The following is a 178,418-nucleotide window of genomic DNA, read 5'->3' as shown; positions in this document are numbered from 1 at the left end:
AGCCAGGGTGTGCCCCTCTTCATCTACCAGGTGAAGTACGCGTACTAGTCCGCCACGCTTATGGCTGTGCCGGTTGCAGCGCCCTGCCGCCTGTATGATGGAATCAATAGGGGAGAGATCGCGCCATACAATATCAAAATCAAGATCCACACCAGCTTCTACTACCTGGGTCGAGACAACTACTGGCTTTTGTTTAGAAGATAGAGCTTGGTTGATTTCCTCGACCCGTTTTTTTCTTTCCAAGGGTACAACGTTGGTGGAAAGATAAAACATCAACGGCTCGTGCCCTTGTTCCCGCAAAAACTGCTTTATGCATTGGTAAAGCTCCAGGGAAGAGTTAATGGTATTTACTATAAGCAAGTAAGAACGTGAAGGGTCATATTGGCGAGCAAATTCAGCTGCCACCTCTACTACCCGTTTAGGACGTAAATCTACCTGGACCTGCACCCGGTTCAGCCGGTTAAAAAATTGCCTGACCAACTCTTCATCGCCCACCAGTTCTATGGCCTCGCCGTACTTGAATAGCAAGGGCTTAGTAGCTGTCATTAAAATGATGTAAGCCCCAAAGTATTCAGCTAGTCCCTTTAGCACCTCCCGCACTAGCTCCCAGTACTCCACCGGTATGTTCTGGACTTCATCCATAATAACTATGGACCCTAATAGTTTGTTCGATTTTTTTAACATGCGATTTTGAAAGCCTATAAGGGAATGTAATAGCTGCACAAAGGTAGTTACAATTATCTCGCTCTGCCAGCTCTCTATAAGCAATAAAGATTCCTCCAGGCTAAATTCTTCCCCCGCATTTTCCCCTTCCAGCTTATAAATGGTGTCGGCCAGGTAATGGTGCTTGAGGAGGTAATTGCTTTCCTTAGCAGCGAAGTCCTTGAGGGATGCTCGCAAGACATCGCCAAAAACTGTAAAAGTCTGGTCAATTATATTGGTAAAAGGAAGGGCATAAATAATCCTCGCACTATAACCCTTTTCCCTGTGCAAGCGCTCCCTCAACCGTAGGGCGGCGCTCAAGGAGGTCAACGTTTTCCCCGCGCCTGTGGGAGCCGTGAGAGTAAACAAATGCTGATCTAAAGAAACACGGGTGATGGTATTAGTTACTTTCTGGTAAATCTCTTCCCGTAGCGAATTTATGTCATCGCTGGAGGAGGCAGCAAACTTTTTCTCTTTAAAACTATCCACAGCCCCGGGAGGTAGACAGCAACGGGGAACAGCCCCTACTCCCCCAGCTTCCCTCTTGTCAGCATCTATCAGGGCTGAGTACAGGGCCAGCAGGAGGAAATAGGCCTTTCTCCTAGTAAAGCCATCCGCCTGTTTGAAGCGCCGGTGCAGCCGGTAAAGCTGGGCATATATTCCCCGCCAGCTAGAGCAAAACGTCTCCAGTAGGTCGGGAGAAAAAAAGTTAAAGGGTTCCTGGGCATTAAGCAGGCTGGGAAAAATATCTTCGCGCCGAGCAAACAGGTCAGCGACCTGTTCCTCGACTAGTTGCAATTTATACCTTAAGGACGGCTGGACTTCTGTAAGCTCAGGATCTTCTAAATCGCCAGGTCTGACTAGGTGTCTTTCCAGGTTATCTAAGTTGGCATGATGCCGTGTAATCGCCATAAAACATAGAAGGGGTGCAAAGGCTAAGGTGGCTTCTAAGATGGTTTCCTCTTTTTTTAGTAGCGTTGCTACCAGGTAACTTCCCCAAAGGCCTGAAATAAAGGCGTGGTGATGTTTGTCACCATCCCTAACCTTTTCCAGAAGGTACCTTTGAAAAAAGGTAGTATATTTGCCAAAGTCGTGGGTAAATCCCGTTACAGCGGCAAGCAATGGCAGGACATCCCGCCCTGGCCCCGGGATGTCCTGCAGGCATTCCTGCATTTCCATGGCCACTTCCCTTAAATGCAGGTCCAGCGGTTTACCGGGATGGGAGTAAAACTCCATTACCTATACCTCCAGGAAACTCACAACCTCTTCCTCTCCCGCCCGATAGCGCAGGGAATATACAGGGACTTTAAATATACCGCGCAGCTTCTTTTGGTTCTTTTCGTAAATTATGGAAACTGGCGGCCGCAGTTCCCGGCCAGGGCCAAAGCTTTGGGGAGCTTTTTCCCTTATATACTGGAGGTCACCGCCCTCACCATTAAAATTCAACCGCTCTATGGCCTGAGCATTGCATACTGTCACCAGTTCGACCTCCCTCCCCGGCTGCACCTCCTGGATACTCTTTTCACTCACCAAATCTACCAGAATCGGCTTCGCTATGAATTCGCTTAGCCCCAGGTAAAGGGGATAGCGGCTTTTCCCTTCTTCCAGATTTGCTGCCAGCTTTCCTGTAATCTCCTTATCTGCGTGGTAAAAATATACGCGGTAGCGCAAGCTGGTAAATTCCTGAGCAGGCAGAAGTATCTCCAGGGGGATCTGGGTACCACCCCCGCTGCCGTTGACTTCATTGATGTTTTTGGTCCGTATATAATTTACCGTCTGAATGGTCTTCCGCACCGGCGCCTTGATGGCCGCAGCCAAGCGAGCCTTAGCGGGCGACAGTAAGTCATAATAGGAATCCCGCTCCCACCCTAAGATAGCAGCGACTATCCCCATCAAGGCTGTTCTGGGGGGAAAAGCATAGGAGAGGGAGGAGGAATTGGTATAAAATTTACGGAAATGTGCCATGGGACCGACCAGGTCGAAAACCACTATGTCCTGCATAAGCCGTCGTTCCTTCCTGTTTCAGGCCTGCAATACCTGAACTCTGCCCTTACCTATCACTCCTTCTAACCACAAAGGAAGCCTCACTTTTTGTCCCTGGTACAGCGTGCAGAGGTGTTCGTGCTGCCAGCAATATACCCGAGCGACTCGGGGAGCTATGCTTTTTAAGCAGTCAGCCATTCCATCAAGACGCAGCTTCACATCGCTAATTTCCCTTAAACCCGTAGTCTCCTCCAGGCTTAAATATTCACGCAGGTCTCCACAGAAGGTATCGGCATCCCTGTATTCCAGGCGGAGGTAAAGCCGCGGGTACTGGCCGATCTTGCTCCTGGTAGCCAGCAACGGGATGGCCTTGAGGAGGGCTTCATCCAGCAAAGCAATATCGGCTTCGGTCAAGCCCGTCTTCTCCGCCCGGCGGGCGCTTATAATGCCATGAAAGGCAATAAGGGAATAATATACCCGGTAATCTTTACCTATGGTGCCCTGCTCCTTACCGCTTTCGGCAGCAAACTGGGAAGTAATGCTTACGGAATCCACCAGTGTAGCGCGGTTAAGGGAGTATCCCCAGTTGAACTGCACTGGTCCTATGAAAGTCAGGGAAGAACCTATTCTGCCGCCATCGGCTTTGATGGGCATAGTAGCACCGAAGAGCCGCACGTCTATAAGCTTCTCCGATAAGGCCGGTATGTCCTCCTGTCCTACTTTATTCTTGCCCAGAATAACTTTGAGGCGTTCGGTGGCGTTGACCACGCCCTCAGCCTTGGTAATATAAATTTGCTGTTCCTTATCTTTAAACTTATCCTGTAAGTAATCCCTTATGTACCGCTTGAGGCGGACATCGCTTACTAGATTGCGTTCCCGCTCATAGTCCATACGGGGGCGGTTTTCATCGTCGGGATCCCCGTTAGGATTGCACATCTTGGCATCGTAGATGTAAAGGATTTCCCCGTTATTTTTTACTAATTCGGCCATTTAAGCCCATACCCCCTTGGCAAGATGGTTCTATGCCTGTTCTTCTTTGCCCTTGTATGAGGCAGCCCGGCGCACGCCATAGGAATAACCCGACAGGAGATAGAAAACATTTTCTTCCGGGGAAAGAGGCCAGTTGTTCACGTACTGGTCCATAACTTTTTTCATTTCAGCATACAGCCGCTCATTAAAAGTGAGAATCTTGTACTGGTGCAGCAAATTGAAAACCACATTGGCCAAATGCTGGAGGCGAGCTAGGCTCATACCCTGATAATTGATCTTTTCCAGGACCGGCTTATTCTCATGGCCATGCTGGGCCTGGCTCCAGCCCACCTGCTCGATCAAATACCCCAGCAAGAACATAGCTGTTTGCGCCCCGTTATATCCCATTTCCTGCAAGAATGATTTCATATTCTGGTCCACGTTAAGCTGCTGAAAATCCTCACTCACACCCGTCACCCCCTTTAATTGGCCTAATTTACGCAACAGGTACAGGAAAAGGTTGGCTTGCAGTACCGCCATGGCCATACTATATTTCACATACTTCTCATCCTTCACCCTGATATTACTGTTAGAGAAACGCCGCAGCTGATAAATAGCAATTAGCTCGGTAAACTGATTGATGAGGAAGGCATAATCAAACTGCCTCTCGCTGATCAAGGAATCGTAGATGTCCAGTATTTTCTTGTATTCGTTTACGTCACCGGTCTTCAAAGGTATTAAGTAATAGATCTTTTGCAAATCAATAACCCATTCCCTGCTTTCACCCCCCAGTAAGCCTTTACCGACATCGCTAACCTTGTTTATGCTTCTTACAAGCTTCTTAATACGCGTGGGAGAAACATCCTTGATCAAACGCAATACTTTAAATTCGCTTCGACCGGCGGGCTTGTGATAAAATAACAGGTTGAGTATAGCCTTATTGTCCAAAGGACCTTCCTCTAAGAACTCGTCCAGTTCCTTTTCCAGTTCGTAAAGGCTCTTAAGATTATTGGCCACCTTAATAGTATTGATCACGTAGGCAGCCCAATCTTCCAAATCCTTTTTAGCCGGTAAGGCTTCAAAAAGAAAGCCTGGAATGACATAACAATTAAAGTTCCCTATTTGGGTGTTGAGCCAATTTTTGACGAACTTTTCGGCAGCCAGTAGATTGCGGTAGCAACTCGCACAAAGGGTAAGGTTATGGTAGAAACCTTTTTCTGTCACCCCCGAAGCAAAGCTAATTTTGTCAAGTATGTAATACTTAAATTCTAGCTCCTTGAATACATCTACTGCTACTTGGCCCGGCAAGCCGCAACTGGAACAACAACCGGAGATAGTTTCCTCTAAAGCATCCTCAATCTTAATGCGGTAAACAAGGTCTCTATACTCCGAGTGGCAGCTTAAAGGTACTCCATCCACACTCACCACCCACAGGGCAATCTCGTCCTTACTCAGTCCCCATTTTTTCCTAATCCAGGCTTCCACCGCGTCGGTTAATTTCTTGAGAAAGTTTTTTGAATTCCCCTTAACCTGTTCCAGGAGTCCTGTCATGGAAAAGCTCTCTCCCGTCAGGCCAAAACCCTCAACATCCAGGACCTTCATACCTCCCGGCATATCCCGGTAAAAGTGGGTTATGACCTTCTCCACCTGGGCCCTTAAGGAACTCCCTTCTGGCAACTCTCGGGCTATATTGGGTAAGGTCTGGGACAATATATAGTTCAGTGAAGGAGTAGCTGCCGATCTTTGCGGCTTGTTGCCCTTGGCATTGCCGATCCAGAGATATTTCTTAGGAGTTTCTTTTTCCTTAACCTCCTCCACTTCTACATTAATCTTGCCAGCCCGGGTATCAAAATCTAACAAAATTACCTTTCGGGTTTGGCCTTTACGGGTTTGACTGGGTAGAGGCTCCAGTATATTAGATATGAATTCTTCCCTTCCTATGCCGGCCAGCACCTTACCCAGCTCGGACATGGCCTCCAGCATTCTTTCCGCCTCCCCCTTGTTCTGGAATAATTAGTTATTGCTCCTGGGCCGATTTAGCAAATCACTTCTTATGAAGGTCGCGAGTATTCACAGCATCCAAATCCCTGGGAATTCTTGGAACCAAGCCCGGCATTAAGAGCCACCTCTAAAAGCTGAGGATCGCCTCGCAAGCGATAAGTACCCATCCACCCTTTAATTACCGTGCCTTTGTATTTAACTACTTTAAAATCCTTTTCCTTAACCCCGGCTGGCGCAATGCTAAAATCGCGCGTATCACCCGGCCGGCCAAATATTAACAGGTATTTTTTAGCCAAGTTGGCCAAAATGAGCTCGCAAAAACGCGGCTCAAAAGGCGAATAGTAATAAGTGTAACGGCCAGCAGACCTCTCCAGAGTGCTGTATACCACAACGGGGGAAAGCATTTGAACCTGGATCTCCCTTTCCCGTACCACGGTATCGATTACTTCCACCCGTTCCACTTCCAGCAGGGCATCCCCCAGCCTGACCTGTCCCTGTTTCAAAAAGCCGTTACCCATTTCCTGCACTACAAAGGAGATGGGGGAGCAAACCGTAAACTTTACTGGCGGAGAAAAAATCATTTTCTGGCCAGCTCTATCGACTCGCAACCGCCCGTGAAGGCGGGAGAAAGTAAAAAGCTTAAACTTCCGCCGGCCTAATTCAAAGCCCTGTTCATGTAAGAAACTCCTCAAGGCTGGTTGCTCTATCTTGTGATAAAGGGCTGCTTGAAGAAGGTGATTGTATTCTACAGGCAATATGAAATCACCGGCTGCGTTAAAGGTAACAGTCAAGCGCATAAATTCACTCCCTCTGCCTCACCGGTAGCAGTACGTCATAGAAATAATGCTAGCGCACCTGCCTAGCATCTATTATAAAAACCTGAACCGTCAAATACTGACGGACATAAGTGTGCCAAATAAATTTTTGACCTCTAATATGACCTTGCGCCCGCCGGAAACGCACAGGTGAACAATAAAATCCTGTTGCCTGGCGCGGCGCACCTCACCATACAGGGTGCGCAGCAGAGCGCGCAGGTCGGCATCGTTGCAAAAATCTTGTATTTTCCCTCGCCCTGAGGCTACTGGAACTGGGCAAAAACCGATACCCTGGTAGCAGGGACCCGCAAACTCGCCGGCAACTATCTCCAGGGCCTGGCGTACCGCCGGGTTCTCTGTATAGATTACGGCGACCTCGCTGATAGATCGACCGCCGGCAAGCAAGCAGTCAAGGGTAATGGTCACTACCTGAGGCTCCACACCCAGGGTGGCAATCAAAATTTCGGGATGCTGCCGGTTTTTCTTGGTGTGTTCCATTTCATCATGCCTTTAAGCTCCAGGATGGCCAAGACTATTGAGTACCAATTTTTTTAGTAGGAAATTACTACTGTATAACAGTGGTAAGGCAGTAATTCGACACCAAGGGAAAAAATTCCTGCTCCAGCGCTGGACAGAATTAAAGTTTGTTGTCCACCTAAATTCATCCGTACGCCAGGATTGAAAAACCCGGTCAGCAATGGCTATACTAAAGTTAGATTGGTGGCTACCGAAAAGGCCTGCTGGAAAGTCATAATGAGAGGAGGCGACTGCAATGGGTATTTACCAGGAAGAAATGATAATCCCCGTTAAGAACAGCTATACTTACGAGGACTACGCCAGGCTGCCGGAAGGAACTCCCTTTCAACTAATCGGAGGTAAACTCATTATGACGCCTGCACCCGATACCTATCACCAGATCATACTAATGCGTATGATTGAAAAGCTGTTGTTTTTCCTTGCGGGAAAGGATTTGGGGATACTTTTTACCGCACCTGTAGATGTATTTTTAGAGGAAAAAGAAACCTACCAGCCGGATATTATCTTTATCGCGAAGGATAGAATGCATATAATCGAAACAACAAAAATAAAAGGGGCACCCGACCTGGTAATAGAGATTCTTTCTCCCTCTACCGGCTATTATGACTTAAAGAAAAAAGCCCGTGTTTACGCGCGGTGCGGTGTAAAAGAATACTGGATTGTAGATCCCGAAGATAAAAGCATTGAGGTTTTTCAGCAAAAGGAGGGAAATTTCGTCCTTGTCCATCATGTCGAAGAAACGGGCCAGGCTAAATCCATCTTACTGAAAGGATTTGCAGTAGAAGTAAAAGAAATTTTCGCTCCACTTCAGTAGCCCATTTGCTCCAAAGTGGCTGGCTTGCTTCGTTGCTGATTCCTGTTCTATCCACTTGCGGTGCTTTAACATGGCTTCAAGCAAATGACGCCAGAATATGATTTCTCAAGATCACGTCAGCGAAACATCGGCTGCCAGCACGCCAACGATCCTGCCGCTGCCGTCCCGTATAGGCAAAGACAGGGTGCGACAGGGTTTCCGGGTAATAGCTGACACATACACCGTTGATATATACTCTTCCCCGGCCATGGCCCTCTGCCACCAGGGACGGATCCGGGCGTTGGCCAGGGCGGCTGGCGGCTGCGAGAAAATAAAGGTACCGTCGCTGCGGTTGGAGTAAACCGCTTCCACATCCGGTCTCTTAGCCAGCCATTCCCGAAGAACCACTATACTTGCGATTGGTGCCAAGGTGGGTTGTATTTGACGCTTACGGAGCAACAGTTTAAAGGCTTGGGTATAGACCTTTCCCGCCAGACAATGGCCAACCAGACAATGGCCAACTGGGTGCTGTACGGGGCAAATAAGTGGTTAGCCCTTATTTACGACCGCCTCCATGAATACCTGCTTAAAAGAGACATCCTCCATGCCGACGAGACCACCTTGCAGGTGTTCCAGGAACCTGGAAGGGAAGCTGCCACAAAGTTTTGCAAACGGCTCTTTGCCATCGAGCGCGAGTTGAAAGATAAAACACCGGAAGAACGCTATCAAATCCGCCAGGTGCGCAGCCGGCCCGTGCTGGACGCCTTTTTGGCATGGCTAAAAACCAGAAATCCCGGGTACTGCCCAAAAGCACTTTTGGGCAGGCGATTTACAATTGCCTGGGCCAGTGGGATAAACTCGTAGCCTTCTTGCAAGACGGGCGTCTGGAACTCGACAACAACCGCAGCGAGCGTTCCATCAAGCCGTTCGTCATCGGCCGCAAGAACTGGTTGTTTGCCAACACCCCGCGGGGCGCCAAAGCCAGCGCCATTACTTACAGTATTATAGAAACAGCAAAAGAGAATGGGGTAAATCCCTTCCAATATCTCATTTACCTCTTTGAAAAACTTTCCAACCTGGACCTCCAGGACAAAGATGCCCTGGATCAACTCCTGCCATGGTCTGCTTCTTTGCCTCCTGTCTTTCGAATGAATAATTAAGCTTGTTTTAGCCCCCGCCTTAGATGCAAAGTGAGGGTTATTTATTCTTCGGCAAATGGTGGGTTGTATTTGACGCTTACAGACGAACTGGCAGGTTCTGATTCCTCTATGGTCGATCGGTACATTTCTTCTAGTTGGTAACGCCTCGTTTGAAGAAATGTTCAGATTCCTCTATGGTCGATCGGTACAACCAGCCGCGTAAGTGATGATAGGCACCGTATCCTGTTCAGATTCCTCTATGGTCGATCGGTACCGCGATAGGGAAATGGTGGCGCCGGGCTAAAGAAGGTTCAGATTCCTCTATGGTCGATCGGTACCCGGTCCCCTGGGCAATCGGCCTGGGGGCAGCCGTAATGTTCAGATTCCTCTATGGTCGATCGGTACGGGGTATTTAAATGCCCGGGAGCCGAAAATTAGACGAGTTCAGATTCCTCTATGGTCGATCGGTACCTCCCTCCCCATCTTTCTCGATAACGGCATTTAGGGTTCAGATTCCTCTATGGTCGATCGGTACTATTTTTCCAGCCCACGGCGTCAACTGCTTTTTTTAGTTCAGATTCCTCTATGGTCGATCGGTACAGCCGTTCTTACCGAGCGATTTGGCTATTTGGTGTAGTTCAGATTCCTCTATGGTCGATCGGTACTCCGACCCAACGCAAGGTCTCGCCGTTGATGGTAAGTTCAGATTCCTCTATGGTCGATCGGTACTCCTGGCACCTCCGGTAATAAAGCTGACTATATAAACGTTCAGATTCCTCTATGGTCGATCGGTACTCTAAATTTCTTTTTTCCATTTCCACCGCAAAACGGGTTCAGATTCCTCTATGGTCGATCGGTACAGGTCGCATCTTTATTCCTCCAGGTATCTTGCAAAAGTTCAGATTCCTCTATGGTCGATCGGTACCCTCCTTCTTATCCCTTCACATCATACTCAACTACGTTCAGATTCCTCTATGGTCGATCGGTACGCCATGCCGCTGTAACTGCTCCAAATGTGCAACGTGGTTCAGATTCCTCTATGGTCGATCGGTACCCAGATTGCCGCCCTGGGCGCAACTATGGTTTCTGCGTTCAGATTCCTCTATGGTCGATCGGTACTAAGTTCATTTCATACCCTCCGCTTCGCAGTCTCTTGTTCAGATTCCTCTATGGTCGATCGGTACGATATAGTCCCGCGCGCCGCCGTAATTTGCTAATCCCGTTCAGATTCCTCTATGGTCGATCGGTACTAAAGGTGTTGGAAAATAGCGTTATGGCAGTTTTTATGTTCAGATTCCTCTATGGTCGATCGGTACCCAGGGTTATTGACCATACCATAGAAGCCTACCACCGTTCAGATTCCTCTATGGTCGATCGGTACCTCGGTTAAAGACCCACGTCGGGATATCGAAATCGATGTTCAGATTCCTCTATGGTCGATCGGTACCCGAAAGGATAAGGAGGGTTAAAATGGTGAGCATGTTCAGATTCCTCTATGGTCGATCGGTACGGTCGTTCCAGGACGTCGTCCGGTTCGGTTATTATCGTTCAGATTCCTCTATGGTCGATCGGTACGCAAACAAGAAGGAGGTTGCATATCATGCAGTTTGATGTTCAGATTCCTCTATGGTCGATCGGTACTTTTGTCAGCAAGAATATATATTCATGTGAGCGAGTGTTCAGATTCCTCTATGGTCGATCGGTACGTTTCGGCGATGCTCATAAAGGTTTCTTCCCAGGAGTTCAGATTCCTCTATGGTTGATCGGTACATCCGCGCCCCGAGTATTTAACCTAGCCTGGCACGAGGTTCAGATTCCTCTATGGTCGATCGGTACTCGCCTTGAAAAACGCCTTCAGTACCTTGAGCTGGCTGTTCAGATTCCTCTATGGTCGATCGGTACCCCCCAAAGGAGGTAATAAAAATGACCTATACAATCGTTCAGATTCCTCTATGGTCGATCGGTACGCAAACAAGAAGGAGGTTGCATATCATGCAGTTTGATGTTCAGATTCCTCTATGGTCGATCGGTACCCGCATTCAGCCGTACCGTCGCCTTCAAAATAACCGGTTCAGATTCCTCTATGGTCGATCGGTACCGGAAGTGCCGCTCAGCGAAAACGAAGCCTGTCTCCGTTCAGATTCCTCTATGGTCGATCGGTACCGGGCGTGTTGGACTATGCAAATTTACTGGTTAATGGGTTCAGATTCCTCTATGGTCGCTCGGTACACTGGCTGGACAAGCTGCCAAAGTGGGACAAAAAGCGTTCAGATTCCTCTATGGTCGATCGGTACCGTGAGGGACCAGGCCGCTACCTGGAGTTCTCTCCCCGTTCAGATTCCTCTATGGTCGATCGGTACCACCGGGGACGAATAATATCGGCAGTGTTCAACTAAGTTCAGATTCCTCTATGGTCGATCGGTACCCTGCACCGGCTTCGCCATGCTCGGCAACAAGACCATGTTCAGATTCCTCTATGGTCGATCGGTACCTAGCCATTTCCGCCCTAGACAGGGGCCGGTCCGGTGTTCAGATTCCTCTATGGTCGATCGGTACCTTTTCATTTTTTCTTCATTGTTTTTCTGTCAATCAGTTCAGATTCCTCTATGGTCGATCGGTACTCCAGGCGGCCATCATGCGGCAGCGCTTGGAGGAGAGTTCAGATTCCTCTATGGTCGATCGGTACGTCAGGGCGCAGACCATGCAGGGGCCTAGAGTGGCCCGTTCAGATTCCTCTATGGTCGATCGGTACACATCCACCGTATCTTTTTTAAGTAAGGATAAAGTGTGTTCAGATTCCTCTATGGTCGATCGGTACAGGTTGATGAGCGCGCTAAGATAAAAATTTTGCAGGGTTCAGATTCCTCTATGGTCGATCGGTACTTAAAGTATTTCTCGAAAGGAAGGTGCGATAAGTAGAGTTCAGATTCCTCTATGGTCGATCGGTACCTATATGACGAGCAGGAAAGAGATCCAAAACTGGGTTCAGATTCCTCTATGGTCGATCGGTACCATTGCCGGCACTGCCTGCCTCAACAGCTTCAACATGTTCAGATTCCTCTATGGTCGATCGGTACTTGCAGCACTTTCGCGGGAGCCGTCGTTAGGGATTGGTTCAGATTCCTCTATGGTCGATCGGTACCTTTCCAACCGGACCGGCCTTTGAGCCGGGAGGAAAGTTCAGATTCCTCTATGGTCGATCGGTACCCGTTTATGAAGGGGCGCCGATTTTTCGACGGTATGGTTCAGATTCCTCTATGGTCGATCGGTACCGAACCCTGCCTGGAAGGCGGGCGATTTTGTAAGCTAGTTCAGATTCCTCTATGGTCGATCGGTACGGTTGAAGGAAACGGTCGCGTTTTCGGCGCCCGCAAGTTCAGATTCCTCTATGGTCGATCGGTACGGTGGCCCCGTCTCCAGCGCCGAAGGCGGGGAATATAGTTCAGATTCCTCTATGGTCGATCGGTACGATTCAGGCGGCGATTAATGCGGCAAAAAGTACGGGGTTCAGATTCCTCTATGGTCGATCGGTACTGTTAATACCAACAGAGTAGGTATTTTGATTGCGGTGTTCAGATTCCTCTATGGTCGATCGGTACTGAAAAGTTTACTACTATGGAAGTATTGCATTGTAAGTTCAGATTCCTCTATGGTCGATCGGTACCGCAAAAAAATGCTTGCCCCACCTAAAATTTAGATTGTCTAGATAAAAACTCTGCGTCAAACCTCCGGTTTTGCTTAAAGGAAATTATCAGTGGGGTCGGGAGTGTCAGTCAGGATATCGCGATTTAACTTTACTCCATCCTTAAGGCTGTAAATAATTACAAAATCCTTTTTCTTTTTAATTATAGCCAGTATTTCCCTTTTAAGTAATGCTATTTGTCCTTCAGTAATATCACCTTCAAAAACCGATTTTTGCACATGCGATAAATATTTGCGGCTGGTTTTCATGATTTTGACCAGGCGCCTCTTGCCGTCATTATCTTCTGTATTTATGTCATAGACAAGAATAACCCTGATAATTACCACCATACCTTCATAGGAGAATAGCTTTCTTCGCCGAGAAGATGCTTTATCAGCTTATAGAGATCCAATCTTATCAAGCTTTTGTATCGAATATTCCTTTTCAAATTACGATGCAGGATGGTCTTTTCCATAGTCTCTTCAAATTCTTTGACAAACACTTTTCTCCCCTCTTCGGTAAGGTAAACGTAATTGACATTGGTATCAAAATGACTTTCCTTTATCATGTTTAGGTTAATTAGACGGAAAATAAGCCTGTCGACAAAGACGGGCTTAAATATCTCCGCAACATCCAGGGCCAGGGAATATCTCCTTTCTGAAGGTTCGTGTAAATAGCTGATAGTAGGGTTTAAAGCTGTGCGGTGTATTTCTTTTAAAACTGTGGTATACATCATTGCGTTGCCAAAAGATATCAAGGCATTCAATGCGTTGCCCGGTGGGCGTTTGCTGCGACCGCCGAACTCCCACCCGGTAATTTCTTCCCAGAAATCATAATAAGCTTTGCGGGTGTGAGCCTCAAGGCTCATGAGTTCCTCAATAGAAGTAGTTTTACTAATACTTTCCCTAATCTCGTCCAGCTTCTGACAAATATCTTCATATTCCCTTTTTTCCAGGTTACGACGAATGTTGTGCAGCGCTCCCTCGATAAAAGTCCGGGCTAGTTCCAACCGCTTTCCCCGGTCCAAGTAATGCTCGACCTGTTTTACCAGTAAGAACCCGGATAACTGGGTTTCCCGGGGAATAAAACTTCCGGAGTAGTGCCCATAGTAACTAAAAAAATGAACACAAATCTGTTTTTGTGCCAGGAAGTCTAAAAACCTGGTGTTAAGGTCCACCTCAGAAAAACAGTAGATGTGGTCAACGTCCTCCACAGGTATTATCCGTCGTTCCCCTTGTAGTTCCAAAGCCAAAGTGTTATCTTGCCGGTGGAGTCGCCCGGGAGAAAACACGTAGTAAGTCCTGCTCATTAAGGTTCCCTCGCCTCATACGTAGCAAAAATCAAAATAAGCACAGCGGGAACACATTTTTCGGCCGGTTTTCCTCTTAGGCAATGGGCTGTTGAGGATGCCCTTTATCCCGGCCATAGCCTGCAAGAGGAGTTCCCGATCTTGGGTGGAAAAATGTACCTCTTCTTTGCGCATACTTGCAGGGTAGTGGATTACCCCCGAAGAGCAGTTTACACCTTTGTTTTGTAACAGGTAAATATAATATTTCAATTGCCAGGTATGGGCTTCTTCGAATTTCTTGCTTTTTTTGACTTCATGGACGTAAACCTGGCCGTCGTAGTGTAAAAAGTCAATTTTAACGGTATCAAAGGTGATTTCTTTATGGTTTTCACGTTTGAACCTGCTCTCATGCAACACCCTGCCTTTGATCACATCGGGATTACCTGAAATATTTTCTAAGTTGAGGCCTTTAGCAAACAGCCACAACTTCCGGTGGCAAATAAAATAATAAGCCACCATGGTACCCGTAATATTGGCCGTTTTTACTTCCTCAACCAGCTCACTGTTCATTTTGTATTACTAACCCCTTTATCCCGTCGTAGGGAAACTCGAGAATAAATATGCCATCTAACCACCTTTCCAGTTTATCTCTAAGTTTTTTTCTTTCTTCGCTACCAATGTCAGGGGGCAGCATGGCTTCCATGTCTAATTTTTCTAGCTTCTCCCCTTCCAAAGTCATAGAGTAAGGGCAACTTACAGTAAAATCCGGTAAGATATCTATAGCCAGCTCAAAAAAGTTCAATTCGCCACTTCTTTTTCCGGTAAGCCATGCCCGGATTGTATTATAGAAAGCCTCCTTCAATTCAACAGGTATACCGGTTACGTTGTTCACTTCCCGGAAGAGCCTTTCCGCATCCCTTTTACGGTCGGAGCAGTAGCCGTGGTCAAGGGTCGCCAGGGTTTCTTCATAGGTTTTTATATAATCGTGCAGGGATAGTTTAAAGTCTTCTCTTTTTCGCCCTTCACTAATGACGCTATAGGTAAGTTCTACCCAATCCTGCTTTTGCCTTTCTGTCAGCACTAAAGTCTTTCCAGACACTTCTTTTAATATCTTAACGAGATTTTTGTTAAAGCCGCTTTCATTTTTACTCTTCTTAAAACAACTTTGCCACTTCTTTTGTTCGAGCTCTTTCAAAACATCCTCAAGGGGAGCAAAATTGCCTCCTTTCTCCATAGCCATCAAGAGTATCACCGTGGAGAGGGCTGTCAGATCCCGGTTATATACTCTATTTAAGCCCGAGGCTAACAAGAGGTCTTTGCTAGCGGTATCATTTCCTGAAGTCCTGCTCCCTTCATTGACTATGACAACAACGTTTGGCTCCGGCGGGGCGAAATCGCCTGGCTTCCGGGCAAAACGGCGAAAAACACGGCCCATCCGCTGGATCAAGCTGTCGGCCGGAGAAGGTTCGGTAAAAAGTATATCTGCATCAATATCCAGGGAAGCTTCCACAATCTGCGTAGCCACTACTATACAGGGATTTGTATCCCTCTCGGGGTTATTAGGCATAAATTTTTCGACAATTAGTTCCTCCAATTCTTTTCTTTGCCTGGCGATAAAGCGGGAATGAAGGAGGACTATTTTCACATCCACTTGCTCCTGCTGCAGTCGTGCTACGATTTTGTCGAAGATGTCGCAGGCAGCACTAACGGTGTTCATTACCACCAGGACTTTTTTGCCTCCGGTGGCAGCCTGGATAATCTCTGTTACGGCGGCTGCATACTCGCCTGCATGGACGATAAAGCCCAGGCGGTGCCGGCTGGAAGCGGCCGCTTCTTTGAATTCCGGTTCGTCAATAAGCCGGATAACCTGGTTATCAGCTAAGTTCATCCGCCTTTTCATTTCTTCACGGATAAATGACGGCAAAGTTGCTGTTATAATAAGATTCCCGCCACCTAGGTAGGCGTTTTGCTGCACCAGATGGGTGATAATAGCTGCTGCCCTTGGATCGTAGGCCTGAACCTCGTCTATAACCAGGACACCATGCATGAGGGCGGCAAAGATCCGCTCATAACCCGGATACCTAAGGGCCGCCGGGGCAAGCTGATCGGCGGTGGCTATAATATAAGTCCTGGCCAGATGACGGGCCAGCTCCATGACTTTGCGCGTATTGCTCTCGCCATCCAGGGCATCTGCCATCTTTAAATGGGTATAAATTTCCAGCGCAGCGTCGCTATGCAACAAGGAGACGCGTTCTTCTCCTTTTTCCCCGATCTTATCAACCATATCCCTGGTGCGCTGCCAGATCTTATTGACAGCCGCCTGCATGGGGAGGAGGAAAAAGTTTTTCTTGCCCGCTCCCCAGAGGTAAGCAAATTCCGTCTTACCATAGCCGGTAGGTGCAACCAGCACAAGGTTTTTGCCTCGTAAATCGTACTTCTCAAAAAAAGCCTTTTGCCAGTAATCCTTTTGTTTAAACTTTTCATTGAGAAAACCTTCGATTTCTTTAGCGGTAAACACACGACCGGATTCAATTGCCTGAATATCTAATCCCATCCTGCTTTCCTCAACCATGGAAGCGAAATGGTCGGCACGCATGAGGTTGCCGGCGATAAAAATCCTGGCTCTATCTATTTCTTCCTTCCCCGCCGCTTTATCCCTGATTTGTTCGGGGAGATAAACCAGGGTATACGGTGGGAGGAGGAGGCCGGCAGCTCCCAGGGAATTGTAACGCAAGTATTCTACCAGCATCCTGTTCAAGCCCATAACATCCGCATCAAGGTTATGGGCTTCCGCCAGCAGGGTAAGCTCCTCAATCAATTCCTTGCTTAATTGCAGCCACTCTGTTGCTTTTTCGTCCAATTCCGCAGCCTTTGCTTTAATTCGGGATTCACGGTTGCCAAGTAAATAATCGGGAAAATTATCCCGCCAATGGTGGAAAGCGACGGCGGATATAATCACATGGGCAAGGTAGGGAGCAGTAAAAGCAAATCTCTCCGGTTTAATAAAGAATAAAGAAAAAATGCTGTGGGGTATGTCACCGCTATTTCCTCTTTCCTGTTTTTTTATCCGCGCCTGGAATGCAGGGTCGAGTTTCCCCAAATCATGCAGAAGGGCGGCATATCTTAAAGCAAGCCACCATTCACCGGGCACCTCATTTGGCAACTTATCTTGAAGGGCTCGCACTGCTTTCAATACATCATCTGTATGGGTTGTTAATAGAACGCCGCTACTTTTAGCCCACTGCTGAGAGTTCATCACCGCTTTCCCTCCCCGGCTTTGGATTTATAACTGCCATATAAACCGGTGCCTTCAAATCGGGATCAACGAGCAGCGAGGGTAGGGTAAAGTTATCCAGGAAAGGAACCTGGCCGCGATACAAGCGGGCAGGGATATGGTCAAAGTTTCTTATCATAACCTCTTCATCGGCCTTTTTAACAGGTTTGACGCGGTAAATCGAAGTTACCAAAACTGAAGTGCCGTGAATTTTATTATAAAAAGCATCATATTCGGCGGCGTCTATCAGGTCACGTAAACCGAAAGCATAATCCGGTTTCGGCATCCACTGGTAAAACCTACCGGCAGCCTGGAAATAAAACGCGGTATTTAACGGCCGGAGCTCCGTTAACCTGGCGCTTTTAATCATGACCCAATCTTCAGCCCGCCCCAGGTGCAGGTGGCTCAGCCATTTTTCCGGCAGGCGGACGTTTTCCAGGATAGAATCAACCACCGCCAAATTATCATGGTAAAGATAGATATAAATCTCAACATCATTTAAGACTTCTATTTTAACAGGACTCTGGCCGCCGGGGTGTTCCGTGGTTTCCTGCCATTGACGGTTGCTGGCAGAAGCAAATCTCCCTTTATGGGCCCCGGCACTCATATTGCGCAGCCACGTGTATTCCCAAGAGACATACTTAGGGTCGCTTAAAATTCCCATGGCCAGTCGATCATTAAGCAGGACATCGATTTTTTCCTTGTCTCCAAGGATATTTGCCAGCAGGCCGATAACCGTAGAATAAGGGGGGAGAGGATAAGTTTTCCGGGGATTGTTGCTATGGATGACCCGGAAATGGGCCGAGGGTACTTCCAATTCCAGACGAAGAACCTGTAAAGAACTACCGGCTGTTGCATACATAAATATGCCCTCCATTAACTGCTTAAGGCTGGGCAGCTCCCGCCTCTTCATCAGGCCATATGCTCATGAGCACCCGATCCACCCCTTGCCATTTATTAAAGGTACGACCGTCTTTGCTTGCGGACAAATCGCCATCAAGAGACAGATCGCTATCATACCAGGCCTGCAGCAAGTAGTCGTTGCCAAGGGCCCTAAACAAGGGTTCGACCTCAACTTTACCGTTTTTCATCCTTATTTTACTGTTAAAAATAGGTACCGGAACTTTCAGGGTTCCTAAAACGATGAATAAAGGAACCATACCGTAGTCTTCGGTGCTGGAGTGGATGACAAGGCCGTTTTTAACTACAGTTAAGAATTGCTTTATCCGTTCGCGGTATTCTTCTTTGCTGACAATAAAAGTGATTCTTGTGTTATCTCTGTTTTCTGCAACACCTATGAAGCCCCGAGGGTTAGCATTTTCTCCAGGGACAGAATACCACTTCATGTTTTTAAGGCAATTATTTACAATACCCTTCTCCGCCACTTCTTCGGGTAAGGCTTCAGGATACTTCTTTAACCATTCTTTTAAAGCCTTAAGGTTTTCACTTCCGGTAGTATAAATATCCTGATATCCCAGGCGACAAAGGTCCAGGGTAAAGGATAGGCGGTAATAAGAAAGGTGTTCTTCTTTCTGAAAAGGATTAGGCGTTGCATTTTCTCCCTGCTTGTTCAGGCGCTGAACAAGGTCATGGTTGGCATAAAAGGCCATATCCGCCTGCCATGGTTCAAGAGAAATAGCTTTGGTAATACCCAGGGGGGCTTTTCTTGTAATACTACCCCCTTCTCTTTCTCCTTCATTGCTAGAGGTAGTCATAAACCCAAATAAATCTATTTCCGGATACTCGATGATATTTGCCTCGGGAAATTTAAATTGTATTACTTCTTGCTTTTTGGTAACAGGCGCTTCTTCCCAATCATATAGTTTCTTCAGAGTAACAAACATATGGTGCCGTATAAATGCCCGACTCATAAAGGAATAAGTACCGTCATAACGGGATAATTTCTTTATCGAGGCGACATTGCCGCCTAACTTTTCATCGCGGTTAACAGCCGAGCTTTCAAAAATAACCGTTGCCGTGATCCCCTTTACCTTCATGATTAAAACATCTCCTTTCGATTTATATTTAATTTGTAATCTTCTCCGAGCGGATTAATCCAGCAATAAAAGCATAAATACCTGTTTTGAATAATTCACAGTCATTAGTTTCAAAAAGCCGCGCAAGAGGTGGAGGGAACTCTTTTTTCTCTTCACTGGTTAAATAAATCCTTAAAAGTAAATGATAAACTTCTGTCTTTTTGTTTAACCTCGTAAGTTCCAGCAAGCGATAAACAAAATTCTTATCTGCATTTCTTGCAGGGTTTATTGGCGCCTCTGCCGCCGCTTCCCGGATTTCTTTTAAGTTTATATGACTCATTTTTCCACCCCCATTATTGCTGGCTATTTGCTGCTTTATGGCATAATAGAGTTGAATAAGGTTATTTACCGGTAGGGTGTTTCCAGGGCCTTCAAAAACAACTTCTGGATCTTTTCCATCATTCTTCATGTTAATTAAAGCCCTTAGAGATTTGTAAACCATCGTCGGCAGGTAGTCAAATCGTTCTTGGAGGATGAATTCCCATACCCTGTTATTGGCGATCTGACCTATAAGTAAAGTTATTTCGGGTATAAGTAACAGCCGAGCTAAGTTAGCCGATATCGGGTAATACTCTACTCCGTTCCGTTCAAAAATCAATAGTTCCATATTTTGCAGTCCCCAGCTGCCCACGGCTTTTCTCAGTTGCTGGTCGTATTGCATGGCATCAAGAAGAGATTGATGGCGAATGTTATCTACTTTCCCTGCAAGAAGGCGGTTTAAATACCAGTTTACAAAAAAGGAATCGGAATTAATGAAGAATCTGTTCTTGCTTACCAAGTGAAAACATAAGAAATAGGAGCGGCATCGCTTACACATAATTAGATTAGGGTTTCCATCCCAAAAAAGGTTAGGAAATTCTTCATAGCTATTGCCAAGATAAATTGACACGGGTCGGGTAAAAAAGGTATTATATATGGAACTGTTTATATCCAATTTAGTTTCTTCACCACAAAAGCTGCAGATTAAAGTGCTCACGGTAGCGGCATTATCTCTCTCAAACCAACCATTTAAGAAATCAGCTTTACTAGTAGTACTTTTGAGATAAGCCAGATTGGCTAAATTAGGGTAATATCCCCCTTTAAAATGGAAAAGTCTCCTGAAAACCATATCTATTTTCTCGGCTTCACTCAATTTATTTCTTTCAGCCTTTTTTTCTTTACTGGGAATAAAACCGTCTTTATAGCTCTTTTCCACCCACCACCAGCCGATTCTTTTTAAATAGGGTAATTCCTCTGGAACCTCCTTAAGTCTATAATCTTTATGCGGGTTGCCCCGGGGGCTAAAGGCTAAGGTCATGATGTCGCCGGGGATGACAGCCCGGCCGTCCTTCTTGAGGATTTCATTAACGACAATTTCCTCCCCCTTTTTTTCGTCCACGTCCAGGCCCCAGGCCAGCACTTCCAGGAAACCCTGAACACAGGCGTTGTAATACCAGGATGTCGGATAAATTTCCACGTCCTGCATGGTTAACCATCCACCTCCAGCAGGCCAAAACCCTGTCCTGTCCTAACTCCCAGGCCGTAATCGTATAGAAACTGCAAAGTCTCCGGAGTACTCTGCAAATGGATGTGACCCTGGATAGTTGTCAGTTGCCCACCGTAATGGTAGCAAACCCCTTTATAGTAGCCTGAAGGGGTTAAGACTTTAACGGGATTAATCCGCAGACCGTCTTCCAGACAGTATTCCTTAACTAAAAAATTATACCGGTTAAAGAGATGGGTATTGATGGCTTCTTCCAGTTGTTCTACATCAGAGCCGTCGACGTAATCACAAATACCTCGCAGAACGGCGTGGCCGAGAATGCGGAACTTTTTAGAGGTACTTCTAATCTTCTTTAAAGGTAAAAGATAGATGTCCTTCAAAGATAAACCGAGGACAGCTTTTCTACCCTTCATTGCAATCGCACCGTTACTAAGAGCGGTCATTACTTCAAAAATTCCGGTGGAAATAGTCATAAAAACCGGCGGCCGGCAGGTTATCTCTCCTTTGCTGGTATTCATAGCGATAATACCATTAAAATCCACTGAAAACACATATGGGCTGTAACCAGGTTTCTCGATGGTAAAGCGATTGGCAAGGGACGAGGTGCCCGCAAGGGCTTTGATTAGGGAAATAAAATGGCGGCGAAAGTCCAAGGGTATGGTTATTGGTCCCTCCCGCACACTGCCTGCTGGTTCAAGGACGATACGTAAACGCAGGTTAATCACCCCCCAACTTATTGGGAACAATTCGACATCGTTCTGGAATATCCTGCTATTAACGCCAGATTCAATCTTGATTTGGAAACAGGTGTAAATACTTTAACTACAACAGCTTCAGTTCGACTATTGCTGTGGCAGACCAAAAATCCTAAACCAGCGCAATGACAAATATTGCTTTCACCCGCTCCTCCCGCCATACATCTATATGTTTAAACCTTCTTACCGCCAAATAATGTCGGATACATATGTTCGCCACTATTTTTTCGATGAAGGAATCACCTGGTATATGGCGAATAATGGATCATAAAGGAAATTTTGTAGGGGGCAAATAGTTTTGAGCCTGGTCCTCAAGAAAAATAAAAAAGCCATCAGTAACGTCGGCCGCCAGTCCCTGGCGCGCATCTACGCCATCCACCGCTGGATCGCCGCCGGCCGCTACCCTAACGTGGCCTTTATTGCAGAACGTCTGGAGGTTTCCGCGCGGACGGTAGAAAGGGATATCCAGATTCTCAGGGATTTTTTCGGAGCTCCTATCGTCTATGACAGCTGGCACAGGGGTTATCGTTACGATAAAACCTTCAGCCTGCCCCCCATCCACTTGACTGAAGGGGAACTCCTGACCCTGTACCTGGGCCAGCGGCTGTTAAGCCAGTTCGGCGGCACCCCTTTTAGCCGGATAATCCAGGGTGCCCTGGCCAAACTGAGGACAATGCTGCCGGAGAAATTAATGGTGGACCTGGACCTGCTGGATAAAGATATTTCCTTTGCCGTCGCGCCTTTACGCGGTGACGCCGAGAAACTGGCCGTCCTCTACGCTGATCTCTGCCGGGCCATCCAGGATAACTGCTCGGTACAAATAACATACTATACGGCCAGCCGGGACGCCGTCACCGAGCGCTTGATCGACCCCTACCACCTGCGCTTTTATCAGGGCGCCTGGTACGTCATCGCTTACTGCCATTACCGCCGAGAAGTACGTCTCTTTGCCCTGGACCGCATCCGGCAGTGGCAGGTGACAGGGCGCAAATTCGAAGTGGCGGCTGATTTTTCCCTGGAAGACTACCTGCAGAGCTCCCTCGGCATCGAAAGGGGACCGCAGGTACACGAGGTCATCATTCGCTTCCACCGTGACCAGGCACGCTGGATCAAGGAGCGCCAGTGGCATCCAAGCCAGGTAATGGAAGAGCTGACCGACGGGAGCCTGCTATTAAAAATGCACCTCAGCGGTCTCCAGGAGGTAAAACGCTGGGTGCTGGGCTTCGGTAGCCAGGCGGAAGTCCTGGCCCCCCCGGAGCTACGCCGGGAAGTGGGCCGGGAAGCAAAAGAACTGGCCGGACTGTACGACCATATTTAGGAGCAAGCCGTGGTAATCATATATGGGGGAGAAATACTTAGTTATGGCGGTGCTAACATGGCCAACAACTGCTAGGATACACGGTCCCGCTGCTTAAGGCGGCAGAACAGGTAGGGCTGCGCCAGGCCCAATGCTCTCCTGCTCCACCCATTTGCGGTGCTCCAGCATGGCTTGCAGGAGGGGGTGCCAGGGGGCGTAAGCGCGTGTTTGCGCGCGGTGCGATGTAAAGCCTTCAGTAATCCATTTGCTCTAAAGTGACTAGCCTGCTTCGTTGCTTAGGTCAGGTAGAAAGAAATGCAGGGACTCCTGTTCTATCCACTTGCGGTGCCTTAACATGGCTTCAAGCAAAGGACGCCAGGAAGCATAGGCGGGATCTGCAGCCAGCCTGGAAAGTTTGGCTGCATATTCGTCGCCAAAAGATATGCCCGCCTCCAGGCTCCTCTCATAAGTGATGACATCCATAAGGTAGGGTTGTAAAGAGGGAAAAAATTTGCGCTTTATATATTCAAAGATACGGATGCCGCCGTAGTCCATATCGCCCCAGTGGTAGATCGGTGGCTTGGTGGAGTCAATAGTATCAAGGTATTCCTTAAGCCTATTTAAAAATCGCTGCACCCCGCGGCAGGGAAAACCGCCGCTATAGATAACCAGGCCGGCCGGCGTAAAATTATAAACTTCCTGAACCACCTGGTAGTAGGTGGTCAGATTCTCTACTATTAAAATCCACCGCGCCGGAACGCCCGTGATTTTCATTGACCGTACAGTTTGAGGCGATAATCCCAACCCTCCGGGCAGCTCGTCCATCCGGAAGTGCGTTTCTCCCGCCCGGAAAGTAAAGGCCCCTGCCACCAGCACCATTTTGGGATTATCGGTCAAGCCGACGCTGTCCAGGTATTCGGCGTCGGTTTCATATTCCTCTGGGCCGTGGGACTTGAGCAGGGCCAGCAGCCGCTTTTTCACCCTCTGCTCGAAGGCCTTGGAATCCCCCAGAACCCGCTGGCTGAAGATGCGCTCAGGTATACTGTCCTCCAATCCCGGCAGGGCCAGGAGCACCTTTACCAGTTCCCCATAACCTTCCGGGTCCTCCAGGTCCAGGCCGGCCGCCCGGCGCCGGGCCAGGGCCGCGTCCACTTCCGCCCACCATCGCCGCACCCACTCCCAGGGGTGGGTAGCCAGGGGTGCCAGGATCTGGCGCAGCCTGCTGATCCGCTCCGCCCTGGGCACCAGGCCCGCCAGCTCATAGGCCCGGGGGATGGCGTCAAAGTTTAAATATACTTTTTCTACCTGCCGGCCTTCCTGGAAGCGGGGCCAGGTGACCTCCACCACCCCGGCAGCTGCCAGTTCGGCCAGGGCGGCGTGGATGGCCTCCCTTTTGCGGTGGTCCATCTCATCAAAATAATCGCCGGCCAGGGGGCTCTTCTTCATGGCGAACTGGGGTCGCTGCTTGCCCGGAGTGCCGGTTTGAAAGGAGCGGCTCCCTTCGTATTTACTGATCAGCAAAGAGAGAATCTTGTACCGGTACTGCGCTTGCAGGTCTCTGCCCGTCCCGGCCAATCCTTACACCCCCTTGCCGCGGCAGGCCGCTTTCTTCACCGTCGGTGCCGCCGGCACGGCGCCACTGACCGTCATCTCCCCCGGGCCCTTCTGCCCGCCCCCCGGCCGTATCGCTGTGGCCATCCGGCTGCCCGTCACCGGTTGGCACCTCATCTCCGGCCAGCACTTCCTGGCGGCTGATCATATCCACAAAACAGTGGAAGCCGTTGCGGTGCACCAGCAGGGTGGTATCGACTTCCGGCGCCATGTGCTGCATTTTTTCATCGGGTACGGCGGCAATGAGCTGCAGGTTCATGCGCTTGATGAGCCGGAGGCTGGTCTGGATGCGCTCCTCGTCCATTTTGTTGAAGGCCTCGTCAAACACCACCAGGCGGATGGTCTTGCCCGTAGCATAGAGATGGTTAAAGGACGCCAGGATGGCGACGTAAAAGGGTGTCTGGGTTTCGCCGCCCGATTTTTCCCGCAGCACCTGGGAGAAGGAATAGCGGTGTTCACCGCTGGTGACCACGATATCGAAATCCAGGTAGTTGCGGTAGTCGGTGAATTCCTCCAATTCCCCGGCCTCACCGCGGATGAGCTTCTCAAAGAGCTCGTGGAGGACGGCCGCCCGGTCGTCCTCGGGCAGCTCAAAAAGGGAACCCTGCTCCATCACCCCGGGGTCCATGATCACGTCGTAAAAACGCCTGTACCTCTCGCTGGGTTTAATCTCAAAGTGGTAGCGGTCCTCGTGGAAGGGAAAGTTTTTCAGGGCGTAGTTGAGCTCGTTGAAATCCCGCCGCGCTGCTTCAATGGCCTCGCGGAGCTTAAAGATAAAATGGGATTTAAATTCTTCTTCCGACTGCTTCAGAGCCTCGGCCAGCTTTTCCCGGTAACGGGGGATATCCACCGTGGCGATTTCCGCCAGCAGGGGCCGGTAGGCTTCATTATCCGGGGCGCCGGGATCGGCGTTGTAGGTGTAGCGCAGGTTGTACTCGTGGCGTAAGTCGCGCAGGCGCTGGAACTCCTGCTCCCGCCTGGTAATATTGCCCTTCTGGCTGTTCTCCCAGTTGACAAGCTTGCCGGCCGCGGGCAGGTCCTGACCCTCCACCTCCCGCCAGCGTTCCTCGGCCCGGGGCAGGAGTTCCACCGGATACTGCTCCCGCCAGGACTGCCAGAAGGCCAGGGCCTCCTGCACCCTCGTCTCCTGCAGGTGCAGCTCCGTTTGCTTTTGGTTCAACTCGTTCTCGCGGCTTTTTTTTAATCCGCTGATTTCGGTAATCTCGTTCAACAGCTCTTTTTCGCGGCGCTCCCAGTAGTAATATTCTTCTTTTAACCGCTCCACTTCCCCCAGGTCCAGCCGTTCCAGCTCCGCAGCCAGGGCGGCCCGTTCCTCCTGTAAGCGCCGGATGCGGGCCGGGAGGTCCAGCTGTTCGCTGATGCCGGTGTAAAGGGACTTCTTGTCGGCCAGGCGCTCCAGCCAGGCCGCCAGCTTTTCCCTCCTGCCCTGCAGCATCTCTATCTGTTCTTTCGTCTCCGCCAGCTCCCGGCGCTTGATCTCTAACTGGCGCGCTATGGCCCGGGCGCCGATATAGGGAACGGCGTAGCGGTGTTTTTCCAGCTGCCTGGCTACCAGGTTGTGATAGGACATGCAGGTCCTGGTGATGGCAGTGCGGTAACGGCGCAGGTCCTGCTCGTCCCGGGCCTTCATGACCCGCCCCAGGAGATGGTCGATGTGGGCCTGGATGACCGGGTTGGCCGTTACCATCTCCTCCGCCAGGGAACCCTCCTGCGCCGTGCCCAGGTACTTCTGCTCCTTCTCCGTATCCACCAGGCCGACTCCTTCTACCTGGTGCTTCCCTTTCTCTCTCTCGTAAATGGCCAGGGCTTCGGCAAAGACCCGGGGTTCCACCAACAGGTCGAAGCGCTGGGTGTACAAATACCCCTCCACGGCGTCCCGCCAGGTTTCATCCTTCAGGTCCATTTCCTCGCAGAAGATCCAGACCGGCGAGCGCCTGTTCAAGCGCTCTTCCAGGAGCCTTTTCAAGTTGAGGACGTGCGGGGGGTAGGGCCGCTTCTTGTTCTCCAGGTCGCGGATCTGCCCCTCCAGTTCCGCTTTTTGTTGCTGGAGCAGGGCCAGCCGGTCTTCCAGGCGGCCGGCGGCCCGGGCGCAGCGGCTGTGCAGGCCGGCCAGGAAAAGACCCGTATCCCGCACCGCGGCCACGGTATCCTCCCCCGGTAACCAATCAGCGTCCCCGGCCGGAACCAATCCGGACAGCAGCTCCAGGGCCCGTCCCAGGCGCTCCTGCTCCCCCGGCTGCCACTGCCAGTATTCATCCGCTTCCATCTCCTGCAGGCCGGCCAGCAGGGCCTTCTCCCGGTCGAGGGTCTGGCGCAGGATCGCCAGCAGCCGCTCCTGCTCCTGCAAATCCTTATCTACGCGGGCCAGGCCTTCCTTTAACTCCTGCTCCCGCTGCCTGGCCTGGTGCCCCTGCCACTTCTGATAGGCCTCCCTGGCCTTGTCCCCTGCTTCCTGATGCCTGGCCCGCGCCAGATCCAGCTCCCGGCCCAGGCGTTCCACCTCGGCTGCCAGGAAGCGTATCTCTTCCTCCAGGCGGTCCCGCAGCTCCACCTCCCGAGCGTGCTTCAGGCCGCGGATGACGTACTCCTGGACGGCCACCGTATCCCGCAGCCGGGCAAAGGTTTCGAACTGGCGGCAGATGGCTTCCAGCTTCTCCCGGCGCTCTTCCAGGGCTTCTAGCTCCGCCCGGTAGCGCTCGTGGATTTCAAAATTCTGCCGCAGGAGGTCCAGCTGCAGCTCCTTCTCATCCAGGATATACTGGTAGACGAAATCCCGCACGTTCTGGATGGGTTTAAAGGAAAGGGCCTTGACGAAAACCGGAAAAAAGCGCTCGCTTACCTGGCCCAGGCGGTTGAGGAGGGCCTTCTGATAGCCGGTTTTGCTCCGCTCGAAGATATGGCGTCCCGGCAGGTTCTGACAGTAGCGGTGAAACTCCTCCCGGTTTTTCCAGCGCTCCGCCGGGCTCCAGAAATCCAGGTCGGCCAGCTGCACCCCGGCGAGGATAAAGTATTCGTCGTCGATGGTATCGTCGCCGTAGACGTCCATCACCACGCCGACGACAAAGTTTTCCCTCTTCTGCTGGTCGTAAAACTCGGCGACGATGTAGCTGGTAAAATCCCCTTCCCGCAGGTACTTCTTGGCTTCCCCGCCGGTTTTGCCCCGCAGGTAGCTGATGAGGGAGCGCCTGGCCTCATCGTGGGCCGCCGAATTGAAGCGGATCTGCCGCTGGTTGGCCACCAGGAGGACCTGCAGGGCGTCGATGATGGTCGACTTGCCGGCGCTGTTGCGGCCGGCGATAAGGGTCTGGCGGCCGAACTCCAGGGTCTCGTCATAAAAGTAGTGCCAGTTAATCAGCCGCAGGCGGCGCAGCCACTTCATCCGGCAGTTCCTCCTTCCCCTGTTCATAAGCAGCGATCTTCTGGTACAGCTTCTCTACCGTATCCGCCTGGACGGCGTAAAGAAGGGTGTGGAACAGGCGGAAGGCGCAGTCGTCGGACCTGATGTCGTCATCCAGGGGTTCCAGGAGTTTGTACTGGGTGCCCAGGCGCACCAGTTCCTGCAGCCTGGTCTTATTAAAAAGGGGCAGGCGGAAGGCTTCATACTTGGCCCGGATCTCGTGGAGGGTAGTGACCGGGAACTCGCTCAAAGAAAGGCCCTGGCGCTTTTCCTGGTAGATGAGGCGCAGGACCAGGAGCCAGATACTCTCTTCCCGGGTCAGGTTGCGCCGGCAGCCGGCCTCCGGGGACAGGACAAAGATGCATTCGTGGCGGTCGTCAAAGACGATCTCCCAGCCGAGGAAGCGGAAAAACTCCTCCACAACCTGGCGGTGGCGCCGCGCCACCAGGTAATGCTCCCGCTCCTGTTCCTTGTTTAGAAAATTAACGGCCAGCAGGCGGTTGATGACCTCCCGCAACCGCCCGGCTTCCTGTTCACTGAGGTTTTCCCCGAGGTTAAGCACCGGTTTCCCCCTTTACCTCTTCCTGTGTCTTACAGGTAGCGCCCCTTCCCCGCCAGCAGCTTTAAACGGCCCGCCGCTTCCTGCCCGTATCCACCCGCACTATCCGCCGGTCATAAAAGCGATAGCCGCCGATGTCGAGGATACGGTTCGCGCCCCGCGGCACCAGCCGGTAGCCGGCCAGACCGTCGTAGCCGTAGAGATAAACATAGAGAAGGTACAGGAATTCCTCCATATTGGTGGGCGCCAGCTCCTCGATGCCCATCTCCTGACGCTCGCCCAGGCGGCCCAGGACGTAGGCGCTCACCTTTTCCCTGGTAATGGCCTGCCGCACCCGCTGCAGGTTCTGCTCCCGCAGCTGCCTTTTCAGTTCCTCGGGGACAGCCACCACCACCTGGGGTTCAGGCCGGTGGGGCGCCCGCCGCCGGCGCGGCGTATACAGGGACTGCTCGTTTAATTGATTGAGGCGCATCAGGTTGAACAGGCCGGGCAGGCAATCTTCCGCCGGCAGGTCGCCCCTCCTGATGCCCGCCGCCGTCCACTCCAGGATCCGCGCCAGATACCGGTCGACGCCGGAGCTGTGCTGGCTTAAATAGCGTGCCCGCTCGAAGGAGGCGCGCAGGTACTGGTTGTGGCGCAGGTCGATCTGGTAAAAGATTTCGTCCAGGCCGCGGTAAATCTCTTCGATGTCCATGAGGGCGCGGCGCAGCTGGTCCGCCGCTTCTTCCCTGCTGGCAAAAAACTCGTTGCGCAGGGCGTCTTCCACGGCCCGGGCCATCCATTCCGGGTCCAGGAGCCACTCCTGGACCGTGGCCAGGATCCGCTGCCGGTAACGGGAAACATGGTCCGAAGTCTTGAGGCGGTGGTAGCTGCGGTCGATGATGTGGGCCTTGTACTCTTCAAAATGGTGGTCCAGAACCTCCTGGATGGAGGCTTTGGCCACCACCTGCTCCATATGGTATTTCATATTGTTGGCCAGCACCCGCAGTTCCTCCAGGAACTCCTGGGTCATCCTGTGGGCCTCCAGGATGGCAAAGCCGGGCCGCTGCCTGGCCTCCTCGCCGGAAAGGAGCTGGTAGGTAACGAAGGCAAAGCGCTGGTACTCAACGGTACGGTTCTCGCATAATTCCTGGAAAACGGCCAGCAAACGGCTGGCGTAGCGGGGCAGGACGATGTAGCGGCGGAAATTATCCCGTACTTCCACCTGGATCCACTTTAACCTGTCCAGGCGACGCAAGAGGACGCCGGCCTTCAGCCGGGCCAGGTCCTCGCCGTTGCCGTCAAAAAGCCCGCCGGCGGCAGGCTCCTGCTCCTCTTCCTCCTCCACCTCATAGACCAGGCCGGCCTCCTCCTGGCTCTCGATCAGTTCCTGCATCAAATCCCGCATGACCTCATACTGGATGCCAAAGCGGTTGACCCGGTACTGCTCATAAAGGAGAAGCAGGGCCTCGGCATAAATATGCCGGTTCCGGCCGCTGAAAACCTGGAACAAGCGCTCCGGTATCACCTCGAAAAGTTTCATCCGGACAGCTCCCCCGGTGACTCGTATTTTAAAACTGCTCGCCGGCAATCTTACAGGCCCGCAGAGCAACCGGGTAGATTTAAACTGTTCGACATTTTTCTTAAAAAGTCCTTTTTATTTTAAGGACTTTATCACCAGGATTCCCAGGACTGTTTGATTTTATTTTAAGACCGGAGCAAAGGGTAATTCCAAAATAGATACGTTCTTATGCGAAAAATGCATATTTTCTTTATGTGTCGGTCCCTTCATGCGGGTATCCTGGCGCAAAAAAATAGACGCTCCCCTTCGACCTAGGCTGTATGGTTCTCCACCAGCCTGACCCGCCGCGCCCGTTTGATGTGACATATGGAAATGGGCCAGGGAGGAAAAGCGGCTTGGCCTTCCCCTATCAGGTTCAGGCGCGCCGCAGGACTTCCCCGGCAGAGCACCCTGTAAGCTGTCCATCTTTTACTGCCACCTGGCCGTTTACCAGCACCCAGCGTACCCCGGCAGCCAGCCGGTTGGGGTTAGCCCGGGTGGCCCGGGAGGCAATAGTTCCCGGGTCGAAGGCTACCACATCGGCTTTATAGCCGGGTACCAGGAGACCGCGGTCCTTCAACTCCATCCGCCGCGCCGGCATGGCTGTCATTTTATGAATAGCCTGCTCTAAAGAGATAACCCCTTTATCTAAAACGTATGTACGCAGGATATGGGGGTAGTTGCCGTAAGCACGGGGGTGAACAGCTCGCCCCAGGTTGTCAAGCCCGCTGTCGCTGCCGATCATTACAGCCGGGTGCTGCAGGGCAAGGATCAAGTCGTCTTCGCTAATCGAGTGGCGTTTGCTTCCCAGATCCCAGCTGGAAAAAGTGTAGCCGTAGACATCGGCGGTTACATCCAGCCCTCCCTGACGGGCATCATCCAGGAGGCCCAGGACCCGCTTCATTTTCCCCCAGTTGCGCTGGAAGGAGGTCTTGATATGAGAATACTGCACCGGGACACTTGCCTGGTGCCCTATTTCTAAAGCCTCTTCTACGGCTTCCAGTACCCGGTCGCTCTCGCTGCGGATGTGGGTGGCATAAAACCCGCCGTACTGTTTTAAAACCTGGCACAGCTCAACCAGTTCCCGGGTCGTAGCCAGGGTCTGGGGCCAGTATTCCAGTCCCACCGATAGACCAAAGGCCCCCTCCTGCAGGGCCACGGCCAGTTTGTCCTGCATAGCTGCCACTTCGCCGGCACTGGCCTGCCGCCCTTCCCTGGCGACAGCCGCCTGCCGCAGGTGTTTGTACCCGGCCAGGATACCCAGGTTGATGGCCAGTTTATGGATACCCCCAAGGAAGGAGCCTACCCTGTCCACCGAAGTGCCGCAGTTACCGCCCAGGTGGGTCGTTACCCCCTGAAGCAGCAGCATCTCCGCTCTGCCGCCGGCGGCCAGGTACTGTTCAGTGTGGGAGTGGACATCAATAAAGCCGGGACAGAGAACCAGGCCCCTGGCATCTATTTCTACTGCTCCCGGCGCGGCCTGGAAATCTCCTACAGCAGTGATTTGCTTCCCTTTAATGCCAACACTGCCGGAGTACGCTTTATCTCCCCTGCCGTCGATAATAAGGCCACTGCGGAATACAAGGTCGCATTCTACCGGCTCGGGTAAAGGGGGGCTTTGCCCTGCCGGCGTTCCTGGTTTCCCTGTCCCGTTTTTATTGCCAGCTGATATAATCCCTGGCATCAACCCCAACCAGGACAGATAACCCAGGGCCATCAAGGAACCGGTTCCTAATAAAAACTGGCGCCTGGATATTTGCTTGCTCATAGTAATACAAGTATTCGACGCCAGCAGGCAAAAATCCTACCCTATTGACAATCTGTTTGAGAGATAATTGCTAATTATGACCAGCTTTGCCTGTAATAGATTGTGAAACGGTTTGCCGGGGTTTCCTCAACACTACATGTTCAAGGAGTATACTTCCAAGGGTTCCTACAATGACGCCGTTGCTCAATATGCCTGCCGCCCACCCCGGGATCTGCTCCCACTGCGAGTGCGGCAGGAGCATAACGCCGATGCCAGAAAGCAAGCTCAGGCCGATAATAAAATTCTCCCGTAAAGTAATCTCCTCGCGTACCATGTCCCGTAAACCAATCATTGCCAGGGAGCAACCTGATACCAGCAGTACTGCTGCCGCAACAGGTTGGGGTACACTCCCGGCCAGGGCACCCAGCGGGGGAAACAACCCCATGGCTATAAATATAACACAGGAAAGTATAAAGGGCTTTGGCGATTTATTTCCCGAAAAGGAGATTAAACCCGCAGATATGGCGAAAGGTATAGTTCCTATCCCGCCAAAAGCGCCGGCTAAAAAATTGGCTGTACCGCTCATGGCCAGCCCGCGGTCGTATTTTTTCAGCGGTAAACGTTCACCTGTGGCAGCTTCCAGGGCTGCCATACTGCCGACAACATTGGGAATCAGTAAAAGGCCAAGCAAAAGGAATGAAACTACGCTTCCAATTTCGAAGCTAGGCGGCCCCCACAGAAATAAGGACGGCAGGGAAAACCATGCGCTACCACCCGGCAGGATAACTTCACCTGCTAAAAAACTTAGCAGCCAGCCAAAAGCTACGCTCAATATAATGGCGCTGTTTTTAAGCAGCCCCCTGCCATGAAGGGTAAGGTAGATTACCATCAGCAGTACCAAAAGACCGATTATAAAAAGCTTTAGCCCGCCGCTGGCCAGGCCTTTGATCCCCACGCCGCCAATCTGTAAACCCAGCAGCATCAAAAGTATCCCGGTGACGCGGTTGGTAAAAAAAGAACGTGCCCACTTAATCAGGCCGATAGACCCAAGTACAGCCAGGGTCAGGCCGGCAACAATCATCGCCCCTTCAATATCTGTCCGGACGCTGGCCAGGGGTCTCCCCATTTCCTTTGCTATTCCTGCCAAAATTACACAAGCAGTCCACCAGGGAGCCGCCGGACCTTCGATAAGCAATCCCCCGTGGCCAAACCTTATTTGCATTAAGCTGGCAATGCCGGTCAAGAAGAAAGTCAACTGGCTCAGCTTACCGATTTCCGCAGGATTCAGTCCCAAAGCGTTACCCACGACTATCGGGGCCGAGATAATTACGCCGATATGATAGACAATCCATTGCAGGGCGTACAGGACAACAATTCCTTTCTCCTTCAATGCAAATTGCTCCTCCCATCAGCCATCCGGAGGCTGGAGGCAAATATTGATACTCATGGGCTTTGATAAATTGGAATAAGCCAGTATGAGTTTATAATACCTTAAATTCTACACATCCATCAAGGAAATAGAGATAGGCATCCTTGACACTACGTTTAAAGATAACTGCTACTGCCCGGGCGTACAATTGCACCTGCTCCCGGTAGGCGGCCAGGGGGTCGGGGGGGACTCGGCCCGTCTTGAAGTCCAGGAGCAAAAAGCCGTCTTCCTCGTCTACCAGGCAGTCGATGATGCCCTGGACCAGGATGATTTCGCCGGCGGCCGCTTCCGCCGGCAGGCCGGGGTAGAGCCCGGCGGCGGGCACGGCCAGGGAAAAGGGCAGTTCCCGCTTTACCTTCTCCGGGCGGGCCAGGAGGCGCCGGCCCAGGGGACCGGCAAAGAAAGTGACAATGGCGCTGGTATCGACGGCGGCCGCCTGCTCCGGCGTCAGGATCTCCCGCCCTACCATTTCCTGCAGCAGCCCGGCCAGGCTTTCCCCCGTCACCGGTTTGCTTAAGTCCACGTGCTGCAGGACCAGGTGGGTGGCGGTGCCGCGCTCGGCTGCCGTCAGGCCCTGGCTGGCCTGGAGGAAAAGGGGCCGGCGGGTAAAACCGTCGCCCCCGGGGCGTACGGGGGTATCGCCCTCATTAAAGACATCAAAGCGCCGCTTCAGGTCGGTGACGGCCAGTTTAACCGGCAACGCCGTCAGGGGCTGCCGCGGATATACCCAGGAAAGGCGCCGGTCTACCTCCTGCCGCAGCCGGGCGTGGTCAGCCTCTCCCCCGGGTGCTTGCTCTTCCATTCCGCGACAATTTACCGGGCTGTATCCTGGAACGGCGGCAGGTTCCCGGGGCACCTCGCCCGTAACGGCAGGCAGGGCCGATGCCTTTACCACTTCTACCTGCCAGCAAGACGGGTCATCCAGGAGACAGCCTTCATCTATCCCCGCCAGCTGCCGCAGGGGCGCGCCGTGGGCATGACGGGCCAGGGCGGCAGCCAGCCAGTCCAGGGGGCTTCGCGCCCGGGCCGTGAGCATGGGGGGAAGCTGCTCTCCACCAACAAACAGGCCGGCGCACCAGTTTTCTGCCTGTTTGGGCAAATTTCTGGCCGAGCCCACCAGGATGAGTTTCTCCCGCGCCCTGGTCACGGCGACGTAGAGGATGCGGACTTCTTCGCTTAAAGCTTCCAGGTGCAGCCGGTGGGCTGCCGCCAGGTAAGGCAGGGTGGGGTACTTGATGCCGGCAGCGGCATCAAGGTACAGGGGCAGGAGGCCCAGTTTGCCGTGGAGGAGGACATCGCCGGTGAGTTCCTGGAAGTTAAAGCCTTTGCCCAGGTCGGCCACGATTACCACGGGGAATTCCAGTCCTTTGGCTTTATGAATGCTCATGACCCGGACGACGTCTTCATTTTCTCCCAGGGGGCGGGCCGTACCCAGGTCGCCTTCATTCTCCCGCAGCCGTTCGATAAAGCGTAAAAAGCGAAAGAGGCCATGGCGGGCAAAACCCTCGAACTGGCGCGCCCGGTCCAGGAGGGCGCGTAAATTGGCCTGGCGCTGGGCGCCTCCCGGCAGGCCGCCGGCAAACTCCAGGTACCCTGTTTCCCGGTACAGCTGCCATATGAGGTCCCCCAATGGCTGGCGGCGGGCCATGGTCCGCCACCTTTCCAGGCGGGCTAAAAACCCCCGCAGGCGGGCGGCAAGGTCCTGCTGCCCGGTTTCCGGGCTGGAACCATCCTCCCCAGCCCCGGCGGCCTTCATCACCGCGGTGAAAAAATCTTCCCCCGGGGCCGCCAGGCGGATGCGGGCCAGTTCCGCAGCCGTCAGCCCCACCAGGGGAGAGCGCAGCACGGCTGCCAGGGGGATATCCTGGTGGGGGTTGTCGATCACCCGCAGGAGGGAGAGGATAGTTTCAACTTCCGTGGCGGCAAAGTAACCGCTGCCCAGGTCGGCATAGGAAGGGATACCCCACTGCTGCAGGGCTTCCAGGAATACCGGCGCCCGGTCCCTGGTGGCCCGCAGCAGGATGACTATGTCCCGGTAGCTTAGATCCCGGTAGGTTTTGCTTTCCGGGTCCCAGACCTGGAACTCCGGCCCGGGCCGTTCCGGGGTCCCGTGAACCAGCTGCCGGATGCGCCGGGCTACGAGCCGCGCCTCCCGCTCCAGGGCCGTTAATTCTTCCAGATCCATTTCCCCGGCCGCCGCGCCTGCCGGGTCCACCGCCCCTTCCCCGGCTCCGGCCGTATCCTCGCCAGGGTCTGCCCCGGCCTCTCCTTCCAGCTGTCTCTCCTGGATATATACTTCGATGGCCGGCGTTGCCGCCGCCGGGTGTTCCGGGTAGCCGGCCTTTCCCACCAGGGCCGCGGCGGCGTCGTACTCCAGTTCTCCCACCAGGCGGGAAAAGACCTGACGGAAAATGAAGTTAACGCCGTCCACTATCCCCTGGCGGCTGCGGAAATTGGCTTTGAGGATAATGCGGCGGTTTAACGCTCCTTCCCTTTCCGGGTACTGGCTGTATTTGGCCAGGAACAGCTCCGGGTTGGCCAGGCGGAAACGGTAGATGCTCTGCTTGACGTCACCGACCATAAAAAGGTTGGGTTTGGCAGCCGGCTGGTTCCCTGCCTGGCCGGAAGCCCCTCCCGGCCCGACACAGGAACAGGCTGCTTCCTGCCGGGAAACCAGGGTCAGGATGGCGTCCTGGATGCTGTTGATGTCCTGGTATTCGTCTACCAGCACCTCCTCAAAGCGCCGGCGCAGTTCCGTGGCTACGGCCGAGGGACGCAGCTCGCCGGGGGCGGCCTTTTCGTCCAGGAGGACTTGCAGGCACAGGTGCTCCAGGTCGCCGAAGTCCACCAGGCCACGGCGGCGTTTCAGTTTTGTGAAGGCCGTGTCAAAGCGGCGGACCACCTCCACCAGGGCTGCAACCAGTTCCCCGGCCCGCTCCAGTTCGGCCCTGATGGCAGCTTCATCGCGGCAGAATTCTTCCTGCAGTTCTTGCAGCAGCTTTTTCGCCTGGTCCCGGTACTGGACGGCCTTTTCCTTCAGCCTTTCATCCACGCTGCTGCCCCGGACGGCTTTCAGCCTGCCGAAAGTAACGGACGAAATCCTCTGGTACAGCTGCTCCCAGGTAAGACCGCCCATTTCATCCAGGAGGCCCCTTACCTGAGCTTCCTCCCTTTCCAGGTTGTCCAGGTAGACGGCCGGGCCGCCGGGACTGGCTGCCAGCCTGGAGGCCTGGCGCAGGTAATAGGCCGCTTCCTGCAACCGCAGGGCAATTACTTCTTTAATCTCCCGGTACCAGGGCAGCGCCTCCAGGGGGGTACCTTCAGGTACGCGGTAAACTGCCGCCGCCTCCGCCAGCCAGGCTTCCGGCCAGGGGAGGCTCCGGGTAAAATGCCAGACCTTCAGCACCAGGTCCACCAGGTTGGCATCACCGCGACCACCCAGGCTGTCGGCCAGGTCGGTTATGGGGCCTCCCTCGGGTTCGGCGGCAAAGCACTCTTCCAGCACCTGGTCCATAACCTCCAGCTGCAGGAGGTCGGCTTCGGCCGGGTCCATGACCTTAAAGCCCGGGTCGAGGTCCAGGCGGTAAAAATAGGTCCGGACGACCCAGAGGCAGAAGGAGTGGATGGTGCTGATGTGAGCGCGGTTCAACAGCAGGAGCTGGCGCCTTAAGAATTCATTTTCCGGCTGCCGGGCGGCGGCCGCTTCCAGGGCGGCCCCTATCCGCTGGCGCATCTCGGCAGCAGCGGCCTCGGTAAAGGTGACCACCAGCATGTTTTCCAGACTAATCGGCGCTGCCGGATCCGTCAGGCGCTGGATAATCCGTTCCACCAGGACGGCCGTCTTGCCGGCACCGGCAGCGGCAGCCACCAGAAGGTTGGCCTGCCGCGCCTGGATGGCGGCCAGCTGTTCCTCCGTCCAGGAACGCTTCTGATATTCACCCATCACTTCAGTTCACCTTCCCCTCCGTCCCCCGTCAAGAAACTCAGGGCTGCCTTCCAGAAGTCTTCGCCTTTCAAGCGCGCCAGGCGGCGGTAGGTACCTCCTGGTATCTGGAGGTCAAAGCAGCATACCGGCCGGTAGGGACAGAAATCACAGCCCGTGGCCTTATCCTGGCGATAGGGGCTGATCTCTATCCGGCCGGAAAGGATGTCCCCGGCCAGACTTGCGGCCCTGGCCAGGGCCAGGGCCAGGAGCAGCGTTATTTGCTCCCGGGTGGCTGCCGGCGCGCCCCGCCGCAGGCTCCCGTCTTTGTTCAGCCGCACGGGCAGGAGGTCCGGGGTCAGGTCGACTGCTTTATCCATGAGCCTGATAATCTCCGGCTCTGCCAGGAGCAGGCCGCGCATCTTCAGGGCCTGGCGGCGGAGCCTTGCCACCGCGGTGGTGTCCCGGACCGGCGCCCGCTGCCTTAAAATGGGGTTTCTGACGGCAAAATAGAGGATGCCGGCCGGTTCGGCGGCTTCACCCAGAAGCGCCGGTGCCGCTGCCAGGGCCGCCTGCAGGTACAGGGGCAGCTGCAGGGAAAGACCGTGGTAGACCCTGTCCAGTTCCAGACCGGTCTGGCTGCTCTTGTAGTCGATAACCCGCAAGTAAGCCCGGTCCTGGTAACGGGCGGCGTCGATGCGGTCCACCCTGCCTTCCAGGATGACCTGCCTGCCGGGTACGGCCTCCAGCACCAGGGGCGGCAGGTCTCCCCGCATGCCAAAATAGGCCTCCACCGCCAGGGGCCGGAATTCTCCCCGCCTGGCGTGCTCGTTCAGGACCTCCAGGACCCGCTGCAGGGTCTGCTCGAGCTTTTTGCGGAGGTAGTTGTAGCGGGCGCTGCTGCTTAAAATCTCATGCTGGAGGGCCGGGGCCAGTTCCTCTATCACCCGGCTGAGGATAGCCGCCGCCTCCTCGTCGCTCACCTCGCCCCAGTCGCGGCCGCTGCCCGTTAATTCTTCCACAAAGAGTTTTAAGGCCGCGTGGTAAAACTGGCCCATTCCGGCCGGGTCCACCCGGTACATCTGCCTTTCCTGGAGTTTGAGGCCGTAGGCCAGGAAGTAGCGGAAGGGGCAGGCGGCATAGGTCTCCAGGCGCGAGATGCTGCTCCGTAAAGGCCCGGGGTAAAGCTGTTCTACAAGCCCGGGCTCCAGGGGCTCCACCTGGTTGTAATAATTGACGCCGCCCAGGAGGGCGAGCCACCTTTCCCTGTCCCGGTCCTGCTCCAGCCAGCGGTAAACCTCCTGCCAGAGGGCGGGCAGGGGGCGTCTCCGGCTTAAAATACGGGCCAGGTGGCCGGCCGCCTGGCGCGGCGTGGTCAGATAGACCAGGTCGGCCTCACCGCCCGGTAAATCCGGGCCAATGTTTTCTTCTTCTAAACCCGGCAGCAGCTGGCGCAGCCGGCGAACCAGGGGTGACGGGGCCAGGGCCCGGCCCCCGGCGTCGGCCAGGGGGTAGCTCAACCAGAGAAAACGCCGCGAGCGGGTCAGGGCCAGGTAAGCCAGGAACTCTTCATGGAAAAGCCTTAAAGAACCGGTCGGGGCCAGCTCTACCCCGGCCGCCTGCAGTTCCTCCCTTTCCCGGTCGCTGAAGGTGGCGTCTTCCGGCAGCCGCGCCGGCAGCATCCCTTCCCCCACACCCAGGACCAGGGCCGCCTGGAGTTCCGGCTGGCGGGAACGGTCCAATGTACCCACCACCACCTGGTCCAGGGCCGGGGGAATGAGCCGGAGTTTCAGGCTTTCCATGCCGGCCTCCAGGATGGCGGCATACTCCGCCAGCTCCATGGCAGCATCCCCCAGGGCCGTGATGAGCTCATCCAGCAGGTCCATGAGGCCGTCCCAGACCTGCTCGTGTTCCTGGGCGGCATCGAGGTCCCCGGCGGCCAGGGACTGCCGGTGCCATGCTTCCAGCTGCCGGGGCACCTGGAGCTCCTGCAGCAGGCTAAAAAGAGCGGCCGTGATCTCCCGCACCGTTAACGTCCGGCCCTGGACGGCCCGGTAAAAGCGCCGCAAATGCCGAGCGGCCCGGTCCCGGGCGCTATTGACGGCTGCCGCCACGGCCTCTTCCCTTTCATCCGCGCCTGGAGTTTCCAGGTCGCGGCGGCTTTTAAACTGCCAGGGACGCTCCTCCAGCCACTGGCGGCCGCGGATGCCGTGGGCCAGGACATAATTTTCCAGCAGGTCGACTTCTTCGCGGGAGACGGGTACCAGATCGCTCTTAAGATAGCGGAAGACGGGATCGTAGGCCCAGTTTTCCAGGACGGTTTCCAGGGCCGCCCGCACCAGCTCCAGGAGGGGATGGTGGCCTACCGGCCGGCGGCGGTCAATGAAAAAGGGGATGTTAAAGTCGCGGAAAGTATTGACAATGAGGTCGTGGTAGGGCTCCAGATCGCGCACCAGGACGGCCATTTCCCGGAAACGCAGGTTCTCTTCCCGGGCCAGGCGCAAAATCTCCCTGGCTGCCGCCTCGACTTCCAGGCGGGGGTTGGCCGCCGCTACCAGCCGGATGCCGCCCGGGGAGCCGCGCAAAGGTTTTAGAGGCCACCGGCCGAAATGGGCTTCCAGGTGGGCCAGGGCTGGCGTCTCCCGGAAGCGGGGCGGCGTACCCGTAAGCAAAACGTCGGCCTCGATATTAACCCCGGCGGCCCGGGCCAGGCGCTGCAGGCGGTGGTAGGTGTCGCCGGTGGGGTGGAAGAGCTCCGTCTCGCCCAGCTGCCGGTGCCTTAAGGCCGGGTCCAGGCAGAGGGTGACCGTCACCCGGCCGGCTGCGGCCATTAAAGCCTGGAGGACGGCCTCTTCCTGGGGGGTAAAACCGTTGAACCCGTCGACCCAGACCAGGGCTCCTTTAATAAAGCTTGCTTCCGGCAACCGCCGTGCGAGTAAAGTCAAATAATCGTCGGGATCCAGGTAGCGGCCGGCGAGATATTTTTCCAGTTCGCTGTAAATGAGGGCCAGATCGTGAAGCTTGCGGCCCAGGATGGTTTCCCCCCGGCCGGTCTCCCGGTAATGCTCGGCTACCCGCTTGAGCTCGCCGGGCTCAACCCGGTAGAGCTTTAATTCAGCGATGGTATGGGCGAGTTGCTCAACAAAGCCGGGACTGCCCGCCAGGGAAGCGAAAAGGGTCAAATCCCCCTGGCGGGCATTGAGAATGGCCCGCAGGGCCATACGCTTGCCCATCTCGCCCAGGTGGGGCCGGGCGGCGCCGCCGGCCTCCTGGAAGACCCGCCAGCCCAGGCGGCGAAAGCTTAAGACCTGGGCGCGGCTGAAGCCCGGGCAGGGGACGGCTCTATGTAAATCCAATTCCATCTGCAGGGTGGCCTGCTCCGGGGTAAGGATTATGAGGGCCGGGCCTGCCGGCCCCTCCGCCAGGGCGGCCTTTATTTCCTCAAGGCAAAAGCGCGTCTTGCCCGACCCGGCACGGCCCAGGACGAGACGTAAAGACAAGTTCAACACTCCCTTTTATGAACAAGCGGGTCATTAAGTAGCACTTAACAGGCTTCCCTGGCTTTCGATCTGCACCGGGGTTCCCCAGGCGGCAAAATCCGGGTCGTGGGATAAAAGAAGCAGCTGCCGCTCAAGGGCCAGGGCCGTGAGACTCTCCCGGATGCGCTCGCGGCGTTCAGCGTCACAGTTAACAAAGCAGTCGTCAAAGATAAAGGGCAGGGTTAAATCTGCGCTCAGAAGGTCGCCAATAGCCAGGCGCAAAGAGAGGTAAAGCTGGTCCTGGGCGCCGCGGCTGAGCTGGGCCAGGGCTACGGCTACGCCTCCTTCCCTGACTTCGACCTGGAAATCTTCAGTGATCTCTACCCGGCGCTCCTGCCGGCCCGTAAAGAGGTTAAAATAGCGGCTGGCAGCCAGGGCCAGCTCGCGGCGGTAGTTCTGGCTGTAATCCCGGGCCGCGGCTGCAAGCTCACGGTAGGCCAGGGCCAGGGCACCGGCCTCCAGCTCCAGGCGCTCCAGCTCCTTTTCCCTGGCAGCCAGGGTCTCGGCAACAATGGCTATGTTGGCGATCTGGCCGCCTTCCAATTGGGACTGGCGGCGCAGGAGCTGACGTTCTTCTTCTTCCAGCCCCTGCAGCCGGCCTTCCATTTCTAATATCCCTGCCTGGAGGGCCCTGTACTGTTCTTCCAGTTCCTCCCCTTTTGTTTCCCCTCCCGGCTCGGGCAGGCCCGGGTGCTCCCGGACCAGAGCCTGCCATTCCTGCAGGACGGCCATGGTCCGGTTGGCGGCATCCAGGTAAGCTGCAGCCAGATCTTCCAGGCTGCCTTCGCCCAGGAGTCCGGCCAGCTGCTCCTGCCAGCCCTGCCATTCCCGGGCCAGCTGTTCATAGCCCTGCCGGCGCTTCAGGGCTTTACCGGCATCCCCACCGGCCGGTGCCAGGAGGGCGGCCAGATCTTCCCGCAAGCCTTCCGCCTCAAGTTCCAGCTCCTGGATTTGCCCCCGTAAATCCTTAACTCTGCTCCCGGCAGCCTGCTGCTGGCCGGCCAGTTCCGCCAGGCGCTCTTTTATCCTCGCCGCCTCTGCCAGCAGGGGAGCAATTTCCCCGGCTGCGGTAGCCGCTGTAAAGGGGGCTATATGTCTTTCCAGCCCGGTGATCTTTGCCGCCAGGCGTACCAGGGCCGTCCGCCCCTCTTTATCCGGCTGCAGGAGCTGCTCCCGTTTTTCTTTTACCTGCCGGTCCCGGGCCGTCAATTCCTCCCACTGCCGCGCCCGGGCCAGGAAATCTTCCCAGGCGGATTGGTCCAGTTCCTTTAACCAGGTCAAAAGCTCGCCCACCGTGGCCGGGGCCTGCCCGGCCAGCCGCGCCAGGCGGGCCAGACCCGGCCACGGGGTTCCAAGGCCGGCCAGGGGTACCGTTAAAGCTGCCGGCGGCGGCGCTCCCACGGCCTTTATGGTAAAGGCCTCCATCCCGGCTGCCAGCCGCTCCATCTCTTCCCTGGCAGCCAGGTAACGGCGATAGGCTGCCGTCACATCGTTAAAGCGGGCGCTGATGGCGGCGGTAGCGGCCTGGAAGTCCCGAAGCGCCTTCTCGGCTGCTTCCAGGGCCTGCCGGGCCGCCTCTTCTTCAGCCGTGCCGGGCAGAGAAGCGGCCAGGGCTGCCAGTTCCGCCCGCGCCCGTTCCCGCTCCAGCAAGCGCCGGCGCAGCTCGCCCAGCTCAGCCGCCGCAGCCCCCGCCCAGGGGCCTAATATGGCATCCAGCTGCGCCAGCTGCTCCTGCAGGGCGGTAATTTCTGCAGTCAGGTCCAGGATGTCTCTGCCAGGACGGCCCAGGTAAGCTCCGGCGCCGCAGCCCAGGCCGCCAAGGAACAGGGCAACCGCCGCTGCAAGAAGCCAGCTGCCGGTGGCCAGCCCGGCTGCCAGGCCCGCTAGCAGGCCGGCGCCGGCCAGGGCCAGGGTTAAAACCTGCCTCCGGCGGCAGCCGGCTGCCAGGGCCGCCTGCCTGGCCGCTTCCCGGGCCTGGAGTTCGGCGAGAAGCCCGGGTTTATCTGTGGCGGCGTGGAGGGCTTCCTCTCCTAAAGCGTCCAGGTCGCCGAATTCCCGCCGGTACTCTTCCTCGCGGCGCCGGTAGGCCGCCTTTTGTTCCTCCAGGCGCCGGCAGGCTTCCCGGGCCTCCTTTTTTTCCTTTTCCAGGGCGAGCCTGGTTGCCTCATAACTGGCCACCAGGGCTTCCTTTTCCGGCGGCAGCCCGGCAAAGCAGCTTAAATCCCCGGCCAGTTCCGCTTCCAGTTTCTTATAGCGGTTTTGCTGCTCCTGAAAGCGGCCCCAGTCCTCCAGGAGCTGGCGCGCCGCAACTTGTAAACCCTCCAGGACTGCAGCCGGGCTGTTTCCCAGCACGCTGAAATCAGGCAGGTCGGCCAGTTCAGCAGCCACCTCTTCCGCCCGGGCCGCCAGTTCCTGTATCTGCCCGGCCAGCTGCTCCTGCTCTTTGAGGAGGCCCTGGAGGTCCTCCAGGTCCCGCAGGATGTCCGGGTGATTGGCCACTGCTGCCAGCTCACCCTGCAGCCTGGCCGTTAATGCTTCCTGTTCTTCATTTAAATCCCGGAGCTGCGCCTCCCAGTTCGCCGCCTCGCCCTGTAAGCGGGCTATTTCCTGCTCCAGCTCCACCAGGCGGTCGAGCTGGCCGGCGCTGCCTGCCGGGGCCGCGGCCCACTCGGGATACTGCCGGGCTGCCTCCTCCCGGTGCCGGCGGATCTTCTGTTCCAGCTCCCGGGCCCTCTCCTGGACCGCCGCGGCCTGCTGCTGTTCGCGCAGGACGCTTTTGTACCTCAGCTGCAGGGCCCGCCACCTATCCCAGGCCGCCCGCAGGTCCTGCTGTTTTTTTAGTTGCGCCCGGACGTTCTTAATTTCTGTCGCCAGTTCCTGGAGCCGGGAACGTATGACAGCCAGCTCCTCGATGGTGCTGCCGGCTGTCTGCTGCTGCGCCCGCAAAGCGGCAATTTCCGCCTGCAGCTCCTCCAGCCGGGCATCTTTGCGCCCGTTGTTGCCCACGCCCCGGTCGCCGCAGTAACGGGTCAGGGCCCTTAAGTCGCCGGCCAGTATTTTCAGGGCATCCTGATAGTGGCCGCCGCTGCCGGAAAGAAGCTTTTGCACCTCACTGCTTAAAGCCCGCCCTTCCGGTAGGGGCTGGCCCAGGCAGAAGGTGGCTTCAAAGAGCTCTCGGGAGGTAATGCCCAGAAAAGCAGTAAGGTGTTCGACATAAGCGGGGATTTTCTTATGGGCGCCGGGGTTGTGGCTCCCCCGCCAGACTTCCTCCCAGCCGTGATCGCCCCTCCTCTTAAGGGTTACCCGGTTGGTGCTGAATTGCCGCTTTATGGCGTATACCCGGCCGTCCACCAAAAACTCCACTTCTCCTTCAAACCGGTCCGGCTCTTCCCGGTTGGCAAAACGGGCGCTGCCAAAGGCTTCCGGGTTAACAGTGTTGGGCAGCCCGAAAAGGACGGCTTCCAGGCCGGCAACGAGAGTTGATTTGCCCTTTTCATTGGGGGCCACCAGGACGTTGAGGCCTTCCTGGAAAGTAACAGTCACCTGCTCCCGGTAGCAGCCAAAACCTGCCAGGCTCAGCCGCCGCCAGGTTACAGCCGGCATGACCCGCCGCCTCCCTTCAGGGCCAGGAGCCCGCGAAAAAGCGCCCGGCGCATTACCTCCGCTTCCCCGGGTCCCGTTGCGCCGGCAAGCTTTGCTTGCAGGCGACGGACAAAAAGGCCCCTGATGGTCGGCTCGGCGGCCAGGCTCTCCAGGACTTCCGGTGCCCACCCTTCCGTATCATTCACCAGTTCAAGGTAAGAACAGAGATGGCCCAGGCGGGCCTGCAGGCCCTCCAGATCCAGCTCAAAGGCAATCGTCCCTACCAGGCGCACTTGCATCAGGGCGCCAGGGTCAAGGGATTCCCTGATTGCCGCCTCCAACTCCTCCGGTTCATGAAACGCCGTAACATCCACCTCAACTACCCGCCAGGGCGTTACCTGCGCCGGTACCTGCTCCACCCGCGCCGGGCCGTCTCCCAGGGTGACTATGGTCCAGGAGCCGGTGCCGGGGTCGGCAAAACTCCTCCCGGCCACCATGCCCGCATAGCAGGCCCGGCCCCTGCCAAGCTGCTTTTGTCCCCCGCAGTGGATGTGGCCCAGGGCTATATAGTCGTAGCCGGCGGCTGCCAGGGCTCCCCCATCCAGGGGCAGGCTCCTTTCTCCCCCGTCCCAGTCCAGGGAACCATGGAAAACGGCCAGGTTTACCCCGTCCTCCCCCGCGGGAGGGAAATCCTTTAACGGGCCGTCAACCCGGCTGACACCGCCCGTGTAGGCCATGGCCATCAGGTGACAGGCATCGCCATTAATATTTAAGGTAGCCACTTTCGCCGGCATAGGTTCAGTAACCAGGAGGCCCGGCCAGCGCCTGGCTTCGCGGCGGTAAACCGCATCGTTATATGTAATTTCGTCATGATTTCCCGGCACCGTCACCACCCGGATACCGGCGGCTTCCAGCCGGCCCAATTCCCGGATGGTTTCCTCCACCAGGAAAGCCTCGGGTTGATGGTTGTCAAAGAGGTCCCCGGCAATGAGGACCATACTGATCTCCTGGCGGGGATCCAGGGCCAAATCTACGGCCGCCTTTAAAACCCCGTTGCGCTCCCGGCAGACTTCCTCCTGGAGCGGTGCCGGCAGGTCGGGCCGGTAGCCCAGGTGCAGATCCGCCAGGTGCAGGACGCGAAACAACGGCGCCACCTCCCCCACCTTTCTCATATCTAAAGATCACTTTCGCCATACCACCTGGATTTCCTGCAAAATGGCTTATTGCCGCCGGTCCCTACCGGGTATATATACTGGGGGTGTAACTTTTTTCAGCTTTTCAATACCCTAACATTACCGACCAAAATATCGTCCTGTTCAGAAAATTGGTATAATGTTACTCGTAAGACGGGATGTCCTGTACCGAAAAATGAAAATCTGTCCCCTACGACATGGGGTAACGGCAGCTTCTGGGCAGCAAAAGGGTATTTCAGCGTCTCCTTTTGGACCGGAAGCTACGTCCGGAAGAGGCCAGCTGACTGCAGAAAGTATCAGGTATTTTGAGGCAGCTCACATCTGATGAGTTTCGCTATTTCAAAACCTGGCTAAAAAGATCATCAAACCCAGAAAGCCCGGAGACTTGGGGGAAAAAGTCGAGCGTATGCTGGACGCAAGCAGTCACTGGGAGGTGGAGCAAATGATTTACATTCTGGAAATAACCCTGGAAGTAATACAGCGGCAGGCTTTTTTGAAAGGTAAGATGGAGGGCCACGTAGCTCCTGATCCGGCCCAGGCCATGCTTTCCGGCTGAAGATGAGGAGCAATTTGCCTGGAGCAATTTAGGTTCCCTGGCAATTCACCCTCAGGCTGGCAGCTACTGGAGAGCCAGGCGCGGTGAAATTGCAAGCAGTTCATAAAAAAACATGGGATAACCGGCTTTAGCCAGGCATCCCATGCCTACTTCAAGTTTGGGAAAATATGTCGCAAAGTCGAGTTGTATCTAAATCTTCAACTGTTAACCTGTGTTAACCTATCAGCTTTAATCGTCCCCTTCCCAACTACCTTTCTATTTATAGGTGAGTAGTCTCAGGGTAAGAAAAGCTCATTTTTTACCTACTAGCAGCAGTTAATAATTCCTCAACCTTTGTTGCTAGTGTTTCAAGCTTCTTCAGGCTAACTTCAAAGGTTTCCGAAATCCGCTTAAGATCAGTATAAGATGGAATGGTAATAGATGGCGGTGCGACTGATTCAGCCAATGGAATAACATTTTCATTAGGCGTAGTCTTTACCAGCAACCTTGTCACATCTGGCCGGGAATAATGGCCCAATCCATCAAAAAGGGCCTTTACTGCCTTGATATCGTTAGCATAGCAGTCAGCGTAGAGAATTGTTTCTTGGTTAAATACAGGTTCAGCGAGGTATTCCCCAAACGGATTCACAATTGCACTTCCCCCTACTGCCCATTTGAAATTCATATGATCACTCGTGATAAAATCTTTAAATTGTGGCTCAAAATCTTCTTCTCTAAGCAAACCGCTTACACTAATTACAAAAGATCCCGCTTCAAAAGCATATTCTCTGATGGCAAATTGAAGGTCACAAGGATATCCCAAAGAATTAGTAGATCCTTCCATTACCGTTCCCTTTTTTTCTCCGGGTTTTCCTGAACCGATCGACCAATTACCGGGCCAATTAGAAATATGAAATTCTTCACCCATTAACATTTGGGCCGCACGCACCAAAATCGTATGGTGTTCCCAGCATATTAGGGAACCTATTCGCCCGATATCGGTATCGTAGACTTTCAGGTCGCTCCCGTCACCCCATCCCCAATACGTACGTTCTGTATATGTTGGCATTAACTTCCGGTGTCGACCAAGTACTTTTCCATCTTTACCGAACATAATTTGAGTATTATATAAGGTCCGTGAACCCGTCTTATCATCTAGCTCGTTAACACCCATAACACAGTAGACACCCGCCTCTCGGCACGCTTGCCCTATAATTTCGGTGTCTTCGCTAGGAATGACAACTGAGTGATCCTGCAAATTCACATTCCAGGCCATCCATTCTTCAAGTGGAGATTCCCAACCTCCAGTATAATAAGCAGGGTAAACCGGAATAAATGTTTCAGAAAAAGCCACTAATTCTGCCCCATTGGCACCTGCTTCTTTGATTAAACGACAAGCCTTTTGAATGGATTTCTCTTTATTGAATACAATCTGGGAGGCCTGAATTGCTGCAACTCTTACCTTTTCCTTTCCGCCCATAACTTTCTTATTAATTTTTTGTGTGTTTACTTCCCACATAATTTTTTCCTCCTTTTGTAAATATATAATTTAACTTAAACCCGACTTTGCGACATATTTTCCCATACCCAATCCTGTTGAGATGCTCACTAAGAACCCAAACCTCCTCCATTGCCTTGAACTCACGGAAGCCCCCGCCTTTCTTGAAGTGCGATATTGATGGGGGATGAAAATCATCGTGACTCTTTGATGGGAGATGAAATCATTGTGTAAGTAGAAGGCTTACGGTCTTTTAACTGGCAGAGCCCAAGAAAATCGATGGTCCTAGCTTTGACAATCTTTTCCTTTACATCTACAGTTGTTACTGCAAGCCCTTCTTGTATACCAGTTTCAACAATAACTCTTCCGTTAGGACCCACGATCCGGCTGTGGCCAAAGAACTCGTGATCGCCGCTAACGCCAACGTGATTTGAAGAGATGAAGAAGCACTGGTTTTCGGCTGCTCTCACGCAATCATAGAGGTCATAGAGGTACTTACAGTAATCGGTTTTATAGTCAGCACCAACAGTTGTGAGAGGCCAAGCGGTTGGCATAACCAGGATCTCGGCGCCTCTTAAGGCGAGTTCCCGCGTAGATTCTGGAAAAGACTTGTCGTAACATATAAGCATGCCAATCTTTCCTATCTTGGTGTCAAAGACAGGCCATTCGTGTCCATCGAAATAGACATGTTTCTCATCCAGAGGTTGGTGTACTTTTCTGTATACGCCCAAAAAACCCTCGGGGCCCACTAGGACAGCCGCGTTATAAAGAACGTCATATCTTTCCTTATCTCTCTCTGTCATCCCCCAGATTATATACATATTCTTCTCCTTGGCCTTAGCAATGAGAGCTTGTGTGCTCTCTCCCTCGGGTACTACTTCCGCATTGGCATGCTGGTACTCCATAGTTTCCAGCTTAAACTGCCCAAGGTTTTGTAAATACCCCTGCAGAGATTGCTCTGGGAAAGCAATCAGGTTTGCGTTTTTTGCAGCTGCTTCGTCGATAAACCGAAAATACTTTTCCAGATTTTTTTTCTTATCGAACACCACGTTCATACACACAGTCGCCAAAGTAACGGTACTCATTTCACGTCCTCCTTTTGAAAAGGTAGTTTAGCCTTCCTCTATAAAAGTGGCTTTAAGTAGGAGTTTTAATTATGGTCCATATAATCAACATTACATCCACTTTAATATATAGCAGATGTTAAATATTACTATTAATTCCATTTAATGTTAATACAAACCTCAACCGGTTATTATTATCACGGATTCAGGTCTATACTCATCGCCCAAGTGTGAACGGCGCCTATTCGTCCCGGGACGTTGTTTCTATACATGCAAATAAGAAAGGGTGCCTGGTAAAGTACTTCGCAGGCACCCTTGCCTTTCGTCCGGCGTCGGACCATAGATTTTATAACTAATAAAGCTTAAACAAATAAAGCGCCTCTTGGTGATAACCTGCTCTCCAAAAAGCGCCTTTGCCTTTTATTCCTTCACCATTTGTATTCTTTTTATTTTTATTATGCTCAACGCCAGGTTGATTGTCAACAAAGCTTACCGTTTACCATAAGAGACTCTCTCCTTTTTTACGGCGTTTATCTTCCTATCAGGTATCTTTCTTCATTTTTGCTCCTTTTCTCTTCCGCCTATTGTAATTTTACACTGCACCTCTCATGCACCTCCAAGTAAATACCTAATGCCGGGCACACAAAAAATACCCGGGATTATATCCCGGGTTAGCTAGTAATTTTACAATTCATGCCCCACACGCATGGCTTCGAAGATGGCCTGGGTTATTCTACGTGGACTGACGGCATCGCCGATTACATAATAATCGATACCAGAACCTTCCATTGCCTGAGCCAGAGTATCTTCAGGCTTGGACCCGATGGCCAACACAACTGTATCAATATCGGCCAGGTCTTCTTCCCTGTCATTATAGGCAAAGGTGATGGTCCTACCTTTAATGGCTTTAAGTTTAGCCCCAGTAATTATTTTAACCTGCTGTTTCAGTCGTTCCATCAGCATAGCACCTACCAGGGGCCCGATGTCACCCGCGACCTGTGGTAGCATTTCGATAATGGTCACTTCATGTCCCTTTTCGGCCAGATATTCGGCCGTCTCGCAGCCCACCAGACCGCCACCAATCACTGCCACCTTTTTACCTACCTGGACCTTCCCTCGTAAAACATCCCACGAAAGCACGACATTTTCTGCTTCTACCCCCGGCACGTTCAAGGTAGCCGGGCGGGCGCCGGTAGCTATTACCACTACATCAGGTTTTTCCTGGTAGACGGCCTCCGGGGTAGCTTCCTTATTAAGCTGAACTTTTACTTTGAGTTTGGCCAGCTGTCCTATCAAATAATCCCTGAAAGTGGCAATCTCGCCCTTCTGAGGCGGGGTAAAGGCGAGGAGGAGTTGGCCGCCCAGGTCGCCGGACTTTTCCCAGAGGGTAACCTGGTGTCCGCGGAGGGCTGCTACCCGGGCTACTTCCATCCCGGCCGGCCCCCCGCCGACAACCAGGACCTTACGCGGCCGTGATGCCCGGCCCAGGGTAAATTCACGCTCATAACCCGCCCGGGCGTTGACTGTACAGCCAATGGCATGGTCCCGGAACAGTTCATCGATGCAAGCCTGGCAACAGGCGATACAATGGCGGATGTCATCCAACCTGCCTTCTATTACCTTTTTAGGCATTTCCGGATCAGTGAGCAGCCCCCGGCCAAAAGAGATTAAATCCGCTTTACCTGCCTTCAGGATATCTTCAGCAACTTCCGGATCGTTTATGCGCCCGACGGCTATAACTGGAATCTTAACAACCGACTTGATACCCTGGGCCAGGTCTACCAGGCAACCCCGGGGGAGATACATAGGCTGGATAACCCACTGCGCTGACGCATAAACACCAGCTGAGACGTGGAGAGCGTTAACTCCCTCTTGTTCAAGCCTCCTGGCCACAACCTTAGTTTCATCGAGGGTAAGCCCTCCTGGAACCTTTTCATCTGCACTCATCCGGTAGATTATGGGGAATTCCGGCCCGACAGCCTGTCGCACCGCCCGCACAACTTCCAGTGGGAAGCGCATCCGGTTTTCCAGCGAGCCGCCATATTCATCTGTGCGTTTGTTGGAAAATGGAGAAAGGAATTCATCCAGGAGGTAACCATGGGCACCGTGGATTTCTACAGCATCAAAGCCGGCCGCTTTAGCCCGCCGGGCAGCCTCAGCAAAGGCCTTTACCAGCATATTGATTTCTTCTTTGGATAACTCTTTTGGTATCTCCCCCACAGTTGGATCAGGTATGGGTGAAGGAGCTAAAAGGGGCTGGCCGGTATATTCCGAGTGGGCCTGCCGACCACCGTGGAAAAGCTGGATAGCTATTTTGGCTCCATGGGCATGGACGGCCTCCACCAGACGGCGTAGTCCCGGTATCAGGCGGTCGGAATAGATACCCAATCCGTTTTTAAAACCTTTACCTGTAATGTGGACATAAGACGCTTCGACAATAATCAAGCCTACGCCACCACGGGCCCTTTCTTCATGGTAAGCCACCAGACGGTCAGTCACTGACCCATCGCTATTGGCATAATTGGTTTCCATTGGTGGCATTACCATCCTGTTTTTGAGCTGCATCTTACCTATATTAGTTGGGCTGATAAGTATAGGTAATTGCTGCATGTAATCCTACCTCCATTTGGTTTCTAAAAAATTAGCATTGGACTCCTGTCATTATGCATAAAATTATTTCAGGCATAATAACCAGGGTGAAATCCATTTGTTAATCCTCAAGGACTGTCGCAAAGAGGTACAGGCCATCTAAATTATTACCTGATAGTATTTATATAATTCCATGCTACCGAAAAAAAAACACATTAATTACCTGATATGTTACTAATACTCTTGTGAGACCTACCGGAAGGTAAAGAGGAACTACCTAAGCCCCATTGGCATCACTCCCCACGACGGGTCAGTAACCAAGTCCGGCCGAAATCTCGGTTGCCGTCCGGGTAATACGATCTATGACCAGCTGCAGCCTCTCTCCGTCCATCCGGCTGCCGGGCCGGAGACGCTGATGGCCGCACAAACCTTGCCTTTGTATTCCCGCAGGGGTGCCGACTTCTACCATGTGCTGGATATAAGGGGCGGCCACCCGGCGGACGTCCAGTTGTTGGCCACGGCGTTACCGATCTCAAACAGGCGAACCCTCAGCCGGTAACGGCCGCCAAAGGCCGACTGCTCAATATAGCCAAAATCGCCCATAGTTGACAGTAAGCCGTGGAGTGTGCTCTTGGATAGGTCTATCTTTTGCGCTATCTCCGCCAAGGACATTTCTTTATAAGTAGTTGCCAGCAAGTCAAGGATTTTTAATGCCTTGGCTACTGAACGAATCTGCCCGTTCCAACAGCACCACGTGATCTCACTATGTGCCAGCTCCATTCTACGGATTATTAGCCATCTCGGGCATAATGATCGCCTGCTATCTTTGTTAGAATTGTAACTTTCGCTTTCAATATTAACGAACAATGTTCTCTTTTTCCTAGAAGGTGATATTCTCTATTTAAATTCGGTATCCCTGTTAAATTCGGTATCCCTGCAGTAACAGAATTTTTTCGTTCGACATTATCGCAAAATTATTGGTTATACCAAACATTGAACGCTCTTCCTGACCGCCCCTGTATACTATTCGAGGCAACAAAAAAGCCAGTACCCCTGAACGAGGTGCCCGGCTCCATAACTTAAATTAAATTTTTCACAATCTCTTAACCTCCGCTAACCGTGGGAAAGAAAATAACCTCATCTCCCTCAACCAACTTATACTCTTCTCCTACCATTTTTCCATTAACGGAAACAAAACAAACCTCCTTCAAAGGCAATCCTAACCGTTTTCGCAGCCCTCTAATTGTCTCGCCTTCTTTTAGTTCAATAGGATGAAACTTGCTAAATGCAGGGTAAGAAAAAGAAAGAATACCTAATAACCTTACTGTTACCTGCACTTATAACATAACCCCTTTTCTTCAACTAAACACTTTACTCTTTTATGCCTTCCTTCAATCATAGGTAGCAATATATTGCTGTTCATCCCACGGGCAGGGCCATGGAATGAACAGCGGTACTAAAGCTGCCATTTTTATTTAGTTGATCGCAAATTCCAGACCTAGCTCCCTCAGCTTTTCAGGAGTAGGAAGGCCGGTTTGTTTGTCCCAACCCATGGCTTCATAATATCCATCCAGCATTAAATCAAGGTTTTCTACCCGTGCGCCAGCGGAGGGGCCGTCAGGAATAGCATTATAAATACGTTTAGGCAATCTGTCCTCCTTGCGGGTAAAACCTTCTCGGGCATTAAAACACCGCTTCAAATTCCAGGAACGTTCTGCTGCTGTCAATAGTTCTGCGGCCGTTACGTTCCATCCGGTGAGAGCACTTACAATCTCAGCATAAAGTTGCGGTGTGATGCAGTTACCCTCAGCTCCCCAGGAAAAGAAAATGCACCCCCCCAGGATTTCGGTGATTTCTCCCTGTAAGACGACATACCGGTAGGCTAAACTTCTCTTTAAAGATTCTTCCTGGGGGCCTGCCGGCCACGAGGGCAAACCAAATTCTTTCATGCCGCAGTCAATTTGAAAGTCCCATACACTGGCCCAGTTGGGATGCATGTGACAGGCTCCCCGTGGGGAAACGGCATACTGAAGAGCCAAGGACTTGGACTCCGAACGGGGCTCATGGGCGGCTAATTCAAGACCTTTGACGTGTATAGCCGCTTCTTCGGCAGCAGGGCCCAATTTCTCAGCCATCCGTTTCACACCCTGGGCCAGGAAAGCTCCAATTCCTTCCCGATGGGCGATCTTTTCCAGCAATTTCAACATGACCTCGGCATCTCCCCACCGTAAAGGAAGCCCTTCAGTGTCTTCATCTGTCAAGAGACCCTTTTCGTAGCACTCCATGGCAAAAGCAATGCTCATCCCGGCGCTAATCGTATCTAAACCATACACATTGCACAGGTAATTACCTTTGATGATGGCCTCGATCTCATCGATTCCGCAAAGGGGACCCAACATATCAACAGTTTCGTATTCCGGGCCCTCCATGGGAGGCGTGGCAAATTTTCCACCATTTACATGAGTATAGCGGCCGCAGGCAAAACTACAGCCGTAGCAGGCCCGCCGTTTAATGTTATACTTCTCATTAATCAGTTCTCCGGAAACTTTATCGACGTTTTCAAAATGGGCTTTCTGGAAATTCTTCGTGGGGAGGATTCCCAGGGTGCTGTTCGGCACCATCATATTGACTGTACCGAGGGCGGGAATAGCGGCAAAGAGATAATTCTTTAACCACTGCTCCGCTTTCTCAATGGCCTCTACAAATTGCTTCGGGTTACCCACTTTAATGCCTCTGCTGCCTCTTACCACGACCGCTTTTAAATTTTTACTGCCAAAAACCGCTCCGATACCGCCCCTGGCAGCAGCGCGTCCTCTGTCATTAATCAAAGCAGAGTATAAAACGCCATTCTCCCCGGCCTGGCCGATGGCAGCTACAGAGACCTCAGGATCATCCAGTTCCCGGATTATAATATCTGTGGTATCTTCAACATTCTTGCCCCAGAGATGTTTGGCCGGTTTGATTTCCACCTTGCCGTCATTAATAAAAATATAGACAGGATCCGCCGCTCTACCTTCAATGACTAAAAAATCAAATCCGGCATACTTCAACTTGGGGCCAAATCCACCCCCTGAGCGCGCCTGGTTCCAGGTCCCGGTCAAAGGAGACTTGTAGCAAACTTCATAGCTACCGCCGCTGGGACAAAGGGTTCCGCTCACTGCGCCGGTTGCGATCACTACTTTCGCCTCAGGAGACAAAGGATCCGTCCCGCCGGGCATCTCTTGATAAAGGAGTTTGGCGGCATAACCTGAACAACCCATGTATTTACGTAGCTCTTTTTCATCCAGCTCTTCTACTTTATATATGCTATCTGTTAGATTAACTCGTAATAACTGGCCGGCAAATCCATACCTCATTACATAGCCACCTCCAATTTAAGCTCTGTTCTTAGCCGCTAGGGCAACGGCCCAGATTTCACGGCGTTTAGCGGCAGCTTTACTGGCATCCATGTACCGGATGGCTTCATGCGGGCAATGGGCTGCACATGCCGGTGAACCGCCGCATAAATCGCATTTAGCCGCCACACCTGTTTCCTCATCAACCCTGAGCACACCGTAAGGGCAAACCTTCACGCAGATGCCGCAACCGGTGCACAGTTCAGCATCTACAACTACCGCACCGGTCTTCCTAACGCGCTTTAGCGCGTTGCGAGGACATACATCTATACACAAGCCGCATTGAATGCAAACCATCGGCACGTCCACCGCCGGCTCCCGGCGTATCACATAAATATTGCTCCGGGAAGGATTAATCTCGTCGTATTTGGTCAACGAACACCACATTTCACAGCGGTGGCAACCCGTACATCTGGACGGATCCACTGACAAAACTTTAGGCACACAGATCGCCTCCCAAATACTGCCTTGATTTCAATTATAGTGTTGATTAAAATATTTACCTTACTTTTAATTAATGAAATTAGTAAAGCTTCTCACGCGGATGTTCCTCAATAGCTTCTTGCCAGAAGTTCAAGACCCCCCTCCATTGTCATCTGCCGCTTGGGCCAGCTATAGCGATATCACTATGTGCCAGCTCCATTCTATGCCAAATTTATTCGCTATTTCTGGCATAATAATTGCCTAATAGCCTTGTTAGAATTAATGCTTTCGATATTGACGAATGCAGTTCTTGTATTTCTGTTTATATATATTCTCGCTTAAATTCGGTATTCCTGCCGTACCATAATCCTTTTCATTCTACATTATCGCAAAATTGTTGGTCATATCAAACGCTGGACGCTCTTTCGTAGAGTAGTAGAACGCTATATGGCAGCTTTTAGGTCCGGCCTATCCGTTTGGCTTTCTGCTTCCTCCAGAAATGCCTCTACTTACCATACCAGGTGACATGCAGATTACCACTCGTCAATCGCACTAATACAGTATGGAGGTCCTTAATTTATGGCAAGGGTTATTCAGCAAAAATTAAAGCTGCGGTATTATCGAACAGTATTTTATATGGTTTTGAAGGAAAACCATATTTTTTAACGAATTAAAGCTACAAAAGTGATGAATTGTATTCGCTATTGTCGAATCATAAAAGAAAGGAATGATATAGCTTTACTAATGTAAAAATCCAACTTTAGCGATAATATTTTTCAATGTAGCGAAGCAAAGTGAGCATTTACATACCATCTGCCCATTAGAAGAAATGGCTATTATTGAAATGTGAATGCATAATTGCGTCCCAATAGGTAAAACTAATATAAAAAAGCCCGAGTACTAGTTGGAATGACGAAACCATTCTTTACGATTGCATTAAACCCTTTGTATTATCTATGGTTGGTAATTTTTACGTCAAGCTTGGGTTAAAGAATTGTTTCTGTATAATCTTTTAGGAGGGTTTAAATGAGTACTTTTGTATTGGTCCACGGGGCTTGGCACGGTGCGTGGTGTTGGTATAAAGTAATTCCCCTTATTGAACGAAATGGTCATAAGGTAGTAGCTGTAGATCTTCCTTCTCATGGGCGCGATAAAACGCCTCCCGAAAAAATAACACTTCGCGATTATGTTGATTGCGTATGTCGGGTGTTAGATGCAGAAACAGAACCTGTAATCTTAGTAGGGCATAGTATGGGAGGCGTAGTGATTACCCAGGTAGCCGAAGAACGCCCTGATAAAATTAAACGATTAGTTTATCTTACTGCATTTCTACTCCAAAATGGCGAGTCTCTTCTACAGGTATTGGGTGACCAGACACTGGTTCTTCCCAATCTCGTTATGCCCTATGAAAACAGTCCCTTTTCAGTAAAAGAAGACGCTATAAAAGAAGTTTTTTATGCAGATTGTCCTGATTCTGATATAACTTTAGCGAAACTTTTACTTGTACCGCAAGCACCTGAACCATTCAATGCCCGTGTGCAAACATCGCCTACGCGATTTGGGAGGGTACCAAGAGTTTATATTACCTGCACCAAAGATAATGCAATCTTTCCTGTAGTTCAAGAAAGAATGTATACCAATTTACCTTGTGAACGTGTAATTAAAATGGAAACAAGCCATTCTCCTTTCTTTTCGGCTCCAGAGCAACTAACCAAAAATCTTCTTAGCTTAATTTAGAGGAATTCATCCCTAAGCATCATTTGAACCCCAAGTTTGGCATAACGTAAAAATTTACCAACCATAGATACATCAATGGTTTAAGGCATCGTAAAAAATAGTTTCGTCGTAAGCGTCAAACTCAACCCACCTAGCACCAAAGCAGTATTTATAGGATAATCTCCCTCAAGAATATCAACGGAGGGAGATTTTTTATGACCACAAAGCCGAACGGCAAACACTTTGGGAAACCCGGATAGCCGCATACCAGATCAGCTGGCAAAGCGTTAAAGAAAGGTGCGCCGCCCATGAAGACGTTAGCCCCAGGCAATTATGATAACTGGCCGCTTGAAACATTAAAGCATGATCACTTCGCAATCTATCGCCGCCATGACTATAGAAGAGCTGAAAAGCCTCTGCCTACAGCTGCAAGAGCAATGTAGAGAGCTGTCACAGCAAAATGCTGAACTGACCGCCAAGTTAAAGTGGTTTATGGAGCAGTTCCGTTTAAGCAAGAAACGGCAATTCGATTCTTCCAGCGAACGGACCACACCTTTACAAAAACAGCTTTTACTTTTTAACGAAGCGGAAGCCCGGCCGCAAGCGCCTGAGCCGGATTTGGAAACCATCACCTACCAGCGCCGCAAAGGGCGCGGCCTTCGGGAGATGAACCTGGAAGATCTGCCGGTAAAAGTAATAGAGAACCGCCTGCCGGAAGAAGAACGGGTCTGCCCGTTCTGCGGCGGCCCTTTACATGAAATAAGTACCGAGGTGCGGTCAGTGGGATAAACTTGTAGTCTTCTTGCAAGACGGGCGGCTGGAACTCGACAACAACCGCAACAAGCGCTCCATCAAGCCCTTCGTCATCGGCCGTAAGAACTGGCTATTTGCCAACACCCCGCGGGGTGCTAAAGCCAGCGCCATTACCTACAGCATCATAAAAACGGCTAAGGAAAACAATTTAAATCCCTTCCACTATCTCATTTACCTTTTCGAAAACCTTCCCAACCTGGACCTCCAGGATAAAAATGCCCTGGATCAGTACCTGCCGTGGTCGGAAACTTTGCCTCCTATTTGCCGGATGAATTAAGATAGTTTATACCCCCACCTTAAGTGTTAGGTGGGGGTTATTTTACGTTGTTACTCGCCGGTTAAATAAGGTAAGAAAGCCGCTCCCAATACACTGCTATAACTACCAAACTTTGATGCAACTACTTTTACTTTTTCCCTTTGCGATCGCATTACCCTAATAGTTAAATTCTCCCTTAATGGTTTAAATAAAAGTTCTCCTGCTTTGGCCACACCGCCACCAATAACGATTACTTCCGGATTTAAAATATTCACCAGGCTAGCTAGGGCTACACCGATATATCTACCTGATTGGTAAACTACTTCCCCAGCAAGTGAATCGCCGTTGGCAGCAGCCCGATAAACTATCTCTCCTGTTACTTTGTCAAGCTCACCTTCTACCATTTGTATAATAGCTGAAGTCTCCCCCCTGCGTATACGCTCTACCGCCCTTCTTGCCGTTGCCGGACCAGAAGCAACAGCCTCAACGCAACCCCGGCTGCCGCAGTTGCACTCTGGCCCCTCAATTTCGACAATAATGTGTCCTATTTCACCCGCAGCAAAATTGGCACCGCGGTAGATTTGCCCTCCCAGAATAAGGCCGCCGCCTATTCCTGTACTAATAGTAACATACACCATATCCTTACTTCCAGCACCGGCACCCAAACGGTGTTCCGCTATAGCCGCGGTATTGGCATCATTCTCTACATATACTGGTAATTTAAACCTATCCTCCAGGATTGATTTCAGAGGGGCGTTGTCCCACCCCAGGTTAGTACCCTGAACCAGAACACCGTTTTCCGGATCTACCGGTCCGGCGCAGCTAACACCTATACCTATTATATCTCTACCGAGATCCAGTCCCGCCGATACTTCGTGAACACTTTGGGTTATTTGCGCGATTATTCTATCCTTGCCCTCAGTTACAGCGGTAGAATATCGAGTAGTCTTGACAATATTTCCATGGGAGTTTACCAGCGCCGTTAATATTTTGGTGCCTCCCATATCAATGCCGATAGTAAATCCGGTATTATTCTCTGCCAGCATACTCTCTTTACTCACTATGCCCACCACATTTCACCGGCAGGCTCGCGGAACAAACAATCTTTGAGGCAGCTTACCGCTTTTGAAAAGCCTTCCTGGGAAGATGCCAGGCAATCCTCATGTTCGATACTGAGAACGTAATCATAGCCAACCACCCTTAAGACGCTGATAATATTTTTCCATACCGCCTCGCTTAGCCCATAGCCTACGCTCCTAAAGGTCCAGGAACGCTCCGCTACCTGGTGATAGGGTTTAGTATCTAAAACTCCATTTACCTTTATATTACTCTTATCAAGGTAAGTATCCTTGGCATGGACATGGAAAATGGCGTTTTCTTTCCCCAGCACCTTAACTGCTTCAACCGGATCGATACCCTGCCATACTAAATGACTTGGATCAAAATTAGCTCCTATCTCCGGCCCAACCAGGTTTCTTAATTTCAATAAAGTTTCCGGATTATAGACCATAAATCCAGGATGCATTTCAAAAGCTATTTTACGCACCTTATGTTGGGCAGCATAGGCTACTTCTTCTTTCCAGTAAGGTACAAGTTTGGTATCCCATTGCCAGTTTAAAACTTCCAGGTAGTCAGGTGGCCAGGCACAGGTAACCCAGTTTGGATGCAAGGAATTATCCGAGTCACCCGGGCAGCCGGAGAAAACATTAATGCATTCCACCCCCAACTTTTCAGCCAGCAGGACCGTCTTGCGCCAGGTTTCATGAAACCTGCGCGCAACCTCCTTTTGCGGGTGTAAGGGGTTGCCGTGGCAACTGAGGGCGCTTATGATTAATCCTCTTTCCTCAAGTGCTTTGGTAAAAGCGATGAGCTTTTGGGTATCTGAAAGTAGTTCGTCGGGATTGCAATGAGCGCTGCCGGGATAATTACCAGTACCCAATTCCACGGCTTCCAGGCCATAACTTTTGACAATATCCAGTGTTTCATCAAACGGTTTATTCTGAAAAAGGACAGTAAATACCCCTAGTTTCAAATTACTCCCTCCCAGCTTCAACTAAAAGCTATTATTTACTTTCACCCATTTCTGGGTGGCATTGCTTTCTAAAATTGCTTCAATTATACACATAGCCGCATGACCATCAGCAAAGGTGGCAAAGTTGGCAGCATCTGCCAGAGGGTCTTTCCCTTCCAAAATAAAGCTATAAAAATTATGCATCATATTCTTTAAACCATCAGGCCAGCCTTCGTTATGGCCGCCTGGATGATGGATATAATTTTGGGCTTCCGGTGAAAGTAAGGCAGGGTCGGCCATAAGAATTTCGTTAGGCCGTTCGCGGTGGCCAATCCAGAGGTGCTCGGGTTCCTCCTGGCTCCAGAAGGCAGACGATTTGCTGCAATCGATTTCAAAACTAAGCCTATTTTTCCTCCCCGCACTTACCTGGGAAACGGTAAAGACACCCCTGGCACCACCGCTGAAACGCAAGAGTACGGTCGCATAATCCTCTGTTTTTATAGGTACTTCCTCATACTGCCCTGCCTGTAATTCCTGAACCCCAAAAGTTGCCACACTTTGCTTTGGTCTTTTTCTTACAGGAATTATCGTGGCCAGGTCGGCAAATACTTCAGTAATACTTTGTCCGATCACGTGCTGCACGGTGTCACACCAGTGAGATCCGATATCGGCCACCGCCCGGGAACTGCCCCCGACTTCCGGTTCAAGGCGCCAGTTGTAATCTGTATCATAGAGTAACCAATCCTGCAGGTAGCTGCCGTGAACCAGATTAACTTTACCTAAAGTACCCTCTCTGATCATTGCCCTTAATTGTTGCACTAAAGGGTACTGCCGGTAGTTAAAGTTAACGCCATGAACTACTTTATGTTCTCTTGCTAATTTTAGGAGTTCGGCAGACTCGCTGCTGGTCATGGCCAGGGGTTTCTCCGATAAGACATGTTTACCGGCCATAATGATATCTTTGTTAATCTTATAGTGTAAATTGTTGGGCGTACAGTTGTGTACCACCTTTATGTCAGGATCCGCCAGTATTTCTCGATAATCGCCGTAGGCTTTGGCAATACCTAATTCAACCGCCCTTTTTTCGGCCAGTTCTTTATTTGCTTCTGCCAGGGCGACGACTTCGACAAAACCCAAACGGCGCACAGCTTCAATATGTTCAGGGCCAATAAAGCCGGTACCTATAACGCCTACTTTGATTTTTTGCATTATTTCCCCTCCAAACTTATAGAATACCTTCCCGCTTTAAAAGACTTAACAGCTGTTTAGCCACCTCCTTCGGTGGGCCTTCCAAACGGTCTGTAGCCCGCTTGGAAATCCCCCCCGAAAGTATCTGCTTTATTCGATCACTTGAACTAAGATTGCTGTCAGGAGTAAAAATTTTTTTGGGCCTTGGGGTTGGCAGCTGAAGCTTGATACGTTCAGAGCTATAGTGTTTCACCATTGGTTTAAATTCCTTTATTTGTAACTTAGCAGCCTGGATTATTTCAGGTAAAGAAGAATACTCAACAGTGTCCATGGTGCGATCACACATAACTAAAGCAGGTAAATTAAATACAACCTTCTGACGGCGACCGCGCCCTAGTGTCCGGATTGCTATACATTTTCCCTCCTTAGATGACAGTTCAATGGAAACCGCCGCTGTTATTAACATTAAGCCAATAAAATTGGCTATAGCCTGCCCGGTACCATCTCCTCCAGCCCCGTATTGGCCAGTCAATATCAGGTTAAATTTTTCATTTTGAAGAGCTTCGGTAACTATTTGAGCAGTCGTTAGGGCATCTAAATCATCATCAACTTTTATCATTGTTGTTTCATCTGCTCCTACTGCCATAATGGAGCGTAAGGTGTAAATATTTTTACCAAGGTAATATAAGTTTATATTCGTTCCATGTACTTGTTTTTTTATAGCAACAGCTGCTCTCATGGCTGCAAGATCTGAGACGTCTGTAAAATTAGTTACAGTAACGTCGCTCAAATTTCTATTATCATCAGCAAAAATTGGAGACCCTACAGGCACTATTTGTTCTCGAGTTAAAACTGCAATTCTCACTTCTTGTCGCCCTTTCACTAAACATCTTTATCCTAAACGGAAACGAACACCAAAGCCACCTCGAGGATAACTCCAGGTTATGGCTCCTGATTTACAAGAGATACGACACGCACCACATTCCAAACAACCATCAGCAATAAATTGAACACCTTCAGCTTCTAAAGTATAGCGTTGGGCTGGACAAACATGAAGGCATTCTTTGCTGGAACATGATTGGCAGATAGATTTATTAACCGTTATATGAGGTCTTTCATCTGAAATAAAATATACACGCATTAGCTTTTCCAGTATATCCATAGTTTACATGTACCTCCAGATATCAAAACCATCTCTAATAACTTGCCACATTGCTACCTTTTTTCCCGTTATGCTTTTAACCATCTTTGCTAGTTTAGGGCGCGGTTTCCCATCAAAGAGAAATAGATCTTTTGCAATTTCTTCAATAATTTGAGGGTATTCCTTCCTCAACCGAGGGTTACCTAAAACGTGGTAAACTTTCCTGTACGTTTCAAGGTTTTTACCAATAAATGATTCGTTAATTTTATCCTTGTATGCTGCCAAAGCCTTTGCTGATACGTCACCGTTCTTAATAGCGTGTACAGCAGTATGGCCTGCAGCTTTACCAGAGGCAAGAGCATAATTCATCCCTTCAAAAGTAAAGCCATTAGTTACAACAAAACCTGCAGCATCCCCTGCTACCATAACGCCATTACCGTATAATTTAGGCACCATTTCTAAACCAATCTCCGGTACCATATGAGCAGAATACTCCACTAACGTTCCGCCTTCTATAAACTTTTGTATTTGGGGTTGACCTTTAAATTCTTCTAAAAGCATACTAGGTTGCACGGCTGCTTTTTGTAATGAACCTAAATTAACAACGATTCCTAAGGATAAAGTCTTTTTGTTGGTATAAAGGAAGGCCCCACCATGCACCCCATTTAAAAAGGTCCCAATAAATTCATAGGCACTACCCTGATTATCCTCAAGCCCAAAACGTTCATTAATTTTTTCGATAGGTAATAACCATACTTCTTTTATCCCTATCCCAACTTCATGGGGGGCTATATCTTTTTGGCGCAAACCAGCTTTTTGAGCTAATAAAGAATTTACACCATCAGCACAGATAACGATATCTGCTTCCAACTCACCATCTGGCCGTTGTGTCTTTACCCCTTTCACATAACCGTCCTTAAAAATAAGATCTTCAACTAAAGTATTGGTTACTAATGTAGCTCCTGCTTCCTCCGCCTGTTGAGCTAACCAAAGATCAAAATTGGCCCTATTAATGGTGCAAGAGTTATAAGGTGGATTATAAAAGTCCTCGGTCTCAAATTGAAATAAGGTTAAAGATTTAGATGTAACTATTCCGATACCATTCTTGACAATCCATCGTTCAATGGGAGCTTTATTTTGCCAATCTGGAATCAAATCATCAAGTACTTTTCCATATAACACGCCGCCAGTTACATTCTTCTCTCCAGGGGCTGTAGCCCGTTCAATTAAACATACATTTAAACCCGAACGAGACATTGTCAACGCTGCAGCACTACCCGCTAATCCAGCACCAACTACAATAACATCGAAATGCTTTACCATCAGAGTTCTCCTCCTAATTCTTCGATTAGTGCGGGTAGTATTGTATAAGCGTCACCTACAACAGCAATATCCGCAGCTTTTAGTAAAGGAGCGTTTGGATCTTTGTTTATCCCGATAATTACCTTGGCATCTCGAATACCATTCAGATGATGGGGAGCTCCCGAAATACCTATACCAATATATATCTTAGGGGCTACCTCATGCCCAGTTAGGCCGATAAGACGGCTGTTAGGGAGAAAGCCTCGATCTACAGCAATTCGACTTCCTCCAAGTGTAGCACCTAAAAGACTTGCAAATCTTGCTGCCATGTCATATCCTTTTCTATCTCCTACGCCTCCTCCAATAGCTACAATAAACTCGGCTTCCGTCAGATCAATTTCATCAGGAGGTGCCTTGAATTCTCCAGTTATTTCAGGTACCGCGCCCTTTATTAAAGTCAACATCTCTCGGTATTCTACACTTTTATTGCCCGTAAAACGCTTACGACCGGTACCGCTTGGGATGATAGTCCCCAAACAAACGCTCGAAACAAGGGTGCGTATTTCATCAACTTTACCCCCGCATGTTATGCGGTGGATATTAAAGTTGGCATCTTTAATTGAAATTTCCCTGCATGAACTGAAAAATGTTCCGCCCAAAGAAGCTGCTGCGGTTGCCAATACACTTTCCCCAAGCATAGTATGTGCTGCTAGTATAAGCCTAGCCTGTATATTTTTTGCTAACTCTGCTAATGCTAGACCTGCTAATTGCCCACAGGGATCATCAGTCATACCTAATGGTAATTCCCAGCATTCATCCAGTTCAGTGCTATTCAATTGATCTTTTAATATACTTTCACGGTGGGTGGCACCCACTAAGGTGCCACCCATTTCATCAGCTAATCGTCTACCTTCCTTCAAAATACTTTTACTGTCTTCACAGATGTGTCCTTCTTCTCCTTCTATAAAGACAAGGACATTATTACTCAACTCATGTTCACTCCTGTTTACAATTTACGCCCGATTTCTTCTCCATCCCAAATGGCCTGTTCAATCATACGTGGTGCCACACAATCGCCAACGCGGTAAAGCTCCGAACATTTACCTTTTAGGGCGTAATATAATTCCTCATGGGAACGGTTGTGAATAACGTAAATAAAAGTATCATAATCACCTACTTCGATTTCCTGGCCCGAGTAGACATTCTTTAATGTCGCAGTCTTTCCTCTTATAGCAGTTACCTCATGATGGGGCGTCATTTTAACATCCATTGTGAATAACCTTTGATAAAGCATAACTCTATTACTGGGCTCTAAAGCTTGTCCAAAAAATACTAGAGGTGTTACTACATTCACATGTTTGCCTTGCGTTGCCAAATATTCAACCAACCCCGCTGCTTTCCAATGACCATTAAGGTCAATTACCATAACTCTATTACCAATAGAAGCATCCTCTTTGAGGGCATCGTAAACACTATAAACATTTTCTTGTTCTGTTCCAGGTATATCCAATCTGGGTGAAAAAGAACCTGTTGCGACTACTACAGCATCGGGTTTTAAAGCTAATACATCTTCGGGAGTTGCTTCAGTATTAAGTCTAACTTCTACTCCTAGACGATTTATTTGCTTAATTAAATATGAAGCAACTTCTATAAGCTGGTCTCTCAGCGGATACTTACTGGCAAGGATTACTTGTCCTCCCAATTCATTTGTCTTTTCAAATAGGATAACCTTATGCCCACGCAATGCCGCTATCTCACTTACTTTTAGACCTGCAACGCCACCACCAATGACAACAACTCGCTTTTTAACCTCAGCAGGTTTTAAAGTTCCGATACCTAGGGTTTTTTCTCGCCCTGCAGCTGGGTTTTGAATGCAACGCACAGGCTTTTCATGCATAACTTGATAAATACATCCATCATTACATGCTACGCAGTGTCGGATTTCATCTATTCTTCCTTCACGGGCTTTATTAGGTGTTTCTGGGTCTGCTATTAATTGACGTGCCATACCAATTAAATCAGCATGGCCGTCCCCTAAAATTTTTTCTGCTTGAGCTGGATCATTTATTCTTCCGAATGCAATTACAGGAAGTTTTATTGTTTCTTTTAAAGCTGCAGCCATATATACGGCAAAGCCAGCTGGTACGGCCATTGGTGGTATCTCCATATAAAAGCTAGAAAAAGTACCCGCATCAGTACTAATATATGTTACCTCACCTGTATCCTCAAAAATCTTTGCAAGTTCTATTCCAAAATCGAGATTATAGCCCCAAGGTGTAAATTCATCAAGGCAAAGTCTAATTCCTAAAGGAAGTTCAGGTCCTATTGTCTTGCGGATCGCATGAATAACTTCTAAAGGCAAGCGAAGACGATTTTCCAATGAACCGCCATATTTATCCGAACGACGGTTAAAGAAATCCGAAATAAATGACCGTAAAAGACCATCGTGGGCCACTTTTATCTCTACTCCATCGAACCCAGCTTCTTTAAAATGCAATGCCGATTTAGCAAACCCTTCAATAACGGATTCAATATCTTCTGTTTCCATAGCTTTTGTATTATATTGACAAGAAGGCTCTGGCATTTGTGAAGGGGCCCATAATATTTGTGGTGGATCCATTAATGTTGTATGTCCACCATGATTGATTTGGCCAAATATTTTTCCCCCGGCCTCATGTGTCATGTCAGCATATTGCTTGAGACCAGTGATAATTTTAGGGTCCCAACCATTAATAAACCGATGTGACATTTTCCCAGATGGTAGACAGGCAATGTTACACATTATAATTAAGCCTGCACCACCTTTAGCGCGTTCGGCTAAATACCGTGCCTCTCTTTCGGTAGGCATTCCTTCTTCATCACTTAATGCTACAAAATGAGGTAAAAAAACAATCCTATTTTTTAAAGTTACATTACCAAGTTTAAAGGGTGTAAAAAGGTAATTAAATTGCATGAAAATCAACCTCCATATTATAAAAATTATGCATATAATCGCTTGCGGCTTAAAGTGTCTAAGAGTACTGCCCCAATAATTACTAAACCTTTTACAACCATTTGGAAGAAAGGATTCACATTAAGCAGTGTTAAACCATTACTTAATATGCCAATAAGCAATGCGCCTATAAAGGTACCTATAATAGTACCTTTACCTCCCATGAGGCTTGTACCGCCTACAATTACTGAAGCAATTACATCCAATTCAAATCCCTGCCCTGCAACTGGCTGTCCTGAAGCTAAGCGGCCAGCTAATATGATTCCACTTAATCCCGTCAAAAAGCCACTGATAGTAAATACGGCTATTCTTATATTGGTAACATTAATACCCGACCACTTGGCAGCAGTCTCATTGCCACCAACTGCGTAAACATATCTCCCAAAACTAGTTTTATTTAATACCAAATGACCTGCTATCATAATAATGATCATTATAACAACAGGTACTGGAAAAGGCCCCCAGTAGCCCGTTCCTATTGAAGTAAACTTTTCCGATTGCGCTGAAATAGGATAGCCACCTGTATATATGAAACCTAGTCCACGAATTATGCTCATCATCGCTAAAGTGGTAATAAATCCACTAATTTTCCCTTTTGCTGTGATAAACCCATTTAAAAAGCCAACTATAGTTGATAAAAGCAAGGCAACAATTAAGGCAAAGAAAAACGACTCCGCTTTATTGAATACTGATGCCGCTGCAATACCAGACATTGCTAGTAATGAACCAACCGAAAGATCAATTTCTGCCGTCAAGATTACATAAGTCATGCCTACCGCCGATATTGCATTAACTGATACCTGTCTTGCGACATTTATAAGATTAGAGAACGTAAAAAAGTTATCGCTGATTATACTAAAAATCATAGAAAGGATAATTAAAATTATGGTCAACCCTATTTCCCGGGCTTTTAACCATTTGGCTAAGCTTTTTTGCTTTGGTAAACCATCCGTATTTATCTGCGCCATTATATTTTTAACCCTCCTGTTGCGGCCTCCATAATCTTTTCCTGGGTAGCTATACTTGCCTCCATAACAGAAACCAATTCCCCCTCATACATTACCCCAATGCGATCACTTATAGATAATACTTCAAGTAAGTCTGATGAAATAATCATCACGGAAACACCTTGTTGTGTGAGACGTCGAAGAATATCATAAATCTCACTCTTGGCCCCAACATCTACACCCCTAGTTGGTTCATCTAAAATTAGTATTTTAGGTTTACACATCAACCATTTAGATATTACTACTTTCTGCTGGTTTCCACCGCTTAGAAAAATTACATCCTGTTCTTTACTTGCAAGATGGATCCTCAATTGCTTAATATATTCATCCACTAGTTTTGTCTCTGCATTCTGGGCTATTAGTAATTTTGTCGTGATCTTTAACCATGATAAAGTCATGTTTTTGGCTACAGACATACCCAGAATTAGACCTTCATTTTTCCGATCTTCAGGTATTAAACCAATTCCTATTTTAATTGCATCCATAGGGGTCTTTATATTCACTATTTTCCCATCAACTTTTATTAAACCTTCTTTACGCTCATCAATACCAAAAATTGCTCTTGCGACCTCCGTTCTTCCCGAGCCTACGAGACCTGTTAATCCGAATATCTCACCGTACCTTACCTCAAAATTTACGTTTTTTAGTTTTTCTGTCGACAGTTTTTCTACTTGTAGTGCTGTTGACCCAATTGCAGAACGATTGGCGGGTTTAAAATAACTCTTTAGTTCACGACCTACCATAAGCTTAATTAAAGTGTCACGATCACATTTTTTCACGGGCAAAGTATCTACTACAGTACCATCGCGCATTACTGTAACCCTGTCAGCAATTTTATATATTTCCTCTAGTCTATGACTAATATAAATGAATGCTACACCTTTTTGGCGTAGTCGATTAATCGTTGTAAATAAAGTTTCAATTTCTTGGTTGGTAAGAGAAGCAGTAGGTTCATCTAATATTATAATTTTTGCATCCATCGATAAAGCCTTGGCTATTTCAACCATTTGTTTTTGAGCAATAGATAATCTATCTACTGATATATGTGGATCTATATCCAGGTTAAGAGCTTTAAGAACTTTTACTGATTCTGTATACATCTGCTCATAGTTTAAAATACCATGTTTTTGGGGTTCGCGACCTAAAAATAAATTTCCAGCAATATCTATATTGGGGACTAGATTTAACTCTTGATGTACAATAGCAATACCTAACTCACGAGAATCCTTCGGACTTGAAATATTAACAATAGACAGTTTCCCATTCCTTCTTATTTTAATTTCGCCTTTATCCTTTACATATACACCGGTTATAATTCTCATTAGTGTTGTTTTTCCTGCTCCATTTTCGCCAACGAGGGCGTGCACTTCTCCAACACGTAATTCAAAGTCTACATCCTTAAGAACTGTAACACCGGTAAATGATTTTGTGATGCCTTTAACAGTCAGTACAAGACCTTCATCCATGGGCTATTCTCCTTAACTTTTTTAAATGAAGGTTGGGTGGGGTGGGGTTTCAACAGCCTCACCCCACTTTTATATTACTTTTTGTACTCAGCCTCCCGAGCTAAAAATTTATCTACGTTATCTATTGTTACTAAATCGGTAGGGATAGGATTCCATGTGGGGATATTCTCTCCCTTTAATTTCTTAAGAGCTAGTTCTACAGCAACTTTGCCCATTTCATAAGGATTCTGGGCTACAGTTGCAGTAAGTTGGGTTTTATCTTTAATAGCTTTAAGGTTGTCGGGAGTAGAATCAACACCTATAATAAATATATCTTTTAATCCACGGGATTGAACTGCACTTAAAGCCCCCATCGCGGCGCTTTCATTTACAGCGAAAATAGCTTGAATATCTGGATGTGCTTGTAAGATATTTTCAGCCACAGATAAAGCTTTGGCCCTTTCCATGCCGCCATCTTGTTTAGCTACAATTTGAATATCTTTACCTTCATTTTTCATGACTTCTTCAAATCCAACTTCTCTATCAAGACAGGAGGTAATAGTGGGCCACGTAATCATGGCAATTTTGCCTTTCCCATTGAGCTTTTGAATTATATATTTAGCAGCTATGCCACCAATTGCTTTATTATCAGAAGCAACGTGAGCAGCAGTAGGCGCTCCAACAGCAGCTATATCGACGGTGATTACAGGTATTTTCGCATTATTAGCCGCATTAACAGCCGGTGCTATAGCTTTAGAATCAATTGGGTTAAGTAGGATCGCATCGACTTTTTGCTGGATTAAATCTTCAACATTGGAAATTTGATTTTCAATTTTATAGTTGGCACTAGTCACAAGTAATTTAACACCAGCTTTTTCGGCTGCATCGCGAGCACCTTTTTCCATAGCTATAAAAAATGGGTGTACACTTTGCCCAAAGCTAAAGCCTAATGTAATTTCCTTATCAGTAGATGCGCTTTTACCGCTAGAAGTTTCGCTCTTTTTTTCATTTAAAGCAGCCTTCCCACATCCTACTATTGAAATAATCATTAATATAGTTATTAACCCAATTAAATATCGTTTCATATATTTCCCTCCTTAAAGCATTATTGTTCTTATTGCTCTATCTTAAAAACTTATTTTGGTTACCCCTCCTTTATTTTGGTTACCCCTCCTTTATCTGTAGATTCCTTAAAATTTTTCCCTTCCCCCTTTCCTTCTTTGTAACAAGATTACAATCAATATAATCTCGCAAATTTACTTTGTAAAATTATAAGAGGAAGCTTCTATCTCTTTCATATACTCTATTGCTTTTTTAGCAAGACTATCTGGATCATTTCGTCTATCAAATCCAATTTCAAAACTTAGCCATCCGTCATAATTGATATCTTTTAATGCCTGTAGAAAAGGCCTAAAATCAGCTTGTCCGCTACCTGGTGGGAGCCGATCAGTATCGGAAACATGAATATGAGCTAAATTATTGCCCATACGGTATACATAATCAGAAATTACTTCATTTCTATATAAAACATGGTAAGTATCAAACATCACTTTAACATTTGGTAAAGATACTTCATCCATTAATTCTAAAGCATCATCTGCTGTTTCAATTAGATTGCTGTCAGCCGGTGTGGGTTCAACGACTATTGTTATTTCTTCTTTTAAAGCCTCTTTTGCAACTTTATAAAGAGATTCAGCACTCCAAGAAAAAGCATCCTTTCTTCTGGTTCCAAAAATCTGCCATCCACCTACCCAAATAACTACTTTACCACCCCACTCAGCGCAAAGCCGTACTACATCAATATAATAAGCAATTGCATCATTACGTTCTTCAGGATAAGGTGAAGCTACATTAACTCCTTGTCCACCACCCGGAGCAGGTAACATTGCTGAAACTTCTATATTATTATCTTTTAAAACTTTAGAGATAAATTTTCTTCGTTCCGAATCTAAGTGTTTAGGATAAGCATGAGGTGCTGCAGCACCAATTTCAATCCCCTGATAACCAATTCTAGCTAATCGTCTGATTACTTCTTCTAGAGGATACGATGGAAGCCACGTAGGAAAGCTACTATAGACCCATGTATTAAAAGAATATTTCATTTTCACCGCCCTCCTCACCACTAAAAGTTTTGCCCTTCCTTCTCAATAAAGCGGAAAAACACAAACGATACTTATTCATATCTCCATTTCTTTTTGCCGTTGTAACCATCATCACCTTCTTTCTTAAATATTTGCCTTACGTTACGCTACGTCTATACCCACATGAAGCGCGAATTATTAATTCATAATCTAAAACTATTTGCCTACGAGTAACTGTTGTTCCTTTAATTATTTTAAGTAACATATCCATAGCATGAGTACCAATCTCATACTTTGGCTGTGCAATCGTTGTCAGTTCTGGTTCCACAAGGGTGCACAACGGAATATCATCAAAACCGATCACAGCTACATCGTCAGGAACGCGCATCCCTTTATGTTTTATTGCCTTCATCGCCCCCACAGCCATTTCGTCATTGGAAGCAAACACTGCTGTGGGCGGTGGATTTACAGCTAGAAATTTCATCATAATGTCATATCCTGATTTTACGGAAAAATCCCCTTCCTGGATTAATGATTCATCAATAGGAATTTCGTGAAGCAATAATGCTTGCCGATAGCCTTTTAGTCTATCCCTGCTAAGAATAACCCCCAGTGGTCCAGTAATAAATCCTATTCTTTTGTGCCCTAGATTTATAAGATGTTCTGTGGCCTGGCGGGCAGCGCTGATATTATCTATAGAAACAGTAGGTATATCATAACCCTCTACATACTCACAGGCTAAAACCACCGGCATTTCTTGGCTAATAGCCAATATCTCTTCTTTTCGGATTCTCGCCGTGGCTAAAATCAACCCATCAACAAATCTCTCTCTAACTAGATCTATGAAATCCTTTTCAAGTTTAAGGTTATTACCAGTATCACCGAGGAGAACGTGATAACCATTTTCGCGGGCAACATCCTCAAGTCCTTGCAGTATTCTGGCAAAAAACGGATTGGTAATATCAGGCAGAACTACTACTATTGTCTTCGAGGACATTTTTCGAAGGTTACTGGCCAATCTATTGGGTTTATACTCCAGAAGTTTAACCGCTTCCAGAACCCTTTGCCGAGTTTCCTCGGATACATATGGACTGTTAGATAAAACCCTTGATACCGTCGAAGGAGAAACCCCCGCAAGTTTAGCAACCTCAGTCATTTTTACCATATAGCTCTGAAATCCTTTTCTCGATATATTTATACATATCTCAGCGATATTTCTGCAATCGATTTTAATTGTTTTATTCGACGTGTTTTATTAAATTCCTGCTGGCCTAATAAAAAAATTTTTCCTTTCTCACTCTACAAATGTATTATGACTATTTTGTTAAGCACCAGTTAATAACTAATGCAACAAAAAAGCCGCCGGCAGGCGGCCTCCTGCAATTTTTAAACACTCGTCTATCGGCTTAGGTATGTGGACATGCCAGCAGGCAAGGTCCCTGATGATTGGAAAGCAACCGTCGCTCATTAAAGCGCGACCAATGGTTTAACCAAAGCGACCGGTAATATAATCCTCGGTCCGCTGGTCCCTGGGATTGGTAAAGATATCCGACGTCGGGCCGTACTCTATCAGCTGGCCGTTAAGAAAAAAGGCGGTATAATCGGCCACCCGGGCGGCCTGGTGCATATTGTGGGTCACTATTACAATTGTATACTTTTCTTTCAGTCCTTTAATCAATTCTTCTATTTTCAGGGTGGAAACCGGGTCGAGGGCCGAGCAGGGTTCGTCCATGAGTAAAATTTCCGGCTCCACGGCCAGGGCCCTGGCGATGCACAGGCGCTGCTGCTGGCCCCCGGACAGGCTGACGCCAGAATCCCGGAGGCGGTCCTTGACCTCATCCCACAGCCCCACCATTTTTAGACACCTTTCCACCACTTCCTCCGCGGTGGTCCCGGGAGGCAGGCCGTGCAGCCGAAGTCCTGCCGCGACATTATCAAAGATTGACATAGTAGGGAAGGGATTGGGTTTTTGGAAAACCATACCCACCCGGCGGCGTATTTCCGCCGGATCGACTTTATCATCATAGATATTCTCCCCGTCCAGAAGCACCCTGCCTCTGGTACGGGTTCCCGGGATTACCTCAAACATCCGATTCAAGCAGCGGATAAAAGTAGACTTGCCGCAACCCGAGGGGCCGATAATGGCGGTCACCTGGTTGGCGTATACCGGCAGGGTGACGTTTTTTACTACCTGATTCTGGCCATACCAGGCGCTGAGATCCTCGGCCATCAATCTGGTGTCCATACTCTATCTACCTCCTCCGCTGGCCTTGCGGCCGGCCAGCCGTGCTGCGATGCTGGTAACCATAACCATAGCCACCAGCACCAGGGCAGCTCCCCAGGCCAACCGGTGCAGGTCCACGTAGGGAGTGGTGGCATAGGTGTAGATATATACCGGCAGGGAGGCAATACGCTGGTCCAGGCTGGTATGCCAGTAGCGGCTATTTAAAGCCGTAAACAGGAGGGGTGCCGTTTCGCCTGCAACCCTTGCTACCGCGAGGAGGGAACCAGTAATGATCCCCCCCATGGCGCTACGCAGGACAATGCTGTAGGTGGTACGCCACTGGGAGGCCCCCAGGGCCAGGGATGCCTCTCTCAGGCTGTTGGGTACGAGTTTTAGCATCTCTTCTGTGGTCCGGGTTACTAGCGGTAGCATGATAATGGCCAGGGCTACTCCCCCGGCAATGGCGGAAAAGCGCTTCATGGCCAGGACAATGGTACCATAGACGACGATACCTACAATAATTGAGGGGACACCGGTCATGACATCACAGATAAATCTGACCAGCCACGCCAGTCGTCCCCGCCCAAACTCCGAGAGATAGATGCCTGTCAGAATGCCCAGGGGAATCCCCATTATAGAGGCCAGTCCAACTAAAATTAAGGTGCCGACAATGGCATTGGCCAGGCCGCCGCCGGGTTCGCCAACAGGCTTGGGAAGCTGGGTAAAGAAGTCCCAGTTGAGGGCCATGAGGCCCCTGGTGGCTACATAGAGAAGAATGCTGCCCAGGGGAACGAGGGCCAGCACGGTGGCACCCAAGGCCAGCACAAACATCAGGCTGCTCATAAACTTACGGCGCTCGTTTCGTCCGGCAATCATTCCCTGCTCATCCCTTCCGGTACTCTGTCTATGCGCCACACCAGCAGGCGGGCTATAATATTCAGCAACAGGGTAACAATAAATAGGACCAATCCCGCCATCACCAGGGCTGACAGGTGCAGATCGTCAAAAGCCTCGCTGAACTCATTGGCGATAATACTGGCAATGGTTTGGGCCAGTTCAAAAACCGACGGGGAAATCTGCGGTCGGTTGCCGATGACCATAGTTACAGCCATGGTTTCACCGATGGCGCGTCCCAGCCCGAGAATGACAGCCCCCAGGATGCCCGACCGGCCATAAGGAAGGACGGCCATCTTAATCGTCTCCCAGCGAGTAGCACCCAAAGCCAGCATGGCCTCCCGCTGGGAGACGGGAACGGCCAGTAAAACTTCCCGGGAAACTGCAGAAATAGTAGGTATAATCATGATGGCCAGGATAATGCCGGCCGCCAGCATGCCAAAACCATAATAAGTGCCTTGAAAAAAGGGCAGCCAGCCCAGCGTTTTTTGCAAAAATGGCTCTAAGACTGTCCGTACCCAGGGCACCAGAACAAATATCCCCCATAAACCATAGACAACGCTGGGGATAGCAGCCAGCAGTTCGACCAAGAAAGAAACGGGGGTCCGCACCCATTGGGGCGCCAGTTCAGCAAGATAAATGGCAATCCCCAGGCTCAAAGGGACGGCAATGATCAGGGCGATGAGTGAAGAAACAACCGTACCATAAACCAATGGTAAAGAACCAAAGTTGCCGTGGACAGGGTCCCACCTGGAACCGGTAACAAATCCAGGGCCAAAGCGGGTAAAGGCCAGCTGGGATCCCTTGATTAATTGAATGGCAATAACCACTATCAGGCCTACCATTACCAGGGCCGCCAGTAAGGTAAGGCCGCGAAAGACAGCATCGCCCAACCGCCTGCTTTTGTGGCTTGGCTTTTGCATTTACAATCCTCCGCCAGCTCTAGATATATAAACATTGTTGATATTCGCCGTTTACTGTCTGAAATCCTCTAAATTTGACGTACCTCCAGGGTAAATTCTCCCCGCAAGCAAAGATAGGGGAAATCATGGGCCGGGCCCATGATTCCCCCTGCTGTATGTTTTCCTTAAGAATTACTTATAAAGGGGTTCGCCCTTGTAATTGATCTGCTTGATCTTGGCTTCCGCCAGTTTCACGACGTTGTCGGGCAGCGGCGCATAGAGCAGGTCTTCGGCGAACTTTTCCCCATCATGAATAGCCCACCACAGGAATTTAACCAGTTCCGTACCCTTGTCCTTATCCTTCTGGTCTTTATACACCAGCAGGTAGGTGTATCCGGCAATTGGATAGGAGTTTTCCCCGGGAGCATTGACGATGGAAACACGCATATCTTCGGGCATATTGGCGGCGGCACCGGCAGCAGCCGCCGTCGTGGTTTCCAGGGTAGGCTCGACAAATTTACCGGCCTGGTTTTTGATGAAAGCATAAGGCAGCTGATTCTGGACGGCATAGGCGAGTTCTACATAGCCAATACCGCCCGGCGTCTGTTTAACGGTACCGGCCACGCCTTCATTACCCTTGGCACCAATGCCGGCAGGCCATTCCACGGAAGTACCTTTGCCTACTTTTTCCTTCCATTCTTTACTGATGCTGCTAAGATAATCGGTAAAAATATTGGTAGTACCGCTGCCATCCGAGCGGTGGACGACGGTGATCTCTTTATCAGGCAGCTCGACCCCGGGGTTGATGGCAGTTATGGCCGGGTCATTCCATTTCTTAATTTTCCCCAAAAAGATATCGCCTATAACTTCCGGGGTCAGTTTAAGGCCCGTCTTGACGCCCTCCAGGTTGTAGGTGATTACGACTGCACCCATAACCGTAGGAATATGAAAAATCTGTCCCGGCGCCTTGGCCAGCTGCTCGTCCGTCATGGGCGCGTCGCTGCCGGCGAAATCAACTGTCTCCTCGATAATACCCTTGATGCCGCCCCCGCTGCCTATGGACTGGTAGTCGATGGTTACATTGGGAGCCACCTTGCGGTATTCGGCAATCCACTTGCTGTAAAGTGGATAGGGAAAGGACGCGCCGGCACCGTTCAAGGCTACGGTTTGAGCCTTGCCGTCGCTGCTCCCCCCCGGCCCTTTGCTGGTTTCACCGCTATTGCCGCAAGCGGTCACCAACATTAGCAACGCCAGCGCCATTACCAGCACAACTACCCGCTTGCTTTTCTTCCTGGGCACTTAAAATTCTCCTCCTATTTTTTAATGATGCTACCAGCCGTTTTCTGCCTGTCCACAGACTATTATAAAAAACCGGTGTTATATTTAAATTAGCTCCATGTTAATATCTTGTTAAGGATTATTAAAGCCGCGCCACGCGCGGCTTTTCCAACTGGTATGAATCAAGTTTCAGCTTCCAGCCCGTCCAGTAATTACTGCAATTCATCCCCGGCAATATTGCTGAGGATTTATTTATAAAGGGGTTCGCCCCTGTAATTGATCTGCTTGATCTTGGCTTCCGCCAGTTTCACGACGTTGTCGGGCAGCGGCGCATAGAGCAGGTCTTCGGCGAACTTTTCCCCATCATGAATAGCCCACCACAGGAATTTAACCAGTTCCGTACCCTTGTCCTTATCCTTCTGGTCTTTATACACCAGCAGGTAGGTGTATCCGGCAATTGGATAGGAGTTTTCCCCGGGGGCATTGACAATGGAAACACGCATATCTTCCGGCATATTGGCGGCGGCACCGGCAGCAGCCGCCGTCGTGGTTTCCAGGGTAGGCTCGACAAATTTACCGGCCTGGTTTTTGATGAAAGCATAAGGGTGATACCCTTGATACCACCACCGCTGCCGATGGACTGGTAATCGATGGTTACATGAGGAGCCACCTTGCGATACTCGGCAATCCACTTGCTGTAAAGGGGAATGTTTTTAGTTGATAGCCGAAGAGTGGCTGTCCAGGCCACTTGCCCTGGCGGAAGGCTTCTTCCCGGCCCCGGCGCATGGCTTTCTTGATTTTCCGCCGCTGGTGCCGGGCGAAAAGATTAAAGATATCGGAAACAAGTTCGCTGTCCTCGTCGTCGAAGTTGACCACTTGGGCGGGCGTGATGATGCTGACCTTCGCTTCCCGGAGTTCTAGGTATTGCCCCCATTCCCGCAAACGTGGTAGAATATGGGCAAGGGAGGGGAGGCGGCTTGGCTGTGGTCGAGGACGAAACCAGAAAGCAACTGGCTGCTGGCAGCGAGGAGCAGGGATTCACCTTCCGTACCTCCTTTGACCCATTCAACATGATCATGCAGCAGTTGGGCAAGCTGGACGACAAGCTGGGCAGACTTGACGAAAAGCTCGATACCAAGATTGATGACCTACGCAAAGAAACGGATGCCAAAATAGAAAAACAAGATACCAGGTTCGACAGACTGGACGCCAAAATTGACGGCCTCCACCTGGAGCTGCACAACACCACTCGTTGGATAATCGGAACCATCGTTGCCGTGGCCGGGGTAGCCGTGGCTCTGGCGTCCTGGCTGTTCCGGTGAACCATAATGGCCCTGTGAGCGGGCGGGTGGTATTTACTCTATACCCCCGCTTTTTTATCGCTCCTGGAAGCTTATGGCGCTTCCTGGGGCCTGGCTGTAGCACATCCCCACTGCCTCCAGCGCTACCTGGAGGTTATCCCGGTCCAGGTCTCCTCTTCCCGACCTCATTGATATGCTGGTCAAGGGGGCCCGGTAAAATGAAAGGCGGGGTCCCGTCTCTGAAGCCTGGACCCCGCCGCTAATATTTTTTAAGCAACTTTTTTGCCCCCACTTACCCCAAAATTGGCCTGAACTTGCTGCCGGCCTTCAAATTCAGCGATTTTGCGCGCCACCTGCTCCTGCATCTGCCGCAGTTCCCGCGGTCCTTCCACTGTCTTTTCCAGGAGCCAGTAACATTCTTTAAGCAGGGCAACTAATTTTTGTCTCAACATTTGTCCTACCCCCCTGAGGTGCTGTGTTCTTTTCAATTGTAATTGTAACGCCCTCAGGTTAAGAACAAATAAAGCTGAGATTATATCTCAATTAAAAATAATCCCTGACAGCGGTGGATAAGGTCATGGCCGGCGACAGGTTGGTCGCTGCCGCTGGCCGCCTTCATCTGCGATACTTTAACCTGGCGGCCCGGCGCGAGCGCCGCATGAAGTAATAAGCGAGAAGCAGGATGGGAGGGGTGGTAAGCTGGGTCAGGGTGAAGAAGCCCAGGCCCCAGTGGGGAACAATATAACCCCACACTTCCAGGGGGTTATCCCGCACTGTTTCCTCAACAACGGCCCGTAAAACCTGGTGATAGAAAATAAAGGACCAGAACTGGTAGCCGTGGGGTGGATTTTTGCTCTGGACATAAAAATAACGGGCCAGTAAAAGGAGGCCAATGGCCGAACCTATGACCTGGGCCGGCCAGCGGCCGAACCAAAAATCCGTAGGCCGGCCTAAGACCTCTTGGTTAAAGATGTTGGCGATACGCACGAGGAAATAGCCGAAGGCCAGACCCGGTACCACCAGGTCCGCCAACTGGTTGGCATCAACTCTTTTCCAGCGGGCATAAAGCCAGCCACCCAGGAACCCCCCCAGGAGGCCGCCGTGCCAGGAGAGGCCACCTTCGTAGATTTTAAGTATCTGGATGCGGTCTGTTATAAACCATGTGGGGTAATTGGCCAGGACAAACATTAACCGCGCCCCAATAACGCCGGAGATAATGACAATAATGGCCAGGTTGAGGAGGAAGTCTTCTTCCAGGCCTCTTTTCATGCCCTCCCGGTACAGGTACCAGGAACCCACCAGGAAAGAGAGGGCCATAAAGATGCCGTACCAGCGCACCGCTATAGGTCCCAGGTGAAAGGCAATTGGATTGAGATCTACTAACAAGTTCATTCCTCCACAGTAAAAAAATGTCGCTTGCTACTTGTAGTATAACCGTTGCTTTTCCCTGACGCAACCGCTAAATAATGATGTCGCTTTTTTTGTCGTTCCGCACGGCCACCCGGCCGCCCTTTATGACACAGACCTTTTCAACCTGCCCAATGATAGCTTCAGCCGGGCTGGTAGCATCCAGGAGAACCAGGTCGGCCCGGTCACCGGCTTTAACACCGTAAGCTTTAAGGCCAATGGCGGCCGCGGCGTTATAGGTGCCCATTTTCATAACGTTTTTGAGCTCCAGGGGCGTTCCCATCTGCAGTACCTGGGCGGTAATCAGGGCCTCCTCCAGCATATTGGCGTTCCCAAAGGGGCGGAAGGCATCGCGGATGTTGTCGGAAGCATAGGCTACATTTACTCCCGCTGCCTGGAGCTCCCTGACCCTGGTAACCCCGCGTCGCACCAGGCCCTTATCCCGGCGGCCCATGAGGTAGAGATTGCAAGATGGTAAAGTAATAACGCTGATGCCCGCCTCTTTCACGGCGGCAATGGTCCGGATAGCCTTCTCCTCGTCCACAGCCGCCAGGCCGCAGCAGTGACCGGCCACCACCCGGCCCTGGAAGCCGGTCTGGATGGTTTTAGCCGCTATATAATCCAGGGAGGCAACCGAAGGAGCATCCGTCTCATCAACGTGGAAATCAATCAAGACATTATAACGCACGGCCAGGTCAAAGATATAATCTACCCATTCCTGCATCCTTTCGGACAGGTGGGGGGCACCGCCCAGGCCGTCTACCCCCAGGCGCAGTGCTTCTTCCATGAGTTCCTTTAAAGGTGGTGCCGGTGCCGGTTCCAATTCACCGGGCATGGCAAATACTTGCAGGTCAACTCTCCCGGCAAATTCTTCCTTGAGTTCCAGGGCCGCTTCCACACCTCGCAGGCCCAGGGCTTCGTTGACGGTAATATGGGTGCGCATGGTGGCCGTCCCATGGCGCAGAGCCATTTTAAGCACCCGGCGGCCGCGGTCGATAAAATCATTTTTATCCATTTTGCGGCTGCGCCGCTGGAAATCCTCAATGGCTTCGGCCAGGGAGCCTGCGCCTTCCTGGGGCGCCGTCAGGGCCTTGTCCAGGTGGGTATGGGCATCGACAAAGGCCGGTATCAGGAGTCTCCCTGCCGCATCGACCATTTGCCGGGCCGAGCCGGCCACTCCTCCCCCGGCGGCAACAATGTATCCGTCTTTAATGGCTACATCAACAGTTCCCGGCTCATCCATGAGCCGCGCGCGCCTGATTAACAAATCATTCAATTTTTATCTTCCTTCCTGATAATTATATTGGTTTATATTTAACCCAATCTTAATCCTACCACAGGAAAATTTAACGGTCAATAAACAAGGATTCTCTTGTTTTATGCCGAATATGCCAGAGATTTTGGTAAATTATGGTCCGGTATCAGGAACGGTGTTACGTTTATTTTATTTGGATTTTAATGTGTCACCGGGCTCCCATCAGGGAGATGGTATGTAAAAAGCGCCGGAATTGCCCGGCGCTTTTGTTTTAAGCCTTAGTCTGTTCTTTCTGGCATCCCAGGTTGGGGTAAAAGAGGGTCCGCTTTTCCCAGGTCCGCAGGATGACCTGGTCGTCATTGCAGGCCAGCACATACTGTGGTAAAATGGGCGTCTTGCCCAGCCCGTGGGGTGCGTTGATTATATAGGTAGGTACGGCCAGGCCGGAAGTATAACCGCGCAGCTGCTCCATTATTTCCACGCCTTCCTCAATGGAAGTGATAAAGTGAGTCGTCCCTTTAACCGGCTTGGCGTGGAAGATATAATAGGGCCGTACCCGGATTTTCAACAGTTCCTGGTTGAGCTTCCTCATAACAAAGGGATGGTTATTGATGCCCTTTAATAAAACCGCCTGGTTTCCCAGGACCACCCCGGCCTGCACCAGGCGATCGCAGGCCGCTTTCGCTGCCGCCGTAACCTCCCGGGGGTGGTTAAACTGGGTATTAAGGTAAATCGGCGGGTGCTTGGCCAGTACCCGGCATAATTCCGCCGTAATACGCTGAGGCAAAGTAACCGGCACCCGGGTGCCCAGGCGCTTAATCTCCACATGAGGTATATTATCCAGTTCCGTTAACAGCCAGTCGATTGTGGCGTCACTCAGCATTAAAGCGTCGCCGCCGGTGATCAGGACATCGCGTATTTCTTTGTTGCGGCGAATATACTCCAGGGCCCGCTCCAGCTCCCGGCGGCTGCGGCTCCGGTCAACTTCACCGATATTGCGGCGCCGCTGGCAGTGGCGGCAGTACATGGCACACTGGTTGGTGACGTTAATAATCAAGCGGTCGGGGTAACGCCGGGTAATGGCCGGTGCCGGTGACGTCAGCTCCTCATCCATGGGGTCGAGTACCCCGACCTTATCCTCCAACTCGGCGGCACTGGGTAAGGCCTGCCGCCGGATGGGGCAGCTGGCATCTTTGCCCATGAGAGAAAGATAATAGGGCGAAACGGCCCAGCGGTAGGTACGCTCGACCCGCTTGATGGCTTCCTTTTCCGCTTCGGTTAAGGGAATTAATTCCCCCAGGACGTCAACCGAGGTAATCCGATGCTGCAATTGCCAGCGCCAGTCTTGCCAGTCATCTTCACTGGCACCAAAATAGGCCATAATCCGCTGCCGGCTGGCTTCAATCTCCGCTGCGACTTCCAAACCGCTGGGGATGGCATCTCTGGCGTCCAGGTAATCAATAATCCTGGCCTTTAACTCAGCTGCCCTTTGCAATGCAATTTCCCTTTTGGCTTCTCTACTCATCAGCTTCCCTTTGTTTGGACAGACACTCACGAGTTTCTACCTCCCTTCCTGTTATAAAATAAAACCCCGGCCTGAACCGGGGTTTTGGGTACAAGAAATTAAAGGGGTACGATGCCTCTTTCACTTTCCACGCTTACGAAGTTAGCTGCCGGGTTCGGGTCGAAAGCTAACCCTACCCCGCACTCAGTTTCTCTTCCGTTGCTCCTTTGCTTTATCCAAAATTTCCTTTAGGATAACGGGATTTTAGGGAAGACGTAAAGACTACTGAGCGCGGGGATTCACCCCAAAAGACTGGTTCCCCCGTTCCCTGAAAAGGGATTCAGCGCTCTGCTTTTATTCATTTGTTCTAAATAATTTTAACACAAGATACGGGATTTGTCAAACTTATTCTTTTCCATTTCTTACCATTAGCCGGTACCAGCAATAATAGATAGAACCGGCGGTAACCGCCAGGAATGCCAGGACCAGTAGGATATCCATCCACCAGGTGGCGTAGCGGCGGTAAAGGTACCACCACGCCAGGAGATAATGGGCCCCCTTCCAGCTGGCGTACTGCCAAGCCATAGTCCAGGTAAAGGCGCCCAGGGCTGAATAAAGGGCATAGATGCCGGGATTCATTCCCAGGACACCCGCTGCCAAGATGGTCGGCGTCCTGATGGGGCCAAACCAGCGGGCAAAAATAATTACCGCCGCTCCAAAGCGGTCCAGCCAGTCCCGGGTTGTGGCCAGGCCGTCCGGACCCCAGCCCCGGTGGAGAAAGCGTTCGATTATGCCTCGCCCCGGCCTGGCCCCCAGCCAGTAACCTATCAAGTTGCCCAGGAGATTGCCGGCGCTGCCGACCGTCACTGCCCCCCAAAAGTTCATCTCCCCGCGCTCGATTAAATAACCGGCGGCCAGGAAGACCGGCTCAAAGGGGATGCCCGGGACACCCATACCTTCAACGACCAGCAGGCCAAAGAGAGCCATATAGACATGGACGGCCGTCACTGCTCTGCCCTGCCTGCCGCCCGGTAACGGGCCACCACCGTCCGGGCGCCGTAAACCTGCTGGCCCACCCGGACGGCAAACTCTACATCATCCTTGAAGATAACCAGGTCTACCTGGGAACCACGTTCGATAAAGGAGACCTTCTGGCCCCGGGTAACGGCCTGGCCGGGAGTGATAAAACATTTGATCTTATTGACAAACTTATCGGCAATCTCCACCATGGCCAGCTGCACGTCACGGCCCCTTAAGAAGATGGTCAATCGTTCATTTACCAGGCGGTAGCGGTGGCTGAAAAGATCTACCGCCCGCCGGAGATAGGTGAGGCGAATATATTCCCACAGGTCGACCATGGGCAAATTCACCCTGGCCTGGGTATGGACCATATTCTCCACCCGGGCATCAATGGGAGCATAGTTAAAATGGACATCCAGGGGAGACATATAGATACCAACGATCCAGCCCCTGTTACTAAGGCCCTGAGCTTTCATTATTTCCTCAATGGGAATGGGCCGGCCCAGTTTCTCCGCTACCACCCGGCCATCGCGAAAGGGCTTGATATAGACAACTTTGCCGTCGGCCGGGGCCAGGATGGCCCCTTCCTCTTGCGGCGCCACCCGCACCGGGTCGCGATAAAACCATACCTTGCGCAGGTACCAGAAGATGCCACCGCCGATGGCGGCAAGGCCCGCCAGGATCTTAAAAAAGGTCACCATTCCGACCACACTTTCTTGATATTATAGGGCATTTTGGGTAAATAATAACCGCAAAAGCCGGCCAGCATCAAGGGCCAGCTGACTTTTACCGGTCGCAAGGGCCGGGGCTTCAAGACCCCATTGCGGTAGGCATTGTCCAGGGCGGCATAAGTGGCCAGAGTACCCTCCCGGAGCCAGAGTTCCTTGACGGTGTCGGCCGGGGTACGGCGGAACAGGTCTTCCGGCACCGGCAGGAGCCGGGTTAAGTCCCGGTAAACCGGGCGTAATTCCTCTATGTAACCCTCTCTGGCTACCTTCAGGCGAAGGCCATTATAAACCTTTATATCACCGGGATAATCTGCATCAGCCAGGAGGATGGCCTGGATACACTCCAGGAGAATCCGGATGCGTTCCAGGTCCCACACCGGGTCGAAAACCCGAATCTCCAGGGTACCCAGGCGTTTGGATTCAATAAGATCCTGAAAACGGTAGCGCCTGTCATCCCGTAAAGGGCCGATGGCAAAAGCCTCTGCCCACCGGTAGGACTGGCCGTAACAGCGGTTGCCGGCAACGGGAGAGTTAATTACCAGCAAGGCCAGGAGAGGCAAAAAGTAGACCAGGTTGCGGTAGGCCCGCTCGCGGTCCGGGAAACCGCTGATATGAACGTGCATGCCGCAGATATTGGTAGGCTCCTCCTGGTCGAAGAGGTGTCCCACCGGGACGATCAGGCCGGAGCAGACACCCGCCAGCTCCTGGACCCTGCCGGCAAAGGACCGTTGAACTTTTCCACTCCCCGCCGGAAACCATCGCCGTTGGTCATAATAACTACCTTTATGGCATCCCCCCGGTCTCTGGCCTCAGCGATGAGGCCCCCGGCACCGAGGGTTTCGTCATCGGGGTGGGGTGAAATGACCAGAATGCGGTTGCCCCCGTCCGGAAGATCGAGAACAGGAATATTCCGGGCTGCGGCTGCCGCAGCCCGCATGGTCAGGATATCATAATTCAAGGCTGCCACCAGGAAAAGCAGTAAAAACAGGATCGCTACCGGACGTGTTTTTATTTTTTTGCGCGTCAGGCGCAAGATATAGCCCAGGATGTCTTTATACATTCCCATACGGGCGATTACACCCCGGTACAACCCCCGCTTTTCTTCCTTCATGATATGGGTCATATTGGCCAGGGGTATTTTCTGTACCCGCCAGCGCCGGGCGCGGGCTTCACTGGTGAGCAATACTTCGACCTCAAAACGGCTTTTTTCTGCCCCCACCGCCAGAAACAGTTCTTTGCGGATGGCCCGCTGCCCGGAAAGGTGAGGAGCCACCACCTGGGCCAGATCCGTAAGCGACCTCCCCCGGCTGAAGATGCCTACCGTCATATCCGCGCTGTCGGTCAGCAAAGGGGCAACCAGGGCCTCGACGTGGGCTGCCGTCAGCCCCTCCAGATCGGCATCCAGGAAAAGCAGAATGTCTTCCCGGGCTGCACGGGCACCGACGGTCATGGCCGCCCCTTTACCGCCATTGATTTCTAGCTCAATTACCCGGGCACCGTGACGGCGGGCCACATTGGCCGTAGCATCTTCCGAACCGTCGCTGACCACGATGATTTCGGCGATGCTGGCCACTTGTTTTAAAGTCTCAATTACTTTACCTACCGTAGCCGCCTCGTTGTAGGCCGGGATAACGGCGCTGACACCCCTTTGATAGCGACCTGCACCTGCCACTGTTTTTCTCTCCTGTACCTTTTTGTCTATCTCATAGTTCCTGTTTATTTCGCTACAAAACAAACCTTTTCCTTCTAAAATAATATTATTGCCCTGGAATTAATCCAGGGCAACACCGGACAGGTCTTGTCAAGCAATTTTTTGTTGTCCTTTCACCTGATCCTCTCCAGCTCTTAGTTTCCGGTACCAGCGGGCATGGTGTTCGCGGGCAAACCTGGCCGCTACCTTACCCGATAGCATGCCGTTGATGGACTCGCGGGAATTGGGGTGACCCAGGGCCAGGTAAATATGGCCCAGGATGACCCCGCCCATAACCAGGGCTCCGGCCGAATGCAGAGGCAGGGCCCAGGCCACCAGGGCAGGAGCCACGCTGTCCCGCAGAAGCAAGATCCAGCCGGTAGCGGCCATTAAAATAGAGCCGGCAATGGTCAGGAGGGAATTGAGCTTTTCCCCGGCGTTAAATTTGCCCTGCTCCGGGAGCTGCACCTTCAGCCCGAAAAATTCCCGGGGGAAAGCGGCAATAAAGCGGAAGTCGTCCTGGCCCCAGGTAAGGCACTCCTTCAGCCATTGCCATGTACTTCGCGGCGTACCAAAAAGGAGGATAATTACCGTTAGGAAAGTAAAGGGATAGGCCATAACGTGATGAATGCTGCGAAAGAGACGCAACCCTTCGGGTCCTATCAAGCTGGCGTAACCCCGGAAGACCAGGGCTGAACCAGTGAGCAGCAGGACGACAAAGGAGATACCATGGCTCCAGTGACCCAGGCGCTCGGCCAGGTTAAAGCGCTCCACCCTTTCTTCAGTCATTGTTGCCGCCCCCTTTAATATTATTGATCACTAAACCGGCAATTACGGCGCCGGCAGCCAGGCCCATAATGGTCTTCCCGCCCGGGTGGACAATATCCTGCCAGATGCGTACGGCACCGGGTTCTTGGAAATCCGGCGGCAGGACGGAGGTATCCAGGTTCCGCGGCGGTACGTAAAAGATGGAAGTTCCTTTGATCTGGACGGCTTTCCTGGCGGTTATGGCCTGGGATAATTCGCTCCCCTTATCTTCCAGGTCACCAAAAATCCTGGCCGCGGCCATACAGGTGTCCACGCAGGCCGGTTTTTGCCCGTTCTCTACAAAGTCATAGCAAAAATAACACTTCTGGACAATATTCCGTTCCGGGTTAAAGCTCCGGGCGTCATAGGGGCAGGCCGACTGGCAGTAGCGGCAGCCGATACACTCCTGCTCATGAACTACAACAATACCATCGGCACGTTTCCGGGTAGCTCCGGTAGGACAGACCCGGGCACATGGGGGATCGTCGCAGTGCATGCACTGGGTGGTTACCACCCCGCCTTTGACTTTGGGGAAAGTACCCATCTCATAACGGTGGACTTTGGTAAACTGCACCTGGGGTAATAAGTCCCACCTGGCCTGGCAGGCCACGGTGCAGCCGTGGCAGCCTACACAACGCGTGAGGTCTACGAGCATACCAAACTTAGCCATCTAAACTCACCCTGCCTTCCGTACCGTCACCAAAGTTTCGCACTGGGCCGCCGCCCCGGAGACAGGCGCTGTAATAATCGGTATCAAAGCGCTGTCATTGGCGCCTTTGTTATAGGCCAGCTTTCTTAAAGGAACACCGCAGCCAAAGCCATGGGCCAGGAAAACTGCCTCGGGATGGATGCCTTCCGTCACCCGGGCCTTCACTTTAACCTTGCCTACCCGGGAAGTCACTTCGACGAGATCCCCCGTCTTGATGCCCAGCTTGCCGGCCCGGCCGGGATGGATCCAGAGCTCGTTTTCCGGCATGATGGCGTGCAGGTAGGCGTTATTGTCGGTAGAGGTATGGGTGTGCATGGGTACATGGCCCTGGATGAAACGGAACTCGTCTACCCCCGGTTCCACCAGAGGCGGCTCCCAGGCCGGGGTCAGGGTGCTGCCGGCCTTGACAAAGGCCTGGCAGGCCAGCTCAATTTTGCCGGAAGGCGTCTTGAGTTTGGTGTAATCGGGTTTTTGGGCTTCTACTTCGGCTACCCCTACCCGGGCCAGCTGCGCCTGGGTCAGGCCCAGGGGAGCCAGCAGGGCGTCGTTATATTGCTCCAGGGTAAAGTTAAAGTACTCACTTAAACCAGCGGCTTTAGCCAGGCCAGCGATGATTTCTTCAGCACCTCTGGTATCAAAAAGGGGCTCTACTGCCGGCTGGCGCAACACCACTTTGTTGCCCGCCGTCATCAAGGGGTCGTACCTTTCCAGGTAGGTGGCTTCCGGCAACACATAGTGGGCATAGTAGGCCGTATCGTTCATCTGGATATCGATGACCACCACAAGTTCCAATTGCTTCAACGCCTCAATAAAGGCCCCGGAATCCGTACTGGAGCGCACCGGGTTCAGGTGCTGGATTACCACTGCTTTGATAGGGTATGGTTTATCTTTTTTGACCCTCTCAGGGAAAACCTGGATCATGCCGTGGGCTTTATTGAGAGGCCATTTCTCGCTACCGGCCCCATCCCAGCGCGGCCCCGCCGCCGCCGGCGGTTTGGGGCCCATGATACTGGATGGATCACCCAGCTTAATCCTGGACGGGAAGGCCAGGCCGCCTTTGGCACCCAGGTTCCCCAACAGGGCGTTGAGGGCGGCTACGGCCCGGGCCGTCTGGACGCTATTGTAATACTGGGAACCGGTAACGGCATGCCAGCCGGGATCGACGGCTGCTGCCGGTTTGGCGGCTGCCAGTTCCCGGGCGATGCGGCCGATGGTCGCCGCGTCTATTCCCGTGATTTTGGCCGCCCATTCAGGGGTATAAGCGGCCACCCCGGCTTTCAATTCTTCAAAACCAACGGTACGTTCGGCTATAAAGGAAGCATCATACAGATTTTCATTAATGATAACATTAATCAGGGCCAGAATCATGGCCAGATCGGTACCCGGCCTGATGGGGAGCCATTCATCGGCATAGAAGGCAAAATCACTCAACCTCGGGTCTACGGCCACCAGGTGGGCGCCTTCTGCTTTGGCGGCAACTATCTTTTGAATGTCAGGGTTTTTAATACCTCCTGTGAGGTTACGGCCAAAGGCAACGTAGTACCTGACATTGCGGTAGTCAACCCCGGGAACGCCGCCGTACATTTGCTCAAAAGCAACGTTACGGCTGCTGTAACAGGTCGGCCCATGGCCGGTATAATTGGGGGAACCGAAGGCAGCCATGAAATGCTTCTCTAAAGGAGAAATAAGCTCCGGGTGAGCCAGCCAGACCAGGGTCTGGGGGCCGTAACGGCCTTTCAGTTCCTGTAATTTGGCGCCAATTTCCTTAAAAGCCTGCTCCCAGCTGATGGGCTGGAACTTCCCTTCGCCCACCCTCTTCATGGGACCCTTCAGGCGGTCGGGATCATAGAGAGTTTTGATCCCGGCATTGCCCCGGGCACATAAACGGCCGCTGCTCTGGGGGTCCCTGGGGTTACCGGTAAGACGCCAAACCCGGTCTTCCCTGACATGAGCCAGGATACCGCATTTAACCCCGCACATTTCGCAAATGGTGGGAACGGTCCGGGAAGTTTCAGGGGCTACTGCCCCTGCCGCCCCCGCCTGCTCCCGGGGAACCAGCATGCCGCCAAAGGTGGCCAGGGCCCCGGCCACCAGGGAGCCTTTCAGGAAGGTTCGCCGGCTTATTCTTTGTTCTAACATGCCCTCACCTCCGAAACTGGATGAATGTTTCCTGTTGGCGCTAACACATATCCCCGCCCTGCCATTTGCCCTCAATGTTACTTTCACAATATATTTTACCAGTCAACATTCCTTTCTCCTGCCCCTCGGGAATGCTCCGGTAAAGCGAAAGGGGAGCTGCAAAAGCTCCCCTTAGGCCAGGAATCATGCGGCCTGGCGGTCTTCTGGTTCATGAATTGTCTAACGGTATCTTCGACGGCCACCAGACCTTTCGATAGGTGCAGGTTTATACCAGGAAACGGAGGAGGAGCTTGCTCCCCAGGTAAGCACCGCCGGCCAGGCCCAAACCGAAAAGCCAGCCGTGGAGGGAAAAGGAAGCGATGCCGTTGAAAAGGGCGCCGATGTTGCACCCCATGGCAATCCTGGCCCCGTAACCCATCAACAGCCCGCCTATTAAGGCAGCTGGCACCAGGGGCCAGCGCCGCGGCCAGTGGAAACGAAATTCCGAACCTGCCAGGGCGGCTAAAAAGGCTCCTCCAATGAGCCCCAGGTCGAGAAGAGTTCGGGGCTCAGCCAAAAACCCCAGGCTCAAGGCCCGGCTGTGGGCCGGCAGGGAAAAATAGTACCATCCCGGCGGCGCCCCGGTAAAAGCCTCCCAGAGCCAGGCGCCCCAGTAGCTGAAGGCGGTGGTAATACCCCAGGGCTGGCCCCCGCGCCAGGTTAAAGCTACATCCAGGACTGCCAGTGCCAGTCCCCCGGTCCAATAAGGCCAGGGATGGGTCCACAGGCGGCGCAGGTGAAAGGGCTGCCGCTGTCTCCCGGCGGCGGTAAAACCCGGAAAGGAACGCCTTTCCAGGAGGTTTAAGCCCAGGTACACCATCACCAGGGCTAGGAGCTGGATAAGAAGGGCCGGCCCCCAGCCCAGCACTTCGGGGAGAAACAGGGTGGGGGAACGGCTGATACTTACCTGCTGCCACCAGCCGAAATCATGGGCTCCCCAGAGGGAGCCGCCGATGAAGGCAGCCAGGACCAGCCATTGCAGCAAGTGCCCTTCGCCCACCCGCATTAAATTGCCGCTGGCACAGCCGCCGGCCAGGACCATCCCCACGCCAAAAAGGAGGCCGCCGGCCACAGTATGCCAGCCTGCCGGGTGAACATCTGCCAGGGTAACCCCTGTCCATGCTACCAGGGCCATCCCCGGGACTGCTGCCATCAAGGCGATGACCACTGCTCGGCTCAAGGATGTGTTGCCAGTAATGAAGGGGTCGCGGAAAGCGGCCACAAAACAAAAGCGGCTGCGCTGGAGGACAAAGCCAAAGCCCAGGCCAAAAAGCCAGGCTTCCCCCAGGCCCGGCCCGCGTCCCTGCAGCCACCAGTAGATAGCGGCAGCGAGCAGGGCTGCACCAAGGGCGTAAGGTTCCTGGGACCTGAGATTGAGCTTAACCTGTTTAGCCAATCGTAACTCCTTTTGCAGCTCTGTTACCATGATACTTACCGCCTTATCCTTCAGGTGGTTTCATATGCTATAATAAAACTGTAACCATCAGGCAGGGAGGGCCGGTCCATGAACCTTAACCACCTGCACGCCTTTTGCACGGTAGCTCAGGTAAAATCCATTTCCGAAGCAGCTCGCATCTTGCACATGTCCCAGTCTTCCCTGAGCTATCAAATCCAGCTCCTAGAAAACGACCTGGAAGTCGAACTCTTTACCCGCACTACCAAAGGGGTGGAGTTAACGCCCCTGGGGGAAATCGTTTACGAATACGGCCAGACCTTTCTCCAGCTGGCAGAAAATCTAAAACGCGACCTCAACAACTGGAAGAGCGGCCAGGAACGCCTCATTGTCGGCGCCAGCAGCAGCATTGGCAGCTATGCCCTGCCCTGCACCATTTATAGCTTTAAAGAAAAATATCCCGATGCCAATATCAAGCTGCTGGTCGGCAACCGGGAAGAAACCATCCAGAAATTGCTAGATAGGACCATTGATATCGGTCTCATTGAAGGGCCTGTCGACCAGTCCGGCCTGGCCACCCGGGGGGTAGCTGAAGATGAGCTCCTTTTAATTGTACCTGCCGGCTGGCAGGGCCCGGAACGGGTGACTTTAGAAGAACTCCGCCGCCTGCCCTTAATCCTCAGGGAAGAGGGCTCCGGTACCCGCGGGGTGATTGCCCGCGCCCTGGCCGGGCAGGGTCTAACCATTGCCGACCTGAATGTCGTCCTGGAGTTAAATTCGAACGACGCCATTAAATCGGCCATTACTGCCGGTCACGGGGTCTCCCTCCTCTCCCGCCTGGCCATCCGGCGGGAAATTCATGCCGGCACTTTAAAAGCCCTGCAGGTGGACGGCATTTCCTTTCGCAGCACCTTTAATATTGTTTACCCGGCCGGTAAACCGGCCACAAGTTTGCAAAAGAAGTTTTTTCGTTTCTTGTTAACTAATAAGAAGGCTTTCTGTTAAACCTTTAGCCAGCCCCCATGTATCTCTTCTTCTGCTTCTCTCTACCTTGAACCCGGGCCAGTCAGGTTAACCCTTCTCAATTACAACTTCCCAGATGCCGTTGGCCACCCCCCTGACCTCGACGCGGTACCCCATTTTTTGCACTGTTTCGGCCAGGGACTGGCTGGTGCAACTGTGGTCACTGGTAACAATGAGAATATCGCCCCGGGCCAGCTGCTTGAGCTTGACCTTTGTGCGCACAATCGGTATCGGGCACATTTCCCCGCATGTATCCAGCCGGTAAACAGCCATACCAGTTCCTGCTTCCATAATAGTTTTATAACGTTTTCAGCTTAACATTAAATTTAGCTCTCGACCTACTGAATCCTCCCGCGCGCGGCCGGCCGCCAATATTTCCTAACTTGCCAGCAGGCGAAAAATGCGTTCTGAAACATTGAGAAAGGCCGTAACAATTTCTGGATCATATAAGGTTCCAGCCCCTCGCCGGAGTTCTTCCAGGCAACGGCTGACAGTTAAAGCCCGGCGGTAGGGCCTATTGGTCGCCATGGCGTCAAAGCTGTCTACCACTCGTAAAATCCTGGCACCAAGGGGTATAGCCTCGCCTTTCAGTCCACAAGGGTAACCTGAGCCGTCAAAATTCTCGTGATGGGCAAGAATAATGGGGGTGCATTTGCCCAGCAGGGGTACGGAACGAACTATTTCCGCTCCCCAGACCGGGTGTTGCTGAAAAAGCAAACGTTCTTCCTCGTTTAAAGGAAGCGGGTTGTTTAAAAGTTCACGTTCTATCTCTATCTTACCGATATCATGGAGAAAAGCGCTGAGCCTCAAGGTATTTAACTCTTCTCCGGGTAAATTGAGATATTCGCCAACAACTACTGCATACTCTGTAACCCGTTCGGAATGCCCTCGTGTATAGCGATCCTTGGCCTGGATGACACTGAGCAGGGTCTTCAAAGTACTAAGCAGGTCCTCACCCGTACTGTTATATGCGGCGCAGAGCTCGTCTAAAACGGAAAAATAAATCTCCGTCCTGTTCTTACGTACCGATTTGGCCCGGAAGAGGGCATCATCGGCCCGGCGAATAAGCTCTGTGGATGTTTTAGCATGAACAGGGTAAGTAGCAATACCCAGAGACAGGGTGATCTTTTGGGCCGGTTGGTACTCTTGGCCAAAGAAAGAGTAATTCTCGACCTCTTTACGAATCTGTTCAGCAACAATAAGGGCCTGCTGACTGGAGTACCCGGGCAACAGTACCGCAAACTCTTCGCCTCCATAACGTGCAGCTACAGCCCCCTCTGGTACTGCCCGGCCAATAATTTCGCCAATTTTCTTTAAAACCTTATCTCCCTCAAGATGACCCAAAGCGTCGTTGTACGTTTTAAAGTAGTCAACATCGGCAAGAACCAGGGAGAGGTTTAAATTTTCCTTTTTAGCCCGGGTAAACAGGTCTTCCAGGGCGTAGTAAAAATAACGTTTATTCCATAAGCCTGTCAGGTCGTCCCTGTTTGCCATCTCTGCCAGCTTTTTAATGGTTTCCCTTTCAATATCCAGAAATCCCCCGATGAGCCAGGCGGCCATAAAAATAATTAAGCTGAGGACCAGATCGGCTTCCAGGGCTTTATTGACCCCTTCAGGAGAGTAATGCAGCAAGTCAGAAATAATAAGGGGCATGACACATAATAAAGAAAATATAAGGCCATATTTTTGACCGTGATTTATAGCTGCATAGATCACCGGGACAAAGAAAAGGACTTTAAAGGAACTGCCGTGGAAGTCCGATATAAAGACGATAGCTATGGTAAAGGCCCAGATAAGAATGCTTATCAGCAAGCTGATGGTACGTGGCGGTTCGCTCGAAGTAAGAACTGTCACATAATCTTTTTTGGTGAGATAAAGTATTCCTGCTAAAGCGAAAACACCCAGGAAGAGACCGCTTACCGGATAATTTAGATACATCCTTTTAGGAAAATATGTCAATTCAAGGGCGCTTAACAGGGATATAGCCATAACAGTCAAAGCACCCAGGTAAAAGAATAAGACATATTTAGCTATCTTCCGGTTCCGTTCTTCCTTCCATTTCATGTTAAACCTTCTCCATAAATTTTAGAGAGGTGATAAAATCCACCTCTCTAACTTTATGTTTTACTTTCTTAAACTTGGAGGTACCTCAGTTTCATACCAATCCATAATAGGCCGAGGCAGCATTTATATAGGCCAGAAAGGTAGCAATAAAAGCAACCGCCGTCAGGAAGACCACCGCCGGGCGCTTCATCCCGGTTTCACCTCCTTCTGCCGGCTTACGCTGGCAAGATAAATAATGGCACCCTGCCAGCTCAGGCCGGCAGCCCCGGCCAGGGCCAGGGTGGGCCGTCGCCCACTTATGAAAAGCAACATTACCGGCACTGTTATCGTGACTCTTACGGCCACCCGGTGAAACTTGCGCCGCAAAGCAGGAGAGTTTATCGGTTTGGCCCGGCTCGTTACCGGGGCCAGCCAGGCGCTGATGGCCAAACTTAAAAAGCCGCTGCCCAAAACCACCCAGCTTATGTGCTAAGGAATTGTCATTTTCTCTTCACCTGGAGGTAACTATTCGACGCATACCGCAAATTTCCTGCCCTTCACGGGGACATTTTTTACCAGCAATGACGCAAGCTGCAGCAAAGGTCGCTCAGGCCAGCTTTACAGGTACGGCAGTACTGAGGCGGGCCGCCACCGGGCTGATGCGGCAGCGATAGGCATAAACTTCGACCCCGGCAGCCGCCGCTTCCCGCAAAGTCCGGGCAAAAAGAGGATCGGTGGCTTCATTGGGAGCAAAGATCAGGGCGTCTTCCCGCTGGATTATAAACACCACCGCCGCCCGGCAACCCCTGTCCCGCAAAGCCATCAGCTCTTGCAGGTGGCGGCTGCCGCGACTGGTGGGGGCGTCGGGAAACAGGGCCACCCTATCGCTGTTTACCAGAGTTACTGACTTGACCTCAACATAACACGGTGGTAATCCTTCACCAGGTAGTCCCGCCTCTTTCTCCCCTCCCACGGTCAACAAAAAATCCAGGCGGCTGGAGCCGACCCGGACTTCCGCCGTTAGCTGCCGGTAGCCCTGAAAGGCCCCCAGTCCGCCGGAACGGAAGGCAGCGGCAAAAAGGCGGTTGGGCAGGCGGCTGTCCAGAGAAATAAAGGTGCCGTTCCGGTGTAACAAAACCACGTCGTAGACAGTTTTCCGCTTTTCCCCGGCTTGCGCCGGGGCCAGGTAAAGCTCGGTTCCGGGTAACAGCAATTCTGCCAGCCGCCCGGGGTCGGCCAGAAAAGCTGTTAAATGCTGCCCGCCCCTTTCCGCTACTACGGTAAAGCGGTTGGGCCGGATAAGGAAACGAGCTTTGATCAGATTTTCAGGCAGCTTGACCATAAAATCCCTCTTCCCGGAACCTATACTGCCTATTCTCCTGTGGTAAAAAGAAAAGATGCCGCTCCTTATGCGGCATCTTTTCTTTTCTGGTGGAGCTAAGGGGAGTCGAACCCCTGACCTCTTGAATGCCATTCAAGCGCTCTCCCAACTGAGCTATAGCCCCACAGCACTGTCTATTATACTGGCCCTTGATATGTTTGTCAAGGGCCAGTTGCATATCTTTATTCTTCCTCATCCAAATATAAAACTTCACCTTTAGTATCATAACCGATAATCCCGGCATACCGTCCCCAGTCCACAAGGGTTTTAAACAGGAGTTCAGCATCCTCATCAGACATCCTGCGGGCAAAACGGCTGATAACCTGCTCCCGCCGCACCTGCCGTCCACGCCTGGAGTTAATTAGCTCCAGGACCTCTTTAAAGACCGGCAGCTGCTGCAGCCGGCCGGCAACTATGTCTTTACGCTTATTTATGCCGGCATTTAGTAGCTGGGAACCCAGCCCGGTCAAGGTAATATCACCGTTGGTAGTTTCAATAAAGCCCAGCACCTTAGCCGCTTCTATGACCGGCCCGATATCATCCAGTTCCATCGAAAGACTGCCGGCCAGCTTAAAGATATCTTCTCTTCCCCGGACATCCTCCAGCATTTCGAGCAGGCCGATGACCATCCCTATACCTACCTGGGGTAAAGGCCCGGCGTCCACAGTGGCTATGACCCCCTATTTAGATACCATTTTCAGGTACCACTATTTTATCATATTATACCAGATCTTAGAACAGGATTCAGCACCTGATCCAAACTTTTATTGCCGGGATTTAGTTAGAAATTAAGTGCATCCAAGGAACAACCTGGGTTTTTCTACCCCGGGCTGCACCAGGCCTTCAGGAGGGGTAGCTTAAGCCTATATTTCCCCCAAAAAAGGAAAACAAGTTTTGGTGAAGAATATATAAGGGATAAATAACTTTATCCTTGTAGTAGAAAGGATGTATTAATGTGCAGATAGAAGACAAGAGCTACCTGGAACGACTTGCTGCACTGGCTGAAAAAAATAATTACATCGAGCCTACTTTATATGAAAAATACAATGTAAAACGGGGCTTGCGCAACAGCGATGGCACCGGCGTGCTGGTAGGGCTTACGGAAATCGGGGAAGTCCACGGTTACATTCTAGATGAAGGCGAAAGGATTCCCGATCAGGGACGGTTGCTCTACCGGGGAATTGACATCTGGGATATTGTCACAAATTTCCAGGCGGAAGGACGCTTTGGTTTTGAAGAAGTTTCTTATCTCCTTCTCTTCGGAGAACTGCCTAACCGTCAGGACCTGGTTAATTTTAGCAATCTCCTGGCAGAAAACCGCAGCCTCCCTGATGGATTTGTTGAAGATATGATTTTAAAAGCCCCTAGTAATGATATTATGAATAAATTAGCGAGGAGCGTTTTAGCATCTTATTCCTATGATAAAAACCCGGATGATTTAAGTATCAAAAACGTCGTCAGGCAGAGTATTGAGCTGATTGCCCGCTTCCCCATCATGGTGGCTTATGGTTACCAGGCTAAAGCCCATTATCATGGAAATCAAAGTTTGTATATTCACCTACCGCAAAAAGAGCTGAGCACTGCCGAAAATTTCCTATACATGATCAGGCCTAACAACCAGTACAGCCGTCTGGAAGCCGAATTGCTGGACCTTGCGCTGGTACTCCATGCTGAGCACGGCGGAGGGAACAACTCAACCTTTACCGTCCATGTTGTTTCCTCGACAGGGACAGATATATACTCCGTTATTGCGGCCGCGGTCGGTTCACTAAAGGGGCCTAAGCACGGCGGCGCCAATATTAAAGTTATGGAAATGATGGATGATATAAAGAACAATGTAAAAGACTGGGCCGATGAAGAAGAAGTTAAATATTACCTGACCAAAATTCTCAACAAGGAAGCCTTTGACAAAAAAGGATTAATCTATGGCCTCGGCCATGCCGTTTACACCCTGTCCGATCCCCGGGCTGTATTATTAAAAGCCAAGGCTGCTGAACTCGCTAAAGAGAAAAACATGGAAGATGAATTCGGCCTCTACCTGACCATAGAAAAAGTTGGACCCGAATTATTTGCCTCTAAAAAAGGAAATGAAAAGATTATCGCTCCCAATGTGGACTTCTACTCGGGTTTTGTGTACAAGATGTTAAATATTCCCGTGGAGCTTTATACCCCAATTTTTGCCATAGCCAGGATCTCCGGCTGGTGTGCCCACCTGCTGGAAGAACTGGTAAGTGGAGGCAGGATTATCAGACCGGCCTACAAAAATGTGATTGGTAAAAGAAAGTATATTCCCCTGGAGCAAAGGTAAATTTCCCTGGCTAGCAGCTAAATAGCCGAGGCTTTGTAAAGTTAAAAGGGGGCGGTTACCCGTCCCCTTGTTTCTTCTTAGAACAAAAGCGAGTATATTTTATCCGTAACCCGGGCGAAGGCTTCATCCTTCATGTTACGCGGGCGAGGCAGGTCTATACGGACATCGGCCAGTATCCGGGCCGGCCTTTTGGACAGCACAATCACCCGGTCGGCCATGAAGACAGCTTCCTCAATGCCATGGGTCACCATGAGGACCGACTTTACGGGAAGCGTTACATCCAGCCACAGGTCTAAAAGCTCCTCCCGCAGGTTCTGGGCCGTAAAGGCATCCAGGGCGGAAAAGGGTTCATCCATGCAGAGGAGTTCCGGTTCCATGGTCAGGGCCCGGGCAATACCCACCCTCTGTTTCATGCCCCGGGAAAGTTCCCGCGGGTAAGCATCCTCAAATCCGTCCAGCCCTACTTTTTGAATATATTTATTGGCTATTCTCTCCCTTTCAGCCCGCGGGATATTTTTAGCCTCCAAACCCAGGGCCACATTCTCCATCACTGTTAACCATGGCAGCAGGGCAAAGGACTGAAAAACAATAGCCATCTTATCCATAACACCGCTTACCTGTTTTCCCCGGTAAAATATTTGTCCCCGAGATGGACGGTCCAGACCAACAACCATCCTCAGCAGAGTACTCTTGCCGGAACCGGACGGGCCTACCAGACAGACAAATTCACCCTTAGCGACGTTAAGAGAGATATCATTAAGAACTGTGAGGGACCGGTTGGCGTCAGTATAGGTTTTATAAACATGGTTTACTTCGAGTAAAGCCAACCATACCACCCCCGTTAATCTCCTATAGTAAACCTGGCAACAGCTATTTCGTACAGGCGCCGCCAGAAAAAGCGGTTGAGAAAGACGATAGTTGCTACCATGGCTATGAGACTGGACCAGATTATTTGGAAGCTGCCGCTCCCATAAATGGCAGTATCCAACAAGGATCCAATACCAAAAGCAGTGTAAATCTGACCGGCATAAACAACATATTCAGCAACTATCAGGGCATTCCAGCCGCCCCCCCATGATGTGATACTGCCTGTTATGAGGGAGGGTACCAAAGCTGGTAAAACTACCCGGCGTAGATACCTGGTTCCCTGGAGACCAAAAGCGGCTGCTGCCTCTTTTAAATCCTTGGGAATGCTTTTTACCCCGGCAATAAGGTTAAAAAGGAGGTACCATTGCATACCTGTCAATACGAGGATAATAGCTGCCAAGTTCATACCTCCTGTGATCCCTACCAGGATAAAAACAATAATAGGAAATAACGCCGTTGCCGGTACTGAAGCTAGAACTTCAAAAACAGGCGTCATGATTTCATAAACCCGCTCATTATGGCCAATCCAGATGGCCGCCGGGACTGTCCAAGCAAGGGAGAGAATGTATGCTGCCAGTAAACGTAAAAAAGAAAAGAAAATGGCCTTGGGGATGCTGAAGACCTCAGGCTGCCAGGGCATCATGAACAGGGTACCCAGGGCCACCAGACCGCGGAATAGGGCCACGCCCAGCAGTAAAATCATTAACCAAGTAATAAAGTGCCAAATCAAGGTGAGATAACGCTGATAATTAAGCCCCTTACCATTCCAGGTATAAATCTTTTGGTACATATTTTCTATTATAATACTTAAGCCTGCTCCCAATGATATAAGCGCACGCCTGAATTCCCGGAAAAAGGGGGCTTCGTGCCAGAGGCGGTAACCCCATCCCCTGGTTAATCTTGCGCCGCCACTGTCAAATTCATACTTAAAATTTTCGGCCCAGATGGAGAGGGGACGCCAGATAAAAATATTCATCAGAGTTATTAAAGTTATCAGGGTTAAAAGTCCTGCTATCGTCAACCCCAAATCCCCCTCTTCCGTAGTCCGGATGAGGTAACTACCCAGACCCGGTAGAGAGTACCTAGCGGGACCAATAGCAATAATTTCAGCGGCAATAAGAAAATACCAGCCCCCGCTCCAGGATAGAATGCTATTATAGACCAGTTTAGGAATACCGGCGGGAAAGTATAGTTTCTGGAAACGGCGCCAACCCGTCAACCGGTAGGCATCAGCGGCCTCTTTAAGATCCCGGGGAATTGTCGTCAATGATTCATAAAAACCGAAGGTCATGTTCCAGGCCTGGCTGGTAAAAATAAGAAAGATGGAAGCCAGCTCCACCCCCAGGAGGCTTCCCTGGAAAAGGGAGACAAAAAAATAAACAGCGGCAGGGAAGAACCCCAGGATGGGCACTGACTGGAGGATATCCAGGATGGGAATGAGCCAGCGCTCGGCTCGTGGGTCTGTCCCGGCTTTATAGCCATAAGTAAGAGTAAAGATAAAAGAAAGGATATATGCGCCCAGCATCCTTAAAAAGGAACGGAAGGCGTAATAAGGCAGGATGCCTATGCTGGTAACAACTGTTGTCCCTCCTGCCAGGGCAACAGCTTGGTGGCCCTGGTAGGCAAAGTAGGCAAAGGCGATTAAAAGGGCTGCCATAATCATAGTTAAAGCCAGGTTCGTTGCCCGCGCCACGGGGTTCACCTCCCAACCAATAAAATAGTCTTCCCAAGTGGGAAGACATAGAGTTCATCAATAGCCCTATTAACCCCCACTCGTTGAGCTTTGGCACGTGCATAGCTAGAGAAAACTCTCAGCCACATTAGGTAAAACCTTAAGCCGGTAATACCTGTTGACCCATTGGCGTCTTTCGACGTTTCCGGGCAGTGGCGTCTGTCTATGCAGAAGCCTCACCTAACGAAGGATTGTGAAATAACAAATTTTCGCCGTTACATTCATTATAAATATGCTTTTTTTAAGTGTCAAGGCTGGGGAGGCTCTATAATAAAAAGTGTGGGAGGGGATAGGAAGAGATAGAAGGACAGAGGAGAAGAGATTTTAGAAGTTAAAGGAGGAAAAAGAGGGGGGCACATCCAAATCAAATGTTAGCAAACAAAAACCCCATTAGGAAAGGAGTGCCCCCATGAATAAGAATAGCACGATCACCCTCAAGGGACAAGAGAATTTTGATAAAATACTCCAGTCCATTTTAGGAGAACGGCAGGAACGTAAAGATATTGTGTTAAGGGTGACGCTAGAGCCGCCAGCATTATGCCCTGCATGTAACAAAGGCAAATTACATAAGCACGGCATTTTAAAGAAGAACCGGAAGCCCCAAGAAAGGAAAATTCGTCACGCTTTTTTATACGGGAGATGGATTTTTTTATCCTGGGTTCCTGTACGGTATAAGTGTTACCATTGTCATAAGACTTTTACCCTTCGTCCTCCGAATACCATCCCCTGGGCCAGATTTACAAAACTAGGAGTGCAGACAGTAGTGTATTATGCCCAGAGGATGAGCTTTACCTATGCAGCCCGAATATTACACCTTACTCCTAATAGGGTTATAAGATTACTAGACAAGTATATCCAGTCCGGTCTTCCAGCAGATGATACTCAAGAGCCCATAGTCTTAACCTTAGATGAACTGTCCTTTAGCGGGAATGATTATGTATGCGTAGTAGGGCGCCTGGAACCGGATAAGAGGCCTTTGACGATTTTGGGTGATGACAGGAAAGCAACTATAAAGGCTTACCTGGAGGGGCTCAAAAAAGCCGGGGTTAAAGTAGAAGCAGTAGTAATTGACATGAAAGACTCCTGGCGCAAGTTAATAAAAGCAATCTTTCCTTCAGCCAGGATAATAGTAGACCCTTTCCATGTAATTCAGGATGCCAACCGTCGCTTAAATGAAGCACGCAAGATAGAGCAAGAAGCAGGCAAGGAGAATATACCTCGCCTACCCTTGCTCAAGGCTAAAGAAAAACTTACTTCCAGACAACAACAGCAGCTAGAAGAAATTAAGAATAAATACCCGTCCCTCTATGAACTATACCAGCTAAAAGAAGATTTAAGACAAATCATAAAGATGGACCGGGTTGAAGAGGCAGAAATTGCCTTAAGCCGTTGGCTTATAAATGCAGAATGCGCTGAAAATGTAGAGGGACGGGTATGGGCTCGTACTATTAAGTTCTGGAGGTCAGAAATATTAAACCTGGTTAGATACACCCAGCAAGGCCGCCGGTACACCAATGGTTATATAGAAGGCAAGAATACTTTAAGCAAAATGCTGAAACGATTAAGTTTTGGTTTTAGGAATCGTAATCATTTCATCAAGAAAATTTTCCTGGGATGTTGCCCTCAAAATTTAATCCCACAACTATTGACATAGAGCCGGCTGGGGATGGGAGGTATTTTTACATTCCCGGCGAATATTTAAAGAAGGTTTTTAAGGTTTTTGGAACTGGAGGTAAAAAATGAAGCGTATTGTCATTGCTCCGGATTCCTTTAAAGAAAGCCTGGACGCGCCCGCAGTTGCGGCGGCTATAGCTGAAGGTATCAAACGGGTTTTCCCGGAGGCAGAAACCGTCACCGTGCCCATGGCCGACGGCGGTGAAGGTTTAACAACTACCCTGGTAGCCGCAACCGGCGGCCGGATAATCACCACCACCGTCACCGGTCCCCTGGGGGAACCGGTTCGGGCCGCCTGGGGTATCCTGGGGGATGGTACCACCGCCGTGGTGGAAATGGCCCAGGCGTCGGGCCTGCCCCTGGTACCCCGGGAAAAGCGTAACCCCCTGTTTACCACCACTTACGGTACCGGTGAGCTCATCCGCCAGGCCCTGGACGCCGGCTGCCGGCGGTTAATTGTGGGCATCGGCGGCAGTGCCACCAATGACGGCGGCGCCGGTATGGCCCAGGCCCTGGGGGTGAAACTTCTCGATGCCAGGGGACAGGATATCGGGCCGGGCGCTGCCGGGCTGGAGGAACTGGAACGCATTGAAATCCAGGGTCTGGACCCGCGGGTAAAGGAAGCGGAAATCCTGGTAGCCTGCGACGTGGACAACCCCTTATGCGGCCCCCGGGGAGCATCGGCGGTCTACGGTCCCCAGAAGGGCGCCACGCCGGAAATGGTCCCCCGCCTGGATGCCGCCCTGGCCAGGCTGGCGGACACAATTGAGCGAGACCTGGGGAAAGACGTCCGGGAACTGCCCGGAGCCGGTGCCGCCGGCGGCCTGGGAGCCGGCCTGGTAGCCTTCCTGGGCGCCGGCTTGCGGCGTGGTATTGAACTGGTTATAGAAACCGTAGATCTCGACGGCATCCTGGCCAGGGGCGCCGACCTGGTCATCACCGGCGAAGGAGAAATCAACCACCAGACGGCCTTTGGTAAAGTTCCCGCCGGCGTTGCCCGGGTGGCCGGGAAATACGGCATCCCGGTGGTCGCCCTGGTAGGTTCTATCGGCGAAGGTGCCGGCACCGTCTATGACCACGGCATTAAGGGCTTTATGAGCATCGTCCCCCGGCCGGTACCTTTAGCATACTGCCTGGAAAACGCCGCCACCCTCCTGGCCGATGCTGCCGAACGGCTGGTGCGGCTGCTTACAGTGATGAATAAATAAAGGCATTAAAAGGCCTCTTCCCCGGCAAAACTAAAGAAAAAGTCAGGGAGGAGGCCCCTTATGCCTGATATTTCTTTAAGGATGGGTACCGCCATTACCAGCAGCGATCTAGCCCGGGTGCGGGACGTCCTGCCGGAACTTAACCCGGGAGACCACCTTACTATTACCATGGAGGCCGCCGATGCCCATCAGGCGGACCTGTTAATAAAGCTTTTAGAGGATTACGGCCTCGACTATCAGGGCCGCGGCGACAGCGACGGCAGGACATACCATGTCATAGCCCGCCGCCGGGAAGCCACTTGAGAGGGGTAAATCGATGGATTTCTTGCAGGCAGTAAAAGAAAGGTATACCTCCGATACCTTTCCCCGTTCCCTAGGAATTGAGCTCCTGGAACTGGCCCCCGGCTATGCCCGGGTGGCCATGACCATCACGGAAAACATGCTCAATTTTCATGGCATCGGTCACGGAGGCGCCATTTTTACCCTGGCCGATACGGCCTTAGGATTAGCCAGCAACTCCCACGGCAACCCGGCCGTAGCTATTTCGGTAACTATTAATTACCTGGCACCAGCCCGGGCAGGAACACGGCTTGTAGCTGAAGCCCGGGAAGAGCACCTCACCAGGCGGACGGGCGTTTACCGGATTACTGTAAACAGCAGCCAGGGCGAAGCCATCGCCGTGGTACATGGTACCGTTTACCGGAAGGATAAAAACCGGGGTCCTTAAAGCTAGGAATCCTGTAGCTCCTAACAAGCAGGTACCTCTTAAGCCAGTAATTGCCTTACCATTTCGTTGGCTTTCTTGCCGTCGGCCCGGCCGCGGATTTTAGGCATCAAGGCGGCCATTACTTTCCCTATTTCCTTGCTCGACTGCGCCCCTACTTCGCTGATAGTCTGCTGGATGATGGCTTTTAGTTCGCTGTCGCTCAGCTGCTCGGGCAGGTAGTCTTCCAGGACTTTGATCTCCGCTTCAGCCTGCCGGACCAGGTCTTCCCTTCTCCCACGGGCAAACTGTTCTAAAGCTTCCTTTCTCATTTTTATTTCCCGCTGGATAACGGCAGCCATCTCTTCGTCCGAAAGGGGATGCATTTTTTCGATCTCGGCGTTTTTGATACTGGCCAATACCATGCGGATAGTCTGCAACCGGATTTTATCATGGTTTTTCAAGGCTTCTTTCATGTCCTGCTGAAGTTTTTCCTTCACTCCCTGATTGGCCTCCCTTAAATTCAGGTAGCTATTGACAATATGGTAAACTATATTTTTACCGGAGTCAATTTCTGCGGTGTTGTCCGAGAATTAACAGAGGCCGCTCAGGTTGTTACTTACTCTTCCTAATTTCCACTTTGCCCTGTCCTTTAACCTCAATTTTAAAGCAATCTTCTTCTTTCCATTTAAGCTCATCCAAAACCCTTCGCGGCAATTGAACCTTTCCGTTGTGCCCTATGTAGGTCAAGTATATTATTCTACCCACGAAAAAAGCCTCCTCAACCCACTTGCTTTAACGTTATCCGACTTAGCACTCTATAAGTAAGGTCGTCGTTTGAATGCAGGAGCCACCCGCGTCGCAAGGCTTCGCTAAGAAACCTCAAAGCACCGCCATCAAGCTTCAGGGTACCGGGTACGAAGTCGAGGACTATACGTTTCCCCTTTGATTCCAGTACACTTACATATTCCTTATATCTCATCCAATCGGTTTCCCGTACTTCCACCATGTACCTAACATCGACGTCTGTTACGTCCGGATATCCAGCTATACACTCATAGAGATCTTGATCCTCCATATCGCCCTCTACAACTACTAGTATGGCATCGGGAACTACCTGCCCGCTGAGCAATTCGTTCTCCGAAGGCCGCGAAAACTTCAATCTGCCCATGTCTTCCAGCCGTTTCAGTATCACAAACCCTCTGGCGGCACGCATTTCTGAAGACCGGTCAAGCCCAACCCGCACGAGCAATTTTTCACAGGTATTGTCATTCTCCCGCGCAGAAATGAAACTTCTGGCAAAGGCGCGCTCAAGCTCGTTCACGATCGTACTGTATTCCGGAGGAACATAATTCTCCAGCCCTTCCTCAACACCATGTATCAGCGCCCTTAAGACATCTCCGGATTGAAGCAAAAGGTTGCAGACACTTTCGCTTATCACCACTTCACCTTTCCGAATACTGTCAAGTAAAGTTTCCATCTTATGGGCGAACTCTGCTACATCTTTAAGTCCTGCACAAGCGGCTGAGCCTTTGAGGGTATGGGCAATCCTGAAAATCGCATCAATGGTCCTATTATCGCTTTCCTCTAACTTTAAAAACAGCTGCTCTAACATGTCCAATTGCTCGTGAGCTTCGTTTAAAAACTCACGCAGCAAGTCAATCTCCACAGGAGTTTACACCATCCTTCCGACGACACTAGTATCTAAAATCAGAGCAATGTCCCCGTTCCCTAGTATTGCCGCACCAGTAAACAACTTCAAATGGTAAAGCTGGGACGGTAGGTTCTTTAACACTACATCTTGTTCGCCTAAAACTTTGGGCGCGGCTATTGCAACACCTGCCAGCAGGACTATTAGTGTAAGTTCATCGCTTTCTACCTCCTCTACCTTAGTGTCAAGTACACGAGAAAGCCGGACCACGGGGTATATGGTTTCCCTCAAGACAACTACTTCACTCTTTTTTAAAGAGTGAAGCCTGGAGGCTTCTACCTTTACGATCTCTTTTACCTCCCCTACCGGGATTCCGTACAGACCGCCGCAATCCAAGAGTACAACCTTTGTTATGCTCAGCGAGATAGGCAGTTCCAGGGCTACCTCTGTGCCACCCCCCACCTCGCTGCGCACCTTTACCTTCCCACCTTACCGTTCTACCGTTTCCCGGACTACGTCCATGCCTACACCCCGTCCGGAAACCGCACCGGCCTCGTCCTTTGTACTAAAACCAGGTGCAAATATGAGTTCCAAAGCCTCGTTAAAGCCCATCATCTCTGCCTGTTCTTCAGTTATTAATCCACGGCTCACCGCCTTACGCTTGACCACCTCAGCGTCAATCCCCGTACCGTCGTCTTTCACCGTAATAACCACGTGCTCCCCCTTGCGTTCCGCTCTCAAAAGCAGTTCTCCTTCCGGGGGCTTCCCTGACCGAATTCTGTCTTCGGGCCCTTCTAAACCGTGATCAATAGCGTTACGGACTAGATGGAGAAGAGGCTCGTATATAGTAGCGGCAACGTTACGGTCTATGGTAACTTCATCGCCGAGAACTTTAAACTGTACCTTTTTCCCCAGTTCCTGCCCCAGTTCTCGTACTACCCGGCGGAACCGCTCAAACACAAAACCCACTGGCATAAGCCGCATATCCATAATTACATCTTGAATCCCCCAGCTTGTTCGACTAAGCGCCGACTGGTATTCTTTGAACTCCCTTACCATTTCAACCGGCAAACCCAGCTCTTCGAGACGTTTTATTAAGTGAGCGAGCACGTTGGTGCTAACTATAAGCTCGCCCGCCAGAGCTAAAAGCTTGTCTATTTTACCCTGTTCTACCCTGACCGTCTTGGTTTCTACCATCTCCCGGCCCACATCACGCGCTATACGGGTAGTATCGGTCACGACCGTTTTGCCCTCTAAGTAGTCCCTTATTAGCCGCTCGGATGGTTCTATGTTTTGTTCGGACCTGACTACAATTTCCAGGCTGTATTCTTCGCCGTAATCCAAGAGATTTATCTGTTCAAGCCACCCTTTTTCCTCCATCTCCCGCAGCAAAGGCCACACATCGCGGCTCCCAAGCTCGTGAGCCGTAATCCTTAAAGTTTTGGACCCCTTCTCCATATTACGCTCCCTCGCCAAAGACGGCTTAACTTTCCTCGTTACTACTTCTGGTAAATAATAGCATTTTTAAACCGCACCGGCTTAAAAACAGTTGTTATCCGGCTCATAGACTCTGAATGTCCTAAGAACACATATCCTCCGGGCTCCAGGGCCTGATAAAAGTGCAAGACCACCCGCCGCTGGGAAAGGTCGTCAAAATATATCAGGACATTGCGACAGAATATAGCGTGAAAGCCCTTCATCTTGCGCATTCCAGCATCGTCTACAAGATTTAAGTGGGAAAACTTCACCTTTCGCTTCAACAAGGAAGATATAGTGTATTTATCACCCAAAGGGCTAAAGTATCGCTTAAGATAGACTTCAGGCACCTGGCGGACAGCATAGTGATTATAAATGCCTTTTTCGGCTTTATTTAATACCTCCGTATCTATATCGGTAGCGTATATCTCCCAGTGTATGTCGGGCGCCATCTCCTGCATTACGATAGCCAGGGTATAAGCTTCTTCACCGGAGGCACATCCCGCACACCATATCTTGACGCCGCTGCGTCCTACACCGTTCCGGCACCAGAGAGGTACGATTTCTTCCGCCAAGCACTTCAACTGTTCATACTCGCGGAAAAAGTAAGTTTCGTTAACGGTAATACTGTTCAGCAGTTCCTGCCGCATCTTGCCCGTACTGTCAAACCTCAGGGCTCCCAGGTAAGCTGTAAAATCCTTGAACCCGTACTTCTCCACCTGCTGCCTGGCGCGTTTCTCTACATAGTAGACTTTGCTGTCCTCAAAGTAAATACCTGATTCTTGATATATGTACTCCCGCAGGCGTTCAAACTCTGCCTTAGTCATCGCCCTTCTCCTTTGATACTCTTAGCAGGCAATTTTACGCCCGTCATAAGCTCCCAGGACACCTGCTTCGGCCTAAAGCATGAACCGTTATTACCCTCCATCGCGGCCAGTATCCCGAAGGAGGGCCGCAAAAATACCTAAAGCCTTCTCCCATCAACACCTACCTGTTTCCGACTTTCCGCCGTATAATGTCCGCTATCTCATAACTGGGGGCTACTACGTCCGCGCCCCCACGTTCTATCGCGGCACGGGGCATACCCCACACTACCGCCGTCTCCTCGCTCTCGGCTACAGTCCAGCCGCCGCGCTTTCTTAATTCTACCATCGCATCCGCACCGTCGTCTCCCATTCCTGTAAGGAGGACCCCAATGATACGCTTGGGGTCGAACGCCTCCATCAAAGCGCGCAAGGTTACATCTACTGAAGGCCGAAATTCGTCGTCCTCCGGCCTGAGAGATAAATAGCAGGTAACAGCCCCACCCTGCCGCCTGAACATAAGATGGTAGCCCCCAGGAGCAATTACCGCCAAGCCGTTGCTCAATCTCATTCCCTCCTGGGCTTCACGCACATGCAGGTTGCTACAATGATCGAGGCGTTGCGCAAAGCTGGCAGTAAAGCGCGGCGGCATGTGCTGTACTACTACCACTCCGGCAGGCAGGTCCCCGGGCAGGTACGGCAGTATATCCTCCAGAGTCCTGGGCCCTCCCGTGGATACGCCTATCATTACTACCCAGTCCAGGTCCGTGACAGTAGTTACCGGGACTCGTTTTTCCACACGGGGAACCCTTCTACCAGGCGTTCTCGTACGCACCCGCGCTTTAGCCGCCGCCCGCACCTTACCTATAATCTCATCCGCAAGCCGGCTTATACCCAGCGATATGGTGCCGTCCGGTTTCGTTATAAAATCCACCGCCCCCAGCTCGAGGGCCTCTAGCGTTATAAGCGCGTCCTTCCTGGTTAACGAAGATATCATGACTACTTTGGCCTTTGTCTTCGCGGTTATATGCTGCAGGGCGGTAAGGCCGTCCATCCCCGGCATATTGATATCCATGGTAACCACGTCGGGCTGGAGGGTAATGGCCTTCTTCGTACCCTCCAGCCCATCCCGTGCCACGTCCACTACTTCGATATCGGGTGCTCCTTCTAATATTTGCCTTATAACTCTTCGCATGAAAGCCGAATCGTCTACTACGAGTACCCGTATAGGCTTCATCTGCCGCTATCCGTCTCCTCCACCGCTTCTATAAGTTTGTCGCGCTCTTCCCAGGACAGTACACGCGCCGGGTCTAAAAGTATTACGTTACGCTCGCCGCCAAACTTGGCTATCCCTGCAACGAAAGACTGGATACTGTCCTTCACTAAAACTTGAGGCGTGGCTTCAATGCTGCTCATACTAATTTTGGCTACTTCCTTTACGCCGTCGACCATCAGGCCCATCACTGATGTATTCCCTTCGCAGATTAAAATTCGTACCTGTTCATCTATTTCTCTCTCGGGATAGCCGAATTTGCACCGCAAGTCGATAATGGGCACTATACTCCCTCGAAGATTCAATATCCCCTTCACAAAGTCCGGCATCCTGGGTACGACGGTTATACGGCCTGCGCGAATTATCTCACGGACGCTGTCTATGGGCAGAGCAAACTCTTCCTCATCCAGGAAAAAAGTCACAAGCTGCCGCTCCTCTTCCAACACCCTCCGGCTAGAAGCACCTGCTTCCTCTGTTCCTCCCTGTTCCCATTCCGTAAGAAACGCAACATCTCGTAACAGTCTAGAGGCGTCAAGTACAAATAACATGCGCTCGTCTGCCAGCCGGCATATGGCAGCAAATTCATCCCCGGCACAACGCACCACGGAAGGCACCGGTTCCAATATCCGCTCTGCCACTCTCAAAACTTCAGCTATGCTGTCCACTACTAGACCAACGGCTACTCTCTTGCCTTCCCCTACGTACGCTACTACTATTCTGCCACCAGGAACATCACCCTCCGGAAGGCCGAAAAGCTTCCTCATACTGATGAGGGGTAAAACCCTGTCCCGCAGCGACACCAGTCCCAGGACATAGGGAGGAACATCAGGTACTACATTCCAGTTTTCCGGCAAATGCACTATCTCTTGAACGTCAGCGATGTCCAAAGCGTACTCTTCTTTTCCTACCTGAAAGGTCAGAAGCTGTTGCTCGTTTTCCTCGGCACTACTTTCTTCTTTAGCACCAGGGTTCTCGTAATCTTTATTGCCTTTGATAGAAGTTATCCTGCTGTCGTTTAAACCTATATCTTTAAGCATATTGTCCATATCTATAAGAAGGGCAAGCTTGCCCTCGCCCACACGGGCTGCCCTGGTTACGTAACCTCCAGTATCACCTTTTTCCCGGAATTCCTCTACGGCTTCCCTGGGAATATCTATAACGCCTTCTACCCGGTCCACTACATAGCCCGCCTGCTTCCCTCCAGCATTAACAACTATCACCCGGTTGCTCTCGTCATCATCCGTAGCGTTTATACCTAACCGCAGGCGGGTGTCATAAATCGGGAGAATGTTGCCCCTCAGGTTGGCGAGCCCCCGCATGTACGGGGGCGTTAGGGGCACCTTCACCACGTACGGAACGCGAATGATCTCCTGGAGGTACTCTATTGCTATGCCGTAGCTTTCCTCGCCCAAGCGAAACACCACATATTGGTCAGAGCTTGCAACCGACCCACCGGCTACTGCCATATACTTTCCTCCTCGTTTACCCCTATTCCTTTAGCCCTGCTGGAGCTCGTCCGCCATGGCTGCAATCTCCTCGATAGCCTGGGCAAGCTCCTTCATGCCTTCCGCTTGCTGGCGGCTGGCGACGGCTGCTTCTTGTGCCGCCTTACTGGCTTCCTGGGCAGACGTGGCTATCTGTTCTACTCCTTTGGCTGCTTCTTCCACCCTCAGGAGGCTTTCATCAGCCTGCTTTTTAACCGTTTCCACCCCTTCTACGACCACCCGCATATCGGCTTCGATAAGGTCAAGGTCGGACGTTGTCTTTTGAGCTTTTTCCGCTTCCTTTTGAACTACATCTCCAATAGTAGTAATGTCCCGGAGTACGTTCATTACTTGCTCTTGAATACCCTTTACCATTTCCTTAATCTGCTCAGCATTGCGGGCACTCTCCTGGGCAAGGTTCCGGATGTCTGAAGCTACTACCGCGAACCCCTTGCCGTATTCACCCGCCCGGGCTGACTCAATAGCGCCGCTTACTGCCAGCATGTTGGTCTGGATGCTTACGCTCGCAATGGTGTCTACTATCTTGTCGATCATGCGGGCGTTCCGCTCCAGCTGGTTAACTTTCTGTACGTTCTCAAGGTTGGTTGCTGCTGCCTGCCTGATGCCTTTAATCAGCTCATTTACCCTGACTTTATTTGCAGCCAGCAAGTCGCTGAGCTCCTTTGCTGCCGCTCTGGAATCATCGGCCTCCTTCGCAATTACTCCCATCGATTTTTCGATCTGCTTGATGGCGACGGAGGCTTCCTCGGACGCTGAAGCCTGCTGCTCTGCCGATTTCGCCATCTGATTTAGGGCCGCATTAATCTCTTCTGCCGAACGGCTGGCCTCCTCAATGGCCGAGGATAGTTCTTCTGCCGCCGCCGCCAGGCCCTCTGCTGACTTGACCACATCGGTCGAATGCTTGAGTTCATCAGCTAAATCTGCTAAATTATTGCTATTATTGCTTATTTCGTTTAGTGCCTGGACCTGTTGTTGAACCCCCTGCAAGGCCTGCTCGGCGGCGCTGGCCTGCTCCTCAGCATTAGCAGCTATCTGTTCACTACCTTTCTGGAACTCGGCTACCGCTTTTTCTACTTCCGTGACCAGCTGCTCGATTCTGGTAGCTCCTTCCACTACATTGGCTACAGAAGCGGCTATCTTCTTAAGCTCTTCCGTGATGGCCTTGCCTTTTTCCGTCTCACCCCTGGCTACCTCAGCCGCCTTGTTGATGGCTTCAGCCACCGTTCGCACGTCTTCCTGCACGCTACCGACTATCTTCCGAATGTCGCTGGCCGCTTTCTCGGAAGTCTCTGCCAAGGTTCTTACCTCGTCCGCCACTACAGCAAACCCGCGGCCGTGCTCCCCAGCCCGCGCCGCCTCAATCGCAGCGTTCAGGGCTAGAAGGTTGGTCTGGTCAGCTATCCTTACCACGGTGCGGACAATCTCGCCAATCTTGGACGCTTCTTCTTCCAGCTTTGCTACCAGCATAGCCGACTCCTCGCTCCTGGCGGCGCTGGCGTCTACCCCTTGTATCAGGACCTCAATATCCTCACTCGTGCGGCTCACCAGGTTTCTAATGGCTTCACAACGAGTGAGAGATTCCCGGGTCTGCTTTACCGACACCTTGGCAGCTTCGCCAATAACCTGAATAGCGGACAGGGACTGCTGGGTAGCACCGCTGGCCTCTTGTGCTCCGCTGGCTATCTGCTCCATGGCAGTGCGCAATTCTTCTACTGCATTGGAAGCCTCTTCTACGCCAGAAGAAAGTTGTTCCGTCGCGCTGGCTATCCGCTCGGCAATCTGTTGTTGCTTCGCAAAAGTACGTGCCTGCCTCCTCCGTAACTCCATTTCCTTTTTGTCACTTTCTTTGACTGCTCCACTCTTACTGGTATCGCTGTATATCCCTCGACTAGCAGAAGGTAATGGCTCTAGTGTTTTGGTGGCATCAATAGCCATGGTTATCAGTCCTCCTGAATTTAATATTTTAAGTGTTATTAAATAAATTTAAATGCTATTTTCAACTATTTATCCGTTTATTTCCATTTTTCATGTAGCCATCCCTCCTTGCCCATTTCTCCAAAAACAATACCTCGGGCAAACTGTCCCGTTAAAAAACTTATGAGCGTTTCTAACCCTAAGTACCGATACTTGTCTGGTTCGCAAGGTATCCCTTCGATATAAACTTTGTTTGGGTAGGATACTGAGTAAAGGAAAATAATTTCCGTCTAACAAAAAAATAAGGGGACAGGTTACCTGTTCCCTCTAAGAGCCAACATAATTCCCTTCGTCTCTAAGAAGGTCCACCGGCAACCTGACAGCCATAGCTTATACAAGCCTTAGGCCCACGGCTTTGCGCCCCAGTCTTTCGACTGGTTTGCCCTTAACGGTGTCTGATAACAACCTTTTTAACTTTTGGTATTACCTGGCTTACTCACAAAAATGTACACCCTTTATTCCCAGGAATAATTCTTATTATTCTTATTCACCGTTTCTTCCTGTATAGACAGATCCGTGAGCGGTAGAACTTTGCCCTCTCTAATCCGGCTTGTTAGTTCTTCATACGCAGCTAACAGCTCGTTAATTTCTTCTTCAGTTAATGGGCCATCAACCATATTTCGCTCCCCCTTAAGATGTCCAACGACTTCTAGCAGTCGACGTTGCCCAGTCTGTTACCCTATTTAAAAAGCTCAGGACTTTATTTTAAGGGTGAGGATGCCGAAGTCCAGCGCATGGTTCGGCTCCAAGGTGTTGCTCCAGACCGCGGCCAGATGCATAATCAGCGGCAGCAATGGCAATATTTACTCCCGACGATCAACCGCCCATCGCCCTTCTCCCGCTCCGAGCACCATGGAAGGCATAGAGCTCGTCGGCAAAGAGCTCCTCAACCGGTCGGTTAAGGGCCCGGGCGATGCGGAGAGCGGTACTCACGGAAGGGTTTTTGTGCCCCTTCTCAATATTGGTGTAGGAAGCACGTCTCAACCCCACCTGGTGGGCCAGTTCTGATTGTGTCAGGCCGGCCTTGAGCCGCGCCTTGCGCAGGGCAGTGCGCATCGGCTGCCTCCTTTTCAGGCGTATCACTCGCCTTTTTGTGCCTTTAGGAAACATTATATGTGCTCTTTTGGGAACTTGTCAATAGAAGATGGCTGCCCACATAAAAATCTTGTCGAACGATGAAGGCTCATGAATTCTAGTGGCAGGTGTTCGGCAACCGGCCTCGTATCCTTATTAGCAATGGCACCACTACTGCGGCCAGCTGTGATTTAAAAGGGTTTCTCACAACACTTCTAAAAGGTTATAATTGGATAAGTATATTTATGTTGCAGCTCCGGGACGGTTTTTCATCCTAATCATAATGCTAAACTGTCCCTTTATTAATATTCCGCTGTGAGCGAGCGTTCTCCATAGGTTATATTTTAAGTAAGGGCGGGATTCTATGCATATAATGTTTCCATTGGAAACCTAGGCTCGCAGTAAAATATCAAGACCCTGAATTGGAAATGTTATTGTCTCAAAGTGTAAAAAGGCAGTAGGTAGTGCAGGAGGTGATGAAACTGCCCCGCTATCGGTTCTACCGTGATTGTCCCAAAGGTACCGCAAGGATCAAACACTTTTTACAAAAACATAAATGAGCAGCTGGAAATTTAACCATTGGTCATATCATACAAGCCACGGGTAAAACTCACATAGGCCTTCGTTTTGCGATGCCGCATTATCACAATAACTAGGCTTCATCTGCCCTCTTGGACCTCATCATAAAAAATGAAAATCTAAGAGAGCAGAAGATTTAACAAGCTAGAAGCAAATTATTGAGATAGGTGGTGATAATCGTGCTGAAGTTCGGGGAGTCTCTAAAGCAGTTACGCCAGCGGAGGGGCCTGCGGCAGGAAGATGTGGCCAAGATGGTCGGCGTAGAGCGTCCCACCGTAGCCAACTGGGAGCGCGGGACAAAGCAGCCAGGCCTGGAGACGCTGATTAGACTTGGCCAGCTTTTTGGTGTTTCCTTGGACGAGCTGGTAGGGCTCGGTAAAGCCACCGACCATTTACCCCTGGCCAACTATTATTCCCTGGCCGACGACCCGCTGGTCAAACTACTGGCCGAACGGACCGGCGTCCCGGCCAAGAACATCGCCGCCTTTATCGCCGCGCTCCAGGTCTCAGACGATGTTTTACCGTAACTCTTTAAACCTTCCCATTTCATTTCCGTCCAAGTGTGCTGTTTGCAAGTAATCCCCCTAGAAACACGGCATAATCACCGATGGGACTGCAGAGCACGAATCTCCTCTATAGTAAGTTTCTGCCCATGGTATTTTTCAATTTTTCGCCAGCTATTATTGCTGGTCTTAATGAGAACTTCCGTAATATCGCCATAGATTTGAGGAGTATGCGGGGTGAGTATCAATTTTGGGGGATATCGCTGCTACACGGTTGCCATAGAAGCAAATACTAAGCCCTCTGGTAATCCCCCAGAGGGCTTGATTTCACCACGGGGTAAAATCCTTTGCTTCATTACCCCAAACTTGCCGGAGGTCGACCTCGGTAAGCGTGTCCAATTCCGTCATAGAGGCATCTCCTCAATGAAATTACCCCTTGCTTCAATGAAAAGAAGAAACCTTTCTAATTCCCTTCTTGTGCGCTCCCAAACTTCCGCAAGGTTATCCAGTAAAGGCTTTATGCGGGCAGGAGAAAGACGGAAGGTATATATATTGCGCACAACGTGACGGAAGCCCCTGTATTCATCCAGGCTGTTCCTGGTTTCCCTGGAGATGACAGGGGGACGTATCAGTTCAATCTCAACCGCCATCTGGTGCAAGAGCTCTGATGCCAGTTTTGCCCCTCCGGCTTACTTTGCTCCAGATTGATGGCAACTAGTTCAAAAATCCTCTCCAGCCCCGTATAAAAGCTGTGAAGATTAAAAGCTACGCTGTCAAGGTAAAAATCATCGCCTGTAAGTTGATAGCGTTCCTATCCGGTTCGGGCGCGGTCGACGGCCTGCTGGATTTCAGCGAGCTCCTCTCGGATGCGGCCGACCAGGGCAAGGTACTTCTTTTTCATAGCTCAACCCCTTCGCTTTCTATAGCCCTGCGTAAAGATGCGCGGCAGTCTTCCGGGTCAACTAGGTCAACTTTAAACTTTTCACTAAGACCCGTCACCGCCCCCACTGCGGCGTAGAACCGGTTGTCCGGGATGCCCCACGCCGCCAGGTCAACATCGGACCAGTGCGAAAAGCGGGATCGATCAACCAAAGAGCCGAAGGCCACCACTTTTTGGGCACCATATCGCTCTTTTAATATGGCCGCAGCTCGGACAGCAACCTGCCAGGCTTCCCTATAAAGCTCGGTTAGGAAAGGGTCAGTTTTTGAATAATCGTCGGTAAAAGTCAAAGGGTATTTTTTCGCATAATAAGCAGCCAGTTCGTCAGGTTGGGTACCCATATTTTAGCCCCCCTGTAGCCGGCAACTCATGACTGCCGGCCCTGGGTTGCAGGTGAACAAAATGTGAACAGCTTCCTGTTTCTCCTAACAGGAAGCTGTTCACGATGCTTGAAGCCCTTGAAACTGCTTAACTATCCTGGTGGGCACGGCAGGGATTGAACCTGCGACCTCTTGAATGTGAGTCAAGCGCTCTCCCACTGAGCTACGCGCCCCTATAAAACCTTGTGGTGGACGTGAGGGGATTCGAACCCCTGGCCTCTAGAGTGCGATTCTAGCGCTCTCCCAACTGAGCTACACGCCCTTACTATCAATGCAGGTTTTATTATAATCTTTTCGCATAAGCCTGTCAAGGTCGACTTAATGGATAAATTTTACATCTTTTTCCATCGACAGCAGGATTTAGCCCTTGCCTGGCGAATATTATAACCGGGAGGGAAAACAATGCGCCGCCGGATAGTTTGGCTGACGATCTTCTTTTTTTTATTGGCCGTTAATATTCCCGCCTCCGGGGCCGTGGATATAAAAGATGCCTTACGGCAGCGCCTTCAGGACAGCCAGAACCAGGAAAGCCGTATCCTGCAGGATATCCTGCGCCTGGACGCGCGCTTACAAAAGATCACTGCCGAGAACCAGGAGCTGGCAAAACGCCTGGAAATTGTCCAGGAAGAGCTGCGGGCTGCCCGGGCCGCACTGGACCGGGCGGAGGCTGATCTGGCTGCCGGGCGCCGGGATTTCGGCCGCAGTTTACGCTTTTTTTACATCTATGGCTCTTCTCCCTTTATAACGGCTGCTTTTTTAAGTAACAACTTGCCTGATTTTTTTATCCGCTGGGAATTATTAAAGCACCTGGCCGGTCATTTCTTCGGTATCGTCCGTCATAACCTGGCCCTGGCCAGCCTGGCCCGGGAAAAAAGCAGCCTGGTGGCGGCCAAAGAAAGGGAACTGCAACTGGCCCGGGAAGCCTGCCTGGCGGCTCAAAAAAATCTGGCGGCACTAAAGGAAGAACAGGAAAAGAAGCTTAAAGCCCTGCGCCAGCAAAATACCACCTGGGCCCGGGACCTGCTGGCCCTGGAGAAAGCCTGGGCCGGAGCCCTGCCGGCTTTGCAATATCTTTTGCAACAGTTGCCAGCCCTGCCCTGGCGAAGCTTACGGCCGGATTCTATTCAGGTTAATTTAGACCGAGGCGAGGTAGTAGCTGCCTTCAGTCAGCAAAACCTCAATAAAACCCTACTGGGTTCGCAAGAACAACTGCGGGACATCCGCCTGTTCCTGCCAGGTGAAGTTATAAAAATACCGGGACCTGACTTTGAGATCCAGGGTACCCTCCAGGTTTATGGCCCCCACCAACTCCTATTTACCCCGCAAAATGTGGCCTTCGCCGGCCTGCCCCTTGATCCCTCCACCTGGACCGAGCTCCTGCCGCGGGACAAGCTGATCCTGAATTTACCGCCCCCGGATTATGGTTTAAAGTTTAAAAATATATCCCTGGAACCGGGAAAGATGGTACTGATCCTGGAAAGATAACAACCAGTACGAAACCCGGCTTCAGTGCCAAGCCGGGTTTCATCTAAAGCCCCTCGGAGGCTTCCCAAGCTAACGGTAATTTCTGACCCTCATACTGTTGTAGCACTCCCGGCAGTATACCGGCCGGTCGCCACGGGGCTCAAAAGGCACTTCCGTAATGGAACCGCACTGGCTGCAAATAGCCCTGTACATCTGCCGGGGACCGGATCGGAAATCGTTGCGCCTCTGGCTACCGCCCTGGCGCGCTTTCCGGGCGGCCCGGCAATCGGGACACCGGGACGGTTCGTTGGTAAAACCCTTTTCAGCGAAAAATTCCTGCTGGCCGGCCGTAAAGATAAACTCTTTGCCGCATTCTTTGCAGGTCAAGGTTTTGTCCTGATAAAACATCTTACTTCTCCCCACAAGATAGTCTCCCTAAAGCTAACGGGCATGTACCATACTTACCAGGGCTATCCCAGGGGAGATAGTTAGTAGTAGGCCAGGCCAACGTTCTTTAGAGGCTCTTTTAGTATAGCGTACCTCCTAAAATTTTGCAACTCCATTTAAACCTGTAATCTTAAAATTCAGGGATATAGGCCGTTGTAGCTGTCTCTAGCTCCTGATAATAGCCATTTTCAAGGCCAAGGTTTTCAAAGTAGTCGAGGACTGTTTCATATTCGGCAGCCGTAAGCGTGCAGAAATGCTTTAGCTACCTTCGGCAGATCTCCGGCCCGGCAAAAACCGCGTTCACCGGCCAGGCAGTTAACCCCGCAGGCCCGGGGACAGAGGTTGCAGTGTTTTAATACGTCCACCTGCCGCTTTTATCCTCCGGTTAACGGGTTACCCCCATGCCGTTAATGATTTTATCAAGCATGGCGTCCAGGGTGGTAATCATCCTGGCCGCGGCTTCGTAAGCCCGCTGGTACTGGATCATATTAGCCATTTCTTCGTCCAGGGAGACACCGGAGATGGATTCTTTACGGTTGGTTAGCTGGTCCACCAGGACGCCCTGGTTGGTGGTCATGCGGACGGCTTCATGGGCGTCGACGCCCAACTTGGCGGTGAAGTTTTTGTAGTAGTCGTCGAAGGTGGCATTGGAAAGACTTGGTATCAACTTATGTTGCAGTTGGGCTATGGCCAAGGCAATGCTGCCGTCGCCTGGCCCACCCCCGGCGGTTGCTGCTGCAATTTTGGTAACATCAGCTTGAATATTAGGGTTTACTTGGATATTGGCTGCTGTAATCGAGCCTCCATCCTCAGCAACGAAAAAATCTTCTCCTCCTGTTCCGGATAAATCCACACCTTTTTTATGTTCATTATTCACTGCCGTTGCCAGTTCGCCGGCCAGAGTGTCTAGATTTGTTAAATAGGTTTCTACTTCACTCTTGACCTTTTGTAAACCAAACAACTCGCCATTAGAAATAGTTAAAGGTGGTTGAGTGTCCTCCTCTACCCAACTAACATCTGAACCTGAAGATTGAAGTTTATGAATGGTAGTACTGCCATCTACCTCTTCTACTAAGTTTCCTCCACCACCTAATGTAATGGTAATGGTGCCGTTACTAGATGTAGTAACAGTAAAATCAATCATCTTACCCAACCTGTCCAGCAACAAATCCCTTTGATCCAGCAGATCGTTTGGCTGGTCACCGACGGTGACGATATTTTTGATCTGCCCGTTTAGATCCGCTATCTGCTGGGCCAGGGAGTTTATTTCTTTGACCTTCAATTCAATAGTCTGGTCAATATCGTTCTTAATCGTTTCTAACTGGGCGGCGCTGTGGTTAAAGGCCTCCGCCAGGGCGTTAGCCGTTTCAACTACTGTGGTCCTTACGGGGGAACTTTCGGCGTACTTGGAGAGTTCCTGCCAGGCGGCCCAGAACTGGCTCATCAGAGTGCTCAGGCCGGTGTCTGAAGGCTCGTTAAAGACAATCTCCACCTGCTCTAAGACATCCTGGATCTGCTCCCACTGCCCCAGGGTTCCGGTTTCCCGGCGGATCTGGGTGTCTAAAAATTCGTCCCGCATACGGCGAGTTTCCTGGCTGTCGACACCGGTGCCGATTTGCCAGCCCTGGCCGCCGGGATGGTTCATGGATGGGACGGGATAGGCTGGCAGGGTAGCCAGAACCACCCGCTGGCGGGTGTAGCCCTCGGTGTTGGCGTTGGCGATATTGTGGGCAGTCGTGTAAATGCCCCGCTGCTGGGCCTGCATGCCGCGCAGGGCAGTGTTAAAGCCAAAAAATGTTCCTGGCACTGCTCTTCACCCTTTACTACGGAACTAATCACAGCCAAGCCGGCAAAACCCCGCCCTCAAGATGCGGGGCAAGTACTTTATCTACACCAACCGGTCCATGACAACGGGAGCAGGGACCGTCGGCATCAGCAAGGCCAGCATCTTCTGCACATAAGCCAGGGACTGACGCGCCAGCAGGCGGTTCGTCTCGTTGGCTTCCTGGAGTTCCCGCACCGCCTGCCTCAAGAGGTCACGCAGTTTTTCTATTTCCTGTGTACCAGGCTGGCCGGCCATCACCTGCTGCCGTTCCTCTTCCAGGACCGCCAGGCGGCGGGCCAATTCTCCTTTTCTCCCGGCTGCTTCCCGGATGGCCGTTATATTGTCAGCCACCAAGGCGTCCTGCTCCTGCCGGCAAACTGTCAGCAGTTCCCGCACTACATCCAGCTCTGCCTGCAACACTGTTGCCAGTTCCCTCACCGGCCTATCTCCTTCAAGATGGCGCCGGCCAACTCTTCCAGCGATACGTTATAAGTTCCTGCGGCTACGGCGGCACGGATGGCTTCTACCCGGCCGGCCCGGGTATCATTTACTTCCTCCAGGTGGGTCCTTAATTCCCGGATAAGCTTGCTTCCGGCCGATAGCTGGACGGTGTCGGCGCTCGCGGGAGCTTTATCCACTCGATCCTGCCCTTTAACGCCGGCAGACTGCTGGTAGGCTGCACGCACCCGGTTCCAGGATACTACCGGTCCCTGTCCTGTAATCTTCAAGCTCTTACACCCCTGTTCGGTGTTTTTCAGCTTATATAAGTTTTATATCGGTAAGTTAGCAATGATCTTTACCCGGCCGGGAACAGGTAAATATCCAGTGCAAGTACAGGAAATTAAGGGCGCGACGCAACCAGGGATACAATAGCCCCGGCTATGGCCGGCAGGGGCAGGACCTGGTCGGCCAAGCCGGCTTCCACCGCTGCCCGGGGCATGCCGTAGACGATACAGGTCTCTTCATCCTGGGCTAAAACCTGGCCGCCCAGCTCCTTAATAGCCTTGAGGCCGCGGACGCCGTCGTTCCCCATACCCGTAAGTATCACCCCCAGGCTCCTTTTGCCGTATATCCTGGCCACGGAGAGCAGGAGCACGTCTACTGAGGGCTTAAAGAGGGTGGGCACTTCAGCCTCTTCAGCCAGCTGCACCCGGACGCTGCCGGCGTGCCGTTCCAGGAGCATTTGTTTACCTGCCGGGGCAATGAGGGCCAGTCCGGGCCGGACAACATCCCCTGCCCTCGCTTCCCTGATTTCCAGGGCCGCCAGCTCATTTAAGCGCCGGGCCAGGGGGCCGGTAAAGCCAGGGGGCATGTGCTGTACAATTACGATGCCGGCAGGCAGGTCGCCGGGCAGGGCAGTCAGGATCTGCTGCAGCGCCGCCGGCCCTCCCGTGGAGGTGCCAATGGCTACAACCTCTACACTGTCCCGCCGGGGAGAAATAAAAGGTGCCGGGATAATTTCCCGGCAAGGTTTACCCCGGCAGAGACGCCCTAGCGGCACCCTGGCCGCAGCCTTAATTTTTTCCGGCAGGATCCTGGCCAGGTCTTTTATGTCTCCGGGTTTTACCGGTTTCAGGACAAAATCTACGGCACCCAGCTCCAGGGCTTGAATGGTCACTTCAGCCCCGGCAGCCGTATGGGCGGAAAGCATGATGACGGCCACCGGAGTGCTGGCCATTAGGTTTTTCAGTGTCGTCAGGCCGTCCATGACCGGCATTTCCAGGTCCAGGGTTACCACCTGGGGCTGCAGGGAAGCGACTTTTTCCAGGGCTTCCCTGCCGTTACGGGCATAACCCACTACCTGGATGCCGGGGTCAGCTTTTAAGATGTCAATCAGCAACCGCCGGCTAAAGGCGGAATCGTCAACGACCAGTACCTTAACTGGCCAGTTCACGGCTAGCCTCCACCCCCAGGTCATTCACCAGGCTGCGGACATCCAAGATCAGGGCCACGCTGCCGTCGCCCATGATGGTGGCCCCGGCAATGCCCGGTATCTTACCGATAAAATTCCCCAGGGACTTGATGACAATCTCCTGCTCGCCGATAAGGTTGTCGACAATAAAGCCGATCTGTTTTTCCGCCAGGCCGACAATAACTACGGCATAATTTTCCCCCGCCGGTACAGCCCCGGCCACGCCCAGGGCTTGACCCAGGTATATGAGGGGAAGCACCCGGCCGCGTACGACTACCACCTGCTGGCGATGGACGTACTGGATGTCGTCCGGGGTGATGCTGATAATTTCGACCACATTGGCCAGGGGGAAGGCATAGACTCGCCCGCCGGCCTGGACCAGGAGGGAACGGTTAATGGCCAGGGTCAGGGGCAGCTTTATGGTGAAACACGTCCCCCGGCCGGGGGTGGTGCGGATGTCAATGGTACCGTTGATCTTTTCCAGATGGTTACGAACAATATCCATGCCCACACCGCGGCCGGAAACATCGGTGACCTTATCTGAGGTGGAAAGGCCCGGCAGGAAGATGAGATCCAGGGCTTCCCGGGGACCAAGCCTGGCGGCCGCCTCACGACTGATCAGCCCCCTGGCCACGGCCCTGGCTTTTATCTTTTCCGGGTCCATACCGGCGCCGTCGTCTTCTACGGTTATGACAATCTGGTTTTCCTGGTGGAAGGCCCGCAGGCGAACCGTGCCGTGGCGAGGCTTGCCGGCTTTCAGCCTGGCTGCCGGCTCTTCAATGCCGTGGTCGATGGCGTTGCGCAGCAGGTGGATGAGGGGATCGCCGATTTCCTCAATAACCGTGCGGTCCAGTTCCGTTTCCCGGCCTTCAATAATAAAGTCGATCTCTTTGCCGGCCTTCCGGGCCAGATCCCGGACCATGCGGGGGAAGCGGTTGAAGACCTGGTCAATAGGAAACATGCGCGCTTTCATGATCTCTTCCTGGAGGTCGGAAGTAATGCGGCCAATGTGCAGGGAGACTTCTTCCAGGGTTTCCAGGAGCTCTTCGTTGCCCAGGCGGGCTTTTAACCCGTTGCCCACTTCGGCCAGGCGGGTGCGATCAATGACCAGTTCACCGACCAGGTTCATAAGGTTTTCCAGGCGCTGGACATCTACCCGTACTGTCTGGGTGACGCGCAGCTCCCCTGTCCGGCCATTAGCCCTGGCGCCAGGCGCATCCATGCCCTTGTCGGCGGCAGGGACGGCCGCTGCCGCCTCATGTTCATCCGCGAGGACGATAGGCCGCACCGTTACATCTTTAATTTCTGATATAGACTTGACGATATTGGCCAGGGTGTCGGCATCTTCCCGGCTGACAATGAGCAGGGTAAAAGTATCGTAAAATTTTTCGGCTTCCAGGTCCTGGGTATGGGGGACGCTTTTGATAATCTCACCGGCGTCCTTGAGATTGTTGAATACCAGGTAAGCCCGGGCCGCCTTCATCTGGCAACCTTCTTCGAGCTGCACCCGGATCTCATAAGGCTGAAACCCTTTCACCTGAGCTGCGCGGATGACATTCTCCTCAACATCGTCGAGGGTGAGGGCCTCGTCGCCAGGTGCCTTTTCCCGACGACTGGCTCCCGCCTCGCCGGACAGAACGGCTTCCAGGCGGGCAACTATATCTTCTACCTCGCCCTCTTCTCCGTTGCCGGCAGCAATGCTGTCTTTTAACAGCCGCAGTCTATCCAGGCTGGCCAGGAGGATGTCAATGATCTCCCGGGAAACGGAAAGCTTCCCCTGGCGTAAGAGTTCTAGCACGTTTTCCATGCGATGGGTGAGGGTGGCCAGACGGTTAAAACCCATGGAGGCAGAAGATCCCTTCAGGGTATGGGCCGCCCGGAAGATGGTGTTTAGCAGGTCAAGGTCATCGGGGGTTTGCTCCAGCTTGACAATGGCTTCATCCAGCTGTTGGAGCTGCTCCCCGGCTTCATCGAGGAAAATACCCAGGTACTGAGACATGTCCAGCTCGCTCATCTTGCATCCACTCCGGCAGCTATTTCCTGCTCCAGCTGGCGCTGCTCGCTCTCACGCAGCACCCGCTCTAGATCCAGGAGGATAATCAGCCGCTCATTCCACTTGCCCACACCCTTGAGATAGGCTACATCAATGCCGCTTATCATGGGAGGAGGCGGCTCAATGCTGGTAGCCGGCAGGCGCAACACTTCAGAAACGGAATCGACAATCATGCCCACCGTCACCCGCCCCAGTTCCACCACCATAATCCTGGTATTATTCGTGATGTCGGCCCGTGGCAGATCAAAGCGTTTATGGAGATCAATCACCGGGATGATGCGGCCGCGTAAGTTGATTACCCCTTCGATAAAAGCCGGGGTCCTAGGAATCTGGGTAATGTTTTGCATGCGGATGATTTCCTGGACGTGGTTAATATCAACGCCGTAAGTTTCACTGGCCAGCTGGAAAACAACCAGCTGGATTTCCGCTGCTGTTTCCGTTGCCATAAGTATCCCACCCCTCTTTATCTCACAGGTAAATTCTGCATTGCTAGGGAAATTCCTTTAAAAGCAGGTATATTTTTATCTCCGTTGGCCAGGCTAAAGTTGCTGGCAAAACCTGATTCCGAGTAACCGGTCGTTCAGACTGAGTTTCCCCGCCCTGATTATAAATAATGGAGGGAGCAATGAATATGCCTCCTCAAGTCAAGTGCCGGGTGGCCAATTGCATCTACTGGCAGGACGGCAACTGCCACGCCGACAGTATTACCGTGGCCGTCCAAGGAACGCCAAATACCTCCAGCGCCCACAACGACCGCGATACCGAGTGTGAAACCTTCCAGGCCCGCGTCTGAAACAGGAGGCGGGAGCAAAAAGTCGTAGACAGGCACTATTATAGCTTGAACCGGGCCACCGCCTTTTCCAGGTTACCTGCGGCAACGGCCAGCTGCTGGGCCGCCTGACTGATCTGGTCCACGGCTGCCGTCTGCTCTTCCGTGGAAGCGGAAACCTGCTGGGTGCTGGCAGCCATCTCTTCAATACCGGCGGCTATACTTTCGACCCGTCCTTTGACCTGGCGGGAACCCGCATACATTTCTTCCGCCTTAACAGCTACATTTTTGATCTTGCTTACCAGGGTTTGGATGGACTGTTCAATGGCGGCGAAAGCCATACCCGTACGGCCCACCACTTCCGTACCCTGGCGGACATCCTTAGAGCCTTCGGCCATGCTGTTGACCACGCGCTCCGTCTCCCGCTGGATCTCCTGCACCAGGCCGACAATCTGTTTGGTGGCTTCGGCCGACTGCTCGGCCAGTTTCCGCACCTCATCGGCAACGACGGCAAAGCCGCGTCCCTGTTCCCCGGCCCGGGCCGCTTCAATGGCCGCATTCAGGGCCAGGAGATTGGTCTGCTCGGCAATGCCGGAGATAACACCTACAATCTGGCCAATCTGCTGGGAACGGGCTCCGAGCTCCTCTACAGCCCCGGCCAGGCTTTCCATGCGCATGGAGATGGCCTCCATTTGCTGGGTGGCTTCGGCCACCGCCCGGGCACCTTCGCTGGCCTTAGCTGCGGCCTGGTCGGAGGCGGCTGCCATATCCTCGGTGTTGCGATGGACTTCTTCCACCCTGGTCACCTGGGCGTCAGTCGCGGCCGCCGTCTCGCTGACCTGCTGGGCCTGGTCTTCGGCGCCTTTGGCCATTTCCTGGGTGGTGGCGGCCACCTGGCGGGCGGCGTCCCCCAGCTCCTGGGACATGCGGGCCAGGTCCTGGCTGGCCGCGGCCACCTGGTTAGTCATCTCCCGCACCTGGCCGATAAGCTGGCGCAGGTTTTCTCCCATAGTGTTAAAAGCAGCGGCCAGCTTGCCCACCTCATCGTTGGTTATAACTTGAAGGGGTTCGGCAGTGAGATCACCGCCGGCGATCCGCGTAGCGTAGGCAGCTACCTGGCCCAGGGATTTACCGACCATGCGCCTGATAAACCATGCTACCAGCAGCCCCAGAATCAGAGCCAGGAGAAGGCCGCTTACCAGTACTGCCCGCGCTCCCGTCACAGCGGCCGTTAGCCGGTTTTCGGCTAGGGTGTTTTTATCGATCATTCCTTTGGCCATGTGGTTGGCGATATTGTTGATGTTATCCAGGGAGGCCCCCATCTGGAAACTCAAAATAGGCAGGGCCGCCATGCGGTCTTCCTGGCTGGTGTTGACGATGCTGTTCTTGAAGGTATCGGTAAAACTCTTGGCAGCCTGGGTCATGGCCGCGAGATACCCGGCCACCTGGCTGTCGAGTTGTTGTTGTTCCAGCCGGGCGCGGGCGTCATTGAAACGCTTCATGGCGTCGTCAAAGGCCGCCACATGGGTCTGGGAACCATTGATTATGTAATCGGTGGCCCGGCGGTAGGCATCCCACACGGCGTTGGTCATCTCGGTAAAGAGCATGTTCTGCTCATGGGCCAGGGTTACTTCCCGGGAAAGCCGGTCTACCTGCTGGAGATTAAAATTGACATAGACCACTACGGCAACAAAAATCATAATGATAAGGATAAAGCCGGCTGTTAATTTCCTTCCCAGCCGCCAGCGGCTGAAAAAACCTACCCGGGCCTTTACCGGGCGGGGTAATCCGGGCGGCTCTTGACCCGCCGGTTGCCCTGCCCGGCCTTTCTTTTTAAATAAGTGCAAACGCATAAATGGAAACCCCTCCTCCGGTTGGTTAATAAATAATAAAAGCTACCCCCTGGGTAGCCCCGTCCCACCCGCGGCAACTGGCTGTCCTGGCCCGTAGCCGGGCTTTAGACCCTGTAGCTTTGCGCCCCTGCCTTTCGGCAGGTTTGCCTTTTCGGGGAATTTTTTCTATTTTCGCCTTAATTATAACGCAGGAAGCCATTATTATGCAAGATATACCAATTAAGAAGTTCTCCTATTGGCTTTCCACGGCAGTAGTACTATTACCGGTTTTTTCGCCCCGGGCTATCAGCTCGGATATGGTTACCAGTTCATAGCCTTTATCCCGTAACCCCTTAATCAGGAGCGGCAGGGCCACCAAGGTGCCGGGACGGCCTTCATGAAGGAGGATAATGCCTCCATCCCGGACATTAGCCAGGACGTGCTGGACGATGGCCCCGGGGCCGGGATTGGACCAGTCACGGGGATCTACGCTCCAGGTAACTGTTGGGGTGCCCAGCCCGGCTGCTGCAGCCAGCAAATTGGGTCCCATGGCGCCATAAGGGGGACGGAAATATTTTACCGGCCGGCCGCTTATTTTCTCCAGGGCGGCAGCCGCCTTGCGGAGGTCGGCCTCAGCTTCAGCCCGGGTCACCTTTCCCAGGTTGGCATGACGCCAGGAGTGGCTGGCTATTTCGTGGCCGCCTTCCAGGGCTGCCCTGACCAGCTCCGGGTGGGCTTCAGCCTGTCGCCCGACCATAAAGAAAGTGGCCTGGGTTCTGGTAGCTGCCAGTACGGCTAAATAACGTCCTGTCCACCGGGGAAAAGGGCCGTCGTCAAAGGTCAGGGCCACCCGGCGGCCGGCCTCCGGTACCTGGCGCAGAGGCTGGAGCCCGCGTTGGGACTGCGGCTCCGGGGCGGCCGGCGCCGGCCGGGGTGGGGGTGGCGGTATAGCCACGGGTTCAACAGGGGCGATAGACATTCCCGGATCGCCACCGGCCATCTGGTAATGTTCTGGAGAAGGCGGGGAGCTTATCTCCGGCCCGGCAGTTCCAGACTGAAGCCAGCCGGCACCGCCAATGGTGGTTACAACCGCCATTAAAGCAGCTATTACCACCAGGTACCCCAGCTGCAGCAACGCAACCGGCCAGATCGCCCGCGGGTACCTGCCAATCCTGGCCACCCAGGGCCAGTGCCCCACCACAAATTTACCTGCCTGGCTCATACCGGTTCGCCCCTCCTGCCCGCTTTTTTTCATGCAGTACTTTCTACTTTATTAGACGTTTTTCAGGGCCGTTAGTTCCGTAAATATGACGTAAAATTGGCTGCCGCCAGTTTGCCATAATATGTAAGAATAGCAATCATAGCTTGCGGAGGGACGATTTCATAGCGGTAATAACGTTGGACATAAGCCAGGGCCTGCTGGAGCCTGGCTGTACCGGCGACAGCTTCCAGCTCCAACCAGAATATGGCTCCCCGGTTATAGACGGCCTGGCGGTAGACCTGCTCATTACCATATTCCTCAAGGGATAAGTTAATAGGTTGAGCTGTCTGTTCCGCCAGGCGCCCGATCTCGGCCAGTTTAGCCTGGTAAAGGACCGGATCGCGCTGGCGGTAAAAAAGGAGAGTGCTGTACTCGGCCAGGCCTTCGTCAATCCAGGCCGCATGGATGCTATCGTTCCCCACCAAGTTGTACCACCACTGGTGGGCAACCTCATGGACAACGGTAGCAGGACTATAATTTTTGCGGTTACTTAAAATAATAAAGCCCGGGTATTCCATGCCGGCCAGGTTATCCAGGGGGACAAAAGCCAGGTGCAGGTAGCTGTAGGGATAGGGTCCATAAATTGCCTGGAAAAATTCTAAAGCCCGGCCGGCTGCCTCCAGGGCGGCCGCTGCCTGCTCATCCCGGGCGGCTGTCACCAATTGGACCGTTCCCACCTGGCGGGTGGTAAACTGCAAGTCAGGAGCGGCCGTAAAGGCAAATTCCCGGATGGGGTACTCGCTGTTAAAGGTCCAGACGGTCCAATCACCCCCTTCCTGCCGCCCTGTTTCCCGGGCACTGGCCAGGACCTGGTAACCGGGGGGCATAGCCAGGCGCACCCGGTAATAGGCATCAGCGGCAAAATATGGGTCACCGTAGGATGTACCGGCAACCCCTGTCCAGGTATCGCCGGTACGCGGGGCAAGGATTGGGTACCAGCCGGCTGCCATCAGAAGGTCCCCGTTGCGGCTCAGGCGCGCTGCCCCTGGCGGTACCTGGGTAGTGAAGGAAAGGGAGAGGAAAAGGGTTTCCCGGGGAGCGAGGTTCAAGGGCAGAAATATTTCCAGGGAACTACCCCGGGAATTGAAGGGAACGGGCCGGTTATTTATATAAACCCTGCTAACTGTTAATTTCGCTCCATTACCATACTGAGCATTGGCCGGGAGATTGAAATATAGTTTCCGCAGAGGTACAAGATAAGGATTTTGGTAAGCTAGGAGGAGTTCACCTGCAAGCTGCCCCCTGGCAGGATCGTACCTGGCCTGAAGGTCATACACGGGATAATAACGGAAATGCAGGCCGGCCCGACCCTTGAGGGGAGGGAGGCGTATATCAGTACTTTCCTGCTCTGGAGCAGCTCCCATTCTGCCGGCGTCAGGCAGTCCCAGTACCTCCAGAGCCAGGTTTAAGGGTATGTAAAGCTTATCGTCTACCAGGACCGGGGCCACGTCAAGCCGCCGGGGTACTCCATCGACCTCGGCTGCCAGGCTGCCGGCGGCTACGGCAGCTCCTTTGCTTCCCCGTAAAATACCCCTGTTCTTGTACCAGTCGGCACTGCCGCCGGCCAGGGGTAAAAAATCTCCCGCCGATACCAGTATATGCCCCCCTGCTTCCAGGGGTGGCGGGTCCAGGACCACCTCTTTAAATGTGATCTCTTTAACAATGATCTCCGGCAGGGATTGAATTGGCCCCGGCACTGCTGCCGGGCCGGAAAAAATGACCAGGGCCAGCAGGCCAATAAGGGCACCGGTGAGGATCTTTTTGGGCATCGCTTCACCGCCTTGCCCTTTATTTCGACAACACCACCCTTTCTCCTGCCACACGCATAGGCAAAAAGGTCAGGTGCATAATAAGTTTAAGCACTTTTTAAGGGGGGAGCCGGGTGAGTATCTGGCGGACTAAAAGCATTAAAGACTTTATGCAGGAAGGCCGGGACAATGAAAAGTTAAAACGTAGTATTGGCACGCCGGAATTAATCGCCCTGGGAGTAGGAGCTATAATCGGCTCTGGTATTTTTGTCCTGACTGGAGTAGCGGCGGCCAATTATGCCGGCCCGGCCCTGGTCTTTTCCTTTATCCTCTCCGGCATTACCGCCGGGCTGGCGGCCCTGGTCTACGCCGAAATGGCCGCCATGATCCCGGTGGCCGGGAGCGCCTATACATATGCCTATGCTTCTTTAGGTGAAATTATTGCCTGGATTATCGGCTGGAACCTGATCCTGGAGTACATGGTAGCCTCGGGGGCGGTGGCTGCCGGCTGGAGCGGTTATTTCACTGATATGCTAAGGTCCGTGGGGATTGCCCTGCCTGCGGTCCTGGTAAATTCTCCTGCCAGCGGCGGCCTCATTAATTTGCCGGCCATCCTCATTACCGCCCTCATGACCCTGGTAGCCATAAGGGGCACAACTACCAGCGCCAGGACTAACAAAATTATCGTAGCCATCAAAATCCTGGTAATCCTGGCCTTCCTGGCACTGGGCATTCCCCGGCTTAACCCGGCCAACTGGCGTCCTTTTCTCCCCTTTGGCATCCCCGGTGTCATCCACGGTGCAGCCATTATCTTCTTTGCCTATATCGGCTTTGACGCTGTTTCTACGGCGGCCGAAGAAGTGCGCCACCCCAGTAAAGACCTGCCCCGGGGGATCATCGGCTCCCTGGCCATCTCTACCTTATTATATATCGCCGTAACTATAGTCCTGACCGGCCTGGTAAGCTACACCCAGCTCAATACCCCATCCCCGGTAACTACCGGTCTTCTGGCTGCCGGTGTGAGGGGTGCCTCGCTAATTGTCGGCACTGGCGCCCTGGCCGGTTTGACCAGCGTCCTCCTGGTAACCATCTTTGCCCAGAGCCGGGTCTTTATGGCCATGGGCCGCGATGGCCTCTTGCCCCCCTTTTTTGCCCGGGTCCACCACCGCTACCATACTCCCTGGCTGACAACCATAGTCGTCGGTACCTTTATCGCTCTCATCGGCGGCCTGCTGCCCATTGGCCTTATCGCCGAGCTGGCCAATGTCGGTACCCTGTCGGCCTTTTTCATCGTTTCCCTGGGTGTACTCATTTTAAGGCGCACCCGGCCCGATTTGGAACGGCCCTTTAAAGTACCCTTCATGCCCTGGACGTCCCTTTTGACCATGGCCTTTGCCCTTTACCTCTTCTTCAACCTACCCCGTTTAACCTGGATCCGTTTCGCCATCTGGATGGCCCTGGGGCTGGTGGTTTATTTTGCTTACAGCCGCCACCACAGCGTCCTGGCCAGGGTAGAACCGTCACCCCTTCCCCGGCCGAACCCGCGGCCTTTTTCCCCTTCACGGCCGTTTTTTATCTCCCGTCCGGCCCTGGCGCCCCTGTTTTTGCGCCTGCGCCTGCCCTGGCGGCGAAAATAGCCATGGTCCGAAAGACACTACCGCCTGTAAGAAAAATAAAAATCCCCGGGAGAAATCACTCCCGGGGTTTCAGTCGTCCGGACCACGCTGAATGGTGCCGTCTAACCCGGCCTTTCTGGGCCACATGGCTTCCTTTTTTCTAACCTCTGCCTTTCTACCTGGCGTCACCTGTGATTGGACGCTTACTGGCTCGGCTTTTCGCCCAGGACAACGCTGATATCCAGCAGCTGGCCGCGGCGGAAGACCTGGAGCTGCACCTGCTGGCCGATCTTCAGGGCCTGGACTTTATTTACCAGATCACTGGCATCCTTTATCTTTTGGCCATCCAGCTGCAAGATCACGTCATATTTCTGAATACCCGCCCTCGCCGCCGGGCTGCCGGCCTCTACCTGACCCACCAGGGCCCCTTCGGCAGTCTGCAGGCCCAGCATTTCGGCTATATCCGGCGTGACCGTGGCCAAGGCTACTCCCAGCCAGGGCCGGGCAATTTTGCCTTTATTCATCAGGTCATTAAGGACCGGCTGTACTGTGCTGCTGGGGATGGCAAAACCGATCCCCTGGGCGCTGGCGTTAACGGCGGTATTGATACCAATCACTTCACCCTTGAGGTTTAGCAGGGGGCCACCGCTGTTGCCGGGGTTAATAGAAGCATCTGTCTGCAGCAGGTTTTCATAATGTCGGTCCTGGACATCGATGGGCCGGCCCTTGGCACTGATAACGCCCACCGTTACTGTATGGTCCAGGCCATCGGGGTTGCCGATGGCGATGGCCCATTCACCAACGCGAACCTTATCGGCATCACCGAGGGTTAGATAAGGTAACGGCTTGCCGGTATCGATTTTCAGGACAGCCAGGTCCAGGGGGGCATCGGCGCCCACTACCTTGGCATTAAAGGGTTTATCATAACCAACAACGGTTACTTTGACCTGCTTGGCTCCGTCAATGACGTGCTGATTGGTCAGGATATAGCCGTCCGGGGAAATAATGAAACCCGAACCCAGCCCGCGCTGTTCCTGGGGACCGATATCAAACTGGTCGCCAAAAAACTGCCGGAAAAAGGGGTCGTTAAAGGGGCTGGCCACCCGCGTCTCCGTAATCGTATCGATGCGCACCACTGCCGGGCCGGCTTTATCCACAATGTCAGCAATAGCCTCCGGCCCCAGTCCCGCCGGGATGCTGGCTGATACCGCGTCGCTGGCAGCCACTGCGTGCTGATATAAGGGCTGCTGGGTTCCGGCCGCCGCTCCGGTGATCTGGTAAAAACCTACTGTTGCCGCCACCCCGGCCAGGAAGATTAATAAAACCGCCAGGACGGTGATTCTAGCTCTACCTGAGTGCTGCCACATTTTTCATACCTCCTATCCTTTCTTCCTGGGATAATTATAAAATAGAAATTTAAAAAAATGTTTAAGACAAGCTAAGAAAAACTTAAGAAATTTACTCACACCATAAGAATAACTTGTGTTGGAACAAAAGTTTCTTTCAACCAGCATTATATAGCCGCATTCCTGCCATTGCAACTGGTAAAAGCCTCTGGTATACTTGTTGGCGGGAGTGAAAGCTGCAACACAGAAAGGTTGGGGGGCAATATGAAAAAGTGGCAAATAGTACTTTTCCTGGCCGCTTGGTTGGTCCTGGGTTTCCTAGTAACTGCCGTCAATAATCTGGGCACCGCCGCGGAACACGGACCCACAAGTGCAGCTGCTGAAACTGTCCATTAAACTTTAAGCGCCAGTACCTGGGCGCTCTTTTAGTTTGGGAGGAGGTTTCCTTTGCTCGCTGAAGCCATTTTCACCGGTACGGAAATGCTCCTGGGCCAGATAATCAATACCAATGCCGCCTATTTGAGCCGGCAGCTGGCAGCGGCCGGCATCAGCCTTTACCGCCAGGTGGTAGTCGGCGACAACCTGGAGCGCATCCGTGAAGCTATCGATAACGCCCGCCGGCGGGCCGACTTGATCATCGTCAGCGGCGGCCTGGGACCGACGGAAGACGACCTCTCCCGCGAGGCCCTGGCCGCAGCCTTGAATTTACCCCTGGTGGAAGACCCGGCCGCCCGGGAAAACGTCATCCGTTATTTTGCCGCCCGCCAGCGACCCATGCCGTCCAGCAACCTGAAGCAGGCCCTGCTCCCGGCCGGAGCCCGGGCCCTGAATAACCCCTATGGCACGGCAGCCGGTGTTTTCCTGGAACATGAGGGCAAGATCTATGCTTTATTGCCGGGACCACCGCGGGAGTTTGAACCCATGGTGGCGGACCGGCTCTTGCCCCTGCTGGAACCCTACGGTGCCCGACGGGAGGTTATCTTTTCCCGGGTGCTGAAGATTGTCGGGATGGGAGAATCTGCGGTGGAAGAAGCCATTAAAGACCTGTTCCACGGCGACAACCCCACCCTGGCACCCCTGGCCGCGCCCGGCGAGGTAACCTTACGCCTGACAGCCCGGGCCGGCAGCGCCGAACAAGCCCGGGAATTAATCCGGCCCTTGGAAACAGCCATCCGAGAACGCCTGGGTGAGCATCTCTTTGGCAGCGACGATGATACCCTGGAAGGGGTCGTCGGCGCCATCCTCGCAAAGCGACGCCTGACCCTGGCCATAGCGGAATCCTGTACCGGGGGCCTGCTGGCCCACCGGGTAACCAATATCCCCGGGAGTTCCGATTACTTCCTGGGCGGCATGGTTGCTTACAGTAATGCAGCTAAAATAAAGTTTCTTGGAGTAGAGGAGGAAACCCTGGCCGCTCATGGTGCCGTCAGCCCCGAAGTTGCCGCCGCCATGGCCCGGGGCGTACGCCGGGCTTTTGCAGCGGATATCGGCGTTGGCATTACGGGCATTGCCGGCCCCGGCGGCGGCACCCCGGCTAAACCGGTAGGGTTGGTTTATATAGGGTTGGATATCCAGGGAAAGGTAGAAGTACAACGGGAGCTTTTTGTCGGTGAACGGGAAAACATCAAGTGGCAGTCTACCCAGAGCGCTCTTTATCATTTATGGAAGAGCCTGCGGGGTAACTTGGCCAGCCCCACTGGTTCGTAGCAACTTGACCCCAATCCGGGTTATCTGGGGCCGCGTCCAGATCCAGGCACTAGTGGCTGTGGCAGGATTAAAGAAAAAAAGGCACCGTTGCTGGGGTCCCATTCATTTAAAGCATCATGGGTAGCCGTCCAAATAATTACCATCTCCAGGCCTTTAGAGTGCTTATCGCTTGTCACTATTTGACTCCCATACATGCTGGTCACAGTGTAAAATATGGCATCAGCCATAGGCAAACCGTATTGCAAACTAATGTCGGCAGCCTTGATAAGGTACTGGGTCAATTACCTTTTCTCGAGCAGTGCTTGCATTTTCTCCCATGCTGAGACGGGCACGGCAACCTTTAACCGGACCTCGCTGTCGTAGTCCGTTTCTACCACTTTCCCGCCGTGGCTGTGAACCTGGTAGAGCAACCGGTCCAGCTCGGCATAACTGCAGGTTACTTCCAGCTCGCGGGTCACGACCCGCTGGATGCTCCCCGCCTCTTCCAGGACCCGGCGCGCCGCCTGGCCGTAGGCCTCGATGAGCCCCCGCACACCCAGCTTTTTGCCGCCAAAATAACGGGTCACCACTACCGCCACGTTGGTCAGGCCCAGGCTGGTAATGGCGCCTAAAATTGGCCGCCCGGCCGTACCGCTGGGCTCGCCGGCATCGCTGTAATAGGTTATTTCTTGCTTCCCTGTCCCCAGCCGGTAGGCAAAACAATTATGGGTCGCCTGGCGATGCTCGGCCTGGATGCGGGCAATAAATTCCCTGGCCGCCGCCTCACTATCTACTTCGCGGGCATAGCCAATGAAGCGGGAACGCTCAATTTTAAGTTCGACTACGGCTTCCCGGGCCACGGTAAGGTAGGAAGGGCCATTTTCTGTGGAAGCGCCACTTTTGGCAGCTAAGCCGCGTCGATTTTTTTCTTTCTTCATAAGGCAAGCAGCTCCCTAAGCGCCTCTTGCAGGTCATAAAAAAAGGAAGTGCCTGCCACACTGCCCTGGTATTCTTTGAGCCGGTGTTTATCCACGGCCCGGAGCTGATCCGGCAGGGCCCTGGTTACCTTTCCGTGCAAAGATATTTCTGGCCGGAAGGAAGCAGGTTTAGCCCCGGAAGAAAGTGGTACGATAACTATCGTCGAAAGGTAGTTGAAGGGTTCATCGGAAACCACTACCCCGTAATGCGGTCCTCGCAAGACGTGGCCGGTTCCCTCCAGGCTTACCCTAAAAATGTCCCCCGGGCGTGGTACTTCACCGGGCATCAGAGTTCACCCCTTTCAGCCTGCTCCATACGCCCTGCATAATCAGCCAGATCAGCTTCGACAAGGGTAACCAGGTTTTCTCCTTCTGCCAGCCGCTTGCACTCTGCCGCGATCTTTGCCCGCCTTAATTCCCGAACATATTTCTCAACTGCCCTGCGCACAAAATCACTTAAGGTCGGAAACTCTTCTGGGTCCCGTACAGCTTCAATAGCTTTGAGCAGCTCTGCCGGCATCCTAACTGTCGTACGTAATTGTTCCACATAATCGCCTCCCTTTTGTCTGCCGTTATTTTCATTCTAACATTTTCCCTGTAAAGATCAAGTGGTATATAAATATAAATCCCCACCGTTGGGAAATAACGAATCCAACGGTGGGGATCTGGAGGCATATCCTCTATCAGGTTAAATCCCTTATTTTAAACCCGCGGCTGGCTGGCCGCCAGAACCCAGACTTCCGTTTCCTGCGGCAAACTCTCGGCCCGCAGGTCGATTTTCCCCTCCCCGAAGCGGCGTACATTGGACCGGCCGGCCGTAAATTCCTCAACCCCGGCAATGGGGAAACCCTGCATGCCCGGAACCAGGTAATGCATGGGCAGAACTACCCGCGGCTTTAGTGCCGCCACCACCTGCCAGGCCTGGCCGGCGTCAATGGTAAAGTACCCGCCCACAGGGATCATCAATACATCCACCCGGCCAATTCTCTGCACCTGTTCATCACCCAGAACATGTCCCAGATCACCAAGGTGGGCCAGGCGCAGATTCCCTATTTCCAGAACGAAAACGGCATTTTTACCTCGTTTGGCGCCGGCTGCCTCATCGTGATATGTAGGTACTGTATAAGCATGGACATCTTTGAAGGTACGATTAACTTTAGCCCAATCTCCATCCGGTGTCAAACCCCGCCAAATTTCCGGGTTACCCTTTATATTATCCAGGTAATTGTGGTCAAAGTGCTCGTGGGATATGGTCACCACGTCAGCTGTGACCACCGGTGCCGCTGGTGAAACCTGTGGTCCATAAGGGTCGGTCACCAGCCGCACCCCCGCCGGGGTTTCCAGGTAAAAACTCGCATGGCCTAACCACTGCATCTAACCGGACCTCCTTAAAATATTTAACTGAAATTTGGACAGCTTGCTAGATAAGTTGCGAATTTTAATATCATGCTCCCCCAGCATGGCTGACATTGAATTCTGGCTTTCCCCCAGCTCCTCCAGTTTGTGCAGGACTTCCACCCGGAATTCGCTCAGCATGCCGACCTGATTAAAAGTGGCGTTCAGCCGCTGCTCCATCCTGTTGAGCCTTTCTGTAAGATCTCGCCTGGTATCATAAAGTTCCTCCCGGACGCCTGTAATCTGAGCGCCAAGCTCTTGCCGAGTGTTGTGGAGCTCATTGCGGACATCTGTAACCTGAGCGCCCAGTTCCGTCCGGGTACCGGCAATCTCCCCGCGCAGTTCTTCCCTGACGCCGGCAATCTCCCCGCGCAACTCTTCCCTGACATTGGTTATTTCCCCACGCAGCTCTTTCCGGACGTTTGTTATCTCCCCGCGCAGTTCTTCTTGTACCCCGGTAATTTGCTCCGTGAGTTCTTCTCGTACACCATTAATCTGCTCCGTGAGTTCTTCCCGTACGCCGGCGATCTGCTCCTGAAGTTCCTCACGAACTCCTGTGAGCTTCTCCAACAGTTCTCCCCTGACGTTAGTAATCTCCCCTCTCAACTCTCCCCTGACGCCGGCAATCTCCCCGCGCAGTTCTTCTTGTACCCCGGTAATTTGCTCCGTGAGTTCTTCCCGTACACCATTAATCTGCTCCGTGAGTTCCCCTCTTGTTGTATTAAGCTCCTGTCTGGTCTGCTTAAGCTCTATAGCTATCTGCTGTACCAGCCCATAAAGGGCATCAATTTTTTCCTCCATTATCTCCATCTCTCCCAATTGCCAGCGCTTTATCCTTATTTTAGCAATTCTTAGTTGACCTGTCCATCTAGAGATTGATACGGAGCGGTCATTCTTAAAATAAAGCTAACTATTTTCATTGGTTCCCTCTTGTCCGGATTTTTTCTCCTCGCGTATGGCTGCTAACTGCCTGGACAGCGTACGTATTTTTACCATATGTTCGCCTAAAACAGCTATCATCGACCTTTGGTTTTCGTACAGTTCTTCAATTAATGCCAGCAGCCTGTGATAACGACGCTCGCGCCGGCGCATTTTTCTCGTTCTGCCCATCTCGCCAACTCCTTATTCATCTATTTTCTCGCTCTTTGGTAAAACCTCAAAACCCATTTGTCGGAAATGATTGTCAAAGGTAAAAGCCTGGCGGCAGTTCAATCTCTGCATAACGGCGAAGCTGGTACAATCTGTATAACTAAAACCTTTATCAGCATGCATTTGCGCTATTTCCCAGGCTTTTACTTCATCCGCTTCCTCTACCCGTACAATTCTAAGGATTTTACTCGCCTTTAACGACTTTCCTATTGCAATAGCCGCACTATTATTCCGGCAGAAATAGGCATAAACTTCAGCAAAAATAAAGTTCGTAGTTACAGGGATAAGCCTGTGGTCCCGCAAGTTATCAGGGGTAAAAAAATTCACTGCAGCCCGGTGATGAAGATCGTCGTTATCATAAAGAGCTATCCAGGCTGAAGTATCAATAAATAGAAATTCCTTTTTCCTCAACTGCTGTTGCTGCATGTTACCTGTCCCCACAGCATTGCCTGTAAATATACCGGTCATGATTTACCGAGCCATCGCTGCGTCCGGTGGAAATACTTCTCTGCCCCAGGTGAAAAATAGGGTCCTCAGGGTCGATCTCTTCCTGTTTGTTTTGTTCTTTAGCTATCAATTGCCGAACTACCTCAGCCATGCTGGTATTATAGCTGGCGGCACGCTCCTTTAAAAATTGATATTGTTCTTCATCCAGGTAAAGCTGGGTGCGATATTTGTACTCCATGTCCATCACCTCGCTATTTACAGCATACAGCATTACAGCGCAGATGTCAAGAAGTATTAAGAATGACGTATATGCAAAAAAAGTAGCCAACTCCACCTTCTGGGAGTTGGCCACATTTTAGCCATCTTCCGGCAACAGGGGCAATGTATCAGCTCCATGGGTTAATACTGTTACCCCGGCTCCTTTTCCCAACCGCGCCCAGGCCCGGTCCAGGGCTTCTTCTACAGTATCAGCGTGCTTAAATCCGAGTTTAGCCGCCACTTCGGCTTTTATACCATCTGAAACCAGGCAAACCTCGGCATGCTGCCGCACCTTGGCCCAGGCCAGGGCCAGGGCCCCCGCCACCTTATCCTTTATAATCCCCTCCTCAATCTGGGCGTCAATATCCTCCGGGCTCTGGCCGGCAAATTCCAGCATCTCCGGGTGGGTGACCGCCACTCCTTCGGGGCAGGGGGTGACGATAATAATTGTCCCTCCCTCTTCTACCAGCATGTCGCACGGATATAATGTCTTATGGGCTTGCCAGAATTCAATGTCGCAAGGATGGGAACTGGCTAAGACAATAGGCGTACGACCCGGCGCCGGGATACCGTAAACCTGCCGGCTGATCTCCACCCCGGCTCGGAAGGCCTGGCGGATATCGCCGAAGAAGGCTTTCACTACACGGCCCTGAGGATCCAGGACCGTATTAAAGATATACTTTACTCCCGCCCTGTCGGCGATGACTTCCATTTCTTCTCGCACTTTATTTTCCACAATGCCCAGCATATTTCGCCGGGTCCGCACACTCAGCAAATGGGTGGCCGCTGTAGTATCTTCACCACAAATCCCGGGCTGGACGATTTTTGCCCCGCCACTGTAACCGGGGATGTGGTGGGGAACGATACTACCGATACCAATAACAACATCTGCTTCAAGAACTAAGCGATTTACCTTTACCGGCGTACCGTTGGCCGTAAGGCCGAAATCATAGAGAGCCATCGGGTTGCGGAAGTCATGGTTTATTACTTCTACCTGCCCTAATACTTCGGCACCCAATTTTTGTTGCAATTCTCCCAGGGTCATAGGTCGGTGGGTTCCCAAAGCCATGAGGATCTTAATATTTTCCTTGCGTACGCCACCGCTTGCTAATTCCCGCAGTATAGCCGGGACAATGATATTGGCCGGCGTCGGGCGGGTATTATCGTCGCACAGGAGGAGTACTCGGCTAGTTGGCGATACCATTGTGCCCAAAGGTTGACACCCGATAGGATTTTCTAAAGCCTTCTGGATCTCTACTTCCGTAGAAGGTATTCTTTTCATAGCTACCGGTGATAGAACTGCCTTTATTTTTTCTTCGGGAATGTGAAAGGTAAGTCTGTAGGTTCCGTAAGGTAGATTGAGTCGGCAACTCACTTAATCCTTCTCCTCTCGGCCAAACAATAAATAGCCCTCTAACAATATTCCTATGCCATTTACATACCACTTTAATATTTCTTCACCAACACCGTCATTTGGAATGACATCTCTAGAATGCTGGTTTCGTTTTAAAATGCAAATGTATTTTTCATGCATTATCGTCATTTAATGTTATAGTTGAAATTATAGCACTGCCCACATCAATCGGTGGGACTCTATAGGACTCTTTCTTTTTATAGCTCGTAAAACCTTTTCCTGTGGGCTCATTTCGTACATATGCTCACTCCTTTATTGGATTAGCTTAAAATGGCGTTGGCAATGTATAACATAATTAAAGAAACGCCCCAAGCAATTGTAGTCGGAACCGACCACGTCAGTGTTTGTTCCTTAATGTCATCGACTCCTAAAAATCTATTGACGACCCAGAAAAAACTATCATTGAAATAAGAATATATTAATGAACCTAAATTAGCTGCTTGAACAGCAATAATTGGATTTACGGAAAGATTAGCCAAGATTGGTGCAGTAATAGAAGCAGAGGTAATCATGGCTACTGTACCACTTCCCTGGACTAATCGTACAAAAGTAGCAACAAAAAAGGGTAACAAAAATGGAGGTAGAGGGCTAGAAGCAATAAGTTGAGCCACATAATTACCGACACCACTGTCCCTTAACACCTGGCCTAATGCGCCACCAGCACCTGTAATTAAGATAATTATACCAGCTGAAGAAACACCTTCTTCCATCCTTTTTATTACTTCAGACCGAGAAAGTTTCGGAGCCAGACCATAAATAGCAATAATAAGACCAATACCAACCGCTATTACCGGATTACCAAGGAAAACTAGGTAACGCGCCCATAGTTGGTTTATTTTCATAGCTGTCAATAACGTATTGACAAAGATTAAAATTAAAGGAATAACAACAGGAGCAAAGGATATAAAGGCAGAAGGTAGGTTGCCATTTTTAGGTAAATCTTCTTCGGTAATCTGAGAAGTTTGATAAGGAGGTCGTTCCCATTTCTGACCGTCTTCACCGGGTAATTGATATATTTTTTTACCCAACCATTTGCCGTACAAAACCCCAGCTATAATTATTGGTATAGTAAATATAAGTCCGGAAATAATTACCATACCCACATCAACTTTAAAAATGCCTGCTACTGCCAGAGGTCCCGGTGTTGGTGGTACTGCACTATGGGTAGCCACCAGACCGGCTGCCAGAGCGACGCCAAGAGCAAGTACGGATTTTTTGGTACTACGTGATAACGCTTTAACCAGAGGTGTTAAAATAACAAAACCTGAATCGCAGAAAATAGGAATAGAAATAACATATCCAGTTGCGGCCAGCGCCCATTCTTCTTTTCCACGTCCTAAGTACTTTAAGAAAGTATAAGCCATACGTTCGGCAGCCCCGGATATCTCCAGCAATCGTCCCATCATTACGCCAAAACCAATTACAAGACCGATACTTGCTAAAGTATTACCAAAGCCAGTCGTGATTGATTTAGCAAGGTTAATATCACCTGTAGATGGCGACATGCCCCCAATTAGCCCGATTATGGAAGCCGCAATGATAAGAGCAGGAAAAGCATGAATTTTGGTCCTAAGTATTAAATATACAAGTACAAAGATACCAACAATCAGACCAATAATTATCTGAATTCCGGAAATGCCTTCCATGAAAATACTCTCCTTTCTCTGTTTAATTCTTTACCAAACACCGCTAAACTCTTTCTACCTATACCCCTTCCCCGATTTGGCATTTAAATCCTATCACAATACTTAGGTTCGCGTCATTATTACCCCCATTTTCAAGGCATCCACCATACTTTCGGGGTTGGCTGTCCCCTTTCCAGCTTTACCAAAAGCGGTACCATGATCAACTGAGGTCCGTATTATTGGTAATCCTAAAGTGATGTTTATCCCGGCAACCGATCCCCACTTGCCGGTGGCATTGTCGTATTTAAAACCGATTAATTTGGTCGGAATATGGCCCTGATCATGGTACATAGCTACTACAGCATCATACTGGCCACCCTGGAGTTTAACAAAAATAGTATCTGGAGGCACCGGGCCATCTACCTGGATTCCCTGCTCCCTAGCGGCAGCGATAGCCGGACTGATTTCCTCGATTTCCTCGCGGCCGAAGAGACCATCCTCGCCGGCATGGGGGTTGAGTCCAGCGACCGCAATTCTCGGTATTGAAATTCCCATTTTTAAAAGAGCATCGTTAGTCAATTTGATTACTGTAAGTACCCGTTCCTTTTTTATAAGTGATGGTACCTGACTGAAAGCCACATGGGTAGTCACATGGGAAACCCGAAAATTCTTGTCAACGAGCATCATGCAGTAGTCCTGCGTTTTCGTCAGGTCGGCAAAGATCTCCGTGTGCCCGGAGTAATGATGTCCGGCCAAGTTGATAGCTTCTTTATTAATGGGACCGGTGGTGACGGCATCAACTTCCCCGGCCAGGGCGAGTTCGATGGCTCGGGTTATATACTGGAAACTGGCTTCACCCCCCATGCGGGTTACTTTGCCGTACTGCAACTGGTTCAGGTCAACATTTTGCATGTCCAGGACATCGATGGTGCCATACTCATACCGGCCTTCACCAGGACTGGTCACGGCTCGAACGGACAGGTTAACTCCCGCGATCTTGATAGCTTCGCCCATCAGGCCGGCATCGGCTATAGCCAGAGGCCGGCATAGATCATAAATCTCTGGTATGGCCAGGGCTTTAGCAGTAATCTCAGGCCCAATGCCACAAGGGTCACCTACAGTAATAGCAATTAATGGTTTTACCATCTCATACCAACTCCATTTCACTTTTCATTCTCTGTTGAAGAAATTCATTTACTTTGATCAGGGAATCGGGGGAACCAAAACCGCCGGCTTTAGTAACGATTGGAAGTCCATCACCCCGCCCCCCTTCCAGATACCCCAAGGGAATACCCGGCAACAAATCGGCCGCCAGGTTAATTCCTCTGGCTTCCAGAGCCCGGCAAACGTGAACGGCAGTATCTCCGCCAGTAACTACCAGGGCACTTATCTTTTTCATATTTAAGAGGCGGCTGGTGATAGTGCCAAGGGCTAAAGCTATGGCTTTGCTTCCTTTGTTGGAAACCTTATCTCTATCAATGGTCTGGAAAAGGCTATCTACGGCTATAATAATTAAACCCGTGTCTGCATCTTGAGTTGTAACTTCCTGCAACACCCTTTCTATTTCAACAGCCGGTTCTCCGGTAAGTATAGCTTCCGTCTCTACCTTTACAGCCTGACACGCGCTAACCTCAGCCAGGCGTTGCACCTGGGCGGCAGTGACCGGGTTGCGCGATCCAGCAACCAGGAGAATAGCTCCCTTTTTATTTAATGGATTATTAGGTACTGGTTTTAGGTTCCAGGCCAGAGGTAAATAGGCGGCCATGCCGGCGGCGCCGGCCACAATGACATCCCGCTGGAAGCGGCTGATTGCCCGGGCGATATTTCTTAGGTCCTCTTCGTCGGCGGCATCAAGGACCAACACCTGGCTGTTTGTTCGAGCGGTCTCCAGGGCAGCTACCAGTTCTTTCACTCCCTGGCGTACAGTCGCCAGGTTAATCTGACCTACCCGACGGCCCATCTCCCCCTGCAGGACGGTAGGGATGTGGCAAAGGGCTATCCTGGCATCGCCAGGAGTAAGGCTTGTGGAAGCTACGGCCATCTCCGTGCCCTCGCTTATCAACAGGTGGCCGTCAACCACTAACCGCCGGTTGGCCGGAAAGGCCGGCACCACCAGGGCGAGGTCCGCCTGCCAGGCGTCCATGACAGCCTCCAGCTCGGCACCTGGGTGGCCGCGCAGGGTGGAATCAATCTTTTTGTAAACCCGGCTGATGGCAGCTTTTTTTAGTTTTAAAGTGATCTCATAAACTCGCTGGTAGGCTTCAGGTGCTGCCAGGTGGCGGGTGTCGGTGTTGATCGCCCAGACATCTTTATCCTGCCCCACCCGCTCTACGTTGGCAGCATCTATAATAACCATGGTGCGGAAACCGTGCTGGCAAAACTGGACGCCGGTATCGTTGGCTCCGGTTAAATCGTCGGCGATGATGGATATCTGTTCCATTTACTACCCTCTCTCACGGCGCAACAGTCACCAAAAAAATAATGCAAAAAGCGTGCCAGGGAAGTATTGGCGTACAATTTTGAAGGATGCTTATCGTAGTTGCATTTATTATAACTGACAATATTTCATTCTGAAAGGTTAAAAAGATAAAGGCCAGATTAAAAAGCTAATCTGGCCATAATACTTGCTCATTTCATATTGAATTTTAGTATTTCATCTTGGAATATAGCTAGTTTCTGCGTAACCATGCTTGCCCCTGGTAACAGTGCTATAAGTTCTCCGGGTTCTTGGAAAACATGACCGCACCACCATCTTTAGCTGCCACTGACCCTACGATGTCCCCCCTCCTGCCAGCTTTTTAGCCGCCGCCAGAGGGTGGTTTTACTAAGCCCCAGGCGACGACAGGTTTCGTCTTTATTGTTATTGGTGAGGGCCAGGGTCCGGCGGATGATTTCCGCCTCCATTTCCTCCAGGGTGCCCCGCAAAACAAGCTGCAAGCCGGGCTCCGGCTTATTTTCCACCGGCCCCAATATCTCCTCCAGATCGGCAGGCTCCACCTCCTGGCCGCTGCGCAGGACCACCAGGCGCTCGATGATGTTTTCCAGCTCGCGAACGTTGCCTGGCCAGTCGTAGGCCTGTAACCGGGCGATGACATCCTCGCTGAATAACGGCGGTAGGCGCCCGGAACGCCGGCTGACTTTTTCGACCAGGGCTTTGATGAGTAACGGTAAATCTTCCAAACGTTCCCGCAAAGGCGGTAGTTTTATATGCAGCACGTTCAACCGGTAATACAGGTCACGGCGGAAGGTTTCCCTGGCCACGGCCTCTTCCAGGTCGCGGTGGGTGGCAGCAATGATGCGCACGTCCACCGGCAGCACCCGGTCACCTCCGACGCGCATTATGGCCTTCTGTTGCAGTACCCGTAGAAGCCGCGCCTGCAGGTTTAAAGAAAGTTCGCCGATCTCGTCCAGGAAAAGGGTACCCCGGTGGGCCAGTTCAAAGAGACCCTTCTTACCACCTTTGCGCGCACCGGTGAAAGCTCCTTCCTCGTAGCCGAAGAGTTCGCTTTCCAGCAAGTTTTCCGGCACGGCGGCGCAGTTGACCGCTACGAAAGGTCCTTCTCGCCGCTGGCTGGCGTTGTGGATGCTCTGGGCCACCATTTCCTTACCGGAGCCGGTTTCGCCGGTGATTAATATTGTCGCGTCGGCGGCGGCAAACTGGCGCGCCCGCTCGATAACGCGGGCCATGACCGGGCTACAGGTAACGATATCATCGAAGGTAAACTGGGCTACGTGGCCTTTGAGATACAATTCCTGGCGGGCTCTGGTTTCCACGGCCTGGAGATGGCTGACATCCTGGAAGGTAGCCACAGCCCCGACAATTTCCCGCCCGGTAATTACCGGAACCACGTTCTCGGCAACCAGGGTATTGCCGGCCCGGTGCAGTTCCCCCAAGCGCTTTTGCCCTGACTTCCGCACCTGGTCCAGGGGAACGCCTGGCAGAACCTCCCGCGCCGGCCGTCCCACTACCCGGGATGCCGTCAGGCCCAGGATCTTTTCGGCCGCCGGGTTGACCAGGGTAATGCGGCCTTCCTGGTCGGTGGCCACAATACCCTCATAGGCGAAATCCAGAATGGCTTTGAACTGCTCGGCTCGGGCCCGCTCGCGGCGGCGCACCAGCGCCACCTCCCGGGCCTCGCGTATGGCCTGGTTGATGGCCTCTTTGCCGGAAGTGACGAGTATCGCCTGGAGACCCAGTTCCCGGGCCGACCGGACGGATACGGCATCGCCGACGATAACTTCCAGCCCCATAGCCTTGCCTTCAGCAATAATCCCGGCTGCGCCCTCTTCGGCCTCAATAATTAACTCTTCAATATGGACCCCCAGGACTGATTCCAGGCTTTTGGTGCCGTAAATGACGTTACGGAAACCGGCAACGCCGATATAACGGCCCAGTTCCCTGGCCTCGGCCAGGGCCCGGACCAGGTCAAAGGCGCTGACGGCAATCTCCACCACCGGCACCTCTACATGGCGGCTGATAAGGGTGGCGGTGCCGCCGCGGCTGATAATAACCTCCGCACCTCTAGCTGCCAGTTCCCGGGCCACCTTTACCCCTTCCGCCAGGTCGCCGATGGTAATGGTTACGTCCTCTCCCAGCTCCGCGCACACCTGCCTTGCCAGAGCCGCCAGGCCGGCATAGGGAGCCACCAGGCCCAGGTGGGACATAATACCACTCCCATAGACCCTAATCCTGCTACCATCGAAGTATTAGCAAAACACCATTTTCACCCGCCATTACCATTAACTTCTACTTTCGCCTTCTTTCTCCCGGGCGATCAACCTCTGCTCTACCTGTAACTTGAACTGCTCCATATTAGCAATACCAGTAGCTAAAAAATCTTTGATAAGTTCCCATTTTATGTCCAGGTTAGGTGCCATTTATACCGACCCCCTGATTTTCATCCGCCAGCGCCACCAGTCAAGTAAAAACTGTTGGAAATCTTCGGCTTCACGGGAAATATCCAGCATATACTGGATATAAAAACTTTGATCCCGGATAAAGAGGGGCTTCCCCTTTAAAACCGTCCATATCAGAGAGGGCGTTGCTTCATTTAGAACCAGGAGATCCACTTTAAGGCCCAGCATATCCTCAAGTTCATTCCATATCCGGTAAATATCCTGCCTGGTATAGCCTGGCTCGAGGTATACTCCCACATCTGCATCTGACCCCTGCCGGGCCCGACCTTTGGCCCGGGAACCAAATAAAAAGGCCATACGTATATTTTGTTGCTCATTTAAAGTAGCTTTTTAATTGCTTATAGATTTTTTATCCATACTGGTCACCTTAACAATAAAAGGGGCCCTGTTATACCCGCTCCTATTTAGCCAGAAAGACTTTCACCAATCCGTAGAAAAGCTGCCTGGCCTATCCAGAAGGCAAACAGCCTCCATGTAAGCCGTGTTTCCATGGCCGCAATTCTGGCCTCAATATCAGCTTTCGTTTCTGCCAGCCGACGTTCTATCCGCTCAGCGACAAATTCAACAGTATCCTCTTTACAATACTCATGCAATTTATCACGCTCCTTTTTTTAGTTTAGCATAATTTCCAGCTGAATAAAACGTTACTTACAAACTGAGAGCGGGTCCCGCCCCGCTCTCGTAAGTCACCGCCCTACCATGGCCCAGGTGAAGCTGCCGTCCAGGAAACTGACGATATATTTTTCCTTTACCTCCCGGCCGATAAGGGACTGGAACCCCCCAGCGCCGCTAGGTGAGCCGATGGCGACCATACCGACCAGCCGCCGGCCCTGGAGCACGGCTTTGCGGTAGCAGGACCGCTTTTCGTCCAGGCGGGTCACCACCTCATACCCCTCTCCCGGCGGGTTGACGATGCCGCCGCTGATGACTCCCAGGCCGTTCACCACCAGGGAATTCCGCCCGATGCCGCCGCGGTAAGCCGTATGATGCCCGGCCATATTGAACCCGGCCAGGCGGCCCTGCTCCACGGCGTTGCCCCAGATGGCGTTGAGGCGCGGCTTCTGCCAGGCGTAGTCGTAAGCCTGGGCCACATCACCGGCGGCGTAGATGCCGGGAATGTTTGTAGCCAGATAATCATCCACCAGGACACCGCGGTCCACGTCGATCCCGCTCCCCTGAAGGAAGGGCACATTGGGCCGCACCCCTTTGCCCACGACTACGACGTCCGCCGGTACCGTAACCCCGGAGCGCAGGACGGCGGCCGTCACTTTTTCCCGGCCTTCCAGCGCAACGACATCTTCCCGCAGGTGGATGGTAAACCCGGCGTTAGCCATGGCCCGGCGCACCAGTTCCGCGCCGGTATCATCGAGAGCCTGGGAAAGGAGCCGGCCTGATGATACCACCAGGCGTACTTTAAGCCCCCTGGCATGCAAGCCTTCAGCCGCTTTAAGGCCTACCATACCGCCACCGACAATTACCGCCTGCCCCCCAGGCCGGGCGAATTTACGGATGGCGGCAGCGTCGTCCAGGGTCCGCAGGGTAAAAACACCGGCGAGGGTTTTACCGGGAAAGTCAATTTGCTGGGGTGCCGCGCCGGTGGCTACCAGCAGACGGTCATAGGAAAGCTCACTGCCGTCGTCCAGGCCAACCCGCTGGCTTCCAATATCGACTGCCACCGCCCGCCGGCCAGTAATGAGCCGGATCCGTTGCTCCCTGTACCATTCTTCACCTGCCAGCCAGAGCCTGTCACGGGTGACCAGCCCGCCCAGGTAATAAGATGTAAGAACACGGGCGTAATAGGGGTAGGGCTCGTCGCCGACAATTGTAATTTCCCCGGCCGGGTCGGCGCGGCGGATGGTTCCGGCCGCGGTCACCCCGGCGGCGCTGTTGCCAAGAATTAAATAACGCATTGCGTCAGCCACCAACTTTCCCTGCCACTCCCCCCAAAAACTCTATCGCAGGCTGGCACTGTCACACTCGCCTCCAGCCAATGCCAGCCAGACATTTTCATGCCTTTTCTGGCGGCCGCGTGCCGCCATAAGGGTTCCTATTAAATTCGGTCTGCTCCTGGAAAAAGAAGGGGCGGGCACCACCAGGACCGCCCCTTCTGTTCCGCCCTGTTACCCGCCGGCAGCCGGCGGAATTATAGTCACCTTATCCCCGGGAACCAACGACGTATTCAGCCCCTGGAGGAAGTTGATATTGCGACCGTTCACCAGGATGGCGATGCCGGTCTTTAGCTTCCCATCCGGGGTCATGAGTTCCCGGCGGAAAGTTTCCCCATAACGGGAGATAAGGGCAGCCAGGAGCTCCTCGATAGTAGCTGCTTCTATATCTACCCGACTTTCCCCGGCCGCCCGCTGTAAGAAACTAAGGAGTTCTACTTCCATTCCTCACAGCCCCAGCCGCTCCCGGGTGGCTGCCGTCACCCGGCCCTCCTCGTCCCAGCCGCGCAGCTGGTAGTACTCGGCCAGCATCTGCGCCAGGGCGGAAGTCTTGCCTCTGGCCGGTCCTTCGGGCATGGGTTCTGTCAGGAGGCGCGGCGCCAGGGTATCATCGGCCTTTGTCAGCCCGGCGGCAAAGTTAAAGAGCCGCTCCAGGTTGAAGATGCGCTCGCCGACAAGAAGGCCGCTTTCCTCAGTGTAGGGTACGCCGGTAGCCGGGGCCAGCATGCCGGCGACATCCGGCGCTCCCAGGGCGAAGGTGGTGAAGAGGCATATGCCGCTGGCATCCACCAGGGCGGTAAGGTCCTGGAAGGCTTTCACCAGGGCCGCCTTGCCTTCGGCGGCAAGGGGATCAGCCTGCACCGGTATGCCCATCACCTCCGCGGCGACGGTATAGCCCCGTACGTGGCAACCGCCGCGGTTGGAGGTGGCGTAATTCAGGCCGATGCCCTGGATGGCCCGCGGGTCATAGGCCGGGTATTCCTGCTTCTTGCTGCTCATGGACAGTTCCGGGTGGCCGTAACGCTCGGCCAGGCGGTAGGAACCCTCGGCCAGGAGGTCGCCGATGCCTTCGCGGTAACCCACCTTGCGCGCTGTTTCTACCAGCACGGCGGCGTTACCAAATTCTAGAGGCAATTCGGTATCCTGCGCCGGCAGGTAGCCCTTCTCATAAAGTTCCATGGCGCAGGCCAGGGTAGAGCCAAAGGTAATGGGGTCATAGCCCAGCTCATTGGCCAGGAAGTTGGCTTTGGTCACCGCCGCCAGGTCGTCAATACCGCAGTCGGCGCCCATGGACCAGAGGGCCTCGTACTCCGGCCCTTCACCGTGGCCGGCAAAAGGACCTCCGGGAACCAGAGTGGCGCGGCCGCAGGCGATGGGGCAGGCCAGGCAGCCCTTCTTGCGTACCAGGTAACTTTCTGCCAGGGCCTCGCCGCTGATTTTGGCCGCCCCGGCAAAGACGCCCGTCTGAAAATTGCGGGTCGGGAGTCCGCCGTGGGCGTTGATGACATTGACCAGCACGGCAGTACCGTAGGCCGGCAGGCCGCCGTGGGTAACGTCATTGGCCTTAATCTTGGCCAGGGCCGCCAGGACCGCCTCCCGGAAGGCCGGCCCGTCCGCAACCTTAACACCGCCGTGGCCGCGTACAGCGATGGCCTTCAGGTTCTTCGAGCCCATGACGGCACCGACGCCCGAACGGCCGGCAGCCCGGTGCTTGTCATTGATAACGCAGGCAAAGCGCACCAGCTTCTCCCCCGCCGGGCCGATGCAGGCCACTTTGGCATTGGGGCAAGTGGCTGCTTTGATAGCGTCTTCCGTTTCGTGGGTATTTTTGCCCCACAGCTCCCCGGCCGGTCGTAGTTCGCAAGCACCATCTTCGATCCAGAGGTAAACAGGTTCGGCGGCCTTCCCCTCCAAAATAATCCCGTCAAAGCCCGCATATTTCAGCTCGCCGCCAAAATAACCGCCGGAGCTGGAGGCGGCAATGGCTCCCGTAAGGGGCGATTTAGTAACGACGTTATAACGGCTGCCGGAAATGGCCGCCGTCCCGGTTAAGGGACCGGTCATGAAAATGAGCTTGTTTTGCGGTGCCAACGGGTCGACGCCGGGATCGACCTCGTCATAAAGAATCTTGCTGGCCAGTCCCCGGGCGCCAACATAATCCCGGGCCAGAACCGGATCAAGCTTCTCCACCTTGCACTCGCCGCTGCTTAAATCAACCCGCAGCAATTGACCAACCCAGCCGTACATCTTAGCCCACCTCCCGTAGAGCAGCCTGGACCCTGCGGGCTATTTGTTGCCGCTTGCTCAATGCCTGGCCGGCCGGTTCTTTATACTCCAGGGCTCCCCAGGGACAGTTAAGGACACACTCCGGTTCGCCCCCGCAGAGATCACACTTGACTACCTTTTGCTCGGACACCGAATAATCTGTTCCGCCAAAAGGACAGGCCATGATACACATGCGGCAGCCTATGCAGCGATCTTCGTTGATCACCACGGCATTTGTTTTGCCGTCGCGGCTGATGGCTCCGGCCGGACAGACGGCCTGGCAGGCCGGCTCATCGCAATGCTGGCAGACTACCGGCAGGTAATAATCATCATCAAGGAAGGCTGCCACCGACAGCCGAGCCGCAGCCGGGTTGAATGCACCGGTATGTTTGAAGGAGCATGCCAGCTCACAGCGGCGGCAGGCAGTACATTTTTCCTGATCGACCACCAGAAGCTTCGCCAAAATTATTCCTCCCTTCGGTATTTAGCATATAAATGCGACATCTCAGCTTAAAATCTAAATCTCCCACCTCCCGTATAACATGGTGGAGGAAAGGTGCGGTAGTTTATTCTGCCGTAGGGTCACTACTGCGGACCGGCCCGGTGGTCAGGTCGCCCGGCCCGGAAAAACCTGCGCCAAACAAAAAGGTACTCTTACCTATTTCTAAGAGTACCTTCCTTTGCCCAATAGCAGGTCAAGGGATTGCTCCCCGGCCCTGACGTTTGCCCTTCCCGGAGGGAAGCGGCAACTCGGAAGCAATTTATCCAGTTGTTAGATATGTATTTCGCCATCCGATAAAAAAATCCTGCCAACCGGATAAAAATTAATTTAAAAATTCAATCTGCCCCCCTGTTAGACTGCCGATCTGCACCAGGGACTCCACGCGAATGCCCTGCTCCCGTAAAGTCTCGCCGCCGCTCTGGAAGACCTTTTCAATAACAGTACCGATGCCCACCAGGGTGGCCCCGGCCTGGTCGATAATCTTTAACAGTCCCCGGGCCGCCTCCCCGGAAGCCAGGAAATCATCAATAATCAACACCCGGTCCTCCGGTCCCAGGTAGCTACCGGCCACTACTATATCTATAACCTCTTCTTTGGTAAAAGAACGCACCCGGCCGCAGTAAGTATCGCCATCCATGGTGGAAGGTTGCTTTTTCTTAGCAAAAACTACCGGTACCCGGAGGCTCAAACCTGTCATGAGGGCTACAGCTATCCCCGAGGCTTCCACCGTCAGGACCTTGGTAATACCGGTACCGGCAAAGCGGCGGGCAAACTCCTTGCCCACCTCCAGCATCAATACCGGATCAATCTGATGGTTTAAGAAGGAATCCACTTTAAGAATATCTTCGGAAATGACCCGCCCTTCCTGGCGGATTTTTTCTTTTAACAGTTCGACCACTGACAAAGCTACCTTGCTCCTCCCCCTGTTCTTTAAACGGTAGTAAGATAAGGCTATTATAACGTAAGCCGGGCCAAAAGAGAAGGTTGTTCGGCAGGAAAAGCCGGGTAAAAGCAACGATCATTGCTGGAGTTGAATAAAGCCTTGTTACCTGCCTGTAAGCTTGATATAATTATCCAGAACGCCAGCAGATACCAGCAGGTAGAAGCCCACCTGAGGAGGAGATACCCGCCTTGGAGAATCTTTTAGCGCCCATTTTTCATGCCATTACGGAGTTCATTGCCAGCCTCGGCTATACAGGTATTGCCATAGGTATGGCCATTGAAAGCGCCTGCATACCTCTCCCCAGCGAAATAATCCTGCCATTTGGTGGTTACCTGGTAAGCACCGGCCGGCTCAATTTCTGGGGAACCGTCCTGGCCGGTACCATTGGCGGTACCATTGGTTCCATTGTCGCCTACTTTGTGGGGCTCCGGGGCGGCCGCCCTTTTTTAAAAAAATATGGCCGCTATGTCTTTTTCTCCGAAAAAGAATTCGCCGTAGCAGAAAAGTGGTTTCAACGCTACGGCGAAGCAACCGTTTTTTTTACCAGGCTGATGCCCGTTATCCGGACTTTTATTTCCCTGCCGGCCGGCATTGCCGCCATGCCCTTCGTCCGCTTTGTCATTTATACCTTTCTGGGCTCCCTGCCCTGGTCCATCCTCCTGGTCTATGCCGGCCGTGAGTTAGGGGCCAGCTGGGAAGCCCTGGGCTCTATTTTCCACCGCTTCGATGCGGTTATCGTCGCGGGCCTTATCCTGCTAGTGTTCCTTTACTGGCGGCGGCACCGGAACCGGTAGGGTAATCTTAATACCCTGATAGGTATAACTATCTATCCGGTAGCGCAATTCCATGGCCGCCATAGGTGCCGGCTGCCCCCGGTAAGCAGGGGCAAAGGCCATGACGAGGTTGATGACACTCCTGACGGGTAAAAAGGTCCGGGGATTGACGTAAACTAAACCCCAGTAAGAGAAGGAGCGGATAAGTTTTTCCGGCGGGTTAAGATAGGCTGCCAGTCCCTCACCCAGGGTTGCCGGTGGTAGGAGTTCAGTAACAGGCCCAGCTGTATGCAAACGGGTATAAAAACTGATCCCCAGGACTTCCTGGCCGGCAACTTTACTTATGCCCAGGTAGCGGTAGCGTAAGTATGGAAAGATGTTTGCCGGCAGCCCCAGGTTTTGCTGCTGGCGCATCAGGAGGGTAATATCAGGAGCCAGGCTTAACCGCTCCCAGTCACCTATCTGGCCAGGAGCCTCTGCAACCCGGCGATACAGGTTGCCATTGCTAGCGACCTGTTCAATGTGCAGGGCCTTACGGCCTTCCAGTTCCAGGGCAGCAACCTGGTGCATTTGCCCCGGAAGGAGAACTTCATTGAGAACCTCTCCCTTAATTGCCAGCCGGTCTATTTCCGCCGTAACCGGCAAACCCGGCCGGCTGTGAAATTTAATACTGGCCTCCCCCCGGGTAGCAATACCCTGTTGCCTGGCCAGGGCCTGGCGACATTTATCCATTAGATCTTTGGCCCGGGGGTCAGAGTTAAAGACTTCAGCCAACCAGCCGGCGGCGGCGGTCGGCGTTAAGAAGGCCATTGGCCCCCCCGGCGGCAATAACCCCTGGCGATGGAAAAAGGCATACTGGTTGAAGCCGTAGGGTATATCGCCTGGTTGCAATTCGGTAAGGGGCGAGCTGATTTCATTGGGCAGTCCGAGTACCCGGGCTGTAAGAATAACCGCCTCCAGGTTCGTTATCTCCTGATCGGGACGTAGTTTGCCGTAGGGATAGCCATGAATCATCCCCTCCTGCCAGAGGGCTTGTAAAGCCGGGGCATACCAGCTACCGGCCGGGACGTCATCGGGCAGGTTGATGTCGCGAACTTCACTTTTAATCCGAGCTGCTGCCACCAGCATAACAGCAAATCCGCCCCGGGTTAATGCTGGTGCCCTGGCCTTTTCCGGCGGTAACAGGGCCAGAAGTGAGCTCTCCGCCGGCCCGGCCCAGGCTGTTCCCCACGGCAGCAGCATGAAAAACATGATAAGACCGGCCAAACTGGCTTTACGCATTTTTCTCCCCTCCGCTGGATTGTATTTTATTTCTTATTATACCATAATTTACCATATAGCGCCAGCAAAAAGCAGGTATCTATTAAGATACCTGCTTTTAAAATCCTCTACTTTTATCTTAGCTGAGATGCCTCGGGTAATCAGCAAAGAGGTTGCGGGCCTCTTCAAAGGTAGTATCCGGTGCCGGCAGGATAAGATCCGATTCTACCAGTTCCGTATCAGGAATGCGTATGCCCCGCCCGCGGATCAGGGACAGAACCTCCCGGAAGCTGTTATCATATTCCTCAGGGTTGCCTGCTTCAAGGGCATCCAGCAGCCTGTCATCTAGCCGGTCGAGTTCGCTCAAGGCCTCCCCTTCCAGCCGGTACTGGCCTTCCGATAAAATACGGATTATCAAGCTTTGCCCACCTCTCTCTTCAAGCGCTCCAGGTCCGCCTGGACCTGGGTGGCAGCGCCAGCCTGCTTCAGCTCCCGCTCCAGAGGATCGGCCGTTTCCAGGGCGTCTTCCAGGACCCCGGAGTTTACCAGCTCGTCAATGGCTGCCGCCCGGGCCCGCATTTGCTCTGTTTTTTCTTCGGCGCGCTGGATGGCCAGGGAGACGTCGGCCAGCTCTTCCGACAGACCGGTGGCCGCCTCGCCAATCTTGACCTGGGCCTGAGCCGCCGAATACTGGGCCTTGATTATTTCTTTCTTAGTCCGGAAGGCTTCCACTTTGGCCTGAAGCTTGGCCTCTACGGCAGCAAGTTTTGCCTGTTCCGCTTCCAGCCCTTTAATCTGTTCCTGCAGGCCATCCAGCTGCTGCTGGATGGCTGCTTTCCGCTCCAGGGCGGTAGTGGCCAGGTCCTCGCGCCCCAGCTGCAGGGCCTGGCGGGCCTGATCTTCCAGCTTTTTTTGACTGTCCTTCAACTTGACGGCCTGGAGTTCCAGACGTTTTTTGGAAGCAACGACATCAGCCAGGTTACGTTTGACGTTCTGGAGCATTTCCAGCTGACGGTTGTAGGAATACTCCAAGGTTTCCTGGGGATTTTCTACCTGATCGAGGATTTTGTTCATCTTAGATTTGAAAATTGTCGACATGCGCGACAGGATCCCCATAGTATAAAACTCCTTTCGTGGATTATACCGGGCAACCCCAGAGGGGGTACCAGCGAGTGATATCCTTTTCCCAGGGAAGTTCCTTATCCATTAAAGCCGCCAGGCGCATTTCCCCGGCATTATCCCGCTTCTTATTGTGCTCATCAACGGGGATAAAGGGATAAAAAGCACCTCTCTTGTAGCTGAAAATGAGATAAAGGACCTGGTCCTTTTTTTGCAGCTTGAAAACTGCCGCCAGCAGGCGGTCGCCGGCACCCTTCTCCTTAAAATTCTGACCCGCCATGTGGGCCAGGGCGACCAGATCCTCCCAGTCACGATCGGCGAAGATGAGCCAGTGGTAGCCATATTCATCCTTTTTACTCTCGAGGCGGCCTTCCATTTCCCGGGCGGCCAGGGATACCAGTTCCTCCGTCTCTTCCTGGGTGGTGGTAAAAAAACTGTCTTCACCGGGCCGCAGGACTACCCCTGCGCGGCCGCAGGGCTGCCAGCCCAGCTCGCTTTCCAGGGTGACAATGGCCGTGCTCAGGGCAAAAAGGGGCTCCGTGCGCGCCGGTGGTACCCGGGTTCGCCCCAGGAGGGCGTCCCAGAAGCTCACCGCCATTCCTCCATTTCCCGTTCCAGTTTACGCAGGTAGGCCAGGCGGCGCTCCAGAGACGGGTGGGTAGAGAAAAGCTCCATGATGCTGTTGCTGTTTAAGGCCGGGATAATGAAGAAGGCGTTAAAGGCCTCGGCCTGGCGCAAATCCCGGTCAGGGATGCGCGCCATGCTGCTGCTGATCTTTACCAGGGCAGAGGCCAGCTGGCCCGGCGCACCGGTAAGGATGGCCGCGCCCCGGTCGGCAGCAAATTCCCGGTAACGGGACAGGGCACGAATGAGGAAGTAGCTGACCAGCCAGACCACCAGGGACACCAGGTAAACCAGCATGGTATTGTTGCGCTCGTCCCGGTCGCGGCCGCCAAAGGCGCCCCAGTAGAAAAAGTTTTGCACGATAAAGGAAGCAACGGTGGCAAAAAAGCTAGCCAGCGTCAGCACCGTCATATCCCGGTTTTTGATATGGCTCAATTCATGACCCAGGACGGCTTCCAGTTCCGGGGGATCCAGGCGTTCCAGGATCCCGGTTGTCACTGCCACGACGGCATTGGCCGGGCTGCGGCCGGTGGCAAAGGCATTGGGCATGGGAGTATCAACAATAGCTACCCTGGGTTTGGGTAAATCGGCCAGGGCGGCCAGCCTTTCCACCAGGGCATGGAGTTCCGGCGCTTCCCGGGGAGATACCTCCCTGGCACCCATGGACCAGAGAACCATGCGGTCGGAAAAGTAATACTGGACGGCCAGCATAATCCCGACAAAAATGATAATACCTGTATAACTCACCCCGGCCTGCCACAAGACGGCCAGGAAAAAGAGATACAGGGCTGCCAGTAAAAACATGGTCAAAAACATTCGCGCCGTTAAACCGGCATCGCTGCCAAGTTGGCGTCGCATAGCCACCCTCCCCCGAAATAGGAAGTCACAAGCAGTGGAGGCGGTTGATGACCGCCATGAGGAGCTCCCCAGAACATGGAATTGAACATATCACTCCCTGAGTTCCTCACGCATACGGTGGTACTCGTCGGTGGTAATTTCACCCCTTGCATAGCGTTCCTTCAATATTGCCAGGGGGTCAGGACGCAGCGCGGGCTGCTGGCCGGTGCGGCGGTTAAACAGGCTTACCAGGCCATAAACCGCCAGGACCAGGATGCCAATTAGTAACACCCACCAGACCAGCATCCAGAGGCCCATCCCCCAGTTGCCATAATATCCCCACATCATATATAATAACCTCCTCAACTATTTTTAGCAAGTTCAGGGTTGAGTTTGACATACCCCCTGCCTGTAGTTGTTTAAGTCCATCTTATTTACTGGCTTCACCTTTGTCAAGGAACTTCACTAAAACTTCAAAATTAGTATATACCGGTGGGCTGTAAATTATATCAAGTATAGCAGCGCATAAAAAGGCTCTTTCAAGGAAATTGTATTAAAAAACAAATCAATTCTTTGGAGGTGCCCTTCATGCCGCGCATTACCTGCAGCGTTAACAACTGCCATTACTGGTCCAGCGGTAACGTCTGTGACGCTTCGCAAATCCTGGTTACTTCCGATGCCATCAGCAATTCTCAACCCCAGAATGTCGATGCCCCTATGGCCGGTAGTATTTCAGCTACCCCCGTAAAGTCTTCGGCAGAAACCTGCTGCAAGACTTTCATTGCCAAGGGTTCTGCTGAAAAGAACGCCGACGGCATCACCCGCAAATAGCTGCCCGGTGAAATTATAGGCAAACGGCAGGTACACCCTGCCGTTTTTATTTTAATAGAGCATATATATTGGACCAGGGGGGCCTGCTGCAACCCCGGGAATTCAACTACAAGCAGAGGGAAGCACCATGTCCGCAACTACTCCCATTATTAAACCGCCGGCCCTTCAAAAAGGCGATACGATTGGCATCATTGCTCCGGCCAGTCCCCTGCCAGACCCGGCGTACCTGGCCAGGGGGATCGACTTCTGGCTCAGCCTGGGCTACAGAGTACGTACCGGCACCCATATCAGCAAAGCCACCGGCTACCTGGCCGGCAGCGATGCCGGGCGCCTGGCCGACCTGCACCAGATGTTCCAGGACCCGGAAGTAAAGGCCATAATATGCCTCCGGGGCGGTTACGGCACCCTGCGGCTCCTGGCTGACCTCGACTACAACCTTATCCGCTACCATCCTAAAATTTTAGTGGGCTACAGCGATATTACCGCCCTGCACCTGGCCCTCAACAGAATGACCGGCCTGGTAACCTTTCATGGCCCCATGCTCTATCCCGAACTGGGCAGTAAGGCCCTCCCCCCCTATACTAGGGAAAGCCTCTGCCGGGCCCTGGCGGTTGCTTCACCCCTGGGCAGCATCCCGCCGGCGCCTGGATTACCCCCACCGGTGACCATTACTCCCGGACGGGCCGAGGGAATAGTCACCGGCGGCAACCTGTCCCTGGTAGTTGCCACCCTGGGTACACCCTTTGAAATTGACACCCGGGGGAAAATCCTTTTCATAGAAGAAGTGGATGAGGCCCCCTACCGCATCGACCGCATGCTCACCCAGCTCAAGCTGGCTCATAAACTGGAAGCTGCGGCCGGGATTGTTCTAGGTTTCTGTACCGGATGCGAAAATCCCTCTCTTCAACCCGGCCTCCTGGAAGTTATAACCGACCACCTGGCCCCCCTGGGTATTCCCTGTTTCTACGGCCTGCCCGCCGGTCACCTGGCCACCCAGGCCACCCTGCCCCTGGGTATCCGCGCCCGCCTGGATGCGGCGGCGCGTACTCTGACTTACCTGGAGGCAGCAGTAGCGCCACCCTAGTCGTGGACTTCAATTTTTCCACCCGTTAGGCTGCAGCGGCAGTTCCTTTCCCGGGGTATCCTGGGGATAGTTTGCATGATGAGCTCTCGCAGGTTCTTGCCGTTCTGGTCCATGATCTCCAGGACCTCGGCATGGCTTAAAGGAGTGGCGGAAATACCGGCCGCCATGTTGGTTACCATGGCTATAAGGCCATAGCACAGGCCCACCTCATGGGCCAGGATTACTTCGGGGACGTTGGTCATTCCCACCAGGTCCCCGCCCAGCTGCCGGATCATACGGATCTCGGCCGGGGTTTCAAAACGGGGGCCCTCCGTACAGGCATAAACGCCGCCGTCGTGGGCTTTGATCCCCAGGGCAGCAGCCGTCTCCACGAGCAACCGCCGCAGCTCGGGGCAGTAAGGAGTGGTAAAATCCGTATGGACTACCCCCGTCTCGCCGCCTTCAAAAAAGGTATAAGTGCGGGTTTTGGTAAAATCGAGGAAATCATTGACAATGACAAAATCCCCCGGCCTGTAGTCGGGGTTGGTGGAACCGACGGCGGCCGTAGCCAGGACTCGTTCTACTTGCAACATCTTCAGGGCCCAGATGTTGGCCCGGTAATTCACCCTGTGGGGAGGTACAGTATGTTTCTCCCCATGGCGGGGCATGAAACCTATTTCCTCGCCTTGATAAGTACCGACCTTAAGCACGGCCGTACCATAAGGCGTCTCAACCCTTTCTTCCCTGATATTGCTTAAAATTCCTGGATCGTAAACCCCGGACCCTCCGATAATGGCTATGCGCACCCGGACCACGCTCCTTCCAACCTGGTATACTGTCCACTATTTAACAATTTTATCATAGAACTAGAAATACTTTAAGAGGCCACCTGCTGCCCAACCGCAAATGGCCTCTTTTTTAGCTACAATTTCTTGATGGACGTGGTTTTCAGGTCGTGGAGGAATTTCTCCCTTTCAGCAGCTATGCCTTCCCTTTCCCGCAAGATACCGCGGGCGAACTGCTCCCTCTTTTGCTCTTCTTCCTCCCCCAGGGCTTCAGCCAACCGCCGCTGCTCGTCGATTTCTCTTTCCTTATCCATATGCACGCCCGGCCTCCTTTGGGGTGAATTTTTTATATTATGCTCATCCGTCGCCCAGGGTAAACGGCTGTCACCTGCTTTCACCGGTTAGCACGCGCGGGATATTCTCTTTATACGGGGGCCTGATAATGCCTTTTTCGGTAATAATAGCGGTCACATAACGGTACGGCGTCACGTCAAAGGCCGGGTTAAAAATGTTGATGCCTTCCGGCGCCGTGGGCCGCAGGCCAAAGTGGCTGACTTCCGCCGGGTCCCTTTCTTCAATGGGAATCTGCTCACCGCTGGAAAGGCTTAAATCAAAGGTAGAAGCCGGAGCTGCTACATAAAAGGGAAGGCCGTGTTCCCTGGCCAGTATTGCCACCCCGTAGGTGCCGATTTTATTGGCCACATCGCCGTTAGCGGTAATGCGGTCGGCACCGACGATGACCGCCTGGACCAGGCCCCGGGCCATGACGGCAGCGGCCATATTATCGGTAATCAGGGTAACCGGGATACCGGCCTGGTGCAGTTCCCAGGCCGTAAGCCTTGCTCCCTGGAGAAGGGGCCGGGTTTCATCGGCAAACACTTTGAGCACCTTGCCCCGGGATGCCAGGTAATAAATAGGCGCCAGTGCCGTACCGTAGCGGGCGGTAGCCAGGGTGCCGGCATTGCAGTGGGTGAGGACGGCTTCGGCATCCTGGAGGAGGGCAGCGCCATTTTTTCCAATGGCCCGGCATGTGGCTTCATCTTCGTCGCGGATGGCCAGGGCTTCTTTTAACACCAGATCTTTCAAGGAAGAAACATCATTGGTGGTGGTGGCAGCGGCGGCAACGGCCTTCTGAACCCGTTTCAAGGCCCAGAAAAGGTTGACCGCCGTTGGCCGGGACGAGGCCAGGTAAGCGGCAGCCTGCTTTAATTCGGTCTCAAATTCCGCCCTGTCCCTGGCCCGGGAATCCTTGATGGCCAGGTAAAGGCCCAGGGCCGCAGCTATGCCGATGGCCGGTGCCCCCCGGACCTTTAGCGTTTTAATAGCATCCCACATTTCCTCTACCGTCCGGGGCCGGATAATGACCAGCTCCTCCGGCAGGCGCGTCTGGTCAATCATTTCCACCTGGCCGTCCTGCCAGCGAATAGGCGCAACAGGTTCGTACTGCAAAAAGGACACCTCCAGGCCAGTTCTGGCTCTTTAATATTTTGCTCGTCCGGGCCGGTACAGGTTAAAACCGTAGCCCCTTTAAGGCGGCCACGTTTTCTCTCCTAACCAAGTTCTTCTACTTTTGCTGCCAGGGCTTTGACTTTAGCCACAATTTCGGGGAACATCGTGGCCCCCGTGAATATGGGGTCTTCGGCAACAGCCAGGCACTCCTCTCCTATTTTAAGGACAGCCGCATCCACGCCCATGCGCGGCCCTACCACTACCTCGGGAGCTCCAGCCCCTGTATGGGGTAAAATGGCCTGGCGGAAAAAATCGTCATTGACTTTACCGATCATGCACCGGACCCCCTCTAGCTAATATAATCCGTTGTTAATTGCTATTATTATAGCACACCGATGGCAAAAAAAGAGCCCGCTCCCGGGCGAGGCTCCCCTTCGATTATTTTCCCTATGCTTTTTATAAAGGCTGCACGGAAGGTAGAGGTTATTCAGGCCGTTTTTCCTGGCTCGGTGCTGCTACCGCTTGGGGTGCGGAACTTGCCCCGGCGGCCTGGTGGAGAAGGTAGTCCTCATATAAATAAATCAATTCTTGGTCGCCAAGGGAGCGCTTTAGCTGCACCGCTGCCGCCCGCACCCGTTCCAGTATGACTGCGGCGTCCTCCTGGCTCAAAGCGATGCCGTATGCGGCAAACTTCGCCTTGAGGGCGGCGGTGCCGGAGTGCTTGCCGATTACAATCTGCCGCCTAAGGCCGACTTCTTCAGGCGCGAATACCTCATAAGTCCGGGGATCTTTGAGGGTGCCGTCGACATGAATACCTGATTCGTGGGCGAATATGTTGCTTCCGACGATCGGTTTCCACGCAGGCAGTTGCCGTCTGGAAGCGCGGGCCACATATGCGGCGATTTCCTGTAACTTTTCCGTCTTGAAGCCGAGCTCGACCCCGTGCAGGTGCTTGAGGGCCATGACCACCTCCTCCAGGGCGGCGTTCCCTGCCCTTTCCCCCAGTCCGCAGATGGTGGCATCCACCCAACCAGCACCGGCCTTGACGGCCGCCAGGGCGTTGGCCGTGGCCAGGCCGAAGTCGTTATGACCGTGAAACTCCAGTTCCAGGTCTATTTTTTCTTTCAGCCAGGCAAGACGCTCAAAGGTGGCGAACGGGTCCAGAACACCCACGGTATCGCAGTAACGCAGCCGTTCCGCCCCCAGTTCCCGGGCCAGGAAGGCAAACTCCAGCAAGAAAACGGGGTCTGCCCGGGAAGCGTCCTCCGCTCCCACTGTCACCCGCAGGCCGTGGTCCATGGCATAGAGGCAGGCCTGCCGCAAGCGCTCCAGCACCCACTGGTGACTTTGCCCCAGTTTGTACCGGATTTGAATGGGCGACACGGGAGCGGAAATATGCACATCACGTACCCCGCAGGCCAGGGAGGCGCGGATATCTTCCCATAGCATCCTGTTCCAGGTACTGATCCGGCATTTTAAGCCCATCCTGACGATGGCCTTTATAGCCTGTTGCTCAATTTCCCCCATGGCCGGCGTGCCGGCCTCAATCTGCGCTACGCCAAGCCGGTCCAGCATCCGGGCAATGGTTACCTTTTCCTCAAGGTTAAAAGCCACCCCCGGGGCCTGCTCCCCGTCCCGCAAGGTCGTATCCACAACCCGCACCCGCATCAGCCTCACCTCCAGGGCAGGGCATAAAATCTCATCCCAGCCTCCCCGCCGCGTCCGCCCGGCAGCGCCGGCAGTGGGACATCTGGTCAATAATGGGCGACAACTTCCGGCGCAACAGGTTGACCCGCGCCGGCGGCGGTGGTAGCAGTCCGGCAAATTCCCCCTGGGGAATCAGGGGAATTATGTTCATGACATGCGCCCCGGCCGCCTTCACCGCCCGGGCCACCTCTTCCAGGTGATGGTCATTGATTCCGGGAATGAGCACGCTGTTTACTTTAACGACCATGCCCGATTCCCGGGCCTGGCGAATACCCTCATGCTGGGCCCGCCACAGCAGTTCCGCCCCGGCAGTTCCCTTATATACCCGTCCCCGGTAAGATACGTAATCGTAAATCCGGCTGCCTACCGCCGGGGAAACGGCGTTCACCGTCACCGTCACCGCCCGCACCCCTGCTTCCCGCAGCGCCGGCAGGCTTTCGGTCAACAACAACCCGTTGGTGCTGATACATTTTATCAGCCCCGGAAAGCGGCGATGTACCAGCCGCAGGGTATGGATCGTGGCCTTATTGGCCAGGGGCTCCCCGGGACCGGCAACGCCTACCACCCGGATGCACCTGTCCCTTTCCACCAGCCGCTGCACGTGCTGCAGGGCTTCCCCAGGGGCCATCAGGTGGCTGGTCACGCCGGGTCGGTTTTCATTGGCGCAATCGTAGAGCCGGGTACAATAGCGACACTTTATGTTACAGTCCGGCGCTACCGGCAGGTGGATGCGCCCGAACCACCTGGCAGCGGCTTTGTTGTAGCATGGATGTTCCCTGGTTATCTCTTCATAGGCTGGATCTCCCATTCTCCTTTTTCCCCCTCTCCACATACCGTACATATTCAGCCATCTTTTCTTCTCCTTCTTCCCGCAAGAGCTCGTTGTTGCTCAACCGCCACACCGGCGCTCCCACCAGGGCCGCCGCTTCCCGGGCCAGATGCACAAAACCGTTGAAGCCGGCATAAGGGCTTGTTTCCTGGGGAAAGACCAGGAAGGGTATTCCCATCTTATGGGCCACAAATCTCTCCCTGGTACCCCCCACCAGCAAATCCGGCCGGTAGCGGTGCCAGAATTCCTCCAGCTCCCGCTGGTGAGCGTCATCGATCAGCGGCGTTCCCCGGCCCAGGCAGCGGCGGGATTCGGTATAATCTTCCTGACAGCCGAATTGGGAGCCGCATAAAACCACCTCCATACCCAATTCCCTGAAGGCCCCGGCCATGGAACCCATACGTGAAGCGCCAAAAAACAGGGCCACCCGTTTGCCCGCCAGGCGTCCCAGGTAAGGAAGCGCCCTCTGCCTGGTGGCTTCCGCCTCCTTTTCTACCCACGCGGCCGCCTCCGGACGGTTAAAGAAAGCAGCGATGGCCTGCAGTGCCGCCGCGGTTGCGTCCAAACCGAAAAAGGATACCTTCTGCCAGGGAATACCGAAGCGCTCCTCCATCCTCCGGGCCAGCCAGCGCCCGGTACGCCCGCAGTGGACGATATTGAGCCTGGCCCGGTGAGCCCGGGCCAAATTTTTTACCGTTGCCCGGCCGGAAACGGCGCAGATAATATTTAAACCGAGTCGCTGCAATAGCTGCTCAATTTCCTTCAAATCGCCCTGAACATCAAACTCGCCCAGGATGTTCACACTATTTTCCAGGGGCGTCCCGGCAGAACCGCGCCCGATAAAATGCTCCAGCAGAGCTGCTGCAGCAACATCGTGCCCGTTACCCTGGCTCACCCCGCCAAAACCCGGGCAGTTGACCGGCACCACCGGCAGGCCCAGGGCAGCCGCCGCCTGTTTGCAGATTGCCTCCACGTCTTCACCGATCAGTCCTGCCGCGCAGGTAGTGTAAACCAGCACGGCTGACGACCGGGGATACAAACTTACTGCTTCCCTGATAGCCTCTTCCAGTTTTTGCCCGCCGCCGAAGATAATCTCCTTTTCTCCCAGACCGGTAGAAAACACCTTGTAATTCTTTTGTCGTACCGTCTGGCTGTAGTAGGCACAACCCACCGGCCCGTGGATGAGGTGAACCGCGTCCCTGATGGCCGCCAGCATCCAGCGGGCTCCGTAAAGCAGGCAGGCCCGCTGGGAGATCACCCCGGGTAAGGTCTGCCGCTCACACGCGGGCAGGTTCGCCGGCTCCAGATGTCCGGTCCGTTCGGGCATTGTTTCAATGAGCATTTGCCTCGCTCATCTCCTTACAGCTGCTGGGTACGGTCATCCGGGTACTGGTAATCCAGCATGCTGTTGACAATTTCCGCCAGGAGCATCTCCCCACCCCGGTAACCGACAATGGGGCGTTTTTGATAACCGAAGCGGTCATAGATAGGAAAACCTACCCGCACCAGTGGTACCTGCAGCTCACGGGAGATGTCTACGGCCCGGGAATTACCGATGATCAGGTCCAGGCGCGATTGTTTTTTCAGGTACTCCTCAAACTCGAACAGGTCACCGCCGTTGATGATCAGCGGCGGTTCACCTTCATACCCTGCCTCGGCCAGGATAGCCTCTACATCGTGGACGAAGGTCTTACTGGCCGTACCACCGGCCAGGGCCACCGGCTCCATACCCATTTCCAGCACGAAGCGAGTGACACCGAGCACGATATCAGGGTCCCCCATAACAGCCACCTTTTTCATCATGGTGTGATGCAAGGTGTCGGCCAGGGAATCAACCAAACGTCCCCTTTCCTCTAAGAGGCTCCGGGGGATGGGTTTTCCGGTTATTTCCCGCAACGCCTTTAAAAAGGCATCGGTGCCCTGTACTCCCACCGGCGGCGGCCCCACCACGGCACGCACGCCGTATTTGCGCTCCAGGTAGCGGGCCCCGGCCTGGCCGGCGTGGGGCTGCAGGGCAAAGGTGGCCAGCGAATTGGCCATATCTTTAATTTCCTCTACCTCAGTGCCGCCGGGAGCCCAGTAGGGGACGGACGTTGGCGGCTCCAGGGGAGCGTCCAGGGTATCGGAAATATCAAAGAGCACTATCGCTTCTATACCCATGTGGCGCAGCAGGTGTTTGATCTCCCGGATATCGCCCGGGTAGAGCAGGCCGGGGATGATATTTACCTTGCCGTTGGGCTCCCCTCTGGTGGTAGCCAGGGTCTCCACAAAGGCACGGGAGGCGCGGTCATAACCTTCCACGTGGGACCCGGCAAAGCTGGGGGTGTTAACCAGCACGATGGGGATCTGGTCCGCTTTTTTCGCCCCGATCTCTTTGCGCAGGTTGGCCCTGGCCATTTTGATAAAGCTGACCATATCGTCGCCGATAATCTCGCTGGAACAGGTGGTCACTACACCAATCAACTCCGGCCAGTAACGTACCACCAGGTTGCGAATGCCCTCCACCAGGTTGCGCCGGCCACCAAAAACCGCTGCATCCTCATGGAAGGAGGCGGTGGCGATAACGGCCGGTTCTTTAAAAATACGGCTGAAAGTATAGCGCACGTAGGTGGTACAACCCTGGGCGCCCTGGACAAAGGGAACTGCCTTTTTTACTCCCAGCACCGCCCACATGGCTCCCAGGGGCATACAAGTACGGTTGGGATTGATCACCACACTCCTGCTCGTGGAGGGGATCAGCTCTGCCGGCCGCTCACAATACTCCGGCGTGGCCGGGACTTTGGCGATTTTTATCTGATCGTAAGGTATGCCTGCAATTGGAATTTCCTTTAGCTGCATGCCCTTCCCCCCTCGTCTTTTAATGGAGCACCGTCAAGGCCCCACTGGAATTGCCAAACCGGTGCATAAAGGGCCTGGTAAATATCCCGGGCGAAATTAACCATACCGACAAAGCCGGCGTAAGGACCTTTTTCATAAGAATGGGAGTTTACCGTAGGAATACCCATCTTGCGCGCGATATACTTTTCTTTTAGTCCCGTTAAAAACAGGTCCGGTTTTTCGCTCTTTAGCATCTCTTCGATTTCAAACTCGTTGGGGTTGTCGATAACCAGCATTCCCTCCGGCGCCCGGGCGTTGATCTTTTCATAGTCGTCTTGGTGGGCAAAGGTGCAGGCGACGGCCACCACGGTCATCCCCAGTTCCTCCATCAGCTTGATCCAGTGCCAGACCCGCGGCCCGCCAACGTAAATGGCCACCCGCTTGCCCTTTAACTTTTCCCGGTAGAAAGCCAGGCTCTTCTCTACCCGCTTCATTTCTTCAGCAATTACCTCCTCGGCCCGCTCCTCCAGGCCAAAGAAGGCGGCCGTTTTCCGCAGCGCTTCCGCAGTCTGTTTAATCCCGAAGAGGGAAACGCGAATAAAGGGAATGTTAAACCCGTCTGCCAGCATGTGGGCGATATACTCGGCCGAACGCTGGCAGTGCACCACGTTTAATTTTACGTCGGGCATCTTGACCAGGTTTTCGATGCGCTCGTTACCGCTAAAAACGGCTGCAACGCGCACGCCGATTTTTTCAAAGAGGGGCTTCACCACCTTTAAATCCCAGTCCATGTTGTACTCGCCAATCAGGCAGATGTCATAGGGCGTTTTTTCTTCTTCGCTCATTTTTAGCTCCGGCCGGCGCTCCCTTAACTGCCGTATCTGCCGGTAAAACTGGGTGTTAAAATCGTGGTGACCTTTTGACTGGCTCACCCCGGAGCAACCAGGTGATTCGGAAGTGAAGATCAGCTTGCCGGTTTCCTTCTCAACCTGCCGGGCTATCGCCTGCACGTCGTCGCCGATCAGGCCGGTGGTGCAGGTGGTAAAAATAATCAGGCCCTTTGCTTCAGGGAAGAGCCGGATGGCGTCCAGGCAGGCCCGTTCCAGCTTTTTCATGCCTCCAAAAACAACGTCTTTTTCCTGCATGTCGGTACACACGCAGTAGCGGCGGTTGAAGGCAACATTGGTCAGGCGAGTGGGCGTAGCCCAGAGATAAAAGTCGGACAGATGGCGCCGCGTACCCCAAGTGTACCAGGCACAACCTACGGGCGCATGAACCAGTTGGATGACGTCGGCAATTGGTCCGCCTACGACCCCGCGGGCACCGGCAAAAGCACACCCCCGCTCGGTCATATCCCCGGGAAGGGTGGCGATATTACAGGCCGGAATTATGGATTTCTCCTTTTCGGTGCGGTAAATATGCTTATCCCGCTCGGGAATCGTTTCGTTGCACTTCATTTTTACCATCGGCATGATGTTCTTCTTCCCCCCTAACGGAAAATATCCCCTACCCTCTCAATCAGATGGCCGTCTCTCCCTTTTCCCCCGTGCGTATACGTACTACTTCCTCAACAGGACATATAAAGATACGCCCGTCGCCAATCTGGCCGGTACGGTTGATTTTGATGATTGCCGCCACAACCAGGGACACGTCTTGATCGTCTACCACCAGGGAAAGCATCCTTTTGGGCACGTATTTCATCCCACCCTCCTGGTTTTGCAGTTCGGGGCTGACGGTGAAGGCTACTTCCCCAAGAATGCCTTTCTGCTTACCCCGCCCGACTACCTTGCAGGCGTTCATACCCGGAAAACCTAACACGTCAAGGGCTTTTTTGGTAGCGTTAATTTTATTGGGCCTGATGATGGCAACTATTTCTTTCAAGGAGATCACCCTTTCCCTACAGCCCGGCGGAACCTGTCCGTACGGTGTAGGCTTCTTCCACCGGTGTGACAAAGATTTTGCCGTCACCGAAGTTTCCGGTATGGGCTGACCTGGTAATGATCGCTACCACTTCTTCCACCTGGCTGTCTTCCACTACCAGCATGATCATTACTTTGGGCAGTTCGTCGTAGTAGATACTGCCCATATGAATACCTCTTTGTTTACCCCGCCCGACCACATCCATTTTGGTCAGGGCCACGTATCCGGCTTCAGCCAGGGCATCTACCACTTCTTCGCTTTTTTCGGGACGAATGATAGCCCGGAGCATTTTCATAGCTATAACCCCCGTATATAAATTTTCATCTTCTCTTGAGGCTTCCGGTTTTTAGTCCAGCAGCCCGAATTTGACCACCAGGTTCTCCATTTCGTCCATGGTCATCGGTTGCGGAATGACGAACATATCGTTATCAATGATTTTTCTGGCCAGCTCTTTGTACTCCCGGGCCTGGTTGCAATCCGGATCGAACTGGGTCACCGTCTGGCGGTTAAATTCCGCTTTCTGGACGATATTGTCCCGGGGAATAAAGTGGAGCATCCGGGTACCGATGCGAGAACAAAACTCTTCCATCAATTCCCTCTCCCCATCAACGTTACGGCTGTTGCAGATGATACCCCCCAGCCTGACGCCGCTCTGTTCGGCATACTTGACCATACCGCGACAGATATTATTGGCGGCATAAAGAGCCATCATTTCCCCCGAGGCCACAATGTAGATCTCCTGGGCCTTACCTTCACGCACCGGCATAGCAAAACCGCCGCAGACAACGTCACCCAGTACGTCGAAAAAGATGAAATCCAGGTCCGGTGTATAAGCACCCAGCTCTTCCATCAAACTGATGGCCGTGATTACACCCCTGCCGGCACAACCGACGCCCGGTTCCGGCCCTCCGGACTCGACGCACCTGATCCCGCAAAACCCGGTCTTTACTACCCGGTCGACGGTCACCGCATCTTCTCCGAACTCCCGCAGGGTATCCATCACCGTCTCCTGCGGTTTGCCGCCGAGAATCAACCGGGTGCAATCCGCCTTGGGATCGCAGCCGTGAATCAAGACTTTTTTCCCATAGAAGTAGGCAAGGGCGGCAGCGGTATTTTGCTGGGTGGTGGATTTGCCAATCCCACCCTTTCCGTAAATGGCGATTTTTCTGGTCATAATCAACCCTCCATATTTATTGTTTTTAATGCAAAATCCTAAACCTGCATTTGTTTATACACCCCAGCCGCTGCAGTTTCCATGCCTGCTGTAACGGCTGAAGATGACCTGTATCTTATCGTCCGGCCGGACTTTCCTGCAAAACGTAAAAAGGGTGCTTTTCCTGGAGCAGCTTTGCTCCTTTAAAGCACCCTTGCACTCGTTTAAAAAAGGTTTAATAATCCTGGCCGATAGAATGCCAATAGAATAAAAAAGCGCTATTTCAGAAGACGGAACTCCTGAAAAGCGCCTTTACCTTGCTTCCATCATTGGATAACATGTTTGGGCAATATGAAACGCCTCTTGATAGTATCTCCCGTCAACAAGCGTCCTTCTTTGGATCAATACTCCTCTCGTTCTGCCTTAGTTGATATTTTAAGCCAGGGAGGAACTTTTGTCAACCCATTTTTTTCATTCCCCGAGGTGCTTATCAAAGATTGGGATGAAGAATGGCCTCTTGCCCTTAAAGTTACCTCGTCAACTGATGCTTTATAAAGGCTGCACGGCCACCAGGTTGCTGCCGTCATAATAATCTACTTTAGCCTTAAATTTTTCCATGACAAATCTTAAAGGGACGAGGGTACGGCCGTCAACCACCCGGGCCGGGACATCCAGATAAACCGTCGCTCCGTTTACCAGGGCTTTATTGCTCCCTATTGCCAGGCGAATGGTAGAGCCCTTATTGGTAATTACTACAACACCATTATCATAATTTACCTCTGCGCCCAGCCCCTCGGCCAGGAACCGTACAGGTATCAAGACCCTGCTGTTTTCAATCCGGGGAGGAACGTCAAATTGCAGCGCTTTCCCTTTGATAAAAACCTTTACCTGCAGTTCACCGCTGGCCGCATAAGCCTGATCTAATTGCCGGTAAACCTCTTCGTCATCAGGCTCCTCCTCAAGTACGTCTTCCAGCAGTTCCCGGGCATCCTTAAACTTGCCGGCCTTAAAATACATCATGCCCAGCTGCTTCTTAATTTGCGCCCGGGTGGCAGCATCAAGGGTCGTATCGGCTTCGACGGCATTTTCCAGCTGCTCCGTGACGTCAACAATCTCTTCTGCGTCCTTCCAGGTATCAAGCTGCGCCTTGGCTTCATAAACTGCTTCGGCTACGCTCCGTCCCTCCAGGATTGCTGTCAAAGCAGCACGTGCTACCGGATTTTTCACATGTAACAGGGCATTCTCAACGCCTCTATATACGTGCTTCGCCACACTTTTCCCGTTCTTAACCTTTATTTGTTCCCTTTCGCGATCCCTCTCCCTCGTTCTTTCCTGCTCCTGGTCAGCATCCTGCTGTACATCATCCTGTAACCCGGCTTCCAGTTCCAACTCATACTCCCACGTCCTGCCCTTTTCTCCTCCTCCCCTGGCCCAGGCAGGCAGGACAAAGGAAAACACCAGAGCCACACCTGCTATCAGAGCTAGAACCTTTTTGCCTTTTTGCATATTGACCCTCCCAGCTTTTTAAGGTTTCACCATATTTTTCGCCCCGGCGTTCAATTTTAGGAGGGTCCTGCCAGCCAGTTGCGGCCTAAAGCAAGGAAAATACCCGTCATTATACCCAGGACCAGGGCCACAGCCGCATTGAGTAACAGGCGGGGCCTGACCTTTTCCGGCTCGCTGATGTCATCGATAATCCTGGCCGGGTGCATGGCGGCAAGCCTGTCCTGGAGGGAAAGATACTGCCCTATCAGTCCAACCTTCTCCTGGGCCTGGATTCCCTGTAACTGGACCAGCTGCAGGGTATAAAGTTTCTGCTCGACTTCGCTTAAAGGTGCCTTTTCCAGGCCGGCGATAAGCGCATTAATTTTTTCTTTCTCAGCATTGGATTGTTCCAGATCCTGGCTTATTTTTTGTAGATTTTCTTCCAGCGACGCCCGACGCTCCTCATACACTTTATTCCTCTCTTCAATAAAAAGGGCCACCATTTTAGCCGCCACGGCTGCAACCTGACTGGGATCCCGGCCCTCCAGGAAAAACTTGAGGTAGTTGGTATCTTTGATCGCTTCCCCCCGGGTCTTAAAACTTTTAGGGTCCGCCGGGACTGCCAGCTGCTCCAGGGCTGTGGTTAAGAGAGCCTGGCTCTCAAGTATTGCTTTTCCCTCATTTTGTTGCAAGGCTTTTGCGTCTATCCTTTCTAATTCTATCAGAGCTTCTACTCTATAAACCGGGGGCAACACTAGACTGGCAATGATAGAGGCTAATACGGCAGCCAGAGTGATAAAGGTAATCATCCAGCGCTGGCGCCAGAGGACCAGCAAAATTTCCCTTAAATCTATTTCGTCTTCGTATTGCCGGGCGGGTTCTGATAAGGGGACGTCCATTGTTGCTTCTTAGATCTCCTCCCTATTATTCAACAGCCTGTTACTTCCATCACCTAGCAACCATTTCGTTTCTATTCGACAGTTACAGGAAATCTCCTGCCCAGTTAAACATTAATTAAATCTAACCGCTCCATGCCTCTTCCTTATGTGATATAATTCACTAATGTAGCTGGCGTAGAACCGTAAAATGGACTAAAATGGGGTGCCTCCAGCTGCCCGTTAACATTATTTAACGATGGGACCCTCGCCCGTGCCCTGGCCAAAGTTCTTGAAACTACCGGGCTTGACCGTTACCTGACAGGCCAGAACGCCGGGCCGATATTGTTTCACCACAGGTTCAAGGTGGCCGTGGCCGGTTGCCCTATGCCTGCTCACAACGCAGCTTCGTTCCCCCGCTTCCGGCGGTTCAGTGCGATGCCAGGCGCACATAAATAAAGTCAGCCTTAACACCCGGGCTGACTTTATTACATTGATTCGGTAAAAATACCGGGGTCCTTTAAGTTTGAGTTTGGGTAAGCCCGCGTAAGTTCTCCAACCGGCCCGTTGCATAAAGATAAGACATTATCAACAGGTGGATACCTAAGGAGAGAATGAAAGTTAAGGGCAGGTTCCAGTTGCGATAAAGCAGCATGCCGTTGGCCCGCAGGAGCAGATGGAGTAAGGTGGCACCCAGAGGAAAAGCCAGCAGGATAAGCACCACCGGCAAAATGCTCCTGTACTGGGCCAGGAGATGGCTGAAGACAATTATCAGCGGGAACCAGCTTGCCGCCAGGAAAAGGGGTATGCCGCCGATACTGACCAAATCAACGCGGCGGAAGGTCCAGAAACCGAAGTAGTTTTGCATCAGGTAAACTACCAGGAAAGCCAGGGCTAATCCGCCCACCAACCCGATGAGGGCCAGTTCCTTAACTCGCTCCCAGGGTACAACCAGAAACATGAGAATCAACCCGCCCAGCAAAACAATTGGTCCCGCCAGACCTTCTAAAACCATTTACTATCACCTCAAGGATATTTTCCCCGGAAAATCTATAAATATACATAATGGCGGATTAGCCTCGCACTACTCTGGCGAAATAGGACGCAAACATTAGGCGAAACGTCCGTCCTCATTATCTTCTACCTCATCCTGGAATGTGTAACCACATAAACAGCAAAACCGTCAGAAGGAATATTTTTATCATACAACGAATTATCTTTTAATCATATGCGAGGCTTCGCCAATACTAAATACGTGGACAGGTGATGTAGAATGCAACAGCAAAAGCTGGCAATAATGGACGACACACTTGCTATCTGCAGGCTGGACAGGGATGCTCCACTACCGGAATGGGCACAGAGGAGCAGTTTTTTCTCTTGCACTCGAACCCATTCTGAGCTTTCAATTGTCTGTTCCCAGAAAGATGTACCCGTAAATGTCCTTTGCGAAAAGGGGTGGCGATGCTTGAAAATAGAAGGTCCCTTAGATTTTTCTTTGACGGGAATTTTGGCATCACTGGTTACCCCCCTGGCTAAGGCGGGAATAAGTATTTTTGCGATATCGACCTATGATACGGATTATTTGCTGGTTAAAGAGGAACAACTTGGTTTAGCAATCCGTGTCCTTAAGCAAAGTGGCCACCATATTGAGTGATTGACCGTTTCCTATCGCTCAGACTGACAGTTTTTTCTCTCCTGACGTAGACTACAGAAATACCTCTGTGGGGTACATCATAAACAACATGCCCCAAATTACCATCTCGTCCTTTTTCTGAGTGCCCAGTTCCTCCTTGGTTTGATTTCGCTCTGCAGCCTAAAAGGAAAAAAGATAAGGGTGTTTTTCTGCATGAAAGCTGTCTTATATATGACAGGTTTTCAAGTAATAAATGCTGATTTGTTTGTGAGGGAAGTGGCGGCGGTGTTTGAGGTAGGAAGGTAAGAGTTGAAAAAGGGATATTTGAGGGAGGAACCTTTATTGCCATCTAACAAGCGTAAGGTTATCCGGGTATTTTGTGATGAAAGCCGGCAGACAAAAGCCAGGTATATGGTACTCGCTGGCATTTGGATACCTCAAAAATATATACCTGAATATGAAGATCATCATAAAAAAACCATTGAAGTCACCTTCAAGGTGTCTGTGGATTCAGATGGTGGAGGCGGGGCGCATACTTTCAAATCCACAATTCAAATCGGTAACATAAGGCATAAACTGTAAGTAATGCCCCTTTAAATCTAAAATTCTACCTCCTCCTCTTCACTGGCGAATTTAGGTATTTTCACTTTACCTGCCTTCTTCTTGCTGATTTGCCTAAACCTGGAATCCTAAAAGGCCACCATCCTCTTGGTCATTCAATTCTAGACGAACCGCTTCACGAAATTGGTTTTCAAAGCCGGGGGAAAAATCTCCCCAGGGAACATCATCCCGATTAATTGTCATGATATATTGGAATCCTAACCTTCCCGCTTCTTTTGCAGCTAACTCTATAGCTTTAGCTTTTTGGCGGTTATCAACACCTTCGAATATCAGGCTATCATGAACTAGGAATTTGGGAAATCGGTTAATGCGTGGAAGCTGCATTAACATAAGGTCATAACAAAATATCTTCATATTACTGATGCCTTGACTGCGAGCTCGTTCGATCTCAACCTCAAACTTATAGCCACTATCGGTAACTTCAATCAGCAAATCCCCAGGTACTTCATAAAGTACTTGGGAATTTTGGTTAAAAAGTAAAATGGCTTCCTTCCGAAGTTCCTCTCGCTCTGATAAATCCATCTCAGCCTTTTCTTTAAGATCCTCGCGTTCTCGCCTGATTGCACTTTTTCCCTCTTCTAGCTCGACTCTTTCATTATAAGCTCTTTCAACTTCCTTTAATTCATCCAAGGTTGCATAGTATTGCCTTTCTAAAGCCATATAGTCCTCTAATGCTCCACAGGTTGACAACACCGCTAGAATCTCGGCCCTTCTATCAGTAAGTTTTTTTATTTCAACGCGGCGCTCTTCAATAGTAGTTTTAAGTTTTTCAATCTCACGTTCAACGAAATATCGTCTATTGGCTATTACAGCTTCATGAAACGCTTTTACTTCTTCAAGTCGTTTACGAACCTGATCCGGAAAAGCAACACCCACTTCTTTATAAATTTTTTCCACATCGCTAGGATTAATGTCAACCTCTTCCTCTCTACTAACTTCTTGATAATGCGCAATTAGTTGCTCATCACTAATATTATCATTAACTAATTGGTGGATTTGCTCGGTCAAGTTATTTGCTAGTTGCTCCATCGCTTCATATTGTTCATGTACTCTAAAAGTATTAAGAGCAACTCGATCCTTTTCCACCTGCTCCTTTAAACGTGTTAATTTAGCAAATAAGGCCGCTTTAGTAACCTTTTTACCGGTTGGTAAATTAATGTTTTGTATTTCACCTAATACCTTAAAGCGTTTCTCCTTATCTCGGAGCGCCTGCCAGCGGCCAGCATAATCTGGATTTAAACGTAAAAGAAAAGTAGTACAAACTTGCTCATCCCATTGTTGTTGCTTCCGGTTATTGGAAAATGGCGAATGATAGGCATCTTTACCTACTCTAATAAGATAAGAAAGTAAAGAACGGAATTTTGGATAATAGGGTTCGAGAGGTTTTAAAGGAAGGTCAAAAAATAACGGCCCTGCTGCCTCCGTAAACGCTGAACGAGTTATTGTTATTCTTTTTTCTCCAGATGGTAAATCGACAGAAAAATAATCATTAAATCCGTGTAGTGGTATTGGGGTTTCGATAGTAATAACATTACTTTTATTTCCTACAGGCCGAGAAAATTTTATTTCTTTACCCTTATAGGCCATTACTACTGTGAATATCCAGCCTTCCAGTGCAGACTTTTTAAAAATAGATTGCTTATCTTTAGACACATCCTTCCCAAGGCAGTAATGTATAATCTCTAGAAATGTAGTCTTCCCCGCTCCATTCGTCGTGTCGCGTTCTTTAGCCTTCTTATCACGATCAGCAAGTATAACATTTAAGCCGGGTTTAAAGATGGCTTTATTGGCCTTAAAACGAGGATCATTTGCGAGTACTTGTTTTATCATCATAGGGTTTCACTCCTAGTAAGAACGCCTCCATACATCCTGATAGTACCTAGGGTAAAAAGCATGTCAAGGCATAAAACAAATTGAGCAAAATTTGGTTTAGAGCCGCATAACTTATCTGGAGCTAACTCTGATAGCTTTTCCCATAACGATGATACCGTTTGTGGTCTATCTAAAATTTGGAGGATAACAAAACCAATTCCTAATAACGATCTATAGTTAGCCATGTGTTTACTGGGCAGGATCATGTTATTCCCTCACTCGTTTCAAACACATCGCAGGTAACAAAGAAATAAACCAGGACAGCAAGCCCTGCACCCTGAATTCTTGTATCTTGGGAATTTATGGATGCAAACGCTAATAATTTACCAAAAATTAGATCGGGCTCATCATGATGTTTATCCCTGAGGTCAAGGTATTCCTGTACAAACCGTTTTCTTAGCACTTCTCCTACAGCAGGGTTTGGATGTCGATTAATATAATCCTCTACTCTATAAGATTCACATATACCGATGCGGATTAGATTTTCGGAGTGTCTCCCCAATCTATTGTATTTGATTTTTTTATCAGGAGGTACTAATGTTCCAACCGGAGTAGCATCCGGAGGTACTGTTGATAAGTAATCCACTATAACCTTTAATTCTGCAAAAGTTACATTCTGAACTTCACCACGTGAGGGAACTGGGCCAAGAATTTCATTCCGCTTTTGAAGAGGCAAGGCTTCAACTACTTGCCATAATCTTTGCCGATCCCAAAAAGTAATATGTATTTCAGGGTAAGTTTTTTTAAGTTGGTCGACATAGTTAATAACTTGGGCAGGTAAACCTACTTTAGCATTATGAACCAAAGTCCACTCTTTAACTGCTGAACCCCATTTTTCAAGGCATCCTTTTAGATCGGTTTTAATTTTAGCAATGAAATTTGTTACCTTTAAATTATCAGGTGCATAACATTGGAAATACTGCCCGCCCTTGCGTCCATCGCATTTCCAGTCTCCTTGGTTTCCGTAAGCCCTCACTGGTTGAAAATCGGTGGGATAGGCTCTCATCATAATTTGCTCAAAAAGCGTTTGAAACGCAGAGCCAGATGATTCCAGAACCCTATTTTGGAAAACGTGGTAATGAAATAAGCGTTCGATAGTATCTCCTGAAGAATGCATTGTTTTTCATCCTAAAAGTATTATTCATTACCATAACCAATAGCTTAAAGGGCCAACTTTGGCCCCCTAAAATCTATAATTTAGACATGGACTTTATAAGTTAGTTCTACATTAAATTAAGAATCCCTTCTATTTGGTTAAAAAAAGTTATCACGGAAAACATTTCCCCTATCCCAATAAGTAAACAAAAAGCCCCCGGGCCCGCAGTTAACCTGCGTCCCAAGGGTTTCTCTTATTACTACGTTTGTACTCCGATAACATGGCCAGATCGGCCACACCGTCGGCAATATAGTCCCGGGTGGAGACGTCGTCCAGAGAGACTCAATTGGCCGAGGTGGTAGAGGGGTTCTTACCTCAGACCATTTTTTCAAGCCTTCAGACCCTGCCTTCCGATCTTAGCAGCAGCATTTACCTCCCGGCTGGAAGGCAAGGCGGTCCGAAGAGTATGGCTAGGTAATTCCAAGCCACCATACCGAGCCAATTCCTTGATCCACTGATAACTCACTATTCCCCTCGTTTACCACGGGACAACGGTTTTTCCGCTACCTGTGCTTCCTGTCTCCATAACTTCACCCTTATCTTGTAAATTTTCTTCCGCCAAAGTTTCTTTTTCTCCATTTTCTACTGGTTGCTGGCTCAAGGGACCCTGGCGTTCCTCCTCATTTTCACTTTCGTTAATCTCATCTACGATCTTCTGATCCATTTTTTCTTCCCTTTTTACTGTAACTATAACCTTCCTCAACTCCTTCGCCTCCGAGAACTGCTCATAATCAAGGATCCTTAACTTCGCCGGCGGTGTGCCGTCGGGGAGAAATACCAGGCAAAACTTTGAGCGCATTTTCTGGATCTCGTCCGGGGTCATCAGTTCCCGGCCGGTAATACCGAGGCTACGCCTGTCGTCAAATAACCCCTGTCCCCATATTGGGTTAACTTCCCGGGTAGCGCTTCTTGTTTCCACGGTACTTTCCCCTAGCATACGGCTTACGTAGCGGGCGGTAGTATCATCTTTCACGCCTATAATTAACTTCGTGTCGCAGCAGGCCATTATTTCCTCCCATGTCCGTCCATATTTCCTTTCCAACTGGGGAATGCTCTGGACTATAACATGGCAGTCGAGGCCGCGGCTGCGGACGGTGGCGATTTTCTTTTCAAACTCCGGAATGCTTACGATATTGGCGAACTCATCCAGGAGAAATCTGACCTGCACCGGTAAACGGCCATTGGAAGAAGTATCAGCAACCTCCACCAGCCGGACGAATAAAAAAGTAAACAGCAGTGAAGCCAGAAAATCAAAGGCACCGTGGGTATCCGGGGTAATGATGAAGTAAGCGCACTTTCCCTTGCCAGGTAACGTTAAGTCTATATCGCTGTCACCAGTTATGCGTCGCACCATTTCTTGCTGAAAAACTTGCAACCGGGTACCCAGCCCGATTACCACCCCACCTTTGACGTTATCGCCGGCCATGGCATAAACATTATACGGTCCTTTTGCTGGATGGCCCGGTGGAAGTTTGGTGAACAAGGCATCCACTTGTTCAAAATCACCTGCAGCTAATATATCATAAAGGGAGCCAAAATTGCGTTTATCCGCAGGCAGTTCTGTGGTTACATAAAGGGCCAGTGCTTTTAGCAAGTTCTGTTCAGCCCGGTCCCAGAAGGCGTCACCGCCCTTTTTAGGCCCGGTTTCAGTTGTGCTGATAACCACCTGGGCAAAAACGTCGGCATCCAATGGGGTCCTGATCTCCCCCAGAGGGTTCCAGTGATCCGATTGTTCCATTTGGACCAGGTTGAAGCCCTTAACCGTGTACCCTTTTGACTTTAACCAGCCGGCCATGCTGCGGTAAAGCTCGCCCTTGGGATCCGTCACCAGGACGCTCTCCCCTGAACGGACCGCCGCGAAGATATTGGGCCGGACATAGCCACGGCTTTTGCCGGAACCGGGGGCGCCGACCACGAGCACATGGCGGTTCATCCAGGTCTTGGGTTTAGGGGGGATACGAACCGGCGCTGCGCCTAAAGCGCCCAGTATTATTCCCGGGCCGAAGCCGAAGTCGCAAACCCGCGCCAGGTCGCTTTTCACGGCCCACCTGGCGCTGCCGTAGGTGGCATCGTTCTTTTTTATCTTTATCCCGTTCCCGGTGGCGTTAATTATCGCCCAGTCAAACTGCCAGGCTATCCGGCGCAGGGTCCATATTACCGCGATGAAAACATTGAGGCCGATCCACCAGGAACGCACTTCAGGCTGGGAGATATGGCCGCCCAGCCAGGCCCTGGCAGTTGCCACCGGGTGCTGGAAGTACCACAAGGCTGAAGTATAATTGGGGTGCCCGTGCAGGCCCCCGGCCAGCCATTTATAAGCTGCCGCAAAGATGGCGGCTACAGGACCGAGCAACCACACGTCGATGATGTACAATACCGCCAGGCTCGTTATGAAGCCGACTGCCAGCAAAAGAAACCCTATGCCGTTATTGCCGGTTTTCTCCGTGAAACTTGCAAATATCTTGTTGAACATAAAAATCACCTCCTAAAAAGAAAAGGCCCGGGAAATTAACCTTCCGGTGCCTTTTTACAAAACTTTTACAAACAAAAGGTAAGCGTCAAATATAACCCACTTTTTGCCCTTACGTAAGATAAGAATAAAGAACCCCCACCGATTTCTGAGATGGGGGCTAAAACAAGCTTAATTATTCATCCGGCAAATGGGGGGCAGAGTT

165 protein-coding genes, 3 tRNA genes, 5 pseudogenes, 1 CRISPR repeat array and 4 riboswitches are annotated in these 178,418 nt (G+C 52.0%); of the genes and pseudogenes, 26 read left to right on the top strand and 147 right to left on the bottom strand.

What is annotated here, in order from left to right:
- The 6 genes from cas3 (E308F_RS06380) to E308F_RS06355 form a co-directional block, all read right to left on the bottom strand.
- A partial coding sequence (gene cas3, locus E308F_RS06380) for a CRISPR-associated helicase Cas3' (protein ID WP_141264036.1) occupies nt 1-1,938 on the bottom strand: 1,938 nt, incomplete at its 3' end.
- A 3-nt stretch (nt 1,939-1,941) separates the two neighbouring features.
- Nucleotides 1,942-2,703, bottom strand: a complete 762-nt coding sequence (gene cas5 / locus E308F_RS06375; RefSeq protein WP_141264035.1) for a CRISPR-associated protein Cas5 — start codon at nt 2,701-2,703, stop codon at nt 1,942-1,944.
- Nucleotides 2,704-2,724: 21 nt separating this feature from the next.
- Nucleotides 2,725-3,675, bottom strand: coding sequence for a type I-B CRISPR-associated protein Cas7/Csh2 (cas7b, locus tag E308F_RS06370; RefSeq protein WP_141264034.1), 951 nt, complete (start codon nt 3,673-3,675; stop codon nt 2,725-2,727).
- A 30-nt stretch (nt 3,676-3,705) separates the two neighbouring features.
- The gene (locus tag E308F_RS06365) at nt 3,706-5,637 is read right to left on the bottom strand and encodes a TIGR02556 family CRISPR-associated protein (RefSeq protein WP_141264033.1); all 1,932 of its coding nucleotides are present in this window, start codon (nt 5,635-5,637) and stop codon (nt 3,706-3,708) included.
- Nucleotides 5,638-5,705: 68 nt separating this feature from the next.
- Complete coding sequence (cas6, locus tag E308F_RS06360) at nt 5,706-6,452, bottom strand: CRISPR-associated endoribonuclease Cas6 (RefSeq protein WP_141264032.1); 747 nt, start codon at nt 6,450-6,452, stop codon at nt 5,706-5,708.
- 90 nt (nt 6,453-6,542) lie between these two features.
- Entirely contained in the window at nt 6,543-6,968 is a 426-nt protein-coding gene (locus E308F_RS06355) for a CRISPR-associated ring nuclease (RefSeq protein WP_141264031.1), read from the bottom strand.
- 274 nt (nt 6,969-7,242) lie between these two features.
- Here E308F_RS06355 and E308F_RS06350 point away from each other — a divergent pair, with 274 nt between their 5' ends.
- Nucleotides 7,243-7,821, top strand: coding sequence for a Uma2 family endonuclease (locus tag E308F_RS06350; RefSeq protein ID WP_141264030.1), 579 nt, complete (start codon nt 7,243-7,245; stop codon nt 7,819-7,821).
- A gap of 111 nt (nt 7,822-7,932) precedes the next feature.
- On the opposite strand, the gene E308F_RS06345 is transcribed toward E308F_RS06350, so the two are convergent.
- Entirely contained in the window at nt 7,933-8,208 is a 276-nt protein-coding gene (locus E308F_RS06345) for a PDC sensor domain-containing protein (protein WP_216364469.1), read from the bottom strand.
- Nucleotides 8,209-8,298: 90 nt separating this feature from the next.
- On the opposite strand from E308F_RS06345, the pseudogene E308F_RS16865 reads away from it, so the two are divergent.
- A pseudogene (locus tag E308F_RS16865) lies at nt 8,299-8,723 on the top strand (IS66 family transposase); the annotation flags it as partial.
- Between the two features lie 27 nt (nt 8,724-8,750).
- Nucleotides 8,751-8,960 (top strand): transposase domain-containing protein, encoded by a 210-nt coding sequence (locus E308F_RS16860; protein WP_373995953.1) that lies wholly within the window; start codon nt 8,751-8,753, stop codon nt 8,958-8,960.
- Nucleotides 8,961-9,054: 94 nt separating this feature from the next.
- A CRISPR array of direct repeats spans nt 9,055-12,603; the repeat unit is 29 nt; unit sequence GTTCAGATTCCTCTATGGTCGATCGGTAC.
- 74 nt (nt 12,604-12,677) lie between these two features.
- On the opposite strand, the gene cas2 is transcribed toward E308F_RS16860, so the two are convergent.
- Genes cas2 through E308F_RS06300 form a run of 8 tightly spaced genes read right to left on the bottom strand, consistent with a single transcriptional unit; the run spans nt 12,678 to nt 21,427 of the window.
- Complete coding sequence (gene cas2, locus E308F_RS06335; RefSeq protein WP_141264028.1) at nt 12,678-12,971, bottom strand: CRISPR-associated endonuclease Cas2; 294 nt, start codon at nt 12,969-12,971, stop codon at nt 12,678-12,680.
- Nucleotides 12,962-13,930 carry a type I-B CRISPR-associated endonuclease Cas1b gene (gene cas1b / locus E308F_RS06330; protein WP_141264027.1) on the bottom strand — a complete coding sequence of 323 codons (969 nt, stop codon included), beginning with the start codon at nt 13,928-13,930 and terminating at the stop codon, nt 12,962-12,964. The genes cas2 and cas1b overlap by 10 nt, the downstream gene beginning before the upstream one ends.
- 15 nt (nt 13,931-13,945) lie before the next feature.
- Nucleotides 13,946-14,479, bottom strand: coding sequence for a CRISPR-associated protein Cas4 (gene cas4 / locus E308F_RS06325; protein WP_141264026.1), 534 nt, complete (start codon nt 14,477-14,479; stop codon nt 13,946-13,948).
- Nucleotides 14,469-17,165 (bottom strand): CRISPR-associated helicase Cas3', encoded by a 2,697-nt coding sequence (cas3, locus tag E308F_RS06320; protein ID WP_141264133.1) that lies wholly within the window; start codon nt 17,163-17,165, stop codon nt 14,469-14,471. Before cas3 (E308F_RS06320) ends, cas4 begins: the two co-directional genes overlap by 11 nt.
- The gene (cas5b, locus tag E308F_RS06315) at nt 17,143-18,045 is read right to left on the bottom strand and encodes a type I-B CRISPR-associated protein Cas5b (RefSeq protein ID WP_141264025.1); all 903 of its coding nucleotides are present in this window, start codon (nt 18,043-18,045) and stop codon (nt 17,143-17,145) included. The genes cas3 (E308F_RS06320) and cas5b overlap by 23 nt, the downstream gene beginning before the upstream one ends.
- Before the next feature lie 22 nt (nt 18,046-18,067).
- Nucleotides 18,068-19,180 carry a type I-B CRISPR-associated protein Cas7/Cst2/DevR gene (cas7i, locus tag E308F_RS06310; RefSeq protein ID WP_141264024.1) on the bottom strand — a complete coding sequence of 371 codons (1,113 nt, stop codon included), beginning with the start codon at nt 19,178-19,180 and terminating at the stop codon, nt 18,068-18,070.
- 28 nt (nt 19,181-19,208) lie between these two features.
- A complete protein-coding gene (gene cas8a1, locus E308F_RS06305; RefSeq protein ID WP_141264023.1) occupies nt 19,209-20,684 on the bottom strand; it encodes a type I-B CRISPR-associated protein Cas8b1/Cst1 in 1,476 nt (491 codons plus the stop codon).
- A gap of 2 nt (nt 20,685-20,686) precedes the next feature.
- Nucleotides 20,687-21,427: a CRISPR-associated endoribonuclease Cas6 gene (locus E308F_RS06300; protein ID WP_172613851.1), complete on the bottom strand. Its 741-nt coding sequence runs from the start codon at nt 21,425-21,427 to the stop codon at nt 20,687-20,689.
- Between the two features lie 328 nt (nt 21,428-21,755).
- Between E308F_RS06300 and E308F_RS06295 the strand changes: the two genes are divergently transcribed.
- Entirely contained in the window at nt 21,756-22,775 is a 1,020-nt protein-coding gene (locus tag E308F_RS06295; RefSeq protein ID WP_141264022.1) for a helix-turn-helix transcriptional regulator, read from the top strand.
- A gap of 258 nt (nt 22,776-23,033) precedes the next feature.
- Here E308F_RS06295 and E308F_RS06290 read toward each other — a convergent pair whose 3' ends face one another.
- From E308F_RS06290 to E308F_RS06210, 18 genes are all read right to left on the bottom strand, one after another.
- The gene (locus tag E308F_RS06290) at nt 23,034-24,329 is read right to left on the bottom strand and encodes a Wadjet anti-phage system protein JetD domain-containing protein (protein WP_253256401.1); all 1,296 of its coding nucleotides are present in this window, start codon (nt 24,327-24,329) and stop codon (nt 23,034-23,036) included.
- Entirely contained in the window at nt 24,262-27,765 is a 3,504-nt protein-coding gene (locus E308F_RS06285) for an ATP-binding protein (protein ID WP_141264021.1), read from the bottom strand. The genes E308F_RS06290 and E308F_RS06285 overlap by 68 nt, the downstream gene beginning before the upstream one ends.
- Nucleotides 27,734-28,345, bottom strand: a complete 612-nt coding sequence (locus E308F_RS06280; RefSeq protein WP_141264020.1) for a DUF4194 domain-containing protein — start codon at nt 28,343-28,345, stop codon at nt 27,734-27,736. Before E308F_RS06280 ends, E308F_RS06285 begins: the two co-directional genes overlap by 32 nt.
- Nucleotides 28,346-28,406: 61 nt before the next feature.
- Nucleotides 28,407-29,864, bottom strand: a complete 1,458-nt coding sequence (locus E308F_RS06275) for a Wadjet anti-phage system protein JetA family protein (RefSeq protein ID WP_141264019.1) — start codon at nt 29,862-29,864, stop codon at nt 28,407-28,409.
- A gap of 394 nt (nt 29,865-30,258) precedes the next feature.
- Nucleotides 30,259-31,650, bottom strand: coding sequence for an N-acyl-D-amino-acid deacylase family protein (locus E308F_RS06270; RefSeq protein WP_141264018.1), 1,392 nt, complete (start codon nt 31,648-31,650; stop codon nt 30,259-30,261).
- Nucleotides 31,651-31,720: 70 nt separating this feature from the next.
- On the bottom strand, nt 31,721-33,019 hold the full coding sequence (locus tag E308F_RS06265) for a uracil-xanthine permease family protein (protein ID WP_141264017.1): 1,299 nt from the start codon (nt 33,017-33,019) through the stop codon (nt 31,721-31,723).
- A 91-nt stretch (nt 33,020-33,110) separates the two neighbouring features.
- Nucleotides 33,111-37,001: a helicase-exonuclease AddAB subunit AddA gene (gene addA / locus E308F_RS06260; RefSeq protein ID WP_141264130.1), complete on the bottom strand. Its 3,891-nt coding sequence runs from the start codon at nt 36,999-37,001 to the stop codon at nt 33,111-33,113.
- Nucleotides 37,001-40,480, bottom strand: coding sequence for a helicase-exonuclease AddAB subunit AddB (gene addB / locus E308F_RS06255; RefSeq protein ID WP_141264016.1), 3,480 nt, complete (start codon nt 40,478-40,480; stop codon nt 37,001-37,003). Before addB ends, addA begins: the two co-directional genes overlap by 1 nt.
- Nucleotides 40,481-40,513: 33 nt before the next feature.
- Complete coding sequence (locus tag E308F_RS06250) at nt 40,514-44,122, bottom strand: AAA family ATPase (RefSeq protein WP_141264015.1); 3,609 nt, start codon at nt 44,120-44,122, stop codon at nt 40,514-40,516.
- Nucleotides 44,110-45,246, bottom strand: coding sequence for a metallophosphoesterase family protein (locus E308F_RS06245; RefSeq protein WP_141264014.1), 1,137 nt, complete (start codon nt 45,244-45,246; stop codon nt 44,110-44,112). The genes E308F_RS06250 and E308F_RS06245 overlap by 13 nt, the downstream gene beginning before the upstream one ends.
- Nucleotides 45,247-46,148: 902 nt before the next feature.
- Nucleotides 46,149-47,348 carry a carbon-nitrogen hydrolase family protein gene (locus E308F_RS06240; protein WP_141264013.1) on the bottom strand — a complete coding sequence of 400 codons (1,200 nt, stop codon included), beginning with the start codon at nt 47,346-47,348 and terminating at the stop codon, nt 46,149-46,151.
- A gap of 173 nt (nt 47,349-47,521) precedes the next feature.
- The gene (locus E308F_RS06235; protein ID WP_141264012.1) at nt 47,522-48,412 is read right to left on the bottom strand and encodes a carbon-nitrogen hydrolase family protein; all 891 of its coding nucleotides are present in this window, start codon (nt 48,410-48,412) and stop codon (nt 47,522-47,524) included.
- A gap of 663 nt (nt 48,413-49,075) precedes the next feature.
- A complete protein-coding gene (locus E308F_RS06230; protein ID WP_141264011.1) occupies nt 49,076-51,001 on the bottom strand; it encodes an FAD-dependent oxidoreductase in 1,926 nt (641 codons plus the stop codon).
- 289 nt (nt 51,002-51,290) lie between these two features.
- Nucleotides 51,291-51,449 (bottom strand): hypothetical protein, encoded by a 159-nt coding sequence (locus tag E308F_RS16135; protein ID WP_216364466.1) that lies wholly within the window; start codon nt 51,447-51,449, stop codon nt 51,291-51,293.
- Nucleotides 51,443-51,760 carry a helix-turn-helix domain-containing protein gene (locus E308F_RS06225; RefSeq protein WP_216364465.1) on the bottom strand — a complete coding sequence of 106 codons (318 nt, stop codon included), beginning with the start codon at nt 51,758-51,760 and terminating at the stop codon, nt 51,443-51,445. Before E308F_RS06225 ends, E308F_RS16135 begins: the two co-directional genes overlap by 7 nt.
- A 323-nt stretch (nt 51,761-52,083) precedes the next feature.
- Nucleotides 52,084-52,317: a MoaD/ThiS family protein gene (locus E308F_RS06220; protein WP_141264010.1), complete on the bottom strand. Its 234-nt coding sequence runs from the start codon at nt 52,315-52,317 to the stop codon at nt 52,084-52,086.
- A gap of 138 nt (nt 52,318-52,455) precedes the next feature.
- Nucleotides 52,456-54,336: an aldehyde ferredoxin oxidoreductase family protein gene (locus E308F_RS06215; RefSeq protein ID WP_141264009.1), complete on the bottom strand. Its 1,881-nt coding sequence runs from the start codon at nt 54,334-54,336 to the stop codon at nt 52,456-52,458.
- 18 nt (nt 54,337-54,354) lie between these two features.
- On the bottom strand, nt 54,355-54,819 hold the full coding sequence (locus E308F_RS06210) for a 4Fe-4S dicluster domain-containing protein (RefSeq protein ID WP_141264008.1): 465 nt from the start codon (nt 54,817-54,819) through the stop codon (nt 54,355-54,357).
- Nucleotides 54,820-55,824: 1,005 nt separating this feature from the next.
- Here E308F_RS06210 and E308F_RS06205 point away from each other — a divergent pair.
- The 3 genes and pseudogenes from E308F_RS06205 to E308F_RS16850 all read left to right on the top strand — a co-directional run.
- Nucleotides 55,825-56,535 (top strand): alpha/beta fold hydrolase, encoded by a 711-nt coding sequence (locus E308F_RS06205; protein WP_141264007.1) that lies wholly within the window; start codon nt 55,825-55,827, stop codon nt 56,533-56,535.
- A gap of 342 nt (nt 56,536-56,877) precedes the next feature.
- Nucleotides 56,878-57,303, top strand: a complete 426-nt coding sequence (locus E308F_RS16855) for a transposase (RefSeq protein ID WP_216364464.1) — start codon at nt 56,878-56,880, stop codon at nt 57,301-57,303.
- Nucleotides 57,293-57,604, top strand: a pseudogene (locus tag E308F_RS16850) (IS66 family transposase); the annotation flags it as partial. The gene E308F_RS16855 and the pseudogene E308F_RS16850, both read left to right, overlap by 11 nt.
- Nucleotides 57,605-57,654: 50 nt before the next feature.
- Here E308F_RS16850 and E308F_RS06195 read toward each other — a convergent pair.
- The 19 genes from E308F_RS06195 to E308F_RS16845 all read right to left on the bottom strand — a co-directional run bounded on the left by E308F_RS06195 (nt 57,655) and on the right by E308F_RS16845 (nt 76,924).
- Nucleotides 57,655-58,644: an ROK family protein gene (locus tag E308F_RS06195; RefSeq protein WP_141264006.1), complete on the bottom strand. Its 990-nt coding sequence runs from the start codon at nt 58,642-58,644 to the stop codon at nt 57,655-57,657.
- Nucleotides 58,644-59,615, bottom strand: coding sequence for a sugar phosphate isomerase/epimerase family protein (locus E308F_RS06190; protein ID WP_141264005.1), 972 nt, complete (start codon nt 59,613-59,615; stop codon nt 58,644-58,646). The genes E308F_RS06195 and E308F_RS06190 overlap by 1 nt, the downstream gene beginning before the upstream one ends.
- Before the next feature lie 21 nt (nt 59,616-59,636).
- Nucleotides 59,637-60,803 (bottom strand): Gfo/Idh/MocA family protein, encoded by a 1,167-nt coding sequence (locus E308F_RS06185; RefSeq protein WP_141264004.1) that lies wholly within the window; start codon nt 60,801-60,803, stop codon nt 59,637-59,639.
- A gap of 16 nt (nt 60,804-60,819) precedes the next feature.
- Nucleotides 60,820-61,665, bottom strand: coding sequence for a hypothetical protein (locus E308F_RS06180; protein ID WP_141264003.1), 846 nt, complete (start codon nt 61,663-61,665; stop codon nt 60,820-60,822).
- Nucleotides 61,666-61,674: 9 nt separating this feature from the next.
- Nucleotides 61,675-61,944: a ferredoxin family protein gene (locus E308F_RS06175; protein WP_141264002.1), complete on the bottom strand. Its 270-nt coding sequence runs from the start codon at nt 61,942-61,944 to the stop codon at nt 61,675-61,677.
- Between the two features lie 3 nt (nt 61,945-61,947).
- Nucleotides 61,948-63,246 carry an FAD-dependent oxidoreductase gene (locus E308F_RS06170; protein ID WP_141264001.1) on the bottom strand — a complete coding sequence of 433 codons (1,299 nt, stop codon included), beginning with the start codon at nt 63,244-63,246 and terminating at the stop codon, nt 61,948-61,950.
- Nucleotides 63,246-64,214, bottom strand: coding sequence for an electron transfer flavoprotein subunit alpha/FixB family protein (locus E308F_RS06165; RefSeq protein ID WP_141264000.1), 969 nt, complete (start codon nt 64,212-64,214; stop codon nt 63,246-63,248). Before E308F_RS06165 ends, E308F_RS06170 begins: the two co-directional genes overlap by 1 nt.
- Before the next feature lie 17 nt (nt 64,215-64,231).
- Nucleotides 64,232-66,178: an FAD-dependent oxidoreductase gene (locus E308F_RS06160; protein ID WP_141263999.1), complete on the bottom strand. Its 1,947-nt coding sequence runs from the start codon at nt 66,176-66,178 to the stop codon at nt 64,232-64,234.
- Between the two features lie 26 nt (nt 66,179-66,204).
- Entirely contained in the window at nt 66,205-67,185 is a 981-nt protein-coding gene (locus E308F_RS06155) for an ABC transporter permease (RefSeq protein ID WP_141263998.1), read from the bottom strand.
- Nucleotides 67,185-68,690, bottom strand: coding sequence for a sugar ABC transporter ATP-binding protein (locus E308F_RS06150; protein ID WP_141263997.1), 1,506 nt, complete (start codon nt 68,688-68,690; stop codon nt 67,185-67,187). The genes E308F_RS06155 and E308F_RS06150 overlap by 1 nt, the downstream gene beginning before the upstream one ends.
- Before the next feature lie 74 nt (nt 68,691-68,764).
- Nucleotides 68,765-69,754: a sugar ABC transporter substrate-binding protein gene (locus tag E308F_RS06145; RefSeq protein WP_141263996.1), complete on the bottom strand. Its 990-nt coding sequence runs from the start codon at nt 69,752-69,754 to the stop codon at nt 68,765-68,767.
- 171 nt (nt 69,755-69,925) lie between these two features.
- The gene (locus tag E308F_RS06140) at nt 69,926-70,771 is read right to left on the bottom strand and encodes a sugar phosphate isomerase/epimerase family protein (RefSeq protein WP_141263995.1); all 846 of its coding nucleotides are present in this window, start codon (nt 70,769-70,771) and stop codon (nt 69,926-69,928) included.
- A gap of 136 nt (nt 70,772-70,907) precedes the next feature.
- Entirely contained in the window at nt 70,908-71,915 is a 1,008-nt protein-coding gene (locus E308F_RS06135) for a LacI family DNA-binding transcriptional regulator (RefSeq protein ID WP_141263994.1), read from the bottom strand.
- A gap of 321 nt (nt 71,916-72,236) precedes the next feature.
- Entirely contained in the window at nt 72,237-72,995 is a 759-nt protein-coding gene (pstB, locus tag E308F_RS06130) for a phosphate ABC transporter ATP-binding protein PstB (protein WP_141263993.1), read from the bottom strand.
- A gap of 3 nt (nt 72,996-72,998) precedes the next feature.
- A complete protein-coding gene (gene pstA / locus E308F_RS06125) occupies nt 72,999-73,850 on the bottom strand; it encodes a phosphate ABC transporter permease PstA (RefSeq protein ID WP_141263992.1) in 852 nt (283 codons plus the stop codon).
- Nucleotides 73,847-74,791 carry a phosphate ABC transporter permease subunit PstC gene (gene pstC, locus E308F_RS06120; protein WP_141263991.1) on the bottom strand — a complete coding sequence of 315 codons (945 nt, stop codon included), beginning with the start codon at nt 74,789-74,791 and terminating at the stop codon, nt 73,847-73,849. Before pstC ends, pstA begins: the two co-directional genes overlap by 4 nt.
- A 171-nt stretch (nt 74,792-74,962) precedes the next feature.
- The gene (pstS, locus tag E308F_RS06115; protein ID WP_141264129.1) at nt 74,963-76,012 is read right to left on the bottom strand and encodes a phosphate ABC transporter substrate-binding protein PstS; all 1,050 of its coding nucleotides are present in this window, start codon (nt 76,010-76,012) and stop codon (nt 74,963-74,965) included.
- Between the two features lie 284 nt (nt 76,013-76,296).
- Nucleotides 76,297-76,740: a substrate-binding domain-containing protein gene (locus tag E308F_RS06110; RefSeq protein WP_141263990.1), complete on the bottom strand. Its 444-nt coding sequence runs from the start codon at nt 76,738-76,740 to the stop codon at nt 76,297-76,299.
- On the bottom strand, nt 76,703-76,924 hold the full coding sequence (locus E308F_RS16845) for a hypothetical protein (RefSeq protein WP_373995952.1): 222 nt from the start codon (nt 76,922-76,924) through the stop codon (nt 76,703-76,705). Before E308F_RS16845 ends, E308F_RS06110 begins: the two co-directional genes overlap by 38 nt.
- 101 nt (nt 76,925-77,025) lie before the next feature.
- Between E308F_RS16845 and E308F_RS06100 the strand changes: the two genes are divergently transcribed.
- On the top strand, nt 77,026-77,370 hold the full coding sequence (locus tag E308F_RS06100; RefSeq protein WP_141263989.1) for a hypothetical protein: 345 nt from the start codon (nt 77,026-77,028) through the stop codon (nt 77,368-77,370).
- Between the two features lie 248 nt (nt 77,371-77,618).
- On the opposite strand, the gene E308F_RS06095 is transcribed toward E308F_RS06100, so the two are convergent.
- The 12 genes from E308F_RS06095 to E308F_RS06040 all read right to left on the bottom strand — a co-directional run bounded on the left by E308F_RS06095 (nt 77,619) and on the right by E308F_RS06040 (nt 90,073).
- Nucleotides 77,619-77,801, bottom strand: a complete 183-nt coding sequence (locus E308F_RS06095) for a hypothetical protein (protein WP_141263988.1) — start codon at nt 77,799-77,801, stop codon at nt 77,619-77,621.
- A 163-nt stretch (nt 77,802-77,964) separates the two neighbouring features.
- Nucleotides 77,965-78,741: a prolipoprotein diacylglyceryl transferase gene (locus E308F_RS06090; RefSeq protein WP_172613430.1), complete on the bottom strand. Its 777-nt coding sequence runs from the start codon at nt 78,739-78,741 to the stop codon at nt 77,965-77,967.
- 67 nt (nt 78,742-78,808) lie between these two features.
- Nucleotides 78,809-80,032, bottom strand: coding sequence for an amidohydrolase family protein (locus E308F_RS06085; protein WP_141263987.1), 1,224 nt, complete (start codon nt 80,030-80,032; stop codon nt 78,809-78,811).
- A 250-nt stretch (nt 80,033-80,282) separates the two neighbouring features.
- The gene (gene eam, locus E308F_RS06080) at nt 80,283-81,536 is read right to left on the bottom strand and encodes a glutamate 2,3-aminomutase (RefSeq protein WP_141264126.1); all 1,254 of its coding nucleotides are present in this window, start codon (nt 81,534-81,536) and stop codon (nt 80,283-80,285) included.
- Nucleotides 81,537-81,652: 116 nt separating this feature from the next.
- A riboswitch (cyclic di-AMP (ydaO/yuaA leader) is annotated at nt 81,653-81,871 on the bottom strand.
- A gap of 49 nt (nt 81,872-81,920) precedes the next feature.
- On the bottom strand, nt 81,921-82,523 hold the full coding sequence (locus tag E308F_RS06075; RefSeq protein ID WP_141263986.1) for a DedA family protein: 603 nt from the start codon (nt 82,521-82,523) through the stop codon (nt 81,921-81,923).
- Entirely contained in the window at nt 82,520-83,236 is a 717-nt protein-coding gene (locus E308F_RS06070; RefSeq protein ID WP_141263985.1) for a phosphatidylserine decarboxylase, read from the bottom strand. Before E308F_RS06070 ends, E308F_RS06075 begins: the two co-directional genes overlap by 4 nt.
- On the bottom strand, nt 83,230-83,931 hold the full coding sequence (locus tag E308F_RS06065; protein WP_216364462.1) for a hypothetical protein: 702 nt from the start codon (nt 83,929-83,931) through the stop codon (nt 83,230-83,232). Before E308F_RS06065 ends, E308F_RS06070 begins: the two co-directional genes overlap by 7 nt.
- Nucleotides 83,932-83,939: 8 nt before the next feature.
- Entirely contained in the window at nt 83,940-84,935 is a 996-nt protein-coding gene (locus E308F_RS16495; protein ID WP_141263984.1) for a glycosyltransferase, read from the bottom strand.
- Between the two features lie 129 nt (nt 84,936-85,064).
- A complete protein-coding gene (locus E308F_RS06055; RefSeq protein ID WP_141263983.1) occupies nt 85,065-85,742 on the bottom strand; it encodes a formate dehydrogenase subunit gamma in 678 nt (225 codons plus the stop codon).
- Nucleotides 85,735-86,430 (bottom strand): 4Fe-4S dicluster domain-containing protein, encoded by a 696-nt coding sequence (locus E308F_RS06050; protein ID WP_141263982.1) that lies wholly within the window; start codon nt 86,428-86,430, stop codon nt 85,735-85,737. Before E308F_RS06050 ends, E308F_RS06055 begins: the two co-directional genes overlap by 8 nt.
- Nucleotides 86,431-86,436: 6 nt before the next feature.
- A complete protein-coding gene (locus tag E308F_RS06045; RefSeq protein ID WP_141263981.1) occupies nt 86,437-88,608 on the bottom strand; it encodes a molybdopterin-containing oxidoreductase family protein in 2,172 nt (723 codons plus the stop codon).
- Between the two features lie 265 nt (nt 88,609-88,873).
- Nucleotides 88,874-90,073: a YeeE/YedE family protein gene (locus tag E308F_RS06040; protein WP_172613431.1), complete on the bottom strand. Its 1,200-nt coding sequence runs from the start codon at nt 90,071-90,073 to the stop codon at nt 88,874-88,876.
- Between the two features lie 78 nt (nt 90,074-90,151).
- On the opposite strand from E308F_RS06040, the gene E308F_RS06035 reads away from it, so the two are divergent.
- Nucleotides 90,152-91,045 (top strand): LysR family transcriptional regulator, encoded by an 894-nt coding sequence (locus E308F_RS06035; RefSeq protein ID WP_141263980.1) that lies wholly within the window; start codon nt 90,152-90,154, stop codon nt 91,043-91,045.
- A gap of 66 nt (nt 91,046-91,111) precedes the next feature.
- Here E308F_RS06035 and E308F_RS06030 read toward each other — a convergent pair whose 3' ends face one another.
- The 6 genes from E308F_RS06030 to E308F_RS06005 form a co-directional block, all read right to left on the bottom strand.
- The gene (locus E308F_RS06030; RefSeq protein ID WP_062284653.1) at nt 91,112-91,336 is read right to left on the bottom strand and encodes a sulfurtransferase TusA family protein; all 225 of its coding nucleotides are present in this window, start codon (nt 91,334-91,336) and stop codon (nt 91,112-91,114) included.
- A 105-nt stretch (nt 91,337-91,441) separates the two neighbouring features.
- Nucleotides 91,442-93,127, bottom strand: coding sequence for a bifunctional diguanylate cyclase/phosphohydrolase (locus E308F_RS06025; protein ID WP_141263979.1), 1,686 nt, complete (start codon nt 93,125-93,127; stop codon nt 91,442-91,444).
- Nucleotides 93,128-93,313: 186 nt separating this feature from the next.
- Nucleotides 93,314-93,583 carry an accessory gene regulator B family protein gene (locus E308F_RS06020; RefSeq protein ID WP_216364461.1) on the bottom strand — a complete coding sequence of 90 codons (270 nt, stop codon included), beginning with the start codon at nt 93,581-93,583 and terminating at the stop codon, nt 93,314-93,316.
- A gap of 130 nt (nt 93,584-93,713) precedes the next feature.
- Nucleotides 93,714-94,448 (bottom strand): DNA/RNA nuclease SfsA, encoded by a 735-nt coding sequence (gene sfsA, locus E308F_RS06015; protein ID WP_141263977.1) that lies wholly within the window; start codon nt 94,446-94,448, stop codon nt 93,714-93,716.
- A gap of 87 nt (nt 94,449-94,535) precedes the next feature.
- Nucleotides 94,536-94,611 (bottom strand) — tRNA-Ala (locus E308F_RS06010).
- Nucleotides 94,612-94,669: 58 nt separating this feature from the next.
- On the bottom strand, nt 94,670-95,152 hold the full coding sequence (locus tag E308F_RS06005; RefSeq protein WP_172613849.1) for an AAA-associated domain-containing protein: 483 nt from the start codon (nt 95,150-95,152) through the stop codon (nt 94,670-94,672).
- Nucleotides 95,153-95,448: 296 nt separating this feature from the next.
- On the opposite strand from E308F_RS06005, the gene E308F_RS06000 reads away from it, so the two are divergent.
- Nucleotides 95,449-96,795 carry a citrate/2-methylcitrate synthase gene (locus tag E308F_RS06000; protein WP_141264123.1) on the top strand — a complete coding sequence of 449 codons (1,347 nt, stop codon included), beginning with the start codon at nt 95,449-95,451 and terminating at the stop codon, nt 96,793-96,795.
- 77 nt (nt 96,796-96,872) lie between these two features.
- Here the strand turns inward: E308F_RS06000 and E308F_RS05995 are convergent, their stop codons facing one another.
- Together E308F_RS05995 and E308F_RS05990 are read right to left on the bottom strand one after the other, a co-directional pair.
- Nucleotides 96,873-97,631 (bottom strand): ABC transporter ATP-binding protein, encoded by a 759-nt coding sequence (locus tag E308F_RS05995; protein WP_253260405.1) that lies wholly within the window; start codon nt 97,629-97,631, stop codon nt 96,873-96,875.
- A 5-nt stretch (nt 97,632-97,636) separates the two neighbouring features.
- Nucleotides 97,637-99,355, bottom strand: a complete 1,719-nt coding sequence (locus E308F_RS05990) for an ABC transporter permease (protein ID WP_141263975.1) — start codon at nt 99,353-99,355, stop codon at nt 97,637-97,639.
- Between the two features lie 68 nt (nt 99,356-99,423).
- Nucleotides 99,424-99,589: riboswitch (M-box (ykoK) riboswitch) on the bottom strand.
- A gap of 214 nt (nt 99,590-99,803) precedes the next feature.
- Here E308F_RS05990 and E308F_RS05985 point away from each other — a divergent pair.
- From E308F_RS05985 to paaI, 4 genes are all read left to right on the top strand, one after another.
- Entirely contained in the window at nt 99,804-101,048 is a 1,245-nt protein-coding gene (locus E308F_RS05985) for an ISL3 family transposase (protein WP_141262898.1), read from the top strand.
- An 85-nt stretch (nt 101,049-101,133) separates the two neighbouring features.
- Complete coding sequence (locus E308F_RS05980) at nt 101,134-102,276, top strand: glycerate kinase (protein WP_141263974.1); 1,143 nt, start codon at nt 101,134-101,136, stop codon at nt 102,274-102,276.
- A 60-nt stretch (nt 102,277-102,336) separates the two neighbouring features.
- The gene (locus E308F_RS05975) at nt 102,337-102,579 is read left to right on the top strand and encodes a hypothetical protein (RefSeq protein ID WP_141263973.1); all 243 of its coding nucleotides are present in this window, start codon (nt 102,337-102,339) and stop codon (nt 102,577-102,579) included.
- A 13-nt stretch (nt 102,580-102,592) separates the two neighbouring features.
- Nucleotides 102,593-103,003: a hydroxyphenylacetyl-CoA thioesterase PaaI gene (gene paaI / locus E308F_RS05970; RefSeq protein ID WP_141263972.1), complete on the top strand. Its 411-nt coding sequence runs from the start codon at nt 102,593-102,595 to the stop codon at nt 103,001-103,003.
- Nucleotides 103,004-103,041: 38 nt separating this feature from the next.
- On the opposite strand, the gene E308F_RS05965 is transcribed toward paaI, so the two are convergent.
- From E308F_RS05965 to E308F_RS05925, 11 genes are all read right to left on the bottom strand, one after another.
- Nucleotides 103,042-103,479 carry a GatB/YqeY domain-containing protein gene (locus E308F_RS05965; protein ID WP_141263971.1) on the bottom strand — a complete coding sequence of 146 codons (438 nt, stop codon included), beginning with the start codon at nt 103,477-103,479 and terminating at the stop codon, nt 103,042-103,044.
- Nucleotides 103,480-103,594: 115 nt separating this feature from the next.
- Nucleotides 103,595-103,747: a hypothetical protein gene (locus tag E308F_RS15780; protein WP_172613434.1), complete on the bottom strand. Its 153-nt coding sequence runs from the start codon at nt 103,745-103,747 to the stop codon at nt 103,595-103,597.
- A gap of 13 nt (nt 103,748-103,760) precedes the next feature.
- Nucleotides 103,761-104,648 carry an Hpt domain-containing protein gene (locus E308F_RS05960; RefSeq protein ID WP_141263970.1) on the bottom strand — a complete coding sequence of 296 codons (888 nt, stop codon included), beginning with the start codon at nt 104,646-104,648 and terminating at the stop codon, nt 103,761-103,763.
- Nucleotides 104,649-104,654: 6 nt separating this feature from the next.
- Complete coding sequence (locus E308F_RS05955; RefSeq protein WP_141263969.1) at nt 104,655-105,104, bottom strand: chemotaxis protein CheW; 450 nt, start codon at nt 105,102-105,104, stop codon at nt 104,655-104,657.
- Between the two features lie 15 nt (nt 105,105-105,119).
- On the bottom strand, nt 105,120-106,088 hold the full coding sequence (locus tag E308F_RS05950; protein WP_141263968.1) for a chemotaxis protein CheA: 969 nt from the start codon (nt 106,086-106,088) through the stop codon (nt 105,120-105,122).
- A gap of 41 nt (nt 106,089-106,129) precedes the next feature.
- Nucleotides 106,130-106,933 carry a CheR family methyltransferase gene (locus E308F_RS05945; RefSeq protein ID WP_141263967.1) on the bottom strand — a complete coding sequence of 268 codons (804 nt, stop codon included), beginning with the start codon at nt 106,931-106,933 and terminating at the stop codon, nt 106,130-106,132.
- A 160-nt stretch (nt 106,934-107,093) separates the two neighbouring features.
- Nucleotides 107,094-108,146, bottom strand: a complete 1,053-nt coding sequence (locus tag E308F_RS05940; RefSeq protein ID WP_141263966.1) for a protein-glutamate methylesterase/protein-glutamine glutaminase — start codon at nt 108,144-108,146, stop codon at nt 107,094-107,096.
- Complete coding sequence (locus E308F_RS05935; protein WP_141263965.1) at nt 108,143-109,648, bottom strand: chemotaxis protein CheW; 1,506 nt, start codon at nt 109,646-109,648, stop codon at nt 108,143-108,145. The genes E308F_RS05940 and E308F_RS05935 overlap by 4 nt, the downstream gene beginning before the upstream one ends.
- A 30-nt stretch (nt 109,649-109,678) precedes the next feature.
- A complete protein-coding gene (locus E308F_RS05930; protein ID WP_141263964.1) occupies nt 109,679-111,622 on the bottom strand; it encodes a methyl-accepting chemotaxis protein in 1,944 nt (647 codons plus the stop codon).
- 346 nt (nt 111,623-111,968) lie between these two features.
- Nucleotides 111,969-112,055: riboswitch (cyclic di-GMP riboswitch) on the bottom strand.
- Between the two features lie 61 nt (nt 112,056-112,116).
- Complete coding sequence (locus E308F_RS15775; protein ID WP_172613435.1) at nt 112,117-112,278, bottom strand: hypothetical protein; 162 nt, start codon at nt 112,276-112,278, stop codon at nt 112,117-112,119.
- A 199-nt stretch (nt 112,279-112,477) separates the two neighbouring features.
- Entirely contained in the window at nt 112,478-112,717 is a 240-nt protein-coding gene (locus tag E308F_RS05925; RefSeq protein ID WP_141263963.1) for a helix-turn-helix transcriptional regulator, read from the bottom strand.
- Between the two features lie 776 nt (nt 112,718-113,493).
- Here E308F_RS05925 and E308F_RS05920 point away from each other — a divergent pair.
- The gene (locus E308F_RS05920; RefSeq protein ID WP_141263962.1) at nt 113,494-113,841 is read left to right on the top strand and encodes a helix-turn-helix transcriptional regulator; all 348 of its coding nucleotides are present in this window, start codon (nt 113,494-113,496) and stop codon (nt 113,839-113,841) included.
- Nucleotides 113,842-114,221: 380 nt separating this feature from the next.
- On the opposite strand, the pseudogene E308F_RS16120 reads toward E308F_RS05920, so the two are convergent.
- The 4 genes and pseudogenes from E308F_RS16120 to E308F_RS05900 all read right to left on the bottom strand — a co-directional run bounded on the left by E308F_RS16120 (nt 114,222) and on the right by E308F_RS05900 (nt 115,399).
- Nucleotides 114,222-114,526: pseudogene (locus E308F_RS16120) on the bottom strand (hypothetical protein).
- A gap of 188 nt (nt 114,527-114,714) precedes the next feature.
- Entirely contained in the window at nt 114,715-115,098 is a 384-nt protein-coding gene (locus E308F_RS05910; protein WP_141263961.1) for a nucleotidyltransferase family protein, read from the bottom strand.
- A 137-nt stretch (nt 115,099-115,235) separates the two neighbouring features.
- A tRNA-Val gene (locus E308F_RS05905) sits at nt 115,236-115,310 on the bottom strand.
- A gap of 13 nt (nt 115,311-115,323) precedes the next feature.
- Nucleotides 115,324-115,399, bottom strand: a tRNA-Ala gene (locus tag E308F_RS05900).
- A gap of 140 nt (nt 115,400-115,539) precedes the next feature.
- Between E308F_RS05900 and E308F_RS05895 the strand changes: the two genes are divergently transcribed.
- On the top strand, nt 115,540-116,622 hold the full coding sequence (locus E308F_RS05895; protein ID WP_141263960.1) for a coiled-coil domain-containing protein: 1,083 nt from the start codon (nt 115,540-115,542) through the stop codon (nt 116,620-116,622).
- A gap of 69 nt (nt 116,623-116,691) precedes the next feature.
- On the opposite strand, the gene E308F_RS05890 is transcribed toward E308F_RS05895, so the two are convergent.
- From E308F_RS05890 to E308F_RS05855, 8 genes are all read right to left on the bottom strand, one after another.
- The gene (locus E308F_RS05890; protein ID WP_141263959.1) at nt 116,692-117,009 is read right to left on the bottom strand and encodes a zinc-ribbon domain containing protein; all 318 of its coding nucleotides are present in this window, start codon (nt 117,007-117,009) and stop codon (nt 116,692-116,694) included.
- Between the two features lie 263 nt (nt 117,010-117,272).
- A complete protein-coding gene (locus E308F_RS15770; RefSeq protein WP_172613848.1) occupies nt 117,273-117,413 on the bottom strand; it encodes a hypothetical protein in 141 nt (46 codons plus the stop codon).
- Nucleotides 117,414-117,433: 20 nt separating this feature from the next.
- Nucleotides 117,434-118,855, bottom strand: a complete 1,422-nt coding sequence (gene flgK, locus E308F_RS05880; protein WP_141263958.1) for a flagellar hook-associated protein FlgK — start codon at nt 118,853-118,855, stop codon at nt 117,434-117,436.
- An 81-nt stretch (nt 118,856-118,936) separates the two neighbouring features.
- Nucleotides 118,937-119,311 (bottom strand): flagellar protein FlgN, encoded by a 375-nt coding sequence (locus E308F_RS05875; protein WP_141263957.1) that lies wholly within the window; start codon nt 119,309-119,311, stop codon nt 118,937-118,939.
- On the bottom strand, nt 119,308-119,601 hold the full coding sequence (gene flgM / locus E308F_RS05870; RefSeq protein WP_141263956.1) for a flagellar biosynthesis anti-sigma factor FlgM: 294 nt from the start codon (nt 119,599-119,601) through the stop codon (nt 119,308-119,310). Before flgM ends, E308F_RS05875 begins: the two co-directional genes overlap by 4 nt.
- A gap of 113 nt (nt 119,602-119,714) precedes the next feature.
- The gene (locus E308F_RS05865; RefSeq protein ID WP_216364459.1) at nt 119,715-120,767 is read right to left on the bottom strand and encodes a protein-glutamate methylesterase/protein-glutamine glutaminase; all 1,053 of its coding nucleotides are present in this window, start codon (nt 120,765-120,767) and stop codon (nt 119,715-119,717) included.
- Nucleotides 120,751-122,799 (bottom strand): chemotaxis protein CheA, encoded by a 2,049-nt coding sequence (locus E308F_RS05860; protein ID WP_141263954.1) that lies wholly within the window; start codon nt 122,797-122,799, stop codon nt 120,751-120,753. The genes E308F_RS05865 and E308F_RS05860 overlap by 17 nt, the downstream gene beginning before the upstream one ends.
- Entirely contained in the window at nt 122,796-123,284 is a 489-nt protein-coding gene (locus E308F_RS05855) for a chemotaxis protein CheW (RefSeq protein WP_141263953.1), read from the bottom strand. Before E308F_RS05855 ends, E308F_RS05860 begins: the two co-directional genes overlap by 4 nt.
- A 185-nt stretch (nt 123,285-123,469) precedes the next feature.
- On the opposite strand from E308F_RS05855, the gene E308F_RS05850 reads away from it, so the two are divergent.
- Nucleotides 123,470-123,631 carry a DUF1540 domain-containing protein gene (locus E308F_RS05850; RefSeq protein WP_141263952.1) on the top strand — a complete coding sequence of 54 codons (162 nt, stop codon included), beginning with the start codon at nt 123,470-123,472 and terminating at the stop codon, nt 123,629-123,631.
- Between the two features lie 38 nt (nt 123,632-123,669).
- On the opposite strand, the gene E308F_RS16720 is transcribed toward E308F_RS05850, so the two are convergent.
- The 3 genes from E308F_RS16720 to E308F_RS05835 all read right to left on the bottom strand — a co-directional run bounded on the left by E308F_RS16720 (nt 123,670) and on the right by E308F_RS05835 (nt 128,469).
- On the bottom strand, nt 123,670-125,460 hold the full coding sequence (locus E308F_RS16720) for a methyl-accepting chemotaxis protein (protein ID WP_141263951.1): 1,791 nt from the start codon (nt 125,458-125,460) through the stop codon (nt 123,670-123,672).
- A 69-nt stretch (nt 125,461-125,529) separates the two neighbouring features.
- A riboswitch (cyclic di-GMP riboswitch) is annotated at nt 125,530-125,618 on the bottom strand.
- 74 nt (nt 125,619-125,692) lie between these two features.
- The gene (locus E308F_RS05840; RefSeq protein ID WP_141263950.1) at nt 125,693-126,661 is read right to left on the bottom strand and encodes a polysaccharide deacetylase family protein; all 969 of its coding nucleotides are present in this window, start codon (nt 126,659-126,661) and stop codon (nt 125,693-125,695) included.
- Nucleotides 126,662-126,732: 71 nt separating this feature from the next.
- Nucleotides 126,733-128,469, bottom strand: coding sequence for a M1 family aminopeptidase (locus E308F_RS05835; RefSeq protein ID WP_141263949.1), 1,737 nt, complete (start codon nt 128,467-128,469; stop codon nt 126,733-126,735).
- Nucleotides 128,470-128,582: 113 nt separating this feature from the next.
- Between E308F_RS05835 and E308F_RS05830 the strand changes: the two genes are divergently transcribed.
- Complete coding sequence (locus tag E308F_RS05830; RefSeq protein WP_141263948.1) at nt 128,583-130,085, top strand: amino acid permease; 1,503 nt, start codon at nt 128,583-128,585, stop codon at nt 130,083-130,085.
- Nucleotides 130,086-130,267: 182 nt separating this feature from the next.
- Here E308F_RS05830 and E308F_RS05825 read toward each other — a convergent pair whose 3' ends face one another.
- On the bottom strand, nt 130,268-131,431 hold the full coding sequence (locus E308F_RS05825; RefSeq protein WP_141263947.1) for a trypsin-like peptidase domain-containing protein: 1,164 nt from the start codon (nt 131,429-131,431) through the stop codon (nt 130,268-130,270).
- A gap of 243 nt (nt 131,432-131,674) precedes the next feature.
- Here E308F_RS05825 and E308F_RS16640 point away from each other — a divergent pair, with 243 nt between their 5' ends.
- Both E308F_RS16640 and E308F_RS05820 read left to right on the top strand, forming a co-directional pair.
- A complete protein-coding gene (locus E308F_RS16640; RefSeq protein ID WP_256370593.1) occupies nt 131,675-131,806 on the top strand; it encodes a hypothetical protein in 132 nt (43 codons plus the stop codon).
- 51 nt (nt 131,807-131,857) lie between these two features.
- Nucleotides 131,858-133,117 carry a competence/damage-inducible protein A gene (locus tag E308F_RS05820; protein WP_141263946.1) on the top strand — a complete coding sequence of 420 codons (1,260 nt, stop codon included), beginning with the start codon at nt 131,858-131,860 and terminating at the stop codon, nt 133,115-133,117.
- On the opposite strand, the pseudogene E308F_RS16840 reads toward E308F_RS05820, so the two are convergent.
- The 22 genes and pseudogenes from E308F_RS16840 to E308F_RS05720 form a co-directional block, all read right to left on the bottom strand.
- Nucleotides 133,070-133,242, bottom strand: a pseudogene (locus E308F_RS16840) (cell wall hydrolase); the annotation flags it as partial. The gene E308F_RS05820 and the pseudogene E308F_RS16840 sit on opposite strands and share 48 nt — an antisense overlap.
- Nucleotides 133,243-133,398: 156 nt before the next feature.
- The gene (locus E308F_RS05815; RefSeq protein ID WP_141263945.1) at nt 133,399-134,034 is read right to left on the bottom strand and encodes an IMPACT family protein; all 636 of its coding nucleotides are present in this window, start codon (nt 134,032-134,034) and stop codon (nt 133,399-133,401) included.
- On the bottom strand, nt 134,031-134,360 hold the full coding sequence (locus E308F_RS05810) for a type II toxin-antitoxin system PemK/MazF family toxin (protein WP_141263944.1): 330 nt from the start codon (nt 134,358-134,360) through the stop codon (nt 134,031-134,033). The genes E308F_RS05815 and E308F_RS05810 overlap by 4 nt, the downstream gene beginning before the upstream one ends.
- Nucleotides 134,360-134,620, bottom strand: a complete 261-nt coding sequence (locus E308F_RS16480; RefSeq protein WP_253256403.1) for a ribbon-helix-helix domain-containing protein — start codon at nt 134,618-134,620, stop codon at nt 134,360-134,362. Before E308F_RS16480 ends, E308F_RS05810 begins: the two co-directional genes overlap by 1 nt.
- 155 nt (nt 134,621-134,775) lie before the next feature.
- On the bottom strand, nt 134,776-135,447 hold the full coding sequence (locus E308F_RS05800; protein ID WP_141263943.1) for an MBL fold metallo-hydrolase: 672 nt from the start codon (nt 135,445-135,447) through the stop codon (nt 134,776-134,778).
- On the bottom strand, nt 135,448-136,269 hold the full coding sequence (locus E308F_RS05795; protein ID WP_141263942.1) for a DUF1664 domain-containing protein: 822 nt from the start codon (nt 136,267-136,269) through the stop codon (nt 135,448-135,450).
- Nucleotides 136,270-136,374: 105 nt separating this feature from the next.
- The gene (locus tag E308F_RS05790; protein ID WP_141263941.1) at nt 136,375-136,578 is read right to left on the bottom strand and encodes a hypothetical protein; all 204 of its coding nucleotides are present in this window, start codon (nt 136,576-136,578) and stop codon (nt 136,375-136,377) included.
- A 12-nt stretch (nt 136,579-136,590) separates the two neighbouring features.
- Nucleotides 136,591-137,085 carry a type II toxin-antitoxin system VapC family toxin gene (locus E308F_RS05785; protein ID WP_141263940.1) on the bottom strand — a complete coding sequence of 165 codons (495 nt, stop codon included), beginning with the start codon at nt 137,083-137,085 and terminating at the stop codon, nt 136,591-136,593.
- A complete protein-coding gene (locus E308F_RS05780) occupies nt 137,045-137,302 on the bottom strand; it encodes a CopG family transcriptional regulator (protein ID WP_062283066.1) in 258 nt (85 codons plus the stop codon). Before E308F_RS05780 ends, E308F_RS05785 begins: the two co-directional genes overlap by 41 nt.
- 117 nt (nt 137,303-137,419) lie before the next feature.
- Nucleotides 137,420-138,697, bottom strand: coding sequence for a nickel-dependent lactate racemase (gene larA, locus E308F_RS05775; RefSeq protein WP_141263939.1), 1,278 nt, complete (start codon nt 138,695-138,697; stop codon nt 137,420-137,422).
- 299 nt (nt 138,698-138,996) lie between these two features.
- Nucleotides 138,997-140,382 (bottom strand): GntP family permease, encoded by a 1,386-nt coding sequence (locus E308F_RS05770; protein WP_141263938.1) that lies wholly within the window; start codon nt 140,380-140,382, stop codon nt 138,997-138,999.
- 102 nt (nt 140,383-140,484) lie between these two features.
- On the bottom strand, nt 140,485-141,507 hold the full coding sequence (gene pdxA, locus E308F_RS05765) for a 4-hydroxythreonine-4-phosphate dehydrogenase PdxA (protein WP_141263937.1): 1,023 nt from the start codon (nt 141,505-141,507) through the stop codon (nt 140,485-140,487).
- Between the two features lies 1 nt (nt 141,508).
- Nucleotides 141,509-142,801 (bottom strand): four-carbon acid sugar kinase family protein, encoded by a 1,293-nt coding sequence (locus E308F_RS05760; protein WP_141263936.1) that lies wholly within the window; start codon nt 142,799-142,801, stop codon nt 141,509-141,511.
- 314 nt (nt 142,802-143,115) lie between these two features.
- Nucleotides 143,116-145,026: a sigma 54-interacting transcriptional regulator gene (locus E308F_RS05755; RefSeq protein WP_141263935.1), complete on the bottom strand. Its 1,911-nt coding sequence runs from the start codon at nt 145,024-145,026 to the stop codon at nt 143,116-143,118.
- Between the two features lie 75 nt (nt 145,027-145,101).
- Entirely contained in the window at nt 145,102-145,239 is a 138-nt protein-coding gene (locus tag E308F_RS15765) for a hypothetical protein (protein WP_172613846.1), read from the bottom strand.
- Nucleotides 145,240-145,593, bottom strand: a pseudogene (gene mntA / locus E308F_RS05750) (type VII toxin-antitoxin system MntA family adenylyltransferase antitoxin); the annotation flags it as partial.
- Nucleotides 145,594-145,682: 89 nt separating this feature from the next.
- The gene (locus E308F_RS05745) at nt 145,683-145,871 is read right to left on the bottom strand and encodes a hypothetical protein (protein WP_141263933.1); all 189 of its coding nucleotides are present in this window, start codon (nt 145,869-145,871) and stop codon (nt 145,683-145,685) included.
- A 93-nt stretch (nt 145,872-145,964) separates the two neighbouring features.
- A complete protein-coding gene (locus E308F_RS05740) occupies nt 145,965-147,188 on the bottom strand; it encodes an NAD(P)/FAD-dependent oxidoreductase (RefSeq protein ID WP_141264122.1) in 1,224 nt (407 codons plus the stop codon).
- A 210-nt stretch (nt 147,189-147,398) separates the two neighbouring features.
- Nucleotides 147,399-147,668 (bottom strand): MoaD family protein, encoded by a 270-nt coding sequence (locus E308F_RS05735; RefSeq protein WP_141263932.1) that lies wholly within the window; start codon nt 147,666-147,668, stop codon nt 147,399-147,401.
- A gap of 3 nt (nt 147,669-147,671) precedes the next feature.
- A complete protein-coding gene (locus E308F_RS05730; protein WP_141263931.1) occupies nt 147,672-149,471 on the bottom strand; it encodes an aldehyde ferredoxin oxidoreductase family protein in 1,800 nt (599 codons plus the stop codon).
- Nucleotide 149,472: 1 nt separating this feature from the next.
- Nucleotides 149,473-149,952, bottom strand: coding sequence for a 4Fe-4S dicluster domain-containing protein (locus tag E308F_RS05725; RefSeq protein ID WP_141263930.1), 480 nt, complete (start codon nt 149,950-149,952; stop codon nt 149,473-149,475).
- 361 nt (nt 149,953-150,313) lie between these two features.
- Nucleotides 150,314-150,895: a xanthine phosphoribosyltransferase gene (locus E308F_RS05720; protein WP_373995600.1), complete on the bottom strand. Its 582-nt coding sequence runs from the start codon at nt 150,893-150,895 to the stop codon at nt 150,314-150,316.
- A 227-nt stretch (nt 150,896-151,122) separates the two neighbouring features.
- Here E308F_RS05720 and E308F_RS05715 point away from each other — a divergent pair, with 227 nt between their 5' ends.
- Complete coding sequence (locus tag E308F_RS05715) at nt 151,123-151,728, top strand: DedA family protein (RefSeq protein ID WP_253260403.1); 606 nt, start codon at nt 151,123-151,125, stop codon at nt 151,726-151,728.
- Here the strand turns inward: E308F_RS05715 and E308F_RS05710 are convergent.
- The 6 genes from E308F_RS05710 to E308F_RS05685 all read right to left on the bottom strand — a co-directional run bounded on the left by E308F_RS05710 (nt 151,690) and on the right by E308F_RS05685 (nt 155,895).
- On the bottom strand, nt 151,690-152,988 hold the full coding sequence (locus tag E308F_RS05710) for an S-layer homology domain-containing protein (RefSeq protein ID WP_141263928.1): 1,299 nt from the start codon (nt 152,986-152,988) through the stop codon (nt 151,690-151,692). The two genes, E308F_RS05715 and E308F_RS05710, sit on opposite strands and share 39 nt — an antisense overlap.
- Nucleotides 152,989-153,106: 118 nt before the next feature.
- Complete coding sequence (gene pspAA / locus E308F_RS05705) at nt 153,107-153,385, bottom strand: PspA-associated protein PspAA (protein WP_141263927.1); 279 nt, start codon at nt 153,383-153,385, stop codon at nt 153,107-153,109.
- Nucleotides 153,382-154,083, bottom strand: coding sequence for a PspA/IM30 family protein (locus tag E308F_RS05700; protein WP_141263926.1), 702 nt, complete (start codon nt 154,081-154,083; stop codon nt 153,382-153,384). The genes pspAA and E308F_RS05700 overlap by 4 nt, the downstream gene beginning before the upstream one ends.
- A 22-nt stretch (nt 154,084-154,105) precedes the next feature.
- Complete coding sequence (gene pspAB, locus E308F_RS05695) at nt 154,106-154,678, bottom strand: PspA-associated protein PspAB (RefSeq protein WP_141263925.1); 573 nt, start codon at nt 154,676-154,678, stop codon at nt 154,106-154,108.
- On the bottom strand, nt 154,675-155,568 hold the full coding sequence (gene htpX / locus E308F_RS05690) for a zinc metalloprotease HtpX (RefSeq protein WP_141263924.1): 894 nt from the start codon (nt 155,566-155,568) through the stop codon (nt 154,675-154,677). The genes pspAB and htpX overlap by 4 nt, the downstream gene beginning before the upstream one ends.
- 90 nt (nt 155,569-155,658) lie before the next feature.
- Nucleotides 155,659-155,895 (bottom strand): SHOCT domain-containing protein, encoded by a 237-nt coding sequence (locus E308F_RS05685; protein WP_141263923.1) that lies wholly within the window; start codon nt 155,893-155,895, stop codon nt 155,659-155,661.
- Between the two features lie 240 nt (nt 155,896-156,135).
- Here E308F_RS05685 and E308F_RS05680 point away from each other — a divergent pair, with 240 nt between their 5' ends.
- Nucleotides 156,136-156,378: a DUF1540 domain-containing protein gene (locus E308F_RS05680; RefSeq protein ID WP_141263922.1), complete on the top strand. Its 243-nt coding sequence runs from the start codon at nt 156,136-156,138 to the stop codon at nt 156,376-156,378.
- 127 nt (nt 156,379-156,505) lie between these two features.
- Complete coding sequence (locus tag E308F_RS05675; RefSeq protein ID WP_141263921.1) at nt 156,506-157,462, top strand: S66 peptidase family protein; 957 nt, start codon at nt 156,506-156,508, stop codon at nt 157,460-157,462.
- Here E308F_RS05675 and mtnP read toward each other — a convergent pair.
- The 12 genes from mtnP to nifH form a co-directional block, all read right to left on the bottom strand.
- The gene (mtnP, locus tag E308F_RS05670) at nt 157,459-158,247 is read right to left on the bottom strand and encodes an S-methyl-5'-thioadenosine phosphorylase (protein WP_141263920.1); all 789 of its coding nucleotides are present in this window, start codon (nt 158,245-158,247) and stop codon (nt 157,459-157,461) included. The two genes, E308F_RS05675 and mtnP, sit on opposite strands and share 4 nt — an antisense overlap.
- A gap of 116 nt (nt 158,248-158,363) precedes the next feature.
- Nucleotides 158,364-158,540 (bottom strand): hypothetical protein, encoded by a 177-nt coding sequence (locus E308F_RS15760; protein WP_172613844.1) that lies wholly within the window; start codon nt 158,538-158,540, stop codon nt 158,364-158,366.
- A 70-nt stretch (nt 158,541-158,610) separates the two neighbouring features.
- Nucleotides 158,611-159,675 carry an S-methyl-5-thioribose-1-phosphate isomerase gene (mtnA, locus tag E308F_RS05665; protein ID WP_253260402.1) on the bottom strand — a complete coding sequence of 355 codons (1,065 nt, stop codon included), beginning with the start codon at nt 159,673-159,675 and terminating at the stop codon, nt 158,611-158,613.
- A 101-nt stretch (nt 159,676-159,776) separates the two neighbouring features.
- The gene (locus tag E308F_RS05660; RefSeq protein ID WP_216364458.1) at nt 159,777-160,010 is read right to left on the bottom strand and encodes a hypothetical protein; all 234 of its coding nucleotides are present in this window, start codon (nt 160,008-160,010) and stop codon (nt 159,777-159,779) included.
- 148 nt (nt 160,011-160,158) lie between these two features.
- Nucleotides 160,159-161,343 carry a homocitrate synthase gene (gene nifV / locus E308F_RS05655; protein ID WP_141263919.1) on the bottom strand — a complete coding sequence of 395 codons (1,185 nt, stop codon included), beginning with the start codon at nt 161,341-161,343 and terminating at the stop codon, nt 160,159-160,161.
- Nucleotides 161,344-161,374: 31 nt separating this feature from the next.
- Complete coding sequence (locus E308F_RS05650) at nt 161,375-162,190, bottom strand: radical SAM protein (protein WP_141263918.1); 816 nt, start codon at nt 162,188-162,190, stop codon at nt 161,375-161,377.
- Complete coding sequence (locus E308F_RS05645) at nt 162,171-163,553, bottom strand: nitrogenase component 1 (protein WP_141263917.1); 1,383 nt, start codon at nt 163,551-163,553, stop codon at nt 162,171-162,173. Before E308F_RS05645 ends, E308F_RS05650 begins: the two co-directional genes overlap by 20 nt.
- A 17-nt stretch (nt 163,554-163,570) precedes the next feature.
- On the bottom strand, nt 163,571-165,049 hold the full coding sequence (locus E308F_RS05640; RefSeq protein ID WP_141263916.1) for a nitrogenase component 1: 1,479 nt from the start codon (nt 165,047-165,049) through the stop codon (nt 163,571-163,573).
- The gene (locus E308F_RS05635) at nt 165,040-166,500 is read right to left on the bottom strand and encodes a nitrogenase component I subunit alpha (RefSeq protein ID WP_054936571.1); all 1,461 of its coding nucleotides are present in this window, start codon (nt 166,498-166,500) and stop codon (nt 165,040-165,042) included. The genes E308F_RS05640 and E308F_RS05635 overlap by 10 nt, the downstream gene beginning before the upstream one ends.
- A 46-nt stretch (nt 166,501-166,546) precedes the next feature.
- Nucleotides 166,547-166,909 (bottom strand): P-II family nitrogen regulator, encoded by a 363-nt coding sequence (locus E308F_RS05630; protein ID WP_172613843.1) that lies wholly within the window; start codon nt 166,907-166,909, stop codon nt 166,547-166,549.
- Between the two features lie 16 nt (nt 166,910-166,925).
- Nucleotides 166,926-167,243 carry a P-II family nitrogen regulator gene (locus E308F_RS05625; protein WP_054936573.1) on the bottom strand — a complete coding sequence of 106 codons (318 nt, stop codon included), beginning with the start codon at nt 167,241-167,243 and terminating at the stop codon, nt 166,926-166,928.
- Nucleotides 167,244-167,294: 51 nt separating this feature from the next.
- The gene (gene nifH / locus E308F_RS05620; RefSeq protein WP_141263915.1) at nt 167,295-168,122 is read right to left on the bottom strand and encodes a nitrogenase iron protein; all 828 of its coding nucleotides are present in this window, start codon (nt 168,120-168,122) and stop codon (nt 167,295-167,297) included.
- 330 nt (nt 168,123-168,452) lie between these two features.
- On the opposite strand from nifH, the gene E308F_RS16115 reads away from it, so the two are divergent.
- Nucleotides 168,453-168,656 (top strand): hypothetical protein, encoded by a 204-nt coding sequence (locus E308F_RS16115; protein ID WP_216364457.1) that lies wholly within the window; start codon nt 168,453-168,455, stop codon nt 168,654-168,656.
- On the opposite strand, the gene E308F_RS05615 is transcribed toward E308F_RS16115, so the two are convergent.
- The 4 genes from E308F_RS05615 to E308F_RS05605 form a co-directional block, all read right to left on the bottom strand.
- Nucleotides 168,651-169,607, bottom strand: a complete 957-nt coding sequence (locus tag E308F_RS05615; protein WP_141263914.1) for a copper amine oxidase N-terminal domain-containing protein — start codon at nt 169,605-169,607, stop codon at nt 168,651-168,653. The genes E308F_RS16115 and E308F_RS05615 overlap by 6 nt on opposite strands.
- A 56-nt stretch (nt 169,608-169,663) precedes the next feature.
- Nucleotides 169,664-170,485 (bottom strand): Wzz/FepE/Etk N-terminal domain-containing protein, encoded by an 822-nt coding sequence (locus tag E308F_RS05610; RefSeq protein ID WP_141263913.1) that lies wholly within the window; start codon nt 170,483-170,485, stop codon nt 169,664-169,666.
- Between the two features lie 225 nt (nt 170,486-170,710).
- Nucleotides 170,711-170,860: a hypothetical protein gene (locus tag E308F_RS15755; protein ID WP_172613441.1), complete on the bottom strand. Its 150-nt coding sequence runs from the start codon at nt 170,858-170,860 to the stop codon at nt 170,711-170,713.
- Nucleotides 170,861-170,981: 121 nt separating this feature from the next.
- Nucleotides 170,982-171,476 (bottom strand): hypothetical protein, encoded by a 495-nt coding sequence (locus tag E308F_RS05605; RefSeq protein ID WP_141263912.1) that lies wholly within the window; start codon nt 171,474-171,476, stop codon nt 170,982-170,984.
- Nucleotides 171,477-171,734: 258 nt separating this feature from the next.
- Here E308F_RS05605 and E308F_RS16635 point away from each other — a divergent pair, with 258 nt between their 5' ends.
- Nucleotides 171,735-172,115: an ACT domain-containing protein gene (locus E308F_RS16635; RefSeq protein WP_141263911.1), complete on the top strand. Its 381-nt coding sequence runs from the start codon at nt 171,735-171,737 to the stop codon at nt 172,113-172,115.
- Nucleotides 172,116-172,436: 321 nt separating this feature from the next.
- Complete coding sequence (locus tag E308F_RS05595) at nt 172,437-172,676, top strand: hypothetical protein (protein WP_141263910.1); 240 nt, start codon at nt 172,437-172,439, stop codon at nt 172,674-172,676.
- A 93-nt stretch (nt 172,677-172,769) separates the two neighbouring features.
- Here the strand turns inward: E308F_RS05595 and E308F_RS05590 are convergent, their stop codons facing one another.
- The 4 genes from E308F_RS05590 to E308F_RS05580 all read right to left on the bottom strand — a co-directional run bounded on the left by E308F_RS05590 (nt 172,770) and on the right by E308F_RS05580 (nt 178,216).
- On the bottom strand, nt 172,770-174,548 hold the full coding sequence (locus E308F_RS05590; protein WP_141263909.1) for an ABC-three component system protein: 1,779 nt from the start codon (nt 174,546-174,548) through the stop codon (nt 172,770-172,772).
- Nucleotides 174,545-174,793, bottom strand: coding sequence for an ABC-three component system middle component 6 (locus E308F_RS16835; RefSeq protein ID WP_373995949.1), 249 nt, complete (start codon nt 174,791-174,793; stop codon nt 174,545-174,547). The genes E308F_RS05590 and E308F_RS16835 overlap by 4 nt, the downstream gene beginning before the upstream one ends.
- Nucleotides 174,790-175,704: an ABC-three component system protein gene (locus tag E308F_RS05585; RefSeq protein WP_141263908.1), complete on the bottom strand. Its 915-nt coding sequence runs from the start codon at nt 175,702-175,704 to the stop codon at nt 174,790-174,792. The genes E308F_RS16835 and E308F_RS05585 overlap by 4 nt, the downstream gene beginning before the upstream one ends.
- A gap of 517 nt (nt 175,705-176,221) precedes the next feature.
- Nucleotides 176,222-178,216 (bottom strand): VirD4-like conjugal transfer protein, CD1115 family, encoded by a 1,995-nt coding sequence (locus tag E308F_RS05580; protein ID WP_141263907.1) that lies wholly within the window; start codon nt 178,214-178,216, stop codon nt 176,222-176,224.
- Nucleotides 178,217-178,418 lie beyond the last annotated feature (202 nt).

Origin of the sequence: Moorella sp. E308F (assembly GCF_006538365.1) — a bacterium.
Taxonomy (GTDB): Bacteria; Bacillota; DSM-521; order Neomoorellales; family Neomoorellaceae; genus Neomoorella.
Note: the sequence above shows the minus strand (reverse complement) of the source record. Positions and strands in the feature narration are given on the sequence as shown.

Bases quoted from the DNA above. Each gene is read 5' to 3' on its own strand.
- cas5 (WP_141264035.1), bottom strand. From the start codon at position 2,703: ATGCAGGACATAGTGGTTTTCGACCTGGTCGGTCCCATGGCACATTTC.
- cas7b (WP_141264034.1), bottom strand. From the start codon at position 3,675: ATGGCCGAATTAGTAAAAAATAACGGGGAAATCCTTTACATCTACGAT.
- E308F_RS06365 (WP_141264033.1), bottom strand. From the start codon at position 5,637: ATGCTGGAGGCCATGTCCGAGCTGGGTAAGGTGCTGGCCGGCATAGGA.
- cas6 (WP_141264032.1), bottom strand. From the start codon at position 6,452: ATGCGCTTGACTGTTACCTTTAACGCAGCCGGTGATTTCATATTGCCT.
- E308F_RS06355 (WP_141264031.1), bottom strand. From the start codon at position 6,968: ATGGAACACACCAAGAAAAACCGGCAGCATCCCGAAATTTTGATTGCC.
- E308F_RS06350 (WP_141264030.1), top strand. From the start codon at position 7,243: ATGGGTATTTACCAGGAAGAAATGATAATCCCCGTTAAGAACAGCTAT.
- cas2 (WP_141264028.1), bottom strand. From the start codon at position 12,971: ATGGTGGTAATTATCAGGGTTATTCTTGTCTATGACATAAATACAGAA.
- cas1b (WP_141264027.1), bottom strand. From the start codon at position 13,930: ATGAGCAGGACTTACTACGTGTTTTCTCCCGGGCGACTCCACCGGCAA.
- cas4 (WP_141264026.1), bottom strand. From the start codon at position 14,479: ATGAACAGTGAGCTGGTTGAGGAAGTAAAAACGGCCAATATTACGGGT.
- cas3 (WP_141264133.1), bottom strand. From the start codon at position 17,165: ATGAACTCTCAGCAGTGGGCTAAAAGTAGCGGCGTTCTATTAACAACC.
- cas5b (WP_141264025.1), bottom strand. From the start codon at position 18,045: ATGTATGCAACAGCCGGTAGTTCTTTACAGGTTCTTCGTCTGGAATTG.
- cas7i (WP_141264024.1), bottom strand. From the start codon at position 19,180: ATGAAGGTAAAGGGGATCACGGCAACGGTTATTTTTGAAAGCTCGGCT.
- cas8a1 (WP_141264023.1), bottom strand. From the start codon at position 20,684: ATGCAGGACGTGGAAATTTATCCGACATCCTGGTATTACAACGCCTGT.
- E308F_RS06285 (WP_141264021.1), bottom strand. From the start codon at position 27,765: ATGAAGTGGCTGCGCCGCCTGCGGCTGATTAACTGGCACTACTTTTAT.
- E308F_RS06275 (WP_141264019.1), bottom strand. From the start codon at position 29,864: ATGAAACTTTTCGAGGTGATACCGGAGCGCTTGTTCCAGGTTTTCAGC.
- E308F_RS06270 (WP_141264018.1), bottom strand. From the start codon at position 31,650: ATGAGCAAGCAAATATCCAGGCGCCAGTTTTTATTAGGAACCGGTTCC.
- addA (WP_141264130.1), bottom strand. From the start codon at position 37,001: ATGGGTGAATATCAGAAGCGTTCCTGGACGGAGGAACAGCTGGCCGCC.
- E308F_RS06250 (WP_141264015.1), bottom strand. From the start codon at position 44,122: ATGCCGGCTGTAACCTGGCGGCGGCTGAGCCTGGCAGGTTTTGGCTGC.
- E308F_RS06240 (WP_141264013.1), bottom strand. From the start codon at position 47,348: ATGTGGGAAGTAAACACACAAAAAATTAATAAGAAAGTTATGGGCGGA.
- E308F_RS06235 (WP_141264012.1), bottom strand. From the start codon at position 48,412: ATGAGTACCGTTACTTTGGCGACTGTGTGTATGAACGTGGTGTTCGAT.
- E308F_RS06230 (WP_141264011.1), bottom strand. From the start codon at position 51,001: ATGCAGCAATTACCTATACTTATCAGCCCAACTAATATAGGTAAGATG.
- E308F_RS16135 (WP_216364466.1), bottom strand. From the start codon at position 51,449: ATGGTAGAAGTCGGCACCCCTGCGGGAATACAAAGGCAAGGTTTGTGC.
- E308F_RS06225 (WP_216364465.1), bottom strand. From the start codon at position 51,760: ATGGAGCTGGCACATAGTGAGATCACGTGGTGCTGTTGGAACGGGCAG.
- E308F_RS06215 (WP_141264009.1), bottom strand. From the start codon at position 54,336: ATGAGGTATGGATTTGCCGGCCAGTTATTACGAGTTAATCTAACAGAT.
- E308F_RS06205 (WP_141264007.1), top strand. From the start codon at position 55,825: ATGAGTACTTTTGTATTGGTCCACGGGGCTTGGCACGGTGCGTGGTGT.
- E308F_RS16855 (WP_216364464.1), top strand. From the start codon at position 56,878: ATGATCACTTCGCAATCTATCGCCGCCATGACTATAGAAGAGCTGAAA.
- E308F_RS06185 (WP_141264004.1), bottom strand. From the start codon at position 60,803: ATGCAAAAAATCAAAGTAGGCGTTATAGGTACCGGCTTTATTGGCCCT.
- E308F_RS06175 (WP_141264002.1), bottom strand. From the start codon at position 61,944: ATGGATATACTGGAAAAGCTAATGCGTGTATATTTTATTTCAGATGAA.
- E308F_RS06170 (WP_141264001.1), bottom strand. From the start codon at position 63,246: ATGGTAAAGCATTTCGATGTTATTGTAGTTGGTGCTGGATTAGCGGGT.
- E308F_RS06160 (WP_141263999.1), bottom strand. From the start codon at position 66,178: ATGCAATTTAATTACCTTTTTACACCCTTTAAACTTGGTAATGTAACT.
- E308F_RS06155 (WP_141263998.1), bottom strand. From the start codon at position 67,185: ATGGCGCAGATAAATACGGATGGTTTACCAAAGCAAAAAAGCTTAGCC.
- E308F_RS06150 (WP_141263997.1), bottom strand. From the start codon at position 68,690: ATGGATGAAGGTCTTGTACTGACTGTTAAAGGCATCACAAAATCATTT.
- E308F_RS06145 (WP_141263996.1), bottom strand. From the start codon at position 69,754: ATGAAACGATATTTAATTGGGTTAATAACTATATTAATGATTATTTCA.
- E308F_RS06140 (WP_141263995.1), bottom strand. From the start codon at position 70,771: ATGAAATATTCTTTTAATACATGGGTCTATAGTAGCTTTCCTACGTGG.
- E308F_RS06135 (WP_141263994.1), bottom strand. From the start codon at position 71,915: ATGGTAAAAATGACTGAGGTTGCTAAACTTGCGGGGGTTTCTCCTTCG.
- pstB (WP_141263993.1), bottom strand. From the start codon at position 72,995: ATGGACACCAGATTGATGGCCGAGGATCTCAGCGCCTGGTATGGCCAG.
- pstA (WP_141263992.1), bottom strand. From the start codon at position 73,850: ATGATTGCCGGACGAAACGAGCGCCGTAAGTTTATGAGCAGCCTGATG.
- pstC (WP_141263991.1), bottom strand. From the start codon at position 74,791: ATGCAAAAGCCAAGCCACAAAAGCAGGCGGTTGGGCGATGCTGTCTTT.
- pstS (WP_141264129.1), bottom strand. From the start codon at position 76,012: ATGTTGGTGACCGCTTGCGGCAATAGCGGTGAAACCAGCAAAGGGCCG.
- E308F_RS06095 (WP_141263988.1), bottom strand. From the start codon at position 77,801: ATGTTGAGACAAAAATTAGTTGCCCTGCTTAAAGAATGTTACTGGCTC.
- E308F_RS06090 (WP_172613430.1), bottom strand. From the start codon at position 78,741: ATGAACTTGTTAGTAGATCTCAATCCAATTGCCTTTCACCTGGGACCT.
- eam (WP_141264126.1), bottom strand. From the start codon at position 81,536: ATGAGTAGAGAAGCCAAAAGGGAAATTGCATTGCAAAGGGCAGCTGAG.
- E308F_RS06070 (WP_141263985.1), bottom strand. From the start codon at position 83,236: ATGGTGACCTTTTTTAAGATCCTGGCGGGCCTTGCCGCCATCGGCGGT.
- E308F_RS06055 (WP_141263983.1), bottom strand. From the start codon at position 85,742: ATGACTGAAGAAAGGGTGGAGCGCTTTAACCTGGCCGAGCGCCTGGGT.
- E308F_RS06050 (WP_141263982.1), bottom strand. From the start codon at position 86,430: ATGGCTAAGTTTGGTATGCTCGTAGACCTCACGCGTTGTGTAGGCTGC.
- E308F_RS06045 (WP_141263981.1), bottom strand. From the start codon at position 88,608: ATGTTAGAACAAAGAATAAGCCGGCGAACCTTCCTGAAAGGCTCCCTG.
- E308F_RS06040 (WP_172613431.1), bottom strand. From the start codon at position 90,073: ATGGTAACAGAGCTGCAAAAGGAGTTACGATTGGCTAAACAGGTTAAG.
- E308F_RS06035 (WP_141263980.1), top strand. From the start codon at position 90,152: ATGAACCTTAACCACCTGCACGCCTTTTGCACGGTAGCTCAGGTAAAA.
- E308F_RS06030 (WP_062284653.1), bottom strand. From the start codon at position 91,336: ATGGCTGTTTACCGGCTGGATACATGCGGGGAAATGTGCCCGATACCG.
- E308F_RS06025 (WP_141263979.1), bottom strand. From the start codon at position 93,127: ATGAAATGGAAGGAAGAACGGAACCGGAAGATAGCTAAATATGTCTTA.
- sfsA (WP_141263977.1), bottom strand. From the start codon at position 94,448: ATGGTCAAGCTGCCTGAAAATCTGATCAAAGCTCGTTTCCTTATCCGG.
- E308F_RS05985 (WP_141262898.1), top strand. From the start codon at position 99,804: ATGAATAAGAATAGCACGATCACCCTCAAGGGACAAGAGAATTTTGAT.
- E308F_RS05980 (WP_141263974.1), top strand. From the start codon at position 101,134: ATGAAGCGTATTGTCATTGCTCCGGATTCCTTTAAAGAAAGCCTGGAC.
- E308F_RS05975 (WP_141263973.1), top strand. From the start codon at position 102,337: ATGCCTGATATTTCTTTAAGGATGGGTACCGCCATTACCAGCAGCGAT.
- paaI (WP_141263972.1), top strand. From the start codon at position 102,593: ATGGATTTCTTGCAGGCAGTAAAAGAAAGGTATACCTCCGATACCTTT.
- E308F_RS05950 (WP_141263968.1), bottom strand. From the start codon at position 106,088: ATGGAGAAGGGGTCCAAAACTTTAAGGATTACGGCTCACGAGCTTGGG.
- E308F_RS05945 (WP_141263967.1), bottom strand. From the start codon at position 106,933: ATGACTAAGGCAGAGTTTGAACGCCTGCGGGAGTACATATATCAAGAA.
- E308F_RS05940 (WP_141263966.1), bottom strand. From the start codon at position 108,146: ATGAAGCCTATACGGGTACTCGTAGTAGACGATTCGGCTTTCATGCGA.
- E308F_RS05935 (WP_141263965.1), bottom strand. From the start codon at position 109,648: ATGGCAGTAGCCGGTGGGTCGGTTGCAAGCTCTGACCAATATGTGGTG.
- E308F_RS05930 (WP_141263964.1), bottom strand. From the start codon at position 111,622: ATGGCTATTGATGCCACCAAAACACTAGAGCCATTACCTTCTGCTAGT.
- E308F_RS15775 (WP_172613435.1), bottom strand. From the start codon at position 112,278: ATGGTTGATGGCCCATTAACTGAAGAAGAAATTAACGAGCTGTTAGCT.
- E308F_RS05925 (WP_141263963.1), bottom strand. From the start codon at position 112,717: ATGCGCACTGCCCTGCGCAAGGCGCGGCTCAAGGCCGGCCTGACACAA.
- E308F_RS05910 (WP_141263961.1), bottom strand. From the start codon at position 115,098: ATGGGTACCCAACCTGACGAACTGGCTGCTTATTATGCGAAAAAATAC.
- E308F_RS05895 (WP_141263960.1), top strand. From the start codon at position 115,540: ATGCGCCGCCGGATAGTTTGGCTGACGATCTTCTTTTTTTTATTGGCC.
- E308F_RS05890 (WP_141263959.1), bottom strand. From the start codon at position 117,009: ATGTTTTATCAGGACAAAACCTTGACCTGCAAAGAATGCGGCAAAGAG.
- E308F_RS05860 (WP_141263954.1), bottom strand. From the start codon at position 122,799: ATGAGCGAGCTGGACATGTCTCAGTACCTGGGTATTTTCCTCGATGAA.
- E308F_RS05855 (WP_141263953.1), bottom strand. From the start codon at position 123,284: ATGGCAACGGAAACAGCAGCGGAAATCCAGCTGGTTGTTTTCCAGCTG.
- E308F_RS05850 (WP_141263952.1), top strand. From the start codon at position 123,470: ATGCCTCCTCAAGTCAAGTGCCGGGTGGCCAATTGCATCTACTGGCAG.
- E308F_RS16720 (WP_141263951.1), bottom strand. From the start codon at position 125,460: ATGCGTTTGCACTTATTTAAAAAGAAAGGCCGGGCAGGGCAACCGGCG.
- E308F_RS05840 (WP_141263950.1), bottom strand. From the start codon at position 126,661: ATGAGCCAGGCAGGTAAATTTGTGGTGGGGCACTGGCCCTGGGTGGCC.
- E308F_RS05835 (WP_141263949.1), bottom strand. From the start codon at position 128,469: ATGCCCAAAAAGATCCTCACCGGTGCCCTTATTGGCCTGCTGGCCCTG.
- E308F_RS05825 (WP_141263947.1), bottom strand. From the start codon at position 131,431: ATGTGGCAGCACTCAGGTAGAGCTAGAATCACCGTCCTGGCGGTTTTA.
- E308F_RS16640 (WP_256370593.1), top strand. From the start codon at position 131,675: ATGAAAAAGTGGCAAATAGTACTTTTCCTGGCCGCTTGGTTGGTCCTG.
- E308F_RS05815 (WP_141263945.1), bottom strand. From the start codon at position 134,034: ATGAAGAAAGAAAAAAATCGACGCGGCTTAGCTGCCAAAAGTGGCGCT.
- E308F_RS05810 (WP_141263944.1), bottom strand. From the start codon at position 134,360: ATGCCCGGTGAAGTACCACGCCCGGGGGACATTTTTAGGGTAAGCCTG.
- E308F_RS05800 (WP_141263943.1), bottom strand. From the start codon at position 135,447: ATGCAGTGGTTAGGCCATGCGAGTTTTTACCTGGAAACCCCGGCGGGG.
- E308F_RS05795 (WP_141263942.1), bottom strand. From the start codon at position 136,269: ATGGAGGAAAAAATTGATGCCCTTTATGGGCTGGTACAGCAGATAGCT.
- E308F_RS05790 (WP_141263941.1), bottom strand. From the start codon at position 136,578: ATGGGCAGAACGAGAAAAATGCGCCGGCGCGAGCGTCGTTATCACAGG.
- E308F_RS05785 (WP_141263940.1), bottom strand. From the start codon at position 137,085: ATGACCGGTATATTTACAGGCAATGCTGTGGGGACAGGTAACATGCAG.
- E308F_RS05780 (WP_062283066.1), bottom strand. From the start codon at position 137,302: ATGGAGTACAAATATCGCACCCAGCTTTACCTGGATGAAGAACAATAT.
- E308F_RS05770 (WP_141263938.1), bottom strand. From the start codon at position 140,382: ATGGAAGGCATTTCCGGAATTCAGATAATTATTGGTCTGATTGTTGGT.
- pdxA (WP_141263937.1), bottom strand. From the start codon at position 141,507: ATGGTAAAACCATTAATTGCTATTACTGTAGGTGACCCTTGTGGCATT.
- E308F_RS05760 (WP_141263936.1), bottom strand. From the start codon at position 142,801: ATGGAACAGATATCCATCATCGCCGACGATTTAACCGGAGCCAACGAT.
- E308F_RS05755 (WP_141263935.1), bottom strand. From the start codon at position 145,026: ATGTCCCACCTGGGCCTGGTGGCTCCCTATGCCGGCCTGGCGGCTCTG.
- E308F_RS15765 (WP_172613846.1), bottom strand. From the start codon at position 145,239: ATGGCACCTAACCTGGACATAAAATGGGAACTTATCAAAGATTTTTTA.
- E308F_RS05740 (WP_141264122.1), bottom strand. From the start codon at position 147,188: ATGCGTTATTTAATTCTTGGCAACAGCGCCGCCGGGGTGACCGCGGCC.
- E308F_RS05735 (WP_141263932.1), bottom strand. From the start codon at position 147,668: ATGGAAGTAGAACTCCTTAGTTTCTTACAGCGGGCGGCCGGGGAAAGT.
- E308F_RS05730 (WP_141263931.1), bottom strand. From the start codon at position 149,471: ATGTACGGCTGGGTTGGTCAATTGCTGCGGGTTGATTTAAGCAGCGGC.
- E308F_RS05710 (WP_141263928.1), bottom strand. From the start codon at position 152,988: ATGCGTAAAGCCAGTTTGGCCGGTCTTATCATGTTTTTCATGCTGCTG.
- E308F_RS05700 (WP_141263926.1), bottom strand. From the start codon at position 154,083: ATGGGGATCCTGTCGCGCATGTCGACAATTTTCAAATCTAAGATGAAC.
- htpX (WP_141263924.1), bottom strand. From the start codon at position 155,568: ATGCGACGCCAACTTGGCAGCGATGCCGGTTTAACGGCGCGAATGTTT.
- E308F_RS05685 (WP_141263923.1), bottom strand. From the start codon at position 155,895: ATGATGTGGGGATATTATGGCAACTGGGGGATGGGCCTCTGGATGCTG.
- E308F_RS05680 (WP_141263922.1), top strand. From the start codon at position 156,136: ATGCCGCGCATTACCTGCAGCGTTAACAACTGCCATTACTGGTCCAGC.
- E308F_RS05675 (WP_141263921.1), top strand. From the start codon at position 156,506: ATGTCCGCAACTACTCCCATTATTAAACCGCCGGCCCTTCAAAAAGGC.
- E308F_RS15760 (WP_172613844.1), bottom strand. From the start codon at position 158,540: ATGGATAAGGAAAGAGAAATCGACGAGCAGCGGCGGTTGGCTGAAGCC.
- E308F_RS05660 (WP_216364458.1), bottom strand. From the start codon at position 160,010: ATGATCGGTAAAGTCAATGACGATTTTTTCCGCCAGGCCATTTTACCC.
- nifV (WP_141263919.1), bottom strand. From the start codon at position 161,343: ATGCGGGTGCGGGTTGTGGATACGACCTTGCGGGACGGGGAGCAGGCC.
- E308F_RS05650 (WP_141263918.1), bottom strand. From the start codon at position 162,190: ATGGGAGATCCAGCCTATGAAGAGATAACCAGGGAACATCCATGCTAC.
- E308F_RS05645 (WP_141263917.1), bottom strand. From the start codon at position 163,553: ATGCTCATTGAAACAATGCCCGAACGGACCGGACATCTGGAGCCGGCG.
- E308F_RS05640 (WP_141263916.1), bottom strand. From the start codon at position 165,049: ATGCAGCTAAAGGAAATTCCAATTGCAGGCATACCTTACGATCAGATA.
- E308F_RS05635 (WP_054936571.1), bottom strand. From the start codon at position 166,500: ATGCCGATGGTAAAAATGAAGTGCAACGAAACGATTCCCGAGCGGGAT.
- E308F_RS05625 (WP_054936573.1), bottom strand. From the start codon at position 167,243: ATGAAAATGCTCCGGGCTATCATTCGTCCCGAAAAAAGCGAAGAAGTG.
- nifH (WP_141263915.1), bottom strand. From the start codon at position 168,122: ATGACCAGAAAAATCGCCATTTACGGAAAGGGTGGGATTGGCAAATCC.
- E308F_RS16115 (WP_216364457.1), top strand. From the start codon at position 168,453: ATGAAACGCCTCTTGATAGTATCTCCCGTCAACAAGCGTCCTTCTTTG.
- E308F_RS05615 (WP_141263914.1), bottom strand. From the start codon at position 169,607: ATGCAAAAAGGCAAAAAGGTTCTAGCTCTGATAGCAGGTGTGGCTCTG.
- E308F_RS05610 (WP_141263913.1), bottom strand. From the start codon at position 170,485: ATGGACGTCCCCTTATCAGAACCCGCCCGGCAATACGAAGACGAAATA.
- E308F_RS05605 (WP_141263912.1), bottom strand. From the start codon at position 171,476: ATGGTTTTAGAAGGTCTGGCGGGACCAATTGTTTTGCTGGGCGGGTTG.
- E308F_RS16635 (WP_141263911.1), top strand. From the start codon at position 171,735: ATGCAACAGCAAAAGCTGGCAATAATGGACGACACACTTGCTATCTGC.
- E308F_RS05590 (WP_141263909.1), bottom strand. From the start codon at position 174,548: ATGATGATAAAACAAGTACTCGCAAATGATCCTCGTTTTAAGGCCAAT.
- E308F_RS16835 (WP_373995949.1), bottom strand. From the start codon at position 174,793: ATGATCCTGCCCAGTAAACACATGGCTAACTATAGATCGTTATTAGGA.
- E308F_RS05585 (WP_141263908.1), bottom strand. From the start codon at position 175,704: ATGCATTCTTCAGGAGATACTATCGAACGCTTATTTCATTACCACGTT.
- E308F_RS05580 (WP_141263907.1), bottom strand. From the start codon at position 178,216: ATGTTCAACAAGATATTTGCAAGTTTCACGGAGAAAACCGGCAATAAC.